185 protein-coding genes and 1 pseudogene (1 of these 186 cut by a window edge) are annotated in these 230,686 nt (G+C 60.8%); 101 read left to right on the forward strand and 85 right to left on the reverse strand.

Annotation, left to right across the window (positions count from 1 at the left end; all coding sequences use genetic code 11):
* Together ACM6G4_RS27475 and ACM6G4_RS27480 are read right to left on the reverse strand one after the other, a co-directional pair.
* On the reverse strand, positions 1 to 294 hold a 294-nt coding region (locus ACM6G4_RS27475; protein WP_414915026.1), incomplete at its 3' end, for an Orn/Lys/Arg decarboxylase N-terminal domain-containing protein.
* 198 nt (positions 295 to 492) lie between these two features.
* Positions 493 to 1,365, reverse strand: a complete 873-nt coding sequence (locus ACM6G4_RS27480) for a DNA/RNA non-specific endonuclease (RefSeq protein WP_414915027.1) — start codon at positions 1,363 to 1,365, stop codon at positions 493 to 495.
* Between the two features lie 296 nt (positions 1,366 to 1,661).
* Between ACM6G4_RS27480 and ACM6G4_RS27485 the strand changes: the two genes are divergently transcribed.
* From ACM6G4_RS27485 to ACM6G4_RS27500, 4 genes are all read left to right on the forward strand, one after another.
* Positions 1,662 to 3,170, forward strand: coding sequence for a PLP-dependent aminotransferase family protein (locus ACM6G4_RS27485; protein ID WP_414915028.1), 1,509 nt, complete (start codon positions 1,662 to 1,664; stop codon positions 3,168 to 3,170).
* A gap of 112 nt (positions 3,171 to 3,282) precedes the next feature.
* On the forward strand, positions 3,283 to 4,353 hold the full coding sequence (locus tag ACM6G4_RS27490; RefSeq protein ID WP_414915029.1) for a sugar phosphate isomerase/epimerase family protein: 1,071 nt from the start codon (positions 3,283 to 3,285) through the stop codon (positions 4,351 to 4,353).
* A 51-nt stretch (positions 4,354 to 4,404) separates the two neighbouring features.
* Positions 4,405 to 5,670 carry an MFS transporter gene (locus ACM6G4_RS27495; RefSeq protein ID WP_414915030.1) on the forward strand — a complete coding sequence of 422 codons (1,266 nt, stop codon included), beginning with the start codon at positions 4,405 to 4,407 and terminating at the stop codon, positions 5,668 to 5,670.
* Between the two features lie 419 nt (positions 5,671 to 6,089).
* The gene (locus ACM6G4_RS27500) at positions 6,090 to 7,580 is read left to right on the forward strand and encodes a sensor histidine kinase (protein WP_414915031.1); all 1,491 of its coding nucleotides are present in this window, start codon (positions 6,090 to 6,092) and stop codon (positions 7,578 to 7,580) included.
* On the opposite strand, the gene ACM6G4_RS27505 is transcribed toward ACM6G4_RS27500, so the two are convergent.
* The 9 genes from ACM6G4_RS27505 to ACM6G4_RS27545 form a co-directional block, all read right to left on the reverse strand.
* Positions 7,577 to 8,278, reverse strand: a complete 702-nt coding sequence (locus tag ACM6G4_RS27505; protein ID WP_414915032.1) for a response regulator — start codon at positions 8,276 to 8,278, stop codon at positions 7,577 to 7,579. The two genes, ACM6G4_RS27500 and ACM6G4_RS27505, sit on opposite strands and share 4 nt — an antisense overlap.
* Positions 8,279 to 8,423: 145 nt before the next feature.
* On the reverse strand, positions 8,424 to 9,791 hold the full coding sequence (locus ACM6G4_RS27510; protein WP_414915033.1) for a sensor histidine kinase: 1,368 nt from the start codon (positions 9,789 to 9,791) through the stop codon (positions 8,424 to 8,426).
* Positions 9,788 to 10,450 carry a response regulator gene (locus tag ACM6G4_RS27515; RefSeq protein ID WP_056724962.1) on the reverse strand — a complete coding sequence of 221 codons (663 nt, stop codon included), beginning with the start codon at positions 10,448 to 10,450 and terminating at the stop codon, positions 9,788 to 9,790. The genes ACM6G4_RS27510 and ACM6G4_RS27515 overlap by 4 nt, the downstream gene beginning before the upstream one ends.
* A gap of 11 nt (positions 10,451 to 10,461) precedes the next feature.
* On the reverse strand, positions 10,462 to 11,106 hold the full coding sequence (locus ACM6G4_RS27520; RefSeq protein WP_056724963.1) for a tetratricopeptide repeat protein: 645 nt from the start codon (positions 11,104 to 11,106) through the stop codon (positions 10,462 to 10,464).
* On the reverse strand, positions 11,103 to 11,912 hold the full coding sequence (locus tag ACM6G4_RS27525; RefSeq protein WP_056724965.1) for an SDR family oxidoreductase: 810 nt from the start codon (positions 11,910 to 11,912) through the stop codon (positions 11,103 to 11,105). The genes ACM6G4_RS27520 and ACM6G4_RS27525 overlap by 4 nt, the downstream gene beginning before the upstream one ends.
* The gene (locus tag ACM6G4_RS27530; RefSeq protein ID WP_414915034.1) at positions 11,899 to 12,573 is read right to left on the reverse strand and encodes a TenA family transcriptional regulator; all 675 of its coding nucleotides are present in this window, start codon (positions 12,571 to 12,573) and stop codon (positions 11,899 to 11,901) included. The genes ACM6G4_RS27525 and ACM6G4_RS27530 overlap by 14 nt, the downstream gene beginning before the upstream one ends.
* The gene (locus ACM6G4_RS27535) at positions 12,570 to 14,051 is read right to left on the reverse strand and encodes an AMP-binding protein (protein ID WP_414915035.1); all 1,482 of its coding nucleotides are present in this window, start codon (positions 14,049 to 14,051) and stop codon (positions 12,570 to 12,572) included. The genes ACM6G4_RS27530 and ACM6G4_RS27535 overlap by 4 nt, the downstream gene beginning before the upstream one ends.
* Complete coding sequence (locus ACM6G4_RS27540) at positions 14,041 to 14,718, reverse strand: thermostable hemolysin (RefSeq protein ID WP_414915036.1); 678 nt, start codon at positions 14,716 to 14,718, stop codon at positions 14,041 to 14,043. Before ACM6G4_RS27540 ends, ACM6G4_RS27535 begins: the two co-directional genes overlap by 11 nt.
* A 252-nt stretch (positions 14,719 to 14,970) precedes the next feature.
* Positions 14,971 to 17,097, reverse strand: coding sequence for a TonB-dependent siderophore receptor (locus ACM6G4_RS27545; protein WP_414915037.1), 2,127 nt, complete (start codon positions 17,095 to 17,097; stop codon positions 14,971 to 14,973).
* 585 nt (positions 17,098 to 17,682) lie between these two features.
* On the opposite strand from ACM6G4_RS27545, the gene ACM6G4_RS27550 reads away from it, so the two are divergent.
* The 4 genes from ACM6G4_RS27550 to ACM6G4_RS27565 all read left to right on the forward strand — a co-directional run bounded on the left by ACM6G4_RS27550 (position 17,683) and on the right by ACM6G4_RS27565 (position 19,702).
* On the forward strand, positions 17,683 to 17,961 hold the full coding sequence (locus tag ACM6G4_RS27550) for a DUF2790 domain-containing protein (RefSeq protein ID WP_056724994.1): 279 nt from the start codon (positions 17,683 to 17,685) through the stop codon (positions 17,959 to 17,961).
* Between the two features lie 278 nt (positions 17,962 to 18,239).
* The gene (locus ACM6G4_RS27555) at positions 18,240 to 18,893 is read left to right on the forward strand and encodes a hypothetical protein (protein ID WP_056724996.1); all 654 of its coding nucleotides are present in this window, start codon (positions 18,240 to 18,242) and stop codon (positions 18,891 to 18,893) included.
* 83 nt (positions 18,894 to 18,976) lie between these two features.
* Positions 18,977 to 19,183, forward strand: a complete 207-nt coding sequence (locus ACM6G4_RS27560) for a co-regulatory protein PtrA N-terminal domain-containing protein (protein ID WP_056724998.1) — start codon at positions 18,977 to 18,979, stop codon at positions 19,181 to 19,183.
* Positions 19,184 to 19,234: 51 nt separating this feature from the next.
* Positions 19,235 to 19,702 carry a thiol-disulfide oxidoreductase DCC family protein gene (locus tag ACM6G4_RS27565; protein WP_414915038.1) on the forward strand — a complete coding sequence of 156 codons (468 nt, stop codon included), beginning with the start codon at positions 19,235 to 19,237 and terminating at the stop codon, positions 19,700 to 19,702.
* 117 nt (positions 19,703 to 19,819) lie between these two features.
* Here the strand turns inward: ACM6G4_RS27565 and ACM6G4_RS27570 are convergent, their stop codons facing one another.
* The 6 genes and pseudogenes from ACM6G4_RS27570 to ACM6G4_RS27595 all read right to left on the reverse strand — a co-directional run bounded on the left by ACM6G4_RS27570 (position 19,820) and on the right by ACM6G4_RS27595 (position 25,138).
* On the reverse strand, positions 19,820 to 21,280 hold the full coding sequence (locus ACM6G4_RS27570; protein ID WP_414915039.1) for a multiheme c-type cytochrome: 1,461 nt from the start codon (positions 21,278 to 21,280) through the stop codon (positions 19,820 to 19,822).
* Between the two features lie 446 nt (positions 21,281 to 21,726).
* Positions 21,727 to 21,843 (reverse strand): annotated as a pseudogene (locus tag ACM6G4_RS27575) (peroxiredoxin); the annotation flags it as partial.
* A 91-nt stretch (positions 21,844 to 21,934) separates the two neighbouring features.
* Entirely contained in the window at positions 21,935 to 22,585 is a 651-nt protein-coding gene (locus tag ACM6G4_RS27580; protein ID WP_223541201.1) for a hypothetical protein, read from the reverse strand.
* Positions 22,586 to 22,840: 255 nt separating this feature from the next.
* On the reverse strand, positions 22,841 to 23,275 hold the full coding sequence (locus tag ACM6G4_RS27585; RefSeq protein WP_414915040.1) for a hypothetical protein: 435 nt from the start codon (positions 23,273 to 23,275) through the stop codon (positions 22,841 to 22,843).
* A gap of 100 nt (positions 23,276 to 23,375) precedes the next feature.
* Entirely contained in the window at positions 23,376 to 24,071 is a 696-nt protein-coding gene (locus ACM6G4_RS27590) for a tRNA (adenine(22)-N(1))-methyltransferase (protein ID WP_409079222.1), read from the reverse strand.
* A 110-nt stretch (positions 24,072 to 24,181) separates the two neighbouring features.
* A complete protein-coding gene (locus ACM6G4_RS27595; protein WP_414915041.1) occupies positions 24,182 to 25,138 on the reverse strand; it encodes a threonine dehydratase in 957 nt (318 codons plus the stop codon).
* A 96-nt stretch (positions 25,139 to 25,234) separates the two neighbouring features.
* Here ACM6G4_RS27595 and ACM6G4_RS27600 point away from each other — a divergent pair, with 96 nt between their 5' ends.
* A complete protein-coding gene (locus ACM6G4_RS27600; RefSeq protein WP_414915112.1) occupies positions 25,235 to 26,056 on the forward strand; it encodes a helix-turn-helix transcriptional regulator in 822 nt (273 codons plus the stop codon).
* Here the strand turns inward: ACM6G4_RS27600 and ACM6G4_RS27605 are convergent.
* Complete coding sequence (locus ACM6G4_RS27605; protein WP_409079220.1) at positions 26,053 to 26,175, reverse strand: DUF2628 domain-containing protein; 123 nt, start codon at positions 26,173 to 26,175, stop codon at positions 26,053 to 26,055. The genes ACM6G4_RS27600 and ACM6G4_RS27605 overlap by 4 nt on opposite strands.
* Positions 26,176 to 26,272: 97 nt before the next feature.
* On the opposite strand from ACM6G4_RS27605, the gene ACM6G4_RS27610 reads away from it, so the two are divergent.
* Complete coding sequence (locus ACM6G4_RS27610) at positions 26,273 to 26,944, forward strand: DUF4157 domain-containing protein (protein ID WP_236709745.1); 672 nt, start codon at positions 26,273 to 26,275, stop codon at positions 26,942 to 26,944.
* Between the two features lie 54 nt (positions 26,945 to 26,998).
* Here the strand turns inward: ACM6G4_RS27610 and ACM6G4_RS27615 are convergent, their stop codons facing one another.
* Positions 26,999 to 27,955, reverse strand: coding sequence for an AraC family transcriptional regulator (locus ACM6G4_RS27615; protein WP_056725010.1), 957 nt, complete (start codon positions 27,953 to 27,955; stop codon positions 26,999 to 27,001).
* Positions 27,956 to 28,143: 188 nt separating this feature from the next.
* On the opposite strand from ACM6G4_RS27615, the gene ACM6G4_RS27620 reads away from it, so the two are divergent.
* Together ACM6G4_RS27620 and ACM6G4_RS27625 are read left to right on the forward strand one after the other, a co-directional pair.
* Positions 28,144 to 29,097, forward strand: a complete 954-nt coding sequence (locus ACM6G4_RS27620; RefSeq protein ID WP_056725012.1) for a diiron oxygenase — start codon at positions 28,144 to 28,146, stop codon at positions 29,095 to 29,097.
* 78 nt (positions 29,098 to 29,175) lie between these two features.
* A complete protein-coding gene (locus ACM6G4_RS27625; protein ID WP_046037417.1) occupies positions 29,176 to 29,598 on the forward strand; it encodes an MAPEG family protein in 423 nt (140 codons plus the stop codon).
* 11 nt (positions 29,599 to 29,609) lie between these two features.
* Here ACM6G4_RS27625 and ACM6G4_RS27630 read toward each other — a convergent pair whose 3' ends face one another.
* Together ACM6G4_RS27630 and ACM6G4_RS27635 are read right to left on the reverse strand one after the other, a co-directional pair.
* Positions 29,610 to 30,002 (reverse strand): GFA family protein, encoded by a 393-nt coding sequence (locus ACM6G4_RS27630; RefSeq protein ID WP_056725014.1) that lies wholly within the window; start codon positions 30,000 to 30,002, stop codon positions 29,610 to 29,612.
* Positions 30,003 to 30,036: 34 nt separating this feature from the next.
* Positions 30,037 to 30,858, reverse strand: coding sequence for a transporter (locus ACM6G4_RS27635; protein WP_414915042.1), 822 nt, complete (start codon positions 30,856 to 30,858; stop codon positions 30,037 to 30,039).
* Positions 30,859 to 31,144: 286 nt separating this feature from the next.
* Between ACM6G4_RS27635 and ACM6G4_RS27640 the strand changes: the two genes are divergently transcribed.
* The 9 genes from ACM6G4_RS27640 to ACM6G4_RS27680 all read left to right on the forward strand — a co-directional run bounded on the left by ACM6G4_RS27640 (position 31,145) and on the right by ACM6G4_RS27680 (position 38,924).
* A complete protein-coding gene (locus ACM6G4_RS27640; RefSeq protein WP_056725017.1) occupies positions 31,145 to 31,825 on the forward strand; it encodes a DUF3313 domain-containing protein in 681 nt (226 codons plus the stop codon).
* 115 nt (positions 31,826 to 31,940) lie between these two features.
* The gene (locus ACM6G4_RS27645; RefSeq protein WP_082562968.1) at positions 31,941 to 32,402 is read left to right on the forward strand and encodes a YMGG-like glycine zipper-containing protein; all 462 of its coding nucleotides are present in this window, start codon (positions 31,941 to 31,943) and stop codon (positions 32,400 to 32,402) included.
* A gap of 655 nt (positions 32,403 to 33,057) precedes the next feature.
* Positions 33,058 to 33,879 carry a transcriptional regulator gene (locus tag ACM6G4_RS27650; RefSeq protein WP_056725021.1) on the forward strand — a complete coding sequence of 274 codons (822 nt, stop codon included), beginning with the start codon at positions 33,058 to 33,060 and terminating at the stop codon, positions 33,877 to 33,879.
* Positions 33,876 to 34,358, forward strand: coding sequence for a hypothetical protein (locus ACM6G4_RS27655; RefSeq protein WP_056725023.1), 483 nt, complete (start codon positions 33,876 to 33,878; stop codon positions 34,356 to 34,358). Before ACM6G4_RS27650 ends, ACM6G4_RS27655 begins: the two co-directional genes overlap by 4 nt.
* 193 nt (positions 34,359 to 34,551) lie before the next feature.
* Positions 34,552 to 34,842 carry a hypothetical protein gene (locus ACM6G4_RS27660; protein WP_223541199.1) on the forward strand — a complete coding sequence of 97 codons (291 nt, stop codon included), beginning with the start codon at positions 34,552 to 34,554 and terminating at the stop codon, positions 34,840 to 34,842.
* Positions 34,843 to 35,019: 177 nt separating this feature from the next.
* A complete protein-coding gene (locus tag ACM6G4_RS27665; RefSeq protein ID WP_056725025.1) occupies positions 35,020 to 35,352 on the forward strand; it encodes a hypothetical protein in 333 nt (110 codons plus the stop codon).
* Between the two features lie 127 nt (positions 35,353 to 35,479).
* On the forward strand, positions 35,480 to 36,493 hold the full coding sequence (locus ACM6G4_RS27670) for a helix-turn-helix domain-containing protein (RefSeq protein WP_223541160.1): 1,014 nt from the start codon (positions 35,480 to 35,482) through the stop codon (positions 36,491 to 36,493).
* Positions 36,494 to 36,757: 264 nt separating this feature from the next.
* A complete protein-coding gene (locus ACM6G4_RS27675; protein ID WP_414915043.1) occupies positions 36,758 to 38,353 on the forward strand; it encodes an EAL domain-containing protein in 1,596 nt (531 codons plus the stop codon).
* A gap of 70 nt (positions 38,354 to 38,423) precedes the next feature.
* A complete protein-coding gene (locus ACM6G4_RS27680; RefSeq protein WP_056725031.1) occupies positions 38,424 to 38,924 on the forward strand; it encodes an outer membrane beta-barrel protein in 501 nt (166 codons plus the stop codon).
* A 153-nt stretch (positions 38,925 to 39,077) separates the two neighbouring features.
* Here the strand turns inward: ACM6G4_RS27680 and aspT are convergent, their stop codons facing one another.
* The 17 genes from aspT to ACM6G4_RS27765 all read right to left on the reverse strand — a co-directional run bounded on the left by aspT (position 39,078) and on the right by ACM6G4_RS27765 (position 60,997).
* Entirely contained in the window at positions 39,078 to 40,769 is a 1,692-nt protein-coding gene (gene aspT / locus ACM6G4_RS27685) for an aspartate-alanine antiporter (RefSeq protein WP_414915044.1), read from the reverse strand.
* A 27-nt stretch (positions 40,770 to 40,796) separates the two neighbouring features.
* Positions 40,797 to 42,407 carry a mechanosensitive ion channel family protein gene (locus tag ACM6G4_RS27690; RefSeq protein ID WP_223541157.1) on the reverse strand — a complete coding sequence of 537 codons (1,611 nt, stop codon included), beginning with the start codon at positions 42,405 to 42,407 and terminating at the stop codon, positions 40,797 to 40,799.
* Positions 42,408 to 42,635: 228 nt separating this feature from the next.
* Positions 42,636 to 43,091 carry a YMGG-like glycine zipper-containing protein gene (locus ACM6G4_RS27695; RefSeq protein ID WP_056725037.1) on the reverse strand — a complete coding sequence of 152 codons (456 nt, stop codon included), beginning with the start codon at positions 43,089 to 43,091 and terminating at the stop codon, positions 42,636 to 42,638.
* A gap of 261 nt (positions 43,092 to 43,352) precedes the next feature.
* Positions 43,353 to 44,063 (reverse strand): NAD(P)H-dependent oxidoreductase, encoded by a 711-nt coding sequence (locus tag ACM6G4_RS27700; protein WP_414915045.1) that lies wholly within the window; start codon positions 44,061 to 44,063, stop codon positions 43,353 to 43,355.
* Positions 44,064 to 44,151: 88 nt separating this feature from the next.
* Complete coding sequence (locus ACM6G4_RS27705) at positions 44,152 to 45,567, reverse strand: aldehyde dehydrogenase family protein (RefSeq protein WP_414915046.1); 1,416 nt, start codon at positions 45,565 to 45,567, stop codon at positions 44,152 to 44,154.
* The gene (locus tag ACM6G4_RS27710; RefSeq protein WP_414915047.1) at positions 45,560 to 46,750 is read right to left on the reverse strand and encodes a pyridoxal phosphate-dependent aminotransferase; all 1,191 of its coding nucleotides are present in this window, start codon (positions 46,748 to 46,750) and stop codon (positions 45,560 to 45,562) included. Before ACM6G4_RS27710 ends, ACM6G4_RS27705 begins: the two co-directional genes overlap by 8 nt.
* 24 nt (positions 46,751 to 46,774) lie before the next feature.
* Entirely contained in the window at positions 46,775 to 48,382 is a 1,608-nt protein-coding gene (locus ACM6G4_RS27715) for a 5-guanidino-2-oxopentanoate decarboxylase (RefSeq protein ID WP_414915113.1), read from the reverse strand.
* 10 nt (positions 48,383 to 48,392) lie between these two features.
* Positions 48,393 to 50,492, reverse strand: a complete 2,100-nt coding sequence (locus ACM6G4_RS27720) for an acetate--CoA ligase family protein (protein WP_414915048.1) — start codon at positions 50,490 to 50,492, stop codon at positions 48,393 to 48,395.
* 18 nt (positions 50,493 to 50,510) lie between these two features.
* Positions 50,511 to 51,671 (reverse strand): acyl-CoA dehydrogenase family protein, encoded by a 1,161-nt coding sequence (locus tag ACM6G4_RS27725; RefSeq protein WP_108215771.1) that lies wholly within the window; start codon positions 51,669 to 51,671, stop codon positions 50,511 to 50,513.
* 40 nt (positions 51,672 to 51,711) lie between these two features.
* Positions 51,712 to 52,503 carry an enoyl-CoA hydratase/isomerase family protein gene (locus ACM6G4_RS27730; RefSeq protein ID WP_056725050.1) on the reverse strand — a complete coding sequence of 264 codons (792 nt, stop codon included), beginning with the start codon at positions 52,501 to 52,503 and terminating at the stop codon, positions 51,712 to 51,714.
* Between the two features lie 293 nt (positions 52,504 to 52,796).
* Entirely contained in the window at positions 52,797 to 54,209 is a 1,413-nt protein-coding gene (locus ACM6G4_RS27735) for an amino acid permease (RefSeq protein ID WP_414915049.1), read from the reverse strand.
* Between the two features lie 208 nt (positions 54,210 to 54,417).
* A complete protein-coding gene (locus ACM6G4_RS27740) occupies positions 54,418 to 56,673 on the reverse strand; it encodes an ATP-binding protein (protein WP_414915050.1) in 2,256 nt (751 codons plus the stop codon).
* Positions 56,670 to 57,443: a substrate-binding periplasmic protein gene (locus ACM6G4_RS27745; RefSeq protein ID WP_056725057.1), complete on the reverse strand. Its 774-nt coding sequence runs from the start codon at positions 57,441 to 57,443 to the stop codon at positions 56,670 to 56,672. Before ACM6G4_RS27745 ends, ACM6G4_RS27740 begins: the two co-directional genes overlap by 4 nt.
* A 5-nt stretch (positions 57,444 to 57,448) precedes the next feature.
* Complete coding sequence (locus ACM6G4_RS27750; protein ID WP_046037067.1) at positions 57,449 to 58,165, reverse strand: response regulator; 717 nt, start codon at positions 58,163 to 58,165, stop codon at positions 57,449 to 57,451.
* Positions 58,166 to 58,257: 92 nt separating this feature from the next.
* Positions 58,258 to 58,905, reverse strand: a complete 648-nt coding sequence (locus ACM6G4_RS27755; RefSeq protein WP_414915051.1) for a TetR family transcriptional regulator C-terminal domain-containing protein — start codon at positions 58,903 to 58,905, stop codon at positions 58,258 to 58,260.
* Positions 58,906 to 59,083: 178 nt separating this feature from the next.
* Positions 59,084 to 59,872, reverse strand: coding sequence for a class II aldolase/adducin family protein (locus ACM6G4_RS27760; protein WP_414915052.1), 789 nt, complete (start codon positions 59,870 to 59,872; stop codon positions 59,084 to 59,086).
* Positions 59,873 to 59,947: 75 nt separating this feature from the next.
* On the reverse strand, positions 59,948 to 60,997 hold the full coding sequence (locus tag ACM6G4_RS27765) for an ABC transporter substrate-binding protein (RefSeq protein WP_414915053.1): 1,050 nt from the start codon (positions 60,995 to 60,997) through the stop codon (positions 59,948 to 59,950).
* A 217-nt stretch (positions 60,998 to 61,214) separates the two neighbouring features.
* On the opposite strand from ACM6G4_RS27765, the gene ACM6G4_RS27770 reads away from it, so the two are divergent.
* Complete coding sequence (locus ACM6G4_RS27770) at positions 61,215 to 63,176, forward strand: FAD-dependent oxidoreductase (RefSeq protein WP_414915054.1); 1,962 nt, start codon at positions 61,215 to 61,217, stop codon at positions 63,174 to 63,176.
* 162 nt (positions 63,177 to 63,338) lie between these two features.
* Positions 63,339 to 63,935 (forward strand): cupin domain-containing protein, encoded by a 597-nt coding sequence (locus ACM6G4_RS27775; RefSeq protein ID WP_056725067.1) that lies wholly within the window; start codon positions 63,339 to 63,341, stop codon positions 63,933 to 63,935.
* Here ACM6G4_RS27775 and ACM6G4_RS27780 read toward each other — a convergent pair.
* Positions 63,932 to 64,864, reverse strand: coding sequence for a helix-turn-helix domain-containing protein (locus ACM6G4_RS27780; RefSeq protein WP_414915055.1), 933 nt, complete (start codon positions 64,862 to 64,864; stop codon positions 63,932 to 63,934). The genes ACM6G4_RS27775 and ACM6G4_RS27780 overlap by 4 nt on opposite strands.
* A 163-nt stretch (positions 64,865 to 65,027) precedes the next feature.
* On the opposite strand from ACM6G4_RS27780, the gene ACM6G4_RS27785 reads away from it, so the two are divergent.
* The 3 genes from ACM6G4_RS27785 to ACM6G4_RS27795 all read left to right on the forward strand — a co-directional run bounded on the left by ACM6G4_RS27785 (position 65,028) and on the right by ACM6G4_RS27795 (position 68,891).
* Positions 65,028 to 66,386 (forward strand): glutamine synthetase family protein, encoded by a 1,359-nt coding sequence (locus ACM6G4_RS27785; protein ID WP_056725071.1) that lies wholly within the window; start codon positions 65,028 to 65,030, stop codon positions 66,384 to 66,386.
* A gap of 118 nt (positions 66,387 to 66,504) precedes the next feature.
* A complete protein-coding gene (locus ACM6G4_RS27790; RefSeq protein WP_056725073.1) occupies positions 66,505 to 67,593 on the forward strand; it encodes a polyamine ABC transporter substrate-binding protein in 1,089 nt (362 codons plus the stop codon).
* Positions 67,590 to 68,891 carry an NAD(P)/FAD-dependent oxidoreductase gene (locus tag ACM6G4_RS27795; protein ID WP_414915056.1) on the forward strand — a complete coding sequence of 434 codons (1,302 nt, stop codon included), beginning with the start codon at positions 67,590 to 67,592 and terminating at the stop codon, positions 68,889 to 68,891. Before ACM6G4_RS27790 ends, ACM6G4_RS27795 begins: the two co-directional genes overlap by 4 nt.
* Positions 68,892 to 68,970: 79 nt before the next feature.
* Here the strand turns inward: ACM6G4_RS27795 and ACM6G4_RS27800 are convergent, their stop codons facing one another.
* On the reverse strand, positions 68,971 to 70,623 hold the full coding sequence (locus ACM6G4_RS27800) for an arylsulfatase (RefSeq protein WP_414915057.1): 1,653 nt from the start codon (positions 70,621 to 70,623) through the stop codon (positions 68,971 to 68,973).
* A 370-nt stretch (positions 70,624 to 70,993) separates the two neighbouring features.
* Between ACM6G4_RS27800 and ACM6G4_RS27805 the strand changes: the two genes are divergently transcribed.
* The 7 genes from ACM6G4_RS27805 to ACM6G4_RS27835 all read left to right on the forward strand — a co-directional run bounded on the left by ACM6G4_RS27805 (position 70,994) and on the right by ACM6G4_RS27835 (position 78,539).
* The gene (locus tag ACM6G4_RS27805) at positions 70,994 to 71,590 is read left to right on the forward strand and encodes a paraquat-inducible protein A (protein ID WP_414915058.1); all 597 of its coding nucleotides are present in this window, start codon (positions 70,994 to 70,996) and stop codon (positions 71,588 to 71,590) included.
* The gene (locus ACM6G4_RS27810) at positions 71,587 to 72,243 is read left to right on the forward strand and encodes a paraquat-inducible protein A (protein WP_414915059.1); all 657 of its coding nucleotides are present in this window, start codon (positions 71,587 to 71,589) and stop codon (positions 72,241 to 72,243) included. The genes ACM6G4_RS27805 and ACM6G4_RS27810 overlap by 4 nt, the downstream gene beginning before the upstream one ends.
* Entirely contained in the window at positions 72,224 to 73,900 is a 1,677-nt protein-coding gene (locus ACM6G4_RS27815; RefSeq protein ID WP_056727464.1) for an intermembrane transport protein PqiB, read from the forward strand. Before ACM6G4_RS27810 ends, ACM6G4_RS27815 begins: the two co-directional genes overlap by 20 nt.
* 17 nt (positions 73,901 to 73,917) lie before the next feature.
* On the forward strand, positions 73,918 to 74,475 hold the full coding sequence (locus ACM6G4_RS27820) for a membrane integrity-associated transporter subunit PqiC (RefSeq protein ID WP_056727466.1): 558 nt from the start codon (positions 73,918 to 73,920) through the stop codon (positions 74,473 to 74,475).
* A gap of 380 nt (positions 74,476 to 74,855) precedes the next feature.
* The gene (locus ACM6G4_RS27825; RefSeq protein WP_056727467.1) at positions 74,856 to 75,869 is read left to right on the forward strand and encodes an iron ABC transporter substrate-binding protein; all 1,014 of its coding nucleotides are present in this window, start codon (positions 74,856 to 74,858) and stop codon (positions 75,867 to 75,869) included.
* 4 nt (positions 75,870 to 75,873) lie between these two features.
* Positions 75,874 to 77,472, forward strand: coding sequence for an ABC transporter permease (locus ACM6G4_RS27830; RefSeq protein ID WP_414915060.1), 1,599 nt, complete (start codon positions 75,874 to 75,876; stop codon positions 77,470 to 77,472).
* On the forward strand, positions 77,469 to 78,539 hold the full coding sequence (locus tag ACM6G4_RS27835; protein WP_056727470.1) for an ABC transporter ATP-binding protein: 1,071 nt from the start codon (positions 77,469 to 77,471) through the stop codon (positions 78,537 to 78,539). The genes ACM6G4_RS27830 and ACM6G4_RS27835 overlap by 4 nt, the downstream gene beginning before the upstream one ends.
* Positions 78,540 to 78,543: 4 nt before the next feature.
* Here ACM6G4_RS27835 and xerC read toward each other — a convergent pair whose 3' ends face one another.
* Entirely contained in the window at positions 78,544 to 79,482 is a 939-nt protein-coding gene (gene xerC / locus ACM6G4_RS27840; RefSeq protein WP_056727471.1) for a tyrosine recombinase XerC, read from the reverse strand.
* Between the two features lie 390 nt (positions 79,483 to 79,872).
* Between xerC and arnB the strand changes: the two genes are divergently transcribed.
* The 13 genes from arnB to ACM6G4_RS27905 all read left to right on the forward strand — a co-directional run bounded on the left by arnB (position 79,873) and on the right by ACM6G4_RS27905 (position 94,507).
* Positions 79,873 to 81,021 carry a UDP-4-amino-4-deoxy-L-arabinose aminotransferase gene (arnB, locus tag ACM6G4_RS27845; protein ID WP_414915061.1) on the forward strand — a complete coding sequence of 383 codons (1,149 nt, stop codon included), beginning with the start codon at positions 79,873 to 79,875 and terminating at the stop codon, positions 81,019 to 81,021.
* Positions 81,018 to 82,037: an undecaprenyl-phosphate 4-deoxy-4-formamido-L-arabinose transferase gene (arnC, locus tag ACM6G4_RS27850; RefSeq protein WP_223541452.1), complete on the forward strand. Its 1,020-nt coding sequence runs from the start codon at positions 81,018 to 81,020 to the stop codon at positions 82,035 to 82,037. Before arnB ends, arnC begins: the two co-directional genes overlap by 4 nt.
* A complete protein-coding gene (gene arnA / locus ACM6G4_RS27855) occupies positions 82,034 to 84,040 on the forward strand; it encodes a bifunctional UDP-4-amino-4-deoxy-L-arabinose formyltransferase/UDP-glucuronic acid oxidase ArnA (protein WP_414915062.1) in 2,007 nt (668 codons plus the stop codon). The genes arnC and arnA overlap by 4 nt, the downstream gene beginning before the upstream one ends.
* Positions 84,040 to 84,924, forward strand: coding sequence for a 4-deoxy-4-formamido-L-arabinose-phosphoundecaprenol deformylase (gene arnD / locus ACM6G4_RS27860; protein WP_414915063.1), 885 nt, complete (start codon positions 84,040 to 84,042; stop codon positions 84,922 to 84,924). Before arnA ends, arnD begins: the two co-directional genes overlap by 1 nt.
* Positions 84,921 to 86,570, forward strand: a complete 1,650-nt coding sequence (arnT, locus tag ACM6G4_RS27865) for a lipid IV(A) 4-amino-4-deoxy-L-arabinosyltransferase (protein ID WP_414915064.1) — start codon at positions 84,921 to 84,923, stop codon at positions 86,568 to 86,570. Before arnD ends, arnT begins: the two co-directional genes overlap by 4 nt.
* Positions 86,567 to 86,911, forward strand: a complete 345-nt coding sequence (gene arnE / locus ACM6G4_RS27870; protein WP_223541455.1) for a 4-amino-4-deoxy-L-arabinose-phosphoundecaprenol flippase subunit ArnE — start codon at positions 86,567 to 86,569, stop codon at positions 86,909 to 86,911. The genes arnT and arnE overlap by 4 nt, the downstream gene beginning before the upstream one ends.
* Entirely contained in the window at positions 86,908 to 87,309 is a 402-nt protein-coding gene (arnF, locus tag ACM6G4_RS27875; protein ID WP_056727481.1) for a 4-amino-4-deoxy-L-arabinose-phosphoundecaprenol flippase subunit ArnF, read from the forward strand. Before arnE ends, arnF begins: the two co-directional genes overlap by 4 nt.
* Positions 87,306 to 88,685 carry a UDP-glucose dehydrogenase family protein gene (locus ACM6G4_RS27880; RefSeq protein WP_056727483.1) on the forward strand — a complete coding sequence of 460 codons (1,380 nt, stop codon included), beginning with the start codon at positions 87,306 to 87,308 and terminating at the stop codon, positions 88,683 to 88,685. The genes arnF and ACM6G4_RS27880 overlap by 4 nt, the downstream gene beginning before the upstream one ends.
* 5 nt (positions 88,686 to 88,690) lie before the next feature.
* Positions 88,691 to 90,274: an ArnT family glycosyltransferase gene (locus ACM6G4_RS27885; protein WP_414915065.1), complete on the forward strand. Its 1,584-nt coding sequence runs from the start codon at positions 88,691 to 88,693 to the stop codon at positions 90,272 to 90,274.
* 56 nt (positions 90,275 to 90,330) lie between these two features.
* Positions 90,331 to 91,542 (forward strand): MFS transporter, encoded by a 1,212-nt coding sequence (locus ACM6G4_RS27890; RefSeq protein ID WP_414915066.1) that lies wholly within the window; start codon positions 90,331 to 90,333, stop codon positions 91,540 to 91,542.
* 159 nt (positions 91,543 to 91,701) lie between these two features.
* Positions 91,702 to 92,409 (forward strand): HPP family protein, encoded by a 708-nt coding sequence (locus ACM6G4_RS27895; RefSeq protein WP_414915067.1) that lies wholly within the window; start codon positions 91,702 to 91,704, stop codon positions 92,407 to 92,409.
* A gap of 97 nt (positions 92,410 to 92,506) precedes the next feature.
* On the forward strand, positions 92,507 to 93,979 hold the full coding sequence (locus ACM6G4_RS27900) for a nucleobase:cation symporter-2 family protein (protein WP_056727487.1): 1,473 nt from the start codon (positions 92,507 to 92,509) through the stop codon (positions 93,977 to 93,979).
* A gap of 57 nt (positions 93,980 to 94,036) precedes the next feature.
* A complete protein-coding gene (locus ACM6G4_RS27905) occupies positions 94,037 to 94,507 on the forward strand; it encodes an LEA type 2 family protein (RefSeq protein ID WP_056727489.1) in 471 nt (156 codons plus the stop codon).
* 34 nt (positions 94,508 to 94,541) lie between these two features.
* Here ACM6G4_RS27905 and ACM6G4_RS27910 read toward each other — a convergent pair whose 3' ends face one another.
* Positions 94,542 to 95,558, reverse strand: coding sequence for an AraC family transcriptional regulator (locus tag ACM6G4_RS27910; protein WP_414915114.1), 1,017 nt, complete (start codon positions 95,556 to 95,558; stop codon positions 94,542 to 94,544).
* Positions 95,559 to 95,684: 126 nt separating this feature from the next.
* Positions 95,685 to 97,028, reverse strand: a complete 1,344-nt coding sequence (pssA, locus tag ACM6G4_RS27915) for a CDP-diacylglycerol--serine O-phosphatidyltransferase (protein ID WP_056727493.1) — start codon at positions 97,026 to 97,028, stop codon at positions 95,685 to 95,687.
* Between the two features lie 217 nt (positions 97,029 to 97,245).
* Here pssA and ACM6G4_RS27920 point away from each other — a divergent pair, with 217 nt between their 5' ends.
* The 3 genes from ACM6G4_RS27920 (at position 97,246) to ACM6G4_RS27930 (ending at position 99,311) form a co-directional block, all read left to right on the forward strand.
* On the forward strand, positions 97,246 to 97,809 hold the full coding sequence (locus tag ACM6G4_RS27920) for a TetR/AcrR family transcriptional regulator (protein ID WP_056727494.1): 564 nt from the start codon (positions 97,246 to 97,248) through the stop codon (positions 97,807 to 97,809).
* Between the two features lie 55 nt (positions 97,810 to 97,864).
* Entirely contained in the window at positions 97,865 to 98,341 is a 477-nt protein-coding gene (locus ACM6G4_RS27925) for a DUF1348 family protein (RefSeq protein WP_056727496.1), read from the forward strand.
* A 190-nt stretch (positions 98,342 to 98,531) separates the two neighbouring features.
* Complete coding sequence (locus tag ACM6G4_RS27930; protein WP_056727498.1) at positions 98,532 to 99,311, forward strand: TSUP family transporter; 780 nt, start codon at positions 98,532 to 98,534, stop codon at positions 99,309 to 99,311.
* On the opposite strand, the gene nudC is transcribed toward ACM6G4_RS27930, so the two are convergent.
* Both nudC and ACM6G4_RS27940 read right to left on the reverse strand, forming a co-directional pair.
* Entirely contained in the window at positions 99,279 to 100,109 is an 831-nt protein-coding gene (nudC, locus tag ACM6G4_RS27935; RefSeq protein WP_046037107.1) for an NAD(+) diphosphatase, read from the reverse strand. The two genes, ACM6G4_RS27930 and nudC, sit on opposite strands and share 33 nt — an antisense overlap.
* A gap of 6 nt (positions 100,110 to 100,115) precedes the next feature.
* Complete coding sequence (locus tag ACM6G4_RS27940; protein ID WP_414915068.1) at positions 100,116 to 100,928, reverse strand: crotonase/enoyl-CoA hydratase family protein; 813 nt, start codon at positions 100,926 to 100,928, stop codon at positions 100,116 to 100,118.
* A gap of 563 nt (positions 100,929 to 101,491) precedes the next feature.
* On the opposite strand from ACM6G4_RS27940, the gene glgA reads away from it, so the two are divergent.
* From glgA to ACM6G4_RS27985, 9 genes are all read left to right on the forward strand, one after another.
* Positions 101,492 to 103,075, forward strand: coding sequence for a glycogen synthase GlgA (gene glgA, locus ACM6G4_RS27945; RefSeq protein WP_414915069.1), 1,584 nt, complete (start codon positions 101,492 to 101,494; stop codon positions 103,073 to 103,075).
* Positions 103,076 to 103,087: 12 nt separating this feature from the next.
* Positions 103,088 to 104,884 (forward strand): malto-oligosyltrehalose trehalohydrolase, encoded by a 1,797-nt coding sequence (gene treZ, locus ACM6G4_RS27950; protein WP_414915070.1) that lies wholly within the window; start codon positions 103,088 to 103,090, stop codon positions 104,882 to 104,884.
* Positions 104,881 to 106,959, forward strand: coding sequence for a 4-alpha-glucanotransferase (malQ, locus tag ACM6G4_RS27955; RefSeq protein WP_223541462.1), 2,079 nt, complete (start codon positions 104,881 to 104,883; stop codon positions 106,957 to 106,959). Before treZ ends, malQ begins: the two co-directional genes overlap by 4 nt.
* A complete protein-coding gene (locus ACM6G4_RS27960) occupies positions 106,956 to 109,751 on the forward strand; it encodes a malto-oligosyltrehalose synthase (protein ID WP_223541463.1) in 2,796 nt (931 codons plus the stop codon). Before malQ ends, ACM6G4_RS27960 begins: the two co-directional genes overlap by 4 nt.
* A 21-nt stretch (positions 109,752 to 109,772) precedes the next feature.
* Positions 109,773 to 110,090, forward strand: coding sequence for a DUF2934 domain-containing protein (locus tag ACM6G4_RS27965; protein WP_056727508.1), 318 nt, complete (start codon positions 109,773 to 109,775; stop codon positions 110,088 to 110,090).
* A 150-nt stretch (positions 110,091 to 110,240) separates the two neighbouring features.
* A complete protein-coding gene (gene glgX, locus ACM6G4_RS27970; protein WP_414915071.1) occupies positions 110,241 to 112,403 on the forward strand; it encodes a glycogen debranching protein GlgX in 2,163 nt (720 codons plus the stop codon).
* Between the two features lie 213 nt (positions 112,404 to 112,616).
* The gene (locus tag ACM6G4_RS27975; protein ID WP_414915072.1) at positions 112,617 to 113,375 is read left to right on the forward strand and encodes a PIG-L deacetylase family protein; all 759 of its coding nucleotides are present in this window, start codon (positions 112,617 to 112,619) and stop codon (positions 113,373 to 113,375) included.
* Positions 113,376 to 113,471: 96 nt separating this feature from the next.
* Positions 113,472 to 114,272, forward strand: a complete 801-nt coding sequence (locus ACM6G4_RS27980; RefSeq protein WP_414915073.1) for an endonuclease/exonuclease/phosphatase family protein — start codon at positions 113,472 to 113,474, stop codon at positions 114,270 to 114,272.
* 181 nt (positions 114,273 to 114,453) lie between these two features.
* Positions 114,454 to 116,982, forward strand: a complete 2,529-nt coding sequence (locus ACM6G4_RS27985; RefSeq protein WP_414915074.1) for an autotransporter outer membrane beta-barrel domain-containing protein — start codon at positions 114,454 to 114,456, stop codon at positions 116,980 to 116,982.
* A 116-nt stretch (positions 116,983 to 117,098) separates the two neighbouring features.
* Here ACM6G4_RS27985 and glgB read toward each other — a convergent pair whose 3' ends face one another.
* Genes glgB through ACM6G4_RS28000 form a run of 3 tightly spaced genes read right to left on the reverse strand, consistent with a single transcriptional unit; the run spans position 117,099 to position 124,728 of the window.
* Entirely contained in the window at positions 117,099 to 119,330 is a 2,232-nt protein-coding gene (gene glgB, locus ACM6G4_RS27990) for a 1,4-alpha-glucan branching protein GlgB (protein WP_414915075.1), read from the reverse strand.
* Positions 119,331 to 119,332: 2 nt separating this feature from the next.
* Positions 119,333 to 122,674, reverse strand: a complete 3,342-nt coding sequence (gene treS / locus ACM6G4_RS27995) for a maltose alpha-D-glucosyltransferase (protein WP_056727518.1) — start codon at positions 122,672 to 122,674, stop codon at positions 119,333 to 119,335.
* Between the two features lie 56 nt (positions 122,675 to 122,730).
* Positions 122,731 to 124,728, reverse strand: coding sequence for an alpha-1,4-glucan--maltose-1-phosphate maltosyltransferase (locus tag ACM6G4_RS28000; protein ID WP_414915076.1), 1,998 nt, complete (start codon positions 124,726 to 124,728; stop codon positions 122,731 to 122,733).
* A gap of 215 nt (positions 124,729 to 124,943) precedes the next feature.
* On the opposite strand from ACM6G4_RS28000, the gene ACM6G4_RS28005 reads away from it, so the two are divergent.
* Positions 124,944 to 125,111, forward strand: a complete 168-nt coding sequence (locus ACM6G4_RS28005; protein ID WP_177336494.1) for a hypothetical protein — start codon at positions 124,944 to 124,946, stop codon at positions 125,109 to 125,111.
* A 41-nt stretch (positions 125,112 to 125,152) separates the two neighbouring features.
* Here ACM6G4_RS28005 and ACM6G4_RS28010 read toward each other — a convergent pair whose 3' ends face one another.
* Positions 125,153 to 125,650: an MgtC/SapB family protein gene (locus ACM6G4_RS28010; RefSeq protein ID WP_056727522.1), complete on the reverse strand. Its 498-nt coding sequence runs from the start codon at positions 125,648 to 125,650 to the stop codon at positions 125,153 to 125,155.
* A 121-nt stretch (positions 125,651 to 125,771) separates the two neighbouring features.
* Here ACM6G4_RS28010 and ACM6G4_RS28015 point away from each other — a divergent pair, with 121 nt between their 5' ends.
* From ACM6G4_RS28015 to mapR, 3 genes are all read left to right on the forward strand, one after another.
* On the forward strand, positions 125,772 to 126,005 hold the full coding sequence (locus ACM6G4_RS28015) for a DUF3203 family protein (RefSeq protein WP_056727524.1): 234 nt from the start codon (positions 125,772 to 125,774) through the stop codon (positions 126,003 to 126,005).
* Positions 126,006 to 126,200: 195 nt separating this feature from the next.
* The gene (gene ccoG, locus ACM6G4_RS28020; protein ID WP_414915077.1) at positions 126,201 to 127,613 is read left to right on the forward strand and encodes a cytochrome c oxidase accessory protein CcoG; all 1,413 of its coding nucleotides are present in this window, start codon (positions 126,201 to 126,203) and stop codon (positions 127,611 to 127,613) included.
* A 143-nt stretch (positions 127,614 to 127,756) separates the two neighbouring features.
* Positions 127,757 to 129,166 carry a GntR family transcriptional regulator MpaR gene (mapR, locus tag ACM6G4_RS28025; protein ID WP_414915078.1) on the forward strand — a complete coding sequence of 470 codons (1,410 nt, stop codon included), beginning with the start codon at positions 127,757 to 127,759 and terminating at the stop codon, positions 129,164 to 129,166.
* Between the two features lie 152 nt (positions 129,167 to 129,318).
* On the opposite strand, the gene ACM6G4_RS28030 is transcribed toward mapR, so the two are convergent.
* The 7 genes from ACM6G4_RS28030 to tpx form a co-directional block, all read right to left on the reverse strand.
* Entirely contained in the window at positions 129,319 to 130,065 is a 747-nt protein-coding gene (locus ACM6G4_RS28030) for an SDR family oxidoreductase (protein WP_056727529.1), read from the reverse strand.
* A 98-nt stretch (positions 130,066 to 130,163) separates the two neighbouring features.
* The gene (locus ACM6G4_RS28035) at positions 130,164 to 132,281 is read right to left on the reverse strand and encodes a putative bifunctional diguanylate cyclase/phosphodiesterase (RefSeq protein WP_223541470.1); all 2,118 of its coding nucleotides are present in this window, start codon (positions 132,279 to 132,281) and stop codon (positions 130,164 to 130,166) included.
* Positions 132,282 to 132,562: 281 nt separating this feature from the next.
* The gene (locus tag ACM6G4_RS28040) at positions 132,563 to 134,044 is read right to left on the reverse strand and encodes an efflux transporter outer membrane subunit (protein WP_056727532.1); all 1,482 of its coding nucleotides are present in this window, start codon (positions 134,042 to 134,044) and stop codon (positions 132,563 to 132,565) included.
* Positions 134,041 to 137,148 (reverse strand): efflux RND transporter permease subunit, encoded by a 3,108-nt coding sequence (locus ACM6G4_RS28045; RefSeq protein WP_414915079.1) that lies wholly within the window; start codon positions 137,146 to 137,148, stop codon positions 134,041 to 134,043. Before ACM6G4_RS28045 ends, ACM6G4_RS28040 begins: the two co-directional genes overlap by 4 nt.
* A 148-nt stretch (positions 137,149 to 137,296) precedes the next feature.
* Positions 137,297 to 140,392 carry an MdtB/MuxB family multidrug efflux RND transporter permease subunit gene (locus tag ACM6G4_RS28050; protein WP_414915080.1) on the reverse strand — a complete coding sequence of 1,032 codons (3,096 nt, stop codon included), beginning with the start codon at positions 140,390 to 140,392 and terminating at the stop codon, positions 137,297 to 137,299.
* Positions 140,389 to 141,705, reverse strand: a complete 1,317-nt coding sequence (locus tag ACM6G4_RS28055; protein ID WP_056727538.1) for an MdtA/MuxA family multidrug efflux RND transporter periplasmic adaptor subunit — start codon at positions 141,703 to 141,705, stop codon at positions 140,389 to 140,391. The genes ACM6G4_RS28050 and ACM6G4_RS28055 overlap by 4 nt, the downstream gene beginning before the upstream one ends.
* A gap of 177 nt (positions 141,706 to 141,882) precedes the next feature.
* On the reverse strand, positions 141,883 to 142,383 hold the full coding sequence (gene tpx, locus ACM6G4_RS28060; protein ID WP_056727540.1) for a thiol peroxidase: 501 nt from the start codon (positions 142,381 to 142,383) through the stop codon (positions 141,883 to 141,885).
* Positions 142,384 to 142,691: 308 nt separating this feature from the next.
* On the opposite strand from tpx, the gene ACM6G4_RS28065 reads away from it, so the two are divergent.
* The 13 genes from ACM6G4_RS28065 (at position 142,692) to ACM6G4_RS28125 (ending at position 160,515) form a co-directional block, all read left to right on the forward strand.
* On the forward strand, positions 142,692 to 143,117 hold the full coding sequence (locus ACM6G4_RS28065) for a YciI family protein (protein ID WP_056727543.1): 426 nt from the start codon (positions 142,692 to 142,694) through the stop codon (positions 143,115 to 143,117).
* A gap of 536 nt (positions 143,118 to 143,653) precedes the next feature.
* The gene (locus ACM6G4_RS28070; RefSeq protein ID WP_056727545.1) at positions 143,654 to 145,057 is read left to right on the forward strand and encodes a DUF1254 domain-containing protein; all 1,404 of its coding nucleotides are present in this window, start codon (positions 143,654 to 143,656) and stop codon (positions 145,055 to 145,057) included.
* Between the two features lie 12 nt (positions 145,058 to 145,069).
* Positions 145,070 to 146,020 (forward strand): transporter, encoded by a 951-nt coding sequence (locus ACM6G4_RS28075; RefSeq protein WP_056727546.1) that lies wholly within the window; start codon positions 145,070 to 145,072, stop codon positions 146,018 to 146,020.
* Between the two features lie 8 nt (positions 146,021 to 146,028).
* Positions 146,029 to 147,009, forward strand: a complete 981-nt coding sequence (locus ACM6G4_RS28080; RefSeq protein ID WP_056727548.1) for an AAA family ATPase — start codon at positions 146,029 to 146,031, stop codon at positions 147,007 to 147,009.
* Complete coding sequence (locus ACM6G4_RS28085) at positions 147,009 to 147,953, forward strand: DUF58 domain-containing protein (RefSeq protein WP_409079258.1); 945 nt, start codon at positions 147,009 to 147,011, stop codon at positions 147,951 to 147,953. The genes ACM6G4_RS28080 and ACM6G4_RS28085 overlap by 1 nt, the downstream gene beginning before the upstream one ends.
* Complete coding sequence (locus ACM6G4_RS28090) at positions 147,950 to 148,534, forward strand: DUF4381 domain-containing protein (RefSeq protein ID WP_056727550.1); 585 nt, start codon at positions 147,950 to 147,952, stop codon at positions 148,532 to 148,534. The genes ACM6G4_RS28085 and ACM6G4_RS28090 overlap by 4 nt, the downstream gene beginning before the upstream one ends.
* On the forward strand, positions 148,521 to 149,513 hold the full coding sequence (locus ACM6G4_RS28095; protein ID WP_056727552.1) for a vWA domain-containing protein: 993 nt from the start codon (positions 148,521 to 148,523) through the stop codon (positions 149,511 to 149,513). The genes ACM6G4_RS28090 and ACM6G4_RS28095 overlap by 14 nt, the downstream gene beginning before the upstream one ends.
* Before the next feature lies 1 nt (position 149,514).
* Positions 149,515 to 151,095, forward strand: a complete 1,581-nt coding sequence (locus ACM6G4_RS28100) for a VWA domain-containing protein (RefSeq protein WP_414915081.1) — start codon at positions 149,515 to 149,517, stop codon at positions 151,093 to 151,095.
* The gene (locus ACM6G4_RS28105) at positions 151,092 to 152,537 is read left to right on the forward strand and encodes a BatD family protein (RefSeq protein WP_056727555.1); all 1,446 of its coding nucleotides are present in this window, start codon (positions 151,092 to 151,094) and stop codon (positions 152,535 to 152,537) included. The genes ACM6G4_RS28100 and ACM6G4_RS28105 overlap by 4 nt, the downstream gene beginning before the upstream one ends.
* Complete coding sequence (locus ACM6G4_RS28110) at positions 152,534 to 153,562, forward strand: HAD family hydrolase (protein ID WP_414915082.1); 1,029 nt, start codon at positions 152,534 to 152,536, stop codon at positions 153,560 to 153,562. The genes ACM6G4_RS28105 and ACM6G4_RS28110 overlap by 4 nt, the downstream gene beginning before the upstream one ends.
* Positions 153,563 to 153,638: 76 nt before the next feature.
* Positions 153,639 to 155,219 (forward strand): arylsulfatase, encoded by a 1,581-nt coding sequence (locus tag ACM6G4_RS28115; RefSeq protein ID WP_056727559.1) that lies wholly within the window; start codon positions 153,639 to 153,641, stop codon positions 155,217 to 155,219.
* 183 nt (positions 155,220 to 155,402) lie between these two features.
* Entirely contained in the window at positions 155,403 to 157,916 is a 2,514-nt protein-coding gene (locus tag ACM6G4_RS28120) for a fused MFS/spermidine synthase (RefSeq protein ID WP_414915083.1), read from the forward strand.
* A gap of 238 nt (positions 157,917 to 158,154) precedes the next feature.
* Positions 158,155 to 160,515 (forward strand): tetratricopeptide repeat protein, encoded by a 2,361-nt coding sequence (locus ACM6G4_RS28125; protein ID WP_414915084.1) that lies wholly within the window; start codon positions 158,155 to 158,157, stop codon positions 160,513 to 160,515.
* A 231-nt stretch (positions 160,516 to 160,746) separates the two neighbouring features.
* Here ACM6G4_RS28125 and ACM6G4_RS28130 read toward each other — a convergent pair whose 3' ends face one another.
* The 4 genes from ACM6G4_RS28130 to ACM6G4_RS28145 form a co-directional block, all read right to left on the reverse strand.
* Positions 160,747 to 161,241 carry a hypothetical protein gene (locus ACM6G4_RS28130; protein WP_223541479.1) on the reverse strand — a complete coding sequence of 165 codons (495 nt, stop codon included), beginning with the start codon at positions 161,239 to 161,241 and terminating at the stop codon, positions 160,747 to 160,749.
* Positions 161,242 to 161,356: 115 nt separating this feature from the next.
* The gene (locus ACM6G4_RS28135) at positions 161,357 to 161,878 is read right to left on the reverse strand and encodes a GNAT family N-acetyltransferase (RefSeq protein WP_414915085.1); all 522 of its coding nucleotides are present in this window, start codon (positions 161,876 to 161,878) and stop codon (positions 161,357 to 161,359) included.
* A gap of 81 nt (positions 161,879 to 161,959) precedes the next feature.
* On the reverse strand, positions 161,960 to 162,940 hold the full coding sequence (locus ACM6G4_RS28140; RefSeq protein WP_223541480.1) for a LysR family transcriptional regulator: 981 nt from the start codon (positions 162,938 to 162,940) through the stop codon (positions 161,960 to 161,962).
* A gap of 73 nt (positions 162,941 to 163,013) precedes the next feature.
* Entirely contained in the window at positions 163,014 to 163,454 is a 441-nt protein-coding gene (locus tag ACM6G4_RS28145) for a carboxymuconolactone decarboxylase family protein (protein WP_056727569.1), read from the reverse strand.
* Positions 163,455 to 163,659: 205 nt separating this feature from the next.
* Here ACM6G4_RS28145 and ACM6G4_RS28150 point away from each other — a divergent pair, with 205 nt between their 5' ends.
* From ACM6G4_RS28150 to ACM6G4_RS28160, 3 genes are all read left to right on the forward strand, one after another.
* Positions 163,660 to 165,093, forward strand: coding sequence for a PLP-dependent aminotransferase family protein (locus tag ACM6G4_RS28150; protein ID WP_056727570.1), 1,434 nt, complete (start codon positions 163,660 to 163,662; stop codon positions 165,091 to 165,093).
* A gap of 123 nt (positions 165,094 to 165,216) precedes the next feature.
* Positions 165,217 to 165,510, forward strand: a complete 294-nt coding sequence (locus ACM6G4_RS28155) for a putative quinol monooxygenase (protein WP_046037161.1) — start codon at positions 165,217 to 165,219, stop codon at positions 165,508 to 165,510.
* Positions 165,511 to 165,851: 341 nt separating this feature from the next.
* On the forward strand, positions 165,852 to 166,418 hold the full coding sequence (locus ACM6G4_RS28160) for a hypothetical protein (protein ID WP_414915086.1): 567 nt from the start codon (positions 165,852 to 165,854) through the stop codon (positions 166,416 to 166,418).
* 115 nt (positions 166,419 to 166,533) lie between these two features.
* Here the strand turns inward: ACM6G4_RS28160 and ACM6G4_RS28165 are convergent, their stop codons facing one another.
* A complete protein-coding gene (locus tag ACM6G4_RS28165) occupies positions 166,534 to 171,429 on the reverse strand; it encodes an NAD-glutamate dehydrogenase (protein WP_409079253.1) in 4,896 nt (1,631 codons plus the stop codon).
* 506 nt (positions 171,430 to 171,935) lie between these two features.
* On the opposite strand from ACM6G4_RS28165, the gene ACM6G4_RS28170 reads away from it, so the two are divergent.
* The 7 genes from ACM6G4_RS28170 to ACM6G4_RS28200 all read left to right on the forward strand — a co-directional run bounded on the left by ACM6G4_RS28170 (position 171,936) and on the right by ACM6G4_RS28200 (position 179,434).
* A complete protein-coding gene (locus ACM6G4_RS28170; protein WP_414915087.1) occupies positions 171,936 to 172,289 on the forward strand; it encodes a hypothetical protein in 354 nt (117 codons plus the stop codon).
* Between the two features lie 287 nt (positions 172,290 to 172,576).
* Positions 172,577 to 173,536 carry an AAA family ATPase gene (locus ACM6G4_RS28175; protein ID WP_008049510.1) on the forward strand — a complete coding sequence of 320 codons (960 nt, stop codon included), beginning with the start codon at positions 172,577 to 172,579 and terminating at the stop codon, positions 173,534 to 173,536.
* A 5-nt stretch (positions 173,537 to 173,541) separates the two neighbouring features.
* Positions 173,542 to 174,486, forward strand: coding sequence for a DUF58 domain-containing protein (locus tag ACM6G4_RS28180; protein ID WP_409079252.1), 945 nt, complete (start codon positions 173,542 to 173,544; stop codon positions 174,484 to 174,486).
* On the forward strand, positions 174,483 to 174,977 hold the full coding sequence (locus tag ACM6G4_RS28185; RefSeq protein WP_056727579.1) for a DUF4381 domain-containing protein: 495 nt from the start codon (positions 174,483 to 174,485) through the stop codon (positions 174,975 to 174,977). Before ACM6G4_RS28180 ends, ACM6G4_RS28185 begins: the two co-directional genes overlap by 4 nt.
* On the forward strand, positions 174,970 to 176,052 hold the full coding sequence (locus tag ACM6G4_RS28190; RefSeq protein ID WP_414915088.1) for a vWA domain-containing protein: 1,083 nt from the start codon (positions 174,970 to 174,972) through the stop codon (positions 176,050 to 176,052). Before ACM6G4_RS28185 ends, ACM6G4_RS28190 begins: the two co-directional genes overlap by 8 nt.
* Positions 176,049 to 177,788: a tetratricopeptide repeat protein gene (locus ACM6G4_RS28195; protein WP_414915089.1), complete on the forward strand. Its 1,740-nt coding sequence runs from the start codon at positions 176,049 to 176,051 to the stop codon at positions 177,786 to 177,788. The genes ACM6G4_RS28190 and ACM6G4_RS28195 overlap by 4 nt, the downstream gene beginning before the upstream one ends.
* Positions 177,785 to 179,434: a BatD family protein gene (locus ACM6G4_RS28200; protein WP_223542554.1), complete on the forward strand. Its 1,650-nt coding sequence runs from the start codon at positions 177,785 to 177,787 to the stop codon at positions 179,432 to 179,434. Before ACM6G4_RS28195 ends, ACM6G4_RS28200 begins: the two co-directional genes overlap by 4 nt.
* Before the next feature lie 6 nt (positions 179,435 to 179,440).
* Here ACM6G4_RS28200 and ACM6G4_RS28205 read toward each other — a convergent pair whose 3' ends face one another.
* The gene (locus tag ACM6G4_RS28205; RefSeq protein ID WP_409079250.1) at positions 179,441 to 181,024 is read right to left on the reverse strand and encodes an ATP-binding cassette domain-containing protein; all 1,584 of its coding nucleotides are present in this window, start codon (positions 181,022 to 181,024) and stop codon (positions 179,441 to 179,443) included.
* A 410-nt stretch (positions 181,025 to 181,434) separates the two neighbouring features.
* Between ACM6G4_RS28205 and ACM6G4_RS28210 the strand changes: the two genes are divergently transcribed.
* From ACM6G4_RS28210 to ACM6G4_RS28220, 3 genes are read left to right on the forward strand one after another with little or no spacing between them, the layout of a single operon-like run.
* Positions 181,435 to 182,679 (forward strand): exonuclease SbcCD subunit D C-terminal domain-containing protein, encoded by a 1,245-nt coding sequence (locus tag ACM6G4_RS28210; protein WP_223448254.1) that lies wholly within the window; start codon positions 181,435 to 181,437, stop codon positions 182,677 to 182,679.
* Positions 182,676 to 186,317 carry an AAA family ATPase gene (locus tag ACM6G4_RS28215; protein WP_414915090.1) on the forward strand — a complete coding sequence of 1,214 codons (3,642 nt, stop codon included), beginning with the start codon at positions 182,676 to 182,678 and terminating at the stop codon, positions 186,315 to 186,317. The genes ACM6G4_RS28210 and ACM6G4_RS28215 overlap by 4 nt, the downstream gene beginning before the upstream one ends.
* Positions 186,314 to 186,910 (forward strand): glutathione S-transferase, encoded by a 597-nt coding sequence (locus ACM6G4_RS28220; protein WP_056727591.1) that lies wholly within the window; start codon positions 186,314 to 186,316, stop codon positions 186,908 to 186,910. The genes ACM6G4_RS28215 and ACM6G4_RS28220 overlap by 4 nt, the downstream gene beginning before the upstream one ends.
* 481 nt (positions 186,911 to 187,391) lie before the next feature.
* Here the strand turns inward: ACM6G4_RS28220 and ACM6G4_RS28225 are convergent, their stop codons facing one another.
* Entirely contained in the window at positions 187,392 to 191,096 is a 3,705-nt protein-coding gene (locus tag ACM6G4_RS28225; protein ID WP_414915091.1) for a hypothetical protein, read from the reverse strand.
* A gap of 752 nt (positions 191,097 to 191,848) precedes the next feature.
* On the opposite strand from ACM6G4_RS28225, the gene ACM6G4_RS28230 reads away from it, so the two are divergent.
* A complete protein-coding gene (locus ACM6G4_RS28230; protein ID WP_056727599.1) occupies positions 191,849 to 192,097 on the forward strand; it encodes a DUF6137 domain-containing protein in 249 nt (82 codons plus the stop codon).
* Between the two features lie 117 nt (positions 192,098 to 192,214).
* Here the strand turns inward: ACM6G4_RS28230 and ACM6G4_RS28235 are convergent, their stop codons facing one another.
* From ACM6G4_RS28235 to ACM6G4_RS28270, 8 genes are all read right to left on the reverse strand, one after another.
* Positions 192,215 to 192,472 carry a hypothetical protein gene (locus ACM6G4_RS28235; RefSeq protein WP_223542559.1) on the reverse strand — a complete coding sequence of 86 codons (258 nt, stop codon included), beginning with the start codon at positions 192,470 to 192,472 and terminating at the stop codon, positions 192,215 to 192,217.
* Positions 192,469 to 192,681: a hypothetical protein gene (locus ACM6G4_RS28240; RefSeq protein WP_056728088.1), complete on the reverse strand. Its 213-nt coding sequence runs from the start codon at positions 192,679 to 192,681 to the stop codon at positions 192,469 to 192,471. Before ACM6G4_RS28240 ends, ACM6G4_RS28235 begins: the two co-directional genes overlap by 4 nt.
* Before the next feature lie 266 nt (positions 192,682 to 192,947).
* On the reverse strand, positions 192,948 to 193,127 hold the full coding sequence (locus tag ACM6G4_RS28245) for a hypothetical protein (RefSeq protein WP_007979950.1): 180 nt from the start codon (positions 193,125 to 193,127) through the stop codon (positions 192,948 to 192,950).
* A gap of 156 nt (positions 193,128 to 193,283) precedes the next feature.
* On the reverse strand, positions 193,284 to 194,453 hold the full coding sequence (locus tag ACM6G4_RS28250) for a lactonase family protein (RefSeq protein WP_414915115.1): 1,170 nt from the start codon (positions 194,451 to 194,453) through the stop codon (positions 193,284 to 193,286).
* The gene (locus ACM6G4_RS28255) at positions 194,446 to 194,784 is read right to left on the reverse strand and encodes a DUF5629 family protein (protein ID WP_056727603.1); all 339 of its coding nucleotides are present in this window, start codon (positions 194,782 to 194,784) and stop codon (positions 194,446 to 194,448) included. Before ACM6G4_RS28255 ends, ACM6G4_RS28250 begins: the two co-directional genes overlap by 8 nt.
* Positions 194,785 to 194,838: 54 nt before the next feature.
* Complete coding sequence (locus ACM6G4_RS28260; protein ID WP_414915092.1) at positions 194,839 to 196,419, reverse strand: aldehyde dehydrogenase (NADP(+)); 1,581 nt, start codon at positions 196,417 to 196,419, stop codon at positions 194,839 to 194,841.
* Positions 196,420 to 196,429: 10 nt separating this feature from the next.
* Positions 196,430 to 197,422: an AraD1 family protein gene (gene araD1, locus ACM6G4_RS28265; RefSeq protein WP_223542562.1), complete on the reverse strand. Its 993-nt coding sequence runs from the start codon at positions 197,420 to 197,422 to the stop codon at positions 196,430 to 196,432.
* A 159-nt stretch (positions 197,423 to 197,581) separates the two neighbouring features.
* Positions 197,582 to 198,904 carry an MFS transporter gene (locus ACM6G4_RS28270; RefSeq protein ID WP_056727610.1) on the reverse strand — a complete coding sequence of 441 codons (1,323 nt, stop codon included), beginning with the start codon at positions 198,902 to 198,904 and terminating at the stop codon, positions 197,582 to 197,584.
* 194 nt (positions 198,905 to 199,098) lie between these two features.
* On the opposite strand from ACM6G4_RS28270, the gene ACM6G4_RS28275 reads away from it, so the two are divergent.
* A complete protein-coding gene (locus tag ACM6G4_RS28275; protein WP_414915093.1) occupies positions 199,099 to 200,835 on the forward strand; it encodes an IlvD/Edd family dehydratase in 1,737 nt (578 codons plus the stop codon).
* Positions 200,836 to 201,013: 178 nt separating this feature from the next.
* On the forward strand, positions 201,014 to 201,733 hold the full coding sequence (locus ACM6G4_RS28280) for a FadR/GntR family transcriptional regulator (protein ID WP_156385876.1): 720 nt from the start codon (positions 201,014 to 201,016) through the stop codon (positions 201,731 to 201,733).
* A 174-nt stretch (positions 201,734 to 201,907) separates the two neighbouring features.
* Here the strand turns inward: ACM6G4_RS28280 and ACM6G4_RS28285 are convergent, their stop codons facing one another.
* From ACM6G4_RS28285 to ACM6G4_RS28320, 8 genes are all read right to left on the reverse strand, one after another.
* The gene (locus ACM6G4_RS28285) at positions 201,908 to 204,292 is read right to left on the reverse strand and encodes an efflux RND transporter permease subunit (RefSeq protein ID WP_056727616.1); all 2,385 of its coding nucleotides are present in this window, start codon (positions 204,290 to 204,292) and stop codon (positions 201,908 to 201,910) included.
* 43 nt (positions 204,293 to 204,335) lie between these two features.
* Positions 204,336 to 205,388 (reverse strand): WD40/YVTN/BNR-like repeat-containing protein, encoded by a 1,053-nt coding sequence (locus ACM6G4_RS28290; RefSeq protein ID WP_414915094.1) that lies wholly within the window; start codon positions 205,386 to 205,388, stop codon positions 204,336 to 204,338.
* A 1,321-nt stretch (positions 205,389 to 206,709) separates the two neighbouring features.
* Entirely contained in the window at positions 206,710 to 209,367 is a 2,658-nt protein-coding gene (pepN, locus tag ACM6G4_RS28295; protein WP_414915095.1) for an aminopeptidase N, read from the reverse strand.
* Positions 209,368 to 209,377: 10 nt separating this feature from the next.
* A complete protein-coding gene (locus ACM6G4_RS28300; protein ID WP_056727622.1) occupies positions 209,378 to 210,208 on the reverse strand; it encodes a DUF2797 domain-containing protein in 831 nt (276 codons plus the stop codon).
* Positions 210,205 to 210,465 carry a YeaC family protein gene (locus tag ACM6G4_RS28305; RefSeq protein WP_056727623.1) on the reverse strand — a complete coding sequence of 87 codons (261 nt, stop codon included), beginning with the start codon at positions 210,463 to 210,465 and terminating at the stop codon, positions 210,205 to 210,207. The genes ACM6G4_RS28300 and ACM6G4_RS28305 overlap by 4 nt, the downstream gene beginning before the upstream one ends.
* Positions 210,466 to 210,498: 33 nt before the next feature.
* On the reverse strand, positions 210,499 to 211,368 hold the full coding sequence (locus tag ACM6G4_RS28310) for a rhomboid family intramembrane serine protease (protein ID WP_056727625.1): 870 nt from the start codon (positions 211,366 to 211,368) through the stop codon (positions 210,499 to 210,501).
* Entirely contained in the window at positions 211,365 to 212,336 is a 972-nt protein-coding gene (locus ACM6G4_RS28315) for a metallophosphoesterase (RefSeq protein WP_223542567.1), read from the reverse strand. The genes ACM6G4_RS28310 and ACM6G4_RS28315 overlap by 4 nt, the downstream gene beginning before the upstream one ends.
* Positions 212,336 to 213,226 carry an NAD(+) kinase gene (locus ACM6G4_RS28320; protein WP_008016128.1) on the reverse strand — a complete coding sequence of 297 codons (891 nt, stop codon included), beginning with the start codon at positions 213,224 to 213,226 and terminating at the stop codon, positions 212,336 to 212,338. Before ACM6G4_RS28320 ends, ACM6G4_RS28315 begins: the two co-directional genes overlap by 1 nt.
* A gap of 117 nt (positions 213,227 to 213,343) precedes the next feature.
* On the opposite strand from ACM6G4_RS28320, the gene ACM6G4_RS28325 reads away from it, so the two are divergent.
* Positions 213,344 to 214,294 carry a DUF1853 family protein gene (locus ACM6G4_RS28325; protein ID WP_056727630.1) on the forward strand — a complete coding sequence of 317 codons (951 nt, stop codon included), beginning with the start codon at positions 213,344 to 213,346 and terminating at the stop codon, positions 214,292 to 214,294.
* Between the two features lie 185 nt (positions 214,295 to 214,479).
* Here the strand turns inward: ACM6G4_RS28325 and ACM6G4_RS28330 are convergent, their stop codons facing one another.
* Positions 214,480 to 215,040 carry an NADPH-dependent FMN reductase gene (locus tag ACM6G4_RS28330; RefSeq protein WP_056727632.1) on the reverse strand — a complete coding sequence of 187 codons (561 nt, stop codon included), beginning with the start codon at positions 215,038 to 215,040 and terminating at the stop codon, positions 214,480 to 214,482.
* Between the two features lie 175 nt (positions 215,041 to 215,215).
* On the opposite strand from ACM6G4_RS28330, the gene ACM6G4_RS28335 reads away from it, so the two are divergent.
* Positions 215,216 to 215,443 carry a hypothetical protein gene (locus ACM6G4_RS28335; protein ID WP_056727634.1) on the forward strand — a complete coding sequence of 76 codons (228 nt, stop codon included), beginning with the start codon at positions 215,216 to 215,218 and terminating at the stop codon, positions 215,441 to 215,443.
* Between the two features lie 88 nt (positions 215,444 to 215,531).
* The gene (locus ACM6G4_RS28340) at positions 215,532 to 216,425 is read left to right on the forward strand and encodes a LysR substrate-binding domain-containing protein (RefSeq protein WP_056727637.1); all 894 of its coding nucleotides are present in this window, start codon (positions 215,532 to 215,534) and stop codon (positions 216,423 to 216,425) included.
* On the opposite strand, the gene ACM6G4_RS28345 is transcribed toward ACM6G4_RS28340, so the two are convergent.
* The 5 genes from ACM6G4_RS28345 to ACM6G4_RS28365 form a co-directional block, all read right to left on the reverse strand.
* Positions 216,391 to 217,005 carry a GNAT family N-acetyltransferase gene (locus ACM6G4_RS28345; protein WP_056727640.1) on the reverse strand — a complete coding sequence of 205 codons (615 nt, stop codon included), beginning with the start codon at positions 217,003 to 217,005 and terminating at the stop codon, positions 216,391 to 216,393. The genes ACM6G4_RS28340 and ACM6G4_RS28345 overlap by 35 nt on opposite strands.
* Before the next feature lie 14 nt (positions 217,006 to 217,019).
* Positions 217,020 to 219,275 carry an Orn/Lys/Arg decarboxylase N-terminal domain-containing protein gene (locus tag ACM6G4_RS28350; RefSeq protein ID WP_056727642.1) on the reverse strand — a complete coding sequence of 752 codons (2,256 nt, stop codon included), beginning with the start codon at positions 219,273 to 219,275 and terminating at the stop codon, positions 217,020 to 217,022.
* A 282-nt stretch (positions 219,276 to 219,557) separates the two neighbouring features.
* Complete coding sequence (gene dnaQ / locus ACM6G4_RS28355) at positions 219,558 to 220,316, reverse strand: DNA polymerase III subunit epsilon (RefSeq protein WP_414915096.1); 759 nt, start codon at positions 220,314 to 220,316, stop codon at positions 219,558 to 219,560.
* A 183-nt stretch (positions 220,317 to 220,499) separates the two neighbouring features.
* Positions 220,500 to 220,952 (reverse strand): ribonuclease HI, encoded by a 453-nt coding sequence (gene rnhA, locus ACM6G4_RS28360; protein WP_007979123.1) that lies wholly within the window; start codon positions 220,950 to 220,952, stop codon positions 220,500 to 220,502.
* 93 nt (positions 220,953 to 221,045) lie between these two features.
* A complete protein-coding gene (locus ACM6G4_RS28365; RefSeq protein ID WP_007988453.1) occupies positions 221,046 to 221,804 on the reverse strand; it encodes a class I SAM-dependent methyltransferase in 759 nt (252 codons plus the stop codon).
* 65 nt (positions 221,805 to 221,869) lie between these two features.
* Between ACM6G4_RS28365 and gloB the strand changes: the two genes are divergently transcribed.
* From gloB to ACM6G4_RS28400, 7 genes are all read left to right on the forward strand, one after another.
* The gene (gloB, locus tag ACM6G4_RS28370; RefSeq protein WP_414915116.1) at positions 221,870 to 222,637 is read left to right on the forward strand and encodes a hydroxyacylglutathione hydrolase; all 768 of its coding nucleotides are present in this window, start codon (positions 221,870 to 221,872) and stop codon (positions 222,635 to 222,637) included.
* Between the two features lie 99 nt (positions 222,638 to 222,736).
* Entirely contained in the window at positions 222,737 to 224,167 is a 1,431-nt protein-coding gene (locus ACM6G4_RS28375; RefSeq protein ID WP_056727647.1) for a transglycosylase SLT domain-containing protein, read from the forward strand.
* 180 nt (positions 224,168 to 224,347) lie between these two features.
* Positions 224,348 to 226,177 (forward strand): extracellular solute-binding protein, encoded by a 1,830-nt coding sequence (locus ACM6G4_RS28380; RefSeq protein WP_414915097.1) that lies wholly within the window; start codon positions 224,348 to 224,350, stop codon positions 226,175 to 226,177.
* Positions 226,174 to 228,015, forward strand: a complete 1,842-nt coding sequence (locus ACM6G4_RS28385; protein ID WP_056727651.1) for an extracellular solute-binding protein — start codon at positions 226,174 to 226,176, stop codon at positions 228,013 to 228,015. The genes ACM6G4_RS28380 and ACM6G4_RS28385 overlap by 4 nt, the downstream gene beginning before the upstream one ends.
* 4 nt (positions 228,016 to 228,019) lie before the next feature.
* Positions 228,020 to 229,093 carry a microcin C ABC transporter permease YejB gene (locus ACM6G4_RS28390; RefSeq protein WP_007979116.1) on the forward strand — a complete coding sequence of 358 codons (1,074 nt, stop codon included), beginning with the start codon at positions 228,020 to 228,022 and terminating at the stop codon, positions 229,091 to 229,093.
* 1 nt (position 229,094) lies between these two features.
* Positions 229,095 to 230,114, forward strand: a complete 1,020-nt coding sequence (locus ACM6G4_RS28395; protein WP_056727653.1) for an ABC transporter permease — start codon at positions 229,095 to 229,097, stop codon at positions 230,112 to 230,114.
* A 1-nt stretch (position 230,115) separates the two neighbouring features.
* On the forward strand, positions 230,116 to 230,686 hold the beginning of the coding sequence (locus tag ACM6G4_RS28400; protein ID WP_056727655.1) for an ABC transporter ATP-binding protein. Its footprint extends 1,040 nt past the window's final position; only the first 571 of its 1,611 coding nucleotides appear in the window; it begins with the start codon at positions 230,116 to 230,118; its stop codon lies beyond the right edge, outside the window.

Genomic DNA, 230,686 nt, shown 5'->3' on the forward strand with positions numbered 1-230,686 from the left:
ATCGGCATTATTGCTGGATAGGTCGAAGACGCCATTGACCTGCAAGATGACATCCCGCAGTTGCTTGTAGATCGCCAGGGAGCGATTGCTGCGGCCCTGAGAGGCCACCAGGAAGATCGGGATATCGAAGCCGGTGCGCTTGATGGCATCCAGCACTCCGGCGGCCAGGTCATCAATGCAGAGTACGGCGACGGCGACATCGGTAAAGTCTGTCTGGTCGAACCGGACGACTTCACGGGTATTACGAAAACAATCCCGGACCGCATCGCTGGCAGCGATTTTCAAAGCGTTCATATCCAGAATCTCTCGGTCTACTTGACGTTGAAGTTCCTGGGACGAGTACCTTCAGGGGCATCATGTCCCGGGTCCGGAGCGATTGCCCTATTGGGTATAGTCCATTTTTACAATTTGTTACCCCTTGCCGAAATTTTATCGGTCAATGCAACACCCCATCGGTTGCCTCCAACCTTTGGGGTGCTGCTCATCCAGCCATCAGGTGCGCCCGGCGGAACCTGTCACGGGCAGGTTCCCGAGCAGCTTGAGCCCGGTACTCTTCACGAACGTCTCATAGTCCATCGGCTTCTCGATTCGGGTTTCTGCGTTAGGCAGCACGTAGGCCCAGGCACGTTTGGACGATGCGTCGTACACCAGTTTGAACAGGCGGGTCGGCACCCAGACCTGGTTGTCGCCGATGGTCGAGTGGCCCGGGTCAAAGAGCGGGCCGGTAAAGACAAACACGTTGCCATCGGCGCGCTTGGCAAACTTGCGGACGTCAGACTCGACCTTGCTCCAGATCTTGCGGTTATTGGTCGGGTCTTGCGGCACCATGTTCGACAGCGCAAAGGATTGGGCCATTGCCTTGGGGCTCGGGGCATCGGCTGCCGGGGATTGATGGCCTCGGTCCACGGCCGGCTTCTGGCTGCGGTAGTCGCTCAACTCGGCGCGCCCACTCTTGGGAATGCGTGGGTCCGGGTAGAACTGGTTGGTACGCTCCTCCCCTTTGGCATCCTGCAACTGGGCCGCATTCAGACGCTCGACCACCACCAGTGGGGTCTTGCTGGTTTGCGAGTACAGCACCGCGAAGTTGTCGGAGCACAGCGCCAGGGGTTTCATGGAGGATGGCACTGTCGCCGTGTTGATCGGTTTCGCTGCCGGGAACAGCTCGGCGCAGCCGTCAAACGATGCCTGTTTCTGTTTGCTTGAATAGAGGTCCAGGGCCGCGTTCTGGCTGATCGAGCCCGAGCGGGACGTTTGTTCATGTTGTGCGGCAGGTGGCTTGAGGATGTCCAGCAGACTGCGGGCTTGCGCCCCGGTCGAGAGCAAAACAAGGGCCGACAGCCCAACTGCAATTTTGCGTAGGTACATGGGTTAAATCTTCGAAAGGAATTGAGGGATAAACGTGCGGCGAGGCCCGATTCACGGAACCGGTTGGAGGGCGTTGCTGATTATGTGGAGGCGATCATGCTTTCGCGGTCCTTGATCAAGTTATCGATGCGGGGTGTATGGACCATGACAAGATCGGTTAGTGCAATGCCGTACTCGGCAGCCATATTATTGTGACGCTGTGGTGGATGACATATCCAGCCCCCCTCGATACCCTTTCGCACCCGGGAACCTGACGGCAGTTCAGGCCAAACCACACTCATCCAGACGAACCAAAAATGAAATCCTCCGCAGGTTTGCTGTTGTCAGGTATCGAACTGGACCGTGCCAGCTCCATCCCCTTGTACCGCCAACTCTACTTGCAGATTCGCAAACAGATTCTCAGCGGCAGGATTCAGGGCGGCGTGCGCCTGCCCTCCACCCGGACCCTGAGCAAGGAACTGCAGCTGTCGCGAATCAGCATTCTCAATGCGTTCGATCAACTGATTGCCGAAGGCTTCCTGACGTCGCGGACCGGGGCCGGGACCTATGTGGGCCATGAATGGGAGAGCCGCGGTATCGACGACGATGAGCACAAGCGCCAGCCCCCTCGCCTGTCCGACCTGAGCCAGTCCATGCTGTCGTTGCGCAGCGATCATTTTCGCGGTGTTTCCTATGCCGACTGGGCGACCGGCAGCCCGACCTCGTTCCTGCCCAGTCACAGCGCCTACGATGCGTTCCCGCAATCGGTCTGGAAGCGCCTGTTGAACCGCCACCTGCACAAGCCGACCAAGGCCATGCTCGGTTATGGAGAATTGCAGGGATTGCTGGCTCTGCGCGAGGCGATTGCCGAGTACGTCTTCGATGCCCGTGGCATTGATTGCACTGCCGATCAAGTGGTCATCGTGTCCGGCGCCCAGCAAGCCTTCAACCTGCTGGGCATGCTGTTGCTCAACCCGCAGGACAGCTTCTGGATGGAGGATCCGGGGCATATCGCGGCGCGCATTGCGCTCCAGGCCCAGGGTGGCCGGGTCGTGCCGTTGCGTATCGACGAACAGGGGATCGATGTCCGGCAAGGCCTGGCTGTGTGTCCTGACGCTCGCCTGGTGTTTACCACACCTTCTCGCCAGCATCCCTTGGGCATCACCATGAGTTATGGGCGGCGCCAGGAACTCATCGACTGGGCCGCCCAGAATCAAAGCTGGATCATCGAGGACGACTGCGACAGCGAGTTTCGCTACAACGGCCGCCCCCTGCCGGCACTCTATGCCATGGACCAATGGGCCCGGGTCATCTACGCCGGGACCTTCAGCAAAGTGCTCTTCCCCTCGCTACGACTGGGTTACGTGATACTGCCGAACGCCTTGATCGAACCCTTCTGCACCCTGCGGGCGGTCATGGATCGCAGCCCGCCCACCCTGCTCCAGGCCGTCACCGCGGACTTCATGCGCGAAGGCCACTTTCTCGGCCATATTCGTCGAATGCGCGCCCTGTACCAGGCTCGCCAGCAGGCACTGGTGGAACACCTGCACAAACGCCTGGGGACTTTCTTCAGGATCACGCCAGTGGAAGCCGGCATGCACCTGATCGCCTGGTTACCCGCGCATCTCGATGACGATGCCCTGGCCAGGGAACTTGGCGAGCATGGCATTCATACCTATCCCCTGAGCGACTACTGCGTCGAACACGTCTTGCCGCCGGCGCTGCTGATCGGCTTTGCCAGCACCCCCGAGGACCAGGCTCAAGCGCGCGTCGAAGCGCTGGCCCAGGCCCTGGACAAAATGGGCTACCTGCAACCGGCCACTTGACCCAAGGCAAGTGGCCTTATGAATTAACTGATAATGGATCTATCGAGAGTTCCTGACTGGCGCGATAAAGGCTGCGCCGGTAGACCCGGTGTCTGAACCAGGAACGACTCGAATGAACAATAAGATCCAGGAACGATTCAACGCCTTGCTCAGCCATAAGGCTGTCGAGGCCGAGGCTCCCCCCCTACTGAACGAGGCGCTGGCCCGCCAGTTGCTCGACCGACTGGCGCAACTGCGCCTGTTTGCCCATGCCTATCCCTTGCTGACCAACCTGACCCACGGCCGTGTCACCCCAGGCGACCTGCTGGATTTTGCCTATCGCCACGAATTGCAGGGCCTGAGCCTGCACTTGCTCGACGGTGAGGAAAACAGCCTCAGTCAAATGACAGCCGAGCAGCTTCAGGCGTTCGCTGCCAAGGCCAATGCACTCGGGCTGGACGTGCATCTGGAAATCAGCAGCACCCTGAAAAAAGATGTCGATCAAGTGATCGCCATTGCCAGGGCGCTGGGCACCCGCAATATCCGTGTCTACTCACGCTACGAAGGGGCACTGTCCCGGGTCATGGACGTGATCGAGTCAGACCTGCACTACCTCGCGCAACAGGCAGACGAGCACGATCTGTTCTTCGACTTCGAGCAACATGAAGAACTCAAGAGCGGCGAGATCGCACAACTGCTTAGCCGCTTGAACCACCCTCGCCTGCACGCCCTGTTCGACTTCGGCAACATGATCAATGCCTGCGAACAGCCCCTGGCGGCACTGCGCGCCCTGGCCCCGCACATACGCCAGACCCACCTCAAGGGTGTGCGCATCGTGCCTGAGCAAAACGGCTTCGGGCATTACGGCGTGCTGCAAGGCAGTGACGAAGACGATCTGCCCAGCGCACGCATGCTGTTCGAATTGCTGATGCTCGGCGAATCAACCCCACAGGTGATCGCCTTCATTCTCGAGCAGGAAAACCACTACGTCGCCCCGGCGTTCCGCCAGCTCGACGAAGCCGCCGACCCGTTCATTGCGTACCGGGAAATGAGTGAAACAGCGCTGCCGGAAGGCTTCTCGCTGGAGCGAATGCTGGCCGATGAGCACCGTTGGGCAAACAACCAGGTGGCCTACGTACGAGGCCTGCTGGCCGAGTTCCGCACCCTGGCCGAGTTGACCCTGGCCCAATGCCCTGACGCCTGAACCTGACGTGCCCATCGGCACTGCCTACCCAATCAAGCCTGGAGAACAATAATGACATCCCAAGACAAGGCCAAATGGCTCAGATTCCTGATTCTCATCCTCGGTGGTGGCACCATCTACAAGCTGGCGAATCTCAAAGACGCCTTCTACATCCCCATGCAAGAATTCATGGGGCTGTCCCACACTGAAATCGGCGTGCTGCTGAGTGCCAACGCCATCCTCGCCACGGCGCTGTTCGTGGTGGGCGGCATGCTCGCCGACCGCTACGACACGCGCAAGCTGATCCCCCTGGGCCTGATCGGTACCGGCGGCCTCGGGCTCTACCTGGCGACCTTTCCGCCCTTCAGCAATCTGTTGGTGGTGTTCTGCCTGCTGGCCGTGTGTGCCGACTGCCTCTTTTGGCCTTCGCTGCTCAAAGCCATCCGCAACCTGGGCGACGACAAGGAACAGGGGCGCCTGTTCGGCCTGCTCGAAGGCGGGCGTGGCGTCATCGATACCCTGGTCGCCTTCTCTGCGCTGGGCGTCTTCGTCGCCATGGGTTCCGGTGAAAACGGTCTGAAATCGGCGATCCTCTTCTACTCGGTCATCGACATTCTTGCCGGCACCCTGACCTGGCTGTTGCTCAAGAGCGGCAAAACCCAGTCGACCGTCAAGCCGAAGAACGGGTTGTCGAACCTGCTCGAGGCCATCAAGGTGCCGGGCATCTGGCTGGTCAGCCTCAATGTGTTCATGGTCTACATCGTGTACTGCGGCCTGACTTATTTCATTCCCTACCTCAAGGAAATGTACGAACTGCCCGTGGCCCTGGTGGGCGCCTACGGCATCATCAACCAGTACTTCCTCAAGATCCTGGGCGGCCCTGCCGGTGGCTTCATCGCCGACAAACAGTTCAAGAGTTCCAGCCGCTATCTGAAGTGGGCGTTCCTGGCGTTGTTGCCGCTGATGGGCGTCATCATGCTCATCCCGAAAAGCCCGGATTACATCTACGCAGGCATGGCGGCCACCCTCTCCTTCGCGCTGATTGTGTTTTCCATGCGCGGCGTGTTCTGGGCCCCCATGGGTGAAGTCGGCATTCCCCAGCACATCACCGGTTCAGCCTTCGGGATCGGTTGCCTGATCGGCTATGCACCCGGCATGTTTGCCTACGTCATCTATGGCGCCATCCTTGACCACTTCCCGGGTCAACAAGGCTACAACTACGTGTTCTCGTTGATGAGCGTATTGGCCATTGTCGGGTTCATGGTGTCCAGCCTGCTGTATCAAGCGGTCCGCAAGAATGCCACGATCACTGGCAAGGTCAGCGCCGCGCAAGCCTGAACATAGACAGTGAATGCAGCGCGGCGGTAACCGGAGTCTCTCGGTTACCGCCGCACGGCGTAGCCATCAAAATGCGAAAACGGCTTCCCCGGTTAGCCATTCGGTTCGCGCAGCTGTTGCCGCTGCAGGTGTTCGAATTGCCGCTCGACGTCGGCTCGTTCCACCCCGATGAGTGTATCTGGCGCAACGCCAACATGAGCCGGTGCTGGCGTGGCTGATCGAACAAATCCTGACGGTGCGGCCGGCTTGAACTGACGCACGGCATAACGCCTTGCCTGAAATTGCACAGGGCGGGCGTCGGATCGCTATACAGTGAACTACTGTCAGTCATGGGCATGGCGCCCACAGCCAATCTCCAGATATCCATCGAATTGCAGGGTTTCCAACCGACATATCACGATGATCACGGAATCAGGCCGATGGAAAAAGATGCAAGAGCCGAATCAAAAAACCAGGCGTTTACCGCGCAGGAGACTGAGGCCCCGGGCGAACCAGCCCCTGTTTGCGAAGTGGCTGGCAATGGCATCAGGCGCACTCGCTTCGGGGGCCAGGCGCGCGAACTCAGTCGCTCGACCCAGTTTGTCATTGTCGCTGCAGTGATCCTGGGGCTGACCATGTTCTTCGTCGGTAATCTGGTGAGCGAACGGATAGAAAACGCCGCCGTGCACAGCGCAGCAGAAGCTGCCGCTCAGTACATGGATACGTTTCTGGAGCCCTATGTGCAGGAAATGAGCCGGGACAACGCCCTCTCGGCTGCCAGCGTCCAGTCCCTCGATCGCCTCGCGGAAAGTCGTTCGCTCAAACAGCACATTGTTTCGATCAAGATCTGGCGAGCAGATGGCACGGTGATCTACGGCACGAACAAAGCCGTCACTGACCGCAAATTCCCACTCGATGAAATCACCGAGGCACTCAAGGGCAATGTGGTTACCGACCTCAAAGACCTGAAGGAGGAGGATGAGAACGAGTTCGAGCGCAAACTCAACATGCCGCTCTATGAGATCTACGCGCCCCTTCGCGACTCACGCACCGGAGATATCATTGCGGTGGGCGAGTTTTATGAAAAGGCCGATAGCCTCAAGCGCGAGATCAATCGCGTCCGGCAGCAGGTGTGGATAGACGTAGGCACCGCGACACTGGCGATGCTGACGCTGCTCTTCTTCATCGTGCGACGCAGTGACAAAATTATCCTGCGACAGCAAGTGGCACTGCGCATGCGGTTGCAGGAGCAAACCCGCCTGCATCTCAGCAATGCCGAACTCCAGCACAAGATGGCGACGGCTACCCAGGAGTTTTCCCGGATCAACGAACTCACCTTGCGGCGCATTGGTGCAGACCTGCACGATGGGCCGGCGCAGCTGTTGACCTTGATTCTGATCCGTCTCGACGACCTGGCCGAAAACTGCTCCGCTGTCGATCAGGAGTCGCTGGAAACCATTCGTGGCGCCGCCACCGACGCATTGAGCGAGGTCCGCGATTTATCACGAGGCCTGGCGCTTCCGGAAATCAACGACCTGAGCCTGGAGGAAGAGTTGCAACTGGTGGCGCAACGGCACGAGCAACGCACTGGCACCCGGGTCACATTAACCATGGGGCGGCTACCGGAGGCCGCGCCACTGCCGCTCAAACTCTGCTTGTACCGTTTTGTGCAAGAAACCCTCAACAACGCTTTCCGTCATGCCAACGGCGAAGGCCAGGTCATCCGTGCGCAATACGTTGATGAGGTATTGAACATCAGCGTGAGGGACGGTGGTCCGGGCATGGCGCAGGACGCCATGCTGCTCGATACATCCGGCAGAACCCGATTGGGACTCGCCGGTTTGCGTTATCGCGTTGAATCCCTGGGCGGGTTGTTCAGCATCGACTCCAGCGCCTCGGGTACGTCGGTCAATGCACAGTTCAAGCTCTAGTCAGAGCTGCTGTGGGCATCCATTGGGGTTTTCCCTTCACCGTTGTGAAGGCGCCCGACAGCTTCACGCTCCCAATAACGCCGTAGAGCCGTGACCGCTTCGACACGATTTCGGGCGTGCAGCTTGTGCATCACGCAGCCCATGTGGTGCTTGACGGTTTTTTCGCTGATCGACAGCCTTGTCGCGACTTCCCTGTTAGTCAGACCCTTTGAAACTTCTCGAATGACCTCCTCCTCGCGGTGGGTCAAATCAAAGTTGGGCGTTTGCGCCTCGTGCTTCTTGCTGTTACTCAGCAGTTTGTTGGCAAACTCGGGGGTGATATAGGTCTCACCCTTGGCAACCGACCTGATCGCCAGGATCAGGTCCGGTCCGCTGACACCCTTCAACACATACCCGCGCGCGCCAGCATCCAGTGCCAGAAAGGCGTCATCTTCAGACTCCGAAACCGTCAGCATCAGCACCTTCACATCCGGCAGTTCAGTGGAAATGAAGCGCACCGCGGCGAACACATCCCCCGGCATATTGACGTCCATCAGCATCACGTCCGGGCGCACCCTCTGGGCGATATCCCTGGCATCCTGCGCATTGGCGCCCTGCTCCACGACCTGAAGATCCGCCCGTTTTCTCAACGTATTGGCAACGCCCTCACGTAACATCGGATGATCGTCGACTATGCCGATGCGAATGGATGGACTCATGACGCGGCTCCCGAACGGATAAGCACTCGAACATTCATTGATTAATAGCAGGGAACCCGGGGGCACGCCGGTCACCAGTCGTATGTTTTCATCCGACCAACAATCGCTCCCCTGGACGTTGCACCAGGCAAAACCAGGAACAACGTCAAAAGCGACGGATTTCCAGCGTCGCGCGTAACCCTCCAGGGGTGCGGTTCTCCAGTTTGACCTGCCCACCAAAGCGATCGGCAATGGCCTTGACGATGGTCAGCCCCAACCCTGCACCCTGATCATTTCCGCGGCTGTAGAAACGCTCGAAAAGCCGATCGCGATCCTGCTCGTTGATGCCCGGGCCCTCATCCTCGACAGACAGTTCGTAGCGGGTTTCCTTCTCGACCAGCCTTACAGTGATCACACCATGCCGAGGGGAGAAATTCGCCGCATTGGTCACCAGGTTGTTCAAGGCAATATCGATCGCGGCCGGGTCGACTCTGGCAAGGATGATGTCGTCGCTGACTTCAAAAACCAGTTCCAGCCCCTTGCTCAGCAACCAGGGTGTCAACTGGACCAGGCTGTCGCGAACGGTGCTGGCCAGATCAATAGGTGCAGGCGGTTCAGTCCCTGCTCCAGGCTCAATACGAGCCATCGTCAGCAATTGATTGACCAGTCGACTGGTACGGTCCACACCGGCAATCAGGAATTCCAGCGATGCGCGACGATCCTCTTCACTCCCCGCTTCCATCAGGTTTTGCGCGTGGATCCTGAGCACGGCCAGGGGTGTACGCATTTCGTGGGCGGCATCGGCGATAAAGCGTCGCTCGCGCCCCATGATTTCCTGAATTTGCGCGAGCATGCGATTGAGGGCCGCCTGCATGGGCTCAAGCTCAGTGGGTAGCGGCGTCAATTGCAGGGGTTCGAGCGAGCCGGGCTTGCGGGCCCGCAGCGTTGCAGCCATGTTGACCAGCGGCTTCAATCCCCAGCCGATGGCCAGCCAGATCATGGCGGCCAGCAACAGACTCCCCAGGATATTGGGCCACAGCGTGTGGCGTACGATCCGGTCCACCAGGTCCATTCGCACGTCGTCCCGTTCACCCACCCAGATGCGCAGGTTGTTCTGCTTGTCTTCAAGCAGGAAGGCGCGCCAATGCCGATTGTTCAGATCGACTACATCGCTGAAGCCTGGTGTGACCGGCGGTGTGCTGAAGGACGGAGAGCTGGCCGTATGTACCAGCACTTCGTTCCTGGCGTTCCATACCTGAAACGCAATCTTCGTTTCATACGGATGCCCTTCGGCCCTGGGCGTCGCCTCGTTCAGGGCCTGGTTGAAAGCCTTGTACAGGTCCGCATGGTCCTTGCTCACCATGGGCATGCGCATGACCCCTTGCAGCAGGCGAGCGTTCTGGGCCAGATGGGCATCATAGACTTCGGCGATTTCGTGATTGCTGTCGTGCAGATTGAACACGCTGATCACGCCCAGGCCGGCGAGCATCAGGCCGATGATCAGGACCAGGGTGCGACGCCGGATCGAACTCATCGACGCTCCTCCACCAGGTACCCGATACCACGGACGGTGCGGATCAGATCGGTGGAGAACTTCTTGCGCAGGTGATGGATGTGCACTTCCAGGGTGTTGCTTTCGGCCTCTTCGTTCCAACCGTACAACAACTGCATCAGATGGTCGCGAGTCATTACCCGGCCCGGTGGCGAGAGCAACTCGTGGAGCAACTGGTACTCCTTGGGTGTCAGGGCCACCGGCTCGCCTTTGTAGCTCACTTGCTGGGTGCCGGGGTTCAGGCTGATACCGGCGTGCTCGATCAGCGATTGTCCACGCCCGGCGCTGCGCCGAAGCAACGCACGTATGCGCGCCTTCAGTTCTGCCAGGTCGAAAGGCTTGATCAGGTAGTCATCGGCGCCGGCATCCAGGCCGGCGATGCGGTCTTCGGTGGCATCGCGCGCAGTCAGGATCAACACCGGCAGGTTGGAACCGCTGTCGCGCAAGCGCCTGAGCACTTCGAGACCGTCCATGCGAGGCAGGCCAAGGTCGAGCACCGCCAGATCGAAGATTTCACTGAGCAACGAGTGCAAGGCGCTGTTGCCGTCCTGCAACCAGTCGACGGTATAACCTTCACGGCCGAGGGCCTGATGAATGCCCTCGCCGAGTGCCACGTCATCCTCTATGAGTAATAAACGCACAGGGTCTCCTGTCAGCCAAGTTTCTTGTTCACGTCCACCAACAGCGTTTCGATCTCCTTGCGGCGCCCGGCATCAGCGCTCTCGCGGCCAGGTCGAGGCGCAGCCAGCAAGGCTTTTTGCAGCGCAGCCCTGGCTTCGACATAACGCTTCTGACGGTAGAGGTGATCGCCCCAGAAGTACAGGCTGTCGATGCCGTTGGGGTTCATTTGCAATGCCAGCTTGAGCAACTGCTCGGCCTTGTCAGCGTCGCCGAAACCGATGGGCCAACCGGGTACGCGGTCATAGAGCGCCCCCAGGCTGGTATAGGCTGAGCCTTGCAGGGCCTTGGGGTCCAGGGCCAGGGCTTTTTCCAGGTCGGCCTTGGCATCCTTGACCTTGCCCAGCGCACCCAGTCCCCCCTGGGCGCCCGCCCAGCTACTGGTGACAATGCCGGACCAGATCCAGGCCTCGGCCACCGTTTGGCGTTCCTGCTTGAAGCTCGAAGCCTGGGCGGCCAGTTTTTCAAAAGCCGCGGTTCGTTGCCCCTCGGGTAACTCGTACTGAATGTGCGCCCAGCTTTGCTGGATACTGTTGAGACGCTGCTGGTCGGCAGCATCCAGCGCCCAGACACTCTGGCTCAAGGCGCCAAGCAGCAGGCAAGCGATGATCTTTTTCATGGTTCGGGATTCTCCTGGTCGGGTTTCTGGCTCAGGCGGCGGATCAGCGGCAATTGTTTGCGCAAACCACGGTCCACCAGATGGGGCAGGAGGCTGTTCAGGCGTACAAAAAAACGCTCGGGCCAGCCCAGGTACAAGTCGCGACGTTCACCGGCAATGGCATGAATCACCGCGGCCGCCACGGTTTGCGGATCGTCGACATTGGCTTTGAGCGCATCGTTCAGCGCCTGGGCCTGCGGGCTGTTCATGCTGGTACGGGTCGCTCGCGGGGCGACGTAAAGCACACTGACCCGGGTGTCTGCCAACTCTCGACGCAAGGCTTCGGAGAACCCGCGCAGGGCAAACTTGGTGGCGCAGTAGCTGGCGTAGCCGGGGTAGCCAATGGAGCCATAGGTCGAACCGACGTTCACCACCATCGCACTGTCGGCTTGCTTGAGCAGTGGCAACATCAGTTTTGTCAGGCACATCGGCGCGCCAATGTTCACCGCGAGCATCGAATTGATTTCACTGTCGTCCAGTTGTTCGAGCATGGCGAAATGGTTGACCCCGGCGGCATTGATCAGCAGGTTGATGCCGCCGATGCCCTGCGCCCGCGCCAATACCTCTCGGCGGTCGGTGAGCAGCGTCAGGTCCGCGCGGACCCAACTCAGGTTACCGGGATAAAGCTCAAGCAGCGGCACCAAGGGTTCCCGATGCCGAGCAACCGCCAGCACCCGGGCACCACTGGCGCACAGTGCGGTGGCGATGGCCAGGCCGATGCCGCCGCTGGCACCGGTCAACACGACGCGAGCTTCAGACAGGCGCATGCAGGCTCTCCCCGTTACGCGGCAAGCCACGAAACATATCGGTGTAGAGCCGGTACACCACTTTGGAGGCGTGAATGACGGCGGCCTGGTCGCCCGGGTCTTCAAGGCTGTTCATCAGTCGACGGTAGGTCTGCATATGTTCGATATCCAGCGAGCCGTGGGAACTGAGGTAGCTGAAAGCGCTTTCCGGCAAGTCCAGGCGTTGGCGAATACTGCCGGCGGCGTGGGTGGCCAAGGCGATGCTCGTGCCTTCGAGCACGTTGACCATGCCGAACAATCCCACCGGATTGTCCCTGGCGATCAGGTCGTAGAGGAAACTGACCATCAACTCGATCGGCAATGACGGGCGCCCGTCGCGTACAGCGTCCCTGTCGCCGCCACAGGCTTGAATGTCATCGAGTACCCATTGTTCATGGCCGTATTCGTCCTCGATGTATTCACATACCGCTTTGCGCAACCATTCCAGGCGCAATGGCAGGCGCGCACCGCAGGCCATCATCAATGGCACGGTATGGCGCACGTGGTAATAGGCCTGTGCCAGAAACGCCCGGTAACTTTCCAGACTGACGTCGCCCTGCAGCGCATCACGGATGATCGGCAGGTTGAACAGTTCATTGCGTTCTTGCTCGGTGGCTTGTTGCAGCCTGTCAAAAAAACTCATGGTGCGGATTCCTCGGAAAATGCAGATTCGGCCAATTGCCCCCGGTAGCGTTCGATGATGGCGTCACGGCGGGGCCGGCCATTGGCGGTGAGCAAGCCGTTGGTGGCAGTGAAGGGTTGGTCTAGCCGGCTCCAGTGATGGATGTGGGCGTACTCGGGCAAAGCCTCGTTGGCCTGGGCTACGGCGGCGGCCAGTTGTTCGTCGGTGCAGTCCGGGCGATGGGGCCAGAGCAGCGCATGGTTGTGAGGCATGGCCTCGCCATAGACGAAGGCCTGGGCGATGGGCCCACGCTGGGTCAATTCGGCTTCCACCCACTCGGGGTTGACGTTGCGACCGAAACTGGTGACGAACTGATGTTTCTTGCGTCCCTTGAGATAGAGAAAACCTTCGGCGTCGAACTCGCCGAGATCGCCGCTGGGCCACCACTGGGCGGTATGCGGCGGCTCTCCCAGATAGCCCAGCAAGGTTGAACCCTTGATCAGCACTTCACCGTCGTGCGCCAGGCGAATCTGCACATGGGGCAATGGCCGTCCGACACTGCCGGGGCGCTGTGCCTGCGGGCGATTGAGGCACACTACCGACGCGCACTCGGACAGCCCGTAACCTTCATAGACGGGTATGCGCACGCGTTGGGCGCGATGCAGGAGATCTTCGCTGACCCGGGCACCGCCCACGGCGGTAAAACGCAGATGCTGTGGGTCGAAAGCCTGCTGCTCGGCCGCACTGACCAGCATCATCAACAACTGCGGCACCAGAATCAGGCTCTGGGGCGAACGGCTGGCCAGGCACCCCAACAGCTGGGTCACATCCGCACCGCTGGCGCCTTGAATCCCCAGTGCTTTCTGGCTGGGCAGGCTCAGGGTAGCGCCGGCATACAGTGCGGCGTAACAACCGATGTTTTCCAGCAAAATGGCCAGCGGCAGCAACGCCAGGTGGTGTTGCGGGTCGGTGGGCTGGCTGGCCAGGTGCAGCTCGCGAGCGACCCGCAGAATGCTGTCGGCACTCAAGCACACGCCCTTGGGCGTGCCTGTGGTACCCGAGGTGAAGGTCAACTTGGCGGTGCCTTCAGGCATTCGGTTCGGGCCATTGAAGGTACGGAGCCAGAACTCGCCGTCCTTCTGATACCCAGCCGCTTGCAGCTCGTCGTGCAATTGCGGTTCGGCAATGACATGTTCGGCCTGGCTCTGCTCCAGGCAATGCTTGCGTTGCGCCGGACTGAAAAAAGGCGGCAAGGCCACGCAGGTCAATCCCTCGAACAACGCGGCCAGGTCCCACAGCATGGCTTCGACGCCATTGTCCAGCGCCAGGGCGACCACCCTGACCTGCTCATCGCGCAGGCGCTGCTGGCGATAAATGACCTCGGCATACAGCGTGGCGTAGTCCAGCTTCAGATGATCGCCCCACAAGGCAATGGCATTGGTTTTTTGCTCGGCATGATGACGCAGGGCCTGTTTGAAACGCTCCATTTCAGGCGACATGGCAGTCCCCTTCAATGGAGGTCGGCAAGCCCAGGCGACTGAACAGGCCAGTGTTGCGCAAATGAATGAAACCGGAGCGGATATTGCCGAAATGAACCCAGGGTTTGCTTTCGTAGTAACTGCCCCAGGCATGGCGGTCCTCGCCCAGGCGCGCCGGGTCGGCAGCACACAGGGTCACGGGCTTCAAGCCAAGGCGATGAAAGCTGTTGACCAGCCCCAGGTTTCCGGTGAAAGCGACCCATTCCAACCCCCCCATGGCGAGCAGGTAGGTCATCGCGATGATGCTCATCCGTGCGCTGCCGGTGTCGCTGGCAGCCAGGTTGCCTACCTCGACGATGTCCGAGCGGCTTACGGTGTGGTCGGCCGCGGCACTGATCAGCGGATCGATCGGCTCGTCCAGATAACCTTCCAGGAACAGCGGCCCGGTGCTCGCCAGACGTACCCCGACCACCGCATAAAGCGCGCCGGACGCATCGCTCATGCCAAACAGCTCCGGCATGAAATGGCGGATATCGGCACCGTGGGCCTTACGAAAACGTTGCTGGATAAAGGCTTCGAAGGCGCCCCGTTGGGGGGCGTCCGGCAAGGCCCTGACCAGATACATCTGCTGTGCTTCGGTCAGGCCAAAGTGCAGCGGCAACTGAAGGTTCCAGTTGAAATCGGACATTGAAAAACATCTCCCCGGATCTATTGGGGAGAAGTATCAAAGGTATTTCTTAACGAAGTCTGAAGGTGACGAAACGATTGTCGCCTTGAGTGACAGTCCGTCATGACATGTCATGACGGACTTTGACCAACAAATACGAGGGGGGAAGGACGAATGGTCGAGAGGCGTGAAGCGCGGGAAATTGCCGGGGGTTTGTAGCCACTACGGACTTTTCAGGCCGGCGCGTTCGTCGCGGTCAAGTTGACTTCACCTTTACAACGTATAGGAAACACCGACCTGCACCGTTCTCGGTGCCCCTGGATAGGCGTAGACGTTGCCGAATGCGCCCTCCTCATAATCTTCGTTCGTCAGGTTCTTCACATCCAGGTTGAGCCTGACCCTGTCGTTCACCTTGTAATAGCTCAGCAGGTCGACCACGGTGTAGCTGCCCATCGAAAACGCCGTGTTGGCCGTCTGCCCTGCACGCTCATCGACGTACTTGAGCCCGGTGCCAAGCCCCAGCCCCTTGAGTGCGCCATCCTGGAACTCGTAGACATTGAGCAGGCTGAAGCTGTTCTGCGGAATGTTCATCAGCCGGGTGCCGGACTTGATGACGTTGTCCTTGGTCACTTCGGCATCGACATAGGCGTAGCCGCCAATCACCCGCCATTGCGGGGTCAGGTTGCCGGCGATATTCAGGTCGAAACCACGGCTGCGCACCTCGCCTGCCGCCACACTGAACGTCGAGTCCACCGGATCGGTGGTGAGAACGTTGCGCTTTTCGATCTGGTAGATCGCCGCGTCGACACTCAATTGACTGTCCAGCGCTTCCCACTTGATACCCAGTTCATAGGACTTGCCCTTTTCCGGTTCGAAACCACCGCCCTGGCGACTGGCGCCGGTATTGGGCTTGAACGAGCGAGCCGTATCGGCATAGATCGCCACGGTGTCGGTGAGGTCATAGGTCACGCCAACGCGCGGGGTCACCGCATTGTCGCTGGCCTCCCAGCTTCTGCCGCCGGGCACGAAGGTTTGGTAATCATGCTCGAAGCGCTCGAAACGGGCCCCGGCCAATACTTTCAAACGTTCGGTCAAGGCCACCTGATCCTGGACGAATGCCGCGTAGGTCTTGAGATTTTCCTTGTCGTTGGTCGGGGTTCGGGTCAGTGCTGGACGCGGTTGGCCATACACCGGGTTGAAGATATCGATCGGGTAGGCACTCACCGCGCCGCTGGAGCGCTGGATGATCGACTTGTAGTCGTAATCCTCGTACTCGACACCGGTCAGCAGGGTGTGATCGAAACCGCCTGCGGTGAAATGTCCGGTGAGGTTGAGTTGGGTGTCCTTGTCCGTCCACTCCAGCTTGCGGTAGTTGAAGTTACGGCCCAGGGTGCGCCCGTCCGCGGCCACACCGTTGGCTTCGACCGCATTCCCCTCGAGGGTGCCGTCGAGCCATTGGAATCCGCCGCCCAACGTCCAGTTATCGCTCAACAAATGTTCAAACCGCAGCTGCGCCATGTTGTTGTCGTTGTGCAATTTGCCGACGTCTTTTTCGCCGAAAAAAGTATCGCGGGACGCGGTGCCAATCTGATTCGGATAGCGCGTCACGCCGCGATCGAGCGGGTGATTGTTGCGCATGAAGTCGCCTTCGAAAATTACCTTGGTGTCGTCGGTGGCCTGCCAGGACAGCACCGGGGTCACGCCGTAGCGTTCGGTTTCGACATGATCGCGAAAGGTATCACCGCCCTCGCCCACCACGTTCAGGCGATAGGCCAGGCGGCCCTCTTCGTCCAACGGACCGGAGGCGTCCAGCGTGCCACGCTTCATGCCCTGGTCATCGAGTTGGCTGCCCAGGGTCACAGTGGGCACGGCCAGGGGCTGTTTGGAGATGACGTTGAAGGTACCGCCCGGATCGCCTCGGCCATAGAGCATGGTCGCCGGCCCTCGCAGTACTTCCAGTCGCTCGATGGTGTTGGCATCGGGCATGTTCGGATAACCACGGTTGATCGGGAATCCGTTGCGATAGAACTCCCCGGTGGTAAAGCCGCGCACGGTAAAGGTGGTCAGGCCCTGGCCGCCGAAATTGTTGGCCCGCCCCACCCCGCCAGCGTAATCGAGGGCGTCCTGCAAGCGGGTGGCACTGATGTCCTCGACGACATCCCTGGTGACCACGGTGATGGACTGTGGCGTTTCGTGGATCGACGTATCGGTGCGCGTGGCGCTGGCCGAGCGCGTCGCGCGATAGCCGTCAACCGGCCCCAGGGCGGTTTCAAAGTCTGCGGTGCCAATGATGTCTGTCGCTTGCAACTCCAGACTGGATTTTTCGGTAGTGGCTTGCTCCGCCCAGGAGGAAGCGGAAAACGCCTGAAGCACGCAGATAGACATCAAAGTACGACGCATCTAGGAAACCTTGTGAAAATAGCCAAACAGGACGGCATACATGCCAACAAATCGCGGCGCATGGTATACCACACTGCCGTGTTTTGATACGTATTCTCATTTGTATTTTCTGAAGGCGACCTGGTTCATTTCAAATCGCCGATGGTTCAAGCCTCCCCTGTCGAAGCCGCCTGCGTAATCAAAAAGGGCCCCGAAGGGCCCCACTAGGTCGACCAGGACAATTGGGTGTCGAATTGGGCCAGAATCTGTTCGGCTACCTGTTGTTTTTCCAGTGCCGGATGGACTTGGATAATGCTCGCGCCGCGATCCCTCGGACTCACGCCGACCGAAATGAAAGCACTGATTCATCTTGCGTGAAAATCCGTCATGACATGTCATGACCTCCTGAAAAAACGGACTTTACCCAACAAATACGGGGGTTAAAGGACGAATGGTCAAGAGGCGTCAAGCGCGGGGAATTCCCGGGAGTTTGCAGCCACTACAGGCTTTTCAGACGGGCGCGTTCGTCGCGGTGAAGTGAACTTCAGTTTCAAGACATGTCACATTAGGTCCCCGTCAAGCGAACTTCAGCAGAGGTACAGCCTAATGAGCATGGCCACAGTAGTAAGTGCCGTGATTTCCAGTCTCGCACCAAGCGTCTTCGACCAGAACGGCCTGCAAGAACCCGGCGCGCATGTCTCGGCCGTCGATTACCACTACGGAATGGACATCGATGTGAAACAAGTACTGCAGCGTACCGATACATCCGACAAGACCGGCGTGGTACCGGTGACTGTTGTCTATCTGGACAGTAAGGGCGAGGTTCACAAGATCCGTTTCCTCGAGTGGGGCGCAAGTCCGGCCAACCCCGACAGTATTGCCTGATCCACTCGCCAATAGAGTTCCGGGCCTCGACTGCCCACCCCCAGAAGCGGAAGTTAAACCTCATACTGCGCCCAGTGCGAATGATGTTTTTTGTTACCTGAAAATGGACATTATCGAATGACTAAAAGTTCATTCGAGAAACTCACCGTTATCTTGGCGGCGTAATGTCGCAAGATTAATTAATAATAATTGCTGAATCCTGATTGCAACCAGCAACGGCAAACTCCAACTAAGCCGTGCCGAAAGCATTACTGATTCACTGAAGCCAAGAGGTCACCATGGAACTTAGTATGTTCTCTTCGTCCACCGTGGAATATGTGCGTTTGGGCGTTGTATATTTTCATCTTATCGCCTGCTGCGTGGCAATCGGGCTGGTCTTGACCAGTGACATTGCAATGGTCAAGCAACTCCTGAAGGGCGATGCCTCAAGTCACCACGATGACGCGCACATGGAAAGCCTTCAAAAAACCGTATCGCTTGCACTTGTAGCGCTTTGGATTACGGGCATTGGCATTGTAGGGATCGACTATGCCGGCAAGGGGATGGAGTATTTCCTCAATCCCAAACTGCAAGCCAAGATCGGCATCGTTGTGCTGTTGACCTTTAACGGTTTCCTGTTGCATAGCGCTGTATTGCCGGCGCTGAAGAAAGCCGGTTCGCTACTGAATCTCTCCTTCAACCTGCGCATGCTGGCGTTGTTCTCCGGCGCCCTCTCTGGCGTGTCGTGGTTCTATGCCGCCATGTTGGGTGTCGGTCGTCCGCTGGCCTGGAAGTATTCGCTGGTGGAGTTGCTGGCAGCCTATCCGGTGCTCATCGTCGGTGGATTCGGGGCGATGGTACTGCTCACTGCCTGGGCAAAAAGCAGAGACGCGCAAGAGCGCAAGGAGCAAGGCACCTGGTCACCAGGAAACGCCGCCCTGGCTGGATGGTGAAGCCAGATTGAACCAGGAAGTTCTAGTTTTGCGAATAAATCCTGCTGTTATCTATTAACTAAATCTCACTTGAGGATACCCAAATGAAATCCATGAAAGCCCTCTTCGTAGTTGCCACTCTGACCGCCTCTTCTCTGGCGATGGCCACAGGTGGTGGTGATAAGACCTTCGCACGCATGGAGTCGGCCCGCAAAGTCTCGATGGACACCTACCAGGTAGCACAGAAACAGAAAACTGAAGGCGCTGTAGCTGAAAGCAAAGCCAAGGCAACCGATCGCGCCAAAAGCTGATCTGTGTAGCGCGCCCCCCGGTTAACTGAAATGTGCGGCCTCAAGTCTCAAATGCCAGTCTCGCAAATCCGTCCCTCACCCGCGCCCCTGCTCGAACCAGGAGAGACGGTGGTCTTGTTCGACGGTGTCTGCAAACTGTGCAATGGCTGGGTGAGGTTCTTGATTCGCCATGACCGCCAGCGGCGCCTGCGGTTGGCGGCGGTTCAGTCACCCGAGGGGCAGGCTCTGCTCGCATGGGCAGGTTTGCCCATGGATCAATTCCACACCATGGCGGTGATCCGCGACCGACGCTACTGGGAGCGTTCGCAAGCTTTTTTCGAAGTCATCGCCCAACTTCCCCCACGCTGGCGCCCCGTGTCTCTGCTGCGCATCTTCCCTCGTAAACTTCGAGATTGGGCATACGACCGCATTGCGCTTAATCGTTATCGGCTCTTCGGAAAATACGACGCCTGTCTGTTACCGGATCCTGATCATGAACAGCGTTTTTTGAAGTCTTTGCCTGAATCATCGCGCAATTAATAACGATCATCCCTTCTAAGCAAATACATATCATTCCGATACAAATCATTGACGCTACTCAGGACAAGCGTCTCGATTTAAATGCCAGAGACCCGCCTGGAGGTCGACGCAGCACCGCTAAAAGTGCGCCATATCTGGCCCGACAACCGACAGGCTGGTCGACAGGGGTACGCTCTGCGTGACGTTGGCCATCCGGGTGATTTCCACCTGCACTTGATCCTTGCCGAGCAGGTAGTCGGCCAGCTTCTGGGAGAACGGCCAGTAGTTCAGATCGGCTGTGAGGGTCAGCGGCCCGACGGCGTCGGCCGGCACCAGGAAGGAGAACTCCCCGATATCGTAGCCCTTGGGCAGAATGCGGTTGTCCGAGAGAATCTGCGTGGCATTCCAGACCTCGACGTCCAGCGGATTGCCGTCCTTGTCGCCAATGTGCACCTTGAAATTTCGCGTGTTGACCTCGGTCTTGCCGTCCTTGATCGAACCCAGGCGATAGATCTCGCGACCACTGGCATCGCGCACCCGAAAATCGATCCACATCTCCCGCCCCTCGGGAAAGCCGGTCGGCAGCTTGTGCCCGGCGCCGACGTTGGTCACTTTGACCGCTACCGAGGTGTATTGCCCGGGCGTCATGGCTGCCGGCACTTGCTCGAACTTTATGTCCCCGGCGCGCCCGAGCATGTCGCGTGCGCGTTGCGCGCCCTCCTCCTGACCGAGATGCTTGAGCATCATCGCGTTGGCCCCGCTGAACCAATGCGAGGCGACCTCCTCGCGGTCTGGCCCCATGATCGCGGCCTTGCCCGCAAAACCCGGCATGTGGCAGCTCTGGCAAGTCACATTGTTCAGGCTGTAGGTGCTCTCCTGCCATTCATCATAGGTGCGCTCCACCGCCACGCTGCTGAAGGGGTGCGTGACGTTGTGGCAGGTGCCGCAAAAGTCCGAGCGGGTGTGCAGAGCGGAATAGACGGTGTCGTGATAGGGCGAAACGGCATCCCTGCGCGGGCCGAACTTGGTCGGTTTGCCGTGGGCCCGCGGGCTCAGGACATAGGCGCCGTTATCGAGGCCCGTGCGGGCACTGATGTTGTGGCAGGTCTCGCAATCGACCCCGGGCATCGGATGGTTCTTCGCACTGTCTTCAATCGAGGAGCGGTTGACTTGCGAAGTGATCTGCCCGGTCGTGAGACCGATCGGGGTATGGCAGCCGGTGCAGAAGTTATCGACCTTGCCCTCGGTGGCCGCACTCGCACGCTTGAGCAAGGCCCGATAGATGGGTTCATCCCAGGCCTGGGACATCATCGACGAGCGCCACTGCCTGTAGATCTCCGTATGACAGGCGCCACAGACCTGGGCATTGTCGAAGTCCTTCACATTCAAGACCAGATTGCCGGTGGTATTGGCCCGATGGGGAAAGAACGGCATACCGCCAATCACATGCATGAGCCTGGAGCGTGCCGGCTCCACCCACTTATCGTTACTTTGATTGTCATTGCCCTGAGGCTCGTCGGCCGCCACCAGCGTGGCCGTCAACAGGCAAACCAGCAAGCACAACAGACGTCGCAGCGGCACTACCTTGGAGTGGATCATAACGACTTCCCCTGGACAGTTGCAGAGGATGACCGCAGCACTTCCATTGAGTCGCCAGGGGTGTCTCGTGATGCAATCCGACGGTTACATCGATCGTTCAATGGGGGTACTTGCAGCTCCACGGCGTCCCGACACCTTTCATGAACGGGATAGCCTCGCTCAGCAATTACCCTGCCATTGATGTAACAAAATTTGTCGGCATACCTGAACGCCCCGCAAACATTGCTCGGAGTTTGAAATTCCCGAGCGGATGGAGACGCGAGTCTTGCCGGGGAATCGTGCCCATTAGCGGGGGGAAATCACGCCGAAATCGGGGGGATTCAGATCAAGGGTCAGTCCCGCGGTACAACCACCGCAGAACATCCGATAGCTGCATTGCCCTCCGGAGCTGGATCTCAAACTCTTCCTCCCACAGCGCAACCAGGGGAGATGTATTGCGTGTAGGTCAGGCCGACGGTCATGTCGGTCGGCAGTGTCAATTTCATCTGTTGGGCGGCCAGCCCTACCGCTGCCATGTAGCAGGCCGACCATGCTCCGGCAAACAGTTGCTCGGCTTTCGGGTGCCCGCACCCACAAAAAACCCCTCACAAGGAGGGGTCTGATGTTTGAAAGGTTCAGACGGTTTCAACCGTCCTTTCCTGGATTCACGTCAGTTCAACGCAGCGCAGGAATTCCGGCAAACATCCAGGTAGATTCCTGAACCTGCGTTGCAGCGTTGCGTTTACGCGCCCACTGGGTCAGCGTCACCATCATCGCAAAGCCGAGTACGATCAACACCGGATAGGCCATCAGCAACTCGGTGAGCGAATACTTCCAGGCCAGCGGTCGACCGACACCGAGCATGGCGGCATACAACCAGGACACGCCTGACAGTGCGCCAGAGAACAGGGCAAACATACGTACATTGACTTGAAGATCAAGCAACGAACCAGCCTTCAACATTGCAGGCAATACATAGCGGTGCAACAACATGCCGTTGAACGTCAGCAACAATACAATAATAACTTTGGCTTGAAGTTTTGGATTGGCAAAATAGGTCATGCCTTTTTCAAGGTAATCAATGCCTATTACCGCAGCTCCGGTAACCCACAAGAATATCAACGCATTGGCAACAGACTTCTGCAGACTGGCCATATGTTCATTATCGTGCCCCGACGACACGCGACCTTTCAACAAGTCCTTCACCATTGCCGCATCGCTGGCAAACACCAGGCCAATAGCTACGCAGCAAGCCAACAGATGAACGTACACAACGCCTAAACGCAAAAACTCCATGGATTCTTTCTGGCCGATCAGGCCGATCATTGTATTAATATCCAAGACTACATCTCCACTTATAGCAGCAGTGCGAATTGACCATGCCCCAGGCGTGCGAATTATTGATTCGCACCTGCAAGGTCAAGTTGGCAAAGATTGAAGCAACTAAATAATTTGGTATTACAAGAGAGAGCGACTCGCCCAGCGAGTCAGTGATGACGGCATACTATCACTCCAGGTCTCAGGTAAAAAAAATCCCCATGTGCATTTCATTCAATGCAGATGAGGTATACGTCCATTTTACTAGTGAGTGCAGCGGGACCCTAAGGATCCGCCTGCTGGGAAATCAGAGCCCAGCATATCCCGATCGTTCATTTTTTGAGCACAAACATCGACAAACGGTACTATTTCCAGCACTTGTGGACACCTGCCGCTTTGGCTGAAACCCGCGTCGCTATGCGGCTGAATCGTTTTTTGCTCCACGCCGAAAAAAAAACCGCTTTTGCGCTGAACTTTCGTCGCCAGACCCGACCAGTGGCACAATTTCCTACCGGTTGCCAGCACGCTCGAGTCGCCTGCAGTCATCAGCAAACCACTCCCAATCGAGCGCAAATTCAGTACTGGCAATACAGTATCCAGGATCGGAACTGCTACGTTTGAAAAGCAAAGCCGTCGGACGACTCCGGTGACGATGCGGTCTTTCTCTCGCGCAAGGAGCGTCTGTTCGCTGGTGAGCACCTACGCGAACGCCTGCCGCATTCGGTTCACGCCGAATGGAAACGACTCTTTCGCACACACACTGAAGCGAGGTGCTTGAGAAGCTGTGCCCCAGGCTTGCTCAAGCCAGCAACTCGGTGATCCACCGGGCCTGCCGCGCGATGTCCTGCACCGCCTCCTCGGGCACGGCCTGCTGCGCTCGGGCAAAGTGGCTCAGGGTCTTTTGTTTCTGGCGCAACTTGCGCTGCCACTTGACCAGGAACGCCGGACTGCGGGCCTGCATTTGCAACGGACCGAAGTACAGTTCTTGGGCGGTGTAGATCACTGGTCCGGAGCGCTCGGCGACGATGATCTCGTAGTCGAAACGATTCTCCCGCAGCACCTCCTCGCAGAGGATGCGGTAGCCATTGTCCATCAGCCATTGGCGCAGTGGCTGCTCGCCGCCGTTGGGTTGCAGGATGAGGCGCTCCTGACCACTCAGGTACGCCTTGCCGCTGTCGAGGATGTCACGGATGGTTTCGCCGCCCATGCCACAGACGCTGACCGCCGTGATCCCGTCTCCCGGCTCGATTGCCGCCAGGCCGTTGGCCAGGCGCACGGTGACCCGCGAGTCCAGGCCGTTCTCGCGCACGGTGCGGTTGGCCGCGTGGAACGGCGTCAACGCCACCTCGCCGGCCACCGCCGCCGCGATGGCGCCCCGGCGCATCAATGCTACAGGCAGGTAGCCATGATCCGAGCCGATATCGGCCAGGCGCGCACCGGCTGGCACCTGTGCCGCCACGCGTTCCAGGCGCATGGACAATGTCTGTTGGTTCAACGGCGGCCCCTTTCACCACGAACGTCCGGCGCCTTTGGCCGGATCGGGGCGTGATTCTGTCGAGCAATGCCGCGCATTTCAAATTTATGTGACCAGGGCCATGGCCGCCTTCACGCAATCACTCGTGCATACACCGCTCTGTCGACGTTGCCACCGGACAGAATCACCCCCACCCTTTTTCCCGACATGGCTTCACGCTCCGAGATCAGCGCTGCCAACGCCGACGCGCCGGCCCCTTCGGCAAGGTTATGGGTATCGGTGTAATACACACGCATGGCTTCGGCGATCTGTTCATCGCTGACCGATACGATCCGTGCCGCACCTGCCGCGTAGACGGCAAAGGCTTCGGGAATCGGCTTGCGTACGGCCAGGCCGTCGGCAAAGGTGTTGGCCGAGGCGGTTTCGCATATCTCGCCAGCGTCAAACGACAACTGTGCAGCCGCCGCCTCCGTGGAAACCACGCCAACCACCTCTGTTTGCAGACCCAACGCATCGCGGGCGGCGATCACCCCGCAAATCCCCGAGCCACAGCCAATCGGCACATAAACGGTGTCCAGGTCCGGCGCGGCGCTGAACAGCTCAAGCGCATAGGTGGCGACGCCTTTGACCAGCTCGGTGTGAAACGGCGGAACCAGGAACAGGTCATGGGTCTGCGCCAGGCGCGCAGCCTCTTCACGGGCCTCATCGAAATCGCGGCCATACTCGACCACTTCAGCGCCAAAGCCGCGCATGGCGTTGTTTTTTTCCACCGAGTTACCTTCCGGCACGACGATCAACGCCTGCAAACCCAGCGTGCGAGCCGCCAGTGTCAGGCTTTGGCCATGGTTGCCGCGGGTAGCGCTGACAATGCCCTTCGCGCCCGGGTGTTCGCGCTTGAGCCAGTGCATGAACGTGATACCGCCGCGCACTTTGAACGCACCGGTAGGCGTGTGATTTTCGTGCTTGACCCACACCGTGCAACCCAACCGTTGAGCCAGCAAGGGCCAAGGGTACTGGGCCGTGGCGGGCATGACCTGGTAAACCAGGCGAGCTGCCTGTTCGATATCGTCGCGAGTCAGTCTGTGCATGAGTGGTCTCCTTGAGATTTTGTCCAGTCTGAACAACGGTGCGGTACCGCGGCTTTCAAAAAACCGACCTGACTTTTGTCCTCCCTCTTCACTACTATGGTGTCCATGAGTCATCGAAATCGCCCGCCGCCACCCCTGCTGTCCGAACCGGTCCGTCGTATCGAGGCCGGCCCTTGGGCAATCGAATTGCTCCCCGGCTGCGCCTACGCGACCCGCTATGTCGCGACCCGGTCGGGAATCGGCTTCGCCTTCGACAGCCAGCGAGGCCTGCACGCCATCGGCAGTGACCGAATACGCCCCTTCGATGCCGTGCCCAACGGCCTGGCGCTCGTCCCCGCTGGGTGTGACGTGCTGTCCGAGTCCCCCCGGGGCGGTGAATACCTGCGGGTGATTCGCACCGACGGTATGGCGTTGACGGGGGATCGCGCCTTCAACAATCGCATCGACCAGCAGGCCACCGCCCTCGCGTGGCGAATCCGTGCCGCGCTGTTGCACCCTTGCGTGGAGGATGATTGGGAAGCCTGGGCACTGGCGTTGTCCGAGCGGGCGACGGGTAGCGAAGCGCTGTCGACAGCCCCCCATGGCTCGATAACCGGCAGCCGGATGCGCTTGCTCGATGAATTCATTGACGCTGGCCTCGATGGCCCGTTGAGCGTGCCGGCGATGGCGAGCCTGCTTGGATTGTCCGAGGGGTATTTCATGCGGGCCTTCAAAAACGCCACCGGCAAAAGCCCCCACAGTTACCTGATCGACCGCCGCCTCGCCAGGGCCCGCGCCCTGATGCGCGATTCGACCGCCACCCTGACGCAGATTGCCTACGCCTGCGGTTTCAACTCCCAGGCGCACATGGCGACCACCTTCAAACAACGCCTTGGAGTGAGTCCGGCGCAGTTGCGTCAGTCTTTGGGGTTACGTTAGCGCCCGAAGGAGATTGCAACCATGATCGCAATCAGCGTCAGGTTTTCTTTCCCAAGTCCCAGCACAAACAGGTAAATCAGCCCGAAGAAGAACGCAATGATGTTGGCGTTGATGCTCACAGGCACGGCCTTTCAGGTGATGTTGAAAATACTGTGGAACCCAGGGAATCGAACGGTGTAGCAGCGGTCCAACACGCGGCAGGGCAATGGACACAAGATGCCCAACGTATTGCCTGCCGATCGCCATTGCCCAGGGGAGAACCCATTGTCAGCTGTATTTTTGCGTCAGGTTTTCCGGTTAACGATAGTGTTCCTTTGCACTGGCACCTCATCTTCGGTTTTCGCCTGTCCGGCCGGCCAGTCCCAGGTCTGCATGGTCGCTTGTTTTTGTGCTCCGGATTCCGAAGAGGACGCTGGATCGATCTTCGACGACATGAACCAGATGGCCGCCTCTGGATTGCAGAGCTGGATTGTGCAATCGCGCGAATCCGCGGCAACGGGCGATATCCTGCCAATCCCGCTGAATATCCGGGCCCAGCTCGAACCCTGGTATGACATTCAAGTGCTCGATTCGGCGCGCTACAAAGTCGGCGATGATGTGGAACTGAACGCCGCAAACACCATGCTGCAGAATCCCGATATACGTGCGGTCACCCTTATCGACATCATCGTGTTTCGAAATGCCGAAGATGCACTGAACGATGTCGCGCTGTGGGCCCATGAGTTGAAACACGTGCAGCAGTACCAGCAATGGGGCAATCACGAGTTTGCCACTCGCTATACCCGTGATTACGAAGCCGTCGAGGCGCCTGCCTACGAGATTCAAGCCAAGGTCTCCAATACGCTGCGAGCCAGCCAGGCTCGGGCGCAATTGCCTCGGCTTCCTTGAGTTCAAAGGAGCAAGCCTGGTCAGGTAACCATGGAGAGCCGGCACCGGCCCCTCTCACGCTGATTGTCTGCGCCAGGTGCCGGGGGATGTGCCGAACTGACGTTTGAATGCGCGACTGAACGCGGCTTCGGAGTCGTAGCCAACGGCAAAGCCGATTTGCGCCACATTGCCGCGACCTTCGCGCAGCTGTTGGGCCGCCACGTGCATGCGCCACAGCGTCAGGTATTGCATCGGTGGCTGTCCGACCAATGCCGTGAAGCGTTCGGCGAATACAGAGCGCGACATGCCTACCTCAAGCGCCAGGGCTTCTGCGGTCCAGCCTTCGGTCGGGCGAGCATGCAGTAACGCCAGTGCCCGCCCGATATGCGGATCGCGCAAACCCGCCAGCCACCCGCGCCGCTCAGCGGGAAGGCTGGCGACATACTGGCCGACGGCTTCGACGAACAGCAGTTCCGATAGCTTGGCGATGACCGTTGCCGAGCCGACGCGGCCCGCCGCGATTTCACTGACAGCGAAACGGAATGAGCTTTCGATCCAGGTGCCCGAAGCCGTCGCCCGCAGATCCAGCTTCAATAAGGAAGGCAGCGATGAAAGCAGTGGACTGAAGGGAGTTTCCGAACCGAGGAACCCGCACAACAACTGCGTGGCCTCGCCGCCCCCGCCGTACCTGATCCGTGAAATGCCGCCGACTTCTGGCGGCTGGATGACTTCCCGGGCCGGCATGGGCGCAATGCTCAGGTCGCTGCCAAAGGAATGGGCATCGTTGCGGGGAAGCAAAACAAGTTCGCCTGCCCCTACCTCGATGGCGGCGCCACCGTCGATTTGAATTTGCATGTGCCCCGCGGCGACAAAGTGCGACGCAATGATGTGTCGAGGGGCCGCCAGGAACGGCTTGCAATCATCCGTCGAGATTCTGCCGTTGATGCACCAGGGCGCAGTGAGCTCCGCCTCGAGGAAGACCCCTCCCGACAGCCGAATCACACGCAAGACATCAGAAAGCGCATCCAACACTTGATCGCCATCCTTTCCGGAGTCCGGAGCAGGTATTCAGGCGCAACGGTCATTCACCGCCTGGACTGCGACGCCTAGATTAGCACCAACGCGGACTCAGCGATCGAGATTGTCCCCAGAGGTTCACTGGCTCCGACGTCAACCGAAATTGCCCCATACCAACTCAACCAGGGCAGCAGGAGATCCATATGAACAGCGTCGTTACCCTACCCGGCTCAGCGTCAGGCAACACCGCCCGTTATGCGCAAATGGTCAGGTCTTCGAAAAAAACCGAATGGCAGATCGATCGCGATCTGCTCCAGGACCGCAGTTTCGACTTCTCGCGCAAATTCCTGCCCGACGGACTGTCACAGGTCGACCGCCTGACTTTTCTCGATGCGGCCGAGGCACGTCTGCTCAGTCAGATCCAGGGCCGGACCTACGCGTATATCTTTGGCCTGGTCGAGCGTTTCATCAGTGCCAAGATGCTCGATCAGGGTCGGGCCCATGTGTTTGACGATCAACTGGCGCTTGAAGCACTGGTGCGTTTTTCCAACGACGAGATCAAGCACCAGGAGTTGTTCCGGCGCATGGAGACGATGATGAGTTCGAAATTGCCCGCGGGATATCGTCAGGTTGCCGATCCAAACGAGGTCGCGCGCGCGGTACTCGCGGCCAGCACTTGGTCGGTACTGGCGCTGACCTGTCATATCGAACTGTTCGTACAGGCGCACTACGTGCAAAGCATCGCCCCGCGCGAGGAGCTGTGCCCGTTGTTCAAGGATGTCTTCAAATTCCACTGGAAGGATGAAAGCCGCCACGTGGTACTCGATGAACTGGAGTGGCGGGACGAGCACGTGAAACTCTCGCCAGCCGAGCGCGACCAGGCAGTGAATGACCTGATTGCGCTGGTGGCGGCCGTGGACACAATCCTGCAGGCACAAGCGGCAGCCGATGCCGACTACTTCATTGGTAATGCTTCACGATCGTTCAGTGTCGATGAGACGGCGCAAATCAAAGCCAGCGTGCTGAGCGCCTACCGCTGGCAATACATAATCTCGGGTGTACGGCATCCACACTTCGGCCGACTGCTGACGCAGATGACAACGCCGGCACAGATGTCCCGGATTCAGGCTGCACTGGCACCCATCATGAGCAATTGACCGACAGCACGCGACCGACTGCTCGTCGGTCGCGTTGCGGGATGACGTGCTGTTAATGAATTATCGAGGATGGCGGCCATGACGATACCGATGTGGATGCTGCTCGGGTTTGCGACCTGGACCTTGCTGCTGTTGATGGCAACCGTCGGGGTCTATCGCTGGGTCGGGATCCTGTTCTCCAGTGTTCCGATCGCCTCTTTCCGCAGCGATCGGCTCGAAGGCGAGGATTGGTATCGGCGCGGGACCAGGGCACACGCCAACTGTGTGGAAAACCTGCCTGTCTTTGGCGTCATCGTATTCGTGATTACAGCCCTTGATGTCAATGGCTCAGCAGTGAACTACTTGTCCACGCTCGTCCTGATCGCTCGCGTGTGCCAGTCACTGGTTCACGTATCCCATGAGCAAACCAATGCGTTCGTGGCGATTCGGTTTACCTTCTTCAGCGTTCAACTGGTGTGTTTTCTTGCACTCGTTGTCATAGCCGCTTGTTATGGAATATGAGTATCTGCCCGCTAGTCCTCAAAACGCCCCGTGGAATCTCGATCGCGCTCGTAATGCCGGGTGAGCGCAAACGCCGGCAACCAGGCCTCACGGCGCACAGTCCAGCTCTCGTAGGTGGGCGTCAACTGGTCAGGAGCATCCAGGGATCCCAGGTTCACTTCGATTTCGTCTGCACTGCGCGAGAACACGGACGAACCGCAGTGGGGACAGAAATACCGCCCGGCGTAGTCACGGGTTTCGCCCTCGACTGTCACGGCATCCTGATGAAATATCGCGGACGCGTGGAACAGCGCCCCATGGTGCTTGCGACAGTCGAGACAGTGACAAACGCCAACCCGGAACGGGCGCCCCGATGCGACAAGACGCACCTTGCCGCACAAACAACCGCCGGCGAATCGGTCCATGGGGTGTCTCCTCCAGGCCCTCGGAAACGGCCTGTCAGCGTGGAAACAGGAGCGTCACAGCGGCGCGAAAGCCCCAGCCTTGCGGGCCGTCTTCCGGGCTGTCGAGCCAGTAGCGCGGGCCGGCCTGCACCGTCAATGGTTGACCGCCGATCCTCAGCAGTTGGGTGACCGTGAGGTTGACCGGTACCGACCATTCGCGCGATTGCCAATTGTAGGTCGACTCGGTGTTCACCCCGTAGGTCATGTACGTATGGGTGGTGTACGAGAGAAAGGGTTGCAGGAAGGTCTGGTTGACCTTTTCCTTGTCGTCCGGCGGGCTGTCGTCCAGGCCCCAGATATGGTTGGCCAGAATGCCTCGGGTCCAGCCATTGGACTGTTTCAACGCCACGGCCGTCGGGCCCAGGCCCCATTGCTCGCTGCCGAGCAACTCATCACTGCCGGTCGGTATCAGCAACGCCGGGCCACCACCGAGTATCCAGCCACTTTCCGTGGGCCTGGTCGGCGAAAAGAAAAAACTCTGGGTGATATCGCCGCTGCCGGATTTGTCCGCCGCGCCATCGGGGGCCAGGCCGTGCTGGTCGATGATCGGCAGGATGGTCCGGGAAATGAGGTTCCAGTCTTCGTTCAAGGCAAACGGCAGCACAGGCTGGATATTGGTGACGCTGTGCATGCCCTCCCCGGTCGGCCCCATCTTCTGGTCCCAGTTGTACTGCACCGGCAGGCTGTACATCGCCGCGACCGGGTTGAGGGCTTTCTTCGCCAATTCCGCCGAATCGTCGGCCTGAGCCATCGGGATGAAACCCAACGCAACGACGAGTGTCGACGCGGTACCCATCCATCCTTCTTTCAAATCCATCTCACTCACCTGTAGACGCCAAAGCCGGCATTGCAAAGGGTTAGCGTAGGCAACTGTGATCGATGTGCAATTTTTTCCGGTCGGGTATTTAACAGTTTTTGAGAGTTATTGATTCGGATTATCCCGCCGCTACGTGCAGCATTCGGCCCGCATTGACCGGCGTGCAAGCACCTGCTTTGCGTAACCGACCGGCGAGTACCAGTGCCTGGATACAAGGTGCCCGGACCAATGCCCGGGGCCAGGTCGGAACCCGAATGACAACTTTAATCACTTGAGAACCAAACACATGGGCATGTCGAACAAATGGATTGCGGGTATTGCTTTGAGCTGTGTATTTCAGGTCGGCTGTGTCTCGAAAGTCGCGCAGCAAGAGCAATACTCGGGCTTCCTGGGCAATTACCAGGGCCTGGAGGAGCAAACTACGCCGAGTGAGCAGAAAGTATTGCGCTGGGTATCGCCAGGGTTCGATCCACGCACGTATTCCACAGTAGTGTTCAGGCAGATGGAACTGTATCCATCGCCGCAGCCGACCGCGCGCGTCAGCCTGAAGACCCTGCAAGACTTGCAATTGATGGCCAGTAACAGCGTCAAGACCGCCTTTGCCCGTCGTTATGCGATCGTCCCTTATCCGCAGCTGGCGCCGACCGATTCGCGGTCACTGATCCTGCAGGCGGCGATCACCCACGTCAGCGCTAACAATGAAGGCATGCACTGGTATGAGGCCGTTCCAATCGGGGCCATTGTCGGGGCGACACAAGCCGCCACCGGGCATCGGGACCAGACCGCCGAGATGTACATCGAAGCCAACCTGATCGACGCCAAGACCGGTATGCCGGTCGCGAAGATCGTGCGCAAGGTATTCGGCGAGACCATCAAGAATGCCGAACAGCCGATTGTTGCCAATGACTTCAAGGTTGCACTCAAAGGCATGACAGACGATATGCAGGCCCTCCTCCTCAAGCGTTGACGCTCAGGCAAACCCCATCGCAAGCAGACCTGCATGGGGTTTCAATGTGATACCTTGCCGTGTTTTCCCTCTGACAAACCGTTAACCGTACCGACGCCTGACGTGAGACTCAATGATGAAAATACTGGCCAATACCTTAGCGCTCGCTACGATGTTGCTGGGCACCAGCGCCCTGGCTGCGACCGTGATTCCCCTCAAAGGTCAGACTTCCCAGACCATCCAGCAGGACACCAGTGCCTGCCAGTCCCAGGCCAACGCGCAACATCCGGTGCAAGGCACCGTGCCCTCCGGTGGTCGGGTCAAGGGCGCCGCCACCGCCGCGGTCGCCGGTGCCACGGCGGCAGAAATTCGCGGTCGCCAACATGAAAACCTCTATGACCAGATCGACGACGATACCAAGCAAGACTATCGCCAGAACCGGGCACACAGTGCCGCGGCTGCCGGTGCCGTCGTCGGGGGCTCCAGACAACGCCAGGAGCGCCGGCAGAACCTGAGTGAGAGCGAACAAAGCGTCACCGCCAACAACTCCGTCTACAACAGTTGCCTGCAACAACGTGGCTACGATGTCTTGCCCTGATCGGCGACGACGATGGCCTTGAGTGTTCGTGCCCCTGTCTTTTACCGCGCTCAAAAAAAGCCCCGGGCCCTTCAAGAAAGGACCCGGGGCAAAGCCGTAGAACGAGAGGTGAGGATCGTTTACGCCGCGACAAACAAAGCATGAGCGCGATGTGCGTCAACGCTCCTCGAGAGCCATTTAAATCGGTAACGCCTCTGGTTCAAAGCTAATAAGAATCAAAAATAATCTTTAACAAACCCGGCGCAGAAAAACACAACCATTGATTTGTATCCTGATAGTTCAGGCTGAAATTGAAACCTGTCGCAACAGCGATGTTAGTTCACTCAGGCGTGCCTGCGCGCAAGTCCACCTGCTCCAGCTTGCAGTTTTCGGATAGCGCCGTTAATCCATTCCAAGCATTATTCATGGTGTCCAAATCGAAAACCATGGATCATCCAGCAATGCTTTTTTTTTGTTTGATTGAACTGATACCACTGACAGGCCCGGCTGTTTGCCGAACCGCACGCCTCTGACACGAGCCAGTCCGGCACTGTAAATGCGACACGCAGCGCACCTTCCGCCCGACCCTCATCTTCGCTCACCTCCCAGACCAGAATGTACCGAGCCAAATCCGGCCCCTATACTCAGGCCAGCACCGCCTGAACGGAAGATTTCTATGAGCTACACCTTCAAGTTGAAAAATGGCGCCGTGGCGGTATTCGACCCCGACAACGCCATGCTTTCCATTACAACACCCCATGGAGATGTACAGAATTCCACGCTAGGTAGAGCTGAGTCGCGCCTGTTGGACCTGCTGCTCATGGAGCCAGGTGTCACTAAAACCCGCGATGAAATCATCGAGTACACCTGGAATGACCGCGTGGTTGCCTCCGGCAGTTTGAACCAGACGGTTTTCTCACTGCGCAATATTCTCAATGACAGTCGGGATCACGAGATCTTGATGACGGTTCCTCGACGAGGATATTGCTTCAACCGGCAATGTGTCGTCGATGCACAAGCAGATGTAACGACACCCCAAGAGGAAACGGCACAGCCACCCGAGGCCTTCACCGGGCAACTACCGCCACCGGGTGGTGATGAACGACTGGCGCCTTCTGGTAAAACCAGTCAATCCACTCGTATTACAAAGGCTCAGTTGATCGCTTATGTCGTTACGCTGGCAGTCGTTGCCTTTAGTATTTTTCAATTCGACTTCGACGCGCCAAAAATTGAAATTTCCAGTCTCGACAAGAGTGGACTGGTCATACACGCCGTGGGCAGCAATCTTGCCGAGGCTCAAGCGCTGATGGACCTGTCGGCCAAACAAACTGAACAGCTACCGCCAAACCTGAAGGGCCAGGTCTGGATCAACCTGTATAAAGCCAATTATTCCGTTTCGTGCATCCGCCAGGATCAAAGCACTGCAAATCTGCAATTGAACAGCAGCGAAAGAGACCTCGCCTTGATGATTCGTCAATGTCTGGAAGTCACCTTATGAAGTTTGAAATTCCGCAGGCCGTTCACTGGCCTCTTATAGGCTTGATCAATGCACTGTGCATTTTTTCCATTTTTTACTCTCCTTCGCATTACATGGAAAATATCAGCTACCAGACAAAATCCCGACAATGGCTGGAGGATCTCAACCAACTCAATACCGAAGAATACCTCACTATCGGGCATGGTCGACTCACGGGAACCACGTTGGAAAGCCTGAATGGAAAAATCCGTAATGCGACCATCTCGGCGAATATAATCGGAGAAAGCAAGACACACGTCGAGATCAAAGTCAGTAATGTCAAACTCAGCCAGGACAATGAACTTTTTGCCATTGAAAAGACCCCTGACCTGTTCTTCAGGCGTCAGTATGTCTTGCAAGAAGGCGCCATTCTTAACTACGAGTTGATTCCGACCCAGGATAAAAGCGCCGCGTGTTTTTACATCCATGAACTTGGCCGCTTGCGCTGCATGAGCCATTAATCGGCCTCAGGTAGCGACTCGACACCCACCTGGCACAGGTTCACATCAAAGAACCCTTCAAACAAAAATAACACTTATTGATTTGAATCATACGTCTCTCCTGCCAAAAATCCCTCGCCGATAATCCTTGGAATCGAGCTTGCTTGATTCTCGCCCGGGACAATGCCCTATACAGGAGAATCAAGTGAAAACCATGCATTTCCTGCGAACCCATAGAACGACGACTTTCGGATACCTGGCGGTCTTTTTTCTGTCTGCCATGCCACTTTATTCGTTGGCACACGACGAGCGCTCCGTCGAAAGCACGACCATTGAATATTATGAAATTGAAACAAGCCCGGATGACAGTCAGAAACTGTCGCATCTGAAAATCCACAGTGAGAATGAGTATCAAACGGACGAACAGAACAGTGATTCTGCTCTCCCTGCTCCACCACAAAGTGATACCGGCATGAGCTACGCCAACTGGTTCATACTACTTTGAGGAGCGTTGTATCCGCAGGGGCAAGCGCTGACTGACCTCTTCCGGCGACCTGGCAAATATGAGTTATTGACTTTGGCAGGCACAATCGAAGTGAGATTATTTACAGCCCAAGTCGTGGCAGAGATACAGCTGACATTCTGTTCTGCCTGAATAAACTGTTAATAAGGAATCGCCTCGATGCTACTGAAAAACTTCGTCACCGTGTCGTTTGGTTTATTGCTTTCCCTCAAGGCCATGGCCGACGACAAGGGCTTCTACAGTGCCAAATTGACGAGTATCGAAACCAACAAGAAGGCCCCAAGTACCGTGAAAACTGGCTATCAGGTAAAAACCGGTTATCGTATCGACGACTTTCACGCCTTTACAGCAGCTGCCATTGACCCGATGAAACCCCAATCGCAGATCTTCAGTTCGAAAATCGATCCGCGCAATGTTCAACACATGGACGACTCAGCGTTGGACAGCAAGTACGCATTTTCTGCGGAACTGGAACTGATCCGGGGCCTCTGACACCCCGTTCAAAGCCAATGGAAACGAGGTCGAGCTTACCGACAGCAAGAACGGCCAATCGCGTATCTTCTCCGTGACTGCCCGTCAGGCTTGACCCTATTCATTTAACAGATGAGCCTTCAATTTCATGAGTATCGCACCGCCCGACGAGATCTTTCATTTGTCTTCCGCCTTGCCGAGCCAACTGAATAGAACAATAGGCAATTGGGAAATGAGCCTTTTTCCGGCCGAGCATGAGGCGCGCATTCGGCAACACAAACTCTTTCACAGCCCGCAACTGCAGTGCAGTCGTCTTGAGTTCGACTCATCCGTGACCCTGGTCAGTTCTGTCCCTGCCGGATTCGTGACATTCGCCATCTCCCAGGCCCCGATTGGTCGCCCCGTCGTCAACGATCACAAACTGCGGCCTAACGAAGTCATCGTATTGCACAGCGATGAAACGGTGCATTACACCTGCGAACCGAATGAAACACTTTTCACCCTCACCACGACACTGGAGCACTATGACCGATACCGCCAAGATCACCCTGTCATAGATATCCTTGCAAACCGGACAAACCACAGCTATCAGGCTGAAAACTTTCAATTCATTCAATCGGCCATTCAAGCTATCAGTGCTTGCTGTGTCGATATCAGCGACACGGCTTCGGCTGAATGCGATGAAGCACAGCGATCTGCGATTGGAAGTGCAGTGCTTGCTTCATTGTTGCAATCGCTGACACCCGCAGGCGGTTTCAGCCGCAAAGTCCCGACTAGAAGAAAAGTGGCGATAGAAGCCATACAGTACATCCATGAAAACACAAAAAAAACACTCACTATAAAGTCGCTCGTAAGGCAACTGGAAACCACCACCCGCACCCTGCACTTTGGCTTCATTGAAACGTTCGGCATGTCGCCTATCGCCTACATCAGAAACTTGAGACTCGCCAGCGCCCGTCGCGACCTGATCAATAAAACCTGGCCCACCGTCACCGAAACCGCGATGTTCTGGAATTTTCATCATCTGGGCCGGTTTTCCAAGGCGTATCAGTTGGCTTACGGAGAGACGCCGTCGGAAACGGCCAGGCGCAACTCAGCCAGGCCCAGGAGCACGGTCTCCCCCGTTTACAATCAGGTCGCCGAGGGTAGAAATCATCGTTAACCGGTATTTATAAATGCCCCGTAAATGATGATTAATGATTTCCCTTGATTAACCACAGGTATCCAAAATTGCTTATTTGCCTACTCAAGGGAGATAAGCATGCATCATCGAATAAACACACTGCCACTCAAGCAGAAAATCGCACTGTGCATGGCCGTCTATGCAAGCGGCATCTTATTGGCCTGGGTAATTGACTGGTACTGAAGTCGTTTAATCCGCGACTGCAGGATGCACAGTGAAATAATGATACCTCGAGGTTTGTCGATGGTTGCCGCATATAAAGCGTTACTTGGAAGGCACGCAGTCACTGTCTGTCTGATTGCTGCAGCGGGTTGGGCCGCATGGCTCAGTGCTGGAGTACTGGCGGAGCCATTCATTGCACGGAAGCTGAATAACATTTATGCCGATCTGCGTGCTGCTCAAGTGGAACCCAATGCGCAGATCGACAAAGTACTGGAAACCCTCGACGATCTTGATCGTTCGGGTCAGGAATGCTCCGTCGAGCAATACTCGCAACTGGCTGACCTGGTCAAGAACCTGCGATTTGTTGATCAAGCGGCAATCCAGTTGCCCAATGGCAAGATCTGTTCCTCCTACGGACAAGAACTCCCGTCGATACTGGCCGGTAGCGAGAAACGCAAGTTCTCCGTTGGAAAGCGAACCTACTGGGTGGATGCTGGCCACAGGGTTTCCGCGGACACCGACTTTATCATTGTGTCGGAACAGTCAACCTACGTCTGGGCAAACAAGAAGATCCTGCTCGATAATCTGAAGTTTCCCGAGGACCTGCAACTGGACCTCATCGGCCCCGGCGGCGCAGTGCCCATCGCCTCCACCGGCCATACACCGCTGACGATGCACAAACCCTTCCACCTGGAAGAACTGGTTATCTCGGCAGATAAGGTCCTGATCGCCTTTGCGGGCAACCGAAATGAACTGATCGCTGTCGTTTCTCTTCCGTTGAGCTACCTGACTGGTCTCAAATTCAAATTATTCATTGGCCTTGCGTGCCTGTTTACAGCCCTGCTCTTGCTCGCAAGGTGTATTCAACGACATTACACCTCTACCGCCGTACGGCTTCGCAAAGCCCTGAAAGCCAACACGCTGGGCGTTCACTACCAGCCTATCGTCAATTTGACGACGGGCTATCTGGTGGGCGCCGAATCACTTTCCCACTGGAACGACAACGGTACCCAAGTGCCGGCCGATGTTTTCATCCCGGTGGCGGAGAAGTCTGACTTGATCCGCAAACTTACGCGCTCGGTGATTCGACAAGTGGCGCAGGATTACAGCACCTACCTTTGGGCGTGCAAGGACTTCTACATTACGGTCAATCTTTGCGCCCAGGATATTCAGGACCCGAGCTTCCCGGACTATGTGGCCAGCGTGCTGGCAACCTACAACATGCCTGTGTCCGCCATGGCCTTTGAAATCACCGAAAGGACCATGCTCGATCAGAAGCCCGCCGCCCTGCAATTGCGACGGCTTCGTGCGTGCGGACACCGCATTGCCGTGGACGACTTCGGCATCGGCTATTCCAACCTCTCGCTCCTCGATTCAGTGCCTTTCGACATTCTGAAAATAGACCGCTCGTTCATCGCAGGCGACAAGATCGCGGCCAAGGATGCCTTGTGGCGCCACATTGCCCAGTTGGCCAAATCGCTAAGGCTCAAGGTAGTGGCCGAAGGTGTGGAGACTCAGGAACAACTTCCGCATCTGGTTTCGGAAGGGGTTCTACTGGCGCAAGGCTGGTTGTTCTCCAAAGCACTGCCGATTCAAGCGTTGGCAAGACGCTACTTTCAATGTCCGGAAAACATCCCGCCCTACGACCCAAAAATATCAATCAATGACTTCTATTAACCCCTCATGGTCCCTCAAATGCTCGCCGAACCCTAACACCAGACAACCCTGTACAAGGACTCCACTCAACATGCTACTTCGAAACCTTGGCTTCGCTTCACTGCTATCGCTGCTGTCTTTTCAGGCGCTCGCTGATGACAAAGGTTTATATCTTGGAGCTGGCGTAAGCAGCATTCAGACCGACGAATCCAGACTGGATGACGACGACACCAGCTACAAGGTTTTTGCCGGGTATCGCGTCAATAGCTACCTGGCCTTCGAGGGCGCCTATGTCGACCTCGGTCAGTTCAAGGACAAGAACGTCGACTTCGATGGTAAATCGGCCCAGGCTGCCGCCCATGTCGGCTTTCCGCTGGGTGATCGGCTGCGGGTGTTCGGCAGTGTCGGCGCTCACGCTTGGGACGCCGACGGCAATGCCACCGACGACGATACCGGGGTTGACCTGACCTACGGTGTCGGCGTCGAGCTCGATGTCTTTCGCAACATCGGCCTGCGCGCCGAATACGAAGTCCTGGAGGTCGGAGAGATCGACCTGAATCAGACGACCGCATCCGCCTACATGCTTTTCTGATACCGCTGCAACTGAGCGGCCTTGCTGGTCGCTCAACGCACTCTGTGCGATGCCCCCACCTTGGCACCGGGTCCGATAACCGGTGCTCAGGTGCGTCTTTGCTCCCGCAATGCGCCCTCCCTCGCCACGGAAGTCACTGCGGTTGCAAAATTGCTAGCCGGCAACGACAAACACAATGATCGGCCCACACACCGCCAGCAACACATTGGAAATCGCATAACACACGGTAAAACCAATCACCGGGGTGTTGCTGCCGGACTGCTCGATGATCTTGTTCATCGAAGCGGCTTCGGTCTGCGCACCGGCCAGGGCGCCGAACAGGATCATCGGGTGCAGGCGCAACACATAGCGGCCGAAGTACAGCGCCACCAGCGGCGGCACAATGGTGACCACGGCGCCGGACAGCAGCAATGCCAGGCCTTGTTCCTTCATCGCGGCAAACGCCGCGGGACCGGCCAGCAAGCCGACCACCGCGCCGAACGCGGTCAGGCCGAACTCGGAAAACGCCCATTGCGCGGCGGGCGGCAACGCGCCGATTTCCGGGTGACGCGAGTTGTACCAGCCAATCACCAGCGCGGCGACCAACACCCCGCCTCCGATGCCCAGTTCCACGGGGATCATCCCGACATGGGTCGACAACAGCCCCAGCAACGAGCCCAGCACCATGCCGAGGGTGTGCACGGCGATGTCGCTCTTGTAGTTGTGCTCGCGAATTCGCCCTAACCGCTTGGCCACGGCTTCCACACTGGCGGTGCGGCCGGTCAGGGTGATCACGTCGCCTCGACGCAGCACGGTGTTGGGCAGCAAGGGCAACTCGTAGCCTTGGCGGGTGATGGTATTGATGAAGCAGCCCAGGCGCCTGGCGCTTTCCATCCGGCTTTTCGCCTGATGGATCGTCTTGCCGGCGAACTCAGGCGAGGTCACGACGATGTCCACCTCACGGGTGGGGAAAGACAAGGATTCGGCATGGTCGATTTCCGGTCCGATCCACTGGGTGAGCGTGCCCACGGCTTCGCGCAAGGCGTAGACCCCGACGATATCCCCGGCCATCAGCGTGAACGCTTCGTCTCGCTCGAAGATTTTTCCTGCACGTACCACGCGTTCGACGGTCAGCGACTCGTGCTGTTTCTCCACCTCGGCAATACGCTGCCCATTCGCCGAACCATTGGCCGCCACCTGATGGGCACGCACGACGATGCGGGTGTAGGGCACGGTGATCGCGTCTTCTTCCTTGGCGATACCCAACTCCAGCTCCAGCTCCCGCGACGACTCCCTGAGGTCCACGCCCAGCAACTTCGGGGCAATGCTGCCGACGAAGACGATCAGGCCGATGGTGCCGAACAGGTACGTGATCGCGTAGGCAATCGCCATGTGGCTGTTGAGTTGGGCCCTGGCCACGGTGTCGATCGACAATTGATTGATGGCGCTGGTGGCGGTGCCCATGATCGCCGTATCGGTCAGTGCACCGGCGCCGAGCCCGGCGGTGAAACCGGCGTCGAAATCGAACACCGCATTCATCAGCAGGATCGCCGCCAGCGCGGTCCCGCACAGCACCACGCTCAACACCACCAGTTTCAGCGTGCCGCGATTGAGGCTGCCGAAAAACTCCGGCCCGCTCTTGAAACCGACCGCATAGATGAACATCACGAAAAATACCGACTTCAATCCGGTCGGCACCTCCAGCCCGATCTGGCCGATCAGCAGCCCCATCAACAGCGCACCGGCCACCGAACCGAGGTGGAAACTGCCGATGTGGATGCGGCCGACGAAGACGCCCAGGGCAATGGCCAGGAACACCGCGATTTCCGGGTCAGTCTGCAGGGCGTGGAGAATGAACTCAAGCATGGTGCGAACTCCCTTTCAGGCGAAAAATCACGGTTCCTTCGGTTCTTGTGCCGGGGCTGGGTACCACTTGTCCTGGGGCACCCATTTCTCTTGTTGCGGATCGCCCAGGTAGTGCGGCGACATGATCTGCACGCCGTACTCGTTGAACACATCCTGGATGTTGGCGTGCAGCATGCTCAGCAGCACGGCGCGCGGCCGAGGCTGGCTGGGAATGGCCTGGGCCACCAGCCGGTATTCCGGGTAGAAGTCCGACAATGCCGTCTGGAACACCTGGGCCGGCGGCACTTCGAGAATCCCCGGCGTGCGTTTCGCGGCCTCCAGCAGCATCGCCTCCACCTGTCGCCACGGCGTGTCATAGCCAATGGTCACGATAGTGTCGACCACGTAGCCGGGGCCTTGTACCACCCGCGAGTAGTTCTTGGTGACGGTGCCGGTGATCATCGAATTGGGCAGAGTCAGCACCTCGCCCAGTCCGGTGCGAATACTGGTGGTGAACATGCCCAGTTCGGTCACCGTGCCTTCGTAGTCGCCGATGCGCACGAATTCGCCGGGGCGCAAGGTTCGGGTGTAGGTCAGGATCAACCCCGCCGCCGCCTGCCCCACCACGCTGGTGGCGCCCAGGGAAATCATCAGGCCGATCAACACCGACAAGCCTTTAAAGGCATCGGTGCCGGCACCCGGCAGGTACGGATAGGCCATGGCCAGGGCAAACAGCCAGATCGCCAGGGACGTCAGGCGTTGGGTCGGTTGCAGGGTTTCATGGTTGAGCCAGCTGAGGGTGCCCGGTGCCGCCATGCGCCGCAGTATCCGCCGCATGAACGCGGTGGCGCCGCGGGCAATGAAGAAGATCGCCAGCGCCACGCCCAGCCCGGGTATGGCACCGACGATCCCTTGCAGCAGATAGCCGCCGAGCTCCAGCAGATAATTGTTGAGGCTTTCGCCCCAGGGACGGGTATAGGGAAAGCGCGACAGCACAAAGCCCAGCCATTCGTATGTCAGCAGCAACACGACGACCCAGCGCACCAGCTCCAGCAGGCGGCTGGCCAGCGGATACAGGTAATTGGCGTCGACCAGCGGCACCCGTCCGACTTTCAGGGCCTGGGTGTGCCGGTGCATCAGCTCGGGCAGTTTCTTCAGCACTCTGCGCCGCAGGTACGACATGCCGAACAGCAGCGCGATGTAAACGCCGGTGGCGATCAACGCAGCGACTACGGAGCGCAGGATCAACTGCAGGTTACGGGCTTCCCGGGTTTCGGCCACGACCTGGCGCAGCCGGTCGGCCGCGGCTTCGGCGGCCTGCTGTACCGTGTCGAATTCGGTCGCGTCGAAATCATTGGGCGAAACGATAAAGGCGCGCCGGCTGCCCAGCAGCACCATGTAGCTTTTCATGATCGGGTCGATGGAGACATTGAGATCGTCGGTGTCATCCAGCGCCTCACCGATCACCGCTTTCGCCCGTTTGACCCGCGACACCGGGGCTTCTCCGAAGATGGTCGCGCGAAACACCATGATGCTGCGGTTGGCCACTTTCAATTCAACGGGAGCATCAACCACTTTCGGCGCATCTTCGGCCCACAGTTGCACCGACCAAAACATCCCGAAAACAGTAAACATTACAGCGAGCAGCCTGCTCCGCATGTGTCGGATCCTTACGTCACGAAATTCAGATCGAGGGTACGTACCGCAGCGTAGTTCACCGATGAACGGTTGTCAGATTTGTGCTACAGGCAGTTTCCTTATCCGTCTGTTTCCTTGAAACAGCGAGCTCAAGCCCCGGAAGCTGTGCTCGTGACCGGATTCTTGAAACACTGAAGATCCCACAGGTTGAGATCTGTTCAGGCGGCCGGCGCCCGGTTCAGGGTCAGTTCAAGGATTGACCTGATAACCCTTGCCCTGCAGACAGCTGCTGTAGGCCGACGCGGTATTGGCCTGGGTGGTTTTCTGATCCGCTCGGCGTTCCTGACGCTGACGTGACCCACCGACCACCATCCCGGCGGCCGCCGTCTCCTTGGCGCGGTCCTGGCGATAGTCCTGTTTCCTGTCATCGTCGACACGATCATAAGCGTCGTCGTGCTGATTGCCGCGCACCTGGGCCCCGGCCGCACCAGCGGCAGCCCCCACAGCCGCCCCCTTGAGCCGCCCGCCGGAAGACGAGGAAGACGTCGAGGTGCCCTGGCTGGCGGCAATGCTGTTGCATTCGTTGATGTCGGCCTGGGTTTGTTGAGAACTTTGCCCTTTCATCGGCACCACCGATTGCGCCCATCCCGGGCTACTCAAAACCGACAATGCGATGCACAGACTGACCGGTGAAAACCTATTCATGATGACCTCCGACAGGCTTGCAACAATGGGCAAGCCTTGGGGCGACTGGCGGATGGCAAGCGACGTCATGCGTCGCCCTGCCGATCGGGTGGAACAACTGAAAAGTGTAGTTCAACGGCCCCGCAAGGATGGACTTCCGAACAGACGGTGGGAGTTGTGGGAGTGAGCCTGCTCGCGATAGCGGACTGTCAGTCGACATCTATATTGGCTGGTAGTCAGTCATCGCGAGCAAGCTCGCTCCCACAGGGTATGCGGTGCATATTAAGTGTTGGTGGCCAGCGGATAGAGCTTGTCATCGAACTGCGACAGCTTCGGAAATACAAGTGGTTGGTCGTCGCTCAAGTGCTGCAGCCGCTGCCCGTAATCAACCAGAAACTGCTGGCGCGCCTCTTCACTGATGTAAGGCACATGCCACGCCACGAACGGCTCCAGCACATCAAAACCGACATAAGCCAAGGTCCCACGCAAGATCGGCCGCAACATGTCTTCCAGCGGCCCATGAATCGCGCCCTCGCCAAACATGTGTTCACGTCCACCCAGGGTCACGGTCACCAGTGCCTTCTTCCCGGCCAAACCACCCTGATCGTAGAATCGCTTGCCGCCATAGCAGATGCCGGACACCAGCACCCGGTCGATCCAGCCCTTGAGCATGGCCGGGGTGGAGAACCAGAAGATCGGGAAGTTGAGGATCAGCAGGTCGGCCCACAGAAGTTTGTCCAGTTCCGCCTGGATGTCCGGCGCCAGTGACTGGTTCTTCACGCCCAGGCGTTGTTCCAGGGCATAGACCAGGTATTCGGGGTTTTCCCGATTCGAGAAGTCTGCGTCGCTGGCCACCGGGTTCCAGTTCATTTTGTACAGGTCGCTGACCTGCACTTCGTGGCCCTGGGCCTGGAGAGTGGCGACGGCTTGGTCCCGCAGGGCGGCGGTGAAGGATTGCGGCTCCGGGTGAGCGTGGACGATCAGTACTTTCATGGTGATTCCTTAGACTTTTTCCAGCGTATCGATTGAAGGTGTGGAGTAGCAACCATCGTGGTTGACGAACAGTTTGAATCGCCAACCGTCACACCTGGATCGCCTTCACTTCGACGAACTCGTTCAACCCCTCCTCACCCCATTCGCGACCGTTACCCGACTGTTTGTAGCCACCGAACGGCGCCTGATAATTGAACGCCGCGCCGTTGAGGAAGCACTGACCGGCGCGCATCTGCCGCCCCAGTTGCAAGGCGCGCTCGGCACTGCCGGCCCAGACACCGCTGGACAGGCCGAACGGCGAGTCATTGGCGATCTGGATCGCTTGCGCCTCATCGGCGTAGGGAATCAGGCACAGCACCGGGCCGAAGATTTCTTCCTGGGCAATGCGCATGCGGTTGTCGACATCGGCGAACAGGGTCGGGCTGACATAGAAGCCGCGCTCGAACGCGGACGGCGTGTCACCGCCGCACAGCAGCCGTGCACCTTCCTGTTGGCCGACCTTGATGTAGTCGAGCACAGTGCGTTTCTGCCCGGCCGAACACATCGGGCCGAGGAAGCTTTGCGGGTCGAGGGGGTCGCCCATGGGCAGGCTCAGGGTTTGCGCCAGTGCCAGTTCCACGGCCTCGGCGTAACGGCTGGCCGGCAGCAGCATGCGGGTCAACGCGGTGCAGGTCTGGCCGGAGTTGATCATCACGTCCTGCACGCCGTAGCGCACCGCCGCTGCCAGGTCGGCGTCTTCGGCGATCAGCAACGGCGACTTGCCGCCCAGTTCCAGGCACACCCGCTTGACCGATGGCGCCGCCGCCTGCGCGACGCGAACGCCGGCGCCGGTGGAACCGGTAAACGACACCATGTCCACGTCCGGGTGCTTGGCCAGCGCTTCGCCGACTTTCGAACCCGGGCCGCTGACCAGGTTGAATACCCCGGCCGGCAGGCCGATGTCCTCGATCATTTGCGCCAGCAGGAAGGCATGCAGCGGGGTTTCCTGGCTCGGCTTGACCACCACCGTGCAACCGGCGGCCAGTGCCGGGGCGAGTTTGCCGATCAACTGATGCAGCGGGTAGTTCCACGGATTGATGAACGCGCAGACGCCCACCGCCTCGCGGATCACCAGCGAATTGCCGACTTCGCGCACTTCGTCCATGAGATGAGCCAGTTCAACGTACTGCTCAAGGCCAGTGATCGGCCCGTCGACCTGCACCGAGCGGCACCATTGCACCGGCATGCCCAGTTCCGTGGTGATGACCGCGGCCATCTCATCGGCACGATTGCGCAGTTGATCGGCCAGGGCACGGATATACCCGGCACGCACACTGGACGGTGTGCGTGACCATGAAGCGAAGGCCCGGCGTGCAGCCGCCACGGCGTTTTCGACATCGAGTTCATCACCCAGCGGAACGCTACCGCAGACTTCCTCGGTGGCCGGATTGATCACCTCGGCGATGCCCTGCCCCGACGGGGTTTGCCAGCCACCACCAATAAACAGTGTCTTGTGATTAAGCATGAACCTGGGCCTCCATCAGTTCTTGAGCACAACGGGCAATGCGCTGGCAGGCATCGCGCAGCGGTTCGGCACCGACCACCAGACCGAGGCGAATATGCCCCGCCGCGCTCGGGCCAAAGGCCTCACCCGCCAGCACCGACACACCGTGGCGATCGAGTAGACGGTCGGCAAACGCCTGGGCGCTGAGCCCGGTCTGGCGGATATCGAGCATCACGAACATCCCGCCATCGGGTTTCAACGCCCGCACACCGGGGCAATCGGCCAGGCTGTCGCACACCAGGTCGCGACGCTGGCGATAGGCTTCGCGCATGGCCTCGAGTTCCGGCAGGTTGCTTTCCAGGGCCACCACGGCGGCGTCCTGAATGAAATCCGGCGAGCCGTAGAGCATGCACAACGCGAGGTTTTCCAGGTGCGCGGCCAGGGATGGCGGTGCCACCACCCAGCCGACGCGCCAGCCGGTCATGGCGTGGGACTTCGACAGGCTGTTGAGGGTCGCGGTGCGCCCGGCCATGCCCGGCAGGCTCGCCGGGCTGACGTGCTCGCCTTCGAACAGCAGTTCGCTGTAGACCTCATCGGAAATCAGCCACAGGTCGTGGCCGATGCACAACTCAGCCAAGGCGGCCCAGGTGCTACGCGGCAGACTCGCGCCCGACGGGTTGTGCGGGCTGTTCAGTGCCAGCGCCCGGGTGCGCGGGGTGATGCGCGCGGCGACATCTTCGGGCAGCACACGGAAGCCGTTTTCCGAGCGCACCGGCACCGGCACCACCACGGCGCCGCAAGCCCCGAACACCGCTTCGTAGGTGACGTACATCGGTTCGGCGACGATCACCTCGTCACCCGGATTGAGCACGCATTGGGCCACGCTGAACAGTGCACATTGCGCCCCGGCCAGCACGGTGACCTGATCCGCCGAAACGGACTGGCCGCTGCGTTGCTGATGACGCCTGGCAATGGCTTCACGCAGGGCACGCTTGCCGCGCACCTCGGCATAGTGAGTGTTACCGCTGCGCAGGCTGTCGATAGCACCCTGCACGATGGGCTGTGGCGTGTCGAAATCCGGGTCGCCCACGGACAGCAGCAGAATGTCTTCGCCCTGTTCGCGCAGTGCCAGGGCGCGGTAGTGAATGTCCCACGCGGCGGCGCCGTCACCGGCGATTCGTTGAGTCAGATCGGAAAAGCGCATCGCTTCATCCCCTTAAAATGCAAATCACTGCGCACAGGCGTGCTTGAGCTCGATCAGGGTCACGCCGTTGCGCTTGAAGCCGTGGCGCAGGTCGGTTTGCAACTCGGCGAGACTTTGCGGCTGGTTAACGGTGCAACCGAACGCACGAGCGAGGGCGGCGAAATCCGGGTTGCGCGGCAGCACGCCAATGGGCTCGATATCCAGGCCGATCATGTCGTCGCGGATTTGCCCCAGGGCGTCGTTGTTCCACAGCAGCACCACCAGCGGGCTGTCCAGTTCTTCCACCGCGGTGGCCAGCTCCTGGGCGGTGTAGAGGAAACCACCGTCGCCCACCAACACCAGGCCGGGCCGCTGCGGCGCGCCGAATTTGGCGCCGATGCCTGCGGGCAAGCCGTAACCCAGGGTGCCGTAGCCAGTCGGGTGCAGCCAGCTGCGGATGGCCAGGCTGTCGAAGGCGTAGTTACCCGTATACGCAAGCTGGGTCATGTCGGTGCTGATGAAGGCGTTGTCCGGCAGCTCTGCGGCGATACGGTCGAGAATCGATTGATGGATCGACTGCAACGGGCCATGGCTGGCCTTGACCGAGTCGCGCAGCGCGGCCACCGAGGCAGTGGCGGCGCCGGCGTCGCGTACGTCGGATGGCAGGCGCTCAAGCACACCGCTGAGGGTTTGTTGTGCATCGCCGTGCAAGGCAACCGCGCACGGATAGAAGTCATTGAACTTGCGCGGGTCGATGTCGATGCGCAGCAGTTCGCCATTGAGCGGCAGGCGTTCACGCCAGAAATCGGTGTCGGCCATTTCGGTGCCGACGGCCAGCACCACGTCGGCCTCGGCGATCAGGTTCCAGCCCGGTTCCACACACAGGGATGAACCGGCGCTCAACGGTGCATCCGGTGCCAACAGGCCCTTACCGGCAACACTGGTGAACAGTGGCGCGGCCAGTCGGGTGCTGATTTCTTGCAGTTCAGAGGTGGCATTGAGCGCACCACCACCGGCGATGATCATCGGGCGCTTGGCAGCCTTCAGTCTGGCCACGGCTTGATCGATGGCGGTGGCGGAAGCCGGGCCGCGACCCGGGCGACGCACCACCTCGTTGCTCCAGTCACGGGCAATCGGTGCCGACAACACGTCCAGCGGCACCGAGATGTGCACCGGGCGCGGGCGCTCGCTGTCGAACACCGCGTAGGCACGGGCGATCAGCTCCGGCAGGTCTTCGGCGGTCAGTGCCACTGCCGAGAACGCAGTAATCGGCGCGGTCATCGCCCGTTGATCCTGGCATTCGTGCAGGCTGCCCCAGCCCTTGCCCAGGCTGGCGCTGTGGTTGACGCTGGAAATCACCAGCATCGGAATCGAGTCGGCATAGGCCTGGCCGATACCGGTGGCGGCGTTGGTCACGCCGGGGCCGGTGATGACGAAGCACACGCCGGGTTTGCCGCTGACCCGGGCATAGCCGTCGGCCATGAAACTGGCGCCCTGCTCATGGCGGGTCAGCACGTGGCGGATGCCGCTGCCGGGCAAGCCGCGATACAGTTCCAGGGTGTGTACGCCGGGGATACCGAACACGGTATCGACGCCGTAGTTGGCCAACAGACGCACCAGGGCCTGGCCACCGGTCAAGGTTTTGCTTTGCATATTCATGTCCTCACTCCTGGCCGAGGCGAATCAACGCATCGACCGCAGTTGTGCCCTGGGCACCGACCAACAATGGGTTCACATCCAGTTCCAGCAGGTGAGCGGCGTTCTCGCAGGCATAGTCGGCCACGGCGCGGATGGCGGTCACCAAGGCGTCCAGGTCAGCAGGCTCGCGACCACGGAAACCTTGCAGCAACGGCGCGCTGCGCAGGCTGAGCAAGGCATTGCGGATCGCGCCGTCGGTGGTCGGCAGCAACAGGCTGTGACTGTCCTTGAGCAACTCCACCAGAATGCCGCCGGCACCGATCACCAGCGCGAGGCCGAAATCGTTTTCACGCTTGACGCCGACAATCAGTTCAGCCAGCGGCGCTTTGGCCATGGGTTCGAGCAACAGCTGGTCGAAGGCTACGCCCGGGGCATAAGCGGCAATGCTGGCGCGCATTTTCTCCAGCGCAGCGCTCAATGCCACGCCGTCCTTGAGGTTCAGCGCCACGGCACCGGCCTCGGTCTTGTGTGGCAGTTGAGCGCTGACCGCTTTGAGTACCAGCGGATAGCCCAATGCCTCGGCGTCCTTCAGTGCCTTGTCCGGGGTGCTCAATACGCCGTTCGGCGTCGGCAGGCCAAAGGCTTTTAACGCCTGTTTGGAGTCCCACTCATTGAGCAAGCGTCCCTCGCCTGCAAGCGCTTGCGGGCACAACGGCACCAACGCCGATTCCCCCAGCGCCAGCAAAGCCTGGCGATTGCGCTGATAACCGGCGATGCGACCCCACGCGGCCAAGCCATCTTCAACACCTTGCAAGGCCGCGACGCCTTGGGCGTGCAGACGCTCACGGGCATGGGCCGGCAGCAGCTCGGGGAAAGCCGAGGTGACGAAGCCGATCTTGCCGTGACGTTGCAGTGCCGCACAGTACAACTCCAGCAGCAGGTCGCATTCCTTGCGCTCGCCGGTGAACTCCGACGGGTAATCGAGCACCAGCATCGCCGCATCGGCTTCGGTGCGCAGCGCGCTGTCGAGCATGCGGTTCAAGGCTTCGCCGTCGCCCCAGATCGCCGTGGTGAAATCCAGCGGGTTGACCAGGTTGGCGTAGGTCGGCAGCACTTGTGCGAGTTCGCCGACCTGCCCTTGATCGAGTTGCGGCAGGTCCAGTTCGTTGCGTTCGGCGTAGTCGGCAATCAACCCGGCATCGCCACCGGAACAGGCCAGCGCGATCAGGCTGTTGCCCACCGGCAGGTTGCCGCAAGCCGCGGCTTTGAGAGTTTCGACAAAACTCACCGGGCCGCTGACGCGAATCACGCCGAGACGGTCGAACAGCGCGTCGTACAGCGCATCGGAGCCGGACAACGAACTGGTGTGACTCAGGGCCAGTTCGGCGCCGATCTGCGACACGCCGGTTTTCAGGGCGATGATCGGGATGCCTTTCTCCAGCGCCTTGTGCGCGGCGCGGGCAAACCCCGGCACGTTTTTCAGGCCTTCCAGGTGCAGGCCGATGGCGGTGACCCGAGGTTCGTCGAGCAACACGTCCATCAGTTCAGCCACGCCCAATTGCGCCTGATTGCCCACCGAGGCCATGTAGGCCACCGGCAGCGAGCGGTCGCTCATGGACAGGTTGTAGGCGAAGTTGCCGCTCTGGGTCAGCACCGCCACGCCCTTCTCCACCGCTTTGCCGCCATGGGCCACCGGCCACAGCGCGCAGCTGTGCAGGTAGTCGAGCAGGCCGTAGCAGTTGGGGCCGAGCAAGGCCATGTCGCCCGCAGCCTTGAGCAGTTGCTGTTGCAGGGCCTGGCCTTCGGCGCCGGTCTCGGCGAAGCCGGAGGCGTAGCAGATCGCGCCGCCCGCGCCGATGGCGGCCAGTTCGGCGACGCAGGTCAGGGTCAGTTCGCGGTTGGTGGCGATGAACACGGCGTCCGGGCCGCAAGGCAGTTCGGCAACGCTGCGCACGCACGGCACCCCTTCAAGGCTGTCGTGTTGCGGGTTGACCAGCCACATTTGCCCTTGGTAACCGCCTTCGGCACAGCGCTTGAGGGCGCGGGCCATGCTGCGGCCGCCGACGAACGCCACGTGTTGCGGCGCGAGCATGCGTTTGAGGTTGTCACGAATGGTTTGGGACATGGGAATTCTCCGGGCCGGTCAGCGCAGCAACGGCCGCAGCAACTCGCGGGAAATGATGTGGCGCTGGATTTCCGAAGTGCCCTCCCAGATCCGTTCGATCCGTGCGTTGCGCCAGATGCGCTCCACCGGACCTTCGTCCATCAGGCCCATGCCGCCGAAGATCTGCACCGCTTCATCGGCGGCGCGTCCCAGTACTTCACTGGCGAACAGCTTGGCCATGCCGGCCTCGCCATCGGTCATGGTGCCCTGGTCCATTTTCCAGGCGGTGTGCAGGGTCAGCAGTTCGGCGGCGCGGATTTGCGTGGCCATGTCGGCCAATTTGAACGACACGCCCTGGTAAGTGCCGATCGGCTGGCCGAATTGCTTGCGGTCCGCCGCCCATTGCAGCGACACGTCCAGTGCGCGCTGGGCCTGACCGACGCAGTTGGCCGCGACCATCACGCGCCCGGCGGTCAGCCAGGCGTTGGCCACCTCCCAACCCTTGCCGACTTCGCCCAGTACTTTGCTGGCCGGCACGCGGCAGTCGTCGAAGAACATTTCGAAGGTGTGATAACCGCGGTTGCTCACGCACTTCGGTCCACGGCGGATGGTCATGCCAGGGGTGTTGCGGTCGACCAGGAACGAGGTCACGGCGTTGCGCTTTTTGCCGTTGTGCTCATAGGTGTCGGTCACGGCGAAGACAATGGCGAAATCGGCATGGCCGGCGTGGCTGATGAAATGCTTGCTGCCGTTGAGAATGAAGTCGTCGCCTTCACGCACGGCGCGGGTCTTGATCGCATTGGCATCGGAGCCGGCACCCGGTTCGGTCAGGGCGAAGCAGTCGATCTTCTCACCCTGGATGCACGGCAACAGGTAGTCGTTGATCTGGTCGCCGGTGCAGGCCATGAGGATTTTCGACGGCCGCGCGACGAACACGTGCAGCGCCCAGGACACCTTGGACAGCTCGCGTTCGATCAGCGCCTGGGACAGGTAGTCCAGGCCACCACCGCCCACTTCCTCGGGCATGTTGAAGGCGTAGAAGCCGGCGGCGATCGCCTTGCCGCGAATCTGCGCCGCCAGTTCCGGGGAGACCTCGTCGGCGCGGTCGACTTGTTCTTCATAAGGCAGCAGTTCCTTCTCGACGAAGCTGCGTACCGAGTCCACCAACATTTCTTGTTCTTGGGTCAGTTGGAAATTCATGCTGCTACCTGTTGTTCGTGTTCTGGGAGATGGAGAGGAATCAACGACCGATGAAGCGTGCCGGGCGTTTTTCCATGGCGGCGCGCAGGGCTTCGTTGCCATCTTCACTGCGACCGCAGAGCAGGCCGGCGGCGAGCTCGGCTTGCAGTTGTTCGGCGAGGCTGCGTTCGGCGCCTTCACGCATGAGTTTTTTGGTCTGGGCGAAGGCGAAGGTCGGGCCGGCGGCCAGGCGTGCGGCCAGTTCGCTGGTGACCGTCAGCAGTTGATCGTCAGCGCAGACATCGCCGACCAGTCCGGCGTCGAGGGCACGATCGGCGCCCCACAACTCGTCAAGGAACAGCAGGCGCTTGGCCTGTTCGCTGCCAATCAAACGCGGCAAGTGCCAACTGGCGCCGGCGTCCGGCGAGTACGCCATGCTGGTGTAGCCGGCCTTGAAGCGTGCCGATTGCCCGGCGATGCGCAGGTCGCAGCACAGGGTCAGGTCCATCCCGGCGCCGACGGCGGTGCCGTTGATGGCGGCGATGGTGGGTTTTTCCAGGCTGTGCAGGCGGGTCATCAGGGCGTGGGCGGTTTCGGTCCAGCCGTAGGTCTCCAGCGCGCCCCGGGCTTCGGCATCGGCCCATTCATCGAGGTCGGCGCCGGCGCAGAAGCTGCGGCCGCTACCGGTGAGCACCACCACGCGCACCGCCGGATCGGCGTTGAAAGCGTCGAGCAGGCCATGCAGGTTTTTCAGCGTCGGAATGTCCAGCGCATTGCGCTGGGCAGTGCGATTGAGGGTGATCCAGGCAACGCCTGCTTCGACCTGGCTGAGCAGCGACGATTGAGTGGTCATGGGAATCCTCGAATTATTGTGATTGGTCTGAGGTGATGCGACTTGAGGCCATACTAAACGAGTGTTCAGTAAGGCGGCAATCGGCGGGGAGATGAGCTGTAACAAGCTCAAAAATCATGTAACACATTGGTTTTATTGATTTATTTATAGATGGGCGAGCGTAAGCCGTTGGCGCTGTTACAACTTCGAACAACTGGTGACAGGACGTCAGCCGCAGATCTTTTGCCCACCACAAAACCAATGTGGGAGCGAGCAAGCCCGCTCCCACAGGGGGGTGTGGTTACTTCAAGGGATCAGGCAGTCGGCAAGCTCGGCGCCAATACGCCCTGGCGCTTGCGATGGATCAGGAAGTACGCGCCATAGCACAGGGCAATGAAGCCAAAGCCCCAATACAGCGACGGACGCTGGGTTTCATCCAGGGCCAGGAACACGAACAGCGAGCAGCACAGCGTGATGCACATCAGCGGCAGTACCGGGAACCAGGGTGCGCGGTATTTCAGGTCGCTGAGTTTGCCGCCCTCACGCAAGTACGCCTTGCGGAACTTGTACTGCGCCAGCGCGATGACAATCCAGGTCACGGTGCCGGACATGCCGCTCACCGCCATCAGCACCATGAACAAGGTGTCGGCGGCGACGAAGCTGGTCATCAGCGACACCAGCGCGAAGCACAGGGTGATGCTCAAGGCGCGCAATGGCACGCCACGCTTGCTCAATGGCGACAGGCTTTTCGGCGCCATGCCGGTTTTCGACATCGCCCACAGGATGCGCGTCGAGGCATACAGGCCGGAGTTGCCCACCGAGAGGATCGCGGTGAGGATCACGAAGTTCATCAGGTCGGCGGCGTAGGGAATGCCGACCATGTCGAACACCTGCACGAACGGGCTTTCCATCAGCCCCGCCTGCTGCCACGGCACGATGGCCGACAGCACGATGATCGCCAGCACGTAGAAGATCAGCACGCGGAACACCACGTTGCGCACGGCCCGGGGAATGCTTTTTTCCGGCTGATCGGTTTCACCGGCGGCCACGCCCATGATCTCGCAACCCTGGAACGCGTAGACCACGGTCATCATCACCGCGAACACCGCCGACAGGCCGTTGGGGAACAACGAATCGCCGATCAGATTAGTCGCCATCGGCGCCGGTGCGCCGCTGCTCAGGGGCATCACGCCGAAGATCACCAGCACGCCGACCACGATGAAACCGAGAATCGCCGCAACCTTGATCCCCGAGAACCAGTATTCGGCTTCACCGAAAGCGCGGGTCGCCATGGCATTGATGCCGAACAGCACCACCACGAACAGCGCCGACCAATACCAGATCGGCACCGCCGGGAACCAGCGGGTCATCAGCATGCCGGCGGCGGTGAACTCCAGGCCCACGGTGGTGGCCCAGCTCATCCAGTACACCCAGCCGATCATGAACCCGGTGGCCGGGCCGATGTATTTGGTGGCGTGGGTCTGGAACGAACCGGACACCGGCATCTGCACCGACAGTTCGCCCAGGCAGACCATCACCAGGTACATCAGGAAACCGGCGAACAGGTAAGCCAGGATCGCCCCCACCGGGCCGCCTTGATTGATGGTCACGCCGGAGCCCATGAACAGCCCGGTGCCGATGACGCCGCCCAACGACAGCATGAAAATGTGCCGGCTCTTGAGGGCGCGGGTCAGCTGTATGCCTTTACGATCAGTGTTTTCGTTCATGTCGGCACCTCAGCAGTCGTTGAGGTGAACAGCGCGCGACAGGACGTCACGGCGCAGGGAGGGATCAGCTTTACGGCAATTCATTATTATTATCTCCAATAAGCTTCGAAGACCGCGCTGCGGCGGTTGCGTCGATTATTGGAAAGCCATGTAAGTTCGCGTTGACCGTAAAGATCGAAGTTGTACAAAGTCGTAACAAATTTGTACGTCAGCTCTGCAACAGGCCTTTGAGAGTATCGAGCGAGTGCTGCAATTGCTCATCGAGCGCGGGTCTCATGTGCTCGATCGCCGATTCATCGTTTGCCAACGCCAAGGTCTCCAGCGTCCTTAGCGTTGTGGCCAAGGCCCGAAAACCCAGGGAATCGCAGCTACCGGCCAGGCGGTGAGCCAATTGTGCGACCTCTGTGCAGTCGTTGGCGGCCATGGCTTCATGCAGCGCATCGCGGTGTTGCAGGATCGAGTCGCGGAGCACCGCCAGCAGGCCCTGGACCTTTTGCGCACCGAGCAGGCTGCGATGGGTCTGCAACAGCGGCCAGTCCATTGCCTCATCGCTCGGCTGCGACCCGGTCACAGGCGCCTGCCCTTCCAGCACCTGGCGCAGGTTTTCCAGCTTCAAGGGCTTGGCCAGGACACCGTCCATGCCGGCCTCCAGATAACCGCGCACCAGCGCCGGTTGCACGCTGGCGGTCAGGGCGAAAATGCGCGCATGGCGGTTCGGCCCGTCACTGCTGCGAATCTGCCGGCATAGCTCGACACCGCTGATGCCCGGCAGATGCACGTCCAGCAGCATCAGGTCGAACACCCGAGCCGCGCAGTGTTGCAGCGCCTGATCCGCTTCTTCGGCCAGCCACACCCGGTGGCCGTCCCGTTGCAGCAAGCCCTTGACCACTTCGCGGTTGAGCGCCACGTCTTCGACCACCAGGATGTTCAGTGCCGGCCCCGCCGCGCGAACCGGCGCAACCTCAGCCACGCCGCTGGCCGGTTGCAGGGACAGCTCGAACCAAAAGCAACTGCCGCGCCCCTCTTCACTGTCCACGCCGATGCAGCCGCCCATCTGCTCCACCAGATGTTTGCAGATCGCCAACCCCAACCCGGTGCCACCAAAACGTTGCGCGACTTCTTCGCTGGCCTGGGTGAAACGCTCGAAAATCTTCTCCTGCATCAAAGGGGCAATGCCGATGCCGTCGTCCGTGACACTGACCCGCAGCCGCTGCCCGGTCTGTTCGCAGGTTTCGCCAAGCAGCGCCACCTCGACGCCGACTTCGCCGCCTTCGGTGAACTTGATCGCGTTGGCCAGCAGGTTGCTCAGCACCTGGCGCAGGAACTGCTCGGCGCCGTGGTGATACTCGGCAATCCGTTGATCGATGCGGCAACTGAGGATCGTGTCGTTGTTCAGCGCTCGCGGTTCCAGAAGTGTCAGCACCTCGTCGAGCAACTGGCGCAGCGAGAAATCCACCGGTTCGGGATGGCTGACGCCCTCCTCCAGCTTGGCGAAATACAGCACTTCGTTGAGGATCGTTAGCAAGCCTTCGCCGGCCTTGTGCAAGGCATCCAGGCGTTTGCCGTCCTGGGCATCCAGGCGCGCGCCGCGCAGCAATTCGGCCATGCCGAGAATGCCGTTCAGTGGCGTGCGCAGTTCGTGGCTCATGGTCGCCAGGAACCGCGACTTGGCAAGGTTGGCCGCTTCCGCCTCGTCTTTGGCGCGCATCAGGCTGGCGGTGCGGCGCTCGACCATTTTCAGCAGCTCGTCACGGTTGTCCTGTAAGGCCAGGCGATCGGTTTCCCGGCGCTCGATGTCCCGCAGGATCGCCCGACGCATATCGTCCAGCGCATGGGCCACGGTGTCGATTTCGTCGCTGCCACGACGCTTGTCCAGGTGCAGGGGTTCGTGCCACTCACCGGCGGCGATGCGCCGGGCAAACTCGGCCATGACTTTCAGGTGCCGGGTTACCAGTCGATAAAACAGCCCCGACAAGGCAACGGCCAGGCCGCAGAGGAACACCGCCATCCACAGCAGGCTGGTCAAACCGGTGGCGTAGAGACGCTGGTACACCGCCCCCAGATCCGTGCTGACCTCCAGCTCGCCAAGGTTGCGCAACGGGCCGGACGGCGGCTGATAGTCCAGGACAAAGCGCTCGATGCGCAGCGGGCCAGTGGGGTGCGGATTGCCCTGTACCAGGTCGAAATCGGCGCTGGTCAAGTGCACCCGTGCGACATCGGAGAAGTCCACCAGCCCGCGCAACTGCACATTCAACTGCTCCTGGTTCAAGTCCCAGAGACTGCGTTCCAGGCTGGCCAGGTAGCCGGCGCGGATCAGCTCCATGCGCGATTCGATGTCGCGCATTTCCCGTCGATACTCGATGTAAAGTTGCACGCTGCTGGCCAGCACGGTGAAGCACAGGCTGAACAACAGAATGAACAGCAGCAGGCGCCGCAACAGTCCACCGGGACGGGCGCGAATCATTGCGCATCCGCCGGCAGGTTGATCATGTCGCGGTAGGTCACTTCGCTTTCGTTGAGCCAGCGCTCGATGTCACCGCCGTCGACCATGCGCTGCAACTGCGCATTGATTTCGGGCATGCGAGTGGCCAAGGGCGAGCGTCGCGACACGGCAACCCGCAGATAGTCCACGCTCAATGCCTTGGGCAAGGCGACGATGTCCTGGCCGCCGGGCAGGTTTTCCACGTACAACTGGCCGGTACGCCGCTCCTGGGTGATGAAATCGATGCGCCCGCGAATCAGCTTGCCGAAGTTCTGGTGGCTGTCGGAAACCCATTCGATATTGTTGTTGCGCGCAACCATGCGATCGAACTCCACGCCATAGCTCTCGCCGAACAACAGGCCGCCACGGTAATGGGCCAGGTCGTCCAGTTGTTCGAATTTCACCGGATGCTGGCGGTTGATGAACAGCGCCACTTCTTCACGCAAGACCGGCACCGTCGAGAACAGCATGCTCTGCTCCCGTTGCGCAGTGCTGTAGGCCAGCACCACATCGACCCGGCCTTCGGCGGCGTCCAGCAGGCAGCGTTTCCAGTTGCCCAGCACCACCATCTCGACCTCGTAACCCAACCGGCCAAACAGGTTCTTCACCACATTCGGCGCCAGGCCTCGCACTTGCTTGCCATCGCTCCAGGACACGGGCGGGTACACCGGGTAATCGCAATAGCGAACCTTGTCCGCCGCGACGGCATGGCCGGCCAGCAGCAGCGCCAGCAGGCAAGGCCATCGCGCCATCAGCTTCAGGCCGCCACACTGGCGGTGAACAGGTAACCGGCGCCGTGAATGGTGATGATCAACTGCGGTTCGGCCGGATCGTCATGCAACTTGCGGCGCAAGCGCCCGACCAGCACGTCGATGGAGCGGTCGTTGGGCACCCATTCGCGGTTGCGGATCTGGTCCATCAACTGGTCGCGGCTGAGGGTGTGGCCGCTGTTGCGCAGGAACACGCTGAGCAACTGGTATTCGCCGTGAGTCAGCAGGGTTTCGCTGCCGGACGGATCGATCAGGCGACGGCGGTCGGTGTCCAGTGACCAGTCGGCGAACTGCTTGACCGGCTTGGCCACCGCGACGGCAGGCGCCGGCGTTTGCGCATGACGGACCCGGCGAATCAGGTTTTTCGCCCGGGACACCAGCTCCCTTGGATTGAGGGGTTTGATCACGTAGTCATCGGCGCCGCATTCGAGGCCGACGATGCGGTCGATTTCATCGTTGCGCCCGGTGATCAGGATGATTCCGACTTCCGAACGCACCCGCAGTTCACGGGTCAGGGTCAGGCCGTCCTTGCCCGGCAGGCGGATGTCGAGCATCACCAGGTCGACGCTCTGGCTGGCCAGGAAGGTTTCCGCCAGTTCCGCCGTGGCGGCGCAATGGACGTCGTAGCCTTCCTGGGACAGGTAGGCGTGCAGCAGATCGCGAATCAGCGGATCGTCATCGACGATCAATACCCGAGGAGTCATCGCTTGGTGTCCGGCATAGGCCCTGAGGCCAGTTTCTTATTAGAGTGTATTCCTGCATCGGCGCCAGAGAGTATCGATTGCTGAACGACTGATCAACAGTCGATCGTCTGCAGACAAAAACGCTGGCGTCCGCCGGCCTGCAGACCGTCGACCCAGGCCTCGCAAATCTGGATGCCTTGCTCCGGGGTGAAGGTGCCGGGGTTCAGCCCGGACTCCAGCCACAAGCCGTCGAGCAAGGCGCTGAGGCTGATGGCGGCCAGGTCGGCGTCGAAATTTTCCCAGCCTTCCTCCCGGGCCAGCTCCGCCAGCACCTTGCGCAGGATGCCGCGATACTCGCCATAGGAATGATCGTGGGCCTGGTTGATGGCCTCGGCGGTTTTCACCGCGCCCCAGAACGCCAGCCACGCATCGATCAGTTGCGGGTCGAGCAGCTCGGCGGAAAACGATCCGCGGAAAAACGCCGACAAGCGCTCCCGGGCATTCGGCGCGGCTTGCTCCATGGCGTCGCGCAGCAGGGTCATGACCCGCCCGGTGATCGCCATGTAGGCCTCGGCCACCAGTTCATCCTTGCCGGAATAGTGATGGCTGATCAGCCCCACCGAGACCCCTGCCTCGGCGGATATCTTGCGGATCGACGCGCCCTGGAAGCCGTGACGCTTGAGGCACACCAGCGTCGCCTCGATCAGGTTGGCTTTGCGCAACTGCGGTTCCATGCGGGAAAAACGGGCTTCCTGGTTCATGGGCGACACGCTCCTTGGTTCAATCGTTCAGGCCTGCGCGGGTTGGCGGCGGGCTGAACGACTGTACAGCAAGAGCGGGCCATTTCTCCAGTCAGTTGCCAGTCTGGTAGACCGCGGCGCGTCCATCGCGAGCAAGTCGGATCGCGAAGGGGTCAGCTCAAACAACACAGAATCCGGATCAGTCCCGATACCTCGGAGCCACACGATCCAGCAACCGCAACAACGCCGCCCAAGCCAGTTGCATCGCATCCGGATCACTCAACTCCCCCTCCTCCAACGGTCGCCCCGGATCATTGAACTGCCGTTCTGTATGCGCACAGACCTCGTGCGACGGCAGCACAACCTCACCGGCAGCTTGCGCGGCCAGCTGGATTTCACAGGCCTTTTCCAGGTAGTACATGCGCAAGAATGCCTGGCTCACCGTCTCGCCGACAGTCAGCAAGCCATGGTTGCGCAGCATCAATACCGATTTGTCGCCCAGGTCCGCCACCAGCCGTTGCTGCTCGCTCAGGTCCAGCGCCACACCTTCGTAATCGTGGTAAGCGACCCGGCCATAAAACTCCATGGAAATCTGGTTCACCGGCAACAACCCACACTTCAACGCCGCCACCGCACACCCGGATCTGGTGTGGGTGTGCAGCACGCATTGCGCATCTTCACGGGCGCCATGAATGGCGCTGTGAATCACGAACCCGGCCGGGTTGACCGGGTACGGCGACGGCTCTACGGCATGGCCATCAAGGTCGATCTTCACCAGATTCGACGCAGTGATTTCATCGAACATCAGCCCGTAGGGGTTGATCAGAAAGTGATGCTCCGGCCCCGGAATGCGCACCGAGATGTGGGTGAAGATCAGATCGGTCATGCGAAAGTGCGCAATCAAGCGGTAACAGGCCGCCAGTTCCTCACGCAGGCGTAGCTCGGTAGCGCTGCGTTCAGGGGCCAGGTGGCTGGCGATGTTGTTCATGGTGGTGGTTCTCCAGGCTGATCGGCTGGGGCAGACAGTAAGGCTGGACGCTTGGACACGTCCAGCCGTCCGCATTTATTTACTGGCCCAGGCGTTGAAGCGCTCTTCCAGCTCTTCGCCATGATCAACCCAGAAACCGACGTTCATCGACAGTGCACCCTTGAGGTTCTGCGGCGCCGTAGGCACCCATTGCGCCAGTTTGTCGTCCAGCCGTGCGGCGGCCTGGATATTGGTCGGGCCGTAGGGGATTTGCTGCACGTAGTTGACCTGGGCGTCCGGCTGGTTGGCGAAGGCGATAAAGCGCTTGGCCTGATCCACATGCCGGGACCCTTTGATGATCGCCCAGTAGTCCATGCCGTACAGGCTGCCGGGCCAGACCAGAGCGAGGTGGCTGCCTTTCTGTGCGGCGTCGGCGATGCGTCCGCTGTAGGTCGAGGTCATCACCACATCGCCGGCGGTCAGCCATTGCGGCGGTTGCGCGCCGGCCTCCCACCACTGGATGTAAGGCTTGAGTTCAGTGAGCTTGGCGAATGCCCGGTCCACCCCCTGCGGGGTGCCGAGCACCTTGTAGACGTCTTCGGTCTTGACCCCGTCGGCCAGCAAGGCGAATTCCAGGTTGTACACCGCGCGTTTGCGCAGCCCACGCTTGCCGGGGGTTTTCTTCACGTCCCAAAAGTCTGCCCACGAGGTCGGGGCCTGGGCCAGTTTGTCGGTGTCGTAGGCAATGGCCACGCTCCACACCAGCGCGGCGGAACCGCATTCCTGCGCCGCCTCGGGGATCAACTGGTCGGCGTGGCCCAGGCGGGTCCAGTCCAGGCGCTCGTACATGCCTTCCTCGCAGCCGCGCATCAGGTCCGGACCTTCGATCTGCACCACGTCCCAGTCGACGTTGCCGGTGTCGACCATGACTTTGATTTTGGCCATTTCTCCGTTGTATTCACTCTGGATCACCTTGCTTTGATCCACGGCGGCGAAGGGTTGAAAGAACGCCACGTCCTGGGCTTTTTGTCCGGCTCCGCCGTATCCGACCACCACCATGTCCGATGCTGCCTGAGCGCTGCCCAGGCCCATGGCCACGGACAACACCAAGGGATAAAAACCGTGCTTGAGCGTGTGCGATTTCATCAGTGGTTCCTCTTGCAGGTGCCACGGGACCCAAGGCCCGCGCAGCCCTTTTTTATTGTTGTGAGGTTTGGCCCGGGAGCGGGCTCGAGACGAAACTACTGCAAGGCGCAGTAAAAAAACAAGTTGATTTTTTACTGAAGGTAAATTTCTATAGCGCAACAATAACAACGCCGAAACCCGGCCTTTCGGCTTCAGCCTGCCAGGAGTACCCGCCCCCATGCCGACCTCGACACCCGCCTTCGCGCACCTGTTCGAACCCCTGGAGATCCGTGGCAAGCGCCTGAAAAACCGCATCATGTCCAGCGGGCACGACACCTCGATGCCCACCGACAATCTGGTCAATGAGCAATTGATCGCCTATCACCGGGCGCGTGCCGAAGGCGGTGCCGGGCTGATCGTGCTGCAAGTGGCCGGCGTGCATGACAGCGCGCGCTACACCTCCCATGTGCTGATGGCCACCGACGATGCGTGCATCGAGGGCTACCGCAAACTGGCGCAAACCTGCCATGCCCACGGTACCGTGGTGTTGTCCCAGGTGTTCCATCCGGGGCGGGAGATCATGGAGTCCAGCGATGGCCTGCTGGCGGTGGCCTATTGCGCCTCGTCGGTGCCCAACGAACGCTTCCGGGTGATGCCCCGCGCGCTGGACCAGGCCATGATCGACGAGATCGTCGCCGGTTATGCCGCTGCCGCCCGCCGACTGCACCAGGCAGGCATCGATGGCGTCGAGGTCGTGGCCAGCCATGGTTACCTGCCGGCGCAGTTCATCAATCCGCGGGTCAACCGGCGGACCGATGGCTACAACGGCGGACTGGAACAGCGTTTGCGTTTCCTGCGCGAGGTAATCGCCGCCGTGCGCGCGGCGACCGACGAGCAGTTCATCATCGGCCTGCGCATTTCCGCCGACGAGCGCGACCCGGAAGGCCTGACCGAGGACGAATCCCTGGCCGCCGTGCAGTCACTGCAAGCGCAGCTCGATTACGTGCACATCGTCGCCGGCACCTCTGCTTCCCTGGGTGGCGCGGTGCATATCGTGCCACCCATGGCGATCGAAGCGGCGTACCTGGCTAAAGAAGCCGGGACGTTCAAGGCCGGTTTGAACATTCCGCTGTTCGTCACCGGGCGCATCAACCAGCCCCAGGAAGCCGAGCTGATTCTGGCTCGCGGCCAGGCCGATGTGTGCGGCATGACCCGGGCGCTGATTTGCGATCCGCAAATGCCCAACAAGACCGACACCGGCCGCGTCGAAGACGTGCGGGCGTGCATTGCCTGCAACCAGGCGTGCATCGGCCACTTCCACAAGGGCTTGCCGATTTCCTGCATCCAGCACCCGGAAACCGGGCGCGAACTGATCTTCGGCGAACGCCGACAAGCGCCACGGCGCAAACGCATCATGATCGCCGGCGGTGGCCCAGCCGGGATGAAAGCCGCCACCGTTGCGGCCCAGCGCGGCCATGAGGTGACGTTGTACGAAGCCAGTCCGCAACTGGGCGGTCAGGTGTTGCTCGCGCAGCTGCTGCCGCGGCGTAGCGAATTCGGCGGTGCCAGTACCAACCTGCAACGGGAAATGGAACTGGCCGGCGTGCGCGTGGTGCGCAATACCCGAGTCGACCGGGCACTGGTGGAACGGGAAAAACCGGACATGGTGATCGTCGCTACCGGTGCCGAGCCTTACTGGCCGGCCTTCGAGCGCGGCGGTGAGTTGCAGGTGGTGGACGCCTGGCAAGTGCTGCGCGATGAAGTAAAGGTCGGCCGTTCGGTGGTGGTGGTCGACTGGCGCTGCGACTGGATCGGCCCCGGCATCGCCGAACGCCTGGTGCGCGCCGGGCACCAGGTGCAGCTGGCGGTCAACGGCACCCACTGCGGGGAAAACCTGCCGCTGTACGTGCGCGATCAACTGGCCGGCGAACTGCATAAGCTGGGCGTGCCGATCACGCCCTACGCGCGGCTGTATGGCTGCGATGACAACACGGTGTACCTGCAACACACCGCCAGTGGCGAACCGATGCTGATGGAGAACATCGATACGCTGGTGCTGTGCCAGGGCCACCAACCGGTGGATACCCTGGGTGCGGAGTTGCAAGGGCTGGTGGAGTTTCGTCGCATCGGCGACTGCCTGGCGCCGCGTACCGCCGAAGAAGCGATTTATGAAGGCCTGAAAGTCGCGTGGGAGCTTTAAGGCTGTTTATACTCCGGGGCTTTACATTCAAATGATCGCTCTCAGTAGGAGCTGCCGCAGGCTGCGATCTTTTGATTTTGCTTTTCAAAAACAAGATCAAAAGATCGCAGCCTGCGGCAGCTCCTACCAGGGTGTGGCGTAGCCCCCGGTTCGGAATTTTCCATGAGCAACAACAGCAAGACCCCGCCCGCTTCAGGCAGCGCCGAACCGCATTTTCTCGGCACGCGCATTCGCGGCCTGCGCAAGCGCCGGGGCATGACCCTGGCGGAACTGGCGCAACAGAGCGAACTCACCGCCGGCTACATCAGCCAGCTGGAACGCAACCTCGCCTACCCGTCGATTCCGGCGCTGTTCAACATTGCCCGCAGCCTCGGCGTGACCATCCAGTGGTTTTTCGCCAGTGAAGCGGTCACCGCGCCCGAAGACGATGGCGTCGTGGTACGCAAGAACAGCCGCCTGAACGTGCATTACGAAGACGGCATCGTCGACCAGTTGTTGACGCCGCAAGCCAACCGCCAACTGGAAATGCTCCACTCGCGCTTCCCGCCCGGCACCTACAGCCAGCAAAGCTACAGCCACGACGGAGAAGAAGCCGGCTACTTGCTCTCGGGGAGTTTCGAGTTGTGGGTCGGCGAGCGCCATTTCCAGCTCAATGAAGGCGACAGCTTCAGCTTTTCCAGCCAGGAACCGCACCGCTACGGCAATCCCGGCGATGTCGATGCGGTGGTGATCTGGGTGATTACGCCACCGACGTTCTAACGCCGGCTGCGACCGCTTGCCTGAATGGTACTCGCACGCTTGAGGGTGTCGCTCGGCAGCTCGTTGAACAACGCGCGGTAGCTGCTGGAAAACCGCCCCAGATGCCAGAACGACCAATGCATCGCCACCTCGGCCACGGTGGTTTGCGTGGGCGTGCGGCTGAGCAATTCGCGGCGGGCGCTGTTGAGGCGGCGCAGGCGCAGCCACTGGGTCGGCGACATGCCGGTGTAGGTCTTGAACGCATGCTGCAACTGGCGCAGTGAAACCCCCGCGACCTGGGACAACTCCAACAGGTTGAGGTGTTCTTCCGGGGTGTCCGCGGCCCATTCCCCTACCCGCTTCATGATCGACCGCTCCCCGGCCCGACGCTGCAGCGCCCCCTGGTCGAGGCCGACACAGGCGTTGTCGAGGATGAACAGGCAATCTTCCAGCAGTTGCTGGGTCAGCGCTTCGCGGCTCGGTGGATCGAAGGTCTGCGACAGGCGCGTCAAGGTCCCGCTGAGCCAACGGCAGAACAGCGCGTTCTGCTGGGAGTTGAGCGGTGCCATGAACAGCCCTTCGAGCCTGGCGATGTCGAGGCTGTGGCGCTTTACGAACTCCGGCCCGAACACCACGGCGATTTCCTGGTAGTTCTCCGGGGTGATCCAGATGTTGCGGCTTTCGCCATTCAACACGTACAGCGCGTTGTCACCGCGATCGAAACAAAACGACAACGAACCCTGGGGCGCGCTGAAATTCTGCTCGACCCGGGTATTCATCGACTCTTCGTAAATCTCCACGCCCTGCAGATCCAGATAACGCACCAGGCCTGCGAAATGCCCCGGCGACATCTGCTGGTATTGCTGCACCCAACCCGGCGTGGCGCGGATTTGCTCGGCGACATCGGCGGTGTTGAACGCTTGGACCTGGAGGGAGTTGGAACCTGTCATGGGGGCGACCTTACGCACTCTTTTGGTGCGCTTTGTGCTGCTTAAAGTGGATAGATGGAACCGCAAGGCTCGCACAAGATAGTCGTCAACGCGCTACAGGGGAAGTGTCCGGCGGATGAAACCGGTCTCTCCTGGCGTTAATAAAACCAATAACGAGGTCTTTATGAATGTCCCTTTCGATCAGCTGTTCACTTGGCTGAAAGATCACAAGATTACCGAAGTCGAGTGCGTCGTCAGCGACCTGACCGGCATTGCACGCGGCAAAATTGCACCGACCAACAAGTTCCTGCATGAGCGAGGCATGCGCCTGCCGGAAAGTGTCCTTCTGCAAACGGTAACCGGGGACTTTGTCGACGACGACATCTACTACGACCTGCTCGACCCGGCCGATATCGACATGGTCTGCAAGCCGGATGCCGACGCGGTCTACGTGGTGCCATGGGCCATCGAGCCGACCGCCATCGTGATCCACGACACCTTCGACAAGTTCGGCAACCCGATCGAACTGTCGCCGCGCAACGTGCTGAAGAAAGTCCTGCAGCTGTACACCGACAAAGGCTGGCGTCCGATCGTCGCGCCGGAAATGGAGTTCTACCTGACCCAGCGCTGCGAAGACCCGGACCTGCCGCTCAAGGCGCCGATGGGCCGTTCGGGCCGCGCCGAAAGCGGTCGTCAGTCGTTCTCCATCGACGCTGCCAACGAATTCGATCCGCTGTTCGAAGACGTTTACGACTGGTGCGAACTGCAAGGCCTGGACCTCGACACGCTGATCCACGAAGACGGCCCGGCGCAGATGGAAATCAACTTCCGTCATGGCAACGCCCTGGACCTGGCGGACCAGATCACCGTGTTCAAGCGCACCATGCGTGAAGCGGCGCTCAAGCACAACGTGGCGGCAACCTTCATGGCCAAGCCAGTCGGCGACGAGCCTGGCAGCGCCATGCACATTCACCAGAGCGTGGTGGACATTGCCACCGGTCAGCCAATCTTCGCCGATGCCGATGGCAACATGAGCGAACTGTTCCTGCATCACATTGGCGGCTTGCAGAAGTACATCCCGAAGGTGCTGCCGATGTTCGCGCCGAACGTCAACTCGTTCCGCCGCTTCCTGCCGGATACCTCGGCACCGGTGAACGTCGAATGGGGCGAAGAAAACCGCACCGTCGGCCTGCGCGTGCCGACCTCCAGCCCTGACGCCATGCGCGTCGAGAATCGCCTGCCGGGCGCCGACGCCAACCCGTACCTGGCCATCGCCGCCAGCCTGCTGTGCGGTTACCTGGGCATGGTCGAGCGTATCGAGCCGAGCGCTGCGGTACAGGGCCGCGCCTATGAGCGTCGCAACCTGCGCCTGCCGATCACCATCGAGGACGCCCTGACCCAGATGGAAGAGTGCGACACCATCAGCCGCTACCTGGGCAACAAGTTCGTACGGGGCTATGTCGCGGTCAAACGCGCCGAGCACGAGAACTTCAAGCGGGTGATCAGTTCGTGGGAGCGTGAGTTCCTGATGCTCAGCGTCTAAAAAACTCGCTCCCCAAGGGATCACACATCCCCTGTGGGAGCGGGCTTGCTCCCACAGGGGGCAAGTGAATACCAAGAAAATCACCTGAAGAATCCAACAATTCCAAGAAGGTATCGATATGCGTCTTTTGAAATCCGTGGTCCCCGCCGCACTGGCGGTTCTGTTCAGCGCCGTTGCCCAGGCCCAGCCACAGGTCAGCGTCTACAACTGGACCGACTACATCGGCGAAACCACCCTCGCCGACTTCCAGGCCAAGACCGGGATCAAGGTGATCTACGACGTATTCGATTCCAACGAAACCCTGGAAGGCAAACTGCTTGCCGGTCGTACCGGGTATGACGTGGTGGTGCCGTCCAACCACTTCCTCGCCCGCCAGGTGAAGGCCGGTGCGTTCCTCAAGCTCGATCGCGAGCAACTGCCGAATTTCAAGAACCTCGATCCGAAACTGCTGGCGCTGCTGGAGAAAAACGATCCGGGTAACGCGCACTCGGTGCCGTACCTGTGGGGCACCAACGGCATCGGCTATAACGTCGACAAGGTCAAGGCAGTGCTGGGTATCGACAAAATCGACTCCTGGGCCGTGCTGTTCGAACCGGAAAACATCAAGAAGCTCAGCGCCTGCGGCGTGTCGATGATGGACTCGGCGGACGAAGTGTTCCCGGCGATGCTCAATTACATGGGCATGGACCCGCGCAGCGAAAACCCAGAGGACTTCAAGAAGGCCGAAGCCAAGCTGCTGCAGATCCGCCCCTACATCACCTATTTCCACTCCTCCAAGTACGTCTCGGACCTGGCCAACGGCGATATCTGCGTGGCATTCGGTTACTCGGGCGATGTGTTCCAGGCCGCCAACCGCGCCAAGGAAGCCAAGAACGGCGTGAACATCGCCTACGCCATTCCCAAGGAAGGCGCCAACCTGTGGTTCGACCTGCTGGCCATCCCCGCCGACGCCGGCAATCCGAAAGAAGCCCACGCCTTCATCAACTACCTGCTGGACCCGCAAGTGATTGCCAAGGTCAGTGAGTCGGTCGGCTACGCCAACCCGAACCCGGCCGCCAAGCAGTACATGGATCCTGAACTGGTCAGCAACCCCGAGGTTTATCCATCCCAGGAAGTCCTCGACAAACTCTACATCTCCACCACGCCGCCGCAGTCGATCATGCGCCTGATGACCCGTTCGTGGAGCAAAGTGAAGTCCAACAAATGAATCAGTACACCAAGGAACACACCCTCTCCTATTACGCGGCGTCCGCCAAGGGCATGAGGCAGCGTCCCGCGCTGGCCTCGGACCTGATGGCCGATGTCTGCGTGGTCGGTGCGGGTTTCACCGGCATCAACACCGCCATCGAACTGGCCCAGCGTGGGCTCTCGGTGGTCCTGCTGGAGGCCCGGCGAATTGGCTGGGGCGCCAGCGGGCGCAACGGCGGCCAGTTGATTCGGGGTATCGGCCATGACGTCAGCGGTTTCGCCAGGCACATCGGCGCCGATGGCGTGCAATACCTGGAACATGCCGGGACCGAGTCGGTGCAGGTCGTGGGCAATCGCATCCGTGAGCACGGCATCGATTGCGACCTGAGCTGGGGCTTCTGCGAACTGGCCAACACCCCGGCACAGTTCAAGGCGTTCAAGGCCGAGCAGGCGCAACTGATTGAATCCGGCTACGCCTTTGAAACCCGACTGGTCGCGCCGGAACAGATTCGTGAACAGGTGGTGAACTCCGGCGTGTACGCCGGTGGCCTGGTAGACATGGGCTCGGGGCATTTGCATCCGCTGAACCTGGTCCTTGGCGAGGCGCAGGTTGCCGAGTCCCTTGGGGTGCGGATTTTCGAGCAGAGCCCGGTGCTGGAGTTGATCCATGGCAGCACGGTCCAGGTCCGTTGCGCCGGTGGCACTGTGAGTGCAGGCACCTTGGTGCTGGCCTGCAACGCGCACCTCGAAGAATTGGAACCGAAGCTCAGCGGCAAGGTACTCCCGGCGGGCAGCTACATCATCGCCACCGAGCCCTTGTCAGAAGAGGCCGCTGCAAAACTGATCCCGCACAACGTCGCGCTGTGCGACCAGAAGGTCGGCCTGGATTACTACCGGCTCTCGGCTGACCGGCGTTTGCTGTTCGGCGGAGCCTGCCATTATTCCGGGCGCGATCCTTCGGACATCAGCGCCTACATGCGCCCGCAGATGCTCAAGGTATTCCCGCAACTGGCCGATGTGCGCATCGACTATCAGTGGGGCGGCAAGATCGGCATCTCGGCCAACCGTTTCCCCCAGGTCGGGCGCCTGGGCCAGCACCCCAACGTGTTCTACGCCCAGGGCTACTCCGGTCATGGCCTGAACGTGACCCACTGGTGCGCGAAGTTGTTGGGCGAAGCGATCCATGCCGGCCACAGCAAGGGCTTCGACGTGTTCAGCGCCGTGCCGCACATGACCTTCCCCGGCGGACGCGCCCTGCGTTCACCGTTGCTGGCCCTTGGCATGTTCTGGTATCGGATGCGGGAAGTGCTGGGTTGACCGGGTAGCCGTGGCGAGGGAGTTCCCCCGCCTGGCTGACAGAAATGCAGCGGTCTTGAGCAAGACCGCTGCCGCACCGCTAGTTAGGCACCGGGATACTGACGCCCTCCTTCTGCAAGCTTTCCCGAATCGACTGGAATTTCTGGTACTTCGACAACTCGATCGGCCCGTCATAGGTCATGCTTTGCATCTTGCGTGGCGGGTACTTGATGTAGGTCTGCATCAGCTTGTTGATCGCCTGGCTGATCGGCACCATGGTCCAGGTGCGCTCAGTGACGTTACTCATGAAGATGTCGTAGCGCTCCTGTGGATCTTGCAGCAAGTCAAAGACTTGCGGCACTGTCGCCACGTACTTCGACTCCCCTTTCCAGCCCAGGTTGGTATCCACGGCCAGGCCGCCGGTCGGCACGCCATTGTCGCCACGCAGGTTGAACACGGCCTTGTAGTTGCCTACGCGGGCCGCACCAGGGGACAACTCGTTTTCGGTGAAGTAGAACCACTCTTTACGTGGATCGGGACCCGTGCCGGTGATTACCGGGGTCATGTCGTAGCTGTCGAAATAGATTGGCTGACCTTCGCGATCCTTCTCCGGCAACTTGATGCCGGCCACCGAGGCGAAAGTTGCCATCAGATCGAGCCCGCCGAGAATGTCGTGGTTCTTGGCATTGGGCTTGATTTTTCCGGGCCAGGTCATGATTGCAGGGACCCGGTTACCGCCCTCGCGCACGGTGCCTTTGGTGCCACGAAATGGTGTGTAGCCGGCGTCCGGGTAAACATCCTGCCAGGCGCCGTTATCGGTGGTGTAGACCACCAGCGTATTCTTATCCAGGCCCAGCGCCTTGAGCTTGTCCATGATATGGCCGATGCGCGTATCCAGTTCGACCACCGAGTCGGCGTACTTGGACTTGGAGATCGACTTGTGAACGAACTCCGGTGCCGGCAGGTTCGGCTGGTGCACTTTCATGAAGTTGACGTTGATGAAGAACGGCTTGTCGGACTTGGCAGCGGTGTCGAGAAATTCCAGCGCGGCCTTTTCGACATAACCGTCAAAGTAGGGAATCCCGACTACACCGGGTTTGCCATCGATGACCGGCGTATCAACATACTGGCCATTGATCTTGAACTCTTCGACGGCCTTTTCTCCCGCCTTGCCCGAGAGTGCGCCCTTGGTCACCTTGGCAAACATTTCCCGGGTTTCCGGGTCCATGTCGGGGAACCAGGTCGGGTCGGCGTAGGTGTAGGCATTGAGGTGATAGAGGCCGACGTACTTCATCACGTCATACCCCTGGGCATTGGGCATCGCATAGTCGGCTTCGCCCAGGTGCCACTTGCCGGTGAAGTAGGTCTCGTAACCGCCAGTCTTGAGCACTGAGGCCAGCGTCCACTCGGCGGCAGGCAAACCACCGCCCTGGCCCTGGAAGGCCACGGTGGTCATGCCGCTGCGATTAGGGATGCGCCCGGTCTGCATGGCGGCCCGGCCCGGGGTGCAGCTCGGCTGGGCATAAAAGGAATAAAAGGTCGTACCTTCTTGTGCCAGTTGGTCGATGCTGGGGGTTGGCATGCCACGGCCGACACCACCACCGTACGGCCCCAGATCGCCGTAGCCGGTATCGTCGGACACGATGAACAGGATATTGGGTTTTTCTGTTTGTGCAGCCTGGGCCATACCGCTGAGCGCTATCAGTAATGAACCTGCAATGTAGAACCTTGAGCGATGCGAGAGTCTTTTCATGGCGACCTTCCTTTATCGGGACGGATCCTTGTGGTCGGCTACTTGTTTTCAAGTAATCCGTGACCGGACCCAGGTGAGTTACCCCAAACCATGCCCTCTGGTGAGTTCCAGGCTTTCAACTGACCAGGCAATTGGATTCCTGTATCTACTCAAGGCACCCGAGTCAGCCTAGTACGGTTATTTTCATAACGCGCAATACAGGCAGTGGAATTCTCAGTCGTTCGTCGCTTGCTTCCCATGTCATTTCGTGGGTCGAGTCATTCCCGGCGGCAGATAGTGTTCAGGTTGCGATTTTTGATTTGCTCAATTGCAAGTCACCTCTATATTGAGGGGGTGCTCTGAACTTCCTGCCTTCTGTTGAGCTTGACCCATGGCAACTACTGATCAGCTGATCATCTGCGAGCACTGCGACAGCGTGTACCAAAAAGCAACGCTCGCCAAACATCAAAAAACCCTGTGTACGCGCTGTGGCGGCGTGCTTCAGCGCTATAACGGCCTCACGGTGGAGCAACGTCTTGCGTTGACCTTCACCGCGTTGATGCTCTGGATATTCGCCAATTTCTATCCGGTGATGAGCATCAGCCTCAAAGGCGTGAAGAACAGCGCAACGCTCTGGGACTCGGTGCTGGCCCTGAGCATGGGGCCTATCACCTTCATCGCCATGGTGGCGGCAATCGCCATGATCATCGCGCCGATATTCCAGTTGCTGCTACTGATCTGGGTGCTGGGCTTCGCTCTCAGCAGGCGACGCTCGCCCGGATTCAAACTCTCCATGCGCTGGCTGGAAACCCTGAGGCCCTGGAGCATGCTCGAAGTCTGTCTGCTGGGAGCCATGGTCGCGGTGATCAAGCTCGCCGGACTGCTCGATGTGCTGCCCGGCATCGGGTTGTTTGCCCTCGCTGCGCTGAGCCTGATGATGATCCGCATCGCCGGGCGCGATATTCGCGAACTATGGGACCTTGTATGAGCACGCCTCCTTACGCCGACGAGCTCAACCTGTGCCTGTGCCACACCTGCGGCCTGGCCTGCGACATGACCTTCGAACCCCACGAATGCGAGCGATGCGGTGCACCGCTGCACCGGCGCAAAACCAATTCACTGACCCGCACCTGGGCCTACATGATCGCCGCCCTGGTGTTCTACATCCCGGCCAACCTGTTGCCGGTGATGAACACCAAGATGGTCGGCAACGGCGCCGACAGCACAATCATGAGCGGCGTGCTGGAGTTCTGGGAAGCCGGGGCCTGGGACATCGCCCTGATCATTTTCATTGCCAGTATCGCGGTGCCGGGCATCAAGTTCGTCGCCATCACATTGCTGCTGGTTACCGTGCAGCGCGACAGCGAGTGGGCACGCAAGGAGCGGTCGACGCTGTACCGCTTCGTCGAGGTCATCGGTTACTGGTCGATGCTCGATGTGATCGTGGTCGCCCTGGTGGCCTCGCTTGTTAAATTCCAGGCCCTGGCCGATATCGAACCGCGCCCGGGCATTCTGTTTTTTGGGTTGGTGGTGGTATTTACCATGTTGTCGGCAATGAGTTTCGATCCACGCTTGATTTGGGATAAAGAACGGGAAAACCCACACAATGAGGAGGTCACGGATGAAGTCACAAGCCACTGACGGGCCGCAAGCCCCCGGGCAGGCTCCGATCAAGACCCGCCGCTTCAGCGTCTCGCTGGTCTGGATCGTCCCGATCGTCGCGGTGCTGGTGGGTATTTCGCTGGTGGTTCACAGCATTTTGCAGCAAGGCCCGACCATCGTTGTCACGTTCAAGACCGGGGACGGCCTGACCGCGAACAAGACCGAGGTCAAGTACCGTAATGTCGTGATTGGTCATGTCTCCGATGTGGAACTGGCCAATGACCAGAAGAGCGTCAACGCCACCATCAAACTGGAAAAGCAGGCCGAAAGCTTTACCCGCGAAGATTCGCAGTTCTGGGTCGTGCGGCCGCGCATTGGCGCGGGCGGTGTGTCCGGCATCGATACGCTGTTGTCGGGCGATTACATCGGTGCCGATATCGGCCAGGCCAACGGCCGGGCAAAAAACTTCAAGGGCCTGGAAAACCCGCCACCCATCACCTACGGCGAGCCGGGCAAGCGTTTCACCCTGTTCACCCAGGACCTGGGGTCGCTGGATATCGGCTCTCCGGTCTACTACCGCAAGATCCCGGTGGGTCAGGTGGTGGCTTACGCGCTGGACCCGGATGGCAAGGGCGTGAACATAGAGCTGTTCATTCACGCCCCCCATGACAAGTACGTCACCGAAAACACCCGTTTCTGGAACGCCAGCGGCATTGACGTGAACGTCGGCGCCAACGGTTTCGCAGTCAAGACCGAATCCTTGTCTTCCTTGCTCGTGGGCGGCATTGCCTTCCGCGCGCCCGACTACAGCCCCAACGATAAGCCTGCTGCCGCGGAGTACGCCTACGAACTGTTCGAGGACCAACAAGCCGCCCTCGCCCCGCCAAACGGCAAGCCGCAGTACCTGGCCATGCGCTTCGACCAGGCACTGCGCGGGCTCAAGGTCGACGCCCCGGTGGAATTCCTCGGTGTGGAAATCGGCAAGGTAGTGGCAGTCAATCTGGATTACGACGAGAAAAAACGTTCCTTTCCGATCAACGTCGGCATCGTGATCTACCCGCAGCGCCTGGGTCAGGCCCACATCAAGATGCTCAAGGCGCTCAATCATGATCCTGATAACGAAGCCGCTGGCGTACGGCTGATCGGCACCTTCATCGAAAACGGCCTGCGTGCCCAGGCCCGCACCGGCAACTTCCTGACCGGCCAGTTGTACATTGCCCTGGACTTCTACCCCAAGGCCGACAAGGTTACCTTCGATGCAAACGCGCGCCCGGTCATGATTCCGACCCTTCCCGGCAGCCTCGAGCAATTGCAGGAAAAACTCGAATCCATGGTCGACAAGATCAACAAGCTGCCGATCGAGCGTATCGCCGGCAATCTCGATGGCAACCTCGTCGAATTGCGCAAAGGCATGATGCAATTCAACGGCAAGATCCTGCCGGGCGTGCAATCCACCCTGTCGGATGTCAGCAAGACCCTGGAAACCGCCAATTCGACCCTGCAATCGGCCAGTTCGACCTTGGCCGAGGATTCGCCGCAACGGGAAAAACTGGGGCAGACCCTGGATGAACTGGGACGCACGTCGAGATCCTTGCGTGATCTTTCGGATTACCTGGGACGGCATCCGGAATCGCTGCTTCGCGGCCGTCCGAACAATGCCGCGCCCATGGACCTGCAAGGGCCACCGCGCAATTGAACACAGGAGCAATACCCATGGCTTTACCGCTGAAGTTCACTCTGGTCACCGCGATGTTGCTGCTCGCCGCCTGCCGCAGTGGCCCGATTCACTTCCATACCTTGACCCCGGCACATGAGGGCAATCACTCAAGGACCACCGTCGGGCTGATCCAGATCGAGATGCTCAGCGTGCCACCCCAGGTCGATCGTGCGCAGATCGTCATTCGCGAGGGCAACAGTGGCCTGGCAATCCTGGAAAACCAATGGTGGGGCGCCACCCTCGTGGACGAATTGCGCAGTGCGCTGGTCGATCAACTGAGCAACAATCCTGTACAAGGCCGATATTCGGTGCGGATCGATGTGCAGCGTTTTGACTCGGTGCCCGGCCAGTACGCCTTGATGGACGTGGAATGGCGCCTGCGCAGTGACAGCACCGGCGACACGGCACGGGTGATTTGCCGCAGCACCTTGCAAACGCCATCGGGCGCGAGCATCGATGACCTGGTGCTTGCCCAGCAAAACAACGTCAAGCGCCTGGCCGCGCTGATCAGCCAGGCAGCCACCAGACCGCAGGCGAATTGCCCCACGCCCTGAATGCCTTCTCCCCCCCCCCTGAATCTACGGCGACAAGTTCGCCGTAGATCCGTCTCTCCTTTTCCTGCTGTCATTCCCCGCGACAGGCGACCCGCAGCAACTGCCACCGTCAGATACGCCGAGGCGCACGACAAAAAGGCAACCGGGGCAACGTCATATTCTGATCGACAGCATCGTTTGATCGACGAGTCCAACCACAGTGGGCACAGTGCTGCTAATCTGAATGAAAATTACATGTATTAGCGGTTTTTTTGACGTTTTTTTCTCATTTGGATCTCTACATTTCCCGCACTTCAAAAACATGCAAATGATTCGCATTGGTTAACTGGCGTTTGAATGCGCATGACTTTCAAAAAAATGCACCAGGAGCAGCCCGCAGAATGATTCCAAAAATCCCTTCGTTCTTGAAAAAAGCCCTGCTGGCCACCGCTTTGCTGAGCGCTGGCCAGGTCTATGCCGCTGACTCTGTCGGCATCGTGGTGTACAACGCGCAACACGAAGGCCTGACCAAGGCCTGGGTCGAGGGTTTTACCCAGGAGACTGGTATCCCCGTCACCCTGCGCAACGGCGATGACACCGAGATGGGCAACCAGATCGTGCAGGAAGGCGCGGCTTCTCCGGCGGACGTATTCCTGACTGAAAACTCCCCTGCCATGGTCCTGGTCGACAACGCCGGGCTATTTGCGCCCATCGACAAGGCCACGCTGGAACAGGTTGACTCCGCCTACCGTCCAGCCCACGGCAAATGGGTCGGGATTGCCGCGCGCTCTACAGTGTTCGTCTACAACCCGAGCAAACTGCCGGAAGCCGACCTGCCGAAATCGATCATGGACCTGGCTTCGCCGAGCTGGAAGGGTCGCTGGGGTGCATCGCCCGGTGGCGCTGACTTCCAGGCCATCGTCGCGGCCATCCTCGAACAAAAGGGTGAAGCCGCCACGCTGGATTGGCTCAAGGCGATGAAAACCAACTACGCCAACTACCGCGGCAACAGTTCGGTACTCAAGGCGGTTAATGCCGGGCAGATCGACAGCGGCGTGATCTACCACTATTACAGCCTGGTGGATCAGTCCAAGACCGGCGAAAACAGCAAGAACACCGCCCTGCACTATTTCAAGCACAAAGACCCTGGCGCTTTTGTTAGCATCTCCGGCGGCGGCGTCCTCGCTTCCAGCAAACACCAGGAACAAGCCCAGGCGTTTCTCAAATACATTACCGGCAAGGATGGCCAGGCTGTCCTGAAGAACGGCAAGTCGTTTGAATACGCCGTGGGCAAAGGTGCTGCATCCAACCCTAAACTGGTGCCTCTGAATCAACTCGATGCGCCGACTGTCGATGCTTCGAAACTCGACAGTAAAAAAGCCGTGGAGCTGATGACACAGGCCGGACTGCTCTAAATTGATGCCAGAAACCCTGCCTGCGGGGGTCGCTGAGGCGACACCCGCTAATTTGCGTCGACGTTCCCGTGGAGTCTTTGCGGGACGTGGCGGTGTATGGGTGATTGGTTTGTCGGTGCTGGTTTCATTTCTGGCACTGCTACCGATCGCCTACGTTATTGGCGTGTCCCTGCAGACAGGCTGGTCAACCGTTGTGGCCCTGGTGTTCCGTCCTCGGGTCGGTGAACTGCTGGTCAACACCGTGTTGCTGGTGCTGCTGACGATTCCCTTGTGCGTCGCGCTGGGGGTGACGCTGGCGTGGCTCACGGAACGCACGAATCTGCCGGGACGACGCTGGTGGTCGTTGCTGGCCACCGCGCCGCTGGCGGTGCCTGCGTTTGTTCACAGCTACGCCTGGGTCAGCCTGGTGCCACCGATTCACGGCTTGTTTGCCGGAGTCCTGGTCTCGGTCATCGCCTACTTCCCGTTCCTGTATTTGCCGGTAGCGGCGACTTTGCGCCGGCTCGATCCGGCCATCGAAGACGTCGCCGAGTCCATGGGGCTCAAGCCCTGGAAAGTGTTTTTCCGCGTGGTGTTGCCGCAATTGCGCCTGGCGATCTGCGGCGGCGCCTTGTTGGTCGGCCTGCACCTGCTGGCTGAATATGGCCTGTACGCCATGATCCGCTTCGACACCTTTACCACCGCGATCTTCGATCAGTTCAAATCGACCTTCAACGGTGCGGCTGCGCACATGCTGGCCTGTGTGCTGGCGCTGTGTTGCCTCGCAATGCTGACGGCCGAATCCGCCGCCCGGGGTTCCGCGCGCTACGCTCGCGTCGGTTCGGGAAGCGCCCGGGAGCAACGGGTCGTATACCTGAAACCGGTATCCACACTGCTCTCGCTGACGCTGCAAATCGTGACCTGCGCCCTGGCCCTGGGCGTGCCCTTGATCACCCTGGGCAAGTGGCTCATCGCCGGTGGCGTGGAAGTCTGGGACATGGCCGAATTGTTGCCCGCCCTGGAGCAAACCCTGCTGCTTGGCATCGCGGGCGCGGCGCTGACCACCTGCGCGGCGATTCCGATAGCCTGGCTGTCGATTCGCTACCCCGGTCGAATGCAACGGGTACTGGAAAGCTGCAACTACATCACCAGTTCCTTGCCTGGAATTATCGTGGCGCTGGCACTGGTAACCGTCACGATCCATTTTGCCCGGCCGATCTACCAGACCACCTTCACCGTACTGCTGGCGTACCTGTTGATGTTCCTGCCCCGCGCCCTGGTGAGCCTGCGCGCAGGCATTGCCCAGGCCCCGGTGGAACTGGAAAACATGGCCCGCAGCCTTGGCCGCTCGCCGGCCCGGGCACTGTGGCTGATCACCCTGCGCCTGGCCGCACCGGGGGCAGCCGCCGGCGCGGCACTGGTGTTCCTGGCGATCACCAACGAATTGACCGCCACCCTGCTGCTGGCACCCAACGGCACGCGCACCCTGGCGACCGGGTTCTGGGCCTTGACCAGCGAAATCGATTACGCAGCCGCTGCCCCCTACGCCTTATTGATGGTTGTGCTGTCACTTCCGTTGACCGGACTTCTTTATCACCAATCGAAAAAAACGGCTGGCCGATGAACACTCTTGAATTAAATGCCCTCTACAAGTCCTATGGCGCCCATTGCGCCCTCGACAACGTCAGCCTCTCGGTACCCAGCGGCAGTCGCACGGTCATCGTTGGCCCTTCCGGCTCGGGCAAGACCACGTTGCTGCGGATGATCGCCGGCTTCGAGTTCCCCGATTCCGGGCATCTTTCGCTCAATGGCCAGACCCTGGTCGACGGCACCCACGAAGTGCCGGCCCATCAACGCCTGATCGGCTACGTGCCACAGGACGGCGCATTGTTCCCGCACATGACCGTGGCCGCGAACATCGGCTTCGGCCTGGCGACCAAGGGCCCTGAAAAACAGCAGCGCGTCGCCGAACTGATGGACAGCGTGGCCCTGGACGCGAAGATGGCCGCGCGCTGGCCCCATGAATTGTCCGGTGGCCAGCAACAGCGCGTGGCCCTGGCCCGAGCCCTGGCGCAACAGCCACGACTGATGCTGCTGGACGAGCCGTTCTCGGCGCTCGATACCGGATTGCGCGCCGCGATGCGCAAGATGGTTGCGCGGCTGCTGGAGGACGCGGGTGTCACCACCATCCTGGTCACCCATGACCAGAGTGAAGCCCTGTCCTTCGCCGACCAGCTGGCGGTGATGCGTCATGGCCGACTGGTACAGTCAGGGCATCCGCTGGACCTTTACCGCTATCCCGAAGACGAACAGACCGCCTTGTTCCTGGGGGATGCCGTGGTGATGCCCGCACGCATCGAGGCCGGTTGGGCCCATTGCGACCTCGGGCGGATTCCCGTCAACAATCACCGCAACAACAACTCGGCGCAGATCATGTTGCGCCCCGAACAACTGCAATTGGCCAGCATCCTCCCCAGCGACCCGGAAGCCAGCGGTTGCCGGGCCGTGGTCACCGATCGGGACTTCAGCGGCAACACCTGCACGCTGACAGTGGAACTGCAGCCATTGACCCGCAATGAGCAATCGGGCCGATCACTGCTGGTGCGCAGTTCAGGCATGTATGCACCACCCGCCGGCAGCTCGGTGCAGGTCTCGACCATCGGCCATGCCCATGTACTGAGCGAGATGTGATCGCTCAGAGGTCGAATCGATCCACCGCCCGACGCCGCTCGTTGTCATCGCGCACATCGTAGTTGGCCGTGGTCTGGATATTGCTGTGGTGCGCCAGCTTCTGCGCAATCGACAAGTCATGCTCTTCGATCACCCGGGTGATGAATGAACGCCGGAAGTCGTGGGGCATGATTTTCACCCCGACCTGTGCGCCCCGTTGCCGTGCGATGTAGTAAATCGCGTGCTTGGTGATGCGTTCGCGGGTGATGTGACTGCCACGGCGGATGCGGTTGAACAGAAACGGGTCGTCCGACTCACCGTCCTTGAGCATCGACCGACGTAGCTCAAGCCAGGCTTCAAGCTTGGCGAAGGCCCAGGCCGGGGCGTACTTGATCAACTGTTTGTTGCCCTTGGCCGTCACCCGCAGGCTGCGCTCGGTGAAATCGACCTGGTTCAGCTCCAGGTTCACCGATTCGGATTTGCGCATTCCCGAACCGTACAGAATCCCGATGATTGCTGCGTCCCGCAGGCCTTGCGGCCGCGGATCGGCGGCGCAAACCGCCATCAGCTCCTGGATCAGCGTGCGCCTGAGATTGCGCCCCTGGGACAGCCGTGTACCGGCCATGCCCTTCACCGATCGCATCTTCAACAGATGATCCTGAGAGATCAGGCTCATGCGCCACGCTTCGTTCATCACCCCGCGCACCGCGTTGACATAGAGCGACGACGTGTTCGGTGCATAGCCATCCGAACGCAAGGTGGCCACCAGCGCAATGACGTCCTCGGGCTGCAGGTTGTGCCAGGGGATTTCCTCGATATCCTGGTCTTCGAAGCCCAGGCGGTCGGCGGCATCCTGCAGCACATAACGCATGGTCAACTGGCTGGACGGCGCCAATCGCGCCAGATACAGGGTCAGCGGATTGGTGAGGAGCGGGCGTGAATCAGTAACAGGTAAGTCAATCAAACGAAACGGCCTTGAATGTAAACAGTTCAATGAAACAACTAAGAAGTGAAATAACGATGATGTAAAAGACATTACCGCTGTAGGACTTTTCCTAGGAACTACCATAAATGTCGGAAGTCTGAACAACGGCTTAATAGCCTTCAGATAAACGATTCCCCAACCGTTTTTTCATGTTCCTTTCACAAAATCGGGCATAACCTTCTATAAACTCGACGCAACCCGAATGGACGTCCAACCTGCCGCCCGTGGCGAAAAAAGTCAACCAATGCAGATTTTTACCGCCAACCGGTAACTATTTGATTTGATGCAGGTTCTGATTTAGCGTCTAAGCTGATTTCTGGATCCCTTTAGCCTCAAAGGCTATTTACGTTTACAGCCCCTGAGGTGCCTATGAGTCAGGCGTTTCTCCCTTTCTCCCGTCCCAGTATCGGCGACGAAGAAATCGCTGCCGTAGAGCAAGTATTGCGCTCCGGATGGATCACTACCGGACCGAAGAACCAGGCGCTGGAAGAACACTTCGCCAACTACGTCGGTTGCCGACATGCCGTGGCACTTTCCTCGGCCACCGGCGGAATGCATATCACCCTGTTGGCAATGGGTGTCGGTCCCGGCGATGAAGTCATTACGCCGTCGCAGACCTGGGTTTCCACCGCCAACATGATCACCCTGCTGGGTGCCACGCCAGTGTTCGTCGATATCGACCGCGACACGCTGATGACCGACGTAGCCTCTATCGAAGCTGCGATCACGCCGCGCACCAAAGCCATCATCCCGGTGCATTACGCCGGTGCGGCATTCGATCTCGATCCGCTCTACGCCCTCGCCGACAAACACGGCATAGCCGTGATCGAAGACGCCGCCCACGCGGCAGGCACTGTCTACAAAGGTCGTCACGTCGGCTCCAAAGGCACTGCGATCTTTTCGTTCCACGCGATCAAGAACATGACCTGCGCCGAAGGCGCCATGTTCGTCAGCGACGATGAAGCCTTGGCCTCACGGGTACGCATGCTCAGGTTTCACGGGCTGGGGGTTGATGCCTACGACCGCCTGACCCACGGCCGCAAGCCTCAGGCCCAAGTGGTCGAGCCCGGTTTCAAGTACAATCTGGCTGACATCAACGCGGCCATCGCGCTGGTGCAACTGGAACGCCTGGACGAGATAAATGCCAAGCGCACTTCACTGGCACAGACCTACTTGCAGCGCCTGGAAGGCTTGCCCGTGCAACCCCTGGCCGTTCCCGCCCATTCGCAAAAACACGCCTGGCACCTGTTCATCCTGCGTATCGACGCCGAGCGTTGCGGACTGGATCGAGAAGCGTTCATGAAAGCCCTCCAGGAACAGAATATAGGCACCGGCATTCACTTCATTGCAACGCACCTGCACACCTACTATCGACAACGTTACCCCAACCTGTACCTGCCCAACACCGAATGGAATTCGGCGCGGCTGTGTTCGATCCCGTTGTTCCCCGACATGACCTCCGATGATGTCGAGCGCGTCGTCGGCGCCATTGAAAACTGCATGGACAGAAGCCTTTGAGACCCTACCCAATCAACTTCGTTTCGATCGTCATTCCGGTCTACAACGAACAGGAAAGCCTGCCAGAGTTGCTTCGTCGCACCGAAGCAGCGTGTCAGCAATTGACCCATCCCTACGAGATCGTTCTGGTCGACGACGGCAGCCGCGACGACTCCGCACAGATTCTGGAAGACGCCGCCTCCCGCGAAGGCAGCCCTGTTGTGGCGGTGATCCTCAACCGTAACTACGGCCAGCATGCGGCGATCATGGCCGGTTTCGAGCAGTGCAAGGGCGATGTCGTCATCACCCTCGATGCCGACCTGCAAAACCCGCCCGAAGAAATCCCGCGACTGATTGAGCAGGCCGAACTTGGCTACGACGTCGTCGCGACGGTGCGCAACAACCGCCAGGACTCGGCCCTGCGCCGCTGGCCATCGAAGCTGATCAACCTTGCCGTGCAACGTTCCACCGGTGTGGCCATGAGTGACTACGGCTGCATGCTGCGGGCCTACCGACGCACCATTGTCGACGCCATGCTCGCCTGCCGTGAACGCAGCACCTTCATTCCGATCCTGGCCAACAGCTTTGCCCGCCATACCACGGAAATCCCCGTGACCCACGCCGAGCGTGAACATGGCGACTCCAAGTACAGCCCCATGCGCCTGATCAACCTCATGTTCGACCTGGTCACCTGCATGACGACCACGCCGCTGCGACTGCTGAGCATCGTCGGCGTGGGCATGGCGGCGCTGGGCATCCTGTTCGCCATAGCCTTGATCCTGCTGCGCCTGGTGTTCGGCGCCGGTTGGGCCGGTGGCGGTACCTTCGTACTGTTTGCCGTACTGTTTGTCTTCACCGGTGGTCAATTCATCGGCATGGGCCTGCTGGGTGAATACCTGGGCCGCATGTACAGCGACGTACGCGCGCGTCCGCGCTTCTTCGTTGAAAAGGTGCTGCGCAGCCAGCCCGCCGCCCCCGCTTCCGTTGTAACTGTCGACGGCCTTACTTCCACTTCTTCAGATCAGGTTCCTTCATGAGTGCAAAAGCTATTGTCTTCGCCTATCACGATATTGGCTGCGCCGGCATCGAATCCCTGCTCTGCTCCGGTTTCGAGATTGCGGCGGTGTTCACCCACGCCGACGATCCGAAGGAGAACGCGTTCTACGGCTCCGTCGCGCAACTGTGCGCCCGCCACGGCATTGTCGTGCATGCACCGGAAGACGCCAACCATCCGCTGTGGATCGAGCGTATCGCCAAGCTCGACCCCGACTACATTTTCTCCTTCTACTACCGCAACCTGCTGAGCGAACCACTGCTGGCCACTGCGCGCAGAGGCGCGTTCAACCTGCACGGTTCGCTGCTGCCGCGCTACCGTGGTCGCGCACCGGCCAACTGGGTGCTGGTCAACGGCGAAACCGAAACCGGCGTGACCCTGCACCGCATGGTCAAGCGTGCCGATGCGGGCGCCATCGTCGCCCAACAGAAAGTCGCGATAAAACGCAGCGACACGGCGCTGAGCCTGCACGGCAAATTGCGCACGGCGGCAGCAGACCTGCTGCGCGACACCTTGCCGGCCCTGCTGCAAGGCAAGGCCACTGAAACACCGCAAGACGAATCCAAAGCCACGGTGTTTGGCCGCCGCACCCCGGCCGACGGCAAACTGGTCTGGGCCAGGCCGGCCGAAGAGCTTTTCAATCTGGTTCGCGCGGTTACCCAGCCGTACCCGGGCGCCTTCTGTGCGGTGGGCGAGCACAAGCTGATTGTCTGGAGCGCAGAAGTCGCCAAGGGCAACGAAGGCCTTGCGCCTGGTCGCGTCATCAGCGTCGACCCGCTGCGCATCGCCTGCGGTCAAGACTCGCTGATCATCAACGCCGGCCAGCGCAACGACAACGGTCTGTACCTGAGCGGCCCGCAACTGGCCAACGAACTGGGCCTGGTGGACGGTTCCGTGTTGCGCGGTGCCGAATCCGGTCGTGCGCCACGCCGCACCCGCGTGTTGATCCTCGGCGTCAATGGTTTCATCGGCAATCACTTGTCCGAGCGCCTGCTGAGCGACGACCGTTACGAAGTCTATGGCCTGGATATCGGCTCGGACGCCATTGACCGCCTGCGCAGCCACCCGCATTTCCACTTCGTCGAAGGCGACATCAGCATTCACTCCGAGTGGATCGAATACCACATCAAGAAGTGCGACGTGGTGCTGCCACTGGTGGCCATCGCCACGCCAATCGAATACACCCGTAACCCGCTGCGTGTATTCGAACTGGACTTCGAAGAGAACCTGAAGCTGGTTCGCTATTGCGTCAAGTACAACAAGCGCGTGATCTTCCCGTCGACGTCGGAAGTCTATGGCATGTGCCAGGACAACAACTTCGACGAAGACACCTCCAACCTGGTGGTCGGCCCGATCAACAAGCAACGCTGGATCTACTCGGTCTCCAAGCAACTGCTGGACCGCGTGATCTGGGCCTACGGCCAGAAGGGCCTGAACTTCACCCTGTTCCGTCCGTTCAACTGGATGGGCCCACGCCTGGACCGCCTGGATTCGGCCCGTATCGGCAGTTCCCGGGCGATTACCCAGCTGATCCTGAACCTGGTGGAAGGTACACCGATTCGCCTGTTCGACGGTGGCGAGCAGAAACGTTGCTTCACCGACATCGCCGACGGTGTGGAAGCCCTGGCACGGATCATCGACAACGAAAACGATGTCTGCAATGGCCAGATCATCAACATCGGCAACCCGGACAACGAGGCCAGCATCCGTCAGTTAGGCGAAGAGTTGCTGCGTCAGTTTGAAGCTCATCCGTTGCGCGCCAACTTCCCTCCGTTCGCCGGTTTCCGCGACATCGAGAGCAAGGCGTTCTACGGCACCGGTTACCAGGACGTGTCGCACCGCAAGCCAAGCATCGCCAACGCCAAGCGCCTGCTGGACTGGACGCCAACCGTTGAGATGAGCGAAACCATCGGCAACACCCTGGACTTCTTCTTGCGCGAGGCCATGCTCGAAATCGCAGAGCGCCCTACAGAAGAATCATGCTGATGCAGGCAGGCCTTCGGATCGATGTCGACACCTACCGGGGCACCCGTGAAGGGGTTCCCCGGTTGCTGGAAATCCTTGATGAAGCTCAGGTCAAGGCGACGTTCTTCTTCAGTGTCGGGCCGGACAACATGGGGCGCCACTTGTGGCGTCTCATTCGTCCGCAGTTTCTCTGGAAAATGCTCCGCTCCAACGCTGCCGGCCTGTATGGCTGGGACATTCTGCTGGCCGGCACCGCATGGCCCGGGAAACCGATCGGCCGCGACCTGGGGCACTTGATGCGCCAGGCCCGGGATGCCGGGCATGAGGTGGGTTTGCACGCCTGGGATCACCATGGCTGGCAGGCCAATGCCGGGCGCTGGAGCGACGCACAACTGGTCGAGCAGATACGCCGTGGCGTGGACACCCTCAGCGACATTCTCGGGGAAAAGATCACCTGCTCGGCGTCCGCCGGCTGGCGTGCCGACGAGCGTGTGATCGAAGCCAAGCAGGGTTTCGGTTTTCGCTACAACAGTGATTGTCGTGGCCAGAGCCTGTTCCAGCCGCAACTGGCCAATGGTCGACTGGGCACACCGCAAATCCCGGTGAACCTGCCGACCTTCGACGAAGTGGTCGGCCCGACCGTCGCCGCCAAGGACTTCAACAGGTTCATCCTGGACCGGTTCAGCCCGGAAAAGCTCGATGTCTACACTATCCATGCCGAGGTAGAAGGGATTCTGATGGCCAACGATTTCCGTCAACTGCTGAGCGATGCACATCAGCGAGACATTTGTTTTCACCCCTTGGGCGACTTGTTGCCCCAGGCCCCTGACAGTTTGCCGATCGGCCGCGTGGTACGCGGTGCGCTCGAAGGTCGCGAAGGCTGGCTGGGAGTGCAAGGCGCATGAGCAAACGCTGGGCTTTGCCGTTATTGCTGACCATGATGGCTCTGGCGTACCTGCTGCCACTGGGCAGTCACGGTTTATGGATTCCCGATGAAACCCGCTACGCCCAGATCAGCCAGGGCATGCTCCTGAGCGGCAACTGGGTGTCGCCGCATTTCATGGACGTGCGCTATTTCGAAAAACCCGCGGCCGGCTACTGGATGATTGCCATCGGTCAGGCGCTGTTCGGCCAGAACCTGTTCGGAGTGCGCTTCGCCTCGGCACTGAGCACCGCTTTGGGTGTGTTGCTGTGCTATCTGGTCGCCCGCCGGATGTGGAACGAGCCGCGCAAGAGTCTCGCCTGCGCCGTGATCTTCATGAGCTTCACCATCATTGCGGCTATGGCGGGGTACGCCAACCTCGATCCGCAATTCACCTTTTGGGTGAACCTGAGCCTGGCGGCGCTATGGTTCGCGCTCGACAGCAAGAGCCGTGGGCAACGCTTGATCGCGTGGACGGTGTTGGGCCTCGCTTGCGGCATGGGCTTCATGACCAAGGGCTTCCTGGCCTGGCTGTTGCCGGTGCTGATCGCCCTGCCCTGGATGATCTGGCAAAAACGCTGGCGTGAACTGTTGGTCTATGGCCCTGTGGCGATCGTGGTCGCCATTGTCGTCAGCCTGCCATGGGCACTGGCTGTACACGCCCAGGAGCCCGACTACTGGCGATTCTTCTTCTGGCACGAGCACATCCGCCGTTTTGCCGGGGAAGATGCCCAGCATGACGCGCCATGGTGGTACTACCTGCCGCTGCTGGTGGCGTTCAGCATGCCGTGGGTTGCCATGCTGCCACCCGCGCTCAAGCAAGCCTGGCAGACCCGGCGCCAAACCAATATCGGTTTCCTGCTGCTGTGGCTGTGGATGCCGTTGTTCTTCTTCAGCCTGAGCAAGGGCAAGTTGCCGGCCTACATCCTGCCGTGCCTGCTGCCCCTGGCATTGTTGCTCGGCCATGCACTGGCTAACCGATTGAAGCTGGAGCAAGGTCGCGCCCTGGGCATCAATGGCCTGCTGAACCTGGCAGTGGGTGTGGCCACCCTGCTGACCCTGGTTTATCTGCAACTGAAAAAGCCTATCTACGATCATGAACTGCACAACCTGGTATTGGTGTTCATCGGTTTGATCGGCTGGATCATGGCCAACCTGCTGCAGGCCTTGCGCCCATTGCAGTGCTGGGCGGCCCCGGCTTTTGGCAGCCTGTTGCTCGCCGCCGTGCTGCCCGCCGGACTGCCCAACTCCGTCGTCGCCAATAAAACCCCTGACCAATTCATCCTCGATCACGCCGAGGAACTTGGCCAGAGTGCCAAATTATTGAGCAACGATCTGGGTGCCGCGTCGGCGTTGTCCTGGCGGGTGAAACGGCCGGACGTGGCTTTTTTCAACACGATAGGCGAATTGAAATATGGCCTTGCCTATCCTGACTCGCTTGAACAGCGCGTCGACTCCGATCAGGTGCAACAATGGATGCACGATGCCCGCCAGCAAGGCTCGGTGGGTGTGGTCATGCGGGTCAAGGGCGAAGAAGAGCTGCGCGAACTTGAACTGTTGCCCAAAGAGGGCAAGCGGTATGAACAAGGCAATCTGGTGATTTTGATTATTCCTCAGGCGGCACCATGAGCCTGCTATTGCTGCTGGTGGCCTGCCTGCTGACCTGCCTGGGCCAGATCGCCCAGAAATATGCGGTAGAAAGCTGGCGCGGCAAACCTTCCGGGTGGGCGGACAAACTGCGTTCGCCCTGGCTTTGGCTGGCCCTGGCCTCATTGGGCCTGGGCCTGCTGGTATGGCTGCTGGTGCTGCAACGCCTGGAAGTCGGGATTGCCTACCCGATGCTGAGCCTGAACTTCGTGCTGATCACCCTGGTGGCGCGTTTCGTGTTCCACGAAACCATCGACCGCCGCCACTGGCTCGGTGTGGCGCTGGTGATCGGCGGCGTGGCATTGCTGGGGCAACACGCATGAACCTGAGTCGCGGCATCACCTTCGCACTGGGCAGTGTGTTGCTGGTCAGCGCCGCCCAACTGGGCATGCGCTGGAGCATGAGCCACCTGCCACAACCCGAACAATGGCTCAGCGCCCCCGTCGACCTGACAGCGGTTGCCGTAGTGCTCCTGGCCATCTTCGCCTACGCCCTGTCGATGCTCTGCTGGCTCGCCGCCCTGCGGGACCTGCCCCTGGGTCGTGCCTACTCGTTGCTGAGCATCAGCTACGCATTGGTGTACCTGCTAGCCGCCAGCCTGCCGCTGTTCAACGAAACGTTCAGCCTTGCAAAAAGCCTTGGCGTGGCCTTGGTCATCCTCGGCGTCATTACCATCAACTCTCGACCTGCTCGTGCGCCCGAATCAAGGAGTGCCCCATGAAAATCAGTGTATTTGGTAGCGGATATGTCGGCCTGGTGCAGGCAGCAGTATTGGCGGAAGTCGGCCACGATGTGGTTTGCATGGACGTTGACGAGAATAAAGTCGAACTGCTCCAACAGGGCCACGTAAGCATATTCGAACCCGGGCTGGCCAGCCTGGTACGCGAAGGTCTGGACGCCAGGCGGTTGCAGTTCACCAGCGACGAAAAGTTCGCGGTACAGCACGGACAAGTGTTGTTCATCGCAGTCGGTACTCCGTCCCGGGACGACGGCTCGGCGGACTTGCGCTACGTGATGTCGGTGGGCGACGCCGTGGCCCGTCATCGCGAGCAACCGGCGATCCTGGTGGAGAAATCCACTGTCCCGGTCGGCACCGGCGATGCCTTGCGTGCACACATCGATAAATGCCTGCTCAGCGCCGGGCGCGTATTGCAGTTCGATATCGTCTCCAATCCGGAATTCTTGAAAGAGGGTTCGGCCGTGGCCGACTGCCGACGCCCGGACCGTATCGTCATCGGCTGTGAACGCGAAGAAGTGCGTGACGTGATGCGTGACCTGTACTCGCCCTTCAACCGCAACCATGAGCGCATCATGTTCATGGACCTGCGCAGCGCCGAGCTGACCAAGTACGCCGCCAACTGCATGCTGGCGACCAAGATCAGCTTCATCAACCAGATCGCAGAACTGGCCGAACACCTGGGTGCCGACATCGAATCGGTACGCCTGGGCATCGGCGCCGACTCCCGCATCGGCTATCACTTCATCTACCCCGGTTGCGGCTACGGTGGCTCATGTTTCCCCAAGGACATGCGCGCCCTGATCCACAGCGCCGAGCAGGCCCATTGCTCCAGCGACCTGCTGCAAGCGGTGGAAGCCATCAACGAGCGACAGAAATACAAGCTGTTCGAGCGCATCAACGCGTTCTACAAGGGCGACTTGCATGGCAAGACGTTTGCCTTGTGGGGCCTGGCGTTCAAGCCAAATACCGACGACATGCGCGATGCGCCGAGCCGGGTGTTGCTCGAATCCTTGTGGGCCGCCGGGGCGAATGTCCGTGCGTTCGACCCGGAAGCCATGCAGGAAACCCAAAAGCTGTATCCCGATGAATCGAAGCTGATGCTCATGGGCACGCCCGAGTCGGTCCTGTCCGGTGCCGATGCACTGATCATCTGCACCGAATGGCAACAGTTCAAGGCGCCGGACTTCCAGCTGATCCAGCAGCGGCTCAATGCACCGGTGATCTTCGACGGCCGCAACCTTTACGACTCGGACCGCCTGGCACGCATCGGTTTCACCTACTTTCCGATCGGCCGGGGTGAGTCGAGCAAATTGCCGATTCCGTACCAGCAATGGTTTGCCGAGTCAGTGGTTGCCTGAACACCATGCTCCCTCACATCCGCCAACAGTCCCTCGCGCTGGGTCTGTTGGCGCTGTTGTTGTTCTGCGCCGGGATTTACCAGCAAGCGGTCATCGGTTTCGATTCGCGCTTCGTGCTGTTCGCCCAGGAGATGCTGCGCAATGGACCGTCGTTTTTTCCGACGACCTATGGCCAGCCCTACGCCGACTATTCGGGACTTTCAACGGTATTCATCTGGCTGCTTTCGCTGCCGTTCGGCCAGGTCAGCAGCCTGACCGCATGGCTGCCGAGTGCCATCGCCGCAGCGGTCATCGTCAGCTTGATGTACCGCCTGTTGGCACCCTACTCCACGCGCTGGGCGCTGTTGAGCATCGCCTTGATGCTGTTGACCAATACCTTCATCACGCAAACCCATGCCGTTTCCCTCGACCTGATGCTGGCGGCCGTCGCGTTCAGCGTTTTCTACCTTGGCTATGCCGCCGATCATTTCGCGGCGCCGCGCCGCCGGGTTCTGATCTTTGCCTTGCTGATGCTGGGCTTCTGGATTCGTGGGCCCATCGGCCTGGTCATTCCTGCGGGGATGCTCTGCAGCTGTTTTCTGCTTGATCGCCAATGGCGACGGCTGATGGTCTTCGGATTGCTGGCATCGGTACTGCTGGCGGTGTGCATTGGGCTGCTGTTGTGGCTGGCAGGCGTCAGCGGCGGCCCGGCCTTCCTGCAGGAAGTGATTCGCATGCAGTTCCTGGGACGCATGGACGGTAGCGAAGGGTCCAACGGAGCGTTGTATTACTTCACCAGCTCGATGGGCAATTACGCGCTGGCCTGGCCGTTGGCCGTGCTGACGCTTGGGGCCGCTGCGTTAACCGGTTCGAGGGAAACCGGGCCGGCATTGCGCCTGATGCATTACTGCGTGGCGGCCGGACTGATCGTAATGCTCGGCCTTTCCATTCCCCAGGCGAAAAAGGCCCGCTACCTGCTGCCGATGTTGCCCATGGCGGCAATCGTGGCGGCGTATCCGTTTTACGCGACGCAGGGTCAATGGTTTGCCTGGCTGCGGGGGTTGATGCAGGGGCTGTGGCTGCTGATCCCGGGGCTGCTGATCGCGGCATTGCTGGTGGTACGGCAAAAATTCCCCGATGGGGTGGCTCACCTCACTTCCCTGTTCATCCTGCTCGGAGTGTTGCAAGCGATCGCCCTGGCAGCGCTCAGGCAGTCCCGCTGGCGAGCTCAGATACTGGCCCTCTGCGCGGTCCTGGCACTGTGGTCGTCCTACATCCTGCAGTTCGAGCCCATTCAACGACAGCTCTACGACACCCGGACCTTCAGTCGCGAAGCTTTTGAACTCGTGCAAAAAGACCCGGCGCCGCTGGTCATGCACGGGATGGGCAAAGACGCGAAGGCCATCAAGTTCATGGTCAACATCCCGCAGGACCTGCACCCGGTTTTCACTGACTCCCCACCGGAGCTTTTAGCCCTCAAGGGCCCGGCGTGGCTGATGATGGACCGCAACACCTACCAGACACTGCAAAGCACAGCCGTTGGTGCATTGCCGCCAGTGCTGAGCGGGCGGTTCGACAAGAATGATTTCGTACTCCTGCACCTTAAGTAAATCCCGTAGCAACGACAGGGGGGCCGACTGCTAAAGTAGCGCTCACGACCGGGCTGATGCCGACCCGCTCGAATAAGGATATTCGCGCCGTGACCCGCTACTCCCCCCTCATTCGCCGCCTGCTGATCTGCTCGCTGACCATCGTCGTCAGCCGCGCCATCACCAGCCCGTTGCTCACACTGTTCGTCAGCGACAAGCTGGGCCTCAACCAGCAGGATGTTGGCTTGCTGCTCGGCATTGCAGTGTTCATCGCCACCCTGCTCTCCCTGTATGGCGGCTACATCATCGATCGCTTCGAAAAACGCCGGTTGCTGATTCTCTCGATGGCGTCCAGCGCGGTCGGCCTGGTGTTGCTGACCTTTGCTGAAAACCTTTACCTGACCACGATCACCCTGATCGTCACCGAAACCGCTTCATCGCTGTTCCTCATCGGTTCAAAAGCGATCCTCAGCGACAACCTCCCGGTGGGCCAGCGCGCCAAGGCGTTTTCCTTGAGCTATACGCTGACCAACATCGGCTACGCCGTCGGGCCGATGTTCGGTGTGCTGATTGCCGGGGCCTTTGCCAGTGCACCTTTCCTGATCGCGGCGGCCATCGCTTTTTTCAGTATTTTCCTGATGACCGGGATCGCAAAGGACCCGGCGAGTTCATCTGTCACCGGCCAGGCGCAGAGTTTCCTCAAAACCCTGATCACCCTGAAAAACGATCGCACGCTGATCATGTTCACCGCCGGTTGCCTGCTCAGCACCGTGGTGCACGGACGGTTTACCTTTTACCTGTCGCAGTACCTGCTGGTGACCAGCGACCCCCAACACACCATGGAAATCATGGCTGCCCTGCTCGCCTGCAACGCCATCAGCGTGATCCTGCTGCAATACCAGATCGGGCGTTTTCTCAAGCGTGAGCAACTGCGCCAATGGATCGTGGCCGGCACCGGCCTGTTCATCCTCGGGCTGATCGGCTTCAGCGTGGCGGACAGTCTGGTGAGCTGGTGCGTGGCGATGTTCATCTTCACCCTCGGTGAAATCATCATTTACCCGGCCGAGTTTCTGTTCGTCGACACCCTGGCGCCGGAAGATCTGCGCGGCAGCTACTACGGTGCGCAAAACCTCGCAGCCCTTGGCGGCGCGCTGAGCCCGGTGATTTGCGGCTTCATGTTGATGCACACCCCCGCGCCGACGATGTTTTATGCCTTGAGTGCACTCGCGGCCCTGGGCGGTTTGTTGTGCTACATAAGCGGCCGTCGGAGAAAATTACAGCAAAATTAATGCACTAAAAGCTCATTAATATGAATTTGTCAGTAACTTAATTGAACGGCACACTGTGCGCGTTCCTCCCCCAACAGTTGGAACGACTTCAAGGGCTTTCTGGGTTCCCCAGCTAAGCCCTTTTTTTACCTCGATTTTTTCTGCCGGAGTTTTCTCGGAATGCTTGCTCGCTGGTTGCCTGCCGCCATCAACACCCGCCCCACCGAATGGAGCCGCGCCGCCGTCGGCATGGCCTTGGGGACACTGATGAGTGTGTGGCTCTGTAGCCAGGTGTTCGGCATCGAGGTGGCCCAGCACCTGATCGGCCCGCTAGGGGCCTCGGCGGTGCTGTTGTTTGCCGTGTCTTCGGGCGCGCTCGCCCAGCCCTGGTCGATTCTCGGCGGTTACTTGAGCGCCGGGGTGATTGCCCTGCTGGTGGCCCATGTGCTGGGACGAACCTTGGGTAGCGCTTGCCTGGCGGCGGGCATGGCGTTGATCCTGATGTGCTGGCTGCGGTGCCTGCATCCACCGGCCGGTGCATTGGCCCTGACCCTGGTGTTGGCCGATCCGGCAACCATTGCCATGGACTGGAAAGCCATTGGGCCGGTGATGCTCAGCGCGGCGACGATGCTGCTCTGCGCCCTGATCTACAACAACCTGACCCGTGTTCGTTACCCCAAGAGCGCCAGCGAACCGGTGGCCAGGATTCCTGCCGATCATCCGCCGGTCGACCGTCAGGCCATCACCGCCGAAGACCTGAAACTGGCGTTGGCCGACATGGAAGCGTTCTATGACGTCACGCCCGAAGACCTCGAACAGTTGATCCAGGCCAGCCAACTGCACGCCAAACGCCGCAGTGTGGGCGAAGTGCTCGCCCCACGACTGTAAGTCGCTGTTTTGGAGGTTCTTTTGCCGTGGCCGGGCGGTTCTGGCATCCTGCGCCTCCATTTTCTGACCCGGCCCGCCTTCTGGCACGCAAACCACCATGACCGCCTCCGAAAAAGCCCCCGCTCCACGCCACAGCGATCTGATCTACGGCCTCGATGACCGCCCGCATCTGACCGCCACCGTCTTTGCCGCCCTGCAACACGTCCTGGCGAGCTTCGTCGGCATCATCACCCCGACGCTGATCATGGGCAGCGCCCTGGGCCTGCAAAGCGAAATTCCCTACCTGATCAGCATGGCACTGTTCGTCTCCGGCCTGGGCACCTTCGTGCAGGCGCGGCGCTTCGGTCCGGTGGGCTCGGGCCTGTTGTGCCTGCAAGGCACCAGTTTCTCGTTCATCAGTGTGATTCTCAGCGCCGGCTTCATGGTCAAGGCCCGGGGTGGCGGCACCGATGAGATTCTCTCGACCATCTTCGGCGTGTGCTTCTTTGCCGCGTTCATCGAGGTGGTGTTAAGCCAGTTCATCGGCAAACTGCGCATGCTGATCACCCCGGTGGTGACCGGAACCATCATCACGCTGATGGGTTTGTCGCTGATCAAGGTGGCGATGACCGACATCGCCGGCGGCTTCGGCGCCCCGGATCTTGGGGCGGCCAGTCACCTGGCCCTGGCGGCGCTGGTGCTGGGCACCATCGTGGTGTTGAACCGGGTGGATGTGCCGTTTCTGCGCCTGGGGGCGATTGTCATCGGCCTGACCCTGGGCTACGGGGTGGCATGGCTCATGGGCCAGGTGGATTTCAACAGCCTGCCTGAAGTGCCGCTGATGAGCGTACCGGTACCCTTCAAGTACGGGTTCTCCTTCGATTGGGTGGCGTTCATTCCGGTGGCGGTGATCTTCCTGGTGTCGCCGCTGGAGGCCGCGGGCGACCTCACGGCCAACTCGATGATCTCCCGGCAACCGGTCAAGGGCCCAGTGTACATTCGCCGGATCAAGTCCGGCCTGCTCGCCGATGGCCTCAACTCGGCCATGGCCGCGGTGTTCAACAGCATGCCGATGGTGACCTTCGCCCAGAACAACGGGGTGATCCAGCTCACCGGTGTGGCCAGCCGTTACGTGGCGTTTTTCATTGCCGGATTGCTGGTGGTGCTTGGCCTGTTCCCGATGATCGGCGCGGTACTGCAACTGATGCCGAAACCGGTGCTCGGCGGCGCCGAACTGGTGATGTTCGGCACCGTCGCGGTGGCCGGGATCAAGATTCTCGCCGAGGCCGGCCTGCATCGGCGCAACATGCTGATCGTGGCGATTTCCATCGGCATGGGCCTGGGCGTGGCCGCCGTGCCGGAAGTCTTGCGTGAACTGCCCAAGGCCCTGCACAACATTTTCGAATCGCCCATCACCGTCGGCGCGCTGTGCGCTATCGTTCTTAATATCTTCCTGCCCGAAGAGTTCATCGAACTGGAAGAGGACGAATTCGATCCGGAGGCCTCCGTGCTTCAGGTGATGCAGAACCCCGATGTGACCGCCAGGGATGAACCCGCAAAGCCTGCGATGGTCGCACAGTCGAACCACTAGTCGGGCTCAAGGGCTGAGCCGCTGGCGGTTCAGTCTTTTTCAGATGAGAGCACGTCCATGCGCAGCCTCCATGCGGTCCTGATTTCCCTCCTGCTCTGTCTGGGCGCCTGCTCCTCCTTGCCCAATCGAGACCCGTTGAAAATCAACGTCGTGGGTGTCGACCCCCTGCAAGGCGAAGGCATGGAAGTGCGCTTTGCCGTGAGAATCCGCGTGCAGAACCCCAATGACTACACCCTCACCTACAGCGGCGTTGCCCTGGACCTGGACATCAATGGCCAGCCCTTCGCCTCTGGCGTCACCGATGTGCAGGGTACGATCGGACGTTTTTCCGACACCATCGTCACCGTGCCGGTCAGTGTTTCGGCGTTTTCGGTGATCCGCCAGACCTATGGCATCAGCCAGATGAAAACGCTGAACAACATGCCCTACGTGCTGCGAGGCAAGCTCTCGGGTGGGGTGTTCAACACGATGCGTTTCGTCGACAGCGGCACGCTCAATCTGCCAGGGCCTACCACCGGCAGCCGTTAACAGCTCGGGAATATACGGTCATTGCGCTGCTGACTTACTCGGTATCATTGAGAATCAGGCTGCGGTAATGCCCCGGATTCGACCCCGACCACTTGCGAAACGCCTTGTAGAACGAACTGACGTCAGCGAACCCCAGCCGCGTGGCGATTTCGCTGAAGCTGATCGCCGGCTCCGCCAGCCAGACGATCGCCAATTCCTTGCGCACGCCGTCCTTGAGGCCCTGGTAGGTTTGCCCTTCTTCGGCCAGTCGGCGGCGCAAGGTTGAGGCCGACATGCACAGGCGTTGCGCCAGGGCTTCGGTTTCCGGCCAGTGTTCGGCCGGCAGGTGGCGCAGGTCGTGTTTGATGCGACTGGCCAGGCTCTGCGGATCGCGGTACTTCACCAGAATGTTCGCCGGCGCACGGGCCAGGAATCGCTCGAGTTCCTCAGGGCTGCGCTTGATGGGCAGGTCCAGGCAATCGGCGGAGAAAATCATCCGCGTGCGTGGGCGGTTGAAGCGCAGGTTCTCGGAAAACATCACCTGATAGTCATCGCAGAAATCCGGTTTCGAACAGCGCAGTTCGATGGCCAGGATCGGAATCCGCCGCCCTGCCAGCCAGCAGGCAACGCCATGCACGATCATCCAGTAAGTGAAATAGGTGAAGGCCCGGCGCGGGTCCTTGTCGTCCTCCAGCAGGACGATTTCCGCCAGGCTTTGCTGACGCACCAACTGCGCCGGCAGGTGCTCGAGGATCAACGACAGAAACTCCAGGCCACTGGCCACTCCCGCCGCCACGTTGGGCTGGAGCATGGCACCGCGACACAGGAACGCGAAGCTGCCGGATTTCAGTTTGCGCAAGTCCATGCCAAAGAACTCATCATCGCCGCGCCGTGCCAGCACCCGCCACAGGCGCGCATAAGCGGTGGCCGGAACACGGGCGTCGGTGCTGCCCAACAGTTGCGGGTCGATGCCGACTTTGCTCAACACCTCGTCCGTGGCGATACCCGGCGCGCAGCTTTGCAACAGTGCTTCACGCACCAGTTGAATGGAGATGGTGTCTTTTTCCGACATGGATCGCGGCAAGCCCTGTTCTTGTTCGAGTGGGGGCATATTAGCCGAAACCACCCGCTGAACGCTGATCGAATAACCCTGTGGGAGCGAGCTTGCTCGCGATCGCTTTTCTGAGACCCACCGGGTTTACAGGATGCGGTAAAGCAACCGCTCTATCCGCACACGGCTCACGCGCTTGAGGAACTTGGCCACGCCCGCCGGGTACTCGGCCAGGGTTTCCAGGTTCTGGAAGTGCTCGATGCGCCGGGTGTGCTGGAAGATCTCCGCCAGCTCTTTGCCACGCGGTTCCAGCAGTTCGCCATGGGGGTCATCGATCAACAAGGCGTTTTCCAGATCGAGTCGAAACGCCCGCGGGTTGAGGTTGTTGCCGGTCAGCAAGGTATAGCGCCGGTCGATCCACATGCCCTTGAGGTGATAGGTGTTGTCGCCATCTCGCCACAGGTGCAGGTTCAACTGCCCGCTGTTTATGTTGCGTTGATGACGCTTGGCAAACCGGCGCAAGCTGATTTCGTACAGGTACGGCAGCGCCGAAATGACCCGGAAGGGTTCGCTCGGCGGAATGTAGAAATCGTTGGCCGTCTTGTCGCCGACCACAATGTCGATCTTCACCCCACGGGCCAGTGCGCGGTTGATCTCGCGGATGATCGCCAGCGGCAGGTTGAAGTACGGCGTGCAAATGGTCAGTTGCTGCTGGGCGCTGGCGATCAGTTCGCAGATCACCCGGTTCAACGGATTGTTCTTGCCGACGCCAAGCAGCGGGCTGACGGACAAACCGGTCCTGTCGGTGGTGCCCTGCGTGGTGTCGTACGCCGCGTGCTTGAGGCGGCTGCGCAGGTCACCAATGTCATTGCGCAGGCTGCGGGTGGTCGGCAGGTTCGGCAGGTCGAGGCGGTGCACCGCCTTGGACGCCACCAGGCCGTGCTGCACCAGGTGCTGCATCGAATCGGCCAGTTCACGATTGTGCAACAGGTGATAGCGGTCGTAGCGGTACTTGTCGAACTTGTGCAGATAGACGTTGTTCAGGCTCGCGCCGCTGTAGATCACCCAGTCATCGATCACGAAGCCTTTAAGGTGCAACACACCGAACAGCTCGCGGGTTTGTACCGGGACGCCGTAGATCGGCACTTCGCTGGCATGGGTACGGGTCACTTCCTGATACCACGCGGAGTTTCCCGGCTGCTTGCCGGCACCGATAAGGCCGCGCTGGGCGCGCAGCCAGTCGACGACCACCACCACGTCCAGTTCCGGACGCGCCAGTTTGGCCGCGTGCAAGGCATCGAGTATTTCCTGGCCGGCTTCATCCTGTTGCAGGTACAGCGCAACGATGTAGATACGCCGGGTCGCGCTGGCAATTTTCTCCAGCAGGCAACGACGGAATTCGGCAGCGCCGGCGAGGACGCTGACGGCATCGGCCGTCAGCGGAAAACTGCGCAACTTGGGCAGCAGGGAGCGTTTGAAAAGCGACGGCATAGGGCTCGCAATGGGTCGAATCCGAAGAACCCATGAGCTTACACCATGCAAAGGTTCGGGTCTTGTTACCGTCTGTAATGTCCCCTTCGCGAGCAGGCTCGCTCTCACTGGCTGAATGCATTCCCATGTGGGAGCGAGCCTGCTCGCGAAGACCATTTATCAGGCACTAGAAAAATATCGATTGACCATGGAGAACGATCGTTCTACTGTTTGTCACATGAACGAAATCACTAGCAACGACACACGCGACATCATTCTGGATGTCACCGAAAAGTTGATCTACAAAAGTGGCATAGCCGCCACTGGCATGGATCTTCTGGTGAAAACCGCCGGCGTCTCCAGAAAAAGCGTCTACCGCTACTTCGCCAACAAGGACGAACTGGTTGTGGCGGCCCTGCAACGCCGCGACCAGCGCTGGATGCACTGGTACAGAGGCGCAGTCGGCCAGGCACAAACCCCGGCCGAGCGACTGCTCAACCTGTTTACCGTACTCAAGTCGTGGTTCGCCTGCGAAGGTTTCCGCGGCTGCGCCTTCATCAACACCAGCGGCGAAACCGGCGACCCGCAAGACCCGGTGCGCCTGGTCGCCAAAGAACATAAACAGAAGCTGCTCGACTACCTGTGCGAGCTGTGTACCGAACATGGCGCCGAGGATCCGCAACTGCTGGCCAGACAGCTGCTGATCCTGATCGACGGTGCCATTACCGTGGCGCTTGTAATGGGTGATCACAGTGCCGCCGATAATGCGCAATGCATGGCGCGAAAGTTATTGGACCTGTAGCAACCTGATCAAGTTCGACAATTGTTTGAACTTTAACTTGATACGGAGACTTGAAATGTCTAACGCCGAAGTTCGTCCGCCATTACCCCCATTCACCCGTGAATCGGCCATTGAAAAAGTTCGCCTGGCCGAAGACGGCTGGAACTCCCGCGACCCCGAGCGTGTGTCCCTGGCCTACACCCTGGACACCCAATGGCGCAACCGCGCCGAGTTCGCCCACAACCGCGAAGAGGCCAAGGGCTTCCTGACCCGCAAATGGGCCAGGGAACTGAACTACCGGCTGATCAAGGAGCTCTGGGCATTTACCGACAATCGCATTGCCGTGCGTTATGCCTATGAATGGCACGACGACTCAGGTAACTGGTTCCGCTCCTACGGCAACGAAAACTGGGAGTTCAACGAGGACGGCCTGATGGCCCGCCGCTTCGCCTGCATCAACGACATGCCGATCAAGGAAAGCGAGCGCAAGTTCCACTGGCCGCTGGGGCGTCGGCCTGACGATCATCCGGGGCTGTCGGATCTGGGCTTGTAATTCAGCTTCACGCTAAACCCTGTGGGAGCGGGCTTGCTCGCGAAAGCGGTGTGTCAGCCAACATTTATGCTGGATCTGGCGGCCTCTTCGCGAGCAAGCCCGCTCCCACATTGGTGTTGTGTTGTTAGTGTGGGTAACATGTCGCCCCTTCCCCGCAGCCCTTTCTGCACCCGCCGATTAAGCCGATCCCATGCCTTTCGAACTTAGCGTTGACCTCTCCACCCTGGCCATCCTGGCCCTTGTCGCTTTTGTTGCCGGTTTCATCGACGCCATCGCCGGTGGCGGTGGGCTATTGACCACTCCTGCCTTGCTGACCGCCGGCCTGCCGCCGCACCTGGTGCTGGGCACCAACAAACTCAGTTCGACCTTCGGCTCGGCCATTGCCAGTTTCACCTTCTACCGCCGCAAGTTGTTCCACCCCGCGCAATGGGTCCACGCCATCGTCGGCACTCTGGTCGGCGCGCTGACCGGTGCCGTGGTCGCCCATTACCTGCCGGCGGAATGGCTGAACAAAATGCTGCCGGTGATCGTTTTCGCTTGCGGTGTCTATCTCTTGTTTGGCGGTACGCCGAAAGCGCCGCTGGATAGCAACGCACCGATCAAGAAAAAGTGGCAGTCGACCCAAGGCTTCAGCCTCGGCTTCTATGACGGCGTGGCCGGTCCCGGCACGGGTGCGTTCTGGACCGTGAGCAGCCTGCTGCTCTACCCCATCGACCTGGTGAAGGCCAGCGGCGTGGCGCGCAGCATGAACTTCGTCAGCAACGCGGCGGCACTATCGATCTTCATCTTTTCCGGTCAGGTGGATTGGGTCATCGGCCTGTGCATGGGCTCATCGTTGATGGTCGGCGCCTTCTTCGGCGCTCGCACCGCCATCAGCGGCGGCGCGAAATTCATTCGCCCGGTGTTCATCACCGTGGTGCTGGGCCTGACCGTGCGCCTAGCCTGGCAGCACTGGTTCAGCGTGGCCTAAGCGCCGCGCCACATAGACGTCGATCAGGTAACGGGCAATCGAGCGTGACGCCGGCAACGGCGGCAGCTCGTGCACGTTGAACCACTGGGCGTCCTCGATCTCGTCTTCCTGACAGACGATCTCGCCACCGGCATATTCGGCGTGAAAGCCAAGCATCATCGAGTGCGGGAACGGCCAGCACTGGCTGCCCATGTACTGGATGTTCCTGACCTCGATGCTCACCTCTTCGCGAACCTCGCGAATCAGGCAGTCCTCGGCCGATTCGCCCGGTTCGGCGAACCCCGCCAATGTGCTGTAGACACCGCTGACAAAACGCGGTGAACGTGCCAACAGCACTTCATCGCCTCGAGTCACCAGGACAATCATGCTCGGCGAAATCCGTGGGTAGCTGCGCAGATCACATGGCTGGCAATACATCGCGCGCTCGCGCGGCACCTGGGTCATGGCCTGACCGCAGTTACCGCAAAAGCGGTGCTCCCGGGCCCAGGTGCCGATCTGCGCGGCGTAACCGAGCACCTTGTACAGCGTGTGATCGCCTTCGAGCATGAACGCCCGCAGGCCTTTCCAGTTGCAACCCGGCACTTCGCTGTGGCTGCGCAACTCCAGCAGATAGACCGGCTCGCCATCGAGGTGACCGATGCCATGCTCGGCCAGAATCGACAGGTCCTGACGTTTCAGCCATTCGCGCGCGAACAGTGCGCCGTTGTCATCGAACAGAAAGCCTTCGGGGCTGCGCGCGATGGCCCAGCCGCCGGGTTGATCGGTGTCCAGTACTGCGGTGGTCCAGCGAGGAATCATGGTTAATCAATCCAGAAATTCGGGTTTCTGTTTGCTCATATGGGCGGCCATGGCCACGCGCAGATCGGTGGATTGCAACATGGCGGCGTTCCAGGTGGCGATGTATTCGAGGCCGTCATCGATGCGATGGTCACGCATGTAGCTGATCATCTCCTTGGTGCCGGTGACCGCGATCGGTGACTTGCCGGCGATTTCCCGGGCAATACCCATGACGCCGTCTAGCAGGCTGGCGCTGTCGCTGTAGACGCGATTGACCAGGCCCATGCTCCGCGCTTCATCGGCGCCAAAAGTGCGACCAGTGTAAGCCAGTTCGCGCAGCATGCCGTCACCGATGATTCGCGGCAAGCGTTGCAGCGTGCCAACGTCGGCAGCCATGCCGATGTCGATTTCCTTGATCGAAAACTGTGCGTCCTCGGCGGCATAACGCATGTCGCACGCGGCGATCAGGTCGATGGCGCCCCCCAGGCAGTAACCCTGAATGGCCGCAAGCACCGGTTTGCGGCAGTTATCGACGGCATTGAACGAAGCTTGCAGGGTGAGGATCTTGCGCCGCAACAGGCGCGCGTTGCGTCCCACGTCCTTGCCCAGTTCATTGGCCACGCCGGCCAGCATCATCAGGTCGATCCCCGAGGAGAAATGCTTGCCTGCTCCGCTGAGGACCACCACCCGCACTTCATCGGTGTCGTCGATCCACCGGAAGATCTCGACGATCTCGCTCCAGAACGCCGCGTTCATCGAGTTGATCTTCTCCGGGCGGTTGATCTGCACATGGGCGATTTTATCGACCAGTTCGACGTTGAACGCAGTGTACTGAGACATGCCAATGATCCTTTTGCGGGCAAAAATGAGGTCCGAACTATAACAAGGCATCAAGGTGGGCAGTAAGGCAGTGGTTTGGCCAAATGCGGGACTCAAAAACACGCACCACAATAGTGCACGCCTGATATATCACGTCGCACATTTATGTGACTGCCCAGTGACTTTTTGAGGCCAAAACGCAAAAAAACATGCACTTCGTCGGGGCGTTTGCACCTCGATCAGGCACGTCCGTCCCGCTACAAACCGATTGTCGAACAATTTTGCCATCTGCCCTTTACCGCTCTAAGTTCTGGCCTAGACTCACTTTCTCAAGGCGAAACCGGTCGGTCACAAAATGGAAAAATAGTCGAAACTTTTTCCAATCCCGATCGGTCCTCTGACAAGAAGGTGCGTTGCGACTGGTGCAATCTTTGCAACGGCTGATTCAACCCTTTTGCTTCGACTCGACGCATTGGGCAGCGCTTGCTCACTGATGCGCAGCGCGTTTGCGCCGGCCACGGGAAATGGCCATGAAACACCGTTTGCCAGACCTAAGAATTAGATCAACAACACGGGAGATTCATATGATCAGTACGGCTTTGGAAATACAGGGAGAGCGTGCTCATCAGGTCGGCGAATCGAGCGCCGTAACTGCCGCAAACACCCAACCCGCCAGCGTTCCAGGCACCAGGACGCTGACCCCGGCAGCCAACCAGAATCCGAACCGTAAGAAAGTCCTGTTCGTCACCTCGGAAATTGCCGACCTGGTGAAAACCGGTGGCCTGGGCGATGTTTCCGCAGCACTGCCGCGGGCCATGGCCCATCTGCACGATGTACGGGTGTTGATCCCCGGTTACCCGCAAGTGCTGCACAGCGAGAACCCCATTCATATCATCGGTGAGCTTGGCGGCCATGCTGCGTTGCCACCGTGCAAGATCGGGCGCATGGACATGCCCGATGGCCTGGTCATTTACGTGTTGATCTGCCCCGAACTCTACGAGCGCGAAGGTTCACCCTACGGCGCCAACAACGGCCGCGACTGGCCGGATAACCATATCCGTTTCGCCCGCCTGGGCCTGGCGGCGGCTGATATTGCCGCCAACCTCGCGCAGATCCACTGGTGCCCGGACCTGGTGCACGCCCACGACTGGCCCGCCGGCCTGGCCCCTGCCTACATGCACTGGCGTGGGCAGCGCACACCGACGCTTTTCACCATCCACAACCTGGCCTATCAAGGTGTGACCAGCCTGGGCTCGTGCCCCGAACTGGGCATTCCCCAACACGCGCTGCAACAGGAAGGCATGGAGTTCTACGGCAAAATGTCGTTCCTCAAGGCCGGCATGGCCTATTCGAGCCACATCACCACGGTCAGCGCGACCTACGCCCAGGAAATCACCACCCCGGATTTCGGCTGTGGCCTGGACGGTTTCCTCGCCGCCAAGACCCAGCAAGGCCTGCTCAGTGGCATCCCCAACGGCATCGATGAAAGCTGGGATTCGGCGACCGACCCGCACCTGTTCTGCCCGTTCGACATCGGCGACTGGGATGGCAAGGCCGTGAACGCCGCCCATGTCCGCGAACTGTTCGGCCTGAAAGACTCCGAAGGACCGCTGTTCGCCGTGGTTTCGCGCCTGGTTTATCAGAAAGGCCTGGACCTGACAGAGGCGGTGTCCGAGTACATCGTCAAAAATGGCGGGCAGATCGCGATCATCGGTCGCGGCGAGCCGGAAGAAGAACAGGCCATGCGTGAACTGGCCCTGCGCTTCCCCGGGCAGATCGGCGTGCGCATCGGCTTCAACGAAACCGACGCCCGGCGCATGTTTGCCGGCAGCGACTTCCTGCTGATGCCTTCGCGATACGAGCCATGCGGCCTGAGCCAGATGTACGCCCAGCGCTTCGGCTCGTTGCCGGTGGCACGCAACACCGGCGGTCTTGCCGACACCATCGAAAACGGCGTGACCGGTTTCCTGTTCGATGAATCCACGGTGCAGAGCTATCAGGAAGCCCTGAGCCGCGCGTTCAAGGTGTTCGCCTTTCCCGGCCTGCTGCACGCCATGCGCTGCCGGGCCATGACGGCGCCGTTCAACTGGTGCAAGGCGGTCGAACCCTACGCCGAGCTCTACGAACAGCTTGTGGCCAAGGCATTGGGGAAATCGCACAAACAGTAAGAGGCTTTGAAGATGCCGTTACGGACCCTTGAGACCTGGCCCCACGGCGCAATCATGCTGGACGCAGAGCACACGCGATTCGCGTTGTGGGCGCCAGATGCGTACTACGTCAGTGTCGAACTGGAAAATGGACAGTCCTTGCCGTTGCTGCCCCAGGCCGACGGCTGGTTCGTGAGCAACATCCGATGCGCGGCGGGCACGCGTTACCGCTACAGCATCGACGGCGAACTGGAAGTGCCCGACCCGGCCTCCCGTGCCCAGGCCGGCGACATCGACCGGCACAGCGTGGTGGTCGATCCGCTGGCCTATGCCTGGCAACACGCCGCCTGGCTGGGACGGCCGTGGAACGAAGCGGTGATCTACGAACTGCATGTCGGTGCGCTCGGCGGCTTCAGCGCCGTCGAGCAGCATCTGGCGCGGCTGGTCGAACTGGGCGTCACCGCGATCGAACTGATGCCTGTCGCGCAGTTTCCCGGCGAACGCAATTGGGGTTATGACGGCGTCCTGCCCTACGCGCCCCAAGCGTCATACGGCTCCCCCGAGCAGCTCAAGCACTTAATCGACACCGCCCATGGCCACGGCCTGGCGGTGATCCTCGACGTGGTCTACAACCACTTCGGCCCGGACGGCAATTACCTGCATCGTTATGCCAAGGGCTTTTTTCGCGAAGACAAACACACGCCGTGGGGCGCGGCCATAGACTTGCGCCGTCGCGAAGTACGGGACTTCTTCATCGAAAACGCCTTGATGTGGCTGCTGGAGTACCGTTTCGACGGTTTGCGCCTGGACGCGGTGCACGCCATCGAAGACCCGGATTTCATCCAGGAGCTGGCACGACGGGTGCGCCAGCAGACGGGACCGGCGCGGCATGTGTGGCTGATGGTGGAGAACGAACACAACCAGGCTAGCCTGCTCGAACAGGGTTACGACGCGCAGTGGAACGATGACGGCCACAACGCCCTGCATGTGTTGCTGACCGGCGAAACCGACGCCTATTACGCCGACTACGCGCAAAACCCCACCGAACAACTGGCGCGCTGCCTGAGCCAGGGCTTCGTGTTCCAGGGCCATCTCAATCGCCATGGTGTGGCGCGGGGCGAACCCAGCGGACATCTTCCGCCCAGTGCATTCATCCTGTTTTTGCAGAACCATGACCAGATCGGTAACCGGGCCTTCGGCGAGCGCCTGCATCAACTCGCCCACCCGCAAGCGCTGCGGGCCGCCACGGTGTTGCTGCTGTTGTCGCCGATGATTCCGCTGCTGTTCATGGGCGACGAATTTGCCGTCGAGCAACCCTTCCTGTTTTTCACCAGCCATCACGGTGAATTGGCCAGGCAGGTTCGCGACGGCCGGCGCAATGAGTTCGCGGCGCTCAGCGCCTTTGCCGACCCGATCCTGCGCGAACACATTCCGGACCCGAACGATCCGCAGACATTTGCAGCGTCCCGCCCAGTCCTGTCATCGACCGGCCATTGCGAGATGCACGACCTGTATCGACGACTGTTGCAGATCCGTCACCGGCACATCATCCCGCGCCTGCCGGGCGCCCGGGCACTGGGCACCGATGTGCTGGGTGAAGCCGCGGTCAGTGCAACCTGGCGCCTGGGCGATGGCAGCCAGCTGCGCATTGACCTGAACCTCAGCGCCAGCCCCGTAGTCCACACCTCACAGACCGGTGCCACGCGCTTGTTCGAATACCCGCCACAGGGCGCCGACCTGCCGGCCCCAAACACCCTTGCCCCGTATTGCGCGCTCGTCAGCCTCGCCGCCGCAGCCCCCTTTGCTACCCCGTTTGGAGAGCGTCCATGAGTGATGCGCAACTGGAAATCCTGGCCAGCCGTGCCGGTCTCGCAGTCGATTGGCTCGACGCCAACGGCCGCCCGCAAAAAGTCGCGCCGTCCGTGTTGCGCAATGTGCTGACCGGCCTTGGCCACCCGGCCGGCAGCGCCCAGGAAATCGACGCCAGCCTGCTGGAACTGCAAGAGGTGCAACAGACCCATCACTTGCCGCCATTGATCACCGCCGATGTCGGGAAGGGCCTGGACCTGGCGCGTTTTTTCGAGCCCGGGACCCCTTGCGAAATCCACCTCGAAGACGGTTCGCGGCTCGACCTGAAACTGGACGCCAACGCGGTGCTACCGGGGCTGGTACCGGTCGGCTATCAACAGGTCAGCATCGACGGACAAAGCTTCACCCTGGCCGTAGCCCCGGCCCGTTGCTACAGCGTGGCCGATGCCGTGGACAACCCCATCCCCCGTGCCTGGGGCCTGAGTGTGCAATTGTATGGATTGCGCCGCCCCGGCGATGGCGGGTTTGGTGACACCCAGGCGCTGGAGGACCTCGCCCGGGTGGCCGGCGAGCGTGGCGCCGAGGCGCTGGCGATCAGCCCGCTGCATGCGATGTTTTCCAGTGACACCCAACGCTACAGCCCCTATTCGCCGTCCAGCCGCTTATTTCTCAACAGCCTTTACTGCGCCCCGGGCACCATTCTCGGCGAACGCGCACTGCGCACCGCCATCGATGCAACCGGGCTGGCCATTGAACTCAAGGCGCTGGAAGAGCGACCGCTGATTGACTGGCCGGCCGCCGCCGAAGCCAAGCATCGGCTGTTGCAGTCGCTGTACGAAGGTTTCGTCCAGGGCGAACATCCTTTGCACGAAGACTTCAGCAGTTTTCGTCACGCCGCCGGCGAAGCGCTGGAAAACCACTGTCGCTTCGAAGCCATCCAGGAGGCGCGCGCCGCCCGGGGTGAACACCTCGACTGGCGGCAGTGGCCTGAACCCTGGCGCAATCCGCGCAGCGCCGAACTGGCGGCATTCGCCGAAGAGAATGCCGGGCGCATCGGCTTCTTCGCCTTCTGCCAGTGGCTGATCACGCGCTGCCTGGAGCGCGCGCAAACCGCCGCCCGCGCCAGCGGCATGAGTATCGGCCTGATCGCCGACCTGGCCGTTGGCGCCGATGGTGGCGGCAGCCAGGCCTGGAGCCGTCAGGACGAACTGCTCGCGTCCCTCACCGTCGGTGCGCCGCCGGACATTCTCAACCGCACGGGCCAAGGCTGGGGGATTTCCGCATTCTCCCCTGAAGGCCTGGTGCGCAATGGTTTCCGGGCCTTCATCGAAATGTTGCGGGCCAATTTCGCCCACTCCGGTGGCTTGCGCATCGATCACGTCATGGGCTTGCAGCGTCTGTGGGTAATCCCCAATGGATCGCCGCCAGCGGACGGCGCCTACCTGTATTACCCGGTGGACGATCTGCTGCGCCTGCTGACCCTGGAATCCCATCGTCACCAGGCCATCGTCCTGGGCGAAGACCTCGGCACCGTGCCGGACGGCCTGCGGGAAAAACTCATCGCCCGCTCGATGCTGGGCATGCGGGTATTGCTGTTCGAACAGGACAACACGCATTTCAAGCCGATCCTCGACTGGCCGGACAACGCCCTGGCCACCACCAGCACCCATGACCTGCCGACCCTCAACGGCTGGTGGCATGGCCGCGATATCGACTGGAACGCCCGGCTCGGCTTGCTCGATGCCAGTGGTGAAATCGAATGGCGCCAGCACCGCGAACGCGAGCGCGAAGGCCTGCGCCGGGCGTTGAGCCAGGACCCGCAGAACTTCCGTGAAGAGTCCCACGAAACCGACCAGGTGCTCGATGCCAGCGTGCGCTTCCTCGGTCATACCCGGGCCCCCTTGGTGCTGCTGCCCCTGGAAGACGCCCTTGGTGTCGAACAGCAAGCCAACCTGCCCGGCACCATCGACTCCCACCCCAACTGGTCGCGGCGCTTGCCCGGTTACAGCGAAGCCCTGCTCGACGGAGCGGATGCCGCACGACGCCTGGAGTTGCTCGCCTGTGCGCGGCTCCAGGCGGCCGAGCGTGATCGATGACCCTGGTACCGAGTCGTCTACTGCGCGCCACCTTGCGCCTGCAATTTCACAAAGGCTTCACGCTTGAAGATGCGGTGCCACTGGTGCCGTATTTCTCCCGTCTTGGCATCAGCCATGTCTACGCCTCCCCGCTGTTGCGCGCCCGCGCCGGGTCGATGCATGGTTATGACGTGGTGGACCCGACCCGGGTCAATCCGGAACTGGGCGGAGAGGCGGCGCTGCGCAGCCTGGTCAGTGCCCTGCACGAGCACAACATGGGGTTGATCCTCGACGTCGTCTCCAACCACATGGCGGTCGGCGGCGGTGACAATCCCTGGTGGCTGGATTTGCTGGAGTGGGGACGCCTGAGCCCTTACGGCGAGTTTTTCGACATCCAGTGGCATTCACCCGACCCGTTGATGGAAGGCCAGTTGCTCCTGCCGTTTCTGGGCAGCGACTACGGCGTCGCGTTGCAGGACGGCACCCTGCCCCTGCGCTTCGATGCCTGGCACGGCAGCTTCCATGTCGAGCACTACGAACATCGCTTTCCGATTTGCCCCAGCGATTACGGGGAACTGCTCAGGACCGATGCACCGCTCGATACACAGCAGGCCGAACAACTGAAAAACCTGGCCGATCGCTTCAGCACCCTGAGCTACCAGACCGACGCCCACAGCCTGGCTCTGCCGCTGAAAGCGGAACTTCGCGATCTGGTCAACGATCCGGCCCTGGCCCACGCCATCGAGCAGCACCTGAACAACTACGACTCACTGACCGGCGAAGGCTTCCGGCGCCTGCACAACCTGCTGGAACGCCAGAGCTATCGCCTCGCCAGTTGGCGCACCGCCGCCGATGACATCAACTGGCGGCGCTTCTTCGATATCAATGAACTCGGCGGACTGCGGGTCGAGCGTCCCGCCGTGTTCGAAGCCACCCACGCGAAGATTTTCCAACTGGTGGCTGAAGGGCTGATCGACGGGTTGCGCATCGACCACATCGACGGCCTCGCCGACCCGCGAGGCTATTGCCGCAAGCTGCGCCGCCGGGTCGACAGCCTGTCAGCGGGCCGGCACCTGCCCATCTATGTGGAAAAGATCCTGGGCGAAGGGGAAACCCTGCCTCGCGACTGGTCGGTGGACGGCACCACCGGCTACGAATTCATGAACCAGTTGTCACTACTGCAACAGGATCCACGGGGCGCGCAGACTCTGGCCGAACTCTGGCATCGTCACAGCGAGCGGTCCGCCGATTTCGGCCAGGAAGCTCAACTGGCCCGCCAGCAAGTCCTCAGCGGCTCCCTGGCCGGAGATTTCGAAAGCGTTGCCCAGGCCTTGCTGCAAGTGGCCCGGGACAACCTCATGACCCGCGACCTGACCCTCGGCGCCATTCGCCGGGCCTTGCAGGCGTTGATCGTGCATTTCCCGGTGTACCGCACCTACATCAGTCCCCTTGGCCGGTCGGCCCAGGGCGAGGCGTTTTTCCGTCAGGCCATGGACGGCGCCCGCCAAACCCTGGGTGAAGAGGACTGGCCGGTGCTCGACTGCCTAGCCGGATGGCTCGGCGGTGAACCCTGGCGTTCGCGCCCGGCCGGTCGCGAGCGCAAACGCTTGAAGCACGCCTGCGTACGTTTCCAGCAATTGACCTCACCGGCGGCGGCGAAAGCGGTGGAAGACACCGCGTTCTATCGTTCGGCGGTCCTGCTCTCGCGCAATGACGTTGGCTTCAACACCGAACAGTTCAGCGCACCTGTCGCCGACTTTCATCAGGCCTGTATCGAACGCCTCGACACCTTCCCGGACAATCTGCTGGCCAGCGCCACCCACGACCACAAGCGCGGTGAAGATTCACGGGCGCGGCTGGCGGTACTGAGCGAGCGCAGCAGTTGGTACGCCGACCAGATCGGCCTGTGGCGCGCCCTCGCCCGGCCCTTGCGCAACGACGATCAAATGCCATCGACGGGGGATGAACTGATTCTCTACCAGGCGATCATCGGCAGCTGGCCGCTGGCGTTGGAGATCGATCATGCGCCGGCCCTTGAGGACTACGCAAAACGCCTCTGGCAGTGGCAACGCAAGGCCCTGCGCGAAGCCAAACTGCAAAGTAGCTGGAACGCGCCCAATGACCCTTACGAGCAAGCGAGCGAAGACTTCATCCAGCGTCTGTTGCTCAGCCCCGAAGGCGAGTTGTTGCGTACGGCCCTGGCCAAGGCTGCCCGCTCGATTGCCGCCCCCGGCGCACTCAACGGATTGGCGCAAACCTTGCTGCGCATGACCGTGCCCGGTGTACCGGACTTGTATCAGGGCAACGAGTTCTGGGACTTCAGCCTGGTCGACCCGGACAACCGTCGTCCCGTGGATTACGCCAGCCGCCAGCAGGCGCTGCAGCAAGCGGTGGACCTGCCGGACTTGATGCAAAACTGGCGTGACGGGCGCATCAAACAAGCCTTGATTGCGCGCACCCTGAGCCTGCGCGCCGAGCATGCCGAGCTGTTTCGGCGTGGTACCTGCCAGGCTTTGGAAGTGGTGGGCAGCGAGGCCCATCGAGTGCTGGGATTTGTCCGTGAACGGGAGGGGAAACGCGCCATTGTGATTGTGCCGATACGTTGTGCCGATCTGCTGGAAAACGGTGCCGAACCACAGGTCCACGCGCCGCTGTGGGGCGATACCCGGGTCAAACTGCCGTTCACCGTCCCGGACGAACATCTGCAGGGACTTTTTTCCCGCATCACAGTCACAGAACACAGGGAGCTGCTGATCAGCGCCGCGCTGGGGGATTTCCCGGTCAATCTCATTTTTCAAACTGCCCACACTTGAATTCAGTTCAGGAGCATTACGATGAGTACCGACGATAAACGCATCCGCGAATTTGCCTATCAGATCTGGGAATCCGAAGGAAAACCCGAAGGCCAGGAGGCCCGTCACTGGGAAATGGCGTGCAAACTGGCGGAAGCCGAAGCCCTGGCCCCGAAAAAGCCGGTCAAGGCTGCTGCGAAAACCCCGGTCAGCAAAACGGCCAATGGCAAGGCTGGCGATGCCAAGGTCGCCGCGGCAAAAACCAAGGCCAAACCGGCGGCGGCTTCGAAGGTGATCCCGCCGGGGGAAAAGGCCGCTGAGAAAAAGCCCCGGGCTGCGCGAAAACCGCCAGCGGTTTGAATAGGCCTTGAGGCCCCTTCGCGGGCAAGTCGGACCGCCGCACCGCCGCTCACACAGTGTTTGGTGGTGTAACTGCAATCTGTGGCAACTCACAGGTCCCTGTGGGAGCGGGCTTGCTCCTACAGGTTGCCGCCGCTTTAAGGAATACCTATGACCAGTCCGAAGAAAGCCGCCGCGCCAGCCACTCGTGCCGAAACCACACGAATCCGCGAAGGCCTGCCCTTTCCACTGGGTGCCACCTGGGATGGACTGGGAGTCAACTTCGCCCTGTTTTCCGCCCACGCCACCAAGGTTGAACTGTGCCTGTTCGACGACGCCGGCGAGGTGGAACTCGAACGCATCGAACTGCCCGAATACACTGACGAGATCTACCACGGCTACCTGCCCGACGCCCATCCGGGGCTGATCTACGGCTATCGCGTCTACGGTCCATACGACCCGGCCAACGGCCATCGCTTCAACCCCAACAAACTGCTGATCGACCCCTACGCCAAACAACTGGTGGGCAAGCTGAAATGGTCCGAAGCGCTGTTCGGCTACACCATCGGCCACCCCGACGCTGACCTCAGCTTCGATAAACGGGACAGCGCGCCCTTTGTGCCCAAATGCAAGGTCATCGACCCGGCGCATACCTGGGGCCACGATCATCGGGTCAGCGTGCCGTGGGACAGGACGATCATCTATGAAACCCATGTGCGCGGCTTCAGCATGCGCCACCCCGCCGTCCCCGAAAACCTGCGCGGCACCTTTGCCGGGTTGATGGTCGATGATGTGGTGGAGCACATCCGCAAGCTCGGCGTGTCGACTGTGGAATTACTGCCGATCCACGCCTTCGTCAACGACCAGCATCTGCTGCACAAGGGCATGACCAATTACTGGGGCTACAACAGCATTGCGTTCTTCGCCCCCGATCCGCGTTACCTGGCCAGCGGCAAGATCGCCGAATTCAAGGAAATGGTCGCGCACCTGCACGAAGCCAATCTGGAGGTGATCCTCGACGTGGTCTACAACCACACCGCCGAGGGCAACGAGCAAGGCCCGACCCTGTCCATGCGCGGCATCGACAACGCGTCCTACTACCGCCTCAAGCCCGATGACAAGCGCTTCTATATCAACGATTCCGGCACCGGCAACACCCTGGACCTGAGCCACCCCTGCGTACTGCAAATGGTCACCGACTCCCTGCGCTACTGGGCCACGGAAATGCACGTGGACGGCTTCCGCTTCGACCTGGCGACCATTCTGGGGCGTTACCACGACGGTTTCGACGAGCGCCACAGTTTCCTCGTGGCCTGCCGCCAGGACCCGGTGCTGCGCCAGGTCAAACTGATCGCCGAACCCTGGGACTGCGGCCCCGGCGGTTATCAGGTCGGCAACTTTCCGCCGGGCTGGGTCGAGTGGAACGACAAGTTCCGCGACACCGTGCGCGCCTTCTGGAAAGGCGACGACGGCCAACTGGCTGACTTTGCCAGCCGCCTGACCGCTTCGGGCGATATGTTCAATCAACGTGGTCGGCGGCCATACTCATCGGTCAATTTCGTCACCGCCCACGACGGCTTCACCCTCAACGATCTGGTGTCGTACAACGACAAGCACAACGAGGCAAACGACGAAGACAATCAGGATGGCAGCAACAACAACCTATCGTGGAACCACGGCGCCGAAGGCCCCACCGACGATCCCGAGATCAACGCGCTGCGCCATCGGCAGATGCGCAATTTCTTCGCCACCCTGCTGCTGGCCCAAGGCACGCCGATGCTGGTGGCCGGCGACGAGTTCGCCCGCACCCAGGACGGCAACAACAACGCGTACTGCCAGGACAGTGAGATCGGCTGGGTCAACTGGGACCTCAGCGAAGATGGCAAGGCCCTGCTCAAGTTCGTCAAACGCCTGATCAAGTTGCGCCTGACCTACCCGGTTCTGCGGCGCGGACGTTTTCTGGTGGGCAATTACAACGAGGATATCGGCGTCAAGGACGTGACCTGGCTGGCGCCGGACGGCACACAAATGACCACCGAACATTGGCACGATGCGCACAATCGATGCCTGGGCATGTTGCTCGATGGCCGCGCCCAGGAAACCGGCATCCGCCGCAAAGGCGTCGACGCGACGTTGATGCTGGTAGTCAACGCACATCACGACATCGTCAATTTCCGGCTGCCGGAAGTGCCTGACGGCGGTTTCTGGACATGCATGATCGACACCAACCAGCCGTCGATCCGCGGCCAGGAGCGTTTCGAGTTTGGCCACGAGTACTCGGTCACCGGACGCTCGTTGCTGCTGTTCGAGTTGCAGCATGAGGAAGAAGAGTAAAAAAGCCTACAGGCGTTTATGGCCGCAACACCGCAGAGCGGAAAAGTCATTGCGGACAGGTTCGCGACGCGACGAATAGCGTTACATGAGCAATACTCGATTCGCGGCAATCCAGGGTTTGGCTTGTCGCTCCGCTATCAACGAGCCCTCACGGGTCTGCCGGGCTGGTCCCATGCACGACTGAAGGCGACGCAGAACAAGGACGTATCGACTATGAAACCCGTTTCCCTGAGCGATGCCAGCCTGCCTTCACAGATCTGGAACAGCGCCCCGCAACTGGACAGCATTCCGGTCATCAGCACCCAGTCGCTGGTACCCACCGGCGCACGCGCGGTGCTCATTGCCCCGCACCCCGGCGATGAGGTCGTGACCTGCGGCGGCCTGCTGCAGTTGCTCAGCAACCTCGGCCACCCGCTGCAATTGATCTCGATCACCGACGGCAGCGCCAGCCATCCGGGCTCTCGGCAGTGGTCGGAAAAACGCCTCAGCGTGTTTCGTCCCCAGGAAAGCGTCGAAGCCATCCGCCGGCTCGGGTTGCCGATGCACAGCCTGAAGTGGATTCGTGGCGGGTTTACCGACAACGCCCTGGTGGAGCACGAAGATCAGATCGCCCAATTCATCACGCGCTACCTGCGCCCCGGTGATGTGGTGTTCAGCACCTGGCGCGAGGACGGCAACGTCGACCACGACACCGTTGGCCGCGCCAGCGCCAGGGCGGCAGCCAACGCAGGGGCAACCTACAACGACGTACCGTTCTGGGCCTGGCACTGGCCGGCACGAGACCGTGAACTGATCCCCTGGCACCGCGCCCGCAAGGTGCGCCTCGATACCTGGACCGTCGCCCGCAAGAGCCACGCCACCCATGCCTACGCCAGCCAACTGGACGGCGAACCGGCCATCGGCCTTGCGCCGTTGCTGCCCCGGCCGCTGTTGGAGCGTATCCGTTTGCCTTATGAAATCGTGTTGGTATGAACTCATCGATTATCGACCCGGTGCAGTCCATCGGACTGAACTGCCTGCCTTTGCATCAGTCGCATGCATAAGCAGCCTTGAGTCAGAGGAGTGTAAGTGGCCAGTTATCCAAAACGGCAGGCAGCCGAATCGACACCCTTGAACACGCCCCCGACGATTCATCGGCTTCGCGTGCTGACGGTCAACACCCACAAGGGTTTTACTGCACTCAACCGGCGCTTCATCCTTCCTGAGTTGCGTGAAGCGGTGCGCAGTACGTCGGCAGACCTGGTGTTTCTGCAAGAAGTCGTCGGCGAGCACGACCGCCATTCCTCCCGCTACAACGATTGGCCACAAACCTCGCAATATGAATTCCTCGCCGACAGCATGTGGAGCGACTTCGCCTATGAGCGCAACGCCGTCTATCCCGACGGTCACCATGGCAATGCCCTGCTGTCGAAATACCCGATCCGCGAGTATCGAAACCTGGATGTTTCCATTACCGGCCCGGAACGCCGTGGCTTGCTGCACTGCGTGCTGGACGTGCCGGGGCATCGCGAAGTGCATGCCATTTGCGTTCACCTCAGCCTGCTGGAAAGCCATCGGCAACTGCAGTTGCAGTTGCTCTGTCAGCTCCTCGAATCCCTGCCGGATGATGCGCCGGTGATCATTGCCGGCGACTTCAACGACTGGCAGATGCAAGGCAATGCCACCCTTGCCCGCCGCGACTACTTGCACGAAGCCTTCGAACGCCACCTTGGCCGACCGGCCAAAACCTACCCCGCGCGGTTTCCCTTGCTGCGCCTCGATCGCGTCTACCTGCGCAACGCCAGCAGCCACCAGCCGCAAATACTGGGAAACAAGCCGTGGACGCACCTGTCCGATCATTTGCCGCTGGCGGTGGAAGTGCACTTGTGAATCACGGCTATCAGGCGCCTGGCGCTGTGATAACGCCCCCCACCTGTTATTTCTGACAGTAGCCGCATTGAAGCGGTGCCTGCTACGTTGGTGACGCCCTGCCGATGCCGGTAAGGGCAGTCGGTCCTGGCCATTGCTGACGGCCAAAGGAACGGACGTTGATCCCATCGCGGAGGCAACCATGGAGTTTTCGACAGATCTGCCCAAATACCGTTTAAGCGCCTGCCTGTTCTCGATCTGGTTATGCGCGAACTGGCCCCAGGCTGCCGACGCCGCCTGCACACTCATCCCCACCGTCGGTAACGACAACTTCGTCTGCGACAGCGCCACCAGTGGACCGTTGACCGACCTGTCGGGCAACAACACCCTGACCTTTCCTGCCAACGGCACCGGCAGGATCAACGGTAACGTGACCTTCGGTACCGGCGCCGACACCGTGACCATTGCTTCGGGCACCGTAGCCGGGGCACTCAGCCAAGGCAATGGCATCGATGACTTCGTCATGTCTGGCGGAACTGTTCAGTCACTGGCCCAAGGGGATGGTCGCGATACCTTCCTGATGACCGGCGGCACCATCGTCGGCGCTTTCGAGGACGGCGACGTCGCCAGGATGACCGGTGGCTCCATCGGCCGGGTTGACATGAAGCTCGATAACAATCTCTTCGAAATGTCGGGTGGGCAGATACTTCGCAACCTGGTGACCGGTTTGGGCACCGATACCATCATCGTTTCCAGGGGGAGGATCGGTGGCAACATCAGTGTCAGCAATGGCAACGACAGCATCACGGTCACCGGCGGGGAAATCGTCGGCGAGATCCGCGCCGGCAATGGCGATGACACCCTGGTATGGGACGGCGACGGGATCATCCGCTCGCAAATCCTGCTGGAGGCCGGCAACGACAGCGCCACCCTGCGCAACCTCAGCGAAAGCACCCTCGCCCTCACCCCGAGCATCAATGGCGGCGTCGGCAATGACCTGCAGACCTTCGATCACACCACCTCGTCAGGCGCCGCCCGGTATATCAACTGGGAAACGGTCAATCTCGCTAACAGCTCGCGCTTTGATCTCGATGGCACCTTTCAATTGGGGGACAGCACCAGCGGCACGGGCGTGTTCAATCTCGATGGCAGCAGCACCCTGACGTCGGCGCAAGGCAGCATCGTGCCATTGACCGCAGGTCGGCTCGTTACCTTGAACAACAGCGGGATCATCGACCTCACTCGTGGCAACTCGCGCACCAATGACAGCCTGACGGTTGAAGGCAATTACGTGGGTAACGGTGGCCAGTTGTTGTTGCAAAGTGCCGTGGGCGATGACAGTTCTCCCAGTGACAAGCTGGTGGTCAACAACGGGACATTGACCGGCAGCACCCTGATCAGCGTCACCAACCTTGGCGGCGTGGGCGCCTTGACCCGGGAAAACGGAATCCAGCTGGTACAGGCCCAAGGCACGGCGGTCAGCGACAGCACCGCGTTCGCCCTCAAAGCCCCGGTGTCGGTTGGCGCCTTCGATTACCGCCTGTTCAAAGGCGGTATCACACCGGGCAGCGAAAACAGTTGGTATTTGCGCTCCCAGGTGGTGGCGCCGCCAGTCGTTGCCGTCGCCAACCCTGATCCCGCGCTGCCGCCGACGCTGGTGCCCATTGTGGCAGTGCCGGTGGCCGCACCGGTGGTTGTGGCCACCGCGGCTGAAGGCGTTGCAATCGTCGAAGCCCCGGTGCTACCGGCCGCCGTACCCGGCGCAGCACCAATCCCCTTGTATCGCGAGGCCGTACCTACGTGGTCGGTGGTGCCGCCAGCTGCAGCACAGTTGAGCCTTGCCGCGTTGGGCACCTTCCATGACCGTCAGGGCGATCAGAGCCTGCTGAGTGAAACCGGTGTCTTGAGCGCCGGTTGGGGCCGGGTCTACGGCAAGAACCTCGAGCAGACCTGGGCCGGCACCGTCACCCCAAGACTGGACGGCTCGCTCAACGGTTTTCAGGTCGGCAATGATCTGTTCAGCTCAGAGTGGGCGGGTGGGCAAACCCAGCGCAGCGGTTTCTTCATCGGCCACAGCCGCCTGCAAGGCGATGTCGACGGTTTCAATCAGGGCTTCGCGGGCAAGCGCTCCGGCAACGTCGAGTTGGAAGGCGACAGTCTTGGCGTTTACTGGACCCTGACCGATCGCGCCGGCGCGTATCTCGATACCGTGGCCATGTACACCCGGCTCAACGGCGACAACCGCTCCGAAAGTGGACTGAAGATCGACAATGAAGGGCACGTGACGACGTTATCGGCAGAAGTCGGATACCCGATCCCGGTGGCCGGTAACTGGGTGGTCGAACCCCAGGCACAGGCGATTTACCAGAAAGTCAGACTCGACAGCCAGGACGACGGTATTTCCCATGTCTCGTTCGATTCCGACACTGCCTGGACCGGCCGCGTCGGCGCACGCCTGAAGGGTCGCTACGAGGTCGGCGGCCGGCCGCTGGAACCTTATCTGCGGGCCAACATCTGGCACACCTTCACAGGTACCGATACGGTCACCTTTGACCATCTCGATCAGGTCGAAACCCAGCAACGAACCTCGTCCGCCGACCTGGGCATCGGCATGGTGCTGAGCGTTGCAGACTCGTTCAGCGTGTACGCCGGACTCGACTACACCAACAATATCGACAGCAACCAACAACGGAAAACCTACGGTAACCTGGGTGTACGGCTGCGCTGGTGAGGAAATACTTCAAAAGATGCTTTGACCAGGCTGGCTCCTTCGCGAGCAGGCTCGCTCCCACATTCATCCAATGTGGGAGCGAGCCTGCTCGCGAAAGGCAGCAACGCGGCTCTGGATCAGCCCTGCGGCCTTAACATCAACACCGCCAACGGCGGCAAATTCAGCACCAGCGACAACGCCTGCCCATGACTCGGCGTCTCCTCGGCCACCGCCCCGCCACTGTTGCCGTAATTGGAACCGGCATAGATGGAGGAGTCGCTGTTGAGCACCTCGTTCCACTGCCCGGCAAACGGAACCCCGACGCGATAAGCCTCACGCGGCACCGGCGTAAAGTTGGCCACCACCAGCACCGGCTCACCCTCCTTGCTCCAGCGCAACCAGGCATAAACGCTGTTGATCGCGTCATCGCCGATCAGCCACTGGAAACCCTGCGGCACATCGTCCTGCTCATGCAGCGCCGGCGCTTCGCGGTACAAGCGGTTGAGGTCGGCCACCAGTTTCTGCACACCCTGGTGCTCGGGATATTGCAACAGGTACCAGTCCAGTTGCTGGTCATGGTTCCACTCGCGCCACTGGCCGAATTCGCAGCCCATGAACAACAGCTTCTTGCCCGGATGCGCCCACATGAAACTCAGGTAGGCCCGCAGGTTGGCGAATTTCTGCCAGCGGTCGCCGGGCATCTTGTCGATCAGTGAGTGTTTGCCATGCACCACTTCATCGTGGGAGATCGGCAGGATGAAGCGCTCGGACCACGCATACACCAGGCCGAAACTCAGCTCGTTGTGGTGATGGGCGCGGTACACCGGGTCCTGCTGGATGTAATGCAGCGAATCGTGCATCCAGCCCATGTTCCATTTGTAGGCGAAGCCCAGGCCGCCCTGTTGCGTGCCCTGGCTGACACCCGGCCATGCGGTGGATTCCTCGGCGATCACCAACGCACCGGGCGCTTCGAGTGCCACCACGTCATTGAGGTGACGCAGGAAGTCGATGGCTTCCAGGTTCTCCCGCCCGCCATGGCGGTTCGGCACCCACTCGCCGGCCTTGCGCGAGTAGTCGCGATACAGCATCGAGGCCACTGCATCGACCCGCAGGCCGTCGACATGGAAATGCTTGAGCCAGTGCAGCGCCGACGCCAGCATGTAGCCGTGCACTTCGGTGCGACCCAGATTGTAGATCAGTGTGTCCCAGTCCTGGTGGAACCCTTCCTGCGGGTTGCCATACTCGTACAGCGCCGTGCCATCGAACTGGGCCAGGCCATGGGTGTCGGTGGGAAAATGCGCCGGCACCCAATCGAGAATCACCCCGAGTTCGGCCTGGTGGCAGGCGTTGATGAACGCAGCGAACTGGTCCGGCGTGCCATAGCGCGCACTCGGCGCGAATTGCGACAGCAACTGATAACCCCACGAACCGCCGAACGGGTGCTCCATGATCGGCATCAGTTCGATGTGGGTGAAGCCCAGGTCTTTGACATAGGGAATCAGTCGCTCGGTCAGTTCCGGCCAGGTGTACTGGCGGGCCACTTCACCCAGGTCATCCAGCTCGCATTGCCACGAACCGGCGTGCAATTCGTAGATCGACAACGGTGCCGTCACCCGCTGGCGGTCACCCCGGGACATCATCCAGTCCTGGTCCTGCCAGTCGATGCTCAAGGGTGAGGCGACTTTCGAGGCGGTGTCCGGCGGCAGGCTGGTGGCCAGCGCCACGGGATCGGCCTTCAACGGCAGAATGCCATGGGCGCCGAGAATCTCGTATTTGTAGGTGTCCCCGGCTTGCAGGCGCGGGATGAACAATTCCCAGACTCCGGTGGGATGACGCAGGCGCATCGGGTGCCGGCGCCCGTCCCAGACGTTGAAATCGCCGACCACCGACACCCGCCGGGCATTCGGTGCCCACACCGCGAAACGCACGCCGTCGACGCCGTCCACGGTTTTCAGTTGCGCGCCCAGGCACGCGCTGAGGTCGCGGTGATTGCCTTCGGCAAACAGGTACAAATCCATTTCGCCCAGCAATGGGCCAAAGCAGTACGGATCTTCTGCGGTTTGCTCGCCGCCGGCCCAACGGGTGCGCAGCAGGTACGCTTGCGCTCGATCGAAATGCCCGACGAACAAACCCGGTGTCTGCGTGGCCTCAAGGTGACCCAGATCCTCGCCGGAGTCCCTGGCCAGTACCTGCACACTCAGGGCGCCCGGCAGATACGCACGAATGAATTGTCCGCCGGCACCATCGGCGTGGGGGCCGAGAATGGCGAAAGGATCGATATGCTCGGCACGCACCAATGCATCGATATCCCGCGCCCTGGGTAGCAGCGCTTCTTTGTGATGACCCTGTTCCTTGTTCGAGAAACTCATGACTACTCTCCACCAAGATCGGAAAAGGGTTTAAGCCCACTCAATAATCCATATAAACCGTGCAACGGCACGGGCAACCACGCGGGGCGATTTTCCGCCTCATAAGCCACTTCATACGCCGCCTTCTCCAGGCCGAACAACGCCAGCGCGGCATCCTCGCCTTCGGGATCTTGCCATGCATGGGCAAGACTAGCTGCCGCCAGCCGATAAGCGTCGACAAATGCTTGCCGCGCCTCGCTCAAGTAGCGATCGGTGACCCGCAAGCGCGCAGCATCGGCTGCCGCGGTGTTGTCGACGCTCTGCACATTGATCGCCATCGCCGCCGCATAGTCGAAAGAGCGCAGCACGCCGCTGACATCCTTGTACGGGCTGTGTTTGCCCCGTCGTTCATGCAATGGCCGGGCCGGTTCGCCTTCAAAGTCGATCAGGTAGGCATCGCCCTTGATCACCAGCACCTGCCCCAGATGCAGGTCGCCGTGCACACGTATACGCAAGCCGCCCACGGTCTTTTTACCCATCGCTTGTACATGGCCGAGGATGGCCTTCTTGTTGTCCAGTAAACGGCCGACCAGGGTCTGGTCCGCCGGGCTCAATTGACTTTTATGTTGCTTGAGCAAGCTCAGCGCGTGCTCGATTTGCGCTGCAACATCCTTGGTCGAAGCCAGCGCCTCTTTCTGCGTGGTGACCTGGGGCATGAAGTCCGGATTGGCACTCGGCGCCGCCAGCACCTGGTGCATTTCCCCCAGGCGCTGACCGAGCATAGCGGCGAAATCTTTCAGTTCGCCGAGCGCGTTGTAATGTTGTTCCTGCTCGGACACAGCGTCGGCCAGCTCATCGCGCAGCGCCCGTTCGAGGTTGTTCTGGGTCCATTCCCAGGCGTCGCCCTGATTGCTCAGATAGCCTTGGGCGATCATCAGCAAATTGTCTTCACCCGCCCCGTCCCGGCGCACCACGGCCCCGAGCAATGGCGAAATATTGCTGAACCCGGCTGCGGTCAGGTACGCGCTCATTTCCAGTTCCGGGTGCACACCGCAGGCGACCTTGCGGATCAGCTTCAGCACCAGGCTGTTGCCGATCACCACCGAGCTGTTGGACTGCTCGGCGGACAGGTAACGTACCGGCGACTCGGCATTGAGGCCGAGTTTTTCCAGCTCCGCGGTGGACTCGAAACGAATGTCGCCATCGCTGGAGGCCAATACGGTGCCGGCCTGAATGCCCTGCAAGACGGCATGCACAAAGGTCTCCAGGCTGAAGGCATCGGTGATAAGACCGACCTGGCGTCCGCGCCGTACCCGCGACAATGCCAATTGCTGCGGCAGCGGGGTACCGACCTGATCTTCCGAGATAAAGCCGAACGGCAACTGGTAGCGACTGCTCTGGCCAGCGCTGGTGACATTGATCTCACTGAACAGCACCGGATGCTGCGGATCGCCGAACCGCACGCCATAGGCCAGGTCGACCTGTTCGATGGCGGCGTCCTTGCCCGCGAACCAACGGCGGTTCTGCAGCCAGTTGGGCAGGATGCTGTGCTCCAGCGTGGTGCGTGACGGAGCCTCCAGCAATTCCTCCATGCGCTTTTTCAGCACCAGCGTGGTGAAGTCCGGCAAGCTTTGTGCGGGCTCCACGTGCCAGCTCGGCATCTGGTTTTCCGCGGCGAGCCCAAACCAGTAGAAGCCGTAAGGCGCCAGCGTCAGGAGAAAATTCAGCTGGCCGATGGGCGGGAACGCGTTACCCCCGAGCATTTCCACCGGCACCATGCCGACATAGGCCGACAGATCCAGCTCGGCGGCCTGGGCGCTGCGCGACACGTTGGCCACGCACAGAATGACTTCGTGCTTGCCGTCCACCCCGGTGAATTCGCGGGTGTAGGCCAGAATCCGCCGATTGCTCGGCGACAGCATTTTCAACGTACCGCGCCCGAAGGCCTTGGATTGCTTGCGCACGGCGAGCAGGCGCCGGGTCCAGTTCAATAGCGAATGCGGGTCGCCAGCCTGGGTTTCGACGTTGACCGACAGGTAGCCATATTGCGGGTCCATGATCGGCGGCAGCACCAGGCTCGCCGGGTCGGCCCGGGAAAAACCGCCGTTGCGGTCGATGGACCATTGCATCGGCGTGCGCACACCGTCGCGGTCGCCGAGGTAGATGTTGTCGCCCATGCCAATCTCATCACCGTAATACAGGGTCGGCGTGCCGGGCATGGACAGCAGCAGGCTGTTGAGCAGCTCGATCCGGCGGCGGTCTCGCTCCATCAGCGGCGCCAGGCGACGGCGAATCCCCAGGTTGATCCGCGCCCGGCGGTCGGCGGCGTAGTAATTCCACAGATAGTCGCGTTCCTTGTCGGTGACCATCTCCAGGGTCAGTTCATCGTGGTTGCGCAGGAAGATTGCCCATTGGCAGTTGGCGGGTATATCCGGGGTCTGGCGCAGAATGTCGGTAATCGGGAAGCGATCTTCCTGGGCCAGCGCCATGTACATGCGCGGCATCAACGGGAAGTGAAAGGCCATGTGGCATTCGTCGCCGTTCAGGCCTTTCTTGTCGGTGTCGCCGAAGTACAACTGGGTGTCTTCCGGCCACTGATTGGCCTCGGCCAGCAGCATGCGGTCTGGGTAATTGGCGTCGATTTCCGCGCGGATCTTCTTCAGGACGTCGTGGGTTTCCGGCAGGTTCTCGTTATTGGTACCGTCGCGCTCGATCAGGTAGGGAATGGCGTCCAGGCGCAAGCCGTCGATGCCCATGTCGAGCCAGTAACGCATCACCGACAGCACCGCTTTCATCACTTGCGGGTTATCGAAATTCAGGTCCGGCTGGTGGGAGTAGAAACGGTGCCAGAAGTATTGGCCGGCGACCGGGTCCCAGGTCCAGTTGGATTTTTCGGTGTCGAGGAAAATGATGCGGGTGCCGTCGTATTTCTGATCGTCATCAGACCACACATAGAAGTCCCGCGCCGCCGATCCGGGTTTGGCCTTGCGCGCCCGCTGGAACCACGGGTGCTGGTCGGAGGTGTGGTTGATGACCAGCTCGGTGATCACCCGCAGGCCGCGCTTGTGCGCCTCGGCAATGAACCGCCTGGCATCGGCCATGGTGCCGTAGTCGCTGTGCACACCACGGTACTCGGCAATGTCATAACCGTCGTCGCGCCGTGGCGAGGGATAGAACGGCAACAGCCAGATGGTGTTGACGCCCAGGTCGGCGATGTAGTCGAGCTTGGCAATTAAACCGGGAAAGTCGCCAATCCCGTCGTTGTTGGAGTCGAAATACGATTTGACGTGGACTTGATAGATCACCGCGTCCTTGTACCAGAGCGGGTCCTTGATGAACGTGGCTGCCTTGGGTTTCTTCGCCATGTGAAACTCCTGGTGAATTCATCTTGGCCACAGGCGGAGTATCCCCTGTGGTGTTCTCAAGAGGCGGTAATTCTCCAAATCCCGAACGGCTGGTACGCCGGGTCGATCCGCATGAATTGCTGTTTGCCATGCCAGGTCCAGCGATGGCCATTCATCAGGTCTTCGCCATGAGTGCTGGCGTAGTCCGGCAAGCCCATTTCCCACAACGGCAACTCGAAGTTCGCCTCCTGCACGTTGTGCGGATCGAGGCTGACCGCCACCAGAATGAAATTGCTGCCGTCCAGGCTGCGTTTGCCGAAGTACAGGATGTTGTCGTTCCAGGCGTTGTAGACCTTCAGGCCCAGGTGCGTGTGCAACGCCGGGTTCTGCCGCCGGATGCGGTTGAGCTGGGCGATCTCGGCAATGATGTTGCCGGGCGCGTTGAAGTCCCTGGGGCGGATTTCGTACTTCTCGGAATCGAGGTACTCCTCCTTGCCTGGCACCGGTGCCGACTCGCACAACTCGAAACCCGAGTACATGCCCCACAGGCCCGAGCCCATGGTCGCCAGCACGGCGCGGATGAGAAACCCGGGGCGCCCGGATTCGTGGAGGAACACCGGGTTGATGTCCGGCGTATTGACGAAAAAATTCGGCCGGTAGCATTCGCGCCACGGCGATTCGTTGAGTTCGGTGAAATAGGTCGCCAGTTCAGTCTTGGTGTTGCGCCAGGTGAAATAGGTGTAGCTCTGGGAGTAACCGACCTTGCCCAGGCGCGCCATCATGGCGGGGGTGGTAAAGGCTTCGGCGAGGAAGATCACCTCGGGGTACAGCGCCCGTACATCGGCGATCAGCCACTGCCAGAACGGCAACGGCTTGGTGTGCGGGTTATCGACGCGGAAGATCTTCACGCCCTCCTCGACCCAGCCCACCACGATATCCCGCAACTCCACCCACAAGCTCGGAATCGCCTCCGGGGCATAGAAGTCGACATTGACGATGTCCTGGTATTTCTTCGGCGGGTTTTCCGCGTACTTGATCGTGCCGTCCGGCCGCCAGTTGAACCAGCCCGGGTGTTGCTTGAGCCACGGATGGTCCTGGGAGCACTGGATGGCAAAATCCAGGGCGATTTCCAGGCCATGGGCCGCGGCGGCCGCCACCAGTCGGCGGAAGTCTTCGCGGGTACCCAATTGCGCGTGAATCGCTTCGTGCCCGCCCTCCTCGCTGCCAATCGCATAGGGGCTGCCCGGATCATCGGGGCCCGCCGTCAGGGAGTTGTTCGGACCCTTGCGGTAACTACGCCCGATCGGATGGATCGGCGGGAAATACAGCACATCGAAACCCATGTCCTGAATCATCGCCAACCGCGAATGCACGTCATTGAAGGTGCCATGGCGCTCCGGGCTGTCGGTGATCGAACGCGGGAACAACTCGTACCAACTGGCAAACTGCGCCAGTTCTCGCTCCACATCCACCGGGTACTCCGGGCTCAGGCTCAAGTAGGCGCGATGATCGACGCGAGCCATGAGGTCGGCGCTACGCGGGTGCAAAAACAGTGCAATCTGCTCGGTTTCAAGCAGCCCTGACAGTTCATGGTGCAAGGCCGCCAGTTGCTCGCTGAGTAGCCCTTCGCTGCGTTCGGCGGCCTGCTGGACATGAATCCGCCCTTCCTGCAGTTCCAGGCTGACGGGCACCGCCGCCGCATGCTTCTTTTCCAGCTCATAACAAAAACTGGCGAATTGATCGATCCAGGCTTCGATACAGAACAGATAACGGCCCTGGCTGTTGACCCGGAACTGCCCTTGCCAGCCGTTATTGCCCAGGTCCTTCATGGCCGCGCTTTGCCAGGCGTCCCCATCTTCGGCCCGCCAGCGCACGCGAACCGCCAGCTTGTCATGCCCGTCGGCGAAGACCTTGGCCGTCACCACCACGTCCTGCCCCACCACGGACTTGACCGCGAACTGCCCGCCTTCAAGGGTCGGCATGATGTTTTCAATGACGATACGCGGCAGCAACAACGCCTGCGACAGCGGCATGTGCGGGTTGTAGCTCAACTCAGTCGGTTTTTCAGCCGTCATCGAGCCTCTCTCCTTACGCCCCATGGACGCGCTTGTGTCTGGTCGCCACCCCGCCGGGCAATCCGCCCCGGGATGAAGTCACTTAGGTTCCGAGCGACAGCCGCCGGGAAAGTTTCATCGACAATTTCCGGAATCAAGTCCTACGCGCTGCGGTCAACCAACCAGTCCACCTACTTAAGCACGACTCACGCCATGTGCCACCGGAGGCTTGAACAATGAACAATCCTTTCCCGGCTGAAACCCCCGACCCCAACATCGACAACCCGGTGATACCGCCGAGCGATCCGCAGCCGGTACCCGAACAGGATCCGCCCGAAAAGAACCCGCCGCCAAGGGAAGAACCGCCAACGACGATGCCACCGGTGATTGTGAACCCTGAATGACGACAGTTGATCGTTCCCCCATGCTGGCCGGGGGAACGATCTCATGGGTGATCCTTATCGATCAGCTTCACAATCCCCGGCATCACACTGAAAACCCCCAGCGCCAGCAGCGTACTGAGCACCGCCGTCGCCTCCCGGCCCAGTCCGGCCGCGACACCGATGGCGGCGGTCATCCACAGGCCGGCGGCGGTGGTCAGGCCTTTGACGTGGCTCTCATCGCCGTCGTGGTTTTTCAGGATGGTGCCAGCCCCCAGGAAGCCGATCCCGGCAATCACGCCCTGCACTACCCGGCTCATGGCATCGGCCTGCGAACCGGACATCTGCGGCACCAACACGAATAGCGCCGCCCCCATCGCTACCAGCATGTGGGTACGCACGCCAGCGGCCTTGCCCTGGTGTTCACGCTCGAACCCGAGAATCCCGCCCAGCACCGCAGCCATCAACAGGCGCACGGTCACTCGCGTCAGCTGCGAGGCATCGCCGATGTCGACGAACTCGCCTTGCAGGGTCACCCAGACTTCGTGCCACCAGGCGTTCATGGGGTTGTCCTTGAGAGAGGCCATGGAGGGTGGACCGCAGCGACCACTAATCGGTTGCACAGAACGATGACCGGTGGTTGCGGCCTGAAACTATAGACTCCACTGAAAAAAGGATCCCGTCATGACTGTGCGCATCGAGAACCAGACCTGCTTTTTCACCACTGAAAATGGCGAACTCATTCGTCTGTGTCCCGACGTGACCATCGTCACCGACGGTGCCAAGGCCATGTCGGCAGTGGACATCGAAGGCGAGCGCATCTACATCACTGAAGCCGAGGCTGACGCCTTGACCGTCGCAGGCGCGGTGGATGGACGCCGGCACTTGAAAGCCACCGACAGTGGTTCGGTGATTTGATCGGGTTTGATCCGCACCTGCCGCTGCTGCTTTGCGAGGGCTACTGAGCCCGGCAGTGACGGCTGCTTCAAGTTGTCGCAGGCCGTGCAAACACGACCATCTGATCTGCTTTTTAACGCAATACCTGAGTCTGTTATGCAAACAGTTCGCCGCTCATAGTGCTCATGCCTGATGGAGGCTGATGAGCGAAAGACCATGAGCGAAAGAATCCCCGTCCGAACCGTAGAAACATTCGAGCCTTCGCGTCTGAAGATGAAGGCCAAATCCAGCGACAATCTGATCCACACCCGCAGCTTCACCGGGCTGTTCCGCAACCTGCGCATCAGCGGCGCCGGTTTTCTGTTCTTGCTGTTTTTCGGCACCGTGTGGCTGAACTGGGGCGGCCGCCAGGCAGTGCTCTGGGACCTTTCCGAAAGCAAGTTCCATATCTTCGGCGCGACCTTCTGGCCGCAGGATTTCATCCTGCTCTCGGCGCTGTTGATCATTGCCGCGTTTGGCCTGTTTGCGATTACCGTGTTCGCGGGCCGGGTCTGGTGTGGCTACACCTGCCCGCAAAGCTCGTGGACCTGGATCTTCATGTGGTGCGAGAAGATCACCGAAGGCGAACGCAACCAGCGGATCAAGTTGCAAGCCGCGCCGTGGGGCCTGAACAAACTGATGCGTCGCTCGGCCAAGCACACCTTGTGGCTGGCCATCAGCCTGCTGACCGGCCTGACCTTCGTCGGCTATTTCACGCCGATCCGGCCGTTGGCCGAAGAGCTGCTGAGCTTCCAGATGAGTGGGGTCAGCCTGTTCTGGGTGCTGTTTTTTACCGGCGCCACCTACATCAACGCCGGTTGGCTGCGTGAAGCGGTGTGCATGCACATGTGCCCCTACGCGCGGTTCCAGAGCGTGATGTTCGACAAGGACACCCTGACCATTTCCTACGACGTGGCCCGGGGCGAAAACCGTGGCCCGCGCAAACGCGAGGTGAAACCCGCCGAGGTCGGTCTGGGCGATTGCATCGATTGCCAGCTGTGCGTACAGGTCTGCCCGACCGGCATCGACATTCGCGATGGCTTGCAGATGGAATGCATCGGTTGCGCCGCGTGCATCGACGCCTGCGACTCGATCATGGACAAAATGGGCTACGCCCCAGGATTGATCAGCTACACGTCCGAGCATCAATTGCAGGGTGGCAAGACACACCTGCTGCGTCCGCGCCTGATCGGCTACACCGCCGTGCTGCTGGTGATGGTTGCCGCCTTGGTGATGGCATTGGTGCAACGGCCGATGGTGTCCCTCGACGTCAGCAAGGACCGGGGCCTGTTCCGCGAGAACAGCCAGGGGCAGATCGAAAACATCTACAGTCTGAAGGTGATCAACAAGACCCAGCAGCGTCAGGACTATCAATTGAGCCTGGTGGATGCCGATGATTTCCAGTTGCAGGGCAGGACCGAATTCACCCTGGCGCCGGGGGAGATTGTCGATGTGCCAGTGTCGGTGGCGATGCTCACGGAGCGTCCGGCCAGCAGTTCGCAGAGCATCGGCTTCAAGGTGGTCGACAGCGATGAGCCCGGCGTCTACAGCGTGGCGAAGAGCCGGTTTGTTGCGCCGATGAATCGCTGAGCCTTTAAGATGCAGAGCTTTAAAGATCGCAGCCTTCGGCAGCTCCTACGCACGCAGGCCGATCCATTGCAGGAGCTGGCGAAGGCTGCGATCTTCGCGGTACGACCGTCCCTTTGTCCAAATGACACCCAACCGGGCTTTTGATGAAACGCTACGAAAAATTCGCCGACGACATCGCAGAACTGATCCGCAACGGCGTCCTGGGTCCCGGCCAGCGGGTACCGTCAGTGCGTTACGCCAGCCAGACCTACGGGGTTAGCCCGTCCACGGTGTTCCAGGCCTATTACCTGCTGGAACGTCGCGGCCTGATCCGCGCCCGCCCGCGCTCCGGCTACTTCGTCAACGCCCATGCGCCACGGCCGTTTTCCGAGCCGGTGATCAGCAATGAGGTCAACGAGTCGACGGCAGTCGACGTCAGCGAACTGGTGTTCTCGGTGCTCGACTCGATCAAGGACCCGAACACCGTGCCCTTCGGCTCGGCGTTCCCCAGCCCGACGCTGTTTCCCCTGCAACGCCTGTCCCGTTCCCTGGCCAGCGCCAGCCGCGAGATGGATCCGCGCATGGTGGTCACCGACATGTCGCCGGGCAACCCGCAGCTGCGCCGGCAAATCGCCCTGCGCTACATGGTCGGCGGGCTGATGTTGCCCATGGAAGAGTTGCTGATCACCAACGGCGCCCTCGAAGCCCTCAACCTGTGCCTGCAAGCGGTGACCCAACCTGGCGATCTGGTGGCCATCGAGGCCCCGGCGTTCTACGCCTGCCTGCAAGTGCTCGAACGCCTGAAACTAAAGGCGGTGGAAATTCCCGTACACCCACGCGATGGCATCGACCTCGGCGTGCTCGAGCAAACCCTTGAGCGCCATCCGATCAAGGCCTGCTGGTGCATGACCAGTTTCCAGAACCCCATGGGCGCGACCGTGCCCGAGGCCAGGAAACAGCAGCTTGTGGAATTGTTACGGCACCACCAGGTGCCGCTGATCGAAGACGATGTCTACGCCGAACTGTATTACGGCCAGCAAGCACCGAAACCGGCGAAGGCCTTTGATACCGAAGGCCTGGTGATGCACTGCGGTTCGTTCGCCAAGAGCCTGGCCCCCGGCTACCGCATCGGCTGGGTCGCCGCCGGGCGTTACGCGCAGAAAATCGAACGGCTGAAACTCATGACCTCGCTGTGCGCCTCGATGCCGGCCCAGGCCGCCATCGCCGATTACCTGCAACACGGCGGCTACGACCGGCACCTGCGTAAATTGCGCCATGCCCTGGAAGACCAGCAAAGCGCCATGCTCGCCGCCATCGCCCGCTATTTCCCGGCGCAGACGCGGGTCAGCCAACCGGCGGGCGGGTACTTCTTGTGGCTTGAATTGCCGGAGCAGATGGATTCGTTGAAGTTGTTCCAGATGGCATTGGCCCAAGGCATCAGCATTGCACCGGGGCCGATCTTTTCGCCGGCGCAGCGCTTCAGGAATTGTATTCGGCTGAACTACGGCAGCCCGTGGACCGAGGAATCGGAGAAGGCGATGGAGACGTTGGGGCGGATTGTGCGGTCGTTCTGATGGTTGGATGTTGCCTGCACTATCGCCTTCGCGAGCAAGCCCGCTCCCACAAGGGTTTATCGGTGTACACAATATCTGTGAACACTGGAGATCCACTGTGGGAGCGAGCTTGCTCGCGATGAGGCCAGCGCAAACAACGCCGGTTTCAGGAGTTAACGCCCACCACCAAGATCAACAAAAGTCCCGGTCGCATAAGAAGCCTTGTCCGACAGCAACCAGACAATCGCCTCCGCCACTTCATCCGGGCGCCCGCCACGGGCCATCGGGATCGCCGACTCCAGCTTGCTGACCCGATCCGGGTCACCGCTCAAGGCATGGAAATCGGTATAGATGTATCCCGGACGCACGGCGTTGACCCGAATCCCCTCACCCGCCACTTCCTTGGACAGGCCGATGGTGAAGGTGTCCAGCGCGCCCTTGGATGCGGCGTAATCCACGTACTCGTTGGGCGATCCCAAGCGCGAGGCGACCGACGAGACGTTGACGATGCTCCCGCCCTGCCCGCCGTGCCTGGGCGACATGCGCAGGATCGCGTGCTTGGCGCAGAGGATCGGCGCCAGGACGTTGGTTTTCATGATTTTCAGAATGCGGAACTCGGACATTTCGTCGACCCGGGACTTCTGCCCGACGGTGCCGGCGTTGTTCACCAGCGCGGTGACCCGGCCCAGCTCACTGTCTACCCGATTGAACAGGGCGATGACTTCGTCTTCGATACTGACGTCGGCCCGTACCGCAATGGCTTGCGCACCGAGGGCGCGGACTTGCTCCAGCACGCCGAGTGCGGCCTGTTCGTCCGCCTGATAATTGATGCAGATCCGATAGCCCTGCGCGGCGGCCAACAGCGCGGTGGCGGCACCAATGCCGCGGCTACCGCCGGTGATGACGATGACTTTGTCCATGCGAGCTTTCCCCCCAATCAAAGCTTAAGCGGTCGGGGGCAAGAATAACTGCCATTGGCGGTTTTTGCATTGCTTCACATCAGCTGTCATGTCGGTTGTCATGTCATCGACATCTCGCGCTCGGCACTGGCTTTCAATTGCTCGACCAATTGCTCCCCGCGATGGATTTCCACCATGAATCCTGCGGCGGGCAGCGGATGCCCCAGCAGGTAACCCTGCAACGAATCACAGCCGAGTTGAGTCAGGAAGTCCTGCTGCACGCCGGTTTCCACGCCTTCGGCGACGATGCGCAACCCCAGCGCCTGGCCGAGGGCGACGATGGCCGAAACGATGGCAGCGTCGTCGCTGTCGTGCTCCAGGTCCCGGACGAAACCACGATCGATCTTCAGTTCGTTGGCTGGCAGGCGCTTGAGGTACATCAAGCTCGAATAGCCGGTACCAAAGTCATCGATGGACAGGTCAACGCCCATTTCCGACAGCTCTTGCAGCACCGTCATGCTCGCGTCGGCATCGCTCATGGCGGTGGTTTCGGTGATTTCCAGGGTCAGGCTGTTGGCCGGCAGATGGTGCGTCGCCAGCGCCTTGGCGACGCTCTGGACCAGCCCGGCATGGCAAAACTGAATGGCCGACAGGTTCACCGCGATGCGCCAGTCGGTGTAGCCCAGCACGTACCACTCGCGCATCTGGCGGCACGCTTCGTTGAGCACCCACTCGCCGATCGGAATGATCAGCCCGGTTTTTTCCGCCATTTCAATGAATTTGTCCGGCAGCAGCATCCCTTGCGTCGGGTGCTCCCAGCGCAACAAGGCCTCGGCGCCCACTGGCCGGCCATTGGCGGCATCGAACTTGGGCTGGTAATGCAGGCTGAATTCCTGCTGTTCCACGGCATTGCGCAGGTCCTGCAGCAATTGCAGCTGTTTGCGAGCGTTGCTGTTCATCGAGGCATCGAAAAAGCTGTAGCCGTTTTTACCCGCGCCTTTGGCGTGATACATCGCCGCGTCGGCATTCATCAGCAATTCATGGGCGGACTGGCCGTTACCCGGGTAAAGCGCGATGCCGACGCTGGCGGAAATGTGCAAATCATGTTCGGCAACCCGGAACGCGCGCGCGATCAGCCCGACCTGACGGGCTGCCAGGTTCAAGGCGTCGTTCTGTTCGCTCAATTGCACCAGCAACACGAACTCATCGCCGCCGATCCGCGCCAGGGTGTCCTGGCTGCGCAACTCTTCGCGCAGGCGCACGGCCACTTCGCGCAACAGCAGATCGCCCATGTGGTGGCCGAAGGCATCGTTGACCGGTTTGAAGCCATCCAGGTCGATGAACATCAGGGCAAAGCACCCCCCGTCCTCCTGGACCCGGGACATGGCCTGATCGATTCGATCGGCGAGCAGCGTCCGGTTCGGCAACCCGGTGAGTGTGTCGTGCAGGGCCAGTTGGGTCAGCTCACGGTTGGCCTCGGTCAGCGATCGGGCCAGGCTCGCGGTGCGCGCCTCCAGGCGTGCATCGAGGATCGAGGTCAGCAAGGCAATGCTCAGCACCGCCAACGTGGTGATCAGCACCAGGTTGTCCAGGCCGTTACCGCTCAATCCATTGACCGCCGCGCCACAAAAACTGCCGTCGGCAAAGCGTGCGGCGGCCATCCCGGTGTAGTGCATGCCGACGATGGCGATACCCATGACCACGGCGGCACCGCCACGGATCAGACGGACGTGAGGCGTGTGCTGGCGCAGATGGAAAGCGATCCACAATGCCGCGCCCGAAGCACCGACCGCGATCAGCAGCGAGACGCCGAACAACGTCGGGTCGTAGTCGATGCCCGGCTGCATGCGCATGGCGGCCATGCCGGTGTAGTGCATCGCGCTGATGCCGGCCCCCATGACCAATGCGCCAAAGGCCAGCTGCCAGGCCGGCAATTGCGGCTGGCTGACCAGCCACAGCGCGAAACCGCTGGAGAGCACGCCGATCAGCAGCGACAACAGAGTGATGGCGCCGTCGTACCCAAGGTCGATCGGCAACTTGAACGCGAGCATGCCGATAAAGTGCATCGACCAGATGCCGATGCCCATGGCAACGGCTCCGCCAGCGGTCCACAAATGCACGGCGCGACCTTTGGCGGTGGCAATGCGTCCGGTCAGGTCGAGTGCGGTGTATGAGGCGAGAATCGCTACACAGAGCGAAATGATGACCAGGGTGGGGGAATAGCTGCCGATGAGCATGGAGACTTCTCGCGAATGCCCCCCTTATTGGTATTGATTCTCGCAGGGGGAAAATGCGGCGATTGTACTGATTCCAAATGAGAACGCACTCACAAAATGAGCAAAGGGCCATCAGTCCGATGAAACGCTTGTTTTAAGGTTTTACATTAACTTGTTTCAAGCTGCCGGCACCTGACAAAACCTGTGGGAGCGAGCTTGCTCGCGATAGCGGTGGGTCAGGCAACGTCCATGCTGAATGTGACGCAGCCATCGCGAGCAAGCTCGCTCCCACAGGGATTACGCTATCGGTTTTCGCTCACCTCAAGCTGCCCGTCCCAGCCACCTCCCAACGCTGCAATCAACTGCACGCTGGCTAACAAGCGGCTTTGCAGCAGATCGAGGTTGCTGCGCTCATTGTTCAGCGCCGCCGCCTGGGTCACCACCACATCGATATACGCGATCAAGCCGGCCTTGTACTGGTTCTGGGTCAGGCGCAACGATTCCCGGGCCGCATCCAGTGCCTGTTGGCGCACGACAGCTTCGTCCTGCAGCACCTTGAGCTGCACCAGGAAGTTTTCCACTTCGCGAAAGCCGTCCAGCACGGTCTGGCGATATTTGGCCACCGTTTCGTCATAGGCCGCTTCACTGCGGTCGACTTCCGCCGAGCGCTGGCCGCCGTCGAACAGGGTCATGGCCAATTGCGGTCCGACCGACCAGAAGCGGTTCGGCAGGCTGATCCAGTTGGAATAAGTGCTGCTGCTGTAACCGCCGTTCATGCTCAGGGTCAGGTCGGGGTAATAGGCGGCCTTGGCCACGCCGATGTTGGCGTTGGCGGCCATCACCGAGCGCTCGGCCGACGCGATGTCCGGGCGACGTTCCAGCAGCTGCGAAGGCAGTGCCAGCGGTACTTGCGGCAACTGCGGGATGTCCTGGCTTTCCGCCAGGCTGAATTGCGCTGGCGGCAGGCCGATCAGCACGGCAATGGCGTTCTCGAACTGGGCGCGCTGCCAGATCAGGTCGATCATATCGGCTTCGGTGCCTTTGAGCTGTGTCTGGGCCTGGGCCACCGCGTCCTTGCCCGAAACACCGGCGCGGTACTGGTTCTCGGTCATCTTCAACGAACGCCGATAAGCCTCGACCGTGTCCTGGAGCAAGCGTTTCTGGCCATCGATCACCCGCAGTTGCAGGTAATTCTGCACCAGCTCCGACTGTTGACTCAGGCGCATGGCCGCCAGGTCGGCAAAGCTTGCCTGGGCATTCGCAGTGTCGGCTTCGAGGCCTCGGCGCAGCTTGCCCCACACATCCGCTTCCCAACTGACGCCCGCCTGGGCCGAGTACGTGTCGCGAATACCGCTGGACGAACTGCTCAGGCTGGAGCTGCTGCTACCGGTGCCCTGGCTAGAACGGTTCTTGCTGACGTTCAGGTCCACCGTCGGGAAAAACGCCCCCCGTGCGCTACGCACCAAGGCCTGGGCCTGGCGGTACTGCGCCTCGGACTGGGCGACGGTCTGGTTGGCGCTGTTGAGTTTTTCGATCAGCTCGTTGAGCTGCCGGTCGCCATACAACTCCCACCACGCGCCGCGCGCCAGGGCATCGCTGGGGTTGGCCTGCCGCCAGCCCTCTGCGGCCTTGTACTGCGCAGGCTCCGCTGTTTGCGGGCGCTGGTAATCCGGGCCGACGGCGCAGGCACTGAGCATCGCCACGCACAGTGACAGGCTCAACAGGCGCGAGCCTCGGGCCGTGAGCAGCGGTGCAGCCAGGTTGAAAAGCGAACGGTCAGTCATAGCGGAGTTTCCAGAGCAGCATCGGTACGCACCCCGCGCCATTTATTGAAGCGATGGCGCAGTCTGTCGAGATAGAGGTAAACCACCGGGGTGGTGTAAAGCGTCAGCACCTGGCTGAAGATCAGCCCGCCGATGATGGTCAGGCCCAGGGGCTGGCGCATTTCCGCCCCTTCGGCGCGGCTCATCAGCAAAGGCAAGGCACCGAGGATCGCCGCCAGGGTGGTCATCAGGATAGGCCGCAAACGTTGCAGGCAGGCGCTGCGGATCGACTCCAGCGGTGCCATGCCCTGGCTTCGTTCCAGTTGCAACGCCAGGTCGATCATCAGGATCGCGTTTTTCTTCACCACGCCGATCAGCAGAAACAGCCCCAGCAACGAAATCAGGCTGAACTCGCCGCCCAGCGCGTAGATCGACAGCAAGGCACCGACCCCGGCCGACGGCAGGGTCGAGAGAATCGTCAGCGGGTGAATGTAGCTTTCATACAACACACCCAAGACCAGATACACCGCCACCAGCGCCCCCAAAATCATCCACGGCTGACTTTTTTGAGTCGCCGCGAAAGCGTCGGCTGTGCCGGCCATTTTAGCGATCACGTCTTCCGGCAGGCCGACCTTGGCAATCGCCCGCTCGATGGCGGCACCGCCCTGCTCCACGGTCACGCCTTCGGCCATGTCGAAAGAAATGCTCTCCGAGGCAAACTGGCCCTCGTGGCTGACCCGATCGTCTTCCAGGCTGTTTTCGTAATGGGCGATGGTCGACAACGGAATCCGCGCGCCGTCGGCGGTAATGACCTGGACCTGCTTGAGGGTGATCGGGTCCTGGGCGTATTTCGGATTGACCTCCATCACCACCTGATACTGGTTGAGGCTGTCGTAGATGGTCGAAATCTGCCGCTGGCTGTAGGCGTTGTTCAGCACCGCCGTGACCATGTCCATGTCGACACCCAGGCGCTTGGCCTGATCGCGGTCGACGATCAGGGTCACTTGCCGGGCGCCCCGGCCTTCGCGTGCGTCGATCGCCGTCAGCTCCGGCAAGGCCCTGAGCGCGGTGACGACTTTCGGATACCACTCGCGCAATGCCCCGAGATCCCCGCTCTGCAGGATGTACGAGTATTGCGAGGTGGTCTGCTCCCGGCCGCCACCGAATTGCAGGTCCTGGTCCGCCATGAGCATCAGTTGCGCGCCGGGCACCTTGGGCATTTCCTTGCGCAGGCGTTCGATGACTTTCTGCGCGGAAATGTTGCGTTCCTTGATCGGCTTCAGGCGCACCAGCATGAAGGCGTTGTTGGTGCCGTTGGTGCCGCCAATGAACCCGGCGACGCTTTCTACGGCCTCATCCTTCAACACCGCCCGGCGGAAAATCTCCATCTTCGGCTGCATCACACTGAACGACAGGCCGTCGTCGCCGCGCACGAAACCGATCAGCTGGCCGGTATCCTGTTGCGGCATAAATGTTTTAGGAACAACTACATACAGCGCAATGTTCACGCCGATTGTCACAAACAGACTGAGCAAGGTCAGGCGCTTGTGGCGCAGCACCCAGTCGAGGCTGGTGGCGTATTTGCCGACCATCCAGTCGTTGGCCCGCCGACTCCAGCGTTGCAGGCGGTTCTCCTGCCCCGGCGTGTGCGGCTTGAGCCAGCGGGCGCAGAGCATCGGGGTCAGGGTCAACGACACCACCAGCGAGACCACGATGGCCGCCGCCAGAGTGATGGAGAATTCGCGGAACAGGCTTTCAATGATCCCGCCCATGAACAGGATCGACAGGAAAACCGCCACCAGCGACACGTTCATCGACAGCAAGGTAAAGCCGACTTCCTGGGCACCCAGGTACGCCGCGCGCATCGGCCGCACGCCTTCGTCGATGTGCCGGGAAATGTTCTCCAGCACCACGATGGCATCGTCCACCACCAGCCCTGTGGCCAGGATCAACGCCATCAGCGACAGGTTGTTCAACGAAAAGCCGTAGAGGTACATCACGGCAAAGGTGCCGACCAGCGACACCGGCACCGCCAGGGTCGGGATCAGCGAAGCGCGGAAGTTGCCGAGGAACAGGAACACCACCAGGATCACCAGCGCCACGGCGATCAGCAGGGTCATTTCCGCCTCGTGCAGCGTGGCCTTGATCACCGGCGAGCGGTCCATGGCCAGGTTCAGCTTGACGCTGGCCGGCAGCACCGCCTGCAAAGCCGGCAACTGCGCCTTGATCTCGTTGACCGTCTCGATGATGTTGGCGCCGGCCTGCCGGTTGATCACCAGCAGCACCGCCGCGTCATCGTTGAAGAAACCGCTGTTGTAGCGGTCCTCGACGCCATCGCTGACCTTGGCCACATCCTTCAGGCGCAGGGCCGCGCCGCCGTTGTAGTGGATGATCAGCGATTCGTAGTCCTTGGCTTTTTCCAGCTGGTCGTTGGCCTGGACCTGCCACAGCCGTTGATCGTCTTCCACCGAGCCCTTGGGCCGGCGCACGTTGGCGTTGGCGATGGTGTTGCGCACATCGTCCAGCGCCACGCCGTACTGGTTCAACGACTGCGGTTCGAGTTCGATACGTACCGCCGGCAGCGAGCTGCCACCGATCTGCACCTCGCCGACGCCCTGCACCTGGGACAGGCTCTGGGACAGGATCGTCGAGGCCAGGTCATAGAGCTGACCTTTTTCCAGCACATCCGACGTCAGCGACAGCACCATGATCGGCGCCTGGGACGGGTTGACCTTCTTGTAGGTCGGCATGCTGCGCATCCCGCTCGGCAGCAGTGTGCGCGAGGCGTTGATCGCCGCCTGCACTTCCCGCGCCGCGCCATTGATGTCGCGGTCCAGGTCGAATTGCAGGATCACCCGGGTCGAACCCTGGCTGGAGCGGCTGCTCATGGTGTTGACCCCGGCAATGCTGCCGAAGGAGCGCTCCAGAGGCGTGGCCACGGTCGATGCCATCACCTCGGGGCTGGCCCCGGGCAGGCTGGCCTGGACCACGATCACCGGAAAGTCCATTTGCGGCAGCGGCGACACGGGCAGCAAACCGAAGCTCACACCGCCCAGCAGCATGATCGCCAGGCTCAGCAACATGGTCGCGACCGGGCGCTTGATGAAAGGTCCCGAAAGGTTCATCGATGATTGCCCCCCGCACCAACCCACGAGCCCTGCTGCCCCCCTGTGGGAGCGGGCTTGCTCGCGAAGAGGGCCTTGCATTCAACATTCCTGTCGACTGACCGGACGCCTTCGCGAGCAAGCCCGCTCCCACAGGTTCTGCGGGGCGTCATACCGTCGTCTCCTGAGCGTCGGCCTTGCCAAAACGACGACCGAGACGATCGAAGTACAGGTAGATCACAGGCGTGGTGAACAAGGTCAGAATCTGACTCAGCAACAGGCCGCCGACCATCACCAGACCCAGCGGCTGGCGCAGTTCCGCGCCGGAACCGGTGGCCAGCATCAACGGTACGGCACCGAACAGCGCGGCCAGGGTGGTCATCAGGATCGGCCGGAAACGCAGCAAGGCCGCCTGATAGATCGCCGTTTGCGGGTCCATGCCCTGGTTGCGCTCGGCGTCGAGGGCGAAGTCGATCATCATGATCGCGTTCTTCTTCACGATGCCGATCAGCAGAATGATGCCGATGATCGCGATCATGCCCAGGTCGTTGCCGCTCAGGATCAACGCCAGCAAGGCGCCCACCGCCGCCGACGGCAGGGTCGATAGAATGGTAATCGGGTGGATGTAGCTCTCGTAGAGCACGCCCAGCACGATGTACATGGTCACCACCGCCGCCAGAATCAGCAGCAAGGTGCTCGACAACGAAGCCTGGAACGCCTCGGCCGCGCCCTGGAACTGGGTCTGCACGCCAATCGGCATGCCGATGTCCTTCTGCACCTGCTCGATGATCTCGACCGCATGCCCCAGCGCCACGCCGGGCGCCAGGTTGAAAGACATCATCACCGCCGGGAACTGGCCGATGTGGGTGATCGCCAGTTGCGCCTGGCGCTCTTCGATGCGCGCCAGGCTGGACAGGCGCACCTGCCCGCCATCGGTGGTCTTGACGTGAATCTGCTCCAGCGCCTGCGGGCCGATCTTCTCCCCGGACTGCGATTGCAGCACCACGCGGTACTGACTGGCCTGGGTGTAGATCGTGGAAATCTGCCGCTGACCAAAGGCGTCGTACAGCGCATCGGTGATGTTCGACACCGACACCCCGACCCGCGAAGCCGCATCGCGGTCGATCACCAGGTAGACCTGCAAGCCCTTGTCCTGCAAATCGCTGGCAACGTCGGTCAATTCCGGTCGGTCGGCCAGGGCCTCGACCAGGCGCCCGCTCCACAGGCTCAGCAACTCAGAGTCCGGCGACGACATGCTGAACTGGTACTGCGTGCGGCTGACCCGGTCTTCGATGGTCAGGTCCTGCACCGGCTGCATGAACAGGCGGATACCGACCAGTTTGTCCAGCTCCGGTTGCAGCCGGGCAATCACTTGCGTGGCGCTCAGGTCGCGGTCGCGATGCGATTTGAGGTTGATCAGCAACCGGCCGCTGTTGAGGGTCGAGTTATCGCCATCAACGCCAATGTAGGAAGAGAGGCTCTCGACCGCCGGGTCGGCCAGGATCACCTTGGCCAGTTCCTGCTGGCGCTCGCTCATGGCGGCGAAGGAAATCGATTGCGGTGCTTCGGAAATGCCCTGGATGACGCCAGTGTCCTGCACCGGGAAGAAGCCCTTGGGCACCACCATGTAGAGGAATACCGTCAGCGCCAAAGTGCCGATGGCCACCATCAGGGTCAGCGGCTGGTGCTTGAGCACCCACTGCAACTTGCGTCCGTAGGCGGCGATCATCCAGTCGATGAACGCGCCGCTGGCACGGTAGAAACGGCCCTGCTCGGCTTCCTTGGGCTCACGCTTGAGCAACCGCGCGCACATCATCGGCGTCAGGGTCAGGGAAACCACCAGGGAAATCAGGATCGCCACCGCCAGGGTGATGGCGAACTCTCGGAACAAGCGCCCGACCACGTCCGCCATGAACAGCAGCGGGATCAGCACGGCGATCAGCGACAATGTCAGTGAGATCAGGGTGAAACCGATCTGTTTGGCGCCCTTTAGCGCCGCGTTCAGCGGGCTGTCGCCTTCTTCGATGAATCGGGAAATGTTCTCCAGCATGACGATCGCATCGTCCACCACGAAACCGGTGGCGATGGTCAGGGCCATCAGGGTCAGGTTGTTGACCGAGAAGCCCGCCAGATACATCACGCCGAACGTACCGATCAGCGACAGCGGCACGGCCACCGACGGAATGATCGTGGCGCTGGCGCGACGCAGGAACAGGAAGGTGACCATGACCACCAGGGCGATGGCGATCAGCAATTCGTGTTGCACGTCCTTGACCGAGGCGCGGATGGTCTGGGTGCGGTCGGTCAGCACCATCACGTCGAGGCCGGCCGGCAGGTTGTCGGTGATGCTTGGCAGCAGGGCCTTGATCCGGTCCACTACCTCGATCACGTTGGCACCGGGTTGACGCTGGATGTTCAGCAATACGGCCTGGTTCTCGTTAGCCCACGCAGCGAGGCGCTCGTTCTCGGCGCCGTCGACGATTTCCGCCACGTCCTTGAGGCGCAACGGTGCGCCATTGGCGTAGGCCAGGATCAGGTTGGCGTAGTCCTTGGGCGACGTCAGTTGATCGTTTGCATCGAGCATCGAGACCCGGGTCGGGCCGTCGAAGTTGCCCTTGGGCTGGTTGACGTTGGAGGCGCCTATCAGGGTGCGCACGTCCGACAGGTTCAAACCATTGGCGGCCAGGGCTTCCGGATTGACCTTGATGCGCACGGCCTGGCGTTGGCCACCGGCAATGCTGACCATGCCGACGCCGCTGATCTGGGCAATCTTTTGCGCCATGCGGGTGTCGACCAGGTCATTGAGCTTGGGCAGCAACATGGTCTTTGAGGTGATGGCCAGGGTCAGCACCGGCGTATCGGCCGGGTTGACCTTGTTGTACACCGGCGGCGCCGGCAGATCCTTGGGCAACAGGTTGGTCGCGGCGTTGATCGCCGCCTGCACTTGTTGCTCGGCCACGTCCATGTTGATGTCGAGGCTGAAACGCAGGGTCAGCACCGACGCGCCACCGGAGCTGGTGGAGGCCATTTGCGTCAGGCCGGGCATCTGCCCGAACTGACGCTCAAGTGGCGCGGTCACTGCGCTGGTCATGACATCCGGGCTGGCGCCGGGGTACAGGGTCATAACGCGAATGGTCGGGTAATCGACCTGGGGCAGCGCCGACACCGGCAGCAGCCGATAGGCGATGACGCCGGCCAGGATAATGGCCAGCATGCTCAGGGTGGTGGCTACCGGGCGAAGGATGAACAGCCGCGAGAGATTCATGCGCCGCCCTTTTTCGCCTTGTCGGTGGTCGCGGGCGTTGCCGCGTTGACCGCCGACTTGCCTTGCAGGTGTTCGGTTGGCGTGGTCGGCACGTCCTGGCTGTCGTTGACCACCTCCACGTCGCTGCCGTCCTTCAGGCGGTCGGTGCCTTCCAATACGACCCGGTCGCCCGCCGACAGGCCTTCGGTGACCACGGTGTTCACGCCGTCACTGGCGCCGACTTTCAACTGACGGATCTTGACCTTCTTGTCACCGTCCATGGCATAGGCGAACGTGCCGTTGGTGCCGAACTGGATCGCGGCCGAAGGCGCCAGCACTACGTCTTTGAGGGTGTCGGCCAGCAGGCGTACATTGACGAACTGGTTGGGGAACAGCGACTGATCGCGGTTCTCGAAACGGGCCTTGAATTTCAGGGTGCCGGTGGTGACGTCGATCTGGTTGTCCAGGCTCTGCAATACGCCAGTGGCCTGCAGTTTGGTATCGCCACGATCCCAGGCTTCAGCCGACAGTTTGGCGCCGCTGCGATAACGGGCCAGCACGGTGTCCAGGCTGTTTTCCGGGAGGGTGAAGGCCACGCTGATCGGCTGGGTCTGGGTGATGATCGCCAGTGCGGTGGTGTCGTTGGCCGCGACCAGGTTGCCGACGTCCAGTTGACGCAGACCAACGCGACCGGTGATCGGTGCGCGGATCCGGGTGAATTCGAGGTTGAGCTTGGCATCGTTGACCGCCGCCTGATTGGTCTTGACCGTGCCCTGGAACTGACCGACCAGCGCTTCGGCGGTGTCCAGGGTCTGCTTGGCAATACTGTCTTCGCGGTACAGGCCGCGATAGCGCTCGACGTCGACCTGGGCGTTTTTCAGCTGCGCCTGATTCTGCAGCAAGGTGCCTTCGGCCTGGAGCAAGGCATTCTGGTAAGGGCGCGGGTCGATTTCGGCCAGCAGGTCGCCGGCCTTGACCATCTGCCCTTCTTCGAAATAGATCTTGACCAGTTCACCGCCGACGCGGCTGCGCACATTGATGGTGTTCAGCGCCGTGACTGTGCCCAGCGCCTTGAAATACAGCGGGAAATCACCCTTGACCGCTTGCGCCACGCGCACCGGTACCGGCCCGGACGCGCCACCGAATCCAGGGCGCATCCCGCCCGACCTGCCGGTATGCCCGGCGACGGCTTTCTGTCCCGCAGCCTCTTTGGGTGCAGCGCTGCCGGGCCAGAATTTCCAGCACAGGCCAGCGATGACCAACAAGACAAGCAGGCCGAACAGCCAGCGACGAGGACTACGGGAAGCGGAGGATTGCATTGAGTGATCAACCATTGGGCGCGTGGGCTTTTTTACATGAGGCTGAACGATAAGCACTGGCGTGTCTTAAGCAAAGCGCCTTTACCGGCAATTTACCTTTGGCTTACGTAGCAGGAGATTTATCCAAGACACTGAAACACAAATGAAAACGGCCTGGACAGAGCCAGGCCGTTAATAAGTGTAAAGCTACGCTTATTTCAGAACAGCAAGTGCCGCTTCATAGTTCGGCTCGTCGGCGATTTCGCCAACCAGTTCGCTGTGCAGCACGTTGTCGTTTTCGTCCAGAACCACCACGGCACGGGCGGTCAGGCCTTTGAGCGGGCCGTCGGCGATGGCCACGCCGTAGTTCTCGATGAACTCGGCACCGCGCAGGGTCGACAGGTTCTGTACGTTTTCCAGGCCTTCGGCGCCGCAGAAACGGGCCTGGGCGAACGGCAGGTCAGCGGAGATGCACAGTACGACAGTGTTGGCCACGTCGCTGGCCTTGGCGTTGAACTGGCGCACGGAAGTGGCGCAGGTCGGGGTATCGACGCTTGGGAAGATGTTCAGCACTTTGCGCTTGCCGGCAAAGTCTTTCAGGGTGACGTCGGACAGATTGCCGGCAACCAGGGAAAAGGCTGGCGCCTTGGAACCGGCTTGTGGCAGTTGGCCGTTGACTTGAACCGGATTGCCTTTAAGGGTGACTTGAGCCATGAACGGAGTCCTTCTGAACGTTGTGGTGGAGAATTTTGGCGAGGCCGAAGTTAACCATGAAATTGTCCTACGACCTATGGCCAAACATAAATTGTCATGTAACAGGGCATAAAACTGGATACAACCCACAACCCTGTGTTAACCGAACAAGCCGGCAAAAGTACAGAGTACGCCTTCGCCCGCCGTCTCCCTCGGCTCATGACGAAAGGCACAGGTCATCGGCGAAAACTTTTGTTAACACTCTGTCGAATTGCTCCACCGTCGTTCGACTATAAATCGAGCCACTCAACTGCAACGGAGACGACACCATGCGATTCATGATCATCATCAAGGCCAGCCAGGATTCCGAAGCCGGCGTCATGCCCAGCCAGGAACTGCTGACGGCCATGGGCAACTACAACGAAGAACTGGTCAAGGCCGGTATCATGCTAGCGGGCGAAGGCCTGCACCCGAGCAGTAAAGGCGCACGGGTAAAGTTTTCCGGTGGCAAACACACGGTGATCGACGGCCCCTTCATCGAAACCAAGGAACTGATCGCCGGTTTCTGGTTGTGGAAAGTGAAGTCAAAAGAAGAAGCCATCGAATGGGTCAAGCGCTGCCCCAACCCGATGCCGGGCACCGAGGCCGAGATCGAGATTCGCCAGGTGTTTGAAGCCGAAGATTTTGGTGCCGAGTTCACACCGGAACTGCGCGAGCAGGAAGAGCGGGTTTGGGAGCAGGCGAAGAAAAACTGAACCTCCCGGTGGGAGCGAGCCTGCTCGCTCCCACCGGATTCGCACCCACCCGCAAGCCTGCATCCTCCCCCTCCTTATCACCTCAAAGCGGCAACCCCTTGTTTCGTATTAACTTCTTAGTACACAAAAAACACCGAGAACCTGCACACAAAACGAAAGAATTAACCCATTCGACTGGCTAACTCATGTTTAGATGCTTAACTCTATCTGACGCGTCCTACGGCTCGTTCAGAAACGGATTACGGAGTAACGGCCAAAAACAAGGCCGAGTATCCAATGAGCCACCAGGGAATCGGGGGAATCATGTCGAAAAATATGGAGATGCGCGCCTTTCTTTTGGCGAGTCTGCACACGCCTTGCCTTTATACCCGGGCACACCCCAACACTCCGTCCAACCTGCCGCCCGCCGAAAGATGCTCGGCTGACACGCCTTTCTTTCCTGCGCTCCACTCCGTCCGGATTGAGCGCCCACGACTCCCTCAAAGTGTTCACCGCACGACTGCCGCACGAGCAGCTCAGGCCATAAGGACCAATCCATGAACGTTGCCCTTCGCGCAACCGGCTTCAGCCTGATTGCGCTGAGTACCAGCACCTGGGCCGACTTCACTGCCACCCCCGACGAAGCCCGGGCCATCGCCAAGGAAGCCTATTTGTATGGATTCCCGGTAGTAGAGATGTACAAGACGCTCTACACCCAGGCCGTGGACAAGAAGAGCCCGAACTTCAAGGCACCGTTCAACCAGATCGGCAACACCGCCAAGGCCTTCACCGCCAAGGACACCGCGTTTGTCACGCCGAACGCCGACACGCCCTACTCCTTTGTCTGGATGGATTTACGCGCCGAGCCGCTGGTACTGACCCTGCCGCCCATCGAAGAACATCGTTATTACTCGGTGCAACTGATCGACGCCTATACGCAGAACTTTGCCTACCTGGGCACCCGCAGCACCGGCAACAACGGCGGGCATTTCATGATCGCCGGACCCAACTGGCAGGGCCAGCAACCGCTGAACATCGACCGTCTGCTGCGCAGTGAAAGCAACATCGCCTATGCGCTGTATCGCACACAACTGTTCGATGAGAAGGATCTGGCCAAGGTCAAGCAGATCCAGAAGGGTTACAAGGTCGAAACCCTGAGTCATTACGACAAACAAAAGGCGCCAACCGCCGCACCGAAGATCGACTGGCCAAAACCCACGCCGACCATGAGCGAAACCCCGGACCTGTTCCGCTACCTGAACTTCATGCTGGCGTTCGCCCCGGCCCAGGACGTGGAAAAAGAGCTGCTGGCGCGCTTCGCGAAAATCGGCATTGAGGCCGGCAAGCCTTTCAACGTCAACACACTCAGCACCGAGCAGCGCAAAGCACTGGAGGACGGCATCAGCGACGCCAAGGCCGGGTTTGCCGAATTCAAGAAAACCAAGGTCGATACCCACGAGGTCAGCAGCGGTGATTTCTTCGGCACCCGCGATCACCTCAAGGGCAACTACCTGTACCGCTATGCCGGCGCCAACATGGGGATCTTCGGTAACTCCGCCGAAGAGGCGAACTACATCGGTTATTTCGTCGACAAGGATGGTAAACCGGTCGACGCCTCGAAAAATGACTACACCCTGCATTTCGACAAAGGCGCCCTGCCCCCGGCCGATGCGTTCTGGTCCCTGACCCTGTACGACGGCAAGAACAAGCTGCTGGTGGCCAACCCGCTCAATCGCTACCTGATCAACTCGCGCATGCTGCCTGACCTCAAGCTCGATGCCGATGGCGGCCTGACGCTGTACGTGCAGCACAAGGCACCGGTCAAAGACCTGCAAAGCAATTGGCTACCGGCTCCGAACGGCCCCTTCTACGGGATATTGCGGCTGTATTTGCCAAAACCGGAAGTCCGCAACGGCGAATGGAAAATGCCGCTGTTGAACCCCGTCAATCAAAAGCAATAAGTGGAGTCAGTGATGATCAGGCCTTTTGTAGTGCGCCCCCTGTTGTTGGCGCTATGCATGGTCAGCGGCAGCCCGTTGGTACTGGCGGCTGAAGGTGGTGTCGGACGGCCGATTACCGGCCAGCAAGTGTTCTCCAATGCCGGGATCGTGCCGCCGGAGCCGGGCTGGGTCATGTCCCTGACCAGCATCTGGTACGACGGCGACCTCAAGGGCAGCACCCAGGTGCCTTTGGTGGGGGCCGCCAGTACCGGGCTGGACATGAAGGTGTCCTACACCATGGCCAACTTCACCCATGTCTGGGACACCGGCAAGGGTCGCTGGAACTACGCATCGGCCGTTGGCGTTCCGGTGCAGTACACCGACATCTCGGCCAACATCACCGGGCCCCGCGGCCGAACGCTGGGCTCCTCCGACTCAGGCACCCAGTTCGCCGACATGCTGGTGACGCCGATTGCCGCCGGCTATCACTTCGACGAGCTCAACCACATCGCGTTCTCGCTGCCGATCTACGTGCCCACCGGTGCCTACAACGACGACCGCCTGGCCAACCCCGGGCAGAACAACTACACCTTCATGCCGACCGTGGCGTTCACGCATCTGGATGGCAAGGGCGGCGAATTCACGCTGTCGAGCGGCCTGGAGTTCTACACCGAGAACGACGCCACCGATTATCGCAACGGCGATATCTACACCCTCGATGCGCTGTGGACCCACGGTTTTGGCAACGGCTGGAACGCCGGTATCGCCGCCGGTTACATCCAGCAGATCACCGATGACTCGGGGTCGGGTGCCGACAGCGGCTTCCGCGGACGTTCCGTGGGTGCGGGCCCGACAGTGGGCTGGACCGGCAAATTCGCCGACGCCCAGGCCAACTTCAATGCGCGCTGGGTGCCGGAGTTCGACACCAAAAACCGCCCTGAAGGCAATGGATTCAGCGTCAACATGACCCTGGCGTTTTTCTAGGAGACCCCATGAGCGCACTCAACGACCTCAATGCCCTGCAAGCCAGTATCGCCGAAGCGGTGCTCGGCCAGGACCAGGTGATCCGACAGATGCTCGTCGGCTTGCTGGCCAACGGGCACCTGCTCCTCGAAAGCCTGCCCGGCCTGGCCAAGACCCGCACGGTCAAGTCACTGGCCAGACACCTGGACGCGAAGATGAGCCGCATCCAGTTCACCCCGGACTTGCTGCCATCGGACATCACCGGCGCCGAGGTGCTGCATCAGGTCGAAGGCAAGAACGAAATCCGCTTCCAGCCAGGCCCCCTGTTCGGCAACCTGATACTCGCCGATGAAATCAACCGTGCGCCGGCCAAGGTCCAGGCGGCGTTGCTCGAAGCCATGGAAGAACGCCAGATCACCGTGGCCGGCAACAGCCATGCGCTGCCGGACCTGTTCATCGTGGTCGCCACCCAGAACCCGATCGAACAGGAAGGCACGTATCCGCTGCCGGAAGCGCAGATGGACCGCTTCCTGATGAAAGTGCTGCTCGATTACCCGAGCGCGGAAAACGAAAGCCAGGTACTGCGCCTGCTGCGCGAAGAAGAACAGGCCCTGGGCGCCAAGACCGCTGCCGTGCAGGGCTTCTCCCTGTCCCAGGACGTGGTGTTCGCCGCGCGCCGTGAAGTCAGCGCCGTGCACGTCTCCCCGGCCATCGACCGCTACCTGATCGACCTGATCAATGCCACTCGCCACCCGGCCGATTACGACGCCGACCTCGGGCGCTGGATCAGCATCGGCGCCAGCCCTCGTGGCGGCATCGGTCTGGACCGCTGTGCCCGGGCCGACGCCTGGTTGCAGGGCCAGGATTTCGTTTCTCCGGACAACGTCCGCGCCGTGGTGCACCCGGTGCTACGCCATCGTCTGCAACTGAGCTACGACGCGGTGGCCGACGGCGTGAGCGCCGATCAGGTGCTCGACCGCCTGCTCGATAAAGTGGCGATTCCAGCCTGATGTCCATGAACCGCGCCGACGGCCTGGTGTATGTCTCTCTGGCACAGTTGATGGCCCTGGAGTTCAAGGCCCGTGACCTGAGTTTTCTGGCGCGTCAGCCCCAGGGCAGCATCCTGGCCGGTAACCACGCTTCGCGTTTGCGTGGCCGGGGCCTGAACTTCGATGAACTGCGCCGCTATCAGCCGGGGGACGATTTGCGCCACCTCGACTGGCGCGCGTCCCTGCGCACCGGCAAACCGGTGGTGCGGACATTCACCGAAGAGCGTGACCGCCCGGCCCTGATCCTCGTAGACCAGCGCATGTCGATGTTCTTTGGCTCGCAACGCAGCTTCAAATCCGCCGTCGCCGCCGAACTCGGCGCCCTGGCGGCATGGATGGTGTTCAACGCCGGCGACCGCGTCGGTGGACTGGTCTTCAACGATCAACGCATCGACAGCATCGCCCCGCTGCGCAGCCGCAAACGGATCGAAGCGCTGTGCAGCCGCATCGCCCAGCAAAACCAGGCACTCAACGCCGCCAACCCGGACGCCGAAGGCGAAGACCAGCTCGACAAGGTCCTGCAGCATTGCCTGGCCGTGGCCGGTCACGATCACCTGATCTGCATCGTCAGCGACTTCGCCGGAGCCGGCGAACGCACCTTAAAACTGATGCGGCAACTGGCTGCGCACAACGATGTGATTGCCATGCAGGTATACGACCCGCTGGCGCTGAACCTGCCGAAAAACGGCCGCGTGCTGGTCACCCAGGGGCAATTACAGGTGGAGCTGGCGGTGGATCGGCAACAAGTGCATCAACCCCTCGGGGACTTTCTCGGCGGGCGGCTCAAGGACGTCGCGACCTTGCTGCGCCGCAGCCAGGTGCCGTTGATGATGTTCAGCACGGCTACACCAGCCCACGAACAACTGCGAGCCGAGCTGGGCAAGTTTACCGGAGGGCGCCGATGAACCCCGCCATCCCGAGCATCGACCAACTCAAGGAAATGGCACTGCCGGCGCCGGTCAGTTACGCACCGCAAACCTGGGGTTGGTGGGCGTTGCTGGCGCTGTTGATCGTTACACTGGTGGTGCTTGGTGCGCGGCGCTACTGGCAATGGCGGCGCGATCGCTATCGGCGCGAGGCGTTAATGCGCCTGGAGGAACTGCAGCAGCGCAGCAATGACCTGAGTGCATTGCGCGAGCTTCCGGAGTTGCTCAAGCGGGTCGCGATCTCTATGCCGAACGCGAAACCTGTGGGAGCGGGCTTGCTCGCGAAGGCGTCCTGTCAGTCGACATCAATATTGAATGCAATGGCCTCTTCGCGAGCAAGCTCGCTCCCACAGGGGTCTCCTGCGGCGTTGGGGAACGAAGACTGGCAGGCGTTTTTGCAGCGGCACAGTAAACAGCCCCTACCCGCCGACTTCAGCCAACAACTCTCGCTGCTGGCCTACGCCCCCGACGCAACATTGCGGGCCATGCCCACTGAACAGCGCCTGCAGCTGTTCAGTGCCTGCAAAACCTGGGTGGAGCGACATCATGTGGCAGCTTGATTACCCCTGGCTGTTGATCCTGCTGCCGCTGCCGTGGCTCGCCTATCGCTACCTGCCCGATTACCGTGAGGCGCGAAGTGCCGTGCGAGTGCCGTTTTTCGGGGCGATGAGCCGTGCTGTCGGCCAGGCACCGAGCCAGGCTGGCACCCGCAGCAACCGCTGGCAGTTGCTCCTGAACCTGCTGGTCTGGACGCTGCTGCTGGTGGCGGCGAGTCGGCCGGTGTTGGTGGAAAAACCCATCGAACGCCAGCAGCCGGTGCGCGACCTGATGTTGGCCATCGACATTTCCCAGTCGATGGAAACCACCGATTTCACCGACGCCAATGGCCAGAAAATCAATCGCCTGGCCGCGGTCAAGGAAGTGGTGCACGGGTTCATCGACAAACGTAAAGACGATCGAATCGGACTGATCGTATTCGGCACCGGTGCCTATCCACAGGCGCCGTTGACCCTGGACCACCCCAGCCTGTCACTGCTGCTGGACGACACCGGCATCGGCATGGCCGGCCCCAACACCGCCATCGGCGACGCCATCGGCCTGAGCCTGAAACTGCTGGACCAGGCCCACGAGCAGGAAAAAGTGCTGATCCTGCTTACCGACGGCAACGACACCAGCAGCGCCATCACCCCTGATCACGCGGCCGCCATGGCTGCGGCCAAAGGCGTGGTGATTCACACCATTGGCATCGGCGACCCGAATGCGGAGGGTGAAGCCAAGGTCAACCTGCAAGGCTTGCAGGACATTGCCCAGGCCACGGGCGGACGCTTCTTCCGCGCCGAAGACCGCAACGCCCTGGATCAGGTCTACAGCACCCTCGACAAACTCACCCCGCATCAGGTGAAAACCCTCAGCCATCAGCCAAAACGTGATCTGTTCTGGTGGCCGCTGGGCGCGGCCATCGCACTGCTGGCGCTATACCACCTGGGCGCCCTGTTGCTTCCACGGCTGATGCTCGCCCGTCAACGGCAGGAGGCCTGACATGGACATCAACCTCGGCGATTTCCATTTCCTGCGCCCCCTGTGGCTGTTGCTCGCGGTGTTCGGCGCATTGCTGCCGATGCTGTGGCGGCGCAACCAGGACCTGCAACGGCGCTTGCGCAGCAACATCGCCGCGCACCTGCTGCCCCATCTGCTGATCACCCCGCAGGACCGGCAACGCCTGCGTCCGGTGCATCTGGTGTGTGCGCTGCTGGTACTGGGCGCCATCGCCGCCGCCGGGCCGACCTGGGAACAGGATCGGCCGGACTTTCTGGAAAACCGTGCGCCGCTGATCATCGCCGTCGACCTCTCGCCCTCCATGGACGCCAGCGATGTTCCACCCAGTCGCCTGGAAGCGGTCAAGCACAAGCTCCACGACTTGATCCAGCGCCGCGCCGGTTCGCGCAATGCGCTGATTGCCTACGCCGGAAGTGCCCACCTGGTGTTGCCCGCCACCGACGACCCGGCGCTGCTCGATACGTTCATTCAGGCCCTGAGCACCGACTTGATCAACAAACCAGGGAAAAATGTCAGCGCGGTCATCGATCAGGCCAAGCGCCTGCTCGCCGCCGAGAAAACCCCCGGCACCCTGCTGCTGATCACCGATGGCGCCGACACCTCGGCGCTGGCCGGGCTGGACAAGCAACTGGCGGACAGTGCGCTGCAAGTGCTGATATTGGCCGCTGGCAGCAGCGACGTCGGGATCATCCGCGATGCCAGCGGCCAGCCACGCACCGACAGTAACGGTCGTCCGCAACTCGGCAGTTTCGATCAGGACGCCCTCAAGCAGCTTGCCTCAACGCTGGATGCACCGCTGGGCAGCCTGACCCTCAACGATGACGATCTGGACTGGATCGAACTGCACGCCGAGCAACACTTCCAGGCAGCCAGTGACGAACAGCGCGAACTGCACTGGAAAGACGCCGGTTACTGGCTGTGCTGGCCGCTGTTGCTGATCGCCTTCTTCAGCGTGCGTAGGGGCTGGAGCCTGAACTGGATGGCCGCACTACTGCTGGCGGTGGGTTTGGGCCTGCAACCGGCGCCGGCCCAGGCCTACGCGCTGACCGATGCCTTTTTCACCCGCGACCAGCAAGGTCGCTGGGCCTTCGAACATGAGCACTATCCTCAGGCGGCGGCGCTGTTCGTCGATCCGTACTGGAAAGGCGTGGCCGCCTATAACGCGGCCGATTTCGACCTGGCACTGGCCAGCTTCGCGCGGCTCGACACACCGCAGGCGTATTTCTACCTGGGCAACATCTACGTGCGCCGCTTCAAGTTCGATCAGGCCATTGCGTCCTATACCCAAGCGCTGAAATTGCAGCCGCAATTCCCGGAAGCCACAGCCAACCTGGCGCTGGCCATAGCCTTGGAAAAGGACACTGAAAGCGCCGAGAAAAACACGCCAGAGGTCAAACCCGACGAAATCAAGATGGACAAGGCGCCGGGTAAAGGCCAAAGCAAAAAAGTGGAAACCCGGCAAGCGGCCTCGGATGAGCAATGGCTGCAGAACCTCACCACATCGCCGGCGAAATTTCTCAAGCAGAAATTCAGCTTGCAGGATCAGGCGGGGGTCAAACCATGACATACAGTCTGGTAGACCGTGTCGCGGCCTTCGTCGGATCGCCGCCCGGAGACAAGCCCGCTCCCACAGGGGGGCGGTGGTGCACACAAATCCAGTGTGGGAGCGGGCTTGCTCGCGAAAGGGCCCGATCAATCACCACAAAACTCGGCGCCCTGCTCATCGGCCTGATCAGCCTCAACACATTCGCCGCCGACCCTCAACTGAAAGTCCAGGCCAGCCTGCAACCCGCCGATCCCGTCATGGTCGGCAGCCTGGTCAAGTTGCAACTCGATGTCTTCACCGACTCCTGGTTCACCAGCGCCCCCACCCTGCCCGACCTGAAACTGCCCGGCGCCTTGGTGATGCCACCGGACGGCCATGCCGAGCACATCAACCAGACCTTCGACGGTCAATCCTTCAGCGGCATGCGCTACAGCTACCTGATCACCCCGAACCTGGCCCAGGGCTTCGACATTCCGGCACTGACGGTACAAGCCACACCGGGTCAGGCCAGCCATGAACTCAGTGCCCAAAGCCTGCCCTTGCATTTCAACGCCGCACAACCTCCGGGGTTCCAGCCCGGCGAGTCGGTGCTGGTGGCCCAAGGGCTGCGGTTTACCCAGAAGACCATCCATTCGGCCACGCCGCTCAAGGTCGGCGACAGCATCACCCGGGAGCTGACCTTGCAGGCCGACGGTGCCCTGGCCATGTCACTGCCGACACCGACGCTGGACAACATCAAGGGCTTGAGCCTCTACCCGAAAGCACCGCAAATCCGCAATCTGGATGACGGTCGCGGCAACTTCAATGGCGGCCAGCGCATCGACAGCGTGACTTATCGAATCGACACCGAAGGTCACTACAGCCTGCCCTCCGTCGAACTGAAATGGTGGGATGCCAGCAGTCAGCAAACCCGCACGGCCACGGTGCCTGCCGTGACCTTCGACGCGGCGGCCAACAGCGCTTACAAGCCGGTATTTTCCATCACCGAAGACCTGAAAAAACTCGGCCAGCACAATCGCCTGCACCTTTCCGGGCACTGGTTCGGGCTATTGGCACTGGTGTTGGCGGGGGTGGCGTTCGGTTGGTTCAGTCGCCCGCTCGTACGCCGCGCACACCTCAAATGGCAAGCCCGACGCCGCGCCCGCCACACCGCCTGGCTCGAGTCCCCCGATTACGCGTGGCGGCAGATCCCGGCACAAATCGAGGGCAAACCGGCGCAACTCAGCGCCCTGTACCTGTGGACCCGGCGCAGCCGCCACGGCCTGAAACTGACCGGCCTCGGCCCGCGCCTGCAAACCTTCCTGCGCGCCTGTTATGGCCGCGAACCGGACAAAGAGCAAGCCTTGCGCCAAATCGGGGAATCCTTGTCTACGCTGCATAGTCAGGCGGGACGCAACAGAGAATCAGTCTCTTGTGCACTGCATCCGCTCAACCCCGTTTACGAGAAGGACTTTCCATGACGAATTCGACATCGCTACGCCATCATCGCGCCTTCGGTTTCCTGCTGACCCTGGCCTTGAGCCTGCCGCTGCTGGTGCAAGCGGCCGAGCCGCTACCCTCGTGGAACGACGGGCCGTCGAAAAAGCAGATCATCGAATTCGTGCAGACAGTCACCGATCAAAGCAGCAAGGACTTCGTCAAGCCCGAGGAGCGCATTGCCGTGTTCGATAACGACGGCACCTTGTGGAGCGAGCAGCCGATGTACTTCGAATTGCTGTTCGCCCTCGAGGAAGTCAAGCGTACAGCGGCGCAACACCCTGAGTGGAAAACCACCCAGCCGTTCAAGGCCGTGCTGGAAAACGATCACAAGGCCCTGGCCGCCAGTGGCCTTGAAGGCATGATGAAAATTTTCGGAGCCACCCACACCGGGATGACCACCGAAGCCTTCGATGACGACGCCAAGACCTGGCTGACCCAGGCCCGTCATCCGAAAACCGGCAAGCTGTACACCGAGATGGTCTTCCAGCCGATGCTGGAAATGCTCGACTACCTGCGCGGCAAGGACTTCAAGACCTACATCGTCTCCGGCGGGGACACCGGGTTCATGCGTGCCTTCGCCGAGAAGGTCTATGGCATTCCTCCCGAGCAGGTCATCGGCACTACATTCGTCACAACGTTTGACTACAAGGATGGCAAGGCCTCGATCCTGCGCACGCCGAAACTGGCCCACAACGACGATGGTCCGGGCAAACCGGTCAGCATCGATGCGGTGATCGGTCGTCGGCCAATCCTCGCCTTTGGCAACTCCGACGGCGACCAGCAAATGCTTCAGTGGACCGCCGCCGGTCCCGGCAAACGCTTCATGGGCCTGGTGCATCACACCGACGCCAAGCGCGAATGGGCATACGACCGGCAGTCACAGATCGGTCGCCTGGACAAAGCCCTGGACGAAGCGAACAAACGTGGCTGGACAGTCGTCGACATGGCATCCGAATGGGCCCGGATCTACCCGTTCGATGCCGCCACACCCGAGCAAGCGCAATAAAAAGAAGACGTAACGCAGGACCGCAATAAACGTTTGTCGCAGTACGCGACGCAAGTAAGCATAAGGAGCCAGTCAGATGACTCGCATACGTAAGTGGATACCGAAACTCGCCCTGGTGGCGACAACGGTCATGGCCTTTTCGGCAACCGTCGGGGCCGCTGAGAAGCCCAACATTCTGGTGATCTTCGGCGATGATATCGGCCAGACCAATATCAGCGCCTATTCGATGGGCGTGGTCGGCTACAAGACCCCAAACATCGACCGGATTGCCAAAGAAGGCATGATGTTCACCGACTACTATGCGGAGAACAGTTGCACCGCCGGCCGATCGACATTCATCACCGGACAGTCGGCGCTACGTACCGGGCTGTCGAAAGTCGGGATGCCGGGTGCCCCGGTCGGCCTGCAAAAACGCGACATCACCATTGCCCAGGCGCTGAAGTCCCAGGGCTATGCGACCGGTCAGTTCGGCAAGAACCACTTGGGCGACAAGGATGAATACCTGCCGACCAACCACGGTTTCGACGAATTCTTCGGCAACCTGTATCACCTCAACGCCGAAGAAGAACCCGAGCGTCCGTACTGGCCCAAGGACGACCCCGCATTCGTCAAGGCCTACTCGCCGCGCGGCGTGATCCACAGCTTTGCCGATGGCAAGATCGAAGACACCGGCCCGCTGAACACCAAGCGCATGGAAACCATCGACGACGAAACCACCGCCGCGGCGCAAGCGTTCATCGAGAAGCAGGCCAAGGCGGACAAGCCGTTCTTCGTCTGGATGAACACCACCCGCATGCACTTGTTCACCCACGTGCGCGAGTCGATGAAGGGCCAGAGCGGCATGCCCGGCAACGATTACGCCGACGGCATGATCGAGCACGACGGCGACGTCGGCAAACTGCTGAAAACCCTCGATGACCTGAAAATCACCGACAACACCATCGTCGTCTACACCACCGACAACGGCCCGAACCAGTTCTCCTGGCCGGACGCGGCAACCACGCCGTTCCGTAACGAGAAGAACTCCAACTGGGAAGGCGCCTACCGGGTACCGGCGATTGTGCGTTGGCCGGGCAAGATCAAGCCGGGCGAAGTGTCCAACGAGATGTTCTCGGGCATGGACTGGTTCCCGACCTTGCTGGCCGCCGCTGGCGATGCCGACGTGAAAACCAAGCTGCTCAAGGGTTGGGCACCGACTTCCGGCGGCACCAACTTCAAGGTGCATCTGGACGGTTACAACCAGTTGCCCTACCTGACCGGCCAGGCGCCCAAGGGTGAGCGCAAGGAGTTTTACTACTTCAACGATGACGGCGTGCTGGTGTCGATGCGTTTCGACAACTGGAAAGCCGTGTTCTGCGAACAGCGCGCACCCGGCGGCTTCAAGGTCTGGAGCGAACCCTTCGTATGCTTGCGCGTACCAAAGATCTTCAACCTGCGTATGGACCCGTATGAACGTGCCGACGTGGTGTCCGATCAGTATTACGACTGGCAAACCAAGAACGTCTACCTGGCGGCTGTAGCCGTCGAAAAATCGGCGACGTTCCTGCAGACCTTCATCGAGTATCCACCTAGCCAGAGACCGGCCAGCTTCAGCATCGACCAGATCCGTGCTGCGGTAGACGCCAAAATCGCTGAAAAAATGAAAGCTGCACAGTAAGACCGCTGGACCGCCGCTCGCCTTCATTGGCGAGCGGACTTATTTTCGATCTGGGACCGCATCGACTTCATTCGCGAGCAGGCTCGCTCCCACAGGGGCTGCATTGCAAATGTGGGAGCGGGCCTGCTCGCGAAGGGCCGGTGCGGTCACAGGCTATTTCGAATTGGAACAAGGCAATCCGCAATGACCTCACGTGTCGCCAGCAAGTCGTCGGCCATACCTGCCCCTCAAGTCGCCTCCCCGGCGCTGTTGATCCCCGCCCTGTTGCTGTTTGTCTCCGGCGCCGCCGCGCTGGTGTACCAGGTGCTGTGGATCAAGCAGCTGTCGCTGGTGGTGGGCGTCGAGGTCTATGCCATCACCACCGGGATCAGCGCTTTTTTTGCCGGGCTGGCCCTGGGCGGCTTGCTGTTCGGCCGCTGGGCGGACCGGATGCAGCAACCGGTTGTGCTCTACGCCGGGCTGGAAGTGCTGGTGGCGGTGCTCGGTGTCTCTGCGACCTTTGCCATGAGCCTGGCGGCCAGCCCGTTTGCCTGGCTGGAAGCACACTTGGGTTTGCTGGCCTGGGTGCTGCCGTTCGCGCTGGTGGGCATTCCTGCGCTGCTGATGGGCGGCACCCTGCCGGTGCTGGTTCGCTCCCTGGCCACTGAACCGCAACACCTGGGCAAGGCCGGCGGACAACTGTATGCGGCGAACACCGCCGGGGCCATCGCCGGTACCCTGCTCGCCGCGTTCGTGCTGATTGCCACCCTTGGTGTGCGCGGCAGCGCACTGGCCGCCGCCATGCTGAACCTGCTGGCCGCCGCAGGGGCTTTGTGGTTCCAGCGCCAGCGCGTGGCCCCCGTCGATGCCCCGGTGAAACATCACAGTGAAAAAGCCCCCGACCGCCTGGCCCTGTGGCTGTATTCCATTGCCGGCGGTGTGGCCCTGGGCTACGAAGTGGTGTGGTCGCAATCGATCGTGCAATTCATGAGCACCCGCACCTATGCCTTTGCCGTGGTGCTGGCGACCTACCTCGCCGGCTTGTTCCTGGGCAGCATGCTGCTGGCCCGTCGGGTCGATCGCCTGCGCGATCCTTGGGGGGTGTTCGGTCTGCTGATTGCCGCAGCCGGCGCGATTGCCTTGCTGGAAGTAGCGTTGCTCGGACGTTGGCTGGTGATTGCACAAACCCTGGCGGAAAGCTGGGTATTGTCACTGGGCGGCAGTGAACTGGCGGGCATGAGCACGCGCTTTGCCGTGGCTGCCTTGAGCATCGTGTTTGTACCGACCCTGTTGCTGGGCGCGGCGTTCCCGTTGGCCCTGCGCTTGAGCGTCGGCGGCGAACAGGTGGGGCGTAATGTCGGCGAAGTCGTCGCGTTCAATACCCTTGGCGGGATTGTCGGCGTGATGCTCTGCGGCTTTGTCCTGATCCCGATGCTGGGTCTGGTGCGAACCCTGGGACTGCTGGCGATGGTCGCCGCCGCTATCGCCTGCCTCGCCGTGCGCAAGGGCCATGGCGTGAAAAAAGGCAGGCGTCAGGCGGTGGTTGCCATTGGCCTGGTGTCGCTGGCACTTGCCGTGTTCACGCCGGTCAACAAGCTCGCAAGCCTGCTGCCGGGGGCGCGCAATGGCACGCTGACGTTCTACGAAGAAGGCCGTGGCGGCACCGTCGCCGTGGTCACCCAGGGCAAGGGCGAAAGAGCGTTCCAGCGTTTGTACATCCAGGGCGTGTCCAATACCGGCGACACCATGCCGTCCCTGCGCTACATGCGGATCCAGGCGCTGCTGCCCCTGTTGATCCACAACGGTGAGCCGCGCTCGGCACTGGTGATCGGTTTCGGTACCGGCATCACCGCGGGCGCCCTGACCCGCTACCCCGGCCTGGAACATCGCGTGGTCGCCGAACTGCTGCCTTCGGTGGTCAAGGCGGCCCCCTTGTTCAAGGGCAATTTCAATGCCGCGGCCGATCCGGGGGTCGATGTGCGCTTGCGTGACGGTCGCCAGGAACTGCTGCGCAATCCGCAGCACTACGACCTGATCACCCTCGAGCCGCCACCCCCTTCCGCTGCCGGCGTGGTCAACCTGTACTCCCGGGACTTCTACCAACTGGCCGCCAGCCGTTTGCACAAACAAGGCCTGGTTGCCCAATGGCTGCCGCTGCCAACGCAGAACATCGACGACTCGCGCTCACTGGTGCGCAGCTTCCTCGACGTGTTCCCGTACGCGACCCTGTGGACCAGCGAATTCCACGAGATGCTGCTGGTGGGTTCGATGGAGCCGATTGAACTGGATGCGGCGAAGATCAGCGCACGCTTCCAGCAGGACAGCGTTCGCAGCGCCTTGCAGGATGTCGGCGTCGGCTCGGCCGCGGCGTTGCTTGCCACCTGGGTGACTGACCGCGCGGGGCTGGAACGCTTCGCTGGCGATGCGCAACCGGTGACGGACGATCAGCCGAAGATTGAATATGCGCCCTGGGTTCGCTCGAAAGAGATCAGCCGCGTATTGCCCGCCCTGCTCGACTTGCACCAGCCGCCAGCCGTGTTGAACGCCGACGCCGGGTTCATCGAGCGCATGAACACCCAGCAACAACGCCTGATGCAGTTCTATCGGGCGAGCCTGCATGCCTACAACGGAAATCGTGACGCCTGGGCCCGGGAGATGCGCGAGGTGATGCGCGGGGATTCCGGGAATCCGTATTACCGGTGGTTTGTCGGGGAGTGATGTGGCGCCTTGGCGGCCGCCTTCGCGAGCAAGCCCGCTCCCACAAGGTGTTGTGTCGTACTCAATTGCTGTGAACAACACCAAACCCTGTGGGAGCGGGCTTGCTCCGGGCGGCGTTCCGACGAAGAGGCCATCAGCCTCGAAACAATGTCATTTGACACACACCGGCCATCCGGCAAAGCTGCACCCAGCCTGAACGCGCCCTGACGGCAATCGCACCTGGACCATGGAAGTCGTAATGCCGAACCATAAAAATAAAGCTGCAACCCCAAACCCTGATTCGCAACCGACCCTGATCAACCGTTACCTGTTCCCTGTCACCATCGGCATCCTGCTGCTGGCTGTGGCGGGTATTGGCTGGTTTTTGCTGGACAACTCACCGACGCAGCTCAAGCCAGTCCCGGTCAGCGCCCCTGCCGTGCAACCGGCCAAACCGCAACCGGTCGCCGTCGCACCTGCGAAAATGGTCGACGAGCAACAATGCCAGGGCTGCCACGGCGAGCAGGTCAAGGACTGGCAAGGCTCCCATCACCAACTGGCGATGCAGCAAGCCAACGCGGACACTCTGCTCGGCGACTTCAACAACGTCACCTTCAAGGCCGAAAAGGAGACCACGGTGTTCTCGCGCAAAGGCGACGAATTCTGGGTCAACACGCCGGGTATCGATGGCAAGAATGCCGATTTCAAGGTGGCCTATACCTTTGGCATCGCCCCCTTGCAACAATACCTGATCGAGGTCGGCGAAGGCCGCTTGCAGGCCCTCGCCGTGGCCTGGGATACCGAGAAGCACCGCTGGTTCCACCTCTATCCGGGCCAGGGCGTGACCTTCAAGAACCCGCTGCACTGGAGTAAACCGAGCCAGAACGCCAACTTCATGTGCGTCGAGTGCCACACCACCGGTTACAAGCGCAATTTCGATGCGGCGACAAACACCTTCGACAGCCACTGGAACAGCCTCGGCGTCGGCTGCCAGGCTTGCCATGGCCCGGCGTCCAGTCACCTGGAATGGACCGCGAAGAAAACCGACCTGATCCATGCCGGGTTTGCCGTCGATCTCAAGGACAAGAACGCCACCGTCGAAAACGAAACCTGCGCCCGCTGCCACTCGCGCCGCGCGCCCCTGGACGATGGCTACACGGTCGGCAAGCGGTTGATGGACGACTACCTGCCGAGCGTCCTGACCCGCGAGTTGTACGCGCTGGACGGCAAGATCAAGGATGAAGTGTTCGAACACGGCTCCTTTGCCCAGAGCAAAATGTTCGATAAGGGCGTGCGTTGCAGCAACTGCCACAACCCCCACAGCACGCAGTTGAAAGCGCCTGGCAACGGTGTGTGCCTGCAATGCCACAACACCGCCGGCAACACCACTGTGGAGGGTGTCGATGGCAAGGGCCTGCAAGCAAAAAACTACGATTCCATCGAACACACTCGCCACACCATGGGCCAGCCGGGTTCGCAGTGCGTGGATTGCCACATGCCCGGCAAGTTCTACATGGGCAACGACTTCCGACATGACCACAGCTTCAGCATCCCCAACCCCGAACGGGCGAAAAAACTGGGGACGCCTGACGCCTGCCTGACCTGCCACCAAGGCAAGGCCGGCGACAAGGTCACCGAGCAGTTCAAGCTGTGGAACACCGCCAACGCCAGCGCGGTACAGGCCCCTCGCTACGACGAAAGCCTGTGGCTGATTCGCAACGGTCAGGCCGGCGCTGCCGAGGCCTTGTTCGAGCAATTGCAACGCAGCAACCTGCCGGCGATCCAGCGCGCGACACTGCTGGCCGAACTGCCGGCGTACCCCAGCGAACAGGCGTTGAAACTGGCCACCAAGGACCTGGGTAATCCGGCGCCGCAAGTCCGCGAGAGCGCGGTGCGAGCGATCAGCGCGTTCCTGCCGCCAGCAGAGCGTGCGCCATTGCTGACCCCGTTGTTGAGCGACCCGGTGCGGGCCGTGCGCATCGCCGTCGCCCGGGACCTGCTCAGCGTGGCACGCAATGGCCTGGGCAGCGCCCAGGACAGCTGGAATGCCGCCATTGCCGAATACGAGGCGGTGCAAAAGAACCTGGCCGAGCGTGCAGAGGCCAACCTGAACCTGGCCATGCTCTATCAGGCCGATGGCCGCAGCGCCGAAGTCGAAGCTTTGCTGCGTACAGCCCTGCGGCGCGATCCGGACTTCTACCCGGCGCTGGTCACCCTGGTGCAGTGGCTGGAGGCCAACGGTCGCAGCCAGGAAGCCCATGCCCTGCTGGCGCAAAGCCTCAAGGACCACCCCGACTCAGGCCTGCTGCAACACACCCAGGGCCTGGCGCTGATTCGTGCGGGCCAGGCCGCCCAGGCCATGCCGTACCTGCGCAAGGCCGCGCAACTGGAACCACAGAGCGGACAATTCGGCTATGTGCTGGCGGTGGCCCTGCATGACAGCGGCAAGATTGACCAGGCGTGCGCAGAACTGGAACGGCTGTTGAAAGAACAACCGTCCAACCGCAATGCCCGCTTGTCGTTGATCCAGTACTACCTGGACAACGGCCAGGAGCCAAAGGCGCAGGTGCTGTTGCAGGGCTGGAAGAAAATGAACATGGGGGATCCGGCGTTGAAATGAAACCGGGCTGAAAGCGCTGTCTGATCAGTGCTTTCTATCGGCAACACTGACGTCTTCGCGGGCAAGCCCGCTCCCACAGGTTCGGTGTCGACCACAACATTTGGGTACGACACAAACCCTGTGGGAGCGAGCTTGCTCGCGATGAGGCCGGTCCATTCAGCATCAATATCGCCTGACTCTCCGCCATCGCAGGCAAGCCAGCTACAGGGTCATGTGTCGTTGATCAAAGGCTCAACCGCGATCCCGGGGAATCAAACCCTGCAACTGCTGCGCCAGAAAGTTCGCATCGAAGGGAAACACATCCGGGTCCTTCAAACCGTTGGTCTTGCGCCATTGCCAGCTATTGGAAGGTGGCTGGCAAACCAGCGAGACACTGCCGAAACGCGCAGCGGTCAAACCCATCACCGCCAATGAAATCTGCCCCCCCGCCCCCATCACTTCCGGGACAAACTCCACTGCTCTGCCAGCAATCACAATGGACAGCTTCTCGGTCTTGAATGTCGATGTCTCGACAGGAACGCTAGGGCCCGAGGCGACATAGGCTTCGCGGCTCACCTCCAGCAGGTGCGGCGCCTGCACCGGCTCCAGCCATTGCCCGATCTGATCGAACAGCTCACCAATACGCGCAGCCCAATCCGCGGACTGGGACTCGAACAGTTGTTTCTTGTGCGCTTCGCTTTCTGCGTAGTGGCGCAGCATTTCACCCAGTTGCTGTACATCGTCCATTGCGGTGTTCCTTTGGTTGCAGCGGTACTACGGATATTGAGCATGGCAGAAGCGTGAAGCCGGTGTGCGACTAACAGCCAGGAGGTACGTCTGGGGTTTGCCCTGGGCGACTGATTCAACCGGCCTTGGGCGTGCGACGCAGGCGCGCCATGCTCAAGGTGTCCACAAATACGCCGTCGCGCACGGCGTAATCACGGAACAGACCCTCGGTTTCGAAGCCGAACTTGCGGTACAGGGCAATGGCCGCTTCGTTGTCGGCATACACCGACAGTTCGACACGCTGCAGATTCATCCAGTTGTCGGCGATATCCAGCGCAGTCACGAGCAGCTTCGACCCTACGCCCTTGCCCTGCCACGCCACCGCAACACCCATGCCGAAACTGCCGGCATGGCTGCGACGAATGCGTGAGAACTGCTCCAGGCCAATGTTGCCGATGACCGTCCCTTGATGCAAAGCCACCACTTTCACCAGGCGTTCGTTATCCAGCGCCAGGCGACTGCGCCAGAGTTCGGTGGACTGAAACGGCATCTGCAGGGTTTGACGGGCGATTGCCGGATCGTTGTACAGCGCCGTGATGCCTTCGATATGGGATTCGTTGAAACGTTCGAGGGTGATGACAGGTTCGGTGGTTGGCATGGTGAATCATCCTTGAAGCAGACATGGCCGTTCACTCTATAACGCTACCTTCGGCTGTGGCGAGAACCAATGTGGGAGCGCTCAGCTTTGGAACCACTCCCGGCGCTCGTTGAAGGTGTTTTCGATCAATTCGACGATCATCCGCACCTGCGCGTCGCCCCCGGAATGGGCGTTGACCGCCATCCACACCTGACGCCGCATCGGCTGGTCGAACAGGCCCGGCAAGGCAATCAGCCCGCGGTCGAAGTGGCTCATGTAGTGCGGCAGCAGGCCGATGCAGGCACTGCAACGAATCATCTCCAGCATCAGTTCCCAGGATTGCAAGTGCACCGACCCGGCCAAGCGCTGATCCACCAGTGCATTCCATGGCCTGAAGCTTTGAACCTGGCTGTCCTGCCGCCATTGCACCAGGAGAAAATCGGCCAGGTCATCCAGGCATTCCGGCCTGGATGCAACCCGGCAATAGCGCTTGGCAATGTGCGGCAGGTAATCGAGTTCTGCCAGGCGCCGGGGTTCGGTGATGGCAAAGCTCGGCCCCGGTAACGGCGATCCGCTCTCGCCCAGCCACACCACCACGTCGGCGCTGACCGCCTGCAAGGCCAACTCGCTGTCGAGGGTCATGATGTCCAGCCGCACACTGGCGTTGCGCCGCAGCAGTGCAACCAGGTCACGACCAAGAATGTCATGCAGTATCGAATCCGCCACCGCCAGGCGAATCAACGGCTGCTCGATCACCGGCAAATCGCGCTCATGGGCCAGGGCGATCAATTGTGCGTGCAAGCGCAAGCCATCGCGGCTGAGGCTGAAACCATTGCCGGAATGGCTGAACAGCGAACACTGCAGCTGCGATTCCAGCAGCACCAGTTGCCTGCGCAGGCGGGTGGCCTTGATATTGAGACTGCGGGCGGCCTGCATGAAGCAACCGCAACGGGCACTGACGGTGAAACACAGCGCCAGTTCCGGGTCGATACCCGCTGCCAGCTGGCGCCAGGACGCGTTTTTATCAATGGCTACGCGATACTCGGCAGCTCCCTGGCGGGCGCTGGTTTGCATGAATGACATCGAGGACTCCCTGTCGATCTGACACTGACAATTGCATCCTGCGGATCCTTCATGAACCTGCTGTGACAATGACTCAGGCGCTGGGTGTCTGCCGGAAGCTCACGGCCAGGCGATTCCAGCTGTTGATGGTGGTAACGGCGATGGTCAGGTCGACCATTTCGCTTTCACTGAACTGCTCCCGGGTCTGGGCATAGACATCGTCCGGCACATGGCTTTCGCAGAGCAAGGTGACCGCCTCGGTCCAGGCGAGCGCGGCTCTTTCCCGGGGATTGAAAAAGTTGCTGTCGCGCCAGACCACAAGGGAATACAGACGCCGGTCGCTTTCGCCCAGGCGCCGTGCATCCACCGAGTGCATATCGGTGCAAAAGGCACAGCCATTGAGCTGCGAAGCACGAATCTTGATCAGGTGCAGCAGCGCCTGCTCAATGCTCAGGCTGCTGCTCAAGGCCTCCATGGCAATCATGGCTTTCATCGCCTTGGGGGACGCGCTGTAGTAATCCAGTCGGGGGGTCATGGAGCGATCTCGTGCAACCCTGAAGTGATCTTCACGGTAGTCGCTGGCGCACAGGCATGACAGATCCAATCAGGCGATTTTCCCGGGGACCACCGCCGCCAGGCCAATCGACGGTTTTTCCACTGCGCAACTTCTGTACCACAAGCGGATAGGGGTAATCTTGCGCGACGCACACGCGCCTCAACAGCCCCGGAGCCTCGCCGGTATGGAACTACATGTTGTCATCAACGGCCGCAAGGACCTGGCCGGCCAGCTGTACAACCAACTGCGCAGCGCCATCGAGTCCGGTCGCCTGACTGCCGGGACGCAACTGCCGCCCAGCCGTTTGCTGGCCGAACAACTGGGTATTTCGCGCAAGACCATTTCCGATACCTACGCCCAGCTGACCTACGAAAACTTCCTCACCGGGGTGGTCGGCAAAGGCACCTACGTCAACGCACGCTCGTCCAAGGTGCAGCGTAAACGGAGCCACACCGAGCTTGGCGGCTTCGAGGTGATCGAGTCCTGGCGCAACCTGCCGGTGTTTCTGCGTCATCCGACCCTGGAAGGCTCGCTGCGCTACGACTTCATTGGTGGCGCCACCAGCAAGGGCCAGTTCCCCCAGGATGACTGGCGGCGCTGCACCGCTCACGCACTGCGCCAGATTGCCGGCTCCAAGGGCTTGTACAGCTTGCCCGAGGGCTTGCCGGCGCTGCGTAACGCCATTGCGCAGCACATTGCGTTCTCCCGCGGGGTCAATTGTCAGGATGAGGATGTGGTGGTGTGCAACGGCGCGCAGCAGGCGCTGGACCTGATTGCCCGGGTGCTGATCAGTCCGGGCAGCCTGGTCGCCATGGAGGACCCCGGCTACCCGCCGGCGCGCCTGCTGTTCGGCACCCACGGCGCTACGGTGATTGGTGTGCCGGTGGACGCCGAAGGCATTGTGGTGGACCGGATTCCTCGCGGCACGCGCCTGATCCATGTCACCCCGTCGCACCAGTTCCCGCTGGGCATGCCCATGAGCCAGGCGCGCAGGGAAGCGCTGCTGGCCAAGGCCCATGAGTTGGGCGCGATCATCATCGAGGACGATTACGACAGCGAGTTCCGCTATGAAGGCCGCCCCACCGATTCCCTGCAGAGCATGGATGAACGGGGGATCGTCGCGTACGTCGGGACATTCTCCAAAACCCTGTTGCCGGAACTGCGGCTCGGTTATGCCATCCTGCCGCCAGCGATCCTCGAGGCGGTGGTGCGCGCCAAACAGCTCACCGACCTGCACACCTCGACCCTGCCGCAATGGGCGCTGGCCAAGTTCATCGCCGAAGGCTGCCTGCTCAAGCACATCCGGCGCTGCCATACGGTCTATGCCGGACGCCGCGAGCGGATCCTGACGCGTATGGCGGGCGATCTTTCGCCCTGGCTGGAGGCGGTGCCGTCCACCGCCGGATTCCACATGGTGGTGATGTGCAAAGTGCCGATGGATATTGCATTGGTGATCGAACTGGCGAAAAAAGTCGAAGTCGGGCTCTATGCCATCGACAGCTTTTTCTATCAGCAAGCCCCAAGGGCCGGGCTTTTCTTCGGTTTTGGCGCCATCGAAACCCTCGACATCGACATCGCCCTGGACCGTTTGCGCGACATCCTGCAGCAGGTGGCCTGACGGATTGGCATGCGGTTTTATCCGGCGATTGGCTATTGGCGGTCCCGGGGGCCCGGCCTATCCTGCATAGGCGTTATCCCTCAATGAGCAGGATTCGTCCGGCCTGATTCAGGAGTGTGAGCAATGTCCCATGAAGTGATCAATACCGTACAGGTGCAGGCCGCCGCCGGCCGCTCGGATGAACTGGGCAAGCAATTGCAGAAGATTGTCGAAACCCTGCGTGAATTGCCCGGCTGCGAATCCTATATGGTCGACCGCTGCCCCGAGGACACCAATCGCTGGACCGTCAGCGCCCACTGGCAATCCGAAGCGGCCATGCGATCGCATTTCAATTGCCCGGAAGTCCAGGGCTTCATCAGCCTGATCGATAGCCAACTGGCCAATGCCGTGGACTTCAACAGTTTTCCGATCGTTTAATCATTTCCTGTGGTGAGGGCGCTTGCTCCCTCACCATCATTTTTTCTCCGTTGACTGATGGCTGAACGTACGGCTATAAATAAAACGGCTCGAATCGCGAATTCGGGCCTTTTTAATTTCCCGACGTAATTAACCGCAAACTCTTAAACCAAACAAAACTGTTGACCGCTAAAAAATTCGGACATCAGCCATTTAAATAAAGATTGCACAACACACAAGCCGGACAACCGGACTCTACTGCGAAACCACAAGAAACAATTACCAACCACGCCACAAATGCAACTGGCATTATTCTGGGCACCCGTACAGGGGAACACCACACCTTAAATAATGGACTATTTATGAACAAGAACGAAGAACGATCATTTACAGCCCGCGTATCCTGCAACGGCGACACCATTACTTTTCTCCAGGAAGTTCTGCGTAGTAACTTCCTCGAAGATGCAGCCGTGCCGAAAAATATTCTCACGGTTCAACGTGACTATTCACCAAAAATCACGAAAGCGTACAACCCTATAACAAAAAGAATGGAAAACCTTGGTTTTTCTTTTGGAAATATAGACCCCTTAGTTGTGCACTTCTGGTGTTATGACGACTATTACAACATGCAAGTCCTCAGCACCCCCTATAGCTACATGTATGTCAGCAAGAACGACGAAGGCTGTCTGGGTGCTTTTCCAGCCGCCGGAGGGGATACTACATCATTCAACTTGCTGGATGCCGACCACAACATCATCACACTGGATGATTTGAGCACTGACACGCCAACGGTCTACTTGAAAGCACGCAATGCGAGAATAATCAGAAAATCAATACATGAACATCCAGAACGCCATTCCTTTTTCCACGATCGTGTGGGCGATATTGTGAAATTCAATTTAACCATACTGAAAAGGCATGCGTTCTAAACTAAGCTCGCGACACTTATCCTTGACGCATCGATTTATATTTAAGCCAATCACAAGCTCTTGAATAAAAAAAACCCCGCATCTTTCAATGCGGGGTTTTTCATTCAACGCCTGATCAGGCAGCCGGTTCCAGCTCGACGGCGACAGCGGCAGGCACTACCGCTTGACCGCTCAATGCCAGGTCCAGCAGTTCGCGGTTGGCCACCGCGTACATGGCGTAGTCAGTGCCGCTGGCGGCACGGATTTCCACCAGCATGGCACGCCAGCGCTCGATCATGCTCTCGTTCTGAGCCATCCACAGGGAGAGCCGTGCTTCCACGTCCTGGGTGCCGTCGCCCTGTTGCAGGACCGAGATGGTGATCGCACGTTGCTGCCAGTCGACATCATCGCGGAACGCTTCACGGGCCAGGGCCTGCCAGTTGTTTTCAACCGGCAGAGCGCTGATCTGCGCCAGGTACCAGGTGATGTCCAGCGCGCTGCCCACGGCGAAGTACGCCTTGGCTACGTCCGCCGGGTCCTGGCCGGTCACGTCGGAGGCCTCGATGATCGGCAACAGGGTGTACAGGTGCGAGGTGCCAGCCACCATGCGCGCCAACAGCTCCGGCACACCGGCTTCGACGTAGGCCTGATAACGCGCCTGCCAGGTTTCGCGGATCGGGCCGATCAGCAGTTCGTCGAGCTTGAGGCCCAACTCCTTCAGATGCGGACCGAAGTGCGCGACGTCACGGGCAGCGTTCTGCTCGTTGCGACGGGCACGCAGGAACCAGCGCGTAGCGCGACGGCCCAAACGCATCAGCTCGTCCATCAGCTCCAGTTGCACGTCGGCGGAGACCTGGTAGTCCAGGGCTTCGATCTGACGGAACCAGTGCGGGAGATGGAAAATGTCACGCACGATCACATAAGCGCCAGCCACGTTCGCCGGGCTCATGCCGGTCGACTCTTTGAGTCGTTGAACGAAGGTGATGCCCATATGGTTGACCAGATCGTTGGCGATCTGGGTGCTGACGATTTCACGCTTCAGGCGGTGACGACGCATCGCCGAGGAGAACTTGCTCACCAGGGTCGGCGGGAAAGCGGTTTCCATGTCGCGGGTCAGGTAGTCGTCGTCCGGCACCAGGGAGCCCAGCAACTGCTCCTTGAGGTCGATCTTGCTGTACGAGATCAGCACCGACAGCTCGGCACGGGTCAGGCCATGGCCTTCGGCGATGCGCTCGTTGATTGCATCTTCGGCCGGCAGGAACTCGATGGCGCGATCCAGCTTGCCACGGCCTTCCAGGTCATTCATCAGGCGCTTGTACTCGGCAATCCGCGGCAAGGCGCGACGGGCTGCCAGGGACAGGGCCTGAGTCTGCTTGTAGTTGTTACCCAGCACCAGACCACCGACTTCGTCGGTCATGCTCGCCAGCAACTCATTACGCTGCTTGTCGGTCATGTCGCCGGCCTGAACCACTTCGTTCAGCAGGATCTTGATGTTCACTTCGTGGTCGGAGCAATCCACGCCACCGGCGTTATCGATGAAGTCGGTGTTGGAACCGCCGCCATTGAGGCCGAACTCGACGCGACCCAGTTGGGTCATGCCCAGGTTACCGCCCTCGCCCACGACTTTGCAGCGCAGTTCGTTGCCGTTCACGCGCAGTGCATCGTTGGCCTTGTCGCCGACATCGGCGTGGCTTTCGCTGCTGGCTTTCACGTAAGTACCGATACCGCCGTTCCACAGCAGATCCACCGGCGCCTTGAGCAAGGCGTTCAGCAGTTCGGTCGGGGTCAGCTTGTCGGCCTGGATGTCGAAGCGTTCCTGCATTTGCGGGGAAATCGCAATGCTCTTGGCGCTACGGGAGAAGATGCCGCCACCTTCGGACATGAGGCTGGTGTCGTAGTCCGACCAGGCCGAACGCGGCAGGTCGAACAGACGCTGACGCTCGGCGAAGCTCGACGCCGGCTCCGGGTTCGGATCGATGAAGATGTGCAGGTGGTTGAAGGCCGCGACCAGTTGCAGCTTGTCGGACATCAGCAAGCCGTTGCCGAACACGTCACCGGCCATATCGCCGACGCCCACAACAGTGATGTTGTCTTCCTGGACATTGATGCCGCGCTCGCGGAAGTGACGCTGTACGCCGACCCACGCGCCCTTGGCGGTGATGCCCATCTTCTTGTGGTCGTAACCGGCCGAACCACCGGACGCAAACGCGTCACCGAGCCAGAAGCCGTAGTCGATGGCGATGCCGTTGGCGATGTCGGAGAAGGTCGCAGTACCTTTGTCCGCGGCCACTACCAGGTACGGGTCATCGTGGTCATGACGCACGACGTTGGCCGGCGGAACCAGCGCGCCGTCCTTCAGGTTGTCGGTGATGTCCAACAGGCCCGAAATGAAGATGCGGTAGCAGGCGATGCCCTCGGCCGCGATCTCGTCACGGCTGCCGCCCAGTGGCAGGCGACGCGGCAGGAAGCCGCCCTTCGCACCCACCGGCACGATCACCGAGTTCTTCACTTGCTGGGCTTTTACCAGGCCCAGGACTTCGGTACGGAAGTCTTCTTCACGGTCGGACCAGCGCAGGCCACCACGGGCCACGTTGCCGAAGCGCAGGTGCACGCCTTCGACGCGCGGCGAGTAAACGAAGATTTCGAACTTCGGTACAGGCTTCGGCAGTTCAGGGATCAAGTGCGGGTTGAACTTGAAGCTGAAGTACGACTTGTTATGGCCGTTGGCATCGGTCTGGTAGAAGTTGGTGCGCAGGGTGGCCTTGATCAGGTCCAGGTAGCGACGCAGGATGCGGTCTTCGTTCAGTACCTGGACGTCATCCAGGGCGCTGAGGATCGCGTGTTCCAGGCGTTGCTGCTTGTCATCCAGATCGTCGCCGGTCAGCTTGCGCGCCAGGTAGAAACGGGTCTTGAACAACCGGGTCAGCTCGCGAGCGATGTCGGTGTGGTTGTTCAGGGTGCTGGCGATGTAGCCCAGGTCGAAGCCCAGACGGATCTGCTTCATGTAGCGGGCGTAGGCACGCAGCAGTGCAACGTCGCGCCATGGCAGGCCGGCGGTCAGTACCAGACGGTTGAACGCGTCGTTCTCGGCTTCGCCACGCACGATGTGGACGAAGGCGTCCTGCAGGGTGTCGTTGAGTTGCTGGATGTCGAGTTCCAGGCCTTCGGCGGCGGTGAAGGCGAAATCGTGAATCCAGAACTCGCGGCCACTGTTGTGGCGCAGGCGGTACGGGAACTCACCCAGCACGCGCAGACCGAGGTTTTCCAGGATCGGCAGGACGTCGGACAGCGCCAGCGGAGTATCGGCGTGGTACAGCTTGCAGTGCAGCATGCGCTGGCCGGAGACCTGGCCCAGCGGCTGATAGAAGCTCATCACCAGCGGATTTTTTTCGTTGAGGCTCAGCAAGTGCTGCATGTCGACCACAGCCGAGTGGGCTGCGAAACGCTCGCGGTAACCGGCCGGGAAGCCTTTCGGGAAATCGGCCAGCACGTTGGTGCCGTGGGCTTCACCGAAGCTTTCAACGGTCAGGGCGGCATAGTCGTCCTGCCAGCTGCGGCAGGCCTGCACCACTTCTTTTTCCAGCAGCAGCGGGTCGATGTCGAGGCGGTTTTTCGGGTCGACGCGCAGGATCAACTGCACTCGGGCCAGCACGGACTCGGAGAAGAAGGTCCAGAACTCGCAGTCCGAGGCTTTCAGGCGATCCATCAGCACTTGCTGGATCTTCTGGCGCACTTCGGTGGAATAGATGTCACGCGGCACGTAGGCCAGGCAGTAGCAGAAACGGCCGTACGGGTCTTTGCGCAGGAACACGCGAATCTTGTTGCGTTCCTGGATCTGCACGATCGACATCACGGTGCTGAACAGTTCGTCCACCGGGGTCTGGAACAGATCGTCGCGCGGCAGCACTTCGAGCACCTGTGCCAGTTCCTTGCCCAGGTGAGCCTTGGCCTGGAAGCCGGAACGGTGTTCGATTTCCTCGACCTTGCGGCGGATGTACGGGATCACCCGCACGCTCTCGCCATACACCGACGAGGTGTACAGGCCCATGAAACGGCATTCCTTGATGACCTTGCCGTTGGCGTCGATCTCGCGGATCGACACGTAGTCCGGGTAAGCCGGACGGTGTACGCGGCTTGGGTGCGCGGCCTTGGCGAACGACAGCAGGGTCGGTTCGCGCAGGTAGTTCACGGCGTAGTCTTCGATGCGCAGGTCATCGTAGGTCAGGCCGGCACGCAGCAGCTTGGTCAGGCCGAGGAAGGAATCCTTGTCGTAGACGATATGGCCGCCATCGGCTTCATCGCTGACCACGAACTCTTCATAACCGAGGAAGGTGAAGTGGTTGCCCACCAGCCATTCCAGGAAGCTCTTGATTTCATTCTTCTCGTCGCCATCGACGGCGAACTGGCTGTTGTCCAGCTTGGTCAGGATGTCCTGGACCTTGGCCTTCATCGGCTCGAAATCGCCGACGGCCACGCGGACTTCACCGAGCACCTGCTCCAGCTCTTTGCTCAACACATTGAGCTCGGCGGTGTTGGCGCAGCGGTCGATTTCCAGGTACATCAACGATTCTTGCTGAATATCGTCGCCCTGGGTGCCTTTAGGCAGGATTTCCAGCAACTCGCCCTTGCTGCCACGACGCACGCTCAGCACGGTGGTTTGCAGGGTATGGATGCTGTAGCCGCGGCGGTTCAGCTCGGTACGCACCGAGTCCACCAGGAAAGGCAGGTCGTGGTGCAGCACTTCGACCGCGGTGTGGGTCGACTGCCAGCCGTGGCGTTCGTAATCGGGGTTGTAGACGCGCACTTGCGGCTGCGCGTGATCAAAGCGCTCAAGCAGGCGCCATGCAGAAAGGGTGCAGCCAGCGAGGTCGGACAACCGACGCTGGGTCAGCTCGTCAAGGGAAATGATGCCGAAGAATTGTTCAGCGAACAGCGCCACTTGTGGCAGTGCCTGTTCACTGATGTGCTGCGCCAGTGCCGCTTGCAGTTGGTGCTGGAAGTCGGCTTTGCTGGCTGCGGTGAAGAACGCCATCTGTGGTACTCCGCTTGGGCTTGTTATTGATGGAAGCGTCGCGTGCAAAGCCCCTGTTCGGGGCTACCCGTCACCCCGTTCCTGATTCTCGGGCAGAGGAAACAGGGTGACAGGTGGGTGAAGCTGGACGAGACACTCAGGTCACATTCACCTTCCGTGAATGGGCATCTGCAAAAACGACTGGGCTGCGTGCAGCGCAATGTCTTTACGGGTGCTCATCCGTTGCGCAGCTTAACCAGTGCGGCAAGGCCCGTGCTTGCGGTGCTGCGACATATTCGGTCAACGGTACGCAGCTCAAGGCATGCGCCTCGAACAACACTAGCATTCGCACAGAAAAATGGCGGTTTTCCGTCCGGTTTTACGGGACATCCGTACCAGAAATGACCAGCAACACTTTGCTCGGTCACGACACATCCCCCTGACACCCGGACGAGCAGAAATGTGCGCGGGCTGGCAGAATCGCCCTTTTGCTGCGTTAACCACGCCCGTCGAGCCAGGAATTTCCCATGAAAATGAAAACCGCCCTCTTGATCGTCAACCCTTGCGACGACGAAGAAGACAACATGGCCATGCTGTGCTGCCACAGCGAACAGGGCGAAATGTTCCTGATGAGCCGCTACCCGGATGAAGACGAGCTGGAAATCACCCTCGATGGCGAACCTTCGACCCTTGATGGCGTGAAAGTTACCCTGAGCCCTTCCCTGCTGAAGATCGAAATTGCAGCCGCCGATGCCGATGCGCTGAATGGGGATGATGTGCTGGAAATCACCTTCGACCCGGAGATGGTGGATTTGGCTGAAGTTGAGCTGACCTTGAAGAATATTCTTGATGGCACTGGCACCTATATCAGCCAACTCTAAATATCAGCGCACTTACTGACGCCTTCGCGAGCAAGCCCGCTCCCACATTTGATCGCATGCGTCAGTGACGACGCGGCTCTCTGTGGGAGCGGGCTTGCTCGCGAAGAGGCCCGAGAGAGCACCGCCACCTGCGACCCGAAGAAAATTCCTACAACTATTGCTAACCATTTCCCGCACTTTGCGCAAAATGCCGTTAGTCGGCGCCCCCCGCGATGGATTAAAGTAACGCCCCCAGCCCTGGCGTATTTCCTACGTCCTCGGCCACCCTTTTGCAGGAACAGTCATCGATGGAACATCGTGAAGCGCTGCTGGCGCTGCGAACCTTTCTTTCAACGCAGATTCTCGGCCAGGAAAAACTCATCGAGCGCTTGCTCATCGCCCTGCTCGCCGACGGCCACATGCTGGTCGAGGGTGCTCCTGGCCTGGCCAAGACCAAGGCCATCAAAGAACTTGCCGAAGGCATCGAAGCCCAGTTCCACCGCATTCAGTTCACTCCCGACCTGTTGCCGGCCGACATAACCGGTACAGAAATCTACCGCCCGGAAACCGGCAGCTTCGTGTTCCAGCAAGGTCCGATCTTCCACAACCTGGTACTGGCGGACGAAATCAACCGTGCCCCGGCCAAGGTCCAGTCGGCCTTGCTCGAAGCCATGGGCGAGCGGCAAGTCAGTGTCGGGCGCAGCACCTATGAGCTGTCGCCGCTGTTCCTGGTGATGGCCACGCAGAACCCGATCGAGCAGGAAGGCACCTACCCGCTGCCGGAAGCCCAGCTCGACCGCTTCCTGATGCACGTAAAGATCGGCTTCCCCGACGCGACGGTTGAACGCAAGATCCTGCAACAGGCCCGTGGCGAAGCGCTTAACGGCGAAGCGAAGCCTGAGCGCCGGGTGACTCAACAGACGATTTTTGTCGCGCGCAAGGAAATCCTCGGTCTGTACATGGCCGATGCCGTGGAGGAATACCTGGTACAACTGGTGATGGCCACCCGAACCCCGGCCAAGTTCGATCCGGAAATGGCCGAGTGGATCGCCTACGGCGCCAGCCCCCGCGGTTCGATTGCCCTGGACCGCTGCGCCCGCGCCCACGCCTGGCTGGCCGGGCGTGACTTCGTCAGCCCGGAAGACATCCAGGCCGTGCTGTTCGACGTGCTGCGCCATCGCATCATTCTGTCCTTTGAAGCCGAAGCCGCTGGCATCGATCAGGACCGGGTGGTCCAGCGGATTCTCGACGTCGTAGCCGTCGCTTGACCTCGATGAACGCCAGCCTGCCGCCCGAGCCGGGCATCCGTGTCAGCCTCGCCGACCTGATCGAGATGCGCCATCGCGTGCGCGAAGTGCAGCTGTTTTCCACGCCGAGCCAACGCAGCCCGCTGATCGGCCTGCACCATTCCAAATTGCGCGGGCGTGGCGTCGACTTCGATCAGGTGCGGGTCTATCAGGCCGGCGACGATGTGCGCACCATTGACTGGCGTGTGACTGCGCGCACCCAGGAGCCGCACACCAAGCTGTTCCACGAAGAACGTGAGCGGCCGATTTTCATCATGGTCGAACAAAGCCGCCGGCTGTTTTTCGGCTCGGGCCTGATGTTCAAGTCAGTGCTCGCCGCCCAGGCCGCGAGCCTGATCGGCTGGGCGGCCCTGGGCCACAACGACCGGGTCGGCGGGCTGGTGTATGGCGACAATGAGCACTACGAGATCAAGCCCCGGCGCAGCAAGCAAAGCCTGCTGCAGTTGCTCAACCGGCTGGTGCGGGTCAATCAGTCGCTGACCACCGAAGGCGAGCCGGACCGTGACGCCTTTGGCATTGCCTTGCGCCGGGCGCGGGAGGTGTCGCGTCCTGGCAGCCTTGTCATTGTGATTTGCGATGAACGCGCGCTATCGGAAAGCGCCGAGCAACAGCTGAGCCTGTTATCGCGTCATTGCGACCTGCTGCTGCTACCGGTGTCCGATCCGCTGGATCATGCCCTGCCCGCCGCTGGCCTTTTACGTTTCGCCGAGCGTGGCGCGCAATTGGAACTCGATACGCTGAATTTCGACCTGCGCCAGGCTTACCGGGCCCAGGCCGAAGCACGCATCGCCCGCTGGGAACTGCTCGCACAAAAACTACGGGTGCTGATGATGCCTTTGAGCACCCAGAGCGAGATGGTCGAGCAATTGCGCGAATACCTGAACCCACAGAAACCGGGGAAAGGTCGATGAACAGCCTTGATCAACTGCAACCACTGATATCACCGCCACCGGTGGAATTCTGGCCTCCGGCACCGGGCTGGTGGTTACTGCTTCTATTGGTGCCATTGATCGGTTTAGGCCTGTGGAAGCTGCGGCACTTCATTCCACGCAAACGTCCCGTGGTACGTGCCGAGCAGCCGCTTGACCCGGTGCGCCTGGCCGCACTGGCCGAATTGGCAATGATGCCCAAACCCTACGACGGTGCGCCGGCCGGTGCCTGGCTGCAGCAACTCAACGGCTTGCTCAAGCGCCTGTGCCGCAACCACTATCCCTACAGCCAGAGTCACACCCTCAACGGCCGCAAGTGGCTGGCGTTCCTCGATAACCGCTGCCCGGCAGCCGGGCTGACCCGCTGGATGGTGCTGGTCGAAGGCGCCTACAAACCTGAGTGCAAGCTCGACGACAAGGCCATCGCCGGCCTGACCCAGGCTGTCGACACCTGGATTCGCAAGCATGTTTGAGTTCGCCTGGCCGTGGATCTTCGCCCTGTTGCCCTTGCCGTGGCTGATGCGCATCGTATTGCCGGTGGCCGACAGTGGCGAACCGGCGCTCAAGGTCAGCTACCTCAGCGACCTGGAAGGCCTTGCCGGGCGTCGCGCCCGGGCCAACCTGCCGGCATGGCGCCAGCAGGCACCTTTCATACTGCTGTGGGTGTTGCTGCTGATCTCGGCGGCGCGCCCGCAATGGCTCGGCGAACCCCTGCCGATTGCCGCCAGTGGCCGTGACTTGCTGGTGGCGGTGGACGTTTCCGGCTCCATGGACTTCCCTGACATGCAGTGGCAGGACGAAGAAGTGAGCCGACTGGCGCTGGTCCAGCACCTGCTCGGCGATTTTCTCGAAAGCCGCGAAGGTGACCGGGTCGGCCTGATCCTGTTCGGTAGCCAGGCCTACCTTCAAGCCCCACTGACCTTCGACCGCCACACCGTACGCGTCTGGCTCGACGAAGCGCGCATCGGCATTGCCGGCAAAAACACCGCCATCGGTGATGCCATCGGCCTGGCCCTCAAGCGTCTGCGCTCGCGTCCGGCAACTAGCCGCGTGCTGATCCTGGTCACCGACGGCGCCAACAATGGCGGTGAAATCGACCCGCTCACCGCTGCGCGACTGGCGGCCAGGGAAGGGGTGAAAATCTACCCGATCGGCATCGGTGCCGATCCGGAGCAAAGTGGAACAGTCGGCTTTCTCGGCGTCAATCCGAGCCTGGACCTTGACGAACCGTCCCTCAAAGCCATCGCCGAAGCCACCGGCGGCCAGTATTTCCGCGCCCACGATGGCAAGGAACTGCAATCGTTCAAGGACACCCTCGATCAACTGGAGCCCGTGGCCCAGCAACCGACCCAGGCCCGCCCGGCCCAAGCCTTGTATCACTGGCCACTGGCCCTGGCGCTGTGGTTGAGCATGCTGCTGCTGGCACCCGTACTTTGGCCGGACAACCCCTTGCAACGCCTGTTTACCAAGGATCTGTTCCTGCAAACCCAATTGCTGCCCGACTGGCGCCAACGGCTCAAACGCCTGCGCCTGCGGAGGCGCCGATGAGCGTGCTGTGGCCCTACTGGTTCCGCCCCTGGTGGCTGTTGTTGCTGCCGGTGCTTGGCTGGTTGCTCTGGCAACTCTGGCACCGCAAGAAGCGCGCCGGGCGCTGGCAGATGATCCTGCCGCCGGCCTTTCACGCAGCGCTGCTCAGCGGTGGCAGTGGTCGCGACAGTAAACTGCCCTGGATCGCCCTCGGTCTCGCCTGGCTGTTGACTGTGCTCGCCCTGCTGGGACCGAGTTGGCAGCGTGTCGAGCAGACCAGTCAAAAGCCCGCCGACCCGCTGGTGGTGATTCTCGAACTGACCCCGGAAATGCTCGCCACCGACGTTACGCCCAACCGACTGGAACAGGCGCGACGCAAGCTGCTTGATCTGCTGCAGATTCGCAGCGACGCGCAAACCGCCATCGTCGTCTACGCCGGCAGTGCCCACACCCTGGTGCCGCTGTCGGATGATCTTTCCACCAGCCGCAATCTGCTGGATGCACTGAAACCGTCGTTGATGCCAGAGGCCGGTCATCGCGCCGATCTGGCGGTGCTCAAGGCCTTGGCGCTGCTCGACCAGGCGGCTTTGGGCGACGGGCGGATCCTGCTGATTGGCTCGTCCCTGACCGACCAGGAGCGGCTGGGCATCCGTCGCGCGCTGAGCGGTAAATCGACTCAATTGCTGATGCTCGGCATCGGCACCGCCGAAGGCTCGCCGATCACCCAGGAGGACGGCAGCTTCCTCAAGGATGAACAAGGCGCCATTCTCGTGCCGCGCCTGGACGAACCCGGCTTGAAAAACTTTACCAACGACCTGGATGGCCGCTATCGCCAGGCGCGTCTTGACGATAGCGACCTGCACGCCCTTGGCCTGCTCGACGGTCCACGTCACTTGCGCAACGACGGTCAGACCTTGCGCCTGGACACCTGGGCCGATCAGGGTTACTGGTTGCTGCTGCCACTGTTGCTGCTCGCGGCCTGCGCGGGACGTCGGGGCTGGCTGTTGTGCCTGCCGCTGCTATTGGCGCTGCCTCAACCGAGCTACGCCTTCGACCTCGCGGACCTTTGGCTGCGCCCTGATCAACAAGGCCTGCATTTACTCAAGCAGAAGCGCCCTGCGCAGGCTTCCCGACGCTTCGAAAACCATCAGTGGCAAGGCGTGGCGCTCTATGAGGCCGGCGACTACGCGGGCGCCGCCGAGCGGTTTGCCGAAGGCGACGATGCCCACGCCCACTACAATCGAGGCAATGCCCTGGCCAAAAGCGGTGAGCTGGAGGCAGCCCTGGACGCTTACGAACAGGCACTGGAGCGTCAACCGGATCTGCGTCCGGCACTGACCAACAAGGCGCTGGTCGAACGTCTGCTCAAGGAGAAAAACACGCCACCCCCTCCTGAGCCAGACGCAGCCAGCAACGCCCGGCCCGAAACCGAACCGACGGAGCCACCGCCCGGTGCCGCTGCCCAGCCCTCGAGCAGCGGCGAACCGAAAACCGAGGGGCAACCGCCCCGCCCGGGTGAGGAACAACCGCCCACCACCCCGCCGAAGCCGGGGGCCAACGAGGTACCGGGCAGCGAACTGGGTGACGAACAACACACCACACCACCCTTGCGCCCGGTCACCGACAGCATCGAAGGTGAACAGCGCCAGGCACTGGAGCAGTGGCTGCGGCAGATCCCGGATGACCCCGGCGAACTGCTCAGGCGCAAATTCTGGTACGAACAGCAACAACATCAGGATCAGGAAGAAACTCGATGACCCGCTTCACCGTTTTATTGCTCGCGCTGCTGCATTGCCTGTTGTTCTGCACGGCTCAGGCACAGGCAGCAGAACTGGTCGCCAGTGTTGATCGCAGTCGCCTGAGCTCGGGCGAGACGGTCGAACTGACCCTGGAATCCAGCGATGTCACCCAGTTCGGCAAACCTGACCTGACAGCGCTGGAGCCGTTGTTCGAAGTGCGCGGCACACGCCAGGTCAACCAGTTGAACACCCTGAGCGGTGAAAACCAGGCCACCACCCGCTGGATCGTCACCCTCCTGCCCCGGCAAAACGGCAGCGTAGTGATTCCGTCACTGCAACTGGGCGAACTGCAGAGCCAGCCAATTACCCTGCAAGTGGTCGAGAGCGAAACACAGGACAACCCGGACAAGCGGGCCGCGGTGTTCATTGACGCCAGCCTCGACCAAACCAGCGTCTACGTGCAGGCCCAGGCGGTCCTGACCCTGCGCATCTACCATTCGGTGTCGCTGTACGACGACAGCAGCCTGCCGCCCTTGCAGATACCTGACGCACGCATCGAACAACTGGGCGAATCGCGCACCTACGAAAAGGACATCGACGGCCTGCGCCACGGCGTGATCGAAATGCGCTACGCGATCTACCCGCAACACAGTGGCGAACTGATCATTCCGGCACAGGTCTTCAACGCCGCGCTGGTCGACCCACAACCGGTACAGGACGCAGCCCAAGGGCCCAAAGCCGGCAAGCTGATGCGCGTCACCTCGGTCGAGTTGCTGTTGACGGTCAAGGCCAAACCCATCACCTATCCGGCCGATGCCCCCTGGCTGCCTGCGCGTAGCCTGACCCTGAGCGAAAGCTGGAGCCCGGAGCCGGATCACACCCAGGTCGGCGATTCGCTGACCCGCAGCCTGACAGTGAAGGCCGAAGGCTTGTCCAGCACCCAACTGCCTCCGCTGCCCGGCACCGACGTCGGCGGCCTGCGGCGCTACCCGGATCAACCGGTGCTCGGTAACCAGAACAGCGAACGTGGCCTGGTCGGCAGCCGTGAAGACCGCGAGGCCCTGGTGCCGACACGGACCGGCGCCATCGAGTTGCCCACCGTCGACGTGGTCTGGTGGAACACCTTCGAAGATCATCTGGAACACAGCAGCCTGCCCGCCCGCACGCTGCACGTGGCGGCCAATCCGAGTCTGATGGCCGACACCCCGGCCGACGCCTCACCGGTCGATGCCGGCGCCGACAGCGAAGCGCTCTGGCGCTGGAAGCTCAGTACCCTGATCCTGGCCTGCACCACCCTGCTCGGCTTCGGCCTCTGGTGGCGTGGCCGCTGGCAACCGGCGGTGGCGCGTGTCGCTCAAACCGGCCCGAGCCCGCGCACCGTTCTAGACGACCTCAAGCGCGCCTGCCAGGCCAACGATTCCCACGCCACCCGCCAGGCCCTCGACGCCTGGGCCCGCCAACAGCCGGAAACCCTGGCCGACATGGCCGCCCGCTTCGTGCCACTGTCCGACGCCCTCGACGGCCTGAACGGCGCGCTGTACAGCGAAACCGGCCAACACTGGCAAGGTGACGAGTTGTGGCGGGTGATCAAGGCGATCCCGATGGCTGAACGGGTGCAGGACCCGGTCGGTGACAGTGGATTACCGCCGCTTTATCCGAAGTGATTGTTTTTAGTTTTTGAGATGAAACTCAACATCTAGATGAATAGCGTGTAAAAAAGCACAATCGTGAGAAACCACGATCAATGCCCCTTGGTATTGATTAAGCATCTGCTCCAGTGCTATTCGACTGGGCAGATCCAAATGGTTATCCGGTTCGTCCAGCAACAGCAATTGTGGTGGCCGCCGTGCATACAACTGCGCAGCGAGCGCTATTTTCAGGCGTTCGCCGCCACTCAACTGGTACGTCTTGAGCATCGCACGGTCAGCATCAATCCCCATCTGCGCCAAGCGGGTGCGTGCCTCGGCTTCGGGCAATTCGGGATTGCTCTCGTAGAGCCATTGCACCGCGGTGCGTTCGGGATACTGCAATCCGGCGTGTTGATCCAGCCAGCCAACATGGCAACTGCGGATGAGTTCGCCTTCGCGCACCGGCAGTTGGCCGGCGATTACTCGCAACAGGGTCGACTTGCCGCTGCCGTTGGCGCCCAGGATCGCCATGCGCATAGGCCCCGTCAGCGTCAGATTGACCGGCGCCGCGTAACCGAACGGGAGAATGACGTCGTTGAGCTGCACAATCAGCTTGCCATTGGGCACTACGCTTTCCGGAGACAACATCATGCGTTGAATGTCCGGCGCGCACCGCGCACGGGCCTCGGCGATACGTTGTTGTTGCTGCTCCCGTGCCACCTGTTGATTGAGGCGCAATTTTCCCTGACTGTTTTCACTGCGCTCTTTCTGGGCGTTGGTGATCAGCTTGGTCTGATTACCGTCGCGGGCCTGACGGTCGCCGCGCGCATTACGCCGTTGCTGACGCGCCATCTGCACGGCCATCTCACGTTGCTCGCGCTTGGCCTGCGCCCTCTCCCCTTGCAATGCCGACTGGAACGACTGCTGTTCTTGCTCGCGCGTCGCCGCATACTGACTGTAGTTGCCGCCATAAACCGCCAGCCCCAAGGGCGAAAGATCGACAATTTCGTTCACGTGTTCCAGAAGGCCCCGGTCGTGGCTGATCAACACCAGACCGTTGGGCCAGCGCTCGATCTGCTGCGCAAGCTTGTGTTGCTGATCAATATCCAGGTGGTTGCTGGGCTCATCGAGAATCAGCCAGTCGGCCCTGGATAACCACGCCCCCAACAGCGCCACCCGTTGCCGTTCGCCACCACTGAGTGCGTCGGTGCGCGCGTTGGCACTCAAGTGACCGAGGCCGATCTGCTGCAGTTCCGCCTCAAGGCGTGTGGCGCAATCCCATTGGTCGACCGCCAGCGCATGGTCGTCATCTTCGACGCTGCCTTGGGCAATGCGCGCAAGCGCCGCCAGAATATGGTCGACCCCGGCCAGCGCGGCAACGCTGGGGTAGTGCACGGGTTCCAGTAACTGCGCCACGGCGTAAACCCGCCCTTCGCGACGGACGATGCCGCTGGCGGGTAGTTGCTCGCCAGTGAGGAGCCGGCCAAGCAAGGACTTGCCACAGCCATTGGCACCCACGATGCCGGTGGCCCTGGTACTGAAGGTGTGGTTCAAGTGATCGAACAGCACGCGCCCGTCGGACAGGTTGAGCGACACATGATCAAGTTGCAGTAACCGTTGAGTCATGACACTTCCTTTTCATTCGGCCGGATAGGCACTGAACCACTCCCTGATGGTGCGCAACAGCACCCGGCGGATGGGCAATGACCGTGAACACGGCGCCTGCCCACATTTGAAAATGACCTTCGAACAGCATGCCGGCCCTGATCGACGTCGAGAGATCTTGTGTCACCCTCAACACCAGACGTCCCGAAGGCCAATGTATCTCGATCAGGCGCGCCCCTTCTACCAACAACAAGATCGAAAGATCGCAGCCTGCGGCAGCTCCTACATTGGATATGTGCATACCCTGTAGGAGATGTCGCAGGCTGTTTTTTTTGCCCTCTGCATTCCCGACCTTTTGCCAGTAAACTCTCTCCCCTTTCGCCGCCTTCATTTTTCACGCGGCCATTACCTATTTTGTAGCGGAGTCCGCCTTGCGCTTGTTTCACACCTCCGACTGGCACCTCGGGCAGAACCTGCACGGCCAGGATCGCGATTTCGAACACGGCTGTTTTCTCGAGTGGCTGTTGCGCCAGCTGAAACTGGATCAACCGGATGTGCTGTTGATCGCCGGCGATATCTTCGACACGGTCAATCCGCCGGTCAAAGCCCAGGAACGCCTCTACGACTTCATCGTCAGCGCCCACGAACAGCAGCCGTTGCTGACCATCGTGATGATTGCCGGCAACCACGATTCCGGCTCGCGGATTGAACTGCCCGCCCCCTTGATGCGCCGCTTGCGCACTCATGCGCTGGGCCGCGTGCTGTGGCTCGACGACGGTCAACTGGACGCCGAGCGCCTGTTGCTGCCGTTGCCCGATGCCAGTGGTGAAGTCGCCGGCTGGTGCCTGGCGCTGCCATTCCTGCGTCCGGCGGAAGTCACCGGCGCGCATTTGGGCGACAACTACCTGCGCGGGATCGGCCAGGTGCACGAGTGGCTGATCGAAGCGGCCAACGCCAAGCGCCAGCCGGGTCAGGCACTGATCGCCATCAGCCACGCGCACATGGCCGGCGGCTCGGTGTCGGAAGACTCCGAGCGCAGCCTGATCATCGGCAACGCCGAAGCCCTGCCCGCCAGCCTGTTCGGGCCGAGCATCAGCTACGTGGCCCTCGGCCACTTGCACAAGCCGCAGAAGGTCAACGGCGAGGAGCGCATCCGCTATAGCGGCTCGCCGATTCCGCTGTCGTTCTCCGAGATCAGCTATCAGCACCAGATTCTCGACATCAAGCTCGACGGCGAAACCCTGCTCAGCGTCGAGCCGAAACTGATCCCCCGCGCGGTCAACCTGCAGCGCATCGGCCCGGCGCCATTGAGCGAGATCCTGCTGCAACTGGCGGACCTGCCGAACATCGACCTGTTGGCCGAGATCCAGCGCCAGCCATGGCTGGAGGTGCGGGTGCGCCTCGACGAGCCACAGCCCGACCTGCGCAATCAAGTGGAAACCGCCCTGCAAGGCAAGGCCGTGCGCCTGGTGCGCATCGCCGCCGAGTACGCCGGCAACGGCGGCCGTGACGGTGCCGACGAAGGCAGCACGCTGATCGAACTGGACCAGCTCACGCCTCAGGAACTGTTCAGCCGCGCCTGGCAGGACAACTACGGCAGCGAAGTCGACGAGCAGACCCTCAAGGACTTTGCCGAGCTGTTGCAGGACGTGCAGATGGAGAGCGAACAGCCATGAAAATCCTCGCGATCCGCCTGAAAAACCTTGCCTCCCTGGCCGGGCCGTTTGAAATCGACTTCACCGCCGAACCCCTGGCCAGTGCTGGACTATTCGCCATCACCGGCCCCACCGGCGCCGGTAAAAGCACCTTGCTCGATGCCCTGTGCCTGGCGCTGTTTGGCGCTGTGCCGCGCCTGAACAACACCGGCCGCGACGCCAAGGTGCCGGATGCCGACGGCGAAATCGCTACCGGCGACCCGCGCACCCTGCTGCGTCGCGGCACGGGCGAAGGCTATGCGGAAGTGGATTTCGTCGGTGTCGACGGCCGCCGTTACCGCGCCCGCTGGGAAGCCAATCGCGCCCGGGACAAGGCCGCCGGCAAGCTGCAGGCCAGCCGCCAGAGCTTGCGTGACATCGATCAGGATCAATTGCTCGCCAGCCAGAAAGGCGAATACAAGACTCAGCTCGAAGCCGCGCTGGGGCTGAATTTCGAACAGTTCACCCGCGCGGTGATGTTGGCGCAAAGCGAGTTCAGCGCCTTCCTCAAGGCCGACGACAATGACCGCAGCGAACTGCTGGAAAAACTCACCGACACGGCGCTCTACACCCGCCTCGGCCGTCGCGCCTTCGACAAGACCAAGGAAGCCCGCGAGGCGCACAAGCTGCTGCAGGATCAGGCCAGCGGTGTGACGCCACTGTCGCCCGAAGCCCGCGCGGAACTGGACGGGCGCTTCAACCAGGCGCAGCAGCGACTCAAGACCCAACAGGCGCAGCTCAAACAACTTGAACTGCAGGACACCTGGCTCAAGGACCTGCGTCGCTTGCAGGACGAACATCTGGCCGCCAGCGAACAACTGCAATCGGCGCAGACCCACTGGGAGGCCTTGGCCAGTGAGCGCTTGAGGTTCACCCGCCTCGAACAGCTGGCCCCGCAACGGCACCAGTTCGCCCGTAAAGCCGAGGTCGATGCGCTGCTGACACCCTTGGCGGCGCAAATTGCCTTGCACACGCAGCAGCATGGCGAACTCGGCGAGCGTCAGATGCAGCTTGAGCAACAGCTCGGCAGCGCGCGGATCGCCTTGAGCGAAACCCAACAACGACAAACCGACAGCACACCGTTGCTGCGTCAGGCCTTCGAAGCCCAAAGCACCCTCGCCCGCCTGGCCAAGGACACCGCCCTCAGCGCCGAAGCCAGGCAACAGGCGCAACAGGCCTGCACCCAGGGCCAGGGCACGATTCAGACCTTGCTCGATCAGCAAGCCCGTGGCGCCGCGGACTTGCAACGCATCGCCACCGAGCTGGAGCAAAGCACCCATCTGGCTCCGTTGAGCGATGCCTGGAATGCCTACCGCGATCGCCTGCAACAGTTGATGTTGATCGGCAACCGGTTGAATCAGGGCCAGGCCGAACTGGCCAGCCTCGAACAAAACGCCGCGAGCACCGAACAAGCGCTCACCACGCAGAAGCAACAACTGGAGGTACTGTTCAAGGAGGCCGGCGCCGAACCGGATGCCGTCGCCGAGCAGATCGGCATTCTGGGCAGCCTGTTGCAGGACAACCGCAAGCAACTGCGCGCCGTCGAAGACCTTGCGCGCCTGTGGGCCAGCCAGCAGGAGCTGGACAAGCGCGGTGCCGAGCTGCAACAACGCCAGCTCAGCGCACAGCAGGAACGTGAACGCCTGACCCAGGACGGGGTCAAGGCCAAGGCTGACCTGAGCGTTGCCGAACAGACCCTCAACGTCACGCGCGAGCTGCTGGAGCGTCAGCGTCTGGCGCGCAGTGCCAGTGTCGAAGAGCTGCGCGCGCAGTTGCAGGACGATCAGCCATGCCCGGTCTGCGGCAGCAACGAACATCCCTATCATCAGCCGGAAGCCTTGCTGCAGAGCCTCGGTCGTTTTGATGAAAGCGAACAGGCCAATGCGCAGAAGGCCGTCGACCTGCTCAAGGAAAAACTCACTGACTTGCGCGCCGAAGTCGGCGGGCTGATCGCCCAGCAAAAAGAACTGCTGCAACAGCAGGAGCAACTGGCGACCCAGCAGCAAGCCCTCGCCCCGAGCCTGGAAGCGCATCCGTTGGCGACCCAACTGCTGAACCAGGATGCCGCCAAACGCGATGCCTGGCTCGTTCAGCAAAACAGTCAGCTCAACCAGAGCATCAGCCAGGACGAGCAACGGCAGAGCGCGCTGCTCACCCTGCAACAGGATGCCGCGCGCCTGACCCAGCAACTGCGTCACGCCGAAACCGCGCACCAGCAGGCGGCCCAGCACCTGAGCAATCAACAGCGCGAACTGGACAACGACCGCCAGCGCCTGGACGAAGAACTCAAGGCATTCGCCAGCCTGCTGCCGGCCGAGACCCTGCAAGCGCTGCGCGACGAACCGGCCGCGACCTTCATGCAGCTCGACCGGCAGATCGCCGAGCGACTGGCGCAACTCGAGCAACAAAAGGAAGAACTGGCCGAGCAGCAACAGCGCCAGCAAAACCTGGAGAAGGAACAGGATCGCCAGCAAAGCCGCATGCAGCAATTGCAGGCCGCCGAACAGCAATTCAGCGGGCTGGCCGAGCAGCAACAGGCGAGCCAGCACACGCTCGGGCAATTACTCGGCGAACACAGCAGCGCCGAGCATTGGCAACAGCAACTGGAACAGGCCGTGGAACAGGCCCGCAGCGCCGAAGCCAGCACTGCGCAGACGCTGCAAAGCGTTCTCACGCAATCAGTGCAACTCGCCGCCGAACTCAAGGCCCAGCAGGAGCGCTTGCACGCACTGGAAGGCGAAGAACGCGAGCTCGCCGGCAAGATCGGTGACTGGCGCGCCCGCCATCCCGAACTGGATGACGGCGGCCTCGAAGACCTGCTGCGCGTCGACGACACTCAGGTCAGCGAACTGCGCCAGCGCTTGCAGCACAGCGAAAAAGCCATCGAACAGGCCCGCGTCCTGGTGCAGGAGCGCGACAAGCGCTTGATCGATCACCAGACGCAACACAACGGCAACCTCGACGCCGAGCAGTTGGCCAGTGCGCTGATCGACCTGCAAAACCTCGCTGCCACCAGCGAGCAACACTGCGCCGAACTGCGCGCCGAGCAGGCCGAGGACCAACGCCGGCAGAACGCCAATCAGGCCCTGGCGCAGCAGATTGCCGACGCCTACAACGAGTATCAACGCTGGGCGCGCCTCAATGCGTTGATCGGCTCCGCCACCGGCGACACCTTCCGCAAGATCGCCCAGGCCTACAACCTTGACCTGCTGGTACACCACGCCAACGTGCAATTGCGCCAACTGGTGCGCCGCTACCGCCTCAAGCGCGGCGGCAGCATGCTCGGGTTGCTGGTGATGGACACCGAAATGGGCGACGAACTGCGTTCGGTGCATTCGCTGTCCGGTGGCGAGACCTTCCTGGTCTCGCTGGCACTGGCCCTCGGTCTGGCGTCGATGGCCTCGAGCACGCTGAAAATCGAGTCGCTGTTCATCGACGAAGGCTTCGGCAGCCTCGATCCCGAATCCCTGCAACTGGCCATGGACGCCCTCGATGGCTTGCAGGCCCAGGGCCGCAAGGTCGCGGTGATTTCCCACGTACAGGAAATGCATGAACGGATTCCGGTGCAGATTCAAGTCCAGCGCCAGGGCAACGGCCTGAGCACCCTGGAGGTGAAATGAACACCCTGTATTCCTTCCGCCGCTGCCCGTACGCCATGCGCGCACGCATGGCCCTGCGCTACTCGGGCGTGGCCGTGGACATCGTCGAAGTCAGCCTGAAGGCCAAGCCCGCCGAAATGCTCGCGCTGTCGGGCAAAGGCACGGTGCCGGTGCTGAGCGCCGATGGCCGGGTGATCGACGAAAGCCTCGACATCATGCGCTGGGCCCTGGCACAGAACGATCCCCAGGACTGGCTGCTCAAGGACGATCCTGACGCAGCGGCGCAAATCGCCCCCCTGATCGAACAGAACGATCAGGTGTTCAAGGTGCACTTGAATCGCTACAAGTACGCCGAGCGTTATCCCGAGCAGCCGATGGAGGTTTATCGCGGCGAGGGCGAGGTGTTTTTGCAAAGGCTGGAGACGTTGCTGGAGGAACGCGACTACTTGCTCGCCAACCATCCAAGCCTGGCCGATGTGGCGTTGATGCCCTTCGTGCGCCAGTTCGCCCACGTCGACCGCGACTGGTTCGCGCAGACGCCCTATCGGCGTTTGCAGGACTGGTTGCAGCGGTTTCTGGAGTCGGATTTGTTTACCGGTGTGATGCGCAAGTAAGCCACCGCACACTGTGGCGAAGGGCTTGCCCTAATGCCAGTCAGTCAAGGAGCAAAACCTGTGGGAGCGAGCTTGCTCGCGATAGCGGACTGTCAGGCAACGCAGATGTTGACTATGCGATCGTCATCGTCGGAACGCCGCCCGGAGCAAGCTCGCTCCCACAGGGGGTGTGGTGTTCGAAACGTTAACTGATCGGCATTAGGGCAAACCCCCTCACCACAAAAGCCCTTCATCGACAGCAGGCTTCAGGCCAACACCTCACACATCCCGATCGCCGAGCAATCAACCTGGAACGGGCCGAAAGCCACGTTTTCATTCCTGATCGGTGGATTGCCGGCCAGCATGCCCTGGGCACTGGCGTTTTCGCAATTCTGACGCGTGGCTTTCAGTCGATTCTTGTATCGCCAGACGTGTACTCTCTCCAGCTTCTTTTCAGATCAAGACGAATTCCGGGCACAGGCTCTCGGGTCCGCACGATAACTCAACACTCGGTCGACCCCAAGGAAACGGGACGCCTCTGCCCCAGAGTCGGCCACGAATCTAACGACGTCCAATCGATGCCTTTTTTTAGTTCAAATCGACAGACGGGGCGGCTCATCAAAATCTGCGTCTGGATGGCCTGCTCAGCGTCAGCGGTACATCCCCACGGAACAGTGTCCAAGTCCCGTAGGAGTCCCGTCAATATATCCTGATCAAGGCAGTCGCCGAATCGAGCGACCAAAAGGTGTTTCGCGCGGCGAAATCGCATTCCGGTGCCGACCAGTTGCGCAGCCAAGTGCGATGCGCCATGGGCCGCCATAGCAATTTCGGGTGCATGCCGCACGATCATCCCCGGCATTCCCGATAGCATTGATCCCGCCGCCGCGACTTGCCGCAAGTCATCCGCCAGGTCCGAGCGTTTGAATAGGCAGGCTGCGATCAGGTCATCGCCGACATTGAAGACGCCCCGCCCGGCGAGTTCCGAAAGCGCCTCCTTTGGCCACTTGGCCGCCAGGAAAAGGGTGGCCTGCCGGAGCGATTCATAGCGACCGAACCACCGTCCGTTGTCCTCGGCCTCCTCATTCAGCCAGTGCGCATACCCGTCAATCAAGGTCCGACAATAATCGAATCCCCTGCGCAGACAACGTAACAGCAGACCGCGAACGATTCGGCTGCACGCCATCGCGGCGACCGTCGACGACATTGGCAGGGCGTGCAAGGCGACGTACTGCGCCCTGTCCTCGATCACCGCTCGATACCGTATCAGTGTGGTAAATATCTCCTTCCATTCCAATCCGTCGAAACGTTCGGCGAAGCCGTCCACGGCTTCGTTGGCGACATACGAAAAATCGTAAGAGGCGTCGAATAGAAAGCGCGTAGCGACCACAAAGTGCCAGAGATGCTCGTAATCCCAGGGATCTGATCCTTGCGCGTTAAGGCGGATGAACAGTGTCCAGGTACCCAGCACTTGCTCGCGCCGGACCGTCAGTGCCGGGAACATCCAAATTTGGAAACGATCCAGAAATACCTCAAACGCCAGGATCCTCGCGATTTCGCCCCCGGGGCAATCAGGCGGCTCCGTCCACTCTACCGAGATCTGCCGCGGCGTGAACACGTAGCTCGCCTTGTGCGTTCCCATCGGAATCTGAATCTCGAGCAACTCTCGCTCGAAACGCAGAACCTTCGTCGAGCGACTGCTGAACGTCGAACAGAAGTGTTCTAGCGCTTGTACGCGCCGTGGTAGCCCCTGCGCGTCAAGCCGCAGCCCCGCCAGGGAGTATTGATGAAGGAGATTGTGAAGAACGTGCGGATTCTCGTACCGCAGCGGTGTTTCATGGGAAACCACAATGGCGTCAAACTCGAATCGCCAATTGCGGTCCTGTATCTCGAATGACTCGGGCATCTCGTCATCAGCCCATTGACGCAGCCAAATTTGAAAGCGCTGAAGCACTGCGGCATCGCGCTCAGACAGCGATCCTATGTTCAGGAATTCGATCCACCATTGCATCACTATGAGGTAGCGGCGGTAGCTGCCAGCGTCGCCCTCCTCCACCGAGCGCCATAGCAGCCCTTTCAATGAGGCGTCATACGCTTCGACCAGCGATCCTCTAATCTGCTCAGCGACGTTTTCCAGACCGGCTTCGTACAGCGCACCCCGGAGTGTCAAGTAAGTATCGTTGAGCTGCAGAGGAAGCCGCGCGGTCGTGCTGCCACCCGACACCATAGCTCTAAACAACGCTACTGACTGTCGGAATGCGTCCACTGGTTCGAGGACGGCGGGATTAACGAGAGCCTGCCGCGCAAGCAGGATCCCACTTGCGATCGGCAACTCCAAAGAGCGGATGGATACCATCGATTCGACAAACAAGCCATCTTCAAGATCGTGTGCCAGTGCATCGAGGTAGGAGACGGCGTCGTCCGGCTCATAAACCGGCAGTCGCTTACATTCCGTCCTGACGAAGGCCACGCTTTCAAGAATCAACACGGCGTTATCGCGCTGAAGCGCCTTCAAATGCACGGCAGCCGAATCGACCAGGCGCCGCAACGTTTGCGACGGTAGCCAGGACGTCGCCGCCTCACAGTCGAGCAGTGCCAGGACAATTCGAAGGTCACCACTCGCGACCAACGTGCGTGTCACGGACGACAGCGCGAACAGCGTGCGCAGTTCGCCCTGCGGCTCATTCCGTGACACCCGGAACGCACGTTCGTAGTCCCTCGCAAATTCAGTGAGCGCGCAGCATTCGCCGGCATACCCTGGATTCTTTGACCGCCAGATTGCCGCGAGCAGTGAGGGTGACTCCACTACTCCGTCGTCGCGTTGCATCCAGCTCGCCGACATCGGCTGCTCGCTACGTGCGAACAGCCGCTCCTTGACTTCACGCGCGACCGGCAAACGACGCAGCTGGGAAAGGACTTCGACGCAGTCTCGCGTCAGCTCGCCGCCAGGTGCCAGCACCTCATCGGTGAAAACAAGAGCGCAGTCGTCGGGCAACACCAACTCTCGGCGACGCTCACTCTGAATTGATCGCAGCAGCGTCGAGTCACCGAAAATGCAGGTGCCGCGGTCAAATACAACGCAGTCTGCTCCGGCTGACATGCGTCGAGTGTCCATTCTGACGCATGTAGTTTTCTGCTGGCGGAACATGATACCCGCGTGCTCCTCCGCACTGCCTTCGTCTACTAATACCACCGCCACGTCGGCCTGCTCGTGCGCGTTGAGTGCAAGATATCGGCGCCAGGCGCTCATGAGATCAGGTGCCACCAATGCGCGGCCCGAAGATTGTGCACCCAGCATCAACAAGCCGGCTTCCACGACATCGTAGCGACCGATCAATGTTTCACGGCATGCATCGGTCAACACATCACGATCGCGAAAGGCATCATCAGAATACGCCGGCCGCGCCTGCAGCAGATGCAACCGTTGCACCGTCGTCGCGCGCAGATGGCGTGCGCGCCATAACCTCAGGTCTGAGCAAGCAGGACGCAGCACCAAGGCCGTCGCCTGCGAGCCGGTATTCTGAGCGCTGGCGAAACCGAAACCGATCGTATGCGCGACGTTCATCAGTTGTGGGTTTCGCGGCATGACGGTGGTCACGGACACGAAGCCAAGTGTCGTCTCCAGGCCCCATTCGCAATCGATCGCAATGAAGTCGAACGTCTGCATCAGTTCATTACATACCGCCTCCATGTGATCAAGAACAGCTGTGTCCAGATACGGCGAATGATCGCGACCGACATCGCCACAGACATCGATCTTCAGTAGCTGTTGCACAAAGCATGGAATTGCCTCGACATGATCGTAACGCCCCGAGAGCGCAAGTTGGCGTCGTGCATGCTCGGTCGATCCACTCATGGCCACAGTGGCAATACACCGTATCAGCGCTTGTGGCTCGGGACATATCAGGCTTTCGTAGCCGCCGGCATTGACGTGATCCGTCAGGTCCTCGTTACCTGCACTACGCACGATCCAGGGCGCTGAACCACAAACGTCCTCCACGCTTCGCGCCAGCAGCGGAAAAGCCTCCTCCAAAGCGGCTGCGTAGATCGCTACCGCTTCATCCGCCTGTGCCAGGCCGCCCGCCACTGCGGTTGGCAATGGGGCAATCGGAAAGATAGGCAGGACAAGATTCCCCAGGGATTCGATCTTCCGGATGCGCAGGAGCCGATCCGCCTTGGGTCCGTAGAGTTGTTCTTCGTCTGTAGTCATGGTTTAGCACGCAAGATCCGATGATTGTGGTGGTGCGGCATGTAGCTGGGCCAGCAGTCTAAGCAGCCGATGATGAAGATTCTGATCTGCTCCACTCAGTCGCCCTAGGCGACTGGCAACTTCCGCCGCCACGATCATTCCGAGGCCGACAATTTCACTATGCGGTACACGAACCTCCGCCCCATAGGTTGGCAAGAACTTGAGTTGAAAGCTGCTCGTACAATACGTCCGCATGCAATTGACTGACTTTTTTATCGCTAATCAAGTGATAGCTTGAGGCCCTGCTCTGAAACAAGGTATGCAATAGCGCTGCTAACAAGTTGGCGCTTTTCGATACTCCCACGGCCAACACGGCTACGGGATACAACGGTATCTTGTGCGTCGTACCGAACAAAGCGTGAACACTGCGAATATAATTCGCGACCATGGCTGCTATTCCATCAAAATTTTTTATTCAATATGCAATATCTGAAAAGCACTACAAAGTCCTGGGAAGCGTACTACATCCAATCCTTACACAAACAATATTTAAAGTTTTAAATTTTCAGAGCTCAGTTTCTCTGCTACGGTAATTCAACTTGGACGAACAGAAGGCATCTCTTATCGATGGCAATTAGTTGTTATTCAGCAATTATCCAAGTGCAATGTTTGCCAGGATCGCACTACTCCCAGAGAGGGCAACTACGCGACTACAGTTGATTCGATGTAATGCGCGGATATAACTGATGATCAATTAAAAAGTGACCACACTCATGAAACCCACCTTCATTCGCCAACTTGTCATTCACACAATCTGCAATGTGATTGGCGCGCCGCCTGAAGAGGTTACGGCCCTCGACAGGGTTGAACTGAATACACGCGATTGGGAGCAGGTCTTCAGCCGGCTGGAAGCAACGCTCGACATCCAGACCGGTATGTTGACCTCGGCCGAGCGATCGTTTTCCATCTACGCGTTGACGTGTGTGCTACACACCAAGCTGACAGACGACATGATTACCTAACCGACACGTGATCGGAATCGTCGTGAGTCCTGACGCGCAACGTGACCTCATCCGGCCGGATCGCTGTTTACCGGTGTGATACGCAAGTAAGAACACCGATACTGTAGCGAGAGAGCTTCAGGCCAACACCTCACACATCCCGATCGCCGAGCAATCAACCTGGAACGGCCCGAACACCACACCTTCATTCCTGATCGGTGGATTGCCGGCCAGCATGCCCTGGGCACTGGCGTTTTCGATGTTGCGGGCAATGTTGTGATTGGCTTCGATGGCCCGTGCCACCGAGCCCGCCGAGCCCTGGCCGATCCCCAACAGGGAGGATCCGTTGGTCATGAACGCCAGGAAGGCGATGACCCAGAGTCTGTGCCCTTTCATGCGCCGACGACTCCCGCGAGTTCCGCCTGATCAACGCTCGCGTTTTGCCCACGGTGTTCAAACTGGATGCCGGGATGAGCGACCTGGATCGGCGCTTCGAAGGTGACTTGCGACTGCGCTGAAAGACTGACCACCAGCACCATGGCAAGGTAAAGACTGATCGCCACATAGGCGCCGTGTTTGGCAGAAGTGAGAATTGCGCTGGCCATGATGTTCTCCGCGGGCATGTTTCAATGCCTACAGAATCGATCAAAAAATCCTGGGTAACCACTCAGGGTTATCCATAGTGACCATCAGCTTCATTGATCATTAAGCCAGGCTATTTCAGCCTTCAATAGAACTAATCAGGGGATTCGCGGGCAGCATGCGTTATGCAGGAGCGACACCACTCTGATCGTTTTCAACACCTGCTATTCAACATCAGGCGCCTCGATCATCAGTGACTTCGCTCCTGCATAAAGGCAGGGCTAAACGTTCAGGCTTGGGTTTTGTGATCCAGCGCGGCGTAGAAGTTGGCGCTCTGTTGCAGGTATTTCTGGGTGTAGCTCTGGGTGTGGGCTTTTTTGTCGCTGATTTCAACGTTGGCGCTGGCTGGCAACGCAACGGTGGCGGAAATGGCGGAAGCGGCGATGACAGAGAAGATGTTGAAGTTCATGGCGGTATTCCTCGGATTCAGTTGGCTTGCTTGCCCGGTGGGGCCGTGAAGCAAACTTAACCCTCGAGGGTTCGTGCCTTGAAATGCTTTGTAGCAGTACCAGATATCAGCGTCATTGATAAAAGCGGGCAGGCCCCATCAACCGGGGCCTGCGGCTTATTGACGCAGCAGAAACCTGAGGTCGCTCGGGGCGTCCATCGGTAGTTTTTGCACGGTCTTGCCCAGCAGACCGGTCCTGGCGTCGCGTTCGACGACGACAATCTGGTTGCTCTTCTGATTGGCGATCAACAGGAATTTGCCGCTCGGATCGAGGCTGAATTCCCGCGGATGATCGCCCTCCACCGCCCGGCGTTGCAGTTCACTGAGGTGACCGGTCGCCGGATCGATGGCAAACACCAACAGTTGATTGGCGGTGCCACGGTTGCTGACGTAGAGGAACTTGCCGTCAGCCGAGGCATGCAACGCCGCCGCAGCCTTGTCTGAAACTGGCTGTCCGGCAGCCAGATCGACCATTTGCGTCTGTTCGAGTTGGCCTTCGTGGTAGTCGAACACCGCCACTTGCGCGCTCATTTCCATGGTCAGCCAGGCGTGTTTGCCATCGGCGCTGAACAGCAGGTGGCGCGGCCCGCTACCCGGCGGCAGCTGCACGAATGCCGGGGTGGCCGGGATCAACGGCAGTTCCGGATTGGCCCTGGGGTCGAAGCGGTAGGCAAACACCTTGTCGGCGCCCAGGTCATTGGCGAACACGTATTTGCCGTCCGGTGACGGGATGGTCGAATGCACATGGGCCGAGGCCTGGCGCTCGGGATTGACCCGGCTCGCCGGGTGGCTGCTCATCTGCACCACCGGTTTGAGCTTGCCGTCGGCCGTCACTGGCAATACCGCCAGGGTGCCGCCCGGATCTTCGGCCACCGAGTAATTGCTGACAAACAGATGGCTGCCATCGATGCTGAGACTGGAATGGGTTGGCTCGCTGCCCAGGCTTTGCACCTGGCTGATCAGGCTCAGCGCGTGGGTCTTGGGATCAATCGCAAAACTGCTGACGCGCCCTACCGGATCGGTTTGGCCCGGGCCGTTTTCATTGACCACGAACAGGTGTCGCCGATCCTTCGACAGGGTCAGCCACGACGGGTTTTCGCTCTTGATCACTTGCAGTGGGCTGGCATCGATCTGCCCGGTGCCGCTGTCGAACACCAGGCGGTAGATGCCCTGGCTTTGACCTGCAGTGTAGGAGCCCACCAGCAGCTGATAGTCATCGGCGGATGCCACCTGGACGCCCATGGCGCCGATGCTGCCGGCCATCAACAATGGCCAGAGGTTACGCATCGCCTTGGTCGTCATCTTCGTTGTCACCGCTGACGACATCGCCCAGGCACACCAAACGGTGTTCACCCGAGTCACCGGTGATCAACCAGCTTTGCAGCGAGGTATCGAAGGTCGCGGCCTGGATCTGCGCCGGGGTGAACTCCCAGTGTTTGGCCGCACGGCCATCCATGCATTCAATGTGCAGGTTATCATCCTCGTCGAGGGCGAATTCGAAGGCATGCAGCCCGTCGATCTCCACCATTCCGCAGTGTTCGAGGGCATTGAGCAAGGTGTCGGTTGGGGCAGTCATGGCAATCAGTCTTTGAATGGGAAAGACGCAATGATAGCTCATGCACCACCTCCCCTGTAGGAGCTAGCTCGCTCCCACAGGGATTGTGACTGGCAGTTAAAGTGCCTCGCGGGACGACTGCCCATCCACCAGTCGCTGGATGCGCAATGGATTGCCGTTCTTCAGCGCATCCGGCAGCAAGCTGTCCGGGTAGTTCTGGAAGCACACCGGGCGCAGGAAACGATCGATGGCCAGTGTGCCCACCGACGTACCGCGCGCATCGGACGTTGCCGGGTAAGGCCCGCCGTGAACCATCGAATCGCAGACTTCCACGCCCGTCGGATAACCATTGAGCAGGATGCGTCCGACTTTCTGTTCCAGCAATGCCGTCAGCCCGGCGAACTGCTCGAAGTCTTCCGGCTCGCCAATGACGGTAGCGGTCAACTGGCCGTGCAGGCCGTTCAAGGCCGCCATCAACTGCGTATGATCGGCCACTTCAACCACCACCGTGGTCGGGCCGAACACTTCCTCCTGCAACACTTCATCGCCATCGAGCAGCAGGCTGACATCGGCCTTGAACAGCTGCGGTTGCGCCTGATTGCCCTGCTGCGGATTGCCGGCCAGGTGCTCGATCCCCGGATGCGCGAGCAGTTTTTGCAAGCCCTGGCCATAGCTGCTCAGGGTTCCGGCATTGAGCATGGTTTGCGCCGGCTGGTCACCCATCAACCCGGCCACTTGCTGCACAAAGGCACTGAATGGCGCTGAGCGAATGCCGATCACCAGACCCGGATTGGTGCAGAACTGGCCGCAGCCCTGGACCACCGACACCGTGAGTTCCCGAGCAACGGTATCGGCCCGCGCCTGCAACGCCTGGGGCAAGACGATCACCGGGTTGATGCTCGACATTTCGGCGAACACCGGTATCGGTTGCGCACGGGCCGCGGCCATGTCGCACAAGGCACGACCGCCCTTGAGCGAACCGGTGAAGCCCACCGCCTGAATCGCCGGATGCTTGACCAGTGCCGCGCCGACGCCCCCGCCATGGATCATGTTGAACACGCCGGCCGGCATCCCGGTTTTCTCGGCGGCGCGGATGATCGCGTCAGCCACCCATTCAGCGGTGGCCATGTGACCGCTGTGGGCCTTGAACACCACCGGGCACCCGGCGGCCAGCGCCGAGGCGGTATCGCCGCCGGCGGTGGAGAACGCCAGCGGAAAGTTGCTGGCACCGAACACGGCCACTGGTCCCAGACCGATCCGGTATTGACGCAGGTCCGGGCGCGGCAACGGTTGACGCTCCGGCAATGCCCGGTCGATCCGTGCACCGTAGAAGTCACCGCGACGCAGTACTTTGGCAAACAGACGCATCTGCCCGCTGGTGCGTCCACGCTCGCCTTGAATCCGGCCGGCCGGCAGCGCCGTTTCGCGGCAGACCACTGCGACAAAATCATCACCGAGGGCATCCAGTTCATCGGCGATGGCCTCGAGAAACTGCGCCCGCCGCTCCGCGCTCAGGCTGCGATAGGCCGGATACGCGGCCGCCGCCGCGCTGGCCGCCGCATCGACTTCCTGCGGGGTCGCCTGATAGAAATCATGGGGCAATGCCTCACCGGTGGTGGCATCGACACTCTGCAATTTGACGCTGCCGGCGGCGCTGCGTTGGCCGCCGATGTAGTTATGTCCAAGAATCCGGGTCATGGGTAACTCCTCAAAGTGTGCCGACGGTGCCGGGTTCAAAAGCCGCTGCGACCGGAGCGATGCCATTGATCAATGGCGCGCCGAATTCGGCCTGGGTGATCTCGAACACGTCACCCGGTTGCGTGCGAACGCCGTCGGCAAAGGACAGGGTCGCCGTGCCGAAGAAGTGAATGTGCACATCCCCCGGTCGCAGGAACTGGCTGTATTTGAAATGATGGAATTCGAGGTTGGCGAGGCTGTGGCACATGTTCGCCTCGCCACTGAGAAACTCGTTCTGCCACAGCACTTCGCCGTCCCGCAGGATGCGGCTGGTGCCCGCCAGATGCTGCGGCAGTTCGCCGACCCGCAGTTCCGGGCCATAGCTGCAGCTGCGCAGTTTCGAGTGAGCCAGGTACAGGTAGTTCTTGCGCTCCATGACGTGATCGGAGAACTCGTTGCCCACGGCAAACCCCAGGCGATACGGCTTGCCGTCCTGACCAATCACGTACAGGCCGGCGATCTCCGGCTCTTCACCGGCATCTTCGGCAAACGGTGGCAGGGGAAACGGCTGGCCGGGTCTGACGACGATGCTGCCATCGCCTTTGTAGAACCACTCCGGTTGCACACCGGCTTCATCCACTGCTGGCTTACCGCCCTCGACGCCCCACTTGAAGATGCGCATGGTGTCGGTCAGCGCGGATTCGTCGCCGCTCTGCTGATGCATCTTGTCCCGGGCCGACGCACTGCCCAGATGGGTCAGGCCCGTACCGCTGACCAGCATGTGCGCCGGGTCCGCATGGTCCAGCGGCGGCAGGATGCGCCGTTGCGTCAGCAGTTCGGCATAGTCGTGGCTGATGCCCAGCCCCAGGCTTTGCACCTGTTGCTCAAGGCTTGCGCCCGCCTCGATCGCCGCCAATGCCAGATCGCGAACGGTGCGCGCGTCCTGCACTTCACGGACCAGGCCTGCCTCGACCACGCCGACACGGCGTACGCCGTTACTCAATTCGAACTGAACCAAACGCATGAATTTTTCTCCTGTTAACAATTCTTCAAAACACCTCAGAACCAATGTGGGAGCGGGCTTGCTCGCGAAGAGGCCGTCATACCCGACATCATCGGTGACTGACACTCCGCTTTCGCGAGCAAGCCCGCTCCCACATTTGGTCGGTGTGAACCCTCAAAATCAGGTTCGGGAAGCCCCACGTGCACTTGCTGCAAATTGATCGGCTGGCAGGACGTGCTTGCGTTCCAGCAGGCGATAGACGATGCCTGTCAGAATCAGGCCGAACACCATCACCCCCGACAGGAAGTACAGGCCCGACGCCAGGTTGCCGGTGTATTCCTTGAGCGCACCGATCACGAACGGACCGATGTAGCCGCCGAGGTTGCCCACCGAGTTGATCAGCGCAATTCCCGCCGCCGCACTGGCACCGGCAAAGAAACGGCCCGGCAACGTCCAGAACACCGCCGTGCAGGAAAACAGTGCGAACGCCACCAGACACAGTGCGGCCAGCTGCAGCACCGGCACCGACAGCCAGGCACTCAGGAACAAACCGATGGCGCCCAATACATAAAGCACTGCCAGATGGCCGTAACGATCATTCAAACGGTCAGAGCTGCGCGGAATGATCAACAGACCGACGATCCCGAAAATGTAGGGCACCGAAGACACGAACCCGGTCACCAGATCGCTGCCGCCGAACTGCTTGATCAGGGTCGGCAGCCAAAGACCCAGGCCATAGATGCTCAGGGTCACCGGCAGGTAGAACAGCGCCAGCAGCAGGACGCGCTTGTCCTTGAGCGCATGCAAGGGATTGCCGTGGCGGGTCTGGCCGTAGGCTTCGAGGTCCTTTTTCAGCTCGCCGCTCAGCCAGTCTTTTTCCGCCTGGTCCATCCACTTCACTTGCTGCGGGCCGTCGGGCAACCAGCGCAACACCGGCCAGGTCAGCAGGATCGCCGGGGTGCCGATGACGATGAACAACCACTGCCAGCCGTGCAGGCCGAGCACGCCGTCCATGCCCAGCAAGCCGCCAGACACGGGGCCGGTGATCATCATGGCAATGGGTTGCGACAGGATGAACAGCCCGAGGATCTTGCCGCGATGGCGAACCGGGAACCATTGGGTGATGTAGTACAGAACGCCCGGGAAGAACCCGGCCTCGGCGGCGCCGAGCAGAAAGCGCATCACATAGAAGCTGTTCGGCCCCTGGACGAAGGCCATGCCGATGGTGATGGCGCCCCAGGTGACCATGATCCGCGCAAACCAGCGTCGTGCGCCGAAGCGGTCGAGCATCAGGTTGCTGGGGATTTCCAGCAGGAAGTAGCCAATGAAGAACAACCCTGCGCCAAGGCCGTAGGCCGCATCACCCAGGCCAATGTCGGCGCCCATGTGCAGTTTGGCGAAGCCCACCGCGGAGCGGTCCACATAGGCGATCAGGTACAGCAGGATCAGGAAAGGAATCAGTTTCAGCGTGATGCGACGGATAAGCCGCAGTTCCTGGCTCATGAGATCGGTCTCCGATTGTTGTTGTTATAGAACCTCGGGGGACGCCTCTCGCGAACAATTCGCCAGGGCCATCCCTCCGTTTGATCGGACTATATAGTAATACTATTTATGCAACAACACTTCCAAAGCGCAGAATTTGCGCTTATGTTACGCCTCAGCTCGAACAATATAGTCATACAATAAGAGAACCGATCATGTCTGATAAGAAACCCACCCTGCGTTCCGCCCAATGGTTTGGCACCGCCGACAAGAACGGCTTCATGTACCGCAGCTGGATGAAGAATCAGGGCATCGCCGACCACCAGTTCCATGGCAAGCCGATCATCGGCATCTGCAACACCTGGTCGGAACTGACCCCGTGCAACGCGCATTTCCGCCAGATTGCCGAGCACGTCAAACGCGGTGTGATCGAGGCCGGCGGCTTCCCGGTGGAGTTTCCGGTGTTCTCCAACGGCGAATCGAACCTGCGCCCCACCGCCATGCTCACCCGCAACCTGGCGAGCATGGATGTCGAAGAAGCCATTCGCGGCAACCCGATCGATGGCGTGGTGCTGCTGACCGGCTGCGACAAAACCACCCCGGCCTTGCTGATGGGCGCCGCCAGTTGCGACGTGCCAGCCATCGTTGTCACCGGCGGGCCAATGCTCAACGGCAAGCACAAGGGCAAGGACATCGGCTCCGGCACCGTGGTCTGGCAGCTCAGCGAACAGGTCAAGGCCGGCACCATCAGCATCGACGATTTCCTCGCGGCCGAGGGCGGCATGTCCCGCTCGGCCGGCACCTGCAACACCATGGGCACGGCCTCGACCATGGCCTGCATGGCCGAAGCACTGGGTACCTCCCTGCCCCACAACGCGGCGATTCCAGCGGTAGATGCGCGCCGTTATGTGTTGGCGCACATGTCCGGCATGCGTGCCGTGGAGATGGTGCGCGAAGACTTGAAGCTATCGAAGATCCTCACCAAGGAAGCCTTCGAAAACGCCATTCGCGTCAATGCCGCCATCGGCGGTTCGACCAACGCAGTGATCCACCTGAAAGCCATTGCCGGGCGCATTGGCGTGGAGTTGGATCTGGATGACTGGACCCGTATCGGTCGCGGCATGCCGACCATCGTCGACCTGCAACCGTCCGGGCGCTTCCTGATGGAAGAGTTCTATTACGCCGGTGGCTTGCCCGCCGTGCTGCGTCGCCTCGGTGAAGCCAACCTGATCCCGAACCCGAATGCCTTGACCGTCAATGGCAAGTCCATCGGCGAGAACACCAGGGACACGCCGATCTATGGCGAAGACGAAGTGATCCGCACCCTCGACAACCCGATCCGCGCCGACGGCGGCATCTGTGTCTTGCGCGGCAACCTGGCACCGCTGGGCGCCGTGCTAAAGCCGTCCGCCGCCACGCCCGAACTGATGCAGCATCGCGGCCGCGCAGTGGTATTCGAGAACTTCGACATGTACAAGGCGCGGATCAACGATCCGGAACTGGACGTGGATGCCAACTCGATACTGGTGATGAAGAACTGCGGGCCGAAGGGTTATCCGGGCATGGCCGAGGTCGGCAACATGGGCCTGCCGGCCAAGCTGCTGGCCCAGGGCGTGACCGACATGGTACGTATTTCCGACGCGCGCATGAGCGGCACCGCGTACGGCACTGTTGTCCTGCACGTCGCCCCGGAAGCCGCTGCCGGCGGACCGCTGGCCGCCGTGAAAGAAGGCGACTGGATCGAACTCGATTGCGCCAGCGGCCGTTTGCACCTGGACATCCCGGACGCCGAACTGGCCGCGCGCATGGCTGACCTGCAACCGCCGCAGAACCTGATCGTCGGTGGCTATCGTCAGCTCTACATCGACCACGTGCTGCAAGCGGACCAGGGCTGCGACTTCGACTTCCTGGTCGGTTGCCGCGGGGCTGAAGTGCCGCGTCATTCCCACTAAAAAAAAGATCGCAGCCTCCGGCAGCTCCTACGGGATTCAGGTCAGACACATTCATTGTGGTGAACCGGATCTCTGTAGGAGCTGCCGAAGGCTGCGATCTTTTCAAGGGCTGGATCGCCTACCGTCCGCGCCTGCTATCATGCGCGACACCTATTCGCACAGGACCGCGCCGTTTCCCATGGATTACCGCAAACCCTCCGACCGCAAAAGCATGCACTCGCGCATCGTCCAGGAGCTGGGCATGCAGATCGTCTCGGGACGTTTCCTGCCGGACGACAAGCTGCCCGCCGAAGCGCTGTTGTGCGAAGAATATGCGGTCAGCCGACCGGTGTTGCGTGAGGCCACCCGGGTCCTGGTCGCCAAGGGCCTGGTGTATTCCCGCCCGCGGGTCGGCACCGTGGTCAAGCCGCGCAAGGACTGGCACATGCTCGATCCGGACGTGCTGCACTGGTTGATGCAAAGCAGTCCGCAGAATCAGTTTTTCGACCTGCTGACCAGCGTGCGCAGCATCATCGAACCGGCCGCTGCCGCCCTCGCCGCGCAATTCGCCACGGAAGCGGACATTGCCTCCATCGGTGAGGCCTACCAGCGCATGGAAGCCGCGCCGACGCCGGAGGCTCTGTTGCAGCCGGACCTGGACTTCCACAGTCGCATCGCCGATGCCACGCACAACGACCTGCTGGCCAACCTGTGCAACATGCTCTCGGTGGCCATCGCCGAAGCCTTGAAGCATTCCAACCAGCGGCCGAACCTGCATGAACTGGCGCTGCCCCGGCACAAGGCGATCCTGACCGCCATCGAAAACCGCGATGCCCTAGGCGCGCGGCATGCGACGCTGGTGCAACTCGATGATGCGCGCAGTGCGTTGAATGTGGTTTTGGGTAGCGATCCTTCGTAATGGCAAAGTCAAAAGATCGCAGCCTTCGGCAGCTCCTACGTGGGATTGCCTACACCGATTAATTGTGGGTGTATTCGATCAATGTAGGAGCTGCCGAAGGCTGCGATCTTTTGATCTTCGCCCAAATAAAAAAGCCGCAACCCTGAGGTTGCGGCTTTTTCATTTCAGCATGGATCAGTGGGCAAACAACGAATTGCCCTTCTGCCCCGCCAGTTTCTCGGGCTTGATCAGGAATCGCGCCAGTGCCGGCAACAGCCACAGCGCACCGAACATGTTCCACAGCAACATGAAGGTCAGCATCAGGCCCATGTCGGCCTGGAACTTGATGGCCGAGAAGATCCAGGTGCACACGCCGATGGCCAGGCACAGGCCGGTGAACAGCACCGCCTTACCGGTGGACTTCAGCGTCTGGTAGTACGCCTCTTGCAGCGGCAGGCCGGCACGCAGGAAGCTTTCCAGGCGACTGTAGATGTAGATGCCGTAGTCCACGCCAATCCCCACCCCGAGCGCCACGACCGGCAGGGTCGCGACTTTCACGCCGATGCCCATGAAGGCCATCAGGGCGTTGCCGAGTACCGAGGTCAGCACCAGCGGCAGCACGATGCACAATGTCGCCGCCCACGAACGGAAGGTGATCATGCACATGACCGCCACACAGATGTACACCAGGATCAGGATGGTCAGCTCGGACTTCTTGATTACCTCGTTGGTGGCCGCCTCGATCCCGGCGTTACCGGCGGCGAGGATGAACTCCAGGCCTTCCTTGTTGTTTTCCTTGGCGAACTCCTGCACCGCATGCACCGCGCGATCCAGGGTCTCGGCCTTGTGATCGTTGAGGAACACCAGCACCGGCGCCAGGGAACAGCTGTTGTTGTACAGGCCGTCGGCGCGGGCAATGGAGTTGTTCAGCACATCAGGATTGCGCGACAGGGTTTCCCATTTCAGGTTGCCCTCGTTCATGCCCTTGATCATTTGCTTGGACACGGTCACCAGGGAAATCGCCGACTGCACGCCCTCGGTGTTCTGCATCTTCCACATCAGCTCGTCGATCGGCGCCATGGCTTCATAGCGCGAGCAGCCTTCGGACTTGGTCTTGACCATCACCACCAACACATCGGAGCTGGTGGAGTAGTTGTTGATGATGAAGTTGTTGTCCTTGTTGTAGCGCGAGTCCGGACGCAGTTCCGGTGCACCCTGGTCGAGGTCGCCGATTTTCAGGTTCTGGCTGTACCACAGGCCGCCGCCAAAGGCGATCAATGCCAGCAGAATGGAAACCGGGGCAACCTTGGCGCTGGCGAAGTTCGACAGCAGGCGCCAGAACGGATGCTCGCGCACCGCGTCTTTCTTGCTGCGCTCGACCGCACGCTTGCTGATGCCGACATAGGAAATCGCCACCGGCAGCAGGATCAGGTTGGTGAACACGATCACCGCCACACCGATGGATGCGCCGATGGCCAGTTCACGGATCACACCGATATCGATGATCAACAGCGTGATGAAACCCACGGCATCGGCGAGGATCGCGATCATCCCCGGCAGGAACAATTGACGGAACGTACGGCGCGCCGCCGTGAGGGCGTTGTCCGCCTCGCTCGATTGCAGGGCGATCCCGTTGATCTTCTGTACGCCGTGGGAAATACCGATGGCGAAAATCAGGAACGGCACCAGCATCGAATAGGGGTCGAGCCCGAAGCCGAAGAAGTGCATCAAGCCCAGTTGCCAGACCACTGCCACCAGCGTCGTGCTCAACACGGCGACGGTACTGCGCAGGCAGTTGGTGAACCACAGCAGGAGGATCAGGGTGATGACGAAGGCGATGCCGAAGAACATGACCACCATCACCAGGCCATCGATCAGGTCACCGACTTTCTTGGCAAAACCGACAATGTGGATCTTCACGTTCGGGTTCTGTGCTTCGAACTTGGTGCGGATCTTGTCTTCAAGCTCGTGAGAGAACTGGCGATAGTCCAGCGCCAGCAGCTTGCCCTGGTCCTGCGGGTCCGGGTAGGACTCCAGCAATGGAATGTCGACGATGCTCGACTTGAAATCGTTGGACACCAACCGTCCGACCTGACCGGACTTGAGCACGTTGTTGCGCAGCAAGTCGAGGCTGGCCTGGGAGCCATTGTAGCTCTGCGGAATCACTTCACCGCCGGCGAAGCCCTCTTCAGTCACTTCGGTCCAGCGAATGCTCGGGCTCCACAGCGACTTGAGGCCGGAACGGTCGACACCGGAGATGTAGAACACTTCGTCGTTGATCTGACGCAAGGTCTCCATGTACTCCTTGGAGAAGATGTCGCCATCGGTGGCTTCCACCGAGATCCGCACGGTGTTGCCCAGGTTCGCCAGATCGTTGCGGTGCTCCATCATCTTCTGGATGAAGGGATGCTCCAGCGGGATCATTTTTTCGAAGCTGGTGGACGGACGGATCAGCGTCGCCTGCCAGAACAGGAAAATACTGACCAGCAGGCAGATCGTGATCACTGCCGGGCGGTTGTTGAAGATCAGGCGCTCGAGGAACGTCGCCTTGTCCTGGTGATGAGTACTTAAAGAGGTCATACGCCCGCCTTGTTATTATTAGCTCGACTCATTTGCCCGCTTTTTATTTGCCAAGCTCGGTGCCGCTTGGCGAGGTGACGCGAACGCCGCCCTGCCCGGCCAGAACCAGATTGCCATTGCCTGCCGCCGTCACTGCCGAAACCGAAATACGGTCCGGACGGTTGACCACCTTGAAGGTTTCGCCATTGTCGCTGCTGCGAATCACCGAGCCGCCGTTGCCGACGATCACGATGGAACCGTCGTCGAGCAGCGTACCGCCGGACAGCCCGAACTCCAGGTCGCCACGTTCAGCCTTGAGCTCGACCTGCTCCCAGTTGCTGCCAAAGTCCGTGGAACGGTAAAGGTTACCGCGCAGACCGTAGGCCAGCAGCGTATTGGGCTGCGCCGTGCCGATCACGCCGAACAGCGAGCCTTCGTACGGACCTTCGAGTTTCTCCCAGGTCTGGCCCCAGTCCGCGGAACGGAACATGCTGCCCTGCTCGCCGACGATGAACAGCCCGGCGTCCTTGACCGCAGCGATCGAATTCAGGTGGTACTGGTCTTCGTTGTCCAGGCGATCGCTGGCGTCTTCCCAATGCTTGCCACCGTCGGTGGTTTCCATCAGAGAGCCGTAGGCGCCCACGGCAAAGCCACTGTCAACGTCCTTGAACCAGACATCGAGCAGCGGCGATTCGCGTGTCAGATCTTCGAATTGCTTGGTCCAGGTCGCGCCGCCGTCCTCGCTGGCGAGGATCTGCGCGTCATGACCGACGGCCCAGCCGTGCTTGTCATCGACGAAAAACACCGACGTCAGCAGGGCCCGGGTCGGGACCTTGGCCTGGGTCCAGGTAGCGCCCTGGTCATCGGAATACAGGATGTGCCCACGATCCCCGACCGCCACCAGGCGCTTGCCGGCGTGGACGACATCGAGCATCAGGCTTTTGGCAGCCTTGGCGGATTCAATGGAATAAACAACATCGGATGCTGGCGCCGCCGCGGCCAGCGCAGGCGCCGACAGCATGGCAGAGCCCAACAGCGAGAGCGCTGTGGCCAGCAACGCGAATTTGCGTAGTGCCGGCGGGCGGCAGATACCCACACCCATGACAGGCTCACTCATAGACCTTCTCCCATTATTATTGTTAGGTCGTTCAACCTTTCTGGGCGCCGCAAGGGTGCGTGTCTGGACCGGCTGTTTCAGAGCATAGTCCTGAAACCCGCAATCCAGAGCCCCTTCGGAAGCTGGCTTATCCTATCGGTGTTTTTTCATGTCTGACAATCGACGCCACGTTATGTTTTGTTAACCGGGGGGATGGGGGGTTGTTCTGAATGGTTGGGTATCAGGTGGGGTGATTGCGGTTTTGGGGTTTGGGGTTTGGGGTTTGGGGTTTGATGTTTGATGTTCGGAGTACATATCCGTTGCTGTCGTAACGGCTACTTATCCAATCGGTGTACATATCCGTTGCTGCGGTAACGGCTGCTGACGGTTTCGCTCTTACAGCGACTCACTTTTCCAAACGCCGAAAAGTAAGCAAAAGGCTTTGCCCCGACGTACGGCACCTCGCCAAGGCTCGGTGTTCCCTCGCTACGGTGTCCATCAGGGGGCATCGCCTCCGGTCTGCTTCGCGACGACCTCCTCTCGATGTGTTCGACTTCGTCGAACGGCGCTGCGCGCCTACCCCCTGATGAACACCTACGCTCGGCCTGCCGAAGGGGCAAAAGATCAAAAACCAGATCAAGATCAAGATCAAAAGCCAAAGCCAAAGCCAAAGCCAAAGCCAAAGCCAAAGCCAAAGCAGCTATGGATCTCTGAAAATCCCGGTGCAAGCAGATGGGACTCGGTCGGCTGGCAGGCCGCCATCGCGAGCAAGCTCGCTCCCACAGGTACTCAGTACATCTGCAAGGTTTCGGTCGACTGTCGGGCCGCCTTCGCGAGCAGGCTCGCTTCTGCAGTTGGGCTGGGTACATTCGGAAGAAATTGGTCGGCTGACAGGCCGCCATCGCGAGCAGGCTCGCTCCCACAGAAGAGCAAAGGCAGAGCGCGTACACCGCGCCGCTCTTCACCACTCATCAGGCCGAGCGTTAGCTCGCCTGCAGCTTTTGATCTTGATCCACCCGCCCCCTCGGAAGGCTGAGCGCAGGTGTTTATCCGGGGATTGGCGCGCAGCGCCGTTCGACGCAGTCGAACTCATTGCATGTAGGTCGAAGCGAAGCCGACCGGAGGGCAATGCCCCCGGATGAATACCGCAGCGAAGGAACCCCGAGCCCCAGCGAGGGGCCGTACGTAAGGGGCGAGACCTTTTGGTTCCTTTTGGGGCGTTTGCCAAAAGGGACTCGCCGTAAGGGCGAAACCGCCAGCCGCCGCTACCGAAGAAACGGATATGTACTCAATCAACCCATGACCCTGGTCGGCCCAAAGGCCGCCAAGGTCAACAGCAGACTCAGGCCAAACTCTTGCTGACCACTTCAAACACATCACTGGACAACTGCCCCGAAGCCCGAATCCGCTCCAACTCCCCCTTCATCAAAGCCTGACGAGCACTGTCGTACTTGCGCCAGCGAGTCAAAGGCACCAACTGCCGAGAAGCAATCTGCGGATTAAAGCCATTCAACTCGATCACCAGATCCGCCAGGAAGCGATACCCCGAACCGTCGGCCGCGTGGAAGTTGATCAGGTTCTGCCCGGCAAACGCACCGACCAGCGCCCGCACCTTGTTCGGGTTCTTGATGTTGAACGCCGGGTGCTGCATCAGCGCTTTCACACGCTCCAGACCGCCCGGCAATACACTGCCGGCCTGCACGCTGAACCACTGATCCATGACCAGCGGGTTGTCCTTGAAGTGCTCGGCGAAGCTGGCCAGCGCCTTGGCCTTCTCGGCTTCAAAGGGTGAGTTGACCAGCACGGCCAGCGCGGTCAGGCGCTCGGTCATGTTGTCGCACGCATCGAACTGCTCCAGGGTTGCCGCCAGAACTTCCGGCTTGCCGCTGAGCATCAGGTAGGACAATGCGATGTTCTGCAACGCGCGGCGAGCGAAGTGCTCGGCCTCGGCCACGTACGGAGTCTGCTTCGACAACTCGCGGTTGGCCTGGTAACGCAGCCACAGGCCTTCGAACAACGCATCGGCCAATTGCTTGCGGGCAAACTCGCGGGCGGTGTGAATCGCTTCGACGTCCGCCACGTCGCTGATTTCGGTCAAGTAGGCTTCGCTTGGCAGCGAGAGCATTTCGGCGACCATGGCCTGATCCAGCGACTCGTCAGAGAGCACCGTGCGCAGCGCCGACACCAGACGCTGATCGAGTACCAGCGCTTCGCCCTTCTGCTGCTGGCCGATCAACTCTTGCAGCACCTGCACCGACAATTGCTGGCCAGCATCCCAGCGGTTGAAGCCGTCGCTGTCGTGCTGCATCAGGAACATCAACTGGTCGCGGTTGTACGGGAAGCTCAGCTTCACCGGTGCCGAGAAGCCGCGCAGCAACGACGGTAGCGGTTGTCCGGCGATGTCGACGAAGGTGAAGGTCTGCTCGGCTTCAGTCACCGAAATGACCCGCGAGGTGCCTTGGGCGGTAGCTTCACCGGACAGACGCAGGGCAATAGCCGCGCCTTTGGAATCCAGCAGGCCCAGTTCGACCGGGATCACGAACGGCAGTTTTTCAACCTTGTCCGGGGTTTGCGGACAGCTCTGGCGGAACGTCAGGCTGTAGGTTTTCGCGGCGGCGTCGTAGGACTCGGTTACCGCCAGCCGCGGTGTACCGGCCTGGCTGTACCAACGCTTGAACTGGGACAGGTCAACGCCATTGGCATCTTCCATGGCCTTGATGAAGTCATCGCAGGTCACGGCCTGGCCGTCGTGACGTTCGAAGTACAGGTCGCTGCCTTTGCGAAAGCCTTCGGCGTCGAGCAAGGTGTGGATCATGCCGACCACTTCCGAGCCCTTTTCGTACACGGTCAGGGTGTAGAAGTTGGAAATCTCGATAAAGCTGTCCGGGCGCACGGCGTGGGCCATGGGGCCGGCGTCTTCGGCGAACTGGTGGGTGCGCAGGTACGCCACGTCCTGGATGCGCTTGACCGTGGCCGAGTTCATGTCCGAGGAGAAACCGGCATCGCGGAACACCGTGAAGCCTTCCTTGAGCGACAACTGGAACCAGTCGCGGCAGGTCACGCGGTTGCCCGACCAGTTGTGAAAGTATTCGTGGGCGACGATCGCCTCGACCCGCTGGTGCGCGGCATCGGTAGCGGTTTCCGCCTTGGCCAGCACGGCGCTGGAGTTGAAGATGTTGAGGCCCTTGTTCTCCATGGCACCCATGTTGAAGTCATTCACAGCGACGATCATGAAGATATCCAGGTCGTACTCGCGACCGTAGACCTCTTCGTCCCAGCGCATGGACTTCTTCAGGCTGTTCATGGCGTGCTGGCACTTGTCGATGTTTTCCGGCTCGACATAAATGCGCAGCGCCACATTACGCTCGCTCATGGTGGTGAAGCTGTCTTCGACGCACCACAGGTCACCGGCCACCAGCGCGAACAGGTACGCCGGCTTCTTGAACGGGTCTTCCCAGGTCGCCCAGTGCCGGCCTTCTTCACCGGGACCGGAAGCGATCGGGTTGCCGTTGGACAGCAGCACCGGATAGCTGTGTTGTTCGGCGACGACCGTGGTGGTGAAGGTGCTCATCACGTCCGGGCGGTCGAGGTAATAGGTGATCTTGCGAAAGCCTTCGGCCTCGCACTGGGTGCAGAACATCGTGCCGGACTTGTACAGGCCTTCGAGCGCAGTGTTGGTTTCCGGGTGGATCCGGACGCTGGTGTCGACCGTGAAAGTGGTGCTGGTCGGGTGCAGGGTCAGGTGATTCTCGGTCAGCTGATACTGCGCCTCTGAAAGCGCCTGGTCGGCCAGGGTGACCGACAGCAGTTCCAGCTGCTGGCCGTCCAGCACCAGCGGCGGCAGGCCCGGACCACGCTCGGGGTTGCGGCGCATCACCAGTTGCGCATGGACCAGGCTGTGGTCCTCGTACAACTCGAAGGTCAGGTGTGTTTCGTCGATCAGGTACTCGGGCGCCTGATAGTCCTTGAGGTAGATCATCTTCGGTTGTTCGGTGCGCATGCTGGAGTCCTTACTGATGCACGGCGAGCTGGTAAGCCGTGTATTTACGAATGTTGATCACGCCGGTATCGAAGATCAGGTATTGGCCCTTGACCCCCATCAGCGTGCCTTCGGCAATCGGGTTCTTGTCCAGGTTGAAGCTGACGATCTTCGCCGGGTACTGCTCGACCGGGTAGCGGATTTCCAACGGTTCGACGTCGGTCACCGGCTGGATCGCTTGCAAGCCAAATCGCTGCTGCAACCCGAGCAAGCCTTCAGCGCAGCTCTCGAACAGTCGATCGCGGACTTCGGCCAGGTTCACCGCCGCCGCATCGCCCTTGAGCAAAGCACGCCAGTTGGTCTTGTCGGCCACCTGACTGCGGAACAGGTCTTCGACGAAGCCGGACTGCTGGCGGGTCGAGACGCGCATGATCGGCAAGGCCTGGCTCGCACCCTGGTCGAGCCAGCGGGTCGGCAACTGGGTGGCGCGGGTAATCCCGACTTTCACCCCCGACGAGTTGGCCAGGTACACCACGTGATCGGTCATGCAGAACTTCTCGCCCCACTCAGGTTCCCGGCAAGTGCCGGCCTCGAAGTGGCAGCGCTCCGGGCTCATGATGCACACGTCGCACTGGGCCAGCTTGGTCATGCACGGGTAGCAGTAACCCTGGCTGAAACTGGTCTTGGTCTTGCGTCCGCAATGGGTGCAGTGGATCGCCCCCAGGTATTCCAGGCGCACCGTGGTGCCGATCAACGGATTGACCGGAACCTCGGTTTCGCCCAGACGGAAAGCGTATTGCACGTTCGGCCCGTCCAGGCGCGCCGACATTTTGCTGATTGCACCGCGGCCAATCTCGATCAATGGATGGCATCCGACTTGAACAGGATATTGGGCACTTGAATCGACTTCGAGCTGCATTCCTGCGGGCCCATGTAACCGGTGCGCTGGTCCTCGGGCAGGTTCTGGATTTCCCAGGCGATCATCGCCTGCAGCGACAGCTCGCGTTGTTCGGCGGTGAGCTTGCCACCGTCGGACCATTTGCCGATTTCCACGGCCAGTTTCAGGCTCTCGTAGATATCGGGAGTGATGTTGTTGATCATTTCGTTAAAAGAGGACATTGGGTCTCCGTCTCTTTATTGCATGTTCTTAAATTAGGCGGCCAGTTTACGGCGGTTATACAAACCGCCCAACAAACCGGTGAAGCATCCGATGAGTAACCCGCTGACGTGGGCCGCGTTGGCGATTTCGCCGAAGCCGATCATCGACACCAGCCCGGACAGGCACAGCAGCAACCACACCAGCATCATCACCAGCACGCCACGCGGCAGGCGATAGGCCGGGTTCGGCGCCAGCAGCTGGAAGATCCAGCAATGCCCGAGCAGGCCGTACAGTACGCCGGACAAACCGCCGAACAGGGTCGGGCCGCTGAACAAATACTGGGCGAAGTTGGACACCAGGCTGAACAGCAAGGTCAGGCCGATCAGGTTGATACTGCCCTGGCGCGACTCGATGCGCCGCCCCAGTTCCCAGTACCACATGCCGTTCATCGCCAGGTGCAGGATGCCGAAGTGGATCAGCATCGGCGTGACCAGGCGCCACCATTGCCCCGCCGCCAGGCTGTCGGCCAGTGGCGTGAAATGGATGTACTCGCCGACCACGCGGAATTCGAGGAAGGTCAGCCAGCGCAGCGTTTCAAGGTTGTCGCCGAGCAAGGTGACCGCGCCGACGATCATGCTCAGCAGCAATACCAGCGCAGTGGCCCTGGCGTATTTCAACTGCTCGACGAAGCCCGGGCGCTTGACGGTTTGCGCCACCGGAATGTCCAGTTGCTGGTCGGGATCGCCCGCCGGAAAACGTTCGTACAACGCACGCACGTCTTCGCTGATGTTGTCCGGCACCCACAGCACCTGCTCGCCAGCTTCTTCGCTGACCCGGTGGGGCACTTGCATGCGCTTGAGCAGGGTGACGAACCCGCTCAAGTCCACCGCCAGGGGCAGACGCAATACCGCTACAGCACTCATTGCAGCACCTCCGGCCGCTCGACATCGACCCAGACGAATTTTTGCGGATCCAGGCGGGTTTCCTGATCCAGTCGGTAGGCAACCAGTTTGCCGTACAGCACCGCGCTGTAATCCAGGCAGGCCAGGTTCGGCCGGATCGGTGCCGGCTTGCCGCTGCGCCAGTAATGGCCGACGAACAACAGCGGCTCATCGATGCCGTAGCGCAGCAAACTGTTCTTTTCAGTGGACGTCAACGGGGTCCGGGCCACGGGTTCGGGCAGTGCATCCGGCTGGAACACGATATCGCCGTAGGTTTTCGGATCGTCTTCCCAGAACTTGGTCCGGAAGAACGAGCGCACCAGGCCGTCGCCGCTGGTCATGGTCAGGCCATGGGGCAAGCGCATGTCCGTACCGCGCAACAGCCGGTCGAATACGGTGCAGGCAAAAGAGCCCGACTCCGCCGACGCCTGGACAAAATGCTCGTCGACGCAACCGTTGGGGAACAATGCCCGCAGCGGCTCGATCAACCCGGCGTCCCAGCAGGCGTGGACCACGCGAAAACGCCCGGCATCGACGAACAATGGCAACTGGTAGAACCATTGCTGGAAGTCGTGCCAGTCGCCCGGATGGTTTTCGAACTGGGTCAGGGTTTCGTGCAGCAAGCGGGCATGGCGCGGCGTGTGCTCGCGCACGAACTGCTTGCCGCTGCCGGGCAACGCCGGCGTCGCCCAGCCCAGCGCATTGAACTCGTGGTTGCCCATGATGCACAGCGCCTGACCGGCCTCGACCATGTCGTGGACGATGTGCAGTGCCTCGCGAATCCGCGGGCCGCGGTCGATGATATCGCCGACGAACACCGCCATGCGCGAGGCATGCCGCCAGACGCCACCCTGTTTGTGATAACCGAGTCGGTCGAGCAAGTGCTCCAGGGTCAGGGCGCAACCGTGCACGTCACCGATCAGGTCGTAGCTACGCGCGGGATCGAGCATCAGTCGCCTCCACCCCCCAACTTGCTGCCCCAGCCGAGCTTGGTCCGGCAGACTTCGTAGTAATTGTGGTCCAGCGGGTGAATCAGCCGCAGTTTCTGGGCTTTCTTGCTGACGGTGATGGTGTCGCCCGGCGCGCAGGTGAAGTGGTTCTGCCCGTCGCACGAGACTTGCGGGTAAATCTGCATATCCTTGGACACGACGATTTTCAGCTCACTGTTGCCATCGACCACGATCGGTCTACCCGACAAGGTATGGGGGTACATCGGCACAATCACAATAGCGTCGAGCTTGGGATGCATGATCGGCCCGCCGGCGGACAACGCATAGGCGGTGGAACCGGTCGGCGTGGCAACGATCAGGCCGTCGGCCTTCTGGCTGCAGACGAACTGGCCGTCGATGTACAGTTCGAATTCGATCATTCGCGTGGATTTACCTGGGTGCAGCACCACATCATTGAGTGCATCGCCCTGGCCGATGGCCTCGCCATGGCGCCGGACTTCGGCCTGCAACAGGAAGCGGTTTTCCACCAGATAGTGGCCGTCCAGCACTTCGGCGACCTTGGTTTCCAGCTCATCGGGACGGATGTCGGTGAGAAAGCCCAGGCTGCCGCGGTTGATACCGAGCACCGGAATATTGTGCTTGGCCAGCGCACGGGCGGCACCGAGCAGGCTGCCGTCACCACCGACCACAATGACCATGTCGCAGACTTCGCCGAGCATCTTGCGCGACGAAGTTTGCAAGCCGTGCCCTGGCAGCACTTCGGCGATGGTGTCTTCGAGGATCACGTGCAGATGACGATCGAGCAGAAACCGTTTCAGTCGGCGGACGGTATCCAGCACCTGGGAACTGCCCAGGCGACCGATGATGCCGATATTGCGAAATTGCTCCATGGGGCTCCTGCGGGGATCTGCGTGGCGGCGAAAACCACGATTATGGGCGAAAGCCGCCCGTAGACAAAATCCTTTCAGCTTCAAGGGTGTGCCCGGGTTTCGGGCTATGCTCGCAAGATGATGCTATTTCCCGATTTGCTCCACCTGCCCCATCAGTTACGCCATCCCGAAGTGCGTGACCTGGCGTGGGTCATCCTCGCGCCGCCCATGCTGGACGATACCCCGTGGCCGCAGCGCCACCCGCTGGCCGGCAGCGACTGGGTGCAGGCTCCGGATCGGCTGGAACATTGGCTGCGGCAGCTGGACCGGGACAGTTATGGCCTGCTGCACTGGCTCGCCCAGGCCCGAACCCGGCGCCTGGGCCTGTACTACGAACGCCTCTGGCAATTCGCCGTGGAGCATGCTCCAGGCATTGAACTGATTGCCGCCAACCTGCCGATTCGCCGCGAGGGGCACACCCTGGGTGAACTGGACATGCTGCTGCGCGACCGCGACGGCGTGCACCACCTGGAACTTGCGATCAAGCTCTACCTCGGCCCGCAATCCGGCGACGGACACGACACCTCCCAATGGCTGGGCCCGGGCTGCCACGACCGGCTCGACCGCAAACTGGCCCACCTGAGCCAGCATCAATTGCCGATTTCCGCGCGCCCCGAGAGCCGTGAAGTGCTGGCGGCGCTGGATATCCAGGCCTTCAGTGCGCATTTGTGGCTGGGCGGGTACTTGCTGTATCCGTGGCCCGGTCAGGCCGCCCCGCCATCGGGTGCCCATCCGCAGCATTTGCGCGGTCGCTGGTTGCATCAAAAGGATTGGCCGGCGTTGTTGGCCCAGAGTCCGCCCGGTCGCTGGCAACCCCTGCCCCGCCACGCCTGGCTGGCGCCAGCGCATTATTCGGCCGAGCACACCTGGAACCCCGGACAGATGCAGGCGTGGCTGGATGAACTGGACCCCTTGGCGCCAGCACAGTTGCTGGTGCGCCTGACCGAGAATGCCAGCGGCGACTGGGAAGAGGCTGAACGTCTGTTTCTGGTAGCGGACCTTTGGCCGAATGTGCCGGGACAGGGTTGAGTCATGCATTGCCTGATCCGGCCTCTTCGCGAGCAAGCCCGCTCCCACATTTGGGCCCCAGTCGAACACAAGTCTTGTATCCACCGAAGATCCCTGTGGGAGCGGGCTTGCTCGCGAAGGGCCCAACCCGACCTAAAGAGATAACCACCCGGCGCTTCGCAGGACAAAGCGCCGGCCAATGACCATCAGACTTTCTTGTGCTGCTCGACCCATTGCCCATAGGCATTGATGAAACTTTGCAAGAACGGCTTGACTGATTCGGACAACTTGCCCGCCTCATCGAACGCCGAACCGGCGCCACCCAGATAGGCTTCCGGCTGCTGCATCATCGGCACATTCAGAAACACCATGGATTGACGCAGGTTGTGATTGGCACCAAACCCGCCGACGGCCCCCGGCGAAACACTGATAACGGCGCCGGGCTTGCCACTCCACGAACTCTTGCCATAAGGGCGAGAACCGACGTCAATCGCATTTTTCAACGGCGCCGGTACCGAACGGTTGTATTCCGGGGTCACGAACAACACCGCGTCGGATGAGCTCACCTGTTGTCGGAAAGTGCTGTAGGCTGCCGGCGGTGAAGCGCCATCGATGTCTTCGTTATAGAGCGGCAGATCGCCAATTTCGACGATGTTGAGCTTGAGGTTGGCCGGCGCCAGCTCTATCAGGGCCCGTGCGACCTTGCGGTTGATCGATTCCTTTCTCAAGCTGCCGACCACGACGGCGATCGTATAGACGTTGCTCATAAGAGTTTCTCGACTGTCCGATAGGAAGAGCTTGTAGTTATAGATGACGATTCAAGCAGCGGGCGAGCGAAAACACCGTCCCTGACTATTTTTTTCCCGTAGGAAAACTTACCTCGCCCAAGCACGGTCTACAGTCCCGCAAATTGAGTGATTTATCTCCAGAGGTTCTAAGCAGATGGCAGCAGTACTCGTCGGTCAGTTCCATGCAAGAGACGCGCAAGGCCGTATTTATTCGGTGCACGAGTTCCAGGACTCCACCCCGGCGGTAGACGGTTCAGGCCCTGTCACCACCTACAAGCTGGCCATTGGCGACCGTGTCAACAAGGTCGACGACAATGAATTCATGCTGGTGCAAACCGGCGTGACCATTACCCGCGAACCACAAACCGTCAGCGTTTCATAACCCGTCGTTATGAGCAGAAGTCATATGCGCGGACTTGGGGTAGGATTCAGCCACTGACTCCTCCACCTGCTGAACATGGACTTCACGCATGCGCTTACGCCATATCGAAGTGATCCAGGCGCTCTTGCAGACCGGTCACCTGGGCACCGCCGCCGAATGGCTGCAGTTGCCAGTGGCCGAAGTCGAGCGCTTGCTGCGCGACGCCGAGGATCAGTTGGGTTTCATGCTGTTCGCCAGCGTGCGCGGGCGATTGCAGGCCACCCGCGAAGCACGGGAACTGCAGGTGGAAATTGTCCGGGTCTACGACGCGCTCGAACCGGTGCAGCGCCTGGCCAACAGCCTCAGGCAATACCTGGCGCCGCCGCTGCGCATCATCTGCACCCCGCCCCTGGCCAACCAATTGCTGCCACACAGTATCGCAGCCCTGCGCCGACGCCTGCCCGACGCGCCTTGCACTCTGCTGAGCCAGCCCACCCGCGACATCGTCAGAAGCCTGCTGCTGCGTGAAAGCGATCTGGGCCTGAGCCTGCATGACCCCGATCACGCCGACCTCGATTGCCAGGTGATTGCCCAAGGCAAACTCCAGCTGCTCGCCCCCCATGGCTGGCTGCAACCGAAACAGAAATACATTTCACTGCAGGATCTGGCCGGTCAATCGATGATTGGCCTGGAGGGGCACGACCCGTTGAGCCCGGCGCTGGAAAACAAACTGCATGGCTTGCGGCCTGCCCCGGTGATCCAGACCCGGGTCCAGACGCATCAGATGATGCGCAGTATGGTCGAGGCCGGCGAAGGGCTGGCCATCGTCGACCCCTTCACCGCCCTCGGCGCCAAAGCCTCGGGCCTGGACGCCTGCCCGCTGGCACCAGCGATCCCGGTCAGTCTCTACGCCCTGACCCTGAAAAACGCCGAACCCTCTCCGGCGGTTCAGGCACTGTTGGCCATCGTCACGGAACAAGCCGCGGCGATGCTGACGAACTGAACGGGTTTTCCAGCGGATTTTCGAACAATCGATACCAGAACAGCGCCACTTCGGCGGTGTTCGGATCGATGCCGCGATAGCGCAGGTGGTCGATCCCGCCGATCACGTAACCGCAGCGCTCATAGAGCCTGCAGGCCCCCAGGTTGTTGTTCTGGGTTTCGAGCATGATGCCCGGGAGTTTCTTCTTGCGGCTCCAGAATTGCGCCACATCCAGCAGGGCCTTGGCCACACCATGTCGCCGGGCCGGTGCGTGCACCGCCAGTTCGTCGATATGGGCAAAGCCGTTCCAGTTGGTACTGACCACCAGGTGCCCCACGGGCTGGTCATCCAGATACGCCATGAAAATCGCGCTATCGGCGGCATCGCGATAGCTGCTGAATTCCTCGGGATCGATGCCGTAGCACTTGCGATAAGGCGTGATCGGGGTGACCTGCCACTGGGCCACCGGCGCTCCTATTTGTGCCGCACCGTAGGCCGCGACTTCAAAACTGAAATCACTGCCCCAGATATAGGCGGCAAAACCTTCGTCGGCAACCCGTACCGACAACCCTGGATAATTCGGATTTATTACCGGTTGCATACTGGGAAAGGTCCTCATTCCTTGATGCAATCGACGGTGTAGCACCGTCCACTGCCCTGATCTTCATGTTGCAATCCGTGCACATCAGCGACGAACCCCGGAAAACTGCTATCAAACGTGCGGGCAAACGCCAGGTAATCGATGATCGAGCGGGTCGACTCGGTAAAACGCTCGCCCGGCATGATCAGCGGAATGCCGGGCGGGTACGGCACCAGCATCACCGCGGCGATCCGCCCGTCCAGCGCATCGATCGACACGGCTTCGACTTCACCTCGCACCAATTGATCATAGGCGTCCGCCGGCTTCATCGCGACTTCCGGCAGTACGGTGTACATGCGCTTGAGGTGCCTGGCGGTGGCATTGCTGCGATAACAGGCATGCAACTGATCACACAGATCACGCAGCCCCATGCCCTGATAGCGAGCGACATTCTCTTGCGCCACGCAGGGCAGGCAGTTGGCCAGACTGACGTTGGCGTCGTAGCTGCGCTTGAACTCCAGCAGCTCGGTGAGCAGCGTACTCCACTTGCCCTTGGTGATGCCCATGGAGAACAACACCAGGAACGAATACAGCCCGGTCTTCTCGACCACCAGGCCGCGCTCCCAAAGGAACTTGCTGACCACCGCCGCCGGAATCCCGCGCTCGCTGAGGGCGCCACCGGCGGTCAACCCCGGCATCACCAGCGTGACCTTGATCGGGTCGAGCAGCACATAATCGTCGGTCACGCCGCCAAAGCCGTGCCAGTCGGCATCGGGTTGCAGCAGCCAGTCCTCGGTGACGACCCGCTCGATGCCTTGCGCCGTCGGCGGTTGCCAGATCGAGAACCACCAGTCATCCGCGGCAATGTGCTGGCGCAAATTGGCCAGCGCCCGGCGAAAACTCAGGGCTTCGTCGAACATTTCCTGCAACAGCGAACGCCCGGCCGGCCCTTCCATCATCGCCGACGCCACATCCAGCGAGGCGATGATGCCGTACTGCGGCGAGGTCGAGATGTGCATCATGAACGCTTCGTTGAAGCGATCCCGGTCCAGTTGCCGCGCACCGCCATCGCGCACGTGAATCATCGATGCCTGGCTGAAGGCCGCCAGCAACTTGTGGGTCGAATGGGTGGTGAACACCAGTGGGCTGTCCTCATCACGGGAGGTGCCCATACCGTAGCGCCCGGCAAAGAACTCATGAAACGCCGCATAGGCGTACCAGGCCTCGTCGAAGTGCAACACCTCAACGCTATTGCCCAGTTGCTGCCTGATCAGCTCGGCGTTGTAGCAGAGGCCGTCATAGGTCGAATTGGTCACCACCGCGAGCTTGACCTTCGGTGAACGGCCCTTGGTCAGCGGGCTGGCGTCGATCTTGGCCTGGATCGATTCGCGACTGAACTCACTCAGGGGAATCGGGCCGATGATCCCCAGTTCATTACGCTCCGGACACAGGTACAGCGGGATCGCGCCGGTCATGATGATCGAGTGCAGCACCGACTTGTGGCAATTGCGATCCACCAGCACCAGGTCATCGCGGGCGACCACCGAGTGCCAGACAATCTTGTTGGCCGTGGAGGTGCCATTGATCACGAAAAAGGTGTGATCGGCGCCAAAATTGCGTGCCGCGCGGGCCTCGGCTTCAGCCAGGGGACCCGTGTGATCGAGCAAAGAGCCGAGCTCCGGCACCGACACTGAAAGATCCGAGCGCAGGGTGTTTTCCCCGAAAAACTGGTGAAACGCCTGCCCGACCGGACTTTTGTGATACGCCACGCCACCGCCGTGACCGGGGGTGTGCCAGGAGTAATTGGAATCGGCCGTGTGTTGCACCAGCGCCTTGAAAAACGGCGGCAGCAAGCCATCGAGGTATTTGCGCGCGGCGCGGGCCACCTGCCGGGCGAGAAAGGGCACGGTGTCCTCAAACAGATAAAGAATGCCGCGCAACTGATTGAGCTCGGCCATTGCATCGGCGGGCGCGTTTTCCAGGGTCACCTTTTCGCCCAAGGCGAAGATCGGCAGATCCGGCGCACGCACCCGCGCCAGACCGATCAGTTCGGCCATGTTTTGTAACAAATGGGAGTGGGTACTGGCGTCCTCGGAGGCAATCAACATGCAGGACAGGCCATGGTAAGTCGATGCCACCAAACGTCCTTCGGTGTAGTCCACCGCCGAAACGACGCTGAACCCTTCCTGCTCCAGCTCCCGGGCAATCCCCCGCACGCGGTCGCCGGCGACGCTGTCGGCCTTGATGTCGCGATGGACAATCAGCACCGGGAATTTCAAGTCTTTGTACATGAGGCTCAGTGTCCCGAGGCGGCAGACCAGAGCCTGCCAATCACCTCAGGGTAGAGTGTTGCAGAGAATGTGGCGAGTGTGATGCCCATGTTCGGTCACCGCACGCACCATTCTGTGGCAACGGAGAGCTTCCCTGTGGCGAGGGAGCTTGCTCCCGCTGGGTCGCGAAGCGGCCCCCGGCGTACTTTCAGACATACTTTGCATGCAGGTTTCACGTCGGCTTCGCCGCCGAGCGGGAGCAAGCTCCCTCGCCACAAAGAGTGCGCGTTTGAAAATGTGGGATTACGCCTGCGCTTCAGCCTCGGCCAGTTGCACCCACAACGCCGGGGCACCCGCGGATTTGCCGATGACTTCCAGGCGGGCCGCGTGGCGGGCCAGGTCGTCTTCGCTGGCGCGGATGACGCGCGTCGGCTGGCGGTTCGCCGGCAAACGGCGAATCTCGGTAGCCGAGTTGTCCGCCCCTTCACCGGAGCCATTGCCATCGGAGGCGTTGCCGGCCAGGGACAGACTGGTCTGCCCCCCGGTCATGGTCAGGTAGACGTCGGCGAGAATCTCGGAGTCGAGCAAGGCGCCGTGCAGTTCACGGCCGGAGTTGTCGACGCCATAGCGCTTGCACAGGGCATCGAGGCTGTTGCGCTGCCCCGGGTGACGTTCCCGGGCCATCATCAGGGTGTCGAGGATCGAGCAGTGCTGCGTGATGTCCGCGCGGTCCTGCTGGCCCATCAGAGCGAATTCGTTGTTGATGAAGCCAACGTCGAACGCCGCGTTATGGATGATCAGCTGCGCGCCCTTGATGAACTCGAAGAACTCTTCGGCCACCTCGGCAAAACGCGGCTTGCCCACGAGGAATTCGTTGGTGATGCCGTGGACGCCGATGGCGCCTTCGTCACTTTCGCGATCCGGTTGCAGGTACACGTGAAAGTGCCGGCCCGTCAGGCGTCGGCCGATCAACTCGACACAACCGATTTCGATAATCCGGTGGCCGTCGGTCACCGGCATGCCGGTGGTTTCGGTGTCGAGTACAACGGATCTGGTGGCCATCAGTGCTCAGCTCTCAATCGGTCAATCGTGCAAAAGCGGCGATGTTAACACGGTCCCTGTAGGAGCTGCCGCAGGCTGCGATCTTTTGAGCTGGCTTTTGATTTTCTGCGGCCTAAAAAAGATCAAGATCAAAAGATCGTCCAATCGCGGCCCGAGCCTTCGGCAGCTCCTACATGAGGTTGATCAGCCCTGCTTGTACCCACGCACTTCATCCACGCCACGGTTGGCCAACTGGTCGGCCCGTTCGTTACCGTGATGGCCAATGTGTCCGCGCACCCATTTCCAGGTGACCTTGTGGCGGTTGACCTGCTCGTCGAGCAGCTTCCACAGGTCAGCGTTTTTCACCGGTTCCTTCGCCGCGGTTTTCCAGCCGCGCTTCTTCCAGTTGTCCATCCACTCGTTGATGCCTTTCATCACGTACTGGGAGTCGGTCACCAGCAGCACCTCGCAGGGACGCTTGAGCTCTTCCAGGCCACGAATCGCGCCCATCAGTTCCATGCGGTTGTTGGTGGTGTTGGCTTCGCCGCCCCAGAGTTCCTTTTCGACGCCCTTGCATACCAGCAGTGCGCCCCAGCCGCCAGGGCCCGGGTTGCCTTTGCAGGCGCCGTCGGTGAACAGTTCTACGCTATCGCTCATGCCAATCTATCCAGGAAAATGCGCTGGCCCGCCGATCGCTGATCGACGACGCCCGAAGCCGGGACAGGCCCGGCTGCAAATGAAAAGTGTGTATTACGGTTCGATGTTGCGCCGGTTGACCTTGGCCATCGGCAACGGGATCAGCTTGCCCATCGGTTCGCGCCGCTCCTGGCGGACAGGTCGCAGGCCCACCACGATCTTGCGCGCCACCAATAAATAGAAGCCGCCGCCCGACAGTTGCCAGTCACCGGCCTTGCGCTCCCAACCGGCCAGACGGGTCTGCCACGCCGGCGACGCAAGCGGCGGACGATAGCACCCGAAGCGGCGTTTCTCCAGTGCGAAGCCCAGCAGGTTAAGCCAGTCCGCGACCCGTGACGGCGAAATGCAGCGCGCCTTGCGCAGCGCATCCTGGGCAAACACATGCCGCAGTCCCCAACTGCTCCAGGGATTGATGCCAATGATCAGCAAATGCCCGCCAGGGCGTACGCTGCTGGCCGCCTCGCGCAGCAGGCCGTGGGGCGACAGGCAGAAATCCAGGCCATGTTGCAGCACCACCACATCGGCGGCATGCTCGCTCAATGGCCAGGCCTGTTCCTCACAAACGATCTCGACCCCCGGCAACGGCGCGCCAAGGCGCACATTGCGCTGCACCTGCGGGGCCGACGGCGGGGTCTGGGCCGAGGGACCGTAATGCACCAGATAGCCACCAAAGAACCGCCCGAGCTCGTCTTCGAGCATGCGCCGCTCTTCGTCCAGCAGAAATTGCCCGAGGGGACCGGCCAGCCACTCGCGGGCCGCGCTGATCAACGCCAGCCAGTCAGGATCGGCTTGTGCGAACGCTTTATCAGTCATTGCATTCTCCAACGCGCCAGGAAGTTCTAAGATGCGCCAATGTTTTCCGCTTGGCGAATCCGACGATGATACAGATCACTGCCCTGCCCGCCTTCACCGACAACTACATCTGGTTGTTACAAGACCACGGCAGCAAGCGCTGCGCGGTCGTCGACCCGGGTGATGCCGCCCCCGTGCAAGCCTGGCTCGCGGCCAATCCGGGCTGGGTACTGAGTGATATTTTGATCACTCATCACCATCATGACCACGTCGGCGGCGTCGAACAGCTGAAAAAAGCGACGGACGCGAAAGTCTTTGGTCCGGCCAGCGAAACGATCCCGGCGCGGGACGTTGCACTCAAGGACAACGACAAGGTCAGCGTGCTCGGCTGGGACTTCGACGTCCTCGCGGTCCCTGGTCACACCCTGGGGCACATCGCCTATTACCATCACGGCTTGCTGTTCTGCGGCGACACACTGTTTGCCGCCGGCTGCGGACGCTTGTTCGAAGGCACGCCACAGCAAATGTACAGCTCGCTGACACGCCTTGCCGGCTTGCCTGACGACACGCTGGTCTACTGCACCCACGAATACACCCTCGGCAACCTGAAGTTTGCAGCGGCCGTCGAACCGAACAACCCGGACACCGCCGAGCGCCTGGCCAAAGTCACCCGCCAACGGGAATCAGGGATCATGACGCTGCCCTCGACACTGGCACTGGAAAAGCTCACAAACCCGTTTTTGCGCTCTGGCGAAACATCCGTTAAAGAAAAAGCGGACGAACGGACCAGCACCGATAACTCGGCGCCCGATATGGTTTTTGCTGCGCTTCGAGCGTGGAAAGACAGGTTCTAAAGGGGCTTCTCGAGATTGCAACAATTCTGAAAGGTTGACCGCACAGGGTGCGCTTTCTAGAATCGCCCGACATTTTTGCCCGGAACTTACTTCCAGCCAATGTCGTCACCTATTCGCAAAGCCATCAGTTCAGACGCATTGACCCGCTTGGCTCAAGCCATAGCGGTGGCTGTGTCCGCCACCCTGGCGGGCTGTTCCAGCCATGCGCCGCAGACCGATGCGGCGCACGCGCAGAACATCGCCGCGCGCGCCAAGCAGAAGCCGATCTGGCTCAGCGAAAAACCCAGCCCGCAAATTCCCCAGGACGTCTGGGAGCGCATGCGCCAGGGCTTCCAGCTGCAGGACGGACTGGGCGTCAACCCGCGCATCGAGCAACAGCGCCTGTGGTTCGCCAGCAATCCATCTTTCCTCGAAAACGCTGGCGAGCGTGGCAGCCTCTACATTCACTACATCGTCGAGCGCCTTGAAGAACGCAACATGCCGCTGGAACTGGCCCTGCTGCCAGTGATTGAAAGTGCCTACAACCCGATGGCCTATTCCCGGGCCAACGCGGTGGGTCTTTGGCAGTTCATCCCATCCACCGGGCGTTACTTCAACCTGCGTCAAACCCGTTTCTATGATGGTCGTCGCGATATCACCGCGTCGACCACCGCAGCGCTGGATTACCTGACCCGCCTGCACGACATGTTCAACGGCGACTGGATGCTTGCCCTGGCGGCCTACAACGCCGGCGAAGGCACCGTCAGCCGGGCCATCGAGCGCAACGAGCGCCTCGGCCTGCCAACCGACTACTGGAACCTGCCGCTGCCCGCCGAAACCCAGGCCTACGTGCCCAAGTTGCTGGCACTGTCGCAGGTGGTGATGGCGCCGGATGCCTATGGCGTGAACCTCAATCCGATCGCCAACGAACCTTATTTCAAGGTCGTCGAAATCAACCAGCGCATGGACCTGTCCAAGGTTGCTGAAGTTGCCAACATCGACGAAGACGAACTGTTCCAGCTCAACCCGGCCTTCAAGCAACGCACCACCATCGACGGCCCGCAACACCTGCTGGTCCCGACCTCCAAGGCGCAACTGCTGACCAGCAGCCTGCAGACCATGCGCCCTGAAGAACTGATCAGCAAGAAATCGCTCAAGCCGGTCTTCGAAGGCGCCGACGCTCCCCAGGTCGCCAGCGTCAAGCGTTCCTACCGGGTCAAGCGGGGTGACAACCTGGGCTCCATCGCCAAGGCCAACAACGTCGACGTGAAGGACCTGCAACGCTGGAACAAACTGACCGGCAAGAACCTCAAGCCCGGCCAGACCCTGGTCATGCAGGACACCAGCAAGCGCAACTCCGGGCGCGTCAACACCGTGGTTGCAGCCAATACCAAGAAGCAGCAGACCAAGTACAAGGTCCAGCAAGGCGACTCGTTGTACATCGTGGCCAAGCGCTTCAACGTTGAGATGCAGCACCTCAAGCGCTGGAACCCGCGTGTCGGCCAGGCGCTCAAGCCTGGTCAGATGTTGACGGTGGCCAATCCGCATTAAAAAAACAGCCCCTCAATCCAGGGGCTTTTTCATACCTTCACAGTTTTGTGGGCAGCACAAAAACCTGTGGGGATTGTTGCTTGGCCAATACTGCGCATTAAGCCCCCGTCTTTTTCCTGTCCATACAAGCTGTTACTGTACGGTCCACAAAGCCCAAGCCGCCTGGATCGGATCCCCTATTTGAAGCGTCCCCTCCTCTTCCTGATCAGCCTGGCCTTGAGCTCCACCGCAAGCGCGACGATCAGCGAAAGCCATGGTTATGCGCAGTTCGGCACGCTCAAGTACCCGGCCCGATTTACCCACTTCGACTGGGTCAACCCGCAAGCGCCCAAGGGCGGTACGTTGCGGGTCATGGCGTTCGGCACCTTCGATACACTCAACCCCTACACCTTCAAGGGCACCAGCCCGGTCACCACACCGAGTTTCCTGCAATACGGCATCAACGAACTCAACGAGCCGCTGATGGTCGGCACCGGGCAATACGCGCCGTCGGGCGACGAGCCCGCGTCCAGCTATGGCCTGATCGCCCAGTCGGTGGAGTACAACGAGAACCGCAGTTGGGTGGTGTTCAACCTGCGTCCCGAAGCACGCTTCCATGATGGCACGCCGATCACCGCCTACGACGTCGCGTTCTCCTATCGCGTGCTGCTCAAGGAGGGCCATCCGCTGTACCGCACCAGCCTTCAGGAAGTGTCGCGGGTCGACATCCTCACCCCCCGGCGCATCCGTTTCGTGTTCAAGCGTGCCGGCAATCCGCTGCTGATCCTGCGCCTGGGTGAAATGCCGGTGCTGGCGCAGCATTACTGGAAAGGCCGCGATTTCAAGGCCACCACCTTCGAGCCGCCGCTGGGCAGCGGGCCGTATCGCATCACCTCGGTCACGCCAGGGCGGCAGATCGCCTTTGAACGGGTGAAGGATTACTGGGGCAAGGACCTGCCGGTCAATCGCGGCAAGTACAACTTCGACCGCATGGAGGTCGAGTTCTACCGCGACAGCGACGTCGCGTTCGAGGCATTCAAGGCCGGTGAATTCGATATCTATATCGAGCATCAGGCGAAGAACTGGGGCAGCGGCTACAACTTCCCCGCCATACGCCGCGGCGAGGTGATCAAGGCACAGATTCCCCATCAGATCCCGACCCAGACCCAAGGCTTGTTCATGAACAGTCGCCGTCCGGCTTTCTCGGACGCCAAGGTCCGCGAAGCCCTGGGGCTGATGTTCAACTTTGAGTGGACCAACCGCACGCTGTTCGGCGGCGCCTACCAACGCGCCATGAGCTACTACCCCAATAGCGAGTTCTCGGCCAGCGGTTTGCCGGTCGGGCATGAATGGCTGTTACTCAAGCCCTATCGCGAGCAACTGCCGGCCAGGCTCTTTACCGAACCGTTCAGCCTGCCGCAGACCGACGGCCGCAGCATCCCCCGGGAGACCTTGCGCAAGGCCCTCGGTTTGCTCGCCGAAGCCGGCTGGAAGCTCAATGGCCAGCATCTGCAAAACGCCGCAGGACAGCCGTTGCGACTGGAGCTGCTGCTGGTCAACCCGAACCTGGAACGCATCCTCCAGCCTTACGTCGAGACCCTGGCCAGTATCGGTATCGATGCGCGGCTGCGCACAGTCGACCGTGCGCAATACAAGCAGCGCCTCGACCAGTTCGATTTCGACATGATTCTGATGACCCTCAACCAGACGCTCAGCCCCGGCCTGGAACAATGGCAGTACTTTCACTCCAGCCAGGCCGGGGTCAAGGGCAGCAAGAACTTCGCCGGCATATCCAACCCGGTGGTCGACCACTTGCTCGAGCAGTTGCTGGCCGCCCGGACCCGCGATGAGCAAGTCGCCGCCGGCAAGGCCCTCGACCGCGTGCTGCTGTGGCAGCACTACATCGTTCCCAACTGGTACCTCAATTATCACCGTCTGGCGTACCGCAATCGGCTCGCCTTCGTCACCACGCCGCCCTACACCCTGGGTCTGAACGCGTGGTGGCTGAAATCTTCGGAGAAAGATCAATGAGACCCATCCGTGCCCTGCTCCTGCAGGCCAGCGGCCTGCTGTTCGCCGGGCTGGCCTGCGCCGCCCCGCAACATGCCGTGACCCTGTACAACGAGCCGCCGAAATACCCGGCCGATTTCAAACACTTCGACTACGTGAATCCGGACGCGCCCAAGGGCGGGATTTTCCGTCAAGCCGGTTTCGGTGGCTTCGACAGTCTCAACCCTTTCATCAGCAAAGGCGTGCCCGCGGACGATATCGGCAACATCTACGACACCCTGGCCAAACAAGGCCTGGACGAGCCGTTTACCGAGTACGGCTTGATCGCCCGCCTGATCGAGAAAGCTCCGGACAACGCCTGGGTGCGCTTCTACCTGCGCCCGGAGGCACGCTTCCATGACGGCCATCCGATTCGCGCCGAAGACGTGGTGTTCAGCTTCCAGATGCTGACCAAGGACGGCGCGCCGATGTACCGCGGCTACTACAACGACGTGGCCGAAGTGGTCGCCGAAGACCCGCTGACCGTACTGTTCAAGTTCAAGCACACCAACAACCGCGAGCTGCCGCTGATCCTCGGCCAGTTGCCGGTGCTGCCCAAGCACTGGTGGGCCGACCGCGACTTCAACAAGGGCAATCTGGAAATTCCGCTGGGCAGCGGCCCGTACAAGGTCAGCGAAGTGAAGGCCGGACGCTCGGTGCGTTACGAACGGGTCAAGGACTACTGGGGCAAGGACCTGCCGGTCAATCGGGGCTTCTACAACTTCGACGTGATGACCACCGATTACTACCGCGACAACACCGTGGCCCTGGAAGCACTCAAGGCCGGACAGTTCGACTACTGGCTGGAAATGACCGCGAAGAACTGGGCCAATGCCTACAACGTTGCGGCGGTCACTGAAGGACGACTGGTCAAGGAACAGATTCCCAACGGCAATCCCACCGGCATGCAAGGCTTCGTGTTCAACATGCGCCGCCCGGTGTTCCAGGATGTGCGTGTGCGCCAGGCCCTGTCACTGTTGCTGGATTTCGAATGGACCAACAAGCAACTGTTCAACGGTGCCTACGCGCGCACCCGCAGTTACTTCGAGAACTCGGAAATGGCCGCCACCGGACTGCCTGACGCCGATCAACTGGCGATCCTCGAACCGTTGCGCGCCAAGCTGGCGCCGCAAGTGTTCAACGAAGCGTTCCAGAACCCGACCACCGACGGCAGCGGTATGATCCGCGCCCAGCAACGGCAAGCCTATCAACTGTTGCAGGAGGCCGGCTGGCGCATCGTCGATGACAAGATGGTCGACGCCACCGGCAAGCCCGTGGTCATCGAGTTCCTGTTGGCCCAGACCGAATTCGAACGGGTGCTGCTGCCGTTCAAGCGTAACCTGAGCGACCTGGGCATCGACCTGGTGATCCGCCGGGTCGACGTCTCGCAGTACATCAACCGCGTGCGTTCCCGGGACTTCGACATGATCGTCGGCAGCTTCCCGCAGTCCAATTCGCCGGGTAACGAACAGCGGGAATTCTGGATGTCGGACGCCGCCGACAAGCCCGGCAGCCGCAACTCCATGGGCCTGAAGGATCCGGTGGTCGATCAACTGGTCGAGCAACTGATCAACGCCGATTCGCGCAACAGCCTGGTGGCCCACGCCCGTGCGCTGGACCGGGTGCTGCAATGGGGCTATTACGTAATACCCAACTGGCACATCAAGACCTGGCGCGTGGCGTACTGGAACCACATCGGCCATCCCAAGGTCTCGCCCAAGTACGACATCGGCACGGCCACCTGGTGGGTCAAGCCCGATATCAAGCCGGCAATAGAAGTCGAAACCACACTGCAGGCCGATCCTGCGGGCACGGAGTAATCAGATGCTGGCGTACATTTTTCGGCGACTGTTGCTGATCATTCCGACCCTGTTCGGCATTTTGCTGATCAACTTCGTGATCATCCAGGCCGCCCCGGGCGGGCCGGTGGAGCAGATGATCGCCAAGCTCGAAGGCTTCGAAGGCGCCACCAGCCGCATCGCCGGCGGGGGTGCCGAAGTCTCGGTGGCAGGCTCGGCCTATCGCGGCGCCCAAGGCCTGGACCCGGCGCTGATCAAGGAAATCGAGCACATGTACGGCTTCGACAAATCGGCGCCGGAACGCTTGTGGATCATGGTCAAGAACTATGCGTCCCTGGATTTCGGCGACAGCTTCTTCCGCGACGCCAAGGTCATCGACCTGATCAAGGAAAAGATGCCGGTGTCGATCTCTCTCGGGCTGTGGAGCACGCTGATCATGTACCTGGTGTCGATCCCGCTGGGGATCGCCAAGGCCACGCGACACGGCAGCCACTTCGACGTCTGGACCAGTTCGGCGATCATCGTCGGCTACGCGATCCCGGCGTTCCTGTTCGCCATCCTTTTGATCGTGGTATTCGCCGGTGGCAGTTATCTGGACTGGTTCCCCTTGCGCGGGCTGACCTCGAACAACTTCGATGAACTGAGCATGGGCGGCAAGATCCTCGATTACTTCTGGCACCTGGCGCTGCCGGTGACCGCGCTGGTGATCGGCAACTTCGCGACCATGACCCTGCTGACCAAGAACAGCTTCCTCGACGAAATCAACAAGCAGTACGTGATTACCGCCCGGGCCAAAGGCCTGACCAACCACCGCGTGCTGTACGGCCACGTGTTCCGCAATGCCATGCTGCTGGTGATCGCCGGATTTCCCTCGGCCTTCATCGGCATATTTTTCACCGGCTCGTTGCTGGTGGAGGTGATCTTCTCCCTCGACGGCCTCGGCCTGATGAGTTTCGAGGCAGCGATCAACCGCGATTACCCGGTGGTGTTCGGCACGCTGTTCATCTTCACCCTGCTCGGGCTGGTGGTAAAACTGATCGGCGACCTCACCTACACCTTTGTCGATCCGCGCATCGACTTCGAAAGCCGGGAGCATTGAGATGAACCTGTCCCCTCTCAATCGCCGACGCTTCGAACTGTTCAAGGCCAACAAGCGTGGCTGGTGGTCGCTGTGGCTGTTCCTGGTCCTGTTCGGCGCCAGCCTGGGCGCCGAGTTGATCGCCAACGACAAGCCGCTGGTGGTGCACTACGACAACAACTGGTACTTCCCGGCGCTCAAGCGCTACCCGGAAACCACCTTCGGCGGCGAATTTCCGCTGGAGGCCAATTACAAGAGCCCGTACATCCGCGAACTGCTCAAGGCCAAGGACGCCTGGGTGCTGTGGGCGCCGATCCCCTACAGCTACCAGAGCATCAACTACGACCTGAAAGTCCCGGCCCCGGCCCCGCCCTCGGCGGACAATCTGCTGGGCACCGACGATCAGGGCCGCGACGTGTTGGCCCGGGTGATCTACGGCTTCCGCATTTCGGTGCTGTTCGCCCTGACCCTGACCGTGTTCAGCTCGATCATCGGCGTGATCGCCGGCGCCTTGCAGGGCTTCTACGGGGGCTGGGTGGACCTGGCCGGACAGCGCTTCCTGGAGATCTGGTCCGGACTACCGGTGCTGTACCTGCTGATCATCCTTGCCAGTTTCGTGCAGCCCAACTTCTGGTGGTTGCTGGGGATCATGCTGCTGTTCTCGTGGATGAGCCTGGTGGACGTGGTGCGCGCCGAGTTCCTGCGCGGGCGCAACCTGGAATACGTGCGCGCCGCCCGCGCCCTGGGCATGCAAAACGGCGCGATCATGTTCCGCCACATTTTGCCCAACGCGATGGTCTCGACCATGACCTTCATGCCGTTCATCCTCACCGGCGCCATCGGTACACTGACCGCCCTGGACTTCCTTGGCTTCGGTTTGCCGGCGGGCAGCCCGTCTTTGGGTGAACTGGTGGCCCAGGGCAAATCCAACCTGCAGGCGCCGTGGCTGGGTATCAGCGCCTTTGCTGTGCTGGCCTTGATGTTGAGTCTGCTGGTGTTCATCGGCGAGTCCGCTCGCGATGCCTTCGACCCGAGGAAGTGAAATGAATCAGGACAATCTGATCGAAGTGCGCGACCTGTCCGTCGAATTCGTCGTCGGCAATCGCTGCCAACGGGCGGTAGAAGGCGTCAGCTTCGACATCAAGCGCGGCGAAACCCTGGCCCTGGTCGGCGAGAGCGGTTCCGGCAAGTCGGTCACCGCACACTCGATCCTGCGCCTGCTGCCCTACCCGCTCGCCCGGCATCCGTCCGGCACCATCGAATATTCCGGGCAGAACCTGCTGGACCTGAAAGAAAAAACCATCCGCCACATTCGCGGCAACCGGATTGCGATGATCTTCCAGGAGCCGATGACCTCGCTCAACCCGCTGCACTCGATCGAGAAGCAGATCAACGAGGTGCTGGGCATCCACAAGGGCCTGACCGGCAAGGTCGCGACCAAGCGCACCCTGGAACTGCTGGAGATGGTCGGCATCCCCGAGCCGCACAAGCGCCTCAAGGCCCTGCCCCACGAATTGTCCGGCGGCCAGCGCCAACGGGTGATGATCGCCATGGCCCTGGCCAACGAGCCGGAACTGCTGATTGCCGACGAGCCGACCACCGCGCTGGACGTGA

The sequence above is a fragment of the Pseudomonas sp. IT-P258 genome, from assembly GCF_949767825.1.
Lineage (GTDB): Bacteria > Pseudomonadota > Gammaproteobacteria > Pseudomonadales > Pseudomonadaceae > Aquipseudomonas > Aquipseudomonas monachiensis.

Bases quoted from the DNA above. Each gene is read 5' to 3' on its own strand.
- ACM6G4_RS27480 (WP_414915027.1), bottom strand. From the start codon at position 1,365: ATGTACCTACGCAAAATTGCAGTTGGGCTGTCGGCCCTTGTTTTGCTC.
- ACM6G4_RS27485 (WP_414915028.1), top strand. From the start codon at position 1,662: ATGAAATCCTCCGCAGGTTTGCTGTTGTCAGGTATCGAACTGGACCGT.
- ACM6G4_RS27490 (WP_414915029.1), top strand. From the start codon at position 3,283: ATGAACAATAAGATCCAGGAACGATTCAACGCCTTGCTCAGCCATAAG.
- ACM6G4_RS27495 (WP_414915030.1), top strand. From the start codon at position 4,405: ATGACATCCCAAGACAAGGCCAAATGGCTCAGATTCCTGATTCTCATC.
- ACM6G4_RS27500 (WP_414915031.1), top strand. From the start codon at position 6,090: ATGGAAAAAGATGCAAGAGCCGAATCAAAAAACCAGGCGTTTACCGCG.
- ACM6G4_RS27505 (WP_414915032.1), bottom strand. From the start codon at position 8,278: ATGAGTCCATCCATTCGCATCGGCATAGTCGACGATCATCCGATGTTA.
- ACM6G4_RS27510 (WP_414915033.1), bottom strand. From the start codon at position 9,791: ATGAGTTCGATCCGGCGTCGCACCCTGGTCCTGATCATCGGCCTGATG.
- ACM6G4_RS27520 (WP_056724963.1), bottom strand. From the start codon at position 11,106: ATGAAAAAGATCATCGCTTGCCTGCTGCTTGGCGCCTTGAGCCAGAGT.
- ACM6G4_RS27525 (WP_056724965.1), bottom strand. From the start codon at position 11,912: ATGCGCCTGTCTGAAGCTCGCGTCGTGTTGACCGGTGCCAGCGGCGGC.
- ACM6G4_RS27530 (WP_414915034.1), bottom strand. From the start codon at position 12,573: ATGAGTTTTTTTGACAGGCTGCAACAAGCCACCGAGCAAGAACGCAAT.
- ACM6G4_RS27535 (WP_414915035.1), bottom strand. From the start codon at position 14,051: ATGTCGCCTGAAATGGAGCGTTTCAAACAGGCCCTGCGTCATCATGCC.
- ACM6G4_RS27540 (WP_414915036.1), bottom strand. From the start codon at position 14,718: ATGTCCGATTTCAACTGGAACCTTCAGTTGCCGCTGCACTTTGGCCTG.
- ACM6G4_RS27545 (WP_414915037.1), bottom strand. From the start codon at position 17,097: ATGCGTCGTACTTTGATGTCTATCTGCGTGCTTCAGGCGTTTTCCGCT.
- ACM6G4_RS27550 (WP_056724994.1), top strand. From the start codon at position 17,683: ATGAGCATGGCCACAGTAGTAAGTGCCGTGATTTCCAGTCTCGCACCA.
- ACM6G4_RS27555 (WP_056724996.1), top strand. From the start codon at position 18,240: ATGGAACTTAGTATGTTCTCTTCGTCCACCGTGGAATATGTGCGTTTG.
- ACM6G4_RS27560 (WP_056724998.1), top strand. From the start codon at position 18,977: ATGAAATCCATGAAAGCCCTCTTCGTAGTTGCCACTCTGACCGCCTCT.
- ACM6G4_RS27565 (WP_414915038.1), top strand. From the start codon at position 19,235: ATGCCAGTCTCGCAAATCCGTCCCTCACCCGCGCCCCTGCTCGAACCA.
- ACM6G4_RS27570 (WP_414915039.1), bottom strand. From the start codon at position 21,280: ATGATCCACTCCAAGGTAGTGCCGCTGCGACGTCTGTTGTGCTTGCTG.
- ACM6G4_RS27580 (WP_223541201.1), bottom strand. From the start codon at position 22,585: ATGATCGGCCTGATCGGCCAGAAAGAATCCATGGAGTTTTTGCGTTTA.
- ACM6G4_RS27595 (WP_414915041.1), bottom strand. From the start codon at position 25,138: ATGCACAGACTGACTCGCGACGATATCGAACAGGCAGCTCGCCTGGTT.
- ACM6G4_RS27600 (WP_414915112.1), top strand. From the start codon at position 25,235: ATGGTGTCCATGAGTCATCGAAATCGCCCGCCGCCACCCCTGCTGTCC.
- ACM6G4_RS27610 (WP_236709745.1), top strand. From the start codon at position 26,273: ATGCCCAACGTATTGCCTGCCGATCGCCATTGCCCAGGGGAGAACCCA.
- ACM6G4_RS27620 (WP_056725012.1), top strand. From the start codon at position 28,144: ATGAACAGCGTCGTTACCCTACCCGGCTCAGCGTCAGGCAACACCGCC.
- ACM6G4_RS27625 (WP_046037417.1), top strand. From the start codon at position 29,176: ATGACGATACCGATGTGGATGCTGCTCGGGTTTGCGACCTGGACCTTG.
- ACM6G4_RS27630 (WP_056725014.1), bottom strand. From the start codon at position 30,002: ATGGACCGATTCGCCGGCGGTTGTTTGTGCGGCAAGGTGCGTCTTGTC.
- ACM6G4_RS27635 (WP_414915042.1), bottom strand. From the start codon at position 30,858: ATGGATTTGAAAGAAGGATGGATGGGTACCGCGTCGACACTCGTCGTT.
- ACM6G4_RS27640 (WP_056725017.1), top strand. From the start codon at position 31,145: ATGGGCATGTCGAACAAATGGATTGCGGGTATTGCTTTGAGCTGTGTA.
- ACM6G4_RS27645 (WP_082562968.1), top strand. From the start codon at position 31,941: ATGAAAATACTGGCCAATACCTTAGCGCTCGCTACGATGTTGCTGGGC.
- ACM6G4_RS27650 (WP_056725021.1), top strand. From the start codon at position 33,058: ATGAGCTACACCTTCAAGTTGAAAAATGGCGCCGTGGCGGTATTCGAC.
- ACM6G4_RS27655 (WP_056725023.1), top strand. From the start codon at position 33,876: ATGAAGTTTGAAATTCCGCAGGCCGTTCACTGGCCTCTTATAGGCTTG.
- ACM6G4_RS27660 (WP_223541199.1), top strand. From the start codon at position 34,552: ATGCATTTCCTGCGAACCCATAGAACGACGACTTTCGGATACCTGGCG.
- ACM6G4_RS27665 (WP_056725025.1), top strand. From the start codon at position 35,020: ATGCTACTGAAAAACTTCGTCACCGTGTCGTTTGGTTTATTGCTTTCC.
- ACM6G4_RS27670 (WP_223541160.1), top strand. From the start codon at position 35,480: ATGAGTATCGCACCGCCCGACGAGATCTTTCATTTGTCTTCCGCCTTG.
- ACM6G4_RS27675 (WP_414915043.1), top strand. From the start codon at position 36,758: ATGGTTGCCGCATATAAAGCGTTACTTGGAAGGCACGCAGTCACTGTC.
- ACM6G4_RS27680 (WP_056725031.1), top strand. From the start codon at position 38,424: ATGCTACTTCGAAACCTTGGCTTCGCTTCACTGCTATCGCTGCTGTCT.
- aspT (WP_414915044.1), bottom strand. From the start codon at position 40,769: ATGCTTGAGTTCATTCTCCACGCCCTGCAGACTGACCCGGAAATCGCG.
- ACM6G4_RS27690 (WP_223541157.1), bottom strand. From the start codon at position 42,407: ATGCGGAGCAGGCTGCTCGCTGTAATGTTTACTGTTTTCGGGATGTTT.
- ACM6G4_RS27695 (WP_056725037.1), bottom strand. From the start codon at position 43,091: ATGAATAGGTTTTCACCGGTCAGTCTGTGCATCGCATTGTCGGTTTTG.
- ACM6G4_RS27700 (WP_414915045.1), bottom strand. From the start codon at position 44,063: ATGAAAGTACTGATCGTCCACGCTCACCCGGAGCCGCAATCCTTCACC.
- ACM6G4_RS27705 (WP_414915046.1), bottom strand. From the start codon at position 45,567: ATGCTTAATCACAAGACACTGTTTATTGGTGGTGGCTGGCAAACCCCG.
- ACM6G4_RS27710 (WP_414915047.1), bottom strand. From the start codon at position 46,750: ATGCGCTTTTCCGATCTGACTCAACGAATCGCCGGTGACGGCGCCGCC.
- ACM6G4_RS27715 (WP_414915113.1), bottom strand. From the start codon at position 48,382: ATGCAAAGCAAAACCTTGACCGGTGGCCAGGCCCTGGTGCGTCTGTTG.
- ACM6G4_RS27720 (WP_414915048.1), bottom strand. From the start codon at position 50,492: ATGTCCCAAACCATTCGTGACAACCTCAAACGCATGCTCGCGCCGCAA.
- ACM6G4_RS27725 (WP_108215771.1), bottom strand. From the start codon at position 51,671: ATGAATTTCCAACTGACCCAAGAACAAGAAATGTTGGTGGACTCGGTA.
- ACM6G4_RS27730 (WP_056725050.1), bottom strand. From the start codon at position 52,503: ATGACCACTCAATCGTCGCTGCTCAGCCAGGTCGAAGCAGGCGTTGCC.
- ACM6G4_RS27735 (WP_414915049.1), bottom strand. From the start codon at position 54,209: ATGAACGAAAACACTGATCGTAAAGGCATACAGCTGACCCGCGCCCTC.
- ACM6G4_RS27740 (WP_414915050.1), bottom strand. From the start codon at position 56,673: ATGATTCGCGCCCGTCCCGGTGGACTGTTGCGGCGCCTGCTGCTGTTC.
- ACM6G4_RS27745 (WP_056725057.1), bottom strand. From the start codon at position 57,443: ATGGCGCGATGGCCTTGCCTGCTGGCGCTGCTGCTGGCCGGCCATGCC.
- ACM6G4_RS27750 (WP_046037067.1), bottom strand. From the start codon at position 58,165: ATGACTCCTCGGGTATTGATCGTCGATGACGATCCGCTGATTCGCGAT.
- ACM6G4_RS27755 (WP_414915051.1), bottom strand. From the start codon at position 58,905: ATGAACCAGGAAGCCCGTTTTTCCCGCATGGAACCGCAGTTGCGCAAA.
- ACM6G4_RS27760 (WP_414915052.1), bottom strand. From the start codon at position 59,872: ATGAACAACATCGCCAGCCACCTGGCCCCTGAACGCAGCGCTACCGAG.
- ACM6G4_RS27765 (WP_414915053.1), bottom strand. From the start codon at position 60,997: ATGAAATCGCACACGCTCAAGCACGGTTTTTATCCCTTGGTGTTGTCC.
- ACM6G4_RS27770 (WP_414915054.1), top strand. From the start codon at position 61,215: ATGCCGACCTCGACACCCGCCTTCGCGCACCTGTTCGAACCCCTGGAG.
- ACM6G4_RS27775 (WP_056725067.1), top strand. From the start codon at position 63,339: ATGAGCAACAACAGCAAGACCCCGCCCGCTTCAGGCAGCGCCGAACCG.
- ACM6G4_RS27780 (WP_414915055.1), bottom strand. From the start codon at position 64,864: ATGACAGGTTCCAACTCCCTCCAGGTCCAAGCGTTCAACACCGCCGAT.
- ACM6G4_RS27785 (WP_056725071.1), top strand. From the start codon at position 65,028: ATGAATGTCCCTTTCGATCAGCTGTTCACTTGGCTGAAAGATCACAAG.
- ACM6G4_RS27790 (WP_056725073.1), top strand. From the start codon at position 66,505: ATGCGTCTTTTGAAATCCGTGGTCCCCGCCGCACTGGCGGTTCTGTTC.
- ACM6G4_RS27795 (WP_414915056.1), top strand. From the start codon at position 67,590: ATGAATCAGTACACCAAGGAACACACCCTCTCCTATTACGCGGCGTCC.
- ACM6G4_RS27800 (WP_414915057.1), bottom strand. From the start codon at position 70,623: ATGAAAAGACTCTCGCATCGCTCAAGGTTCTACATTGCAGGTTCATTA.
- ACM6G4_RS27805 (WP_414915058.1), top strand. From the start codon at position 70,994: ATGGCAACTACTGATCAGCTGATCATCTGCGAGCACTGCGACAGCGTG.
- ACM6G4_RS27810 (WP_414915059.1), top strand. From the start codon at position 71,587: ATGAGCACGCCTCCTTACGCCGACGAGCTCAACCTGTGCCTGTGCCAC.
- ACM6G4_RS27815 (WP_056727464.1), top strand. From the start codon at position 72,224: ATGAAGTCACAAGCCACTGACGGGCCGCAAGCCCCCGGGCAGGCTCCG.
- ACM6G4_RS27820 (WP_056727466.1), top strand. From the start codon at position 73,918: ATGGCTTTACCGCTGAAGTTCACTCTGGTCACCGCGATGTTGCTGCTC.
- ACM6G4_RS27825 (WP_056727467.1), top strand. From the start codon at position 74,856: ATGATTCCAAAAATCCCTTCGTTCTTGAAAAAAGCCCTGCTGGCCACC.
- ACM6G4_RS27830 (WP_414915060.1), top strand. From the start codon at position 75,874: ATGCCAGAAACCCTGCCTGCGGGGGTCGCTGAGGCGACACCCGCTAAT.
- ACM6G4_RS27835 (WP_056727470.1), top strand. From the start codon at position 77,469: ATGAACACTCTTGAATTAAATGCCCTCTACAAGTCCTATGGCGCCCAT.
- arnB (WP_414915061.1), top strand. From the start codon at position 79,873: ATGAGTCAGGCGTTTCTCCCTTTCTCCCGTCCCAGTATCGGCGACGAA.
- arnA (WP_414915062.1), top strand. From the start codon at position 82,034: ATGAGTGCAAAAGCTATTGTCTTCGCCTATCACGATATTGGCTGCGCC.
- arnD (WP_414915063.1), top strand. From the start codon at position 84,040: ATGCAGGCAGGCCTTCGGATCGATGTCGACACCTACCGGGGCACCCGT.
- arnT (WP_414915064.1), top strand. From the start codon at position 84,921: ATGAGCAAACGCTGGGCTTTGCCGTTATTGCTGACCATGATGGCTCTG.
- arnE (WP_223541455.1), top strand. From the start codon at position 86,567: ATGAGCCTGCTATTGCTGCTGGTGGCCTGCCTGCTGACCTGCCTGGGC.
- arnF (WP_056727481.1), top strand. From the start codon at position 86,908: ATGAACCTGAGTCGCGGCATCACCTTCGCACTGGGCAGTGTGTTGCTG.
- ACM6G4_RS27880 (WP_056727483.1), top strand. From the start codon at position 87,306: ATGAAAATCAGTGTATTTGGTAGCGGATATGTCGGCCTGGTGCAGGCA.
- ACM6G4_RS27885 (WP_414915065.1), top strand. From the start codon at position 88,691: ATGCTCCCTCACATCCGCCAACAGTCCCTCGCGCTGGGTCTGTTGGCG.
- ACM6G4_RS27890 (WP_414915066.1), top strand. From the start codon at position 90,331: ATGCCGACCCGCTCGAATAAGGATATTCGCGCCGTGACCCGCTACTCC.
- ACM6G4_RS27895 (WP_414915067.1), top strand. From the start codon at position 91,702: ATGCTTGCTCGCTGGTTGCCTGCCGCCATCAACACCCGCCCCACCGAA.
- ACM6G4_RS27900 (WP_056727487.1), top strand. From the start codon at position 92,507: ATGACCGCCTCCGAAAAAGCCCCCGCTCCACGCCACAGCGATCTGATC.
- ACM6G4_RS27905 (WP_056727489.1), top strand. From the start codon at position 94,037: ATGCGCAGCCTCCATGCGGTCCTGATTTCCCTCCTGCTCTGTCTGGGC.
- ACM6G4_RS27910 (WP_414915114.1), bottom strand. From the start codon at position 95,558: ATGTCGGAAAAAGACACCATCTCCATTCAACTGGTGCGTGAAGCACTG.
- pssA (WP_056727493.1), bottom strand. From the start codon at position 97,028: ATGCCGTCGCTTTTCAAACGCTCCCTGCTGCCCAAGTTGCGCAGTTTT.
- ACM6G4_RS27920 (WP_056727494.1), top strand. From the start codon at position 97,246: ATGAACGAAATCACTAGCAACGACACACGCGACATCATTCTGGATGTC.
- ACM6G4_RS27925 (WP_056727496.1), top strand. From the start codon at position 97,865: ATGTCTAACGCCGAAGTTCGTCCGCCATTACCCCCATTCACCCGTGAA.
- ACM6G4_RS27930 (WP_056727498.1), top strand. From the start codon at position 98,532: ATGCCTTTCGAACTTAGCGTTGACCTCTCCACCCTGGCCATCCTGGCC.
- nudC (WP_046037107.1), bottom strand. From the start codon at position 100,109: ATGATTCCTCGCTGGACCACCGCAGTACTGGACACCGATCAACCCGGC.
- ACM6G4_RS27940 (WP_414915068.1), bottom strand. From the start codon at position 100,928: ATGTCTCAGTACACTGCGTTCAACGTCGAACTGGTCGATAAAATCGCC.
- glgA (WP_414915069.1), top strand. From the start codon at position 101,492: ATGATCAGTACGGCTTTGGAAATACAGGGAGAGCGTGCTCATCAGGTC.
- treZ (WP_414915070.1), top strand. From the start codon at position 103,088: ATGCCGTTACGGACCCTTGAGACCTGGCCCCACGGCGCAATCATGCTG.
- malQ (WP_223541462.1), top strand. From the start codon at position 104,881: ATGAGTGATGCGCAACTGGAAATCCTGGCCAGCCGTGCCGGTCTCGCA.
- ACM6G4_RS27960 (WP_223541463.1), top strand. From the start codon at position 106,956: ATGACCCTGGTACCGAGTCGTCTACTGCGCGCCACCTTGCGCCTGCAA.
- ACM6G4_RS27965 (WP_056727508.1), top strand. From the start codon at position 109,773: ATGAGTACCGACGATAAACGCATCCGCGAATTTGCCTATCAGATCTGG.
- glgX (WP_414915071.1), top strand. From the start codon at position 110,241: ATGACCAGTCCGAAGAAAGCCGCCGCGCCAGCCACTCGTGCCGAAACC.
- ACM6G4_RS27975 (WP_414915072.1), top strand. From the start codon at position 112,617: ATGAAACCCGTTTCCCTGAGCGATGCCAGCCTGCCTTCACAGATCTGG.
- ACM6G4_RS27985 (WP_414915074.1), top strand. From the start codon at position 114,454: ATGGAGTTTTCGACAGATCTGCCCAAATACCGTTTAAGCGCCTGCCTG.
- glgB (WP_414915075.1), bottom strand. From the start codon at position 119,330: ATGAGTTTCTCGAACAAGGAACAGGGTCATCACAAAGAAGCGCTGCTA.
- treS (WP_056727518.1), bottom strand. From the start codon at position 122,674: ATGGCGAAGAAACCCAAGGCAGCCACGTTCATCAAGGACCCGCTCTGG.
- ACM6G4_RS28000 (WP_414915076.1), bottom strand. From the start codon at position 124,728: ATGACGGCTGAAAAACCGACTGAGTTGAGCTACAACCCGCACATGCCG.
- ACM6G4_RS28005 (WP_177336494.1), top strand. From the start codon at position 124,944: ATGAACAATCCTTTCCCGGCTGAAACCCCCGACCCCAACATCGACAAC.
- ACM6G4_RS28010 (WP_056727522.1), bottom strand. From the start codon at position 125,650: ATGAACGCCTGGTGGCACGAAGTCTGGGTGACCCTGCAAGGCGAGTTC.
- ACM6G4_RS28015 (WP_056727524.1), top strand. From the start codon at position 125,772: ATGACTGTGCGCATCGAGAACCAGACCTGCTTTTTCACCACTGAAAAT.
- ccoG (WP_414915077.1), top strand. From the start codon at position 126,201: ATGAGCGAAAGAATCCCCGTCCGAACCGTAGAAACATTCGAGCCTTCG.
- mapR (WP_414915078.1), top strand. From the start codon at position 127,757: ATGAAACGCTACGAAAAATTCGCCGACGACATCGCAGAACTGATCCGC.
- ACM6G4_RS28030 (WP_056727529.1), bottom strand. From the start codon at position 130,065: ATGGACAAAGTCATCGTCATCACCGGCGGTAGCCGCGGCATTGGTGCC.
- ACM6G4_RS28035 (WP_223541470.1), bottom strand. From the start codon at position 132,281: ATGCTCATCGGCAGCTATTCCCCCACCCTGGTCATCATTTCGCTCTGT.
- ACM6G4_RS28040 (WP_056727532.1), bottom strand. From the start codon at position 134,044: ATGACTGACCGTTCGCTTTTCAACCTGGCTGCACCGCTGCTCACGGCC.
- ACM6G4_RS28045 (WP_414915079.1), bottom strand. From the start codon at position 137,148: ATGAACCTTTCGGGACCTTTCATCAAGCGCCCGGTCGCGACCATGTTG.
- ACM6G4_RS28050 (WP_414915080.1), bottom strand. From the start codon at position 140,392: ATGAATCTCTCGCGGCTGTTCATCCTTCGCCCGGTAGCCACCACCCTG.
- ACM6G4_RS28055 (WP_056727538.1), bottom strand. From the start codon at position 141,705: ATGGTTGATCACTCAATGCAATCCTCCGCTTCCCGTAGTCCTCGTCGC.
- tpx (WP_056727540.1), bottom strand. From the start codon at position 142,383: ATGGCTCAAGTCACCCTTAAAGGCAATCCGGTTCAAGTCAACGGCCAA.
- ACM6G4_RS28065 (WP_056727543.1), top strand. From the start codon at position 142,692: ATGCGATTCATGATCATCATCAAGGCCAGCCAGGATTCCGAAGCCGGC.
- ACM6G4_RS28070 (WP_056727545.1), top strand. From the start codon at position 143,654: ATGAACGTTGCCCTTCGCGCAACCGGCTTCAGCCTGATTGCGCTGAGT.
- ACM6G4_RS28075 (WP_056727546.1), top strand. From the start codon at position 145,070: ATGATCAGGCCTTTTGTAGTGCGCCCCCTGTTGTTGGCGCTATGCATG.
- ACM6G4_RS28080 (WP_056727548.1), top strand. From the start codon at position 146,029: ATGAGCGCACTCAACGACCTCAATGCCCTGCAAGCCAGTATCGCCGAA.
- ACM6G4_RS28085 (WP_409079258.1), top strand. From the start codon at position 147,009: ATGTCCATGAACCGCGCCGACGGCCTGGTGTATGTCTCTCTGGCACAG.
- ACM6G4_RS28090 (WP_056727550.1), top strand. From the start codon at position 147,950: ATGAACCCCGCCATCCCGAGCATCGACCAACTCAAGGAAATGGCACTG.
- ACM6G4_RS28095 (WP_056727552.1), top strand. From the start codon at position 148,521: ATGTGGCAGCTTGATTACCCCTGGCTGTTGATCCTGCTGCCGCTGCCG.
- ACM6G4_RS28100 (WP_414915081.1), top strand. From the start codon at position 149,515: ATGGACATCAACCTCGGCGATTTCCATTTCCTGCGCCCCCTGTGGCTG.
- ACM6G4_RS28105 (WP_056727555.1), top strand. From the start codon at position 151,092: ATGACATACAGTCTGGTAGACCGTGTCGCGGCCTTCGTCGGATCGCCG.
- ACM6G4_RS28110 (WP_414915082.1), top strand. From the start codon at position 152,534: ATGACGAATTCGACATCGCTACGCCATCATCGCGCCTTCGGTTTCCTG.
- ACM6G4_RS28115 (WP_056727559.1), top strand. From the start codon at position 153,639: ATGACTCGCATACGTAAGTGGATACCGAAACTCGCCCTGGTGGCGACA.
- ACM6G4_RS28120 (WP_414915083.1), top strand. From the start codon at position 155,403: ATGACCTCACGTGTCGCCAGCAAGTCGTCGGCCATACCTGCCCCTCAA.
- ACM6G4_RS28125 (WP_414915084.1), top strand. From the start codon at position 158,155: ATGCCGAACCATAAAAATAAAGCTGCAACCCCAAACCCTGATTCGCAA.
- ACM6G4_RS28130 (WP_223541479.1), bottom strand. From the start codon at position 161,241: ATGGACGATGTACAGCAACTGGGTGAAATGCTGCGCCACTACGCAGAA.
- ACM6G4_RS28135 (WP_414915085.1), bottom strand. From the start codon at position 161,878: ATGCCAACCACCGAACCTGTCATCACCCTCGAACGTTTCAACGAATCC.
- ACM6G4_RS28140 (WP_223541480.1), bottom strand. From the start codon at position 162,940: ATGTCATTCATGCAAACCAGCGCCCGCCAGGGAGCTGCCGAGTATCGC.
- ACM6G4_RS28145 (WP_056727569.1), bottom strand. From the start codon at position 163,454: ATGACCCCCCGACTGGATTACTACAGCGCGTCCCCCAAGGCGATGAAA.
- ACM6G4_RS28150 (WP_056727570.1), top strand. From the start codon at position 163,660: ATGGAACTACATGTTGTCATCAACGGCCGCAAGGACCTGGCCGGCCAG.
- ACM6G4_RS28155 (WP_046037161.1), top strand. From the start codon at position 165,217: ATGTCCCATGAAGTGATCAATACCGTACAGGTGCAGGCCGCCGCCGGC.
- ACM6G4_RS28160 (WP_414915086.1), top strand. From the start codon at position 165,852: ATGAACAAGAACGAAGAACGATCATTTACAGCCCGCGTATCCTGCAAC.
- ACM6G4_RS28165 (WP_409079253.1), bottom strand. From the start codon at position 171,429: ATGGCGTTCTTCACCGCAGCCAGCAAAGCCGACTTCCAGCACCAACTG.
- ACM6G4_RS28170 (WP_414915087.1), top strand. From the start codon at position 171,936: ATGAAAATGAAAACCGCCCTCTTGATCGTCAACCCTTGCGACGACGAA.
- ACM6G4_RS28175 (WP_008049510.1), top strand. From the start codon at position 172,577: ATGGAACATCGTGAAGCGCTGCTGGCGCTGCGAACCTTTCTTTCAACG.
- ACM6G4_RS28180 (WP_409079252.1), top strand. From the start codon at position 173,542: ATGAACGCCAGCCTGCCGCCCGAGCCGGGCATCCGTGTCAGCCTCGCC.
- ACM6G4_RS28185 (WP_056727579.1), top strand. From the start codon at position 174,483: ATGAACAGCCTTGATCAACTGCAACCACTGATATCACCGCCACCGGTG.
- ACM6G4_RS28190 (WP_414915088.1), top strand. From the start codon at position 174,970: ATGTTTGAGTTCGCCTGGCCGTGGATCTTCGCCCTGTTGCCCTTGCCG.
- ACM6G4_RS28195 (WP_414915089.1), top strand. From the start codon at position 176,049: ATGAGCGTGCTGTGGCCCTACTGGTTCCGCCCCTGGTGGCTGTTGTTG.
- ACM6G4_RS28200 (WP_223542554.1), top strand. From the start codon at position 177,785: ATGACCCGCTTCACCGTTTTATTGCTCGCGCTGCTGCATTGCCTGTTG.
- ACM6G4_RS28205 (WP_409079250.1), bottom strand. From the start codon at position 181,024: ATGACTCAACGGTTACTGCAACTTGATCATGTGTCGCTCAACCTGTCC.
- ACM6G4_RS28215 (WP_414915090.1), top strand. From the start codon at position 182,676: ATGAAAATCCTCGCGATCCGCCTGAAAAACCTTGCCTCCCTGGCCGGG.
- ACM6G4_RS28220 (WP_056727591.1), top strand. From the start codon at position 186,314: ATGAACACCCTGTATTCCTTCCGCCGCTGCCCGTACGCCATGCGCGCA.
- ACM6G4_RS28225 (WP_414915091.1), bottom strand. From the start codon at position 191,096: ATGACTACAGACGAAGAACAACTCTACGGACCCAAGGCGGATCGGCTC.
- ACM6G4_RS28230 (WP_056727599.1), top strand. From the start codon at position 191,849: ATGAAACCCACCTTCATTCGCCAACTTGTCATTCACACAATCTGCAAT.
- ACM6G4_RS28235 (WP_223542559.1), bottom strand. From the start codon at position 192,472: ATGAAAGGGCACAGACTCTGGGTCATCGCCTTCCTGGCGTTCATGACC.
- ACM6G4_RS28240 (WP_056728088.1), bottom strand. From the start codon at position 192,681: ATGGCCAGCGCAATTCTCACTTCTGCCAAACACGGCGCCTATGTGGCG.
- ACM6G4_RS28245 (WP_007979950.1), bottom strand. From the start codon at position 193,127: ATGAACTTCAACATCTTCTCTGTCATCGCCGCTTCCGCCATTTCCGCC.
- ACM6G4_RS28250 (WP_414915115.1), bottom strand. From the start codon at position 194,453: ATGCGTAACCTCTGGCCATTGTTGATGGCCGGCAGCATCGGCGCCATG.
- ACM6G4_RS28255 (WP_056727603.1), bottom strand. From the start codon at position 194,784: ATGAGCTATCATTGCGTCTTTCCCATTCAAAGACTGATTGCCATGACT.
- ACM6G4_RS28260 (WP_414915092.1), bottom strand. From the start codon at position 196,419: ATGACCCGGATTCTTGGACATAACTACATCGGCGGCCAACGCAGCGCC.
- araD1 (WP_223542562.1), bottom strand. From the start codon at position 197,422: ATGCGTTTGGTTCAGTTCGAATTGAGTAACGGCGTACGCCGTGTCGGC.
- ACM6G4_RS28270 (WP_056727610.1), bottom strand. From the start codon at position 198,904: ATGAGCCAGGAACTGCGGCTTATCCGTCGCATCACGCTGAAACTGATT.
- ACM6G4_RS28275 (WP_414915093.1), top strand. From the start codon at position 199,099: ATGTCTGATAAGAAACCCACCCTGCGTTCCGCCCAATGGTTTGGCACC.
- ACM6G4_RS28280 (WP_156385876.1), top strand. From the start codon at position 201,014: ATGGATTACCGCAAACCCTCCGACCGCAAAAGCATGCACTCGCGCATC.
- ACM6G4_RS28285 (WP_056727616.1), bottom strand. From the start codon at position 204,292: ATGACCTCTTTAAGTACTCATCACCAGGACAAGGCGACGTTCCTCGAG.
- ACM6G4_RS28290 (WP_414915094.1), bottom strand. From the start codon at position 205,388: ATGAGTGAGCCTGTCATGGGTGTGGGTATCTGCCGCCCGCCGGCACTA.
- pepN (WP_414915095.1), bottom strand. From the start codon at position 209,367: ATGCGCACCGAACAACCGAAGATGATCTACCTCAAGGACTATCAGGCG.
- ACM6G4_RS28305 (WP_056727623.1), bottom strand. From the start codon at position 210,465: ATGTCCTCTTTTAACGAAATGATCAACAACATCACTCCCGATATCTAC.
- ACM6G4_RS28310 (WP_056727625.1), bottom strand. From the start codon at position 211,368: ATGAGTGCTGTAGCGGTATTGCGTCTGCCCCTGGCGGTGGACTTGAGC.
- ACM6G4_RS28315 (WP_223542567.1), bottom strand. From the start codon at position 212,336: ATGCTCGATCCCGCGCGTAGCTACGACCTGATCGGTGACGTGCACGGT.
- ACM6G4_RS28320 (WP_008016128.1), bottom strand. From the start codon at position 213,226: ATGGAGCAATTTCGCAATATCGGCATCATCGGTCGCCTGGGCAGTTCC.
- ACM6G4_RS28325 (WP_056727630.1), top strand. From the start codon at position 213,344: ATGATGCTATTTCCCGATTTGCTCCACCTGCCCCATCAGTTACGCCAT.
- ACM6G4_RS28330 (WP_056727632.1), bottom strand. From the start codon at position 215,040: ATGAGCAACGTCTATACGATCGCCGTCGTGGTCGGCAGCTTGAGAAAG.
- ACM6G4_RS28335 (WP_056727634.1), top strand. From the start codon at position 215,216: ATGGCAGCAGTACTCGTCGGTCAGTTCCATGCAAGAGACGCGCAAGGC.
- ACM6G4_RS28340 (WP_056727637.1), top strand. From the start codon at position 215,532: ATGCGCTTACGCCATATCGAAGTGATCCAGGCGCTCTTGCAGACCGGT.
- ACM6G4_RS28345 (WP_056727640.1), bottom strand. From the start codon at position 217,005: ATGCAACCGGTAATAAATCCGAATTATCCAGGGTTGTCGGTACGGGTT.
- ACM6G4_RS28350 (WP_056727642.1), bottom strand. From the start codon at position 219,275: ATGTACAAAGACTTGAAATTCCCGGTGCTGATTGTCCATCGCGACATC.
- dnaQ (WP_414915096.1), bottom strand. From the start codon at position 220,316: ATGGCCACCAGATCCGTTGTACTCGACACCGAAACCACCGGCATGCCG.
- rnhA (WP_007979123.1), bottom strand. From the start codon at position 220,952: ATGAGCGATAGCGTAGAACTGTTCACCGACGGCGCCTGCAAAGGCAAC.
- ACM6G4_RS28365 (WP_007988453.1), bottom strand. From the start codon at position 221,804: ATGACTGATAAAGCGTTCGCACAAGCCGATCCTGACTGGCTGGCGTTG.
- gloB (WP_414915116.1), top strand. From the start codon at position 221,870: ATGATACAGATCACTGCCCTGCCCGCCTTCACCGACAACTACATCTGG.
- ACM6G4_RS28375 (WP_056727647.1), top strand. From the start codon at position 222,737: ATGTCGTCACCTATTCGCAAAGCCATCAGTTCAGACGCATTGACCCGC.
- ACM6G4_RS28385 (WP_056727651.1), top strand. From the start codon at position 226,174: ATGAGACCCATCCGTGCCCTGCTCCTGCAGGCCAGCGGCCTGCTGTTC.
- ACM6G4_RS28390 (WP_007979116.1), top strand. From the start codon at position 228,020: ATGCTGGCGTACATTTTTCGGCGACTGTTGCTGATCATTCCGACCCTG.
- ACM6G4_RS28395 (WP_056727653.1), top strand. From the start codon at position 229,095: ATGAACCTGTCCCCTCTCAATCGCCGACGCTTCGAACTGTTCAAGGCC.